The following is a 226,172-nucleotide window of genomic DNA, read 5'->3' on the forward strand; positions in this document are numbered from 1 at the left end:
TGAAGGCGGCGGTCGAGCGGTCCTGCATCGCCTTGACGAAGGTCGACAGGAAGCGTTCGGCGGTCAGATAGACGACCTTGGCGTCGGGGCGCAGGCGCTGCGCCTCCCAGGCGATGGCGTTCAGCAGGTGGGTCTTGCCGTAGCCATAGGGGCCGCAGAAGACGATGGGGTTGAAGTGGCCGTCGGCCCAGCTGGCCGCCTGGCGGGCGATGGCCAGGGCGAAGGCGTTGCCCTGACCCTCGACGAAGCTGTCGAAGGTCAGGCGGTCCTGCAGGCCGGCGGCGCGCACGGCGCGGGCGCCGTCGGCGACCGGGGCCACGGTGGCGGCCGGGACGCGGGCGAAGGCCTGGGCGGACGGCGTGTCGTCGGCGAGGACGCTCAAGCCCGCGCTCTGGGCTCCGCCCTGGGCCGCCAGGGACGCCGAGGTCGGGGTCGACCCCATCTCGGCCCGGCAGCGCACGTCCAGCCGGCGGTTCAGGCCGTCCAGGCCGAGCCACAGCTCATTCATGCGGCGAAGGGCGTTCTTGCGGACCCAGTCGCGGGCATAGGCGGTCGGGGTGACCAGGATCAGCTGGCCGGCGCCGTCGGCGCGCACGGCCGAGGGGGCGATGTAGGAGCTGAAGGGGCCGTCGCCGATCTCGGTCCGCAGGCGGCCCGCCGCCTCGGTCCAGATCCGATCCGGATCCGTCAGTCGCGCCATCGCCGCCCCTCCGTTCATGGTTCCACCCTTGATCCAGCACCAACCCGTTCAACCCCCGCCGCGGCCGGATCGGAGACGACTTCTCCTGTCCCGAAAAGCGGATGCTTTACGGGCGGGGTCGCCTTCGCAATCTGACAACACGCGTCGACCTGGAACCCTGTCCCCGGCCGTCTTCATCCGTGGTGGGATGGAAGAGCGTTGAGGCCCAAACTTACGCCCGGCCAAGGCACCGTCAACGATGATTCGCGAGCCGATTCGTAACTAAATCTGTTGACTCCCGTAAGCGCCCACCCGGCCTCGAAAAATGGCGACTTCGCGTCCCGGGCGAGCGCCGTTTTTCGGTTTTCACTTGTCGGAGGAATGCAAAACGGCGTGGGAGCGGATGCCCCCACGCCGTTGAAATCATTTGCCTATTGGATGACGGAGCGATGACGACCGCTCTGTGTCCGGTAGTTTACGCTGCCGCCAGTTTCTTCAGCTGGGCGGCCAGGCGCGACACCTTGCGCGAGCCCGTGTTCTTGTGAACCACGCCCTTGGATACGGCGCGCATCAGCTCGGATTGCGCGGTCACGAAAGCCGCCTTGGCGGCGTCGGCGTCGCCGCCGGTGACCGCTTCCTGGAACTTGCGCAGATAGGTGCGGACGCGCGTGCGGCGCGCCTTGTTCACTTCCGTACGGGCGGCGATCTTGCGGATCGCCTTCCGGGCGCCGGCGTTGTTGGCCATCAGTCAAACCTTCGGAACGAAAGACGCCGCAGACAGCCCGTCCACGGCGCATAAATCTCAAGAGCGGCGGCGTATAGCGGAAGGCGGCGGGAGAGGCAAGGCGAGAGTCCAGGGGAGTGATGAGTGGCGATCCATGAGGGACTGCCGTCATCCTCGGACTTGATCCGAGGACGACGGATTTTGAAGGTTAGCCTACTTCCCCTTGAAGCTCGGCTTCCGCTTTTCGACGAAGGCGGCCATGCCTTCCTTCTGGTCCTCGAAGGCGAAGAGGCTGTGGAACAGGCGGCGTTCGAACTGGACGCCCTGGGTGAGTGTGGTCTCCAGGGCCGTGTTGACCATCTCCTTGTTGGCCATGACGGCCAGGGGGGACTGGGCGGCGATCCTGGCGGCGATGGCGCGGGCTTCGTCCATCAGGGTCTCGTGGGGGAAGACGCGGGAGGCGAGGCCGGAGCGTTCGGCCTCGGCGGCGTCCATCATGCGGCCGGTCAGGACCATGTCCATCGCCTTGGACTTGCCGACCAGGCGGGTCAGGCGCTGGGACCCGCCGATGCCGGGGGCGACGCCCAGGTTGATCTCGGGCTGGCCGAACTTCGCCTTCTCACTGGCCAGGATGAAGTCGCACAACATGGCCAGCTCGCAGCCGCCGCCCAGCGCGAAGCCGTTGACCGCCGCGATGATCGGCTTGCGGAAGCGGACGATGCGGTCGTGGCCCAGGGCGAAGAAGTTGCCCGTATACATCTGGGCGTAGGTCTGGTCGGCCATCTCCTTGATGTCGGCGCCGGCGGCGAAGGCCTTGTCGCCCGCGCCGGTCAGGATCAGGCAGCGGACCGTGTCGTCATGCTCGACGGCGTCGAGGAAGGCGGCCAGATCGGCGAACAGGGCCGAGTTGAGCGCGTTCAGGGCCTCGGGCCGGTTCAGGGTGACCACCGCGTAGCCGTCGGCGTGCCGCTCGATCGCGAGGGTGGAATAGGCGTCGGTCATGGGGCGCTCCTGAAGCTCGGTTGGGGCTTACCAAGCGGGGGGCGGGGGCGAAAGGCGGGTTCAGCCGCTCAGTCTGCGGCGTCGTCGGCGCTCGGCGCGGTTCAGGCCGGGTTCGTCGGGGTCGAGGGCGTTTTTCGACTCCACTTCGTTCGCCTGGTCGCGGGTCCGCCGGGCGGCAAGTTGGGCGTCGACGATGTCGATCTCGGTCTGGACGCGCTGCATGACGGCGACGGTGGCGGCGCTGCGGCCGCGGGCGGCCTCGGTCGCCTGGCGCAGATCGGCCATGGAGCGGCGGTCGCCCTCGCGCATGTCGGCCCGCTCGCCCGCCAGCAGCATGGCGTGGATCCGCATCCAGCGCAGGGCGTCGGTCGAGCGGCCGGCGTCCAGCGCCGCATCGACCCGGCGCCAGGCCTTGTCGATGGCCTGTTCGCGCGAAGCGACGGGGGCGTCGGGGTCCAGCGCGTCGTCCACCGGATCCGGCGCGGGCTGATCGGCGCGGCGCCAACCCTCGCGCTGGGCGCGGGCCCAGAAGGCGGAGAGGCCCAGGTCGTGGCGGCGACAGACCTCCTGGGCGGTGAAGCCGATCAGATAGTCTTCGCGGGCGTCGTTCCAGACGCTGTCCGGGCGGATGCGGCGGGGCGTGGGGGCCATGTCGGTCATGGCGCCGGTGCTAGCGCGCGGGTGCGTCGGAAACGGACGGGGGGCGAGGGCTTAGGGGCCTTCTCTTTCGTCATCCCCCGACTTGATCGGGGGACAAGGCGGCGCCGCAGCGAAGCGGAGGCGATCTTTCATCAGGCAGCGTGCTTGACAGGTTCGCGCTCTCGCGCGCCGCCCTGTCCCCCGGTCTCCGCTGCGCTGCGCCGGAGGATGACGAAAGAAAGATAGCGGCTCTCCACCCCCTCACCGCCTCGGCAGCAGGGCCAGGGTGAAGGCGGCGCGGGTCAGTTCGGTGGCGACGACCATGAAGAGCAGGATGTTGGCGGCCAGGGCCTGGCCGCGCGCGCCGGCCAGGTCGAGGCTCCAGCCGAACAGGGAAGCCAGCGCGAGGATGGCGGCGGCCGACAGCATCATGAAGACCAGCAGCATCAGGGCGACGTGGCTGGCCTGGAGGGCGGACTGCAGGGTGGGGCCTTCGTCCAGCACGCAGTGGCGGCGGCGGAAGAGCCAGCCGATCAGGCCGGTGACCACGACCTCGGCCAGGACGACGACCACCAGGGCGCCGAGGAACCAGAGGGCCAGGTCGCCTGCCTCGCCCCGCCGCAGGCTGAGCACGACATGGCCGAAATAGGCGCCCCAGACGGCCAGGCCGACGATCAGGCTGATCCAGAGGTGGGTGCGTCTCATGCTTCGATCTCCAGCCCGACCATGGCGGCCAGCTTCAGGACGGTGTTCCAGTTGCGGCCGGTGACCACGCCGGGGCCCACGGGGCGTTCGGCCATCCTGGAGCCGCCCATGCCATTCGAGAACCAGAAGACGACCGCGCCGCCGCCGGCGCTGACCGCCTCGACCCGTTCGCCGTCTACGGCATAGGCGCGGATCGCGTCGATGGCGGCGGGCGGGACGGGATCGCGGGTCAGCAGGAGCAGGACGCGCGACGGGGCGTCCGCGGCCTCGGCCGCGAAGGGGTTGGCCTGGATCAGGGCGCGCCATTGCTCGGGCGTGCGCACGATGGCGGCGATGCGGCGGCCGAAGCGCGCCTCGAACGCATCCTCGACAGCGGACTCCAGATCGGCTGGATCGCGATCGCTTTCGACCACCAGATTGCCGCTGGCCAGAAGGGTGCGCGGGTTCTTCAGGCCCATCGCCTCGGCCATCGCGCGCTGCTCGGTCACCGGCGCGCGGACGCCGCCGGTGTTCATGCCGCGGAACAGGATGATGCGGTGGTCGGTCATCGTCGCTGACAGCTCGGGCAGTAGAAAGTGGAGCGTCCGCCCTGGACGATGCGTCTGACGACGCCGGTGCATCCCTCGCCGCGGCAGGGTTCGCCCTCGCGGCCGTAGACGTCGAAGCGGTGCTGGAAATAGCCCTGGCCGCCCTCGGCGTTGGCGAAGTCGCGCAGGGTGGAGCCGCCGGCCTCGATGGCGTCGTTCAGGACGTCGCGGATGACGCCGGTAAGTCGCTCGAGGCGCGAGCGGGAGACGGCGCCGGCGGCGATCAGGGGTGAGATGCGGGCGCGGTAGAGGGCCTCGCAGACGTAGATGTTGCCCAGGCCGGCGACGATGCGCTGGTCCAGCAGGCTGACCTTCACGTTCTGCTTCCGGCCCGCGAAGCCGTCGATCAGGGTCTGGGCCGAGAAGGCGTTGCCGAGGGGTTCGGGGCCCAGGCCCTTGAACCAGGGGTGGTCGTCGAGGGCGGCGGTGTCGATCAGGCCCATGAAGCCGAAGCGGCGGGCGTCGGCGAAGCCGATGCGGGTGGCGGCGCCGTCGCGCAGGGCGCACAGGCTCACGTGCTCATGCTTTCCGGCGATCGGGGCGGGCTCCTCGAACTCGCCCAGCAGGGTTCCGTCCAGGGTGAAGCGGCCGGTCATGCCCAGGTGCGTCACCCAGGTCTCGCCTGTCGACAGCGGCATCAGGAGGTATTTTGCGCGGCGATCCACGCGCTCGACGACCGCGCCGCTGAGACGGTGGGCGAAGCGATCGGGGAAGAGGAAGCGCAGGTCCGGCCGGTTCTGGCGCACATGGGTCAGGCGGGCGCCGGTCAGGACGGGCTGGAGGCCACGCCGGACGGTCTCGACCTCGGGAAGTTCGGGCATGGGGACGGTTTAAAGCGCCCGAGGCGATGGCACTAGCGCCGCCTCCCGTTTCGGGATTAGGTCCGCGTCTTAACCAGGACGCCCGTGCCATGACCGACGCCGTTTCGCCGCCGCCCGCCAGGAAGCGGGTGGAGCTGACCCTTCGGGCGCTGGTGCTGGGGTGCATTCTGGCGGTCGTGTTCACGGCGGCGAACACCTATCTGGGCCTGCTGGTCGGCCTGACCTTCGCCTCGGCCATTCCGGCGGCGGTCATCTCCATGGCGCTGCTGCGGGCGTTCAAGGATTCGACCATCTGGGAGAATATGACCGTCCAGACCGTGGCCTCGGTGGGCGGCGGCATCTCGTCGATCATCTTCGTCCTGCCGGGTCTGGTGATGATCGGCTGGTGGATGGAGTTCCCGTTCTGGCAGTCGGTGGCGATCTGCATCTTCGGCGGCATCCTGGGCGTGACCTTCTCGATCCCGCTGCGCCGGGCGCTGGTGGTCAACTCGGACCTGCCCTACCCCGAAGGCGTGGCGGCGGCCGAGGTGCTGCGCGTCGGATCGCGCGGGGCCGAACAGACCGAAAGCGCGGTGCGCGAGAACAAGTCCGGCCTGTGGGTCGTGGTCTGGGGCTCGGTGATCTCGGCGGCCTATGCGCTGTTCGTGTCGGGCCGGGCGTTCGCCGGCGAGGCGGCGCGGTTCGTCAAGCTGCCGGCCGCGCTGGGCGGCGGGGCGACGGGCCTGGGCTTCGGCATGCAGTTCGCCCTGCTGGGCGCCGGGCATCTGATCGGGCTGACCGTGGGTCTGGCCCAGCTGTTCGGCCTGTTGCTGGCGTGGCTGATCGCCGTGCCGATCCTGACCAGCCCCGACACGGTCGCCTGGCTGACCAGCCACGGCATTCCCTCCATCGCCGCAGGCCTGCCGGCCGGGACCGGCGCGGAAGAGCTGGCCACGACCGTGTGGCGCAACGAGGTGCGGTTCATGGGCGCCGGCGTCATCGGCGTGGCGGCGATCTGGACCCTGATCAAGCTGGCCGGGCCGCTGGTTGGCGGCCTGACCTCGGCCCTGGCGGCCCAGGCCAAGCGCAACTCGGGCGAGGTTCTGGACCGGACCGAACAGGACATCCCGATCTCGATCGTCGGCGGCATCTCGGTCGTCTGTCTGGTCGGTATCGCGGGGCTGCTGGTGTGGTTCGCCCAGTCGGCGCCGGCCCTGGCCGCCTCGACGCCCGTCCTGCTGATCGGGGGGCTCGTCTATGTGGTGGTGATCGGTTTCGCGGTCTCGGCCATCTGCGGCTACATGGCCGGGCTGATCGGATCGTCCAACAGTCCCGTGTCGGGCGTCGGCATCCTGGCCATCGTCATCGCCTCGCTGCTGATGCTGGGGGTCATGGCCGTGGCGGGCGTGCCGGCCGATCCGTCGGTGATCGCCTTCGCCCTGATCGTCACGGCGGTGGTCTTCGCCATCGCCATCGCCGCCAACGACAACCTGCAGGACCTGAAGACCGGCCAGTTGGTCGGTGCGACGCCGTGGCGTCAGCAGGCGGCCCTGATCGTCGGCTGCGTGGCCGGGGCGCTGGTCATTCCGCTGGTGCTGAACCTGCTGAACAAGGCGTTCGGCTTCGAGGGCGGCCCGCCGGCCATCGTCGAGGGCGCCCAGACGCTGGCGGCGCCCCAAGCGACCCTGATCTCCGCCCTGGCCAAGGGCGTCATCGGCGGCGACCTGCGCTGGGACCTGATCGGCGTCGGCGCCGTGATCGGCGTGGCTATCATCATCCTTGACGCGGTGCTGTCCACGGTGACCAAGGGCAAGGTGAAGTGCCCGCCCCTGGCCGTCGGCATCGGCTTCTATCTGCCGGCCGCCGTGACCGCGACCCTGGTGATCGGCGCCGTCGCTGGCTGGCTGTACGAGCGGTCGGTGCGCTCGACCCGCTATGCCGAGGTCGCCAAGCGGATGGGCGTCCTGCTGGCCTCGGGCTTGATCGTGGGCGAGAGCCTGTTCGGCGTCATCACCGCCGGGGTGATCGTGGCGACGCGCAACGACAATCCGTTCGGCATGATTCCCGAGGGCATGGCGTGGCCGGCGATGCTGGTCGGGCTGGTGGCGTTTGTGGTGTTGAGCGTCGGGCTGTACGCCTGGGTGCGGGGACGGGCGGCGAATGTGTAGGGGCGGGGCTTCCCTCTCCCGACGGGAGAGGGCTTGAGGCTCCAAGAGCCGAAGGCGATTGGGTAAGCCGAAAGGGTGAGGGGTTATGCCCTCACCTGTCGGCCCCAGACCCCTCACCCTTTCGCGCAAGACTGATCGCTGCGCTCTCAGGCGCTCAAGCCCTCTCCCTCTGGGAGAGGGAAGAAGTTGGGCGCGGACGCCTGCTCTGGCCTTTTCGCGCGTGTCCCTGTATGAGGCGCGCGCTCCCCGAACCACGCCCTTTTCAGCGGCCGCCTTTTCCGGCCGCCTTTCTGCATTGAACGACCATGAACCTTCGCAACGTCGCCATCATCGCCCACGTCGACCACGGCAAGACCACGCTGGTGGACCAGCTGCTGGCCCAGTCCGGCGTCTTCCGAGCCAATGAGGCGACGACCGAGCGCGCCATGGACTCCAACGACCAAGAGAAGGAACGGGGCATCACCATCCTGGCCAAGTGCACGTCGGTGCTGTGGAACGGCGAGGCGGGCGAGACCCGGATCAACATCATCGACACGCCCGGACACGCCGACTTCGGCGGCGAGGTCGAGCGCATCCTGGGCATGGTGGACGGCTGCGTCATCCTGGTGGACGCCGAAGAGGGCGTCATGCCCCAGACCAAGTTCGTGCTGACCAAGGCGCTGAAGATGGGCCTGCGTCCCATCCTCTGCATCAACAAGGTCGACCGCGCCCACGCCGATCCCGACCGCGTCCACAACGAGACCTTCGACCTGTTCGCCGCCATCGGCGCGACGGACGAGCAGCTGGACTTCCCCCACATCTACGCCTCGGGCCGCAACGGCTGGGCGACGCTGGATCTGAACCAGCCGAACGACAACCTGGCCCCCCTGTTCGACCTGATCGTGCGCCACGTGCCGCCGCCCAAGGTGCAGGAGAACAAGGACAAGCCGTTCCAGATGCTGAACGTGCTGATCGAGAGCGATCCGTTCCTGGGCCGCATCCTGACCGGCCGCATCGAGAGCGGCAAGGCGATCCCGGGCATGGCGATCCACGCCCTGGACCGCGACGGCAAGGAAATCGAGCGCGGCCGCATCACCAAGGTGCTGGCCTTCCGCGGTCTGAAGCGTCAGGCGCTGGACGAGGGTTCGGAAGCGGGCGACATCGTCGCCATCGCCGGCATGTCCAAGGCGACCGTGGCCGACACCCTGTGCGCCATGGAAGTGACCGACGCCCTGCCCGCGCAACCCATCGATCCGCCGACCATCAGCATGACCGTCTCGGTCAACGACAGCCCGCTGGCCGGCCGCGAAGGCGACAAGGTCCAGTCGCGCGTCATCCGCGACCGCCTGCTGAAGGAGGCCGAGGCCAACGTCGCCATCCGCGTCGCGACCACCGAAGGCGGCGACGCCTATGAGGTCGCGGGCCGGGGTGAACTGCAGCTGGGCGTGCTGATCGAGAACATGCGCCGCGAAGGCTTCGAGGTGTCGATCTCGCGTCCGCGCGTGGTCTTCCAGGAAGGCGAGAACGGCGAGCGGCTGGAGCCCATCGAGGACGTCATGATCGACGTCGACGACGAGTTCTCGGGCATCGTCATCGAGAAGCTGTCGGCGCGTAAGGCCGAGATGACCGATATGGGCCCGTCGGGCGCCGGCAAGACCCGCATCAGCCTGAAGGCGCCGTCGCGCAGCCTGATCGGCTATCAGGGCGAGTTCCTGACCGACACGCGCGGCTCGGGCGTGCTGAACCGCGTGTTCAGCCACTATGAAGCCTACAAGGGCGCGATCGCCGGCCGTCTGAAGGGCGTGCTGATCTCCAACTCGGACGGCGACACGGCGGCCTTCGCCCTTTGGAACCTGGAAGACCGGGGCGTGATGTTCGTCGGCGCCGGCGAGAAGACCTATCAGGGCATGATCATCGGCGAGAACGCGCGCTGGGACGACCTGGACGTCAACCCGATCAAGGGCAAGCAGCTGACCAACGTCCGCGCCTCGGGCAAGGACGAGGCCGTGCGCCTGACGCCGCCGCGCGTCATGAGCCTGGAACAGGCCATCGCCTACATCGACGACGATGAGCTGGTGGAGGTGACGCCCAAGTCGATCCGCCTGCGCAAGCAGACGCTGAACCCCAGCTTCCGCAAGAAGCGCGTCCGTCCGGAGTAGAAGGGCGCTTCTCCCTCTCCTTTATGGGGAGGGACGGCGAACGAAGTGAGCCCGGGTGGGGTCCGAAAGGACATCCACCCGGGCTTTTCTTTTGGGCGTGCAGGGCGGTGGATGCCCTTTCGGGCCCCACCCTGCGGCTTCGCCGCTGTCCCTCCCCATGAAGGGGAGGGAGATTACTTCCTCAGCCCCAGCATCCTCAGCCAGCCGCCGCTGGTCAGCAGGGCCACGTCCAGCAGGGCCAGCGCCAGGGGCGTAGAGGCGGGGGCGGCGATGAAGCGGGGGCGCCAGTCGGGGCTGAACTTGGCCTTGTAGGCGCGCAGGCCCGTAAAGCCGTAGAGGGCGCCGCCCTCATCGAACACCAGGGCGCCGACGCGGGCGAACACCGGCGCCAGACGGCGGTCGTCCAGGCCCGCCAGCGGCGCCATGCCCAGGTCGAGGCTGCGACAGCCCTCTGCGGCGGCCCACTGGACCGTGCGGATGAACAGATAGTCCATCGTGCCGGGCGGGGCCGAGGCGTCGTGGCGCATCAGGTCGACGGCCAGATCGCGGTCCGAGCCGGTCAGCAGATTGGCGAAGGCGACGACGCGGCCGCCCTGGCGGACCACGGCCAGGGGCGTGCGGTCCAGATAGGCGATGTCGAACCGGCCGAGGGAGAAGCCCTTTTCGCCGCCGCCTTGCGCCGCCAGCCACGCGTCGGAGACGGCGCGCAGCTCGCCCTCCAGCGGACCGGCCGAACCGGGGGGCAAGAGGTCGAACGAGGCGCCCTCGCGCTCGGCGCGGTTGACGGCGGTGCGCAGGTTCTGGCGGGCCTTGCCCTCCAGGCTGAAGGTCGCGGCGTCGACGACGGCGGTCTCGCCGGTCTTGCGGATGGCCAGGCCCATGGTGGCCAGATCGGCCAGCAGCCCCTCGCCCACGCCGTAGAAGACGGCCGCGCCGCCGTGGCTGTCGGCCATTTCGGCGAAGGCCCAGAGCAGGGCGCGGCGTTCGCTGAGCTTGCCGGCCGGCTCGCCCATGGCCAGCCAGCGGCGGCCCCGGACGCGGTAGGCGATGAAGCTGTCGCCCGACGGGCTGAACAGGAGGGCCTTGTCGGCCAGAAGCGCCAGCCAGGCGTCGGTCCCGGCGCCGTCGGCGGCGGCCAGCACACGGGCGGCCTGCTCGACCTGATCGGGCGATGCGGGGCCGTGCGTGCCGGCGCCGGGCGAGGCGAACAGCGACTTTCCGGCGATGAACAGGGTCAGCAGGGCCAGCACGGCCTGGGCGCGGATGAAGCCGGAGACCTCCTGGTCGCGGATCAGGGTCCACCACAGCTCGTCCGAATAACCGACGTTGCGCCAGGTGAACTCGCCCAGCCAGAACAGGGCGCCCACCGCCGCGACCAGGGCGATCAGCCAGGCGGGGCGCAGCGGCTCAACCAGCCGCGAACGCCGGGTGAAGGCGGCGCGGCAGGGCGCCAGCAGAAGGGCGACGATCGCCAGATCCGCCGCCTCTTCCCAGTCCAGGCCCTTCAGCATCGAGAAGACCGCGCCGGCTAGCAGCAGGCCCAGGGCCGACCAGTAGGCGCCCCGCCGCCGTCGCCACAGCCCGGCCGACAGCAGCAGCAACAGGAAGCCGACGACGCTGGCGGCGAAATGGGACAGGTCGATCAGAAGCGGCGGCGCGACGTGCGACAGCGCCTCGACCCGTCCGGCGAAGGCGGGGGTCAGGACCGAGGCCAGCATCAGGGCGCCGGCCGCGAAGCTGAGCAGGGCGAAGACGTTGGGCGTCAGCTCGAAGGCCAGGGCGGCCAGGCGGCGGATAAGGCCGCGCTTTCGCCCGGGGGCGGCGCCGTCAGACATGGGTCGCACCCCTTTCTCGCCCCATCAGCGCCCCGGTCTGCCTGGAATGCGGCAGGGGCGGGGTCATTTAGGGACGGCCGAAACATAGCGGAGCCCGGCGGGTTTCCTATCCCGACGAGCCTTGGTTCGCATCACAGGAGAAAACCCATGATTCGCAAGACCGCTCTGCTGGCCACTGTCGCCACGCTGTTCATCGCCGCTCCGGCCCTGGCTCAGGAAGAGCCCGCCGAAGCCATGACGACCCCGGCCGAAGCCACCGCACCCGCCATGCCCGAGACCGCCGCCCCGGCCGCTACGCCTGCCCCGCAAGCGGCCCTCAGCCTGACCGCCGGCTCCAACGTCACCTCGTCGGACGGCATCGTCCTCGGCCAGCTGCAAGGCGCCCAGACCAATGCGTCGGGCGATCAGGAGCTGACCGTAAAGGGGACCGACGGCCAGATCCGCGCCGTGCCGCTGAACGGCCTGCGCCAGGAAGGCGAGGGCGTCGTGGTCGGCTGGAGCCAGGCCGAGTTCAAAGCCGCCACGCCGATGACGCCGGACGCGTCGGACAACGCCTCGAACGTCGCCGGTGAAGCCGACGAACCGACCGCGGCGCCGACCACCCCCAGCGACCCGGCCGCCGAGCCGAGCACCCCGGACATGTCGACCTCGACCACGCCGGAAACCTCGGATGAGCCGATGACCGAGGAACCCCAGTCGTAAGACGGGCGTCCTGAAATAGCGAAGAGGCCGCCGGAGCGATCCGGCGGCCTTTTTGATTCCGGCTTGCACCTGCCGCTTGGGGTCTCGGCGCTCGGGGTATCGCGGCTGCGCCGTCACCCTCGGACTTGATCCGAGGATCATGCGTTGGTCGTGCTGACCACCGGATGGGTCCCGACGCGGCGCTGGGTCTTTCTCAGATGGCCCACCGGCGGGCCTTATCCTCGAGTCGTGTCCAAGGATGACGGGCCGGAGGCGATCCGCGCATAGAAAAAGGGCGGCCCTTGCGGACCGCCCCTCTTCATTCACCCGATGGCGTCGCTTAGGCGCGGCGCTTGACCAGGCCCAGCAGGAACAGCAGCAGGCAGGCGCCGAGGAAGGCGACCAGCAGCGTGATCAGGTTGAAGCCGCCGACCGGGATACCCAGCAGGTTGCCGGCGATGAAGCCGCCCAGCAGAGCGCCGACGACGCCGACGATCAGGTTGGTCAGCAGGCCGTGGCTACGACCCATGACTTTTTCAGCCAGCCAGCCGGCGACGACGCCGATAACGATCCAGCCAATGATTCCGAGGCCCATGGTGATGCTCCTTCCAAGGTTAAGCTCGGCGGCATAATGCGGCCACGGCCAATCGGTTGCGTCGTGTCGAAATAGCGGTGTTCATCGGTATTCCCCCCAAGGGCGAGACTGGCGCCGCCCTTGCCGCATGCCAGGCGAGCCGTCCCGCTTCGGGACAGCCCGCCAACAAGGGATTTGGGGCATGGCCACCGACATCGATCTTCACCTGGGCCGCCGGCTGCGCCGTCGGCGCCGCCTTCTGGGCCTGACGCAACAGCAGCTGGCCATGCAGGTCGGCATCCGCTTCCAGCAGATCCAGAAATACGAGTGCGGCGCCAACCGCATCTCGGCCGCGCGCCTGTGGCAGCTGGCCGAGGCGCTGGAGACGCCGGTGAACTATTTCTACGACGGTCTGGCCGAGGCCATCGAGCGGGCAGAGACGGGCAGCGGCGGCGGCGAGGTGTTCTCGCGCAAGGAAACGCTGGATCTGATCCAGGCTTATTACCAGCTGGGCGAGCGTCCGCGCCGTCGCCTGCTGGATCTGGCCAAGTCGCTGCACGCGGAAGGCGACGCCGCCTGAATGGGTGGCGAGTGGCGAGAGAGTGAAGAGTGCGAGTGAGCAAGGCGTGAGCACGCCTGCTCCAGGCTCGACCCGCTCACCTCTCGCTCACTCGCACTTTTCACCAAGGCGACGGCGGCGGCGGATTGACTCGCCACCCGCCACTCGCCACTCGCCACTGCTGATGACCGAACTTGAAGCCTTCTGCGTCGAACTGGCCGCCGCGGCCGCGGCCGTGACCGTACCCCTGTTCCGCACCGACTGCGGCGAGGAGAACAAGGCCGAGCGTGGCTTCGATCCCGTGACGGAGGCCGACAAGGGCGCCGAGGCGGCGATCCGCAAGCTGATCGGCGCGCGCTATCCCGACCACGGTGTGATCGGCGAGGAGTATGGCGAAGACCGGCCCGACGCGGAGCACGTCTGGGTTCTGGACCCCGTGGACGGGACGCGCGCCTTCATCTCCGGCCTGCCGCTGTGGACGACGCTGATCGGCCTGAAGGTCGCCGGCAAGCCGACGATCGGCGCGATCGCCCAGCCCTACATCGGCGAACTGTTCCTGGGCGGGCCGTCGGGCGCCGTGCTGATGGCGCGGGGCGAGACGACGCCGATCCGCACGCGGTCGTGCCCCCGGCTGACCGACGCGGTGATCTCCACCACCGATCCTGAGATCTTCAACGGCGCCGAACTGGGCGCCTGGACCCAGGTGCGGGCGACGGCGCGCCTGGCCCGTCTGGGCTGCGACGCCTACGCCTACGCCATGGTGGCCCAGGGCACGATGGACCTGGTGGCGGAGACCAGCCTGAAGGAATGGGACTGGACCGCCCTGATCCCGGTGATCGAGGCGGCGGGCGGCAAGGTCACCGACTGGAGCGGCGGCGCGCCCTCGGGCGACGGGCGCATCCTGGCGGTCGGGGATGCGGCCCTGACGGAGCAGGCGCTGGTGACGCTGAAGCGGGCGGCGATCTAGCATACTTTCGTCATCCCCCGACTTGATCGGGGGACAGGGCGGCGCCGAAGCGAAGCGCAGGCGATATGTCAGCAGGCTCTGCGTGTGACAGGTTCGCGCTCTCGCGCGCCGCCTTGTCCCCCGGTCCGCTGCGCGGCCGGAGGATGACGAAAGAAAGTCAGGCGCTGACGGCTTCGGGCTGCAAAGGCGCGACCGGAACCGCATCCTGCGGGATGACGTATTCGGCCATGGCGTCGAACTCGTGCAGAAACTGGGCGCGCAGGTCGTCGGTCTCCATGATGACCTCGTGGCGCGCATTGGCGACCTCGACATAGCGGCCGCGGCCCAGGCGTTTGGCGGCCCAGCGGTTGGTCTGTTTCCAGACGCGGTCGTCCTCGCCCGACTGGACGATGGAGACGGGGATGCGCACGACCTTCAACGCCTTGGGTTTCAGCGCCCGCTCGCCGATGTCCAGCCCCACGGCCAGCCAGCCCCAGGTCGGGCCGCCGACGGCCAGGTGCGGGCAGGCGTAGAGCTGCTGGCGCCACAGCTCGTAGCGGCTCTCGTCCGAGGTCAGGGCGTCCTTCTCGAACGTGTGGTCGAAGGGATCGTCCGCATCGTCCAGCACATAGTCGCCCGCCTTGCCGTGGCGCAGGTTCCAGCGGACGGCGAACTTGACCGACCACATGGAGCGCTTGCCGGTCTTGATGCGCAGCATGGGGCTGGTGAGGATGGCGCCGGCGAAGCGTTCCTCGCCAGCCTCGAGCGTCAGCAGGTTCAGGGCGCCGCCCATGGAGTGGCCGACCATGACCCACGGCTTGGGCATCCGGGCCTCATAGACGTCCAGCAGGCGGTGGTAGTCGTCCAGAAACTCTTCCACCGCGCGGGCATGGCCCCGCAGACGGTCGGGCAGCAGGCGGGCCGACAGGCCCTGGCCGCGCCAGTCGTGGGCCAGCACGCACCAGCCGCGCGCCAGGAAGTTGCCGATGACCTCGAAATACTTCTCGATCGGCTCAGTGCGGCCGGGGCTGAGCACGACCGTGCCGCGCGGCGTGGCGGCCACCAGGGCCGAGGGCGTCCAGAAGGCGGCGCGCAGGCGCAGGCCTCCAGCGCCCCGGAACCAGTCGCCCTGGCCGCCGGGCGGCGAGGCGGCCCCGGGCACCCCCATCAGGGGGGCGTGGGCGGCGAGGGCGGCGGCGCGGTTCACTCGGGCTTCCTGAACTTCAAGGTCATGCGATCGCTTTCGCCGATCGCGTCATAGGGACCGCGGTCGAACGCGGGATTGGCCGGCTGGCCCTGCGGCGCCGTCAGGCGTTGGGGCGCCAGGGTCTCGACGCCAAAGGGATGATCCTTGGTATCGGCTTCGTTCGCGTTAACTTCCGATGACTCGACGAAGACAAATCCGGCCTCGGCGGCCAGTTGGCGCACGAAGGCCTCCTGGACATAACCGTTGGCGGCGGCGGGGTCCTGGTCCTCGTCGGCCTCCAGCCGATGCTGTTCGATGCCAAGAACGCCGCCGGGACGCAGGGCCGAGAAGGCGTCGGCGAAGGCCTTTTCCACGATCCCGGCCGCCATCCAGGCGTGGAGGGTGCGCATGAACAGCGCCAGATCGGCGGTGCCGGCGGGCGCGGCCGGGCCGCTGGTCGCCCCGAAGGCGGTGATCTCGATATTGCCGTAGAGGCGCCGGTCGCCGGTGAAGCGCTGTTCGAAGGCGGTGTTCAGGGCGCCCTGGGCCGGGTCGGAGCCGGGGCCGACGGCGAAGAGGGCGGCGTAGTAGGTGCCCTTGCCCGCCTTCAGATAGGGGGCGACGATTTCAGTGTACCAGCCGCTGCCGGGCCAGAAGTCGACTACGGTCATCGACGGCTGCAGGCCGAAGAAGCGCAGGGTCTCCATCGGATGGCGGAACTCGTCGCGCGGCCGGTCGCCCGCGCGCCAGGGGCCGACGACGGCCCATTCCAGCGACCCTTCGGGCGGACCCTCGACCTCGGGGGCCGCATCGGCCGCGGCGGCGTCGCTGTCGCCCTGTTTGGGCTTGCAGCCCGCCGCCAGGGCGACCGCCGCCATCGCCCCGCCCGCCAGCAGGCTTCGGCGCGTGGCCGAAGACGAGCGGGGGGTGGCGGATGACGTCATGCGATGGTCCTGTCGAACGTCCACCCAGCGGCGCCAGGCGGGTTCGAGGGGTCTGGATTACCGGGGTTCCCGGATCGGGTCAAAGGCCCCAGGAGCTCACGGTTTGCGGAAGCGCAGCGTCATCCGGTCGCTCTCGCCGATGGCGTCGTACTCGGCGCGTTCGGCGGCCGTGAGGGTACGGCCGTCGCCCTCCGAGTTGCGGGTCGGCTTCAGGGTCCAGACGCCGAACGGATGGTCGTGGTCGTCGGCCGGATTGGCGTTCAGCTCGCTACGGGCGTCCAGCACCAGGCCGGCGCGCTGGGCCGCCTGGATGACGTAGCTTTCGGGGACGTAGCCGGTGGAGGCGGTCTGGGCGGCGTTCAGACCCTCGGCGCTGCGGTGCTGTTCGACGGCCAGGACGCCGCCGGGCTTCAGGGCCTTGGCGAACAGGGCGAAGTTGCTGTCGACCACGCCGCCGCGCGCCCAGTTGTGGATCATGCGGGCGGCCAGGATGAAATCGGCCGTGCCGTCCTCGACGCCCATGCCCTCGGCCGGGTTGTTGACGGCGACGTAGCGGCCGCCGGTCGCCGCCGCATAGGGCTCCAGGATGTGGCGCCACCAGCCGGCCTGGCCAGGCGCGATCTCGACGATGGCGGCGCCCGGCGTCAGGCCCCAGAAGGTCAGGCTCTCGTACGGATGGCGGAAGACGTCGCGGGCGCGGTCGCCCTCGGGCCGGGTGGCGGAGGCGATGGCGGACTGCAGCGCCGCGTCCTCCTGTAGCTCAGGAATGGTGGTGGACAGGGCCGAGCGCGGCGCGTGCGCCGTTTGCTCGGTCTGGGCCGAGGCCGGGGCGGCGATCAGCGCGGCGAGGGCGGCGGCGGCGAAAACAACGGGGCGCATGAAGGCCCTCCTGAAACGGTGAAGGCGCGGACCCTAGTAGAGCTTGCGCGGCGCGACCAGCGCGACCCCTTGACGCCGGTCGCGGGCTTCCCAAATCAAGCCTCGAGAGCGCCGATCCCGGGCTCTCCAGACCCGGCGGGGCCTCTTGCAGGACCGAAGGGACTGACACCCGCCGTCCGGGGAAACCGCCGGGCGGTCCAACCTTGCTGATCCTCAGGAGGACACGATGCGTACCTATGATTTCTCGCCGCTGTACCGTTCGGCCGTCGGTTTCGACCGTCTGGCCGGTCTGCTGGAAAGCGCCGCGCGCACCAGCCAGGACGCCGGCTGGCCGCCCTACAACATCGAGACGACGGGCGAGAACGCCTACCGGATCGAGATCGCCGTCGCCGGCTTCAAGGCCGATGAGCTCTCGATCGAGGTCAAGGAGAACCTCCTGACCGTCTCTGGCAAGAAGGCGGCCAACGACGACACGACCCAGCGCACCTATCTGCACCGCGGCCTGGCCGAGCGCGACTTCGAGCGCCGCTTCCAGCTGGCCGACTATGTGGTGGTGACCGAGGCGGACCTGTCGAACGGCCTGCTGACCATCGCCCTGAAGCGCGAACTGCCCGAGGCCCTGAAGCCCCGGCGGATCGAGATCGGCGTGGGCCAGCCCGCGCTGATCGAGGGCCAGGCCGCGTAAGCGATCCAGCTCTGTCGATTATGGGAAAGGCCGGCGTTCGCGCCGGCCTTTTTTCTTTGCTCTCGATCCGCTCATCCCGACGGAAGTCGGGATCCAGTTCTTTGGCTCCTGGACGCAGTCGTTGAGAGCGGCTGCAGTTGGTCGGGCGCGGTTGTGTGAGGTTCTCACTGGATCCCGGCTTCCGCCGGGATGAGCGGAGGTCTGGGAGCGGATGGTCTGACCGAGACCGTGTCACTAAGCTGCGTGCAGCACGGGGGGATCTATGCGTCTGGCGAACATCCTGGCTTTGGTATCAGCCACGATATGGTTCGGGCTGTTCCTGGTCGGCCATAACCTGATCGGGAGCCTGGCGGATCAGCATATCACCGGGTTCCCGAACTCCGGGCAGGTCCAGATGTACGTGTGGTGGCCCGCCGCCGTGGGCCTCGTGGTTTTCGCCACGGTCTGTCTCTGCAACGGCCTGAAACGCTGGCGGTGGCTGCTCAAGAGCGTCGCGGCGTTGTCGCTGCTGATGCTGGGGCCGTTCCTGCTGGCCTATTCCGGCGGCATCTAGCGCCCTACGCGGCCTTAGGGGCCGGGCGGATGGTCTTGATGAGGCTGGCGCCGGAGAGGTCGGCGTCGTCGAGGACGGCGTCGGTGAGGTCGGCGTTGTCCAGTCGGGCGTAGCGCAGGCGGGCGCCGGCCAGGATGCAGGGCGCGGTGCGCCCGCCGCCCAGCGGCAGGCTGGCCAGGCTGGCGCCGCGCAGGTCGGCCTTGGACAGCAGGGCCCCCGACAGACGGGCGCCGCGCAGATCGGTGTTGCGCAGGTCCGCGCCGCGCAGGTCGGCGCCCTCCAGCATGGCGCCCTGAAGCGCCACGTCGCGCAGGTCCAGCCCTTGCAGGCAGGCGCCGCGCGCACTGAGCGCCGGCAGTTTCAAGCCCCGCAGGCGGGCGCCGATCGGACGCAGGTCCTCGCCGTCGAACACGGCCGGTTCGCCCAGCACGCCACCGCTTTCGGCCCAGGCGTTGGCGTCCAGCGCCATCTGGTACAGGCTTTCCGCCCGCATCTTGGCGGTGGCCGAAGGGGCGCGCAGGCTGCCGGTCATGTCGGTGCGGTCCAGCTTGGCCGTCTCCATCGACACATTGGTCAGCACCGCGCCGATCAGGCGGGCGCCGGCCAGGTTGGCCCCGCCCACCTCGGCGTCCTCCAGCATGGCGCCGGACAGGTCGGCCTCCTTCAGATTGGCTCCGGTCAGGCGGGCGCCCCGCATCGAGCAGTCGCTGAAGTCGGCCTTGGCGGCGGTGACGCCGTCGAAGTTTGAGCCGTCCAGGGTGGCGCCCGAGAAGCGCGCGCCCTCGGCGTCGCCCTTGCGGGCTTCGCGCTTCATGGCCGAAAGGCCCTTGGTCGGGTGCGGGATGGCGATGACGCCCTCGCGGAAATCGGCCTGGGTCAGGTCGGCGTCCGACAGATTGGCGCCGCGCAGGCAGCAGCCGCGCAGGTCGGCCCGCTTCAGCCGGGCGCCGGTCATGTTGGCCCCGCGCAGGTCGCAGCCGAACAGCAGCGCGCGCTCCAGGCTGGCGCCCTGCATGCGGGTGTTGATCAGGGCCGAGCCGGACAGGTCGGCGTCGTCCAGCATCCGCCCCGACAGGTCCAGGCCGCTGAGGTCCATGAACTTGATCGACATCCGGCGTCCGCCCGCACGGCCTTCCACATAGCGCTGATGGCCGGCGGCCAGCAGGTCGAAGTCGTTCTGTGAAAGCTGCCGGCGGTCGAAGCTCATGCGGCGATGTTCCCGTTGGTCAGACCCTGCGCCCCCGCGCGATCCGCGTCGGTGAAATCGCAGTCACGCGTCAACGCTCCGTGAAGACGCGCCCGCCTGAGGTCGGTTTGTCGCAGATTGGCGTGACGCAGGTCGGCGCCGGACAGGTCCGCGCCCCGCAGCGAGGCGCCGCTGAGATCAGCGGGCAGCATGCGGTCGGCCGCGATCAGCAGCGGGCCCAGCTGGGCCTCCCGCAGGTCGGCGCCGGCCAGGCGGGCCCCGGAGAGGCGGGCGCCGCGCAGGTCGGCCCCGCGCAGGCGGCAGGCGCGCAGGTCGGCGTTCTCCAGGCGTGCGCCCTGAAGCTGCACGCCCTCCATGTCCAGGCCGTAGAAGACGGCGCCGCGCGCCGACAGGGCCGTCAGGTTCAGGCCGGTGATGCTGCGCAGGGCGCGCAGGTCGACCTTGTCGAAGACCGAAGGCTGGCCGACCGCGCCGCCGCTTTCGCACCAGGCGGCGTGGTCGCGCAGCATCTCGGCGGCGGGCAGGGCGGCGACGGGGGCGGCGCCGGAACGGGCGTCGGTCAGGGCGCCCTCCAGATTGGCCCCGTCGGTGCGCCACATGGCCGAGCGGACGCCGACCAGGACGGCGTCGCGTAGGTCGGCGCCCGACAGGTCGGCCCCGGACAGGTCCGCCCCGGCCAGGTCGGCGCCGCGGAAGCTGGCCTGTTTCAGATTGGCGCGGACCAGCTTGCAGTCCTTCATCACCGCGTCGGTGAAGTCTGCCTTGATGGCGACGACGCCGGAGAGGCGCGAGCGCTGCAGGTTGGCGCCGGCCAGGCAGGCGCCCGTGGCCTCCGTGTCCTTGCGGTTGGAGGCGTCGATGATGCGGAAGCCCAGGCGCGGATCGGCGGCGGCGACCGCCCCCTCGCGCAGGTCGGCCTCGAACAGGTCGGCGCCCGACAGGTCGCAGCCGCGCAGGCAGGCGCCGCGCAGGTCGGTGCGGCGCAGCGACGCCTCGCACAGGATCGCGTCCTGCATGTCGGCCCCAAAGAAGTTGGCGTTGTCGAGCTTGGCGCCCGTCAGGTCGCAACCGACCAGGCAGGCGGCGCTGAAATCGGCGTCGGCCAGATTGCGGCCTTTCAGGTTCAGCCCCGACAGGTCCAGCCAGGCGAAGACGGCGCGCGCCCCGCCGGGCTTGGCGTTCCACAGCCGGTCGTGCCGGACGCAGATGGCGTCCAGCTCCTCCTGGGAGAGGCGACGACGGATGATCTCCTCGGCAGGCTCCGACATCCCGATAGACTGCGCCGGGGCGGGTTAAGGGGGCGTTCCCCTTGATGCTCCACCATGAAGCGCAGCGAAGCGGGGAGAGGGGCCGCGCGACGCGGGGTGGAGCGGGCGGAAGCCGGATGCTGCGTTGGCGGCCGGCGACGGTGGATGCCCTCGCCCCTCCACCGCAAGCGGTCCCCCTCCCCCGCTACGCGGTGGAGGATCTATAGTGGTGTGATGCGCGGCTCGACTTTGACACATAAGCGCGCCCGGGCGCCGCGGCGGAAGATGACGCTGCCGGAGGTGTTGCTGTGGCAGAGGCTGAAGGGACGGGGTTTCGGAAACAGCACGCGCTGGAGCCGTACATACTCGACTTCCTCCATGAGGCGACGCGCCAGTGCTTCGAGGTCGATGGTCAGGATCACGACGAAGATCACGATGCGCGGCGAGACGCCTTCGCCGCGAGCAAGGGCATCCGGACGGCGCGGATTCCGGCAAGGGACATCCTGAAGGACCCGAACGCGGTGGCGGAATACGTTCTGACGCTGACCAGATCCTCCACCGTGTAGCGAAGCGAAACGGGGGAGGGGGACCATGCGCAGCATGGTGGAGGGGGCGAGGGCAGCCGCCGCAGTCAGATAAGAAGCCGCTCACGCAAGCTTTCGCCCCCTCCACCCCTTCGGGGTCCCCCTTCCCCGCTAAAGCGGTGGAGGATCTTTAGAGGGTCAGCAGGCCCTGCGACGCCAGGGTGTCGGCCAGTTCGCCGGGGGCGACCCAGAGACGGGTGTAGCCGGCTTCGCCCAGGCGCTTCAGCTCGGTGACCAGGTCGGCCTTGGGCGAGACGGCGAGGCGGGCGTCGAAGCCCTGGCCGTCGGGGCTGATGCGGACCATCGGGCGGCCGGTCTCTAGCCGGTGCAGATAGCCCTCGTAGAGGACGGCGGCGTCGTCGGCCAGAAGGCCGGTCTCGACCGTCAGCCCGGCCTGACGCAGGCGTTCGACGCCCCGGCCCGAGGCGAAGGGCGACGGATCGACGGCGGCGACCACGACCCGCGACACCCCGGCGTGCGCCAGGAAGTGCGAGCAGGAGGTGCGGCCCGACGAGCGGGCGCCGCACGGCTCCATCGTCACATAGGCGGTGGCGCCCTTGGCGGCGTCGCCCGCGGCGGGGACGGCCTGCTCCTCGGCGTGCGGACGGCCGCCTGGCGCGGTGGCGGCCTCGGAAATCACTTCACCGTCCTGGACGATGACGCAGCCGACCGCCGGGTTGGGCCAGGTCTCGCCCATGCGCGCGAGGGCCAGGTCGATGGCCCGGCGCATCATGGCGCTGTCCTGCGCGGTCGTGCTCACGAAACGGGCGGCAGGTCTTCGGCGCGGTCGGCGTCGAGATAGCGGGCGGCCGTGGGATGCAGGTCCGCGTCAAGGTCGATCTCCAGCGGATTGCCGGTGGGGATCTCGACGCCGACGATCTTGTCGTCCGGCACGTTGAACAGGTGCTTCACGATCGCCCGCAGCGAATTGCCGTGGGCGGCGATCAACACGTCCTCGCCGGCCTTCAGGCGCGGAGCGATGGCCTCGTTCCAGTAGGGCAGGACGCGGTCCAGGGTGGTTTTCAGGCTCTCGGTCGAGGGGATGTCCTGACCGGCGTAGCGGGGATCGGCGGTGAAGTCCCACTCGCTGCCCGCTTCCAGCGGTGGCGGGGGCACGTCATAGCTGCGGCGCCAGACCTTGACCTGATCCTCGCCGTGCTTGCGGGCGGTCTCGGCCTTGTCCAGGCCGGTCAGGCCGCCGTAGTGCCGCTCGTTCAGGCGCCAGTCCTCGATGACCGGGACGTCCTTCAAACCGGCCGACTGCAGGGCCAGGGCGCCGGTGCGCTTGGCGCGGTTCAGGACCGAGGTGAACATGACGGCGGGCTTGAAGCCGGCCTTCGCGATCAGCTCGCCACCCTTCCTCGCCTGGGCCTCGCCCTCGTCGGTCAGGTCGACGTCGACCCAGCCGGTGAAGCGGTTTTCGAGGTTCCACTGGCTCTGGCCGTGGCGAAGCAGGATCAGGCGCGGCATCAGGGTCTCCGAACGATGCTCCGCCGTAGGACCGCGCCGGGGGGCGGGTCAACCCACGCTGGATAAGCGCGCGACGGACCCGCGAGGATTCCACCCCGTGTTGTCCCCTTGGCGGGGGCTCTTTATAGCGGCCTGCCAACCTTCGGTCCCAAGGGCTTTTTCCCGATGCAGACGCCCCGCGCCGACATCAAGCCCAACACGCTTGAGTACGAGACCATCCCGTTGGTCAAACCCACGGGCTTTCGCGAGTACGACGCGCGCTGGGTGCTGGAGACCGAGATCAACCTTCTGGGCATCCAGGCCCTGGGGCTGGGGCTGGCGACCTATGTCCACGAGATCGGCACGGCGCCGAGGATCGTGGTGGGTCACGATTTCCGGTCCTATTCGATCGCCGTGAAGCAGGCGCTGATCCTTGGCCTGCTGCAGGGCGGGATGGAGGTTCTGGACATCGGCCTGGCCCTGTCGCCGATGGCCTATTTCGCCCAGTTCGCGCTGGAGGCGCCGTGCGTGGCGATGGTCACGGCCAGCCACAACGAGAACGGCTGGACCGGGGTGAAGATGGGCGCCAGGCCACCGGTCACCTTCGGTCCCGAGGAGATCGGGCGTCTGAAAGAGATCGTGTTGGGCAATCTCGGCGTCGAGCGGTCGGGCGGCAAGCTGACCGTGATCGACGGCTTCCGGCAGACGTATCTGGCAGAGGTGTCGTCCAAGCTGACGCTGAGCCGACCGCTGAAAGTGGTCTGCGCCTGCGGCAACGGCACGGCCGGCGCCTTCGCCCCCGAGGCTCTGCGCATGATGGGCGCCGAGGTCATCGAGATGGACTGCGACCTGGACTGGACCTTCCCGAAATACAATCCAAACCCGGAAGACCACGCGATGCTGATGCAGATGGCGGCCAAGGTGCGCGAGACCGGCGCCGACCTGGCCCTGGGCTTCGACGGCGACGGCGACCGCTGCGGCGTGGTGGACGACACGGGCGAGGAGATCTTCGCCGACAAGATCGGCCTGCTGCTGGCCCGCGACCTGTCGGCGATCTATCCGGGCGCGACCTTCGTGGTCGATGTGAAGTCGACCGGCCTCTACAAGACCGACGAGGTGCTGAAGGCCAACGGCGCCGAGACCGTCTACTGGAAGACGGGCCATAGCTATATCAAGCGCAAGACCGCCGAGCTGGGCGCCCTGGCCGGGTTCGAGAAGTCGGGCCACTTCTTCATGGCCGGCGATATCGGCCGTGGCTACGACGACGGTTTGGTGGCGGCCGGGGCCGTTCTGGCCATGCTGGACCGCAATCCGGGCAAGCGATTGAGCGAACTGAAGGCGGCCCTGCCGGACGCCTGGACCAGCCTGACCATGAGCCCGCACTGCGACGATGCGCTGAAGTACGAGGTTCTGGAGCGAGTCGTGAAGGAATACGCCGACCTGGCCGACGCCGGCGGGTCGATCCTGGACCGCAGGATCGTCGAGGTCATCACCGTCAACGGCGCGCGGGTGCATCTGGAGGACGGGTCGTGGGTGCTGGTGCGTGCGTCGTCCAACAAGCCGGAGCTGGTGGTGGTGGTCGAAAGCATGCGATCGGATCAGGACATGCGCGACCTGTTCCGCCAGGAGGTGAAGCCGCGCCTGGCGAGATACGCCGAGGTCGGCGCCTACAACCAGGAAATCTGATGACCGAGACCGAGTCCTGCGACGTCGTGATCGTGGGCGCCGGGCCCGCCGGGCTGATGGCGGCCGAGACGCTGGCGAACGGCGGGCGGCGCGTGGTCGTGCTGGACCGCATGCCTTCGGTGGGGCGTAAATTCCTGATGGCGGGGCGCGGCGGGCTGAACCTGACGCATTCGGAGCCGGTGGAGCGGTTCGTGGGCCGCTACGGCGCCGGGTCGGTCGCGGCCGGCTGGCTGGATGCGTTTGGGCCGGCGCAGACGACGGCCTGGGCCGAGGGGCTGGGGCAGGAGACCTTCATGGGGTCGAGCGGGCGGGTCTTCCCCAAGGCGATGAAGGCCTCGCCGCTGCTGCGCGCGTGGCTGGGCCGGCTGGGCGAGTTGGGCGTCGAGGTGCGAACGCGGTGGACGTGGACCGGCTTCGACGGGGATGCGCTGGCGTTCGAGACGCCGGAGGGTGCGCGGATGGTCGCCGCCAAGGCGGTGGTGCTGGCGCTGGGCGGGGCCAGCTGGCCGCGGCTGGGATCCGACGGGGCCTGGGTTCCGGTGCTGGAGGGCGCGGGGGTCGAGGTGGCGCCGCTGATGCCGTCGAACGTCGGCGTGGACGTGGCGTGGTCCGATATCGTGCGCGAGCGGTTCGCCGGGTCGCCGCTGAAAGGGATCGGCCTGACGCTGGGCGAGCGGACGGTGCGGGGCGAGGCGATGGTGACGCGGTACGGGCTGGAGGGCGGGGCGGTCTATGCGCTGTCGCCCGACATCCGCGCGGCGATCGAGACGGATGGCGCGGCCGATCTGGTGCTCGATCTGCGGGCGGATATGAGCGTCGAACAGCTGGCCGAACGGCTGAGCCGGCCGCGCGGCAAGGACAGCGTTTCGAACTGGCTGCGGAAGGCGGCGGGCCTGTCGCCGGCGGCGGCGGCGATCCTGCGCGACATCGGGCCGGTGCCGCCGGGGGCGCAGAAGCTGGCGCTGCGGATCAAGGGCGTACGGTTGAAGGCGACTGGGGTGCAGGGGCTGGAGCGGGCGATATCGACGGCGGGCGGCGTGACGGCGGGGTCGGTGGATGACCGGCTGATGCTGGCGGCGCGGCCGGGCGTGTTTACAGCCGGCGAGATGCTGGACTGGGACGCGCCGACGGGCGGCTATCTGCTGCAGGCGTCGTTCGCCTCGGGCGTCGTGGCCGCGAAGGGCGCGCTGGCGTGGCTTGAGGCCTCGACTTCGGACTGATCCGGCGGCAGGACTGAGGGATGACCTTCAAGCCCGTCCTCCTGTCGCTCGCCGCCCTGCTGGCGGCCGCGCCCGTTAACGCCCAGACCATCGATGCGAACCGCCTGAACGAGAGCGTGCGCATCCTGGCCTCCGACGAATTCGAGGGACGTGGTCCCGCGACGCCTGGCGAGGAGAAGACGGTCCAGTGGCTGTCAGAACAGTTCGCGGCCATGGGGCTGGAGCCCGGCGGGGATGATAGAAGCTGGATCCAGACGGTGCGGCTGTCGCGGACGCGGCAGGACGGGCCGGCCGTGATCACCGCGCGAGCCGGCGACTGGACGCGGACGTTGGAGCGGGGCCCGGAGGTGCTGGTCTCCAGCGACCGGCCGGTCAGCCATGTGACGGTGGCCGACGCGCCGATCGTCTTCGTCGGCTATGGCGCCGATGCGGGCGAGCAGGGCTGGGACGACTTCAAGGACGTCGATCTGACCGGCAAGATAATGATGGTGCTGGTCAACGACCCGGACTTCGAGGCGGCTGAGGGCGACGACGCCTTCGGCCGTTTCGGCGGGCGGGCCATGACCTTCTACGGCCGCTGGACCTACAAGTTCGCCGAGGCCGCGCGTCAGGGGGCGGCGGGCGTTCTGGTGGTGCACGAGACGGCGGGGGCGGGCTATCCGTGGTCGACGCTGGAGAACTCGGCCCTTGCGCCCAAGCTGGACATCGTGCGGGCCGACCCGAACGCCGAGCGCGCGCCCTTCCAGGGCTGGATCCAGCGGGACCGGGCGGCCGAACTGCTGAGCCGGGCGGGGCTGGACTACGACACGCTGAAGCAGGCGGCCAAGCAGGCGAACTTCCGCCCGGTCGAGCTGACGGGCGTGACCCTGTCGGTCGATTTCGGCCAGACGGCGGATCAGGTCGTCAGCCGCAATGTGCTGGCGCGCATCACGGGGACAGAGCGTCCGGACGAGACGGTGATCTATTCCGCCCACTGGGACGCCTACGGGATCGGCAAGCCAGCGCCGGACGGGGACGCCATCTATAACGGCGCGGTGGACAATGCGACGGGCGTGGCGGCGGTGGTCGAACTGGCCCACGCCTTCGCCGAGGGTCCGAAGCCCAAGCGGTCGGTGGTGTTCGCCGCGTGGACGGCCGAGGAGGCGGGCCTGCTGGGCGCGACCTGGTATGCGGCGCATCCGATCTATCCGCTGGAGACGACCGTCGCGAACATCAACGTCGACAGCTTCCTGCCCGGCCCGACCGAGCCCGAGATCGTCGTCATCGGCTATGGCCGCAACGATCTGGACGCCCTGCTGGCCGCGCGGGCCGAACCGCTGGGCCGGCGCTTGATCGCCGATCCCAAGCCGGAGGCGGGCGGCTTCTATCGTTCGGACCACTTCCCGCTGGCGCTGCGGGGCGTGCCGACCCTCTTCCCGGCGGCGGGCTTCACCGGGGCAAGCGCGGCCAGCCGGGACTATGTGGCGACGCGCTATCACCAGCCGTCGGACGAATGGACCCCCGACTGGACCATGGAGGGCGCGGCCCAGGACATCGGGTTGATCTATGAGGTCGGGCGTGAGCTGGCCGACGGGACGGCCTGGCCGAACTGGAAGGCCGGCGACGAGTTCCGCGCCGCGCGGGACGCCTCGGCGGAGGCGCGCCAATGAGCGTCGAGATTCAGGGCGTCTGCCCGCCGGAACATCAGGCCGTCCGCGACGCCTTCGCCCGCAACTTCACCGAGGCGCCCGAGGGGCTGAACGAGGTGGGCGCGCGCTTCTCGGCGACGCAGGACGGCGAGGTGATCATCGACCTGTGGGCCGGCTCGGCCGATGCGGCGGGGACGGTTCCGTTCACGCCGAAGACGCTGGTTCCCGTTTTCTCGACCGGCAAGGCGGTGATGGCGCTGCTGATGGCCACGGCGGTGGAGCGGGGGCTGCTGTCCTTTGAGGACACGGTGGCCCGGCACTGGCCGGACTTCGGCCAGGCGGGCAAGGACCGGATCACGGTCGGCCAGTTGATGAGCCACCAGTCGGGCCTGCCGGGCTTCTCGGAGGCTGTGGACCCGGCCATCTGGTTCGACCCGCCGGCGGTGCTGGGGCGGCTGTGCGCGCAAGAACCCATGTGGGAGCCGGGGACGGCGTCCGGCTATCACCCGGTGACCATCGGCTATCTGGCCAACGAGCTGTTCCGCCGGGTGGACGGGCGGACCATGGGGCAGGCGCTGAGGCAGGACTTCCCGGGGCTGGACCTTTGGATTGGCTTGCCGGAGAGCGAACACGGGCGCGTGGCGCAGATGAAGAAGCCCGCGCGGGCGCCGGACCTGGGGACCATCGACGCCATCAAGACCGCCGCCTTCCTGGACCGGGGCTCGGCGCCGGGCGGGCGGGGCTCGGCCGAGTGGCGGATGATGGAGATCCCGTCGGCCAATCTGCATGGCACGGCGCGCGATCTGGCGCGGATCATGACCGTGGTCGTGGACGGCCGGTTCGAGGGGCGGTCGGTGCTGTCGCCGGAAACCCTGACGGCGCTGACGCGCGAGCGGGTGCGGGGGCAGGACAGGGTGCTGCCCTTCGTCATGAGCTGGGCGGCCGGCTATACGAGGAACGTCGGGCTGGACGTGTTCGGACCCGGCCAGCAGACGGTCGGCCACTATGGCTGGGGCGGGTCGTGCGCCTTCGCTGACCCGGAGCGCCGGCTGTCGGGCAGCTATGTCATGACGCGCCAGTCGCCCTACTTGATCGGCGATCCGCGCGCGACGGCCCTGATAGAGGCGCTCTACGCCGGCGTGTAGAAGCGCTCGCTTGATCGTATAAGCATATCTTTATATGTCTGCCGACATCACCTGATGCAGGCGGCCCGCGCGGCCGCGCCGGAGATCGCCCTTGGCCCGTTCGTCGTTCCACTTCACCTCGGAAAGCGTCTCCGAGGGCCACCCCGACAAGGTCGCGGACCGCATCTCGGACACCGTGGTCGACCTGTTCCTGGCCAAGGACCCCGAGGCGCGTGTGGCGTGCGAGACCCTGACGACGACGAACCTGGTGGTCATCGCCGGCGAGATCCGCGGCAAGGGCATCATGGACACCGACGGCGAATGGGCGCCGGGCGTGAAGGACGAGATCGAGGCCGCCGTGCGCGCCGCGGTCAAGGACATCGGCTATGAACAGGACGGTTTCCACTGGGAGACCTTCGAGTTCCAGAACCACCTGCACCCCCAGTCGGCCGACATCGCCGTGGGCGTGGACGCCGCCGGCAACAAGGACGAGGGCGCGGGCGATCAGGGCATCATGTTCGGCTACGCCTCGAACGAGACGCCGGAGCTGATGCCGGCCACCCTGGCCTACAGCCACCGCATTCTGAAACGCCTGGCTGAACTGCGCCACGGCGGCGAAAAGCGGCTGGAGCCGGACGCCAAGAGCCAGGTCACCCTGTTCTACCAGGACGGCAAACCGGTGCGCGCGTCGTCGATCGTGGTCTCGACCCAGCACGGCAAGGGCTTGAACCAGGCCGACGTGCGCGCCGTGGTCGAGCCGGTGGTGCGCGAGGTCCTGCCCGAAGGCTTCATCACCGACGAGACCGTCTGGCACATCAACCCGACCGGCGTGTTCGAGATCGGCGGCCCGGACGGCGACGCCGGCCTGACCGGCCGCAAGATCATCGTCGACACCTACGGCGGCGCCGCTCCGCACGGCGGCGGGGCGTTCTCGGGCAAGGACCCGACCAAGGTGGACCGCTCGGCCGCCTACGCCTGCCGCTACTTGGCCAAGAACGTGGTGGCGGCGGGTCTGGCCGACCGCTGCACCATCCAGATTTCGTACGCCATTGGTGTGGCCGAACCCCAGTCGATCCACGTGGACCTGCACGGCACCGGCAAGATCGACGCGGCGGTGCTGGAGTCGAAGATCCTGGGCCTGATCGGCGGCGCCACCCCGCGCGCGATCCGCGAGCACCTGGGCCTGAACAAGCCGATCTACGCCCGCACGGCGGCCTACGGCCACTTTGGCCGCGAAGCCGACGCCGAGGGCGGCTTCAGCTGGGAGAAGACCGATCTGGTCGATCAGCTGAAGGCGTTGGCGTAGGGCCTGCTCCCTCCCTTTCATGGGGAGGGCAGACCGCGCAGCGGTCGCGGGTGGGGTTCGAACGGGCATCCAGTCGATTCTCTGAACCTCCCCACCCGTCTGGCGCTTCGCGCCAGCCACCCTCCCCATGAAGGGGAGGGAGAGGTATGGAGCCGCCATGTCATCCTTCACCCCCTCCGTCGCCCACGGTCCGCTCCGGTCGTTCGGCCGCATCAAATCGCGTGCGCTGAAGCCCCGGCAGGCGGCGCTGTTCGATACGCTGTTGCCGCAGGTCGCCCTGCCGGACCCGGTAAAGGGGCCGCTGGACCCGCAAGGCTTGATGCCGGGGGCCGAGGCGGTGTGGCTGGAGATCGGCTTCGGCGGCGGCGAGCATCTGGCCGAGCAGGCGCGGCGTCATCCGACCGCCCTGATGATCGGGTGCGAGCCTTTCGTGAACGGCGTGGGCTCGGCGCTCAGGCACATCGAGGAGATGGCGCTGACCAATGTGCGGGTCCACGCCGGCGATGCGCGCGATGTGCTGAACGCCCTGCCGGACGGGTCGCTGGACCGGGTCATGGTGCTGTTCCCCGACCCCTGGCCCAAGGCGCGGCACAACAAGCGGCGGCTGGTGCAGGAGGATAGCGCGGCGGCGATGGCGCGGGTGCTGAAGCCGGGCGGGCGGCTGCGCTTCGTGACCGACTGGAAGGACTACGCCGACTGGGCGCTGGAGCGGTTCCTGAAGACGCCCGGGCTGGAGTGGCAGGCGCAGAGCCAGGCCGACTGGAGCACGGCGCCGCAGGACCATGTCACGACGCGCTACGAGGAAAAGAAGCTGGGCGACACCGCGCCCATCTTCCTGGAGTTCATCCGCGTCTGAGCGGCCAATATCGCCAGGCCAGCCAGACGAGGGCCGACTTGATGGCGGCGCCGAGCAGGAAGGGCCAGAAGCCGTAGCGGAGCACGTCGGCCGCGCCGAGGCCGGCGGCCAGCCATGCGGTTCCGAGGCAGAGGATGAGCAGGTGCAATCCGAACAGCAGGGCCAGGCCGCGGATGACGGGCCGCAGGCCGCCCGCGCGCGACGCCCAGCCGGCGATGGCGGCGGCGATGGGGAAGGCGACCAGATAGCCAGCGGTGGCGCCGAGGAAGGGCCCGGTCCCGCCCGAGCCGTCGGACAGGATAGGCAGGCCCAGCGCCGCCAGAACAAGATAGGCCACGACCGCGCCCGTCCCCCACAGCGGGCCCAGCACGGCGCCGGCCATCAGCACGGCGAAGGTCTGCATCGTCATCGACACCGGCGTCATCGGCACGGTGATCTGGGCGCAGGCGGCCATCAGGGCGACGAAGGCGAGGGCCAGCAGAGGGCGGAGCAGGGCGGGGCGCATGGCCGCGTCAGACCATTGTCCGCGAGGGCGAGCAAGCGCAGGCTGGACGGCGCCTGCGAACCGCGCCATTAGTGCGTTGCTAAAAAGGATGGACCCATGACTTTGTCGCTGCATGATATCGCCGCCCCCGCTTTTCTGCGCGGGCTCGACGCCTTGGACGGATTGCTGGACAAGGCCGTCGCGGCGGGGCTGGACGAGGCGGCGCTGTTCGAGGCGCGGCTGGCGCCGGATATGCGGCCCTTCCCGGATCAGGTTCGCATGGCGGCCTTCTCGGCGCGCGGCTGCGTGGCGCGGCTGACCCGGCAGGACTGGCCCAAGACGGGCGACGACGAGGCGACCCTCGCCGAGCTGAAGGCGACCATCGCCCTGTCGCGCGCCTTCGTCGCGGACACGCCGGCCTCAGCCTATGACGGCGCCGAGACGCGGCCGATCGAGCTGAAGACGCCGCTGGCGACGATGACGTTCGTCGGCGCGGGATATCTGACCAGCTTCGCCCTGCCGAACTTCTACTTCCACATCTCGATGGCCTACGCCCTGTTGCGCCAGGCGGGTGTGACCATCGGCAAGCGTGACTTCCTGGGGCAGGTCGATCTGACCGCGCCGCCGGTTTTCCACCGCTGAGACTCTGGGGGGCTGACAAGGCCCCCCGGCTGGCCTATATGGCCTCCCACATCGTTAGACCGGCGTCCGACGGCGCCGTTTGAAGCGGCGGCCCCGGAGGCCAGCCGCTTTTTTTTTGGGCCAAACCGCTTGCGCGCCAAGACCGCCGAAGACCGCGCCATTCTCGAGATGATCGACCCCGTGGCCGAGAGCCTGGGGCTGGCGGTCGTGCGTGTGCGGCTGATGGGCGGGACGCTGCGTCGCCGGCTGCAGATCATGGCCGAGCGGGTGACCGACCACGACATCTCGGTCGAGGAATGCGCCCGCCTGAGCCGCGCGGTGTCGGAGGTGATGGACGCCGCCGATCCGATCGCCGGCGAATATCTGCTGGAAGTCTCGTCGCCCGGCATCGACCGGCCGCTGACCCGCAAGCTGGACTTCGACCTGTTCGAGGGCTTCGAGGCGCGGCTGGAGACCGACCGGATGGTCGAGGGCCGCAAGCGCTTCAAGGGCATGGTCGCCGGGGTCGAGGGCGACAGCATCGCCATCGATCTGGACGGCGAGGACGACACCGCCCTGATCCCCTTCGACTGGCTGGTGGACGCCAAGCTGGTCATGAACGACGCCCTGCTGAAACGCGGCGCCCTGCTGCGCGCTCAGAGAGGCGAACCCGAAGACGACGGCCTGCCGGCCGGCGACCCCAACCTGACTGCGACCAAGGATATCGACTGATGGCTGTCACCGGCGTTTCCGCCAACCGTCTCGAACTGCTCCAGATCGCCGACGCCGTCGCGCGCGAGAAGAACATCGACAAGGAGATCGTCGTCGAGGCGATCGAGGAGGCGATCCAGAAGGGCGCCAAGTCGCGCTATGGCGCCCACCACGACATCCGCGCCAAGATCGACGTCAAGACCGGCGAGATGGCCCTGACCCGTCACGTCACCATCGTCGAGGACGACTGGCAGCCGGAAGACGAGCTGGAAGAGTTCAACGACAGCGCCATGGTGCGCCTGAAGGATGCGCTGAAGCGCGATCCGGAGGCCGTCGTCGGCAAAGAATACATCGAGGTCCTGCCGCCGTTCGAGTTCGGCCGCGTGCAGACCCAGATGGCCCGCCAGGTCGTGACCGGCAAGGTCCGCGACGCCGAGCGCGCCAATCAGTACGAAGAGTTCAAGGACCGCGTGGGCGAGATCGTCAACGGCACGGTCAAGCGCGTCGAATACGGCAACACCATCGTCGACCTGGGCCGGGGCGAGGGCGTCATGCGCCGCGACCAGTCCATCCCGCGCGAGCTGTTCAACATCGGCGACCGCATCCGCACCTACATCTATGACGTCCGCGCCGAGGCGAAGGGCCCGCAGGTCATGCTGAGCCGCGCCCACCCGGGCTTCATGGCCAAGCTGTTCGCGCAGGAAGTGCCCGAGGTTTACGACGGCGTGATCGAGATCCGCGCCGCCGCCCGCGACTCGGGCTCGCGCGCCAAGATGGCCGTGCTGTCGAACGACAACTCGATCGATCCCGTCGGCGCCTGCGTCGGCATGCGCGGCTCGCGCGTGCAGGCGGTCGTCGCCGAGCTGCAGGGCGAGAAGATCGACATCATCCAGTGGAATCCGGACGAGCCGACCTTCATCGTCAACGCCCTGGCCCCGGCCGAGGTGTCGAAGGTGGTGCTGGACGAAGAAGCGGGCCGCGTCGAAGTGGTCGTGCCGGACGAACAGCTGTCGCTGGCCATCGGCCGCCGCGGCCAGAACGTCCGCCTGGCCTCGCAGCTGACCGGCTGGCAGATCGACATCATCACCGAGGCGCAGGACAGCGAGCGTCGCCAGAAGGAATTCACCGAGCGCACCGTGCTGTTCCAGGAAGCCCTGGACGTCGATGAGGTGATCGCCCAGCTGCTGGTCACCGAAGGCTTCGCCACGGTGGAAGACCTGGCCTACGTCGAGCCGTACGAAATCTCGGACATCGAGGGCTTCGACGAGGAGACCGCCGAGGAACTGCAGGCCCGCGCCCGCGACTATCTGGACAAGCTGGCGGCCGCCCTGGACGCCAAGCGCGTCGAGCTGGGCGTCGAGGACGGCGTGATGGCGGTTCCGGGCGTGACCGGCGCTATCGCCGTGGCGCTGGGCGAAGGCGGCGTGAAGACGGTCGAGGACCTGGCCGACCTGGCCACCGACGAGATCCGCGGCGGCTATGAAGTCAAGAACGGCGAACGCGTGAAGGTCCCTGGCGTGCTGGAGAGCTTCAACCTGGCGCAGGAAGACGCCGAGCTGCTGATCCTGCAGGCCCGCGTGGCCGCCGGCTGGATCGACGCTTCGGAACTGCCGCAGCCCGAGCCGGAGTACGAGGAAGAGGGCGAATACGCCGAGGGCGAGTACGACCCCGAGGCCGTCTTCGCCCAGAACCCGGACGCGAACGAGGGCCACGAGGGCCGCGAGCACGCGGACCTGCCGGCAGACAGCGATGCGGAGGTCTTCGGCGAAGACCTCGAAAAATCGCGCGACGCGTGATGGGAGCCCGGACCGTTCATGGGGTTGGCCGAGGCGACGCAGGATAGAGAACGCCGGGATTTGGTCACGCGCCAGGTCATGGATGAATCTCGCCTGATCCGCTTCGTCGCCGCCCCGGACGGTTCGGTCGCGCCCGACCTGGGCCGGCGTCTGCCGGGCCGGGGGATGTGGGTCGCCGCTGATCGCGCCTCGATCGCGACGGCGGCCGCCAAGAACCTGTTCTCGCGGGCCGCCAAGGCGCCGCTGAAGCCGGCGGCCGACCTGTCGGACATCGTCGAGCAGCTGCTGTTCCGGCGCTGTCTGGACCAGCTGGGTCTTGCCCGGCGCGAAGGCGTGCTTATCTCTGGGTTCGAGAAGGTCGCCGCGTCGCTGAGGAGCGGACGCACGGCCTGGCTGATCGAGGCGGCGGACGGGTCCGCCGACGGTCGCGGCAAACTTATGGCCCTTGCGAAACACCAGTCGCCGCCCCCGAAGGTGTGCGGTCTGTTCTCGGCGGACGATTTGAGTTTGGCCCTTGGGCTGGAAAATGCGATACACGCCGTCCTGCCCGTGGGCGGGCGAGCCGATCGGTGGACCGTGGAGGTCGAGCGACTGGCGGGATTTCGACCGCTCCGTCCCCCCGAATGGGGCCAGGATACGCCCAGGGGCGGTTCGGGCGCCGACGCCGGGAGCGGGTCAGACGAGACCCCTGAGGCAGGATCCGGCGACGGGTCCGAACGAGTTTACGACGGGCGCGACCCCGCTTCCTGAGCGAAGCGGAGCCGCGCGCCGGCTTTTTGTGTTTGAGGCGGGTGTGGTTTCGGCCACGCCGTAATGAAGCGACCGGATGAGCGACGAAAACGACAAGACCCACGATGAAGCCAAGACCGGCCCTGCCGGTGGAGCCTCCGCGACCGGCCCCCGCGCCCCGCTGAGCCTTCGCCCGCGCGTCGCCGGCTCGGTGTCCAGCGGCACGGTGAAGCAGAGCTTCAGCCACGGCCGCTCCAAGACCGTCGTGGTGGAGACCAAGCGGCGCGTCGGCGCCCCTGTCGGCGTGAATCGCCCGCAGGGCTTCGACGTGGCGCGTCCGCGCTCCGACGCGCCGGCGGCTCCGGCCCCCGCGCCGCGTCCGGCCACGCCCAGCGCCGACGGCCGCCTGTCCAACGAGGAACAGGAAGCCCGCCGCCGCGCTATCGAGCTGGCGACCCGCCAGCAGGCCGAGCGCGAACGCGCCGCCATCGAGGAACGCGCCCGCCGCGACGAGGCCGCGCGCCAGCAGGCCGCCGCCGCCGAACAGGCCGCCAGCGCCGCCCGCGCCGAGGCCGCCTCGGCCAAGGCCGCGGCCGAAGCCGCGCGCGCCGAAGCCGCCAAGCTGAGCGCCGCCGCGCCGCAGCCGGCCCCGCCGGCCCGCGCCCCGCGCATCGTTCCCGAAGCCGCCGCGCCGACCCGCGCCGCCGCTCCGGCTCCGGCTCCGACCCCGGCCCCGGCCGCTCCGACTCCCCAGGCGGCGGCTCCAACGCCGGCTCCGGCTGCGCCCGCGCGTCCGGCCGCTCCGGCCCGCCCGCAGGTCAACTTCGGCCAGCGCGTGCCGCGTGCGCCCCAGCCCGGCCAGGCGCCGCGCGCCCCGGCCGGCCCCGCCTTCGGCGGCCGTTCGGCCCGCGAGACCGCCATGGGCGGCGGCGAGCGCAACTATTCGGACCGTCCGCAGGCGCCCGCCCGTCCGGCCGCCACGCAGACCGTGCGCTATTCGGCGCTGAACCCGCGTCCGGCCCCCGGCGCCGCCCGTCCGGGCGCGGCGCGCACCGGCCCGGGCGGTCGCCCGACGCCCAACGCCCCGCCCGCCACGCCGGACGTCGCGCGCCCCGTACGCGCCGGCTTCGGCCGTCCCGCAGGCTCCAAGGCCGAGGAGGATCGCGACAAGCGTTTCTCGGACGCCGGTCCGGGCAAGGCCGTCAGCCGCACGCGCGGCGAACCCAAGCGCCGTGAAGGCCGCCTGACCATCCAGGCCGTGGCCGGTGGCGACGAGGACGCCGCCGAGCGGATGCGCTCGCTGGCCTCGGTCCGCCGGGCCCGTGAACGCGAGAAGGAAAAGCGCCGCGGCGGCTCGACCGACGCGCCGAACCGTCCGCGCGAAGTGGTCATCCCCGACGTCATCACCGTGCAGGAGCTGTCCAACCGGATGGCCGTGCGCGGCGTCGACATCATCAAGTTCCTGATGAAGCAGGGCATGATGATGAAGATCAACGACGTCATCGACAGCGACACCGCCGAGCTGGTGGCCGAAGAGTTCGGCATGGCCGTTCGCCGGGTCTCGGAATCCGACGTCGAGACCGGCTTCATCGCCGAGGCCGACGATGTCGATGACGCGGACGTCCGCGCCCCCGTCGTGGCCATCATGGGCCACGTCGACCACGGCAAGACCAGCCTGCTGGACGCGCTGCGCACCACGGACGTGGCGGGCGGCGAGGCTGGCGGCATCACCCAGCACATCGGCGCCTATCAGGTGCGGCTGGAGGACGGCCAGAAGGTCACCTTCCTGGACACCCCGGGCCACGCGGCGTTCAGCGCCATGCGGGCGCGCGGCGCCAATGTGACGGACATCGTGGTTCTGGTGGTCGCCGCCGACGACGGCGTCATGCCGCAGACGATCGAGGCCATCCAGCACGCCAAGGCGGCCAATGCGCCCCTGATCGTGGCGGTGAACAAGATCGACAAGCCGGGCGCCACCTCGCAGAAGGTCGTCAACGAACTGCTGCAGTACGAAGTCATCGCCGAGAGCCTGGGCGGCGACGCCCAGATCATCGAGGTGTCGGCCAAGGAGCGCATCAACCTCGACGGTCTGCTGGAAGCCATCCTGATCCAGGCCGAGCTGATGGACCTGCGCGCCAACGCCGATCGTTCGGCCGAGGGCGTGGTCATCGAGGCCAAGCTGGACAAGGGCCGCGGCCCGGTCGCGACCGTACTGGTCAAGCGCGGCACGCTGAAGCGCGGCGACATCGTCGTGGCCGGCGGGTCGTGGGGCAAGGCGCGCGCCCTGCTGAACGAACGCAACGAGCAGCTGGCCGACGCCGGTCCCTCGGTGCCGGTCGAGATCCTGGGCCTGGACGAGACGCCGTCGCCCGGCGACGTCTTCGCCGTGGTCGAGAGCGAGGCCCGCGCCCGCGAGCTGACGGAATACCGTCAGCGGGTGAAGCGCGAGAAGAGCCAGGTCTCCGGCGGCTCCGTGTCGCTGGCCGACATGATGGCCCGCCTGGGCACCAAGAAGATCAGCGAACTGCCGGTCCTCATCAAGGCCGACGTTCAGGGTTCCGCCGAAGCCATCGTCGGGTCGCTGGACAAGATGGGCAACGACGAGGTCCGCGCCCGCACCGTCTATCAGGGCGCCGGAGGCATCACCGAGAGCGACGTCAACCTGGCCAAGTCGGCCGGGGCGCCGATCCTGGGCTTCAACGTCCGGGCCTCGAAGCAGGCGCGCGATCTGGCCGAGCGTGAAGGGGTCGAGATCCGCTACTACTCGATCATCTACGACCTGCTGGATGACATTAAGGGCGTGCTGTCGGGCATGCTGGCGCCGCTGCAACGGGAAACCTTCCTGGGCAACGCCGCCGTGCTGCAGGTCTTCGACATCACCAAGGTCGGCAAGATCGCCGGCTGCCGGGTGTCCGAAGGCGTGGTCCGCAAGGGCGCCCGCGTCCGCATCATTCGCGACGACGTGGTGGTGCTGGAACTGGGCACGCTCAACACGCTCAAGCGCTTCAAGGACGAGGTCAACGAGGTGCCGTCGGGCCAGGAATGCGGCATGCAGTTCCAGGGCTTCCAGGACATCAAGGAAGGCGACTACATCGAGTGCTTCACCGTCGAAGAGGTCAAGCGCACGCTGGAGTAGTCCGCGGGCGCCGGGCTCTTGCCTGAAAGAAGCCACGAAAGCTGAGCAAGGGCCGGGCATGCATCGCATCCCGGCCCTTTTTCTTGTCCTGATCGGTCTGATGGCCGCCGCCCCGCACGCACGGGCGGAGACACGGTTCCTGGCCTTCGACGCCAGCGACCGCGTCACGCGCGCCCTGACCAACGGCGTCACGCTGGAGGTCGAGCAGAGCCTGCTGGGCGGCATGAGGGTGCAGGGGCTGGCCTCTACGACCCAGCGCGGCTCGGCGCGGTTCCGCTCAGGCGGGCCACAGGGCGCGCGGTCGCTGCTGCCGGAGGGCGCACGGGGCGACGCCCTCTACCAGGTCTCGAGCGAAGGCGACGGCCGGGGGCTGGCCCGCGCGCTGTGTCCCGGCGCCGACGACGCCTGGCTGGCCATCAGCCGCATCCGGCTGGGCCGGCCCATGACGATGCAGGCGGTGGGCCGCTGGGCCGACGGCCAGTACCGTCACTGCGTGGCCCTGAGCTACGACTGGCGCGGCGAGTGGGCCGTCCCGCCCCGACGCGACCCCGGCGCCACGCCGGACACGCCTTCCACCCCCCTGACGCGATAGCGGTCGACTCTCCTCCGGCGGCGCCGGTATCGTGGGTTCGTGACCGTCACGACCCTCGCCGATGGAAGACCCAGCCGCCGCCCCCGCCGCTCGAACGGGCTGTGGGCGATGCTGGTCGTCATGATCCTGGTGGTGGGGGGCGGCGTCGGCTTCGCCGTCTGGCAGCCGGTCGCCGCCCACCGGGCGTGGACAGCCACGGTGGCGGGCGCAGCCCAGGCCTGGAGCGTCGGGCGCGCCTGGTCCGGCGTCGCCGTCCGCTGGGGCGGGCGCCAGGTCGACCACGTCCAAGCCCGTTTCGCCCCGCCGCCGATGGGGCCGGACGTCATGCTGGACGGCGCCTATGACCCGGCGGACGACGCCGCGCGCGACATAGGCGCGATCGGCTTCGAAGGCGCGAGCCTGACGATCGGTGAGACCGCCGTGATCCGGACCCGGCCCGGCGCGATCGTCACCGGCGCTGACCGGATGTCATTGCGCCAGACGTGGTCCGAGGCGCTGAAAGGCGGCTCGGCCGAACAGATCGAGGTGCGGCAGGTCGCGTCGGACAAGGCGGAGGCGCCCGCGCCGACCGCGCTGTGCGACGGCCAGCCGGTGGGCTGGATCGCCCTGCAGCCGCGCGGCCGGGCCCTGACGGTGGCGGCGTTCGGCGTCGGCGAACGGCCGGGCCCCGACATGACCGGCGCCGACCTGTGCGGCGTCTGGCGTTACGCCAAGCGGTGACCCGCGCCCTGATGATCGTCGCCGCCGTGGCCGCGGGCGCCGGCTGTTGGACGTGGACGAAGCCGGGCGCGCCGGATCGGGGGACCGAACCGCCCGTCGCCACCCTGCTGGTGCTGGACAACGGCTTCCATACCGACATCGCCCTGCCGCGCGCGGCCCTGATCGAGGGGACCGGGCCGCTGGCCGAGGCGGCGCGCGCTTTGCCGCCCGGCGACTGGGTCCGCATCGGCTGGGGCGACGCCGTCTTCTACGTCGACCAGACCCCGATCGCCGACCGCATCCCGGACGGTGCGCGGGCCTTCTTCATGCCGGGCAACCGGTCGGTGGTGATGCTGGACCCGGTGCAATCCGATCCGGCGACCTCCACCGGCGAGGAGGCGCACGTCGCCGTGCCCCTGTCGGCTTCGGCGCTGGCGTCGCTGAGGGCGCGGGTCGAGGGGGCCATGTTCCTGAAGGACGGGCGCGCCGTCATCGCCGCCCAGCGTCCCGGCGACGATGCGCGGTTTTACGCCAGCACCGAGACCTTCTGGGTCGGCCATCTGTGCAATCACTGGACGGCGGGCCTGTTGAACGCCGCCGGAATACCGATCCAGCCGGTGCGGGCGATCACCTCCGGCGGGGTGATGAAGGCCGCCGAACTGGACTTTTCAGCCCCTCACGCCTAGACCGCGCGGCCTCATGGCTCGCAAACAGCACACCCGTAACGCCTCCGGTCCCGCCGGCCCCTCGCAGCGCCAGTTGCGCGCCGGCGAACTGGTGCGGCACGCCCTGGTGGACATCCTGCGCGAGGAGGAGATCCACGACGAGGCCCTGCTGGGCGTGTCGGTGACCGTGACCGAGGTGCGGATGAGCCCGGACCTGAAGCACGCCACCTGTTTCGTCGAACCGCTGGGGGCCGGGGTCGATACGGCGGACACGGCCGGTCACGAGAGCGAAATCATCAAGGCGTTGAACAACCACGCCAAGTTCCTGCGCGGCCAGCTGGGCCGGCGCATGGACATGAAGTTCACCCCGGACCTGCGCTTCCGCCACGACGAGAGCTTTGACGCCGCCAGCCATATCGACCGGCTGCTGGACGACCCGCGCGTGCGGGCGGACCTGGGGCGGGATGATGACTGAGGCCCTTCTCCCCTGGGGGGAGAAGGTGGGCGCCGGAGGCGCTCGGATGAGGGGATGGCTTGCCTCATTCGCGACGTTGGCGACGAGGCTGGCGGCCCCCTCATCCGTCATGCTTCGCATGCCACCTTCTCCCCCGAGGGGAGAAGGTCGGTAATGGGCCGTCGCAAGAGCGGCCAGGCGATCAGCGGCTGGGTCTGTCTGGACAAGCCGCTGGGCATGGGGTCGACCCAGGCGGTGTCGGCCGTCCGCCGGCTGTTCGACGCTAACAAGGCCGGGCATGCGGGGACGCTGGACCCGCTGGCGTCGGGCATCCTGCCCATCGCCCTGGGCGAGGCCACCAAGACCGTCGCCTTCATGATGGAGGCGAGGAAGGCCTATCGCTTCACCATTGAGTGGGGCGTCTCGACCGACAGCGTCGACAAGGAAGGCGCCGAGATCGGCCGCTCGGACGTGCGGCCGTCGGTGGAACAGGTGCGCGCCGCCCTGCCGGCCTTCGTGGGGGAGATCCAGCAGACCCCGCCCCGGTTCAGCGCCATCAAGGTGGACGGCCAGCGCGCCTATGACCTGGCGCGCGACGGGGTCGAGTTCGAGCTGGCGAGCCGACCGGTGACCATCCACTCGGCCGAGGTGACGGACGCGCCGGATGTGGACCACGTCGAGATCACGATCCACACCGGCAAGGGCGTCTATGTCCGCTCGCTGGCGCGCGACCTGGCGCTGACCCTGGGCGCGGAGGGGCATGTCTCGGCCCTGCGACGGCTGCGGGTCGGGCCGTTTTCGACCGAGAACAGCGTGACGCTGGATTTCCTGACCGATCTGGTGCATAGGAGCGCCGCCTCGGAAGGCTTGCTTCCCGTCGCGATCGCCCTGGACGACATCCCGGAGCTGGCCGTGACGACCGAAGACGCCTTCTCGCTTCGGCAGGGACGACCGATCGTTCTGATCCCCCGTCAGGTCGAGACGCTGATGAGCCGCCTTCGGGAGGGCTCGACAACCGTTTCGGCCTTCCAGGGCCAGACCCTCGTCGCTCTCGGTCAGGTGCGGGCCGGTCGGTATGAACCCGATCGCATCTTCAACCTCCCATAATGGAGCACACCGATGTCGATTACGCCTGAGCGTAAGTCTGAGGTCATCAACGACAACGCCCGCACCGCGGGCGACACCGGCTCGGCCGAGGTCCAGGTCGCGATCCTGTCGGAACGCATCGCCAACCTGACCGAGCACTTCAAGACCCACAAGAAGGACAACCACTCGCGCCGCGGCCTGCTCAAGATGGTCTCGCAGCGTCGTCGCCTTCTTGACCACCTGGTGAAGGTCGATCGCGAGCGTTACACCGCTCTGATCACCAAGCTGAACCTGCGCCGCTAGGCGTCGGATCGACGGAAGATTTCGAGGCGCGGGCCATGTCCGCGCCTCTTTCCGTACCTAAGCGACCGGCGCGCCGCCGTTGTATCTCGGCGCAGACGCGAGGGCTGGATACCGGTCCTCTTTGAACTCCCGGATCGATCGCGATGGCGCGGCGATCCATGGACCGAAGGACTGAACGCCCGACGCTCCGCCCCACTGATGGGACCCCGGCTGGAATACGCCCGCCGGGATACGAAAGACGAAATATGTTCGATATCAAACGCAAGACGATCGACTGGGCCGGCCGCCCGCTGACGCTGGAAACGGGCCGCATCGCCCGTCAGGCCGACGGCGCCGTCCTGGCCACCTATGGCGAGACCGTCGTCCTGGCCACCGTCGTCTATGGTCGCGCGCCCAAGCCGGGCCTGGATTTCTTCCCGCTGACCGTCAACTACCAGGAAAAGACCTTCGCGGCCGGCAAGATCCCGGGCGGCTACTTCAAGCGTGAAGGCCGTCCGACCGAGAAGGAGACCCTGGTCTCCCGCCTGATCGACCGCCCGATCCGCCCGCTGTTCGTCAAGGGCTTCAAGAACGAGACCCAGGTCGTCATCACCGTGCTGCAGCACGACATGGAGAACGACCCCGACATCGTCGGCATGGTCGCCACCTCCGCCGCCCTGACGATCTCGGGCGTGCCCTTCATGGGCCCGATCGGCGCCGCGCGCGTCGGCTACATCGACGGCGAATACGTGCTGAACCCGACGCTGGACCAACTGCCCGAGTCGCAGCTGGACCTGGTCGTCGCCGGCACCCAGGACGCCCTGATGATGGTCGAATCCGAAGCCAAGGAGCTGTCGGAAGAGATCATGCTGAACGCCCTGATGTTCGCGCATCGCGGCATGCAGCCGGTGATCGACGCCATCATCGAACTGGCCGAACACGCCGCCAAGGAGCCGTTCGACTTCCAGGCCGAGGATCACTCGGACGTCGTCACGCAGATCCAGTCGCTGGTCGGCGAGGACATCAAGGCCGCCTACACCCACGTCGCCAAGCACGCGCGTCATGAAGCCGTCGGCGCCGCCAAGAAGAAGGCCTCGGCCGCGCTGGTGAAGACCGACGAGAACCCGGATGGCGTGGACAGCGCCAAGTTCGGCACGGCCTTCAAGGAATGCGAAGCCCACGTCCTGCGTCGCGACATCATCGACAACGGTCACCGCGTCGACGGCCGCGCCCTGGACAAGGTCCGCTCGATCGTCTCGGAAGTCGGCGTCTTCCCGCGCACCCACGGTTCGGCCCTGTTCACCCGCGGTGAAACCCAGGCCATCGTCGTCGCCACCCTGGGCACCGGCGAGGACGAACAGTACGTCGACGCGCTGTCGGGGACGTACAAGGAGAAGTTCCTCCTGCACTACAACTTCCCTCCCTATTCGGTCGGTGAGACCGGCCGTATGGGCGGCGCGGGCCGTCGGGAAATCGGTCACGGCAAGCTGGCGTGGCGGGCGATCCGTCCGATGCTGCCGTCGTCGGAAGACTTCCCCTACACGATCCGTCTGGTGTCGGAGATCACCGAGTCCAACGGTTCGTCCTCGATGGCCACGGTCTGTGGTTCGTCGCTGGCGCTGATGGATGCGGGCGTGCCGCTGGTTCGTCCGGTCTCGGGCATCGCCATGGGCCTGATCCTGGAGCCGTCGGGCGAGTTCGCCATCCTGTCCGACATCCTGGGTGACGAAGATCACCTGGGCGACATGGACTTTAAGGTGGCCGGCACGCGCGAAGGCATCACCTCGCTGCAGATGGACATCAAGGTCGCGGGCATCACCGAAGAGATCATGCGCAAGGCGATCGCCCAGGCTTCGGCCGGCCGCCTGCACATCCTCGACGAGATGGACAAGGCCATCGACGGCGCCCGCACCGAGCTGGGCGAGTTCGCGCCCAAGATCGAGTCGATCAAGGTTCCGACCGACAAGATCCGCGACATCATCGGCACCGGCGGCAAGATCATCCGCGAGATCGTCGAAAAGACCGGCGCCAAGATCAACATCGAGGACGACGGCACGGTGAAGATCGCCGCCAGCGACCAGGAGAAGATCGACGCCGCCAAGAACTGGATCTCGTCGATCGTGTCCGAGCCCGAGCAAGGCACGATCTACTCGGGCAAGGTCGTGAAGGTCGTCGATTTCGGCGCCTTCGTGAACTTCTTCGGCGCCAAGGACGGCCTGGTCCACGTGTCGCAGATCGCCCTGGAACGCGTCGCCAACCCGGCCGACGTCCTGACCGAAGGCCAAGAGGTCAAGGTCAAGTTCCTGGGCATGGACGATCGCGGCAAGACCAAACTGTCGATGAAGGTCGTCGATCAGGCCACGGGTGAAGACCTGACGGACAAGATCAACGCCGAGCGCGCCGAACGCGGCGAAGCCCCGATGTCGGAAGACACCGGTGGCCGTCCGAAGCGTGAAGGCGGTGGCGGTGATCGCGGCGGCGACCGCGGCCGTCGTCGTCGCGACTAAGCGCTGACGGTTTGAGTTGAAGGAGGCCCCGCCGGAAACGGCGGGGCCTTTTTCGTTTTGGCATTGTGTCCCTCTCCCAGAGGGAGAGGGCTTGAGCGCCTGAGCGCGCAGCGATCAGTCTTGCGCGAAAGGGTGAGGGGAGCGCCACATCCTGTTGGCCGTCCATCCCTCACCCTTTCGGCTTGGCCAATCGCCTTCGGCTCTTGGAGCCTCAAGCCCTCTCCCTCTGGGAGAGGGATCAAATGAGCTGTTTCAGCGCGCGCAGACCCGGACGCGGGCGTTGGTCCAGCAGCCGTCCTGCAGCGTGACTTCGCCCAGTGCATCCCAGGCGTGGGTGTCGTCCGGATCCTGGTTCCAGCTGGCGTCCGCGACGCCCGGTCGGGTGACGGAGACGACGGCGAAGTGGGACCGGGCGGGCTTGCCGTGGGTCCAGGTGTTCAGCGTCAGGCCGCCGTCGCCCATGGGATAGACCCAGCAGCGTCCCTCCACCTGTGCGACCTCGTCCACGACCAGCAGGCAGTCGCGCTGGACCTCGGCGAGTGAGGCCGACGCGGGCGCGGGGGCTGGCACGGGAACTGGGGCAGGGGCGGGTACGGGAAGGGGCGTCGGCGCCTCGGCGGGCGGCGGGGGATCGCCGGGCTGTGGCGCTGCCGGCGGCGATCCGCAGGCGGCGAGGCTCAGCGACAGGACCGCAAGGGCGGACCAGGCGGCCGGGGGCGAGGGGCGAAGGCGGGTCATGGGCGCTCCTTTCGATGAAAGGAAAACGCCCGGCCGTTCGGTCGGGTCCGCTAGGCCTTGCACTCCGCCGGCGGGTCGTCGGCGAACAGGGCGCAGGCGCGGTCGATTTCGTCCTGGATGAGGGCGCAGGCGTTGTCGGCGTTGCACGGCGGGTGGGTCGCGGGGCTGACGGCGATGCAGCGCTCGACCAGCTTGGCCGAGGCGGCCTCGCCGATGCTGTCGCGGCAGGTGCGGTCAGCTGGGCCCAGGACATCACTGCCGGCGGGCGTGACCTCGGGCGGCGCCTCTTCCTGGGGCGGGGCGTCCGTGGGCATGACCGGGGCGGCGGCGTCATCGGCGGCCGTCTCGGTCTCGGCCGGGTCGGACGAGGGGCCGCAGGCGGTCAGGGCCAGAACGGCGCAGGCGGCGAGCAACAGGCGCATCAGCGTGTCTCCGATCGCGAAGCGGGGACGATGCGCCGGAACGCGGCGCGCCGCCAGCCCTAGCCCGCGATGGCGTGGCGCTGCAGGGTGAACAGCTCGTTGCAGCCCAGCTCGGCCAAGGCGAACAGCTGGTTGAACTCCTCCCGCGAGAATCCGCGCTTCTCGCCCGTGGCCTGGATCTCGACGATCTGGCCCGAGCCGGTCAGGACGAAGTTGCTGTCGGTCTCGGCGGTGGAATCCTCGTCGTAGTCGAGGTCCAGCACGGGCAGGTCCTTGTAGAGCCCGCACGAAACGGCGGCGACCTGGTCCAGGATGGGGTCGCCCGCCAGCAGGCCTTTTTCGCGATGCCGCTTGAGCGCCAGGGCCATGGCGACCCACGCGCCGGTGATGGAGGCTGTGCGCGTGCCGCCGTCCGCCTGGATGACGTCGCAGTCGATCAGCACCTGACGCTCGCCCAGCGCCTTCAGATCGACGACGGCGCGCAAGGACCGGCCGATCAGGCGCTGGATCTCCTGGGTGCGGCCCGACTGCTTGCCGGCGGCGGCTTCGCGACGGCCGCGCGTATGGGTGGCGCGGGGCAGCATGCCGTACTCTGCGGTAACCCAGCCCTGACCGCTGTTGCGCATCCAGCCCGGCACCTTGTCCTCGACCGAGGCGGTGACCAGCACCTTGGTATGGCCGAACGACACCAGGCACGAGCCCTCGGCGTATCGGTTGACGTCGGTTTCCAGCGTGACGGGGCGGAGCTGATCGGGCAGGCGTTCGGACGGGCGCATCGTCTTTCCTTGGAAGCGGGTGCGCGGGTGCTTATCCTGAAAGCGTGAGCCTGTATGCCCCCCATCCCCCGCCGTTCGGCGACCAGCCCGCCGGCCTGACCGTGCTGGACGAGCGCGCGCGCGACATCTTCCGCCGCATCGTCGAAAGCTATCTGCAGTCGGGCGAGCCGGTGGGGTCGCGGACGCTGTCGCGGGCGGGGATCGCCCTGTCGCCGGCGTCGATCCGAAACACCATGCAGGACCTGACGATGGCGGGGCTGCTGGCGTCGCCGCACACCTCGGCCGGGCGGGTGCCGACCCATGCGGGTCTGCGCCTGTTCGTCGACGGCCTGCTGGAGGTCGGAGACATCGGCGCGGACGAGCGGCGCGAGATCGACGGCCGTCTGGCGGGTCGGGGACGCAGTTTCGAGGACGCGCTGGACGAGGCGACCAATCTGCTGAGCGGGCTGGCGGGCGGGGCGGGCATCGTCGCCTCGCCGGTGCGCGAGGCGGGGGTCAAGCACGTGGAGTTCGTGGCCCTGGGTCACGATCAGGCGCTGGCGGTGCTGGTGGGCGACGACGGGACGGTCGAGAACCGGCTGATGCCGCTGGCCGCCGGGGTCACGCCCTCGACGCTGCAGGAGGCGTCCAACTTCCTGAACGCGCGGCTGAAGGGGCGGCCGCTGGTCGAAGCGCGCCAGGAAATGGGGCAGGAGCTGGAGGCCGCCCGGCGCGAGCTGGACACCGCCGCCGCGCGCCTGGTCGAGGACGGGGTGGCCGCCTGGTCGGGCGGCGCCGAGCGCGAACGCAGCCTGATCGTGCGCGGCCGGGCCAATCTGCTGCAGGACGCCGGGGCGCTGGAGGACCTGGAGCGCGTGCGCACCCTGTTCGACGATCTGGAGCAGAAGCAGCAGCTGATCGGCCTGCTGGACGGGGTGTCGGCGGCGCAGGGCGTGCGCATCTTCATCGGGGCGGAAACGCGCCTGTTTTCGCTTTCGGGTTCCGCCGTGATCGCGGCGCCCTATATGAGCGGCCGACAACGGGTTCTGGGCGCCATCGGCGTCATCGGACCTGCGAGACTGAACTACGCCCGCGTCATCCCGTTGGTGGACTATACCGCCCGGGTGCTGGGCCGAATGCTGGACGGAAGAGACACGTGACCCATCAAGATCAGACCGACGCCGAGCTGGAGCTGGACGGCGAGCCCGATTTCAACGCCGAGCCCGAGAACGACCTGGCCCCGCTGGACGCCGTCATCGCCGAGCGGGACGAGTGGAAGGACCGCGCGCTGCGCGCCGTGGCCGAGACCGAGAACGTCAAGCGTCGCTCGGAAACCCAGCAGAACGACGCCCGCGCCTACGCCATCCAGCGCTTCGCCCGGGACCTGCTGGGCGTGGCCGACAGCCTGGAGCGGGCGTTGCAGGCCGCGCCCAAGGAGGCCGAGGGGCCGTCCGCCAGCCTGGTGTCGGGTCTGGAGCTGATCCAGAAGAGCTTCACCCAGGCGCTGGAGAGCAACAACGTCAAACGCGTCGACCCGCAGGCGGGCGAGGCCTTCGACCCGAACCTGCATCAGGCGATGATGGAGCAACCCTCCGACACCGTTCAGGGCGGGCAGGTGATCCAGACGCTGCAGGCGGGCTATGCGCTGTTCGGCCGGGTGCTGCGCCCGGCGATGGTGGTGGTGGCGGCCAAGGGCTCCGGCGCGGCGGCGGGGACCGCCGCCTATGCGGCTCAACCGGCCGGCGACGGCGGGAATTTCGACGGGCAGGCGTAGGGTCTAAAGCTCTCCGCCCGCTGGGCGGAGACAGGCCGCGTCAGCGGCCAGAGGCGGGCCCGAAAGGTCGAGTCCGCCACTTGCCCGCCTCTGCTCGCTTCGCTCGCTGTCTCCGCCCATGAGGCGGAGAGCGAAGGCGCGCTACTTCAGCTTCCCGTCGAAGAACGCCACGGCCTTGCCCCAGGCGTCCGTGGCCGCCGCCGGGGTGTAGCTGTCGCGGTAATCCGCGTGGAAGCCGTGAGGCGCGCCATCGTAGACCTGAATCCGGCTTTCGGTCTGGCCGGCGCGCTGGAGGGCCTGGCGCATGGTTTCGACGCTGGTCAGCGGAATGCCGGTGTCCGCCCCGCCGTAGAGGCCCAGCACGGGCGCCTTCAGGTCTTCGGCCAGGTTGACGGGCCAGGGCTGGCCCGCTGCGATCTGGGCTTCGCTGGCGTCGGCCGCCGGGGCCAGGCGGCCGTACCAGGCGACGCCGGCCTTGAGCGCGGCGAAACGGGCGCAGGCCTGCCAGACCACCTTGCCGCCCCAGCACCAGCCGGTGATCCCCATGCGGTCGTCGCGCGCCCACAGCTGCTGGCTGGACCAGTCGAGCGCGGCGGACACGTCGCCCATGACCTGTTCATAGCCGGCGGCGCCGACGATCTGCATGATGCGCGACATGTCCTGGACCCGGGCGGGATCCTCGACCCGGTTGAAGAAGGCGGGCGCGACGGCGGCGTAGCCCTGCTTCGCCAGGCGGCGGCAGACGTCCATGATGTAGGCGTGGACCCCGAAGATCTCGGACGCGACGATCACGACCGGGAAGGGGCCGTCGCCGGCGGGCCGCGCCACATAGGCCGGCAGGTCGAAGCCGTCGGCGGGGCTGAGCATCACCGTTTCGGTGACCAGGCCGTCGCCGGGCGTGACGATGGGATGCGCCTCCCGGGCCAGCGCCGCCCCCGCATAGCCGGTGAACAGAAGCCCGGCCGTGGCGGCTCTGCGGGTCATGTCGGGGGTCAGGCTCATGGGGCGCTCCTGCAAGAGAGGCCGCACCATGAGCCGGGCGCGCGTCGGAAACAAGAAAGGCCCCCGGCGGGCGCCAGGGGCCTTTCGTCGCTGGGCTCGAGCGGCCCTTAGCGGGTGTAGTAGTAGTCGGCGATCTGGCACACGTTGATGCGCATGCGGGTCAGCTCCTGGCCGTTGGTGAACTCGGCCTTGAAGTCGTAGACGCAGGCGCCCGAGCCGTCGTCGATGTTGATGTTCACGCTCTGGCCCGACGCCAGGGTGCTGCGGCCTAGGATGTCCTCTTCCCAGTCGGAGGCGCGCGAGTCCGAGGCGTAGAAGCGCAGCATGGTCCAGCCGGTGTCGTTATGGATGCGGACCTGACGGTTATAGCCGTCGCGCGACTGGACGGCGGCCGGTTCGGCGGCCGAAGCGATGCCGGTCAGGCCGGCGGACAGGGCGCAGCCGAGCACGGCCGCGCGAACAAGCGTCTTGATGGTCATGGGTTTTCCCTCTCTTGGCCCCCGGTCCCCGAAGCCCCCAACGGCCGGATTACGACGTTATGGCTCAGATCGCGGACGTTCGCATCTGAAATATGCCTTTCCGAACAGGGGTCGGAGACGGCGTTTCGCAAGCCCTTGCGGCCCGGCGCCGCCTCCCCATATCCGTCGCCACGCGGAGAAACCCTGCATTCGGCAGGGCCAATCCGATCGTTTGACCAACCCGGGGGCGGTCAGGCGCGGCGCTTCGACGAAGGCCGCCGCACCGCCCGCCAAAAAGGAGCGTAGACAGGCTTATGGCCAAGATCATCGGCATCGACCTCGGCACGACCAACTCGTGCGTCGCCGTCATGGACGGCAAGAACCCCAAGGTCATCGAGAACGCGGAAGGCAACCGCACGACGCCGTCGGTCGTCGCCATCCAGGATTCCGGCGAAGTGCTGGTCGGCCAGCCGGCCAAGCGCCAGGCGGTCACCAACCCGTCGAACACCTTCTTCGCCATCAAGCGCCTGATCGGCCGCAACTTCTCCGACCCCGTCGTGGCGAAGGACAAGGGCATGGTGCCCTACGAGATCGTCAAGGGCCCCACCGGCGACGCCTGGGTGAAGGCCCACGGCAAGGACTATTCGCCCCAGCAGATCAGCGCCTTCACTCTGACCAAGATGAAGGAAGCCGCCGAGGCCTATCTGGGCGAGACGGTGACCCAGGCGGTCATCACGGTTCCCGCCTACTTCAACGACAGCCAGCGTCAGGCGACCAAGGACGCCGGCAAGATCGCCGGCCTGGAAGTGCTGCGCATCATCAACGAGCCGACGGCCGCCGCGCTGGCGTACGGGCTTGAAAAGAACGAAGGCCAGAAGATCGCGGTCTACGATCTGGGCGGCGGCACCTTCGACGTCTCGATCCTGGAGATCGGCGACGGCGTGTTCGAGGTGAAGTCGACCAACGGCGACACCTTCCTGGGCGGCGAGGACTTCGACGTGCGCCTGGCCGACTATCTGGCCGACGAGTTCAAGAAGGAGCAGGGCGTCGACCTGCGCCAGGACAAGCTGGCCCTGCAGCGCCTGCGCGAAGAGGCCGAAAAGGCCAAGAAGGAGCTCAGCTCCACCACCCAGTACGAGGTCAATCTGCCGTTCATCACCATGAACGCGACCGGCCCGCTGCACCTGAACATCAAGCTGACGCGCGCCAAGCTGGAATCGCTGGTCGAGGATCTGGTCCAGCGCACCATCGAGCCGTGCGCCAAGGCGCTGAAGGACGCGGGCCTGAAGGCCTCGGACATCGACGAAGTGGTGCTGGTCGGCGGCATGACCCGCATGCCCAAGGTCGTAGAGGCCGTGAAGGCCTTCTTCGGCAAGGAGCCGCACAAGGGCGTGAACCCTGACGAGGTCGTGGCCCTGGGCGCCGCCGTTCAGGCCGGCGTGCTGCAAGGCGACGTCAAGGACGTGCTGCTGCTGGACGTGACCCCGCTGACGCTGGGCATCGAGACCCTGGGCGGCGTGTTCACCCCGCTGATCGAACGCAACACCACCATCCCGACCAAGAAGAGCCAGGTGTTCTCCACCGCCGACGACAACCAGTCGGCCGTGACCATCCGGGTCTTCCAGGGCGAGCGCCCGATGGCCGCCGACAACAAGGTGCTGGGTCAGTTCGACCTGATGGGCATTCCGCCGGCCCCGCGCGGCATGCCGCAGATCGAGGTCGCCTTCGACATCGACGCCAACGGCATCGTCAACGTCTCGGCCAAGGACAAGGCGACCAACAAGGAACAGTCGATCCGCATCCAGGCCAACGGCGGCCTGTCGGACGCCGATATCGACAAGATGGTCAAGGAAGCCGAAGCCAACGCCTCGGCCGACAAGGCCCGCAAGGATATGGTCGAGGCCCAGAACGCGGCCGACAGCCTGATCCACTCGACCGAAAAGGCCCTGGCCGAGCATGGCGACAAGGTCGGCGAGCCCGAGAAGGCCGCCATCCAGACCGCCCTGGACGACCTGAAGTCGGCCAAGGACGGCACGGATCCGGAAGCCATCCGTGAGAAGACCAACACCCTGGTGCAGGCCTCGATGAAGCTGGGCGAGGCCATGTACGCCTCGCAGCAAGGTTCGGACGGCGCGGCTGAACAGCCGGCCGACGACGGCGTCGTGGATGCCGAGTTCGAAGACGTCACCGACCAGGACGAGAAGAAGAGCGCCTAAGTCGGTTTTTCCTCCCCACAAAGTGGGGAGGGGGACCCCGAAGGGGTGGAGGGGCGCCTCAAGCGCCGCGCGTGGGTTAGCCCCTCCACCGCAAGCGGTCCCCCTCCCGATCGACGATGGGAAGGAAAAAAGATCAAAGCCCCGCTTGTCTGCCGACGGGCGGGGCTTTTTCATGAAACTTGCATCATCGGATCGGGCGCCCATGTCAGCCCGGTCGGCCGTGAACCCAGACGCCGCTAAGGCGCGGGCGAGCGGCAGGGGTTAAGAGGACGAACGCCGCATGGCGCGTGATTATTACGAAATCCTGGAGGTCGAGCGCACCATCGACGCGCCGGGCCTGAAGGCGGCCTATCGCAAGCTGGCGATGGTGCATCACCCCGACCGCAACGGCGGCTCGGAGGAATCGGTCGCCAAGTTCAAGGAAATCTCAGAGGCCTATTCCGTCCTCTCCGACGACCAGAAGCGGGCGGCCTATGACCGGTTCGGCCATGCGGGCGTGAACGGCGGCGGGGGCGGCAATCCCTTCGGCCAGGGCGGCCAGGGCTTCGCGGACGTCAACGACATCTTCTCCCAGGTCTTCGGCGACGCCTTCGGGGACGTCTTCGGCGGTCGCCAGGGCGGACGCGGCCAGGGCGGCGCGCGACGCGGGTCGGACCTGCGATACGACCTCGAGATCAGTCTGGAGCAGGCCTATAAGGGCGCGGAGGTCGAGATCGGCGTGCCGTCGACCGCGACGTGCGACACCTGCGAAGGCTCGGGCGCCAAGCCGGGCACCAAGCCGACCACCTGCAGCACCTGCCAGGGCGCCGGGCGCATCCGCCAGGCCAACGGCTTCTTCCAGGTCGAGCGGACCTGCCCCCGCTGCGGCGGCAATGGCCAGATGATCGCCGAGCCCTGCGCCACCTGCCACGGCCACGGCCAGGTCCGTAAGACCCGCACGCTGAGCCTGAAGGTGCCGGCCGGCGTGGACGACGGATCGCGCATCCGCCTGTCGGGCGAGGGCGACGCCGGGACGCGCGGCGGCCCGCGCGGGGACCTGTACGTCTTCATCTCGGTGACGCCGCACGAGCTGTTCGAGCGGGACAATCTGGACCTGCTGGTCACCGTGCCGGTGTCGATGCCGACGGCGGCCCTGGGCGGCGAGATCGACGCGCCCTGCCTGACGTCAGAGGCCTGCGACGGACGCTGCAAGGCGGCGGTGACCGTGCCGGCGGGGTCGCAGACGGGCAAGACCGTCCGCATCCGGGGCAAGGGCATGCCGCACCTGAACGGCCGCCAGCGCGGCGATCTGGTGGTCGAACTGTTCGTCGAGACGCCGACCGACCTGACGGCGCGCCAGCGTGAGTTGCTGGAGGAACTGGCCGCCTCGCTGGGCGACACCCAAACGCCCAAGAACGCCTCGTTCGCCGGCAAGGCCAAACGCTTCTGGGCCGATATCCTGGGCCAGGACGACGCGAAAGAAACCGCGGCTTGAGCGCCCTGTTTCACGTCGGCATCTCCGGCGCGCGGGGCCGGATGGGCCGGGCCGTGTCCCAGGTGCTGGACGCGCGAGAGGACGTGGTGGTCGCGGCCCGCTTCGACTGGGGCGATCAGCCGAACCTGAGCATGTGCGACGTGGTGATCGACTTCACCACGGCCGAGGCTTCGCTGGCCCTGGCCCAGGCCTGCGCGGAGACGGGCGGACCGGCCCTGGTCATCGGCTCCACCGGCTTCACCCCCGAGCAGGAGGCGGCGCTGGCCGTCGCCGCGGAGCGGGTGGCCGTGGTCCGAAGCGGCAACTTCTCACTGGGCGTCAACATCCTGATCGGCCTGGTCGAGCACGCGGCGCTGCGGCTGGACGCGCGCGACTGGGACATCGAGGTGCTGGAGACCCATCACCGCCGCAAGATCGACGCCCCGTCGGGCACCGCCCTGATGCTGGGCGAGGCCGCCGCCAACGGACGCGGCGCCGATCTGGCGGACCTGCAGTCGCCGCCCTACGACGGGATCACCGGCGAGCGGGAACCCGGCAAGATCGGCTTCGCCGTGTCGCGGGCGGGCGGGGTGATTGGCGAGCACACGGTCACCTTCGCCGCCGAGGACGAGATCCTGCGCCTCAGCCACACCGCGCTGGACCGCAGCCTGTTCGCCAAGGGCGCGGTCGCCGCCGCCGCCTGGGTCCGCCAACGCCGCCCCGGCCTCTACGACATGCAGGATGTTCTAGGGTTCCGTCAGGCGTAGCCTGCCGGAACAGCGGCCTGACGGCCGCCGCGCTACGCTCGCGACGCGGTCGGTCGCTGCTTGAGCGCGAAGATCAGAGAAGCAGAAGCCCCGCTGCGACTGGCAACGGGGCTCCGCTTACGCTCCAGGCCGCGTCGGGTCGAGAAGGCGGAGCCTTCTGACCGCGGCCAATCATCAGTGCGCGTGGCTGTGGCCGTGGCGGCGGAACAGCGAGCCGGTCAGCAGCGACTTGATGAAGAAGAATATGGCGATGACGATGGCGTAGCCCAGGAACAGGGCGAAGCCCGCGATCCAGAAGCCGGCGGTCAGGATGTCCGGCAGCAGCAGCGCACCGCCGTCCAGCATCGGCTTCACCATGCCAATCAGGATGTGCACCACGACCGCGCCCAGAGCCGTCGCCCACAGGCCGCGCCAGGACGTCATCATCAGCGCCGCGAGCGCCGCGATGACCAGGCCGACGACCTGGTTGACGCCGTCGAAGCCCGTGTCGGCCAGCCCGACGATGCTTTGGAACAGGCCGTAGATTTGTTGCAGCAGATCGTTCACGCGACGCCTCCTTCGATCAAGAAAAGGCGGGCGCCCGGCCCGCGACAGCACGGTTAACGCCGGTATTCGACAATTGGTTCGGTCCGAAAGCCCTAGCGGCCGGTCGATCCGAAACCGCCGGCGCCGCGCGCGGTGTCGCCCAGGGTCTCGACCTCGACCCACTGGGCGCGCTCGTGGCGGGCGATGACCATCTGGGCGATGCGCTCGCCGCGCTGGATCACGAAGGGCTCGGCGCCGTGGTTGATCAGGATGACGCCGACTTCGCCGCGATAGTCGCTGTCGACCGTGCCGGGGCTGTTCAGGCAGGTGACGCCATGCTTGAGCGCCAGGCCCGATCGGGGGCGCACCTGCGCCTCATAGCCGGGCTGCAGAGCGATCTTGAGGCCCGTGGGCACCAGCGCGCGCTGGCCCGGCGCCAGGGTCAGCGGCTGGTCCTGCGGCACGGCGGCGCGCAGGTCCATGCCGGCCGCGCCCTCGGTCTCATAAGCCGGCGTGGGAAGGCCCTCGGCGTGAGGCAGGCGGGTCAGGTGCACTTGGGTCATTGCGGCTCGCTGAAATGGGCGGCGATGCGGTCGGCCAGGGCGCGGGCGACGGCGGTCTTGGACTGGCGCGGCCAGGTCTCTTCGGCGCCGTTCTTCAGGAACAGGGTGACGGCGTTGGCGTCGTTGCCGAAGACGTCGTCCGAGACATCGTTGCCGACGATCCAGTCGCAGCCCTTTCTCGACAGCTTGGCGCGGGCGTTGGCCGCCAGGTCGGCGGTCTCGGCCGCGAAGCCGACCACCAGCGCGGGGCGTTGCGGCCCGGCGCGGGCGACGCCGGCCAGGATGTCGGGGTTCTCGATCAGCGACAGGGTCGGCGGCCCGCCCGGCGCCTTCTTGATCTTGCCTGATGCGACGCCGTCGACCCGCCAGTCGGCCACGGCAGCGCTCATCACCGCGATATCGGCGGGCAGGGCGGCGTGGACGGCCGCCTGCATCTCGGTCGCCGTCTCGACCCAGACGCGGGCGACGCCAGTCGGCGCCCCCAGCGCCACGGGGCCGGACACCAGCGTCACCTCGGCGCCCAGCCGGGCCAGGGCGGCGGCGATGGCGTAGCCCTGCTTGCCGCTGGACCGGTTGGTCAGGCCGCGCACGGGGTCGATGGGTTCGAAGGTGGGGCCGGCTGTGACCACGGCCTTGCGGCCCGCCAGGGACCGGCCGCCCGCGCCGGCCAGAAGGCCGTCGATGGCCGCCAGGATCGCGGCCGGCTCGGCCATGCGGCCGGGGCCGAACTCGCCGCAGGCCATCTCGCCGTCGTCAGGGCCGATCAGGGCCGCCTGATGGAAGCCCTCGAAGCGCTTCAGCCTGTCCACATTGGCCTGGACCGCCGGGTGCAGCCACATCCGCACGTTCATCGCCGGCGCCCACAGGGCCTGCTTGTCGGTGGCGATCAGAAGGGTGGAGGCCAGGTCGTCGGCCAAGCCGTTGGCCGCCTTGCCGATCAGGCCCGCGGTCGCCGGCGCCACGACGATCAGGTCGGCCCAGCGCGACAGTTCGATATGGCCCATGGCGGTCTCGTCGTCGGGCAGGAACAGGTCCTGGCGAACCGGATGGCCGGTCAGCGCGGCCAGAGACATCGGCGTCACGAACTGGGCGCCCGAGGCGGTCAGGACGGCCTGGACCTGGGCCCCCGCCTTGCGGATCAGGCGGACCAGCTCCAGCGACTTATAGGCGGCGATGCCCCCGCCCACGATCAGCAGGATCTTTCGTCCGGACAGGCGCGTCGCTTCCATGCCTCCGCTCTAGCCGCCCCGTGCGACGGCGTCGAGGCGGGCAACAGAACATTGCAAGAACACAGGTCTCATGCTTAAGCTGGGCTCGCGGGTATTCTCAGGGAGGTTCAACCCATGCGGTATTTTGTGGTGGCGGGCGTGGCGGCGGTGCTGATGCTGGCCGGGTGCGACAACGGGCCGTCGGCGGTCGAGACGCGGGATCGGGCAGGCGAAACGGCGCCGGATGCGCAGGGGGACGCGGCGCCGAGCCTGGCCCCCACGTCGGCCGAAGGCGCGGAGAAGCCGCCGGTCACCGCCAACCGGCGCGAGACCGCCAACGCCAAGATCGAACGGCTCTATGCGCGCAACGGCACGGCGTTCGGCGCGCGCGACGCCGACGACTATCTGGCCAAGATCGAAGCCTTTATCCGCAATCCGCCGGCGGGGACCGAACGGGTCGAGCGGGCGAACGGCGACGTGCTGCTGTACCAGGCGTCGACCAATACCTTTGCGGTGGTCGCGAGCGACGGCACGCCGCGCACCATGTTCAAGCCGGACGACGCGGCCGCCTATTGGGCCGAACAGAAGGCGGCGGCGCCGACCTTCGGTCAGCGGCGGCGCTCGTCGGAGGGGTAGCGATCGAACGTCAGGCCGGCGCGGCGATCAGGCTGCGTCGGCTTCTTCGGCGGGTTCGCCGCCGCCCATCTCGCGGGCCATCTCAAGCAGGAGCTTCTGCTTGCGGGCCGGCAGGGCGGGGGCCAGGCGCGACAGTTCGATGGTGTAGCGCGTGGCCGGGAAGTCGTGCGTGAAGACCGGAGCGTCGTTCTCGGCCATGCCGGGCTGACTGACCGGGGCCAGGCCCTCGAAGAAGTAGCTGACGTCCACCTTGAAGAAGCGGGCCATCTGCCAGAGCTTGGAGGCGGAGACGCGGTTGGTCCCCTTCTCGTACTTCTGGATCTGCTGGAAGGTCAGGCCGAGGGCGCGACCCAGGTCGCTCTGGTTGAAGCCCATGGCGATGCGCTTCTCGCAGACCCTGCGCCCCACGTGCCGGTCAACCGGGTGGGGTCCATCCTCAACACTGCCTCTCGCCATTCGCGTAACCCACTTCGAAACAGTGTTAACAGCCAAGCCGGGAAATGCGCCGTTTTCCGACACACGTCGACTGATTTCTTCTTATTCTTCCGTAACTGGGGCCGCACGATTGCGCCGCAGCAACATTCCCACAGGTAATCCAAGCCCTAGCATTACAACGAGACCGAGCCAGAAGATGAGGTCGCCGATGCGGCCATAGACGGTTTCCCCTGTGGGTTGAGGAAGCCATCCGCCGATGACGCCGCTCTCGCCCGGATCGAGCCGGTGATCGGCGATGACACGCCCCCACGGATCGATGAAGGCAGATACGCCCGTCGGCGTCGACCGGATGATGGGCAACCCCGTTTCGATCGCGCGATAGCTGGCCAGGTTCAGATGCTGAAGCGGTCCGGAACCGCCGCCGAACCAGGCGTCGTTGGAAATGTTGACGATCCAGCGCGGCCGGGCCGCTCCGCCGGGCGTGAAGCCCGGAAACAGGCTCTCGTAGCAGATCAGCGGCTGAACCGGCGGGGCGTTGGGCAGGGCGATCGGGGCGGGGCGGGGACCGGGCGAGAAGTCGCCTTCCATGTGCACCAGACTGCGAATGCCCAGAGCGGTCATCATCCCGCCCAGCGGCAGGTACTCGCCGAACGGCACCAGCCGGTACTTGTCATAGACGGCCGCGACGCGAAGGCCGGCGTCGCCCTGGTCATGCAGGGCGAACAGGCTGTTGAAATACCGGGCGCCGTCGGTCGCCTTCGGGTCGGCCTGAGCGCGGCCGAGGCCGAGGATGAGGGTCTGGCCGGGCTTCAGCGCGCGGGCGATGGCCTGGCCCTCCCATGCGCCGTCCGCGAAGGCGGCGTTGGCGGTGGTGGGCAGGGCGCCTTCGGGCCAGATGATGACATCCGGCTCACGCCCGCCCGGCCGCCCGGTCAGGTTCACATAGCGCTCGACGATGGACCGATAGGCCTCGGGCGACCATTTGCTGGCCTGTTCGACGTCGGGCTGGACGACGCGGACCCAGGTGTCGGTGTCACGAACCTGGGCGTTCGATAGCCGTCCCCAGCCGTAGATCGGCAGGCAGACGAGGACGGCCAGTCCGGTCAAGGCGACGCCGACCCGCGTCTTGCGCCGGCCGTCCAGCAGGGGCGCGGCCAGCGCCGCGGCGCCGGCGACGGTGATTAGCCCCAGTCCGTAGACGCCGACCACCGACGCGAACTGCGACGCCGCCCCGCCCGCGCGCCAGCCGGCGCCGGCGGGGTTCCAGGGGAAGCCGGTCAGGACGTGGCCGCGCAGCCATTCGAACAGGGCGAACAGGCCGGCGAACAGCAGCACGCGGCTGAGAGTATCGGACTTGAACCGACGATAGAGGGCGCAGGCGCCGGCCCAGAACAGGCCCAAACCCATCGGCAGCAGGCTGGCCGCGAAGGGCGCCATCCATGCCTGGTCGGGATCGACCATGAACGCCTCGGCCACCCACCAGCAGCTGACGAAGAAATAGGCGAAGCCGGCCAGCCAGCCCATCCACGCGGCGCCTCGCACACGGCTGGAGCGGTCGCTGAGGATCAGCAGCAGCGGATAGCCCAGAAGGCCCGGCAGGAAGCCGAACGGGGGATGCACCAGGGCGGCGGCCGCGCCGGCGATGAGGGCCAGTACGGCGCGCACCAGCCGCAGGGCCAGGGCGCACCGGCGTTCAGGCAGGCGCCCGATCAGGCCGTAGGAGAGGCGCTCAATCGACATGGCGGTCCGCATAGGGATCGGCGACGTCCAGGGCGGACAGGATGGCGCGCTCCTCGGCCTCCATCTCTTCGGCCTCGGCGTCGTCCGCGTGATCGCGGCCCAGCAGGTGCAGGACGCCGTGGACGGTCAGGTGTGTCAGATGGGCGGCCAGCGACTTTCCCTGCGCCTGCGCCTCCGCCGCGCACACGCCGTAGGCCAGGGCGATGTCGCCCAGGTGCGGTTGGGCGCTCTCGGACGCCGGGAAGGACAGGACGTTGGTGGCGCTGTCCTTGTCGCGGAATCGGGCGTTCAGGTCGCGGACGGTTGCGTCGTCGGCCAACATGATGACGACATCGCCCTGGACGCCTTCCAGTGCGGCTTCGGCGGCGCGGCGGGCGACAGCCTCGGCGTCCGGCAGGGCGGTGGTCCAGGCGGCGTCCTCGACCTCGATCTCGATGGTCACGACGGGTCTTCCAGATCTGCCTTGGGCCTGCCGCGCTCGGCGTCGGCGTCGTAGGCTCGGACGATGCGTTCGACCATGGCGTGGCGGACCACGTCGGCGGCCTCGAAGCGTTGCACGGCGACGCCCTTGACGCCTTCCAGGATCCTGACCGCATGGGCCAGGCCGCTGTCGCGGGGGTTCAGCAGATCGACCTGGCTGGGGTCGCCGGTGACGACCATGCGCGCGCCTTCGCCCAGGCGCGTCAGGACCATCTTCATCTGCAGGCGGCTGGTGTTCTGGGCCTCGTCGACGATGACGAAGGCGTGGTTCAGGGTGCGGCCCCGCATGAAGGCGATGGGGGCGGCCTCGATCTCGCCGCGCTCGCGCCGCCGGCGCACGTCGTCGGCGCCCAGGATGTCGTTCAGCGCCTCCCAGATTGGCGCCAGATACGGATCGACCTTCTCGTTCATGTCGCCGGGCAGGAAGCCCAGCTTCTCGCCCGCCTCGACGGCCGGGCGGGTGATAACCAGCCGCCCGACCTCGCCCCGCCGCAACAGCGAGGCGCCGTAGGCCGTGGCCAAAAAGGTCTTGCCGGTCCCGGCCGGACCGACGCCGAAGGTCAGCTCGCAACGGCCGAGGGCGTCCAGATACTGGGCCTGGGCCGCCGTCTTGGGCGCGATGGCGCCGCGACGACCGACCGGCAGGGCGACGCCGTCGGGCACCGTGCGGCCTTCGGACGACGGCTTGGGGCTGGAGCGCGGGGCGGCGACGACGGCGCCCATGACGGCGCGCACGTCGGCCTCGTTCAGCTCGCGTTCGCCCTCGGCGCGATCGGCCAGGGCCTCGATGACGCGCCGCGCCTGGGCCCGGTCGGGCTGGGCGCCGTCCAGCAGCACGCCGCCGCCGGGCGTCTCGATCAAGACCTTGAAGGCGTCTTCGATCAGGGCCTGGTGGCGACTGCGCGGACCCGTCACGGCGCGCAGGGCGGCGTCCGACAGGGCGATGAATTCCTGGCCTCGTGCCATCAGGCGGCGACCCTTTCCGACAGCAGGCGCCCGGTCAGGCTCTTCTGCTGACCGCTGACGATATGAACCGGCACGATCTGACCGATCAGGTGGGCGGCGCCCTCGACGTGCACCGACTGCAGATAGGGCGAGCGGCCGACGGCCTGGCCCGCGAACCGGCCGGGCTTCTCGAACAGCACGGGCAGGACGCGCCCAGCCTGAGTTTCATTGAAGGCGATGTGCTGTTCGGTCAGCAGGGCCTGCAGCGTCTGGATGCGCGCCTTCATGACCTCGGACGGGACCTGGCCAGCCATGGTCGCGGCCGGGGTGCCGGGGCGGGGCGAGTACATGAAGGAGAAGCAGGCGGCGTAATTCACGCGCCGCACCAGATCCATCGTGTCCTCGAAATCCTTGTCCGTCTCGCCGGGGAAGCCGACGATCAGGTCGCCGGCCAGGGCCAGGTCGGGCCGGGCGGCGCGCAGGCGGTCGATGACCTCGAAGTATTTCGCGCGGCCGTGCTTGCGGTTCATCAGCCGCAGGATGCGGTCGGAACCCGCCTGAACCGGCAGGTGCAGATAGGGCATCAGGGCGTCCAGATCGCCGTGCGCCGCGATCAGGTCGTCGCCCATGTCGTTGGGGTGGCTGGTCGTGTAGCGGATGCGGTCGATGCCGGGGATCTCGCCCAGGGCGTAGGCCAGCCGGGCCAGGGTGGACCGCTTTCCGTCCGCGCCCTCGCCGTCATAGGCGTTGACGTTCTGACCCAGCAGGGTGATCTCGCGCACCCCGCGATCCGCCAGCGACCGCGCCTCCTCCAGCACGGCCGCGACCGGCCGCGACCATTCGGCGCCGCGCGTATAGGGCACCACGCAGAAGGTGCAGAACTTGTCGCAACCCTCCTGCACGGTCAGGAAGGCGGTGACGCCGGAGCCGCCGCGCCCAGTCGGCATGGCGTCGAACTTGGCGTTGGGCGCGAAGTCGGCGCCGATCCGCTCGCCGCGCGCACGGGCGGTGCGGGCCAGAAGCTCGGGCAGCTGGTGATAGGCTTGCGGTCCCACGACCAGGTCGACCGCCGGCTGGCGCAGCATGATCTCCTCGCCCTCCGCCTGGGCGACGCAGCCGGCGACGGCGATGGTCATTCGGTCGCCGCCGCGCGCGATCCTCAGCTCTCGCAGCTCGCGTATCTTGCCGAGCTCCGAATAGACCTTCTCGGCCGCCTTCTCGCGGATGTGGCAGGTGTTCAGGATGACGAAGTCGGCGTCGTCCGCCGTGTCGGTCGGCGCATAGCCCAGCGGGCGCAGCACGTCGGCCATGCGCTCCGAGTCATAGACGTTCATCTGGCAGCCGTAGGTCTTGATGAACAGGCGCTTGGGGCCCGCGACCTCGGCGGGGGTCGGGTGGTCGGTCATGGGAGCTTTTAGCGCGGCCGGGACCGTGTCGCCAGAAGACGTCAGGACGCGGGATCCACGCTGGCGGGATCGACGCGGGCGGCGTGGCGCTTGAACTCCAGCCCCTCGCGGGCGCTGGGTTCGGCGCCGTCGATCGGCGTGCCGTACAGTTCCAGCTTGTGACCGACCAGGTCGAAGCCCAGGCGCTTGGCGATCTCGGACTTCAGCTTCTCGATCTCTGCGTCGAAGAACTCGATCACTTCGCCGGTACGGGTGTCGATCAGGTGGTCGTGGTGGTCGTCGCCGGCCTCTTCATAGCGGCTGCGGCCATCGCCGAAGTCGTGCTTCTCGACCACGCCGGCTTCCTCGAACAGGCGCACGGTGCGGTAGACGGTGGCGATCGAGATGTGGGGATCGATGGCCGAGGCGCGGCGATACAGCTCCTCGACATCCGGGTGGTCGGCGGCGTTCGACAGGACGCGCGCGATGACACGGCGCTGCTCGGTCATCCGCATGCCGCGGTCGGCGCAAAGCTTCTCGATCCGGTCCATGGCTTAAGGATAAGCGCGACCGGCCCCGCTGGGAAGCGGGCGCGACAAGTTGAGACTGAGAAGCAGGGCGTCCACGGCCGGACCGTTTGCCCGGGCGTAGTAGCGGGGGCGTCGGCCGGCGGTTTCGAAGCCGGCGCGGGCGTACAGGGATCGCGCGGCGGCGTTGTCCTCGGCTACCTCCAGGAACAGCCTGGCCGCCCCGTGTTCGGCCGCCGTCTGCGCCGCCTGCTCCACCAGGGACAGGCCGAGGCCGTGGCGGCGCGCCTGCGGCCGGACGGCCAGGGTCAGGATCTCGGCCTCGTCGGCGACCACGCGGATCAGGATGAAGCCGTCGTCGCGCACCAGAGCCTGAACGCCCGGCTGATCCAGCAGGGCGGCGAAGGCGGCTGCGTCCCACGGCGCGTCGAAGGCCGTGGCGTGCAGGGCGGCCAGCGCCTCCGGCGATCCGCTCACGAGGCGACAAGGCGCGGCGCGCCGGGCTTGCGGCTGGGCGGGGTGGCGTCGGCCTCGCGCAGATACTGAGGCCGGGGCGGCGCTGCGGCGGGATCGGCGGCCTGGGCCAGGCGGGCGACGGCGCCCGGCGCCGGCGCGCTGCGGGCGTCGATCGAGTCGAAGGCCTCGGCGAACAGGCGTGCGCCGGAGCCGACCAGCAGGACGCCGGTGCCCAGGGCCTCGATCCGCGCCAGCGCCTCCTCGCGCGTCAGGGCGGCCTCGGGACCGAGCGCCAGGCCGTCGCGGTAGAGGCGGCCATACACCCGGTCCCGCCGCGCATCGATCAGGGCGGCGATGGCGGAGCCTTCCACCGAGGCGGCCAGGGCGTCCAGGGTCGAGACGCCGACGACCGGCCTGTCCAGCGCCCGGCCCAGCCCTTGGGCGAAGGCGAGGCCGACGCGCAGGCCGGTGAAGGATCCAGGGCCGACGGTGACGCCGATGCGGTCCAGCTGGTCGAAGGTCAGGCCCGCCTCGGCCATCGCCTCGGCGACCAGCGGGGCGAGCGCCTCCTGATGGCCCTTGTCCATGGACGGCGACCGGACGGCCAGGGCGCGGTCGCTCTCGAACACCCCGGCGGTGCAGGCGCCCAGCGCCGTGTCGATGACCAGGATTTTCATCGAGCCTCCGGTCTCGCGCTCAAGCCGCGAGCGACCGAGTCGCGAGCATAGCGCGCCAAATCAGGCCGCCTGTTCGACCCGCGTCACTTCGGGGACGTAATGTTTCATCATCTGCTCGACGCCGGCCTTCAGCGTCGCGGACGACGACGGGCATCCGGCGCAGGCGCCGCGCATCTTCAGCGACAGGACGCCGGTCTCGCGGTCGAAGGCGTCGAACAGGATGTCGCCGCCGTCCTGGGCGACCGCCGGGCGGATGCGGCTGTCGAGCAGCGCCTTGATCTCGGCCACCACTTCGTCGTCCTCGACCTGGGGCCCCGCGTCGCCGCTGGCGGCCAGCAGGACCGGGGCGCCGCTGATGAAGTGATCCATCATTGTGGTCAGGACGGCGGGCTTCATCTCGCTCCAGTCGCCGTGATCGCCGCGCGTGACCGCCACATAGTCCTCGCCGAAGAAGACGCCCTCGACGTCTTCCAGGCTGAACAGGGCTTCGGCCAGGGGCGAGGCGGCGGCGGCCTCGTCGATGGTGCGGAAATCCCGCGCGCCCAGCGGCGCGACCTCTCGGCCCGGCAGGAACTTCAGCACGCGCGGATTGGGCGTGGGTTCGGTCTGGATGAACATGGCCCGCAGATGCGCCCGCGCAGGCGCGCAATCAAGGGCGGCGCCGGAAACGAAAAAGCCCCCCGGCTTGCGCCGAGGGGCCTGTTTTCTTGGGTGCGGGAGTAGGATTTGAACCTACGACCTTCAGGTTATGAGCCTGACGAGCTACCGGGCTGCTCCATCCCGCGTCATGCCCCGGCGGACCGGGAAGGGGCGGTGACTAATGGCGCGAGGCCGCCGTGTCAAACGCTGATGTCGGGCGGGACGCGGTCTAGATCACATTCAGCGGCGTCTTGAGGAAGCGTCGGCCGTCCGGCTCGGGCGGCGGCATCGCCCCGGCGCGTATGTTGATCTGCAGCGACGGCAGGATCAGCTGCGGGGCCTTCAGGGTCGCATCGCGCGCCTGGCGCATCGCGACGAAGGCGTCCTCGGTCACCCCGCCGCCGATGTGGATGTTATGCGCGCGCTGATCGCCCACCGTGGTCTGGAACCGGACGTCGGTGCGGCCGGCGGGCAGATAGTCGTGGCCCACGAACATGCGGGTCTCGTCCGGCAGGGCCAGCAGCCGCTGGATCGACTGATAGAGGGTGCGCGCGTCGCCGCCCGGGAAATCGGCGCGCGCCGTGCCGTAGTCCGGCATGAACAGGGTGTCGCCGGTGAACAGGGCGTCGCCGATGCGGTAGCTGACGCAGGCCGGCGTGTGGCCCGGCGTGTGGATGACCTGAACCTCCAGCCCACCCAGCGGGAAGGTGTCGCCGTCGGCGTGCAGCCGGTCGAACACGGCGCCGTCGTGGGTCACGTCGCGGGCGTCGAACAGCGGGCCGAAGGCCGACTGCACTGCAGTGATGCGCTCGCCGATGCCGATGGGCACGCCCTCGCTGCGCCGCAGATGGTCGGCGGCGGTCAGGTGATCGGCGTGGGCGTGGGTCTCCAGCACCATCGCCAGGGTCAGCCCGGCCTCGCGCAGCGCGGCCATGACGGCGTCGATCGAGCCGGTCGAGGTCCGGGCCGAGGCGGCGTCGTAGTCCAGCACGGGGTCGATGATCGCCGCCTGGCCGGTCTGCGGGTCGCTGACCAGATAGGTGATGGTGTGGGTGGCCGGGTCGAAGAACCCTCGGACGTCAGGGTGTGCAGCCATGGGAAGGGCTCCTTTCGATGCCCAATATATTAGGTATTGCTTATTTAGCAACCACGCATATATTGGCGTCCATGACCGCACCCCACGACCTGCCCCTCGAACTGTTTCAGGCCAGCGCCGGCCAGGCGGCGGGACTCTTGCGCGCGCTGTCGAATGAGAAGCGCCTGATGGTGCTGTGCCAGTTGGGCGACCGCGAGCTGTCGGTGGGCCAGCTGTTGCCAGCGGTCGGCCTGTCGCAGTCGGCGCTGTCGCAGCATCTGGCGCGGCTGCGCGAGGAGGGGCTGGTCGACACGCGCCGCGACGGCACGACCATCTTCTACCGCATCGCCGACCCCTCGGTGCTCAAGGTCATCGCCGTGCTGGCCGAGATTTTCTGCCCCCCGCTTTCTCCCCGGAAGGACTGATTCCATGACAAGCCTCACCCCCCTGAAGCCCGCCGACGTCGCCGAGCGCCTGAAGGCACGGCGCGCCGTCCTGGTGGATATCCGCGAACCGGACGAGTTCGCCCGCGAGTACGTCTCGGGCGCCGTGCACGCGCCCCTGTCGCGGATCGACGCCCCCAGCCTGGAACGTCACGCCGGGCGCGACATCATCTACACCTGCCGGACCGGCAATCGGACCGCGACCAATGGCGTCAAGCTGGCGAGCTGCGTGCCCGGTCAGGCCTTCGTGCTGGAGGGCGGACTGGACGCCTGGAAGGCGCACGGCCTGCCGGTTCAGGCGGACCGGTCCCAGCCGATCGAGCTGATGCGCCAGGTCCAGATGACGGCGGGCGGCCTGATCCTGATCGGCGCGGCGCTGGGGCTGCTGGTGCATCCGGCGTTCTGGGGGCTGTCGGCCTTCGTCGGGGCCGGGCTGTTCGTGGCTGGGGCGACGGGCTTTTGCGGCATGGCGCGCGTGCTGGCCGTCATGCCCTGGAACCGCAAGGCGTACGGGGCCGCGTGACGCCATGACGACCGAGGCGATCCCCCTGCTGCTGGCCGCGCTGAGCGGCGGTGTCGTGGCCCTGCTGCTGACCCTGTTCGGCGGCGGAGGGTCGGTGCTGGCGGTTCCGTTGCTGATGTACGTCGTCGGGGTCGCCGATCCCCATGTCGCCATCGGCGTGGCGGCGGCGGGCGTGGCGCTGAACGCCCTGACGGCCCTGGCCGGTCATGCCCGCGCCGGGCGCGTCCGCTGGCCGTGCGCGACCCTGTTCGCCTTGACCGGGGCCGCCGGCGCCTGGGCCGGATCGTCCCTGGCCAAGACCATCGACGGCCATCAGCTGTTGCTGATCTTCGCGGTGGCGATGGGCGCCGTCGGGGTATCGATGCTGCGGCCCAAGGCGACGGTCGCCCGGTCGGAGCCCCGACTGAACTGGGCGATGTCGCCGCGGGTCGGCCTGGCCGGAGTGGGCGTCGGATCGGCCGCCGGCTTCTTCGGCATCGGCGGCGGCTTCCTGATCGTGCCGGGGCTGATGGCGTCCACGGGCATGAGCCTGGCGACCGCCCAGGCCACGTCGCTGCTCAGCGTGGCCGCGTTCGGGGCGACGACGGCGGGGAACTATGCGCTGGCCGGGTGGGTCGACCCCGCTCTGGTCTGCGCCATGACGATCGGCGGCGTCATCGGCACGCTGGCCGGCCTGCCGCTGGCGCGCCGCCTGGGCTCTCACGCCGCGCTCGGCCGGACGCTGTTCGGTGGCCTGATCCTGATCGTCGCCGCCTATGTGGCCCTTCGCGCCGGCACAGGCGCATAGCCGCCCCCGCACCGCGCCCACATGGCTGTGAACACCAAGCAGCGCGTCGGCGAGGCGGATAAGTTCATCTCAGAGGAGAAGTGGCGCGCCCGGAACGATTCGAACGTCCGACCCTCAGATTCGTAGTCTGATGCTCTATCCAGCTGAGCTACGGGCGCGCTGTGCCTTGACGGCAGGGGCGCGTATCTAGCGAGCGGGGGCGGCGGACGCAAGCGGGATTTCGCGCTGTGGGCCGGCGGGGCGATCCGGGCTTGGCGACGGCGGGCGAGGCGGGTACCGCAGGGGCCATGATCCTTGCGCCTGTTCTTCGTCGCGCGAGCGCGCTTGTCGCCGCTCTGGCCCTGGTCGGTTGCGCCGCGCCGGGGGCCTTGGCTCGATCCCAGACGGCTGCGGCAGCGCCTGAGGCGGCGCACGGCCCGCTGGTGTCCGCGGCCAACCCCCTCGCGGCCGAGGCGGGTCTGAGGGTGCTGGAGCGGGGCGGTTCGGCCGTCGATGCGGCGGTGGCGATCCAGGCTGTGCTGGGGCTGGTGGAGCCGCAATCGTCGGGCCTGGGCGGCGGCGCCTTCATGATGGTCTATGACGCGAGAACCGGGCGGGTCAGCAGCTACGACGGGCGCGAGACGGCGCCGTCGTCGGCGACGCCGGAGCTGTTCTACGAAGACGGACGGCCGCTGAGCTTCTCGGATGCGGTGCTGTCGGGCCGGTCGACCGGGGCGCCGGGGGCGGTGGCCATGCTGGCCATGGCGCAGAAGGATCATGGGCGGCTGGCGTGGTCGGCGCTGTTCGACGACGGCGTCCGCCTGGCCGAGGACGGCTTCGTCGTCTCGCCGCGGCTGGCCGGGATGATCAACGATCCGCGCACGCTGCAGGGCCGCACGCGCTGGGCGAACGCCTATTTCACCAAACCGGACGGCACGCGGCTTCAGGCCGGCGACCGGCTGGTCAACGCCGCCTATGGCCGGACGCTGCGATCGTTGGCTCAGAAGGGGCCGGACGCCTTCTATCGCGGCGCGATCGCGCAGGAGATCGCCCAGGCGGTGGCGGCGGGCCCACGACCGGGCGGGCTGACGGCGGCGGACATCGCGGGCTACCGGCCCATTCGCCGCGATCCGCTGTGCCGGCCGTACCGGGTCCACATCATCTGCGTGCCGCCGCCGCCGTCCAGCGGAGTGGGTCTGCTGCAGCTGCTGGCCATGGCCGAGCATACGCCGGACATCACCCTGGGCGCCCAGAGCCCCGCCGCCTGGGTGGCCTTCGGGCGGTTGCAGCGGCTGATGTACGCCGATCGCGACCGCTATGTCGGGGACGCGGACTTCGTGGGCGTGCCGGTCGACGGCCTGCTGGACGCGGACTACGTCGCCCAGCGCGCGGCGATGGCGCCCCAGGTGAACGGACCGGTCGAGGCGGGCTCTCCGCCCGGCGCCCGGCCCGCCGGTCCCGACGCGACGCCCGAGCCGGGCGGCACCTCGCACTTCGTGGTGGTGGATCGCTGGGGGACCGCCGTCAGCATGACGACGACGGTGGAGAGCGCCTTCGGATCGGGCCGGATGGCGGCGGGCTTCTTCTTGAACAATCAGCTGACCGACTTCTCGTTCACGCCGCGCGACGGGGCCGGACTGCCGGCGGCCAATGCGGTGGCGGCGGGCAAACGGCCGCGCTCGACCATGAGCCCCGTGATCATCCTGGACCAGCAGGGGCGGCTGGAGGGCGTGCTGGGCTCGCCCGGCGGCTCTTCGATCCTGGCCTACAATCTGAAGGGGCTGATCGCCGTGCTGGACTGGGGCCTGCCGATGCAGGCGGCGTTCGACCTGCCCAATCTGGTGGTGCGGGGCGACAATATCGGATCCGAGACGGCGGCGTTCAGTCCGGCGATCCAGGCGGCGCTGGCGGCGGCGGGGATGCCGCTGCGGCCCGGCGCGACCGAGGGGTCCGGCCTGCACGGCGCGATCTGGCGGGACGGTCGGTGGGACGCCGGGGCGGACGGGCGTCGTGAAGGCATCGTCGAGGCGGCGCCGTAGCGGCGGTCAGCTCTCGGGCTTGATCGACAGTTGGAAGGCGACCAGGCCCTCATCGACGTCGCGGTCGAAGTTGCGGCCGCGGCGCAGGCCCTCGGGCTCGATCTCCCGGTAGACCAGGCCGAACGAGCTCTGGACGTCGCCGCGCCGCCAGGCCACGCCGATGGAGGCGTCGCCCAGGAAGGAGCCGCTGTCGTGGCTGTATCCCGATCCGGCGTAGGCGCCGTCGCGGTTGCGGGCGAAGTTGTAGCCGACGGCCCGGCCGGATCCGGCGGCGTAGAGGTACCAGCGCGGGCGGTCGCCGAACGCCTGACGGCCGTCGGGGGCGATCCGCTCGACGCCGGACCCGATGCGGAGGGTGGCGCCCGCCTCGGCCGAGGGGCCGCGCGTGCCGTAGCCGACGCCGGCATGCGGCGTCAGGCTGACTTCCAGGCCTGAGGCGGTATAGCCCCGCGCACCCTGCCAGCCGCGAACATAGGAGACGTCGTAGTTGTCGGGCCGGTAGTCGCCCGCCTGCAGCGGCGTCAACGGCAGGGGGGCGCCGTCCGCGCGGCGCAGCTCGCCGGTGGTGCGCAGGCGCCAGCGCTCCGCATAGCCCTCGCTGGAGACCCAGACGTCCTGTCGGGTGTTGGCGGCGAAAGCCGGATCGGCGTCCGCATCCGCGTCGATGAAGGCGTCTTCGTATTCGACGGCGGGGCCGAAGTCGCGACCGGCCTCGGCGTTGAAGGCGCTCTGGCGGTTCAGATGGACGGTGGCGGCGTCATCTTCGGAAGGCGCGTCCCACGTGCCGGCAAGCCATGTCTGGGCGGAGGCGGCGGACGCGATCGTCGCAGCTCCCAGGCCAGCAAGACATGTCTTCCAAAGCATCAACGGGCCTCCCCAGTCCGTTAACAATCGCAGACTGCACCAACAGCCGCTCGTCGCCAAATGACATTTTCAGTCAGATTTCGGACACCGGGCGAACGCAAGCGGGGCGGGGGAGGTTCCGCTGTTAACTGATCTGCGTTCAGGAGCCGGAGCGCGGAGACGAAAAAAGGGGCGCCCGAAGGCGCCCCCTGGCCGCGGCGCCTATTGGCAGGCGAGGCATTCCTCGTAGTCGGTCTTGGCGATGGCGAAGAGGTCCGGCTGGTTCGGATCCAGTTCTTCCGCCTTGTCCTCGGCGCCGGCGAAGGCGGCGCGCTGAACCGATTTGGAGCGCAGGTAGTAGAGCGACTTCACGCCGCGCTCCCACGCCTGCCAGTGCAGCATGTGCAGGTCCCACTTGTCGACATCGCCCGGGATGAACAGGTTGATCGACTGCGCCTGACAGATGTCGGCCGAGCGGTCGGCGGCCAGTTCGACGACCCAGCGCTGGTCCAGTTCAAAGGCGGTCTTGAAGACACCCTTCTCGTCCTCGTCCAGCTGGTCCAGATGCTGGACCGAGCCTTCGTGCTCCAGGATCGAGTTCCACACCGCCTCGGTGTCGATGCCCTTGGCGGCCAGCAGGCGCGCCAGATAGGGGTTCTTGACCGCGAAGGAGCCCGACAGGGTCTTGTGGGTGTAGATGTTGGCCGGGATCGGCTCGATGCCGGCGCTCGTGCCGCCGCAGATGATCGAGATCGAGGCGGTCGGGGCGATGGCCAGCTTGTGGCTGAACCGCTCCATGACGCCGCGCTCGCGGGCGTCCTCGCAGGGACCCTTCTCCTCGGCCAGCACGCGGCTGGCCTTGTCGGCCTCGCGGCGCAGGTGCTTGAACAGGCGCATGTTCCACGACTTGGCCATGGCGCTTTCGAAGGCCACGCCCTGCGCCTGCAGGAAGGAGTGGAAGCCCATCAGGCCCAGGCCGACCGAGCGTTCGCGGATGGCCGAATAGACGGCGGCCGCCATGTCCTTGGGCGCGCGGCGGATGAAGTCCTCCAGCACATTGTCCAGGAAGCGCATCACGTCCTCGATGAAGCGCGGCTCCTCGCGCCATTCCAGGAAGGTCTCGGCGTTGACGGACGACAGGCAGCAGACGGCGGTGCGGTCGACGCCGCGGTGGTCGACGCCCGTGTGCAGCATGATTTCCGAGCACAGGTTGGACTGCTTGACCTTGAGGCCCAGGTCCTTCTGGTGCTGCGGCATCTGCCGGTTCACCGTGTCGGAGAAGATCAGATAGGGCTCGCCGGTCTGCAGGCGGATCTCGAGAATCTTCTGCCACAGGGCGCGCGCGTCCACCGTCTTGCGGACTTCCTGGGTCTTGGGCGAGACCAGATCGAAGGTCTTGCCGTCGCGCACCGCCTCCATGAAGGCGTCGGTGATGTTGATGCCGTGGTGCAGGTTCAGGGACTTGCGGTTGAAGTCGCCCGACGGCTTGCGGATCTCCAGGAACTCTTCGATCTCGGGGTGGTGGACGTCCAGGTAGACGGCGGCCGAACCGCGACGCAGCGAGCCCTGGCTGATCGCCAGGGTCAGGCTGTCCATCACGCGGATGAAGGGGATGATGCCCGAGGTCTGGCCCGCGCCCTTCACCTTCTCGCCGATGGAGCGGACGCCGCCCCAGTAGGTGCCGATGCCGCCGCCGTTCGAGGCCAGGGAGACGTTCTCGTTCCAGGTGTTCTGGATGCCGTCCAGGCTGTCGCCGACCGCGTTCAGGAAGCAGGAGATCGGCAGGCCGCGATCCGCGCCGCCGTTCGACAGCACCGGGGTCGCCGGCATGAACCACAGCTGGCTCATGTAGTCATAGATGCGCTGGGCGTGGCCGGGGTTCACCACCTCGTCGTCGGCGAAGGCCGTGGCGACGCGGGCGAACATGTCCTGATAGCTCTCGCCCTTCAGCAGATAGCGGTCTTCCAGCGTCTTTTTGCCGAAGTCGGTCAGCAGGTCGTCGCGCGACCGGTCCAGCGTCAGGCCGCGGACCACGGTCAGATGGGGGCGTTCAGCAGCCGTCGACGTATCCGCCGCCAGAGTTTCGACCGTCTTCAGTGCCTCGCCGCCAGCCATGCTCGTCCCTGTCCCTGTACAAACGTCCACACCGGAAAGGGCCGCTGCAACCACATCATCTAGTGGCCGTCTCCCCCGGTAGACCAACATATGGGGCGCAGATGCCTAACGACCCGTCAACGGGGTTGACGATCACATTGTCCGCGAATCGCAGGGATAAGCGGGTGCGGACTGGGGAAAAGGCGGCGGAACGGGCGCGACCGAGCCGCTTCCCCATCGATCACGAACGCGTGAACGGAACGCCCCCGGGAGCTTGGCCGTTGGCGTCCGATGCAAGACCGAATGACGACCCGGCGCGACCATGCGCTGCGCTTCGCCCGCGCCGAGGCCCCTGCCCTGATCGCCCTGGGCATCGCCCTGTCGGCGGTGACGCTTTTCCTCAATGTGGCGGACGAGTCCGGCGAGGCGGGCGGCCAGAGCCTGGACCGCGCGGTCCTGATGGCCATGCGGCCCAATCCGGCGGCGCCCGACCAGCCCTGGGGCCCGTGGTGGCTGCACGAGGCGGCGGCGGACCTGACGTCGCTGGGCGGCATCTCGGTGCTGACCCTGTTCGCCCTGGCGGCGGTGGGCTTCCTGCTGATTTCGCGCAAGTGGCTGTCGGCGTCGCTGCTGGTCGTCGGACTGGCGGGCGGCGTGATGCTGAGCGAGGGACTGAAGGCCGTGTTCGAGCGCGCCCGGCCGCCGGCGCAGTACCAGATCGTGGAGACGCTGAACGCCAGCTTCCCGTCCGGTCACGCCCTGCTGTCCACCGTCTTCTACCTGACCCTGGGCGTCATGTTGACCAGCGCCTTTCCGCAGCGCCGGCTGAAGGCCTATGCGCTGGTCGTCGCCGTGACGGTCGCGGCGGTCATCGGGCTGACCCGGATCTATCTGGGCGCCCACTGGGCGTCCGACGTGATCGGCGGATGGTGCGTGGGCGTGGCCTGGGCCATGACCCTGTGGCTGATCGCTCACGCCCTGCAGCGGTTTCAGCGCAGCCGGGCCATGCCCCTGCGCGACGAGGGGACCACTTCCGCGTGACATCGATTGGAATGTCTCGAAATTAGATTAGATTAACCCTTCAAGACCCGATGGAACCGGCCGCCTGGCCGCCGTCGCAACGGGCGCCGAGGAGGACTGATATGCTGTCCATGATCCTGGCCCTGCTCATCCAGGTCCAGAGCGGCGAGACCGGCGCCCAGAGGGCCGCCCAGACCCAGGCCCAAACCCAGGCGCAGACGCCCGCCTATACGGCGCAGCCCGCCAATGGCGAGACGCGGGCGGCGCTCGAGGGCTGCGTGATGGAAGGCGGCCGCTGGGTGTGTCGCTACACCATGCCGGCGCTGGAGATCGTGCCGACGCCCGGCAGCGGCGCGGCCCAGGTCTATACGAACGCCACGGTGACACCCGCCGGCCCGCCCGCGGCGGTGGCCGCGCCCCCGGCGATCGTGATGCCCGCCCCGACGCTTCCCGCGCCGGCCGTCACCAATGCGCCGGTCGTGGCGGCCGCCGAGGCGGTCTTGGATCCGGGGGTTCTGAACGAGCGGGAGCAGAAGCTGGTCTCGCGCTGCGCGGACGCCGGCTGGGCGTCGCTGTGTCTGCCGGCCGAACGGCGCGAGGCGCGGGCTCTGCGCGACCGTCAGACGGCCTATCAGGCCGTGCGGCTGCAGGTCACCAGCCTGATGGGCCAGAACCAGTGCGATGCGGCCGTTCGCACGGCTTTGCAGACCGGAAACTTGGCCCTGGCCCGAGAGGCGCGGGACTTCTGCGCCGGACAGACCAACGCCGATACGGCCGGCGCCGCGCGCTCGACGCCGCCCGCCTGATGCGTCCAGCGTCCTGAAACGAAAAACGCCGGCCGCTTCGAGGAGCGACCGGCGTGATCTCGTTTGCAGCCTTTGGCTTAGTGCGCCGGCGGAGCCGAGACGCAGGTCGAGCCGTCCGGGCAGTCCGCGAAGTGGACTTGCGGCGGGGCGATGGTGATTTCCGACGGGCGGACGCGGACGTCCGGGCGCTGGACATAGATCTGGGCCGGAGCCACGCGGATCGGCGGGGCGTCGACCCACACCGGCGGGCTCTGGATATAGACGGCGGGCCCTTCGATGTTGATCGGGCGGCTGTAGACGTGAACGCCGGGGGCGTTGACGTAGATGGGCGGCGGCGGTGTCCAGGGACCGTAGAAGGTCACCTCGCGCTCGCAGGCGCAGGCCCCGCCATCGTGCGGCGCCTCGGGGCAACCGTGGTCGTGGTAACCGTCGCCGGCGGCGGCGCTCGAGGCGAGCAGCGCGGCGAGCAGGGTAGCTGTTGCACTCATGAGTAGTCCCCTAACCCTCTGACAAGGCTCATTTTCCCCTGACAGGAGAAATGTCCTGACAGTCCCGGAGCCGCAAAAGCAGCGGTATATTAACCATTGCAGACTGACAAGCCTGCGGCCACGCTTAGGTTCCGCAAGCTGAGCCGGAAAAGACGTTCAGGGCGTCTTTTCAGTGGTATTTCCGGAGACGTGACGCTGATCGAACACAGTTCGAAGTCGGCCGGCGCCCGCAATGGTCTTATTTGAAGGATCGCGTCTCGCGGCGGGCATGCAACCACCAGGCCGGGGGGGTGTCGCGATCGCGGCGTCGCTGACGGCGGACCACATCCATCGCATCGGCGTCCAGCGCGGCCGGGCCATAGGCGACCCGTCCCTCGGACGCCGCCTCGCCGATCGTCTCAATACTTTCCGACACGTAGGAGCCCTCCAAGGCACTGAGAACGAGGACGGAGCGGTCCGAGTTCCGGCACGCCGAGGTCGCAGCGTCCGTCGCACGTAACCGCTGGTTAATCCCACCACCCTAGATTGCAAACGTCAGGGAGCAGCGTCGTGCGCGCATCGAGGTGGAAGGACGAGAGGGGATCGGCGGCGGTGGAGTTCGCGCTGGTCGGACCCCTGCTGATCCTGCTGTTGATCGGCATGGTCGTCTATGGCGGCTGGTTTTGGCTGGCCCAATCGGTCCAGAGCTTGGCCAGCGAGGCGGCGCGGGCCTCCATCGCCGGCCTGGATGTGGCCGAGCGCGACCGCCTGGCGAAGGCCTACGTCCAGGGACATGCCGACGAGCTGGCCGGGCTGAACCCCGCGCGGGCCAGGCTGACGGTGGTCAGCGACGCCGATTCCATCCAGGTCCGCATCGACTACGACGCCCATGACCACCCCGTGATGTCGCTGGCGGGGCTGATCCCTTCGCCGCCCGGCACCATCGCCCGCACCGCCGTCGTGCGGATCGGCGGCTATTGAGGCGGGGGCGATGCGCGGCCTGCTCACGGACCGCCGCGGCGGCATCGCCACCATCGGCGCGGCGGTGGGCGGTGTGCTGTGCGTCATCGCGGCGGTGACCATCGATCTGGCCTCGGTGTCGCTGGAGGCGCGGCGACTGCAAGGCGCGGCGGATCTGGCGGCCCTGGCGGCGGCCCGGGACATGAACCGCGCCGAGCGCGCGGCCCTGGCCACGGCCCGGGCCAATGTCGACAGCGCGGTCGCCGGGGTTGTCAGCCCCGGCCGCTATGTCGCCGATCCTGTCGTGGCGCCGGGCCTGCGATTCACCGCCGGCGGCGCGGGGCCCAACGCCGTGCGGGTGACCCTGACGCGTCAGGCGCCGCTGTATTTCGGTCGCTGGGTGCTGGGGCGGGACACGACGCCGATCTCGCGCTCGGCCACCGCGGCGCTGACGACCGATGAGCCGCGGGCCATGTTCAGCATCGGCTCGCGCCTGATGGCGCTGGACGGCGGGATCGCCAATCAGCTGCTGAGCGGCCTGACCGGCAGCTCGGTCTCGCTGAGCGTCATGGACTACCGGTCGCTGGCCGACGCGAAGGTCAATCTGCTGACGTTCACCGACGCCCTGGCGGTCAAGGCGGGGGTGAAGGCCGGCGATTACGACAGCCTGGCGGACGCGCGGATCGACGTGGGCGAGGCGCTGGCGCTGTTGCGGCCCATCACGGACAGTTCGGCGTCGGGCGCGCTGGGGAAGCTGTCGTCGGCGGCGAGCGGGATGAAGTTGAGGATCAGCGACCTGATCGGCGCCGAGGCGGGCGCGCGGGACGGATTGCGCGGTGCGATGAACGCGCAGGTGTCGGCGCTGGACCTGGTGATGGCGGCGCTGGAGACGGGGGCGGGAGGGCGACAGGTGTCGCTGGCGACCGGGGCGCAGGCGGGACTGGCCGGCCTGGACGTGAAGCTGGCCATCGGCGAGCGGCCGAACAAATCGCCCTGGCTGGCGGTGACCAAGGACGGCGCGCCGGTCGTACGCACGGCGCAGGCGCGGCTCTATCTGCGGGCCAGGACGGCCGCGTCGGTTTCCGGCCTGGCGCAGGCGGACCTGCCCGTGCTGATCGAGCTGGCGGCGGCCGAGGCGCGCCTGGAGGCGATCGACTGCGACGGCGCCGATCGCGTGACGCTGGGCGTGCGGCCGGGGCTGGCGCGGGCGCGGGTGGCCCAGATCGATACGGCCGGCCTGAACGACTTCACCCGCGCGCCGACGGCGACCCCCGCAACGATCCTGAACGTCGCGGGCATCGTGAAGGTGACGGGGGCGGCGGACATCGAGATCGCCTCGCCGGATTTTCGGGCCGAACGCTTCACGCGAGGCCAGATCGACGCCGGCCATGTGCGGACGACGACGGCGACCGGGCCTGTGACCAGCCTGGTGGCCAGCCTGATCGGCCGGCTTCAGCTGACGGTGCATGTGTTGGGGCTAGGTCTGGGCCTGGGCGGCCTGACCCAGGCGCTGGGCGCCGTGCTGACCCCGCTGGGGCCGGTGCTGGACGGCGTGGTCGAGCCGATCCTGGACCTTCTGGGCCTCAAGCTGGGCCAGGCGGACACCCAGGTGCTGGGCGTCAGTTGTCCGGATGGGACGCCGGGCACGCCGTCGCTGGTCGGCTGACGGCGTTCGGGCTCTTAGGCCTGGGCCGGGCGCAGGCCTTCGGAGGCCGGAGCCGCGACGGTGCGGCGCTGGCCGCCCGAGGCGATGATACGGTCGATCCGGGCCTTTTCGGCGCGGAAGGCGGCCAGGTCGGCGCCCGCCAGTTCGGTGCCCTGCTGGGTCTGCACGCCCGCCGGATTGATCCGCTGACCCCGGCGCCAGATTTCGTAATGCAGGTGCGGGCCGGTCGAGGCGCCGGTCGATCCGACGTAGGCGACGATCTGGCCCTGCGTGACGCGCTGGCCGGCGCGCATGCCCGAGGCGTAGCGCGACAGGTGGCCGTAACCGGTCTCAAGGCCGTTGGCGTGGCGGATGCGCAGCCAGTTGCCGTAGCCGCCCCAGCGGCGGGCCTCGACCACCACGCCGTCGGCGGGGGCCACGACCGGCGTGCCGGTGCCGGCTGCGAAGTCGATGCCCTGGTGCACCTTGCGGAAGCCCGAGATCGGGTGGGTCCGCACGCCGAAGCCCGACGACACCCGGCGGAAGCTTTGCAGCGGGGTGCGCATCATGGCCGAGCGCAGGTTCTTGCCCGAGGCGTCGAAATACTGGGCCTCGCGGGCGCCGGCCGGCTGGAAGCGATAGAAGGTGACGCCCTTCAGTTCGGCGTACAGCAGGTCGCCGGTCGAGACCGTGCGGCCCGATTCCGTCGAGGTGCGGTCGAACACCAGGGTGAACTGGTCCGACGAACGCACGTCGCGCTGCATGTCGAACTTGTGGCCGAACAGCTGGCTGGCGCGGCGCACGATGGCGGCCGTCGCGCCCATGCCGCGGGCCGTGGCCGACAGCGAACGCTCGACATCGCCCTGCAGGACGGTGGTTTCCTCGGTGACCTTCTCGTCCAGCGACCGCAGGCGCAGGGCGCCGTCGAAGCTGCGCGACACGGTCAGCTGGCTGGCCGGGCCGGTCCGCATGGTCAGGCCGATCAAGCGGGCGTCGCCGCGGCCGCCGCGCGGACGGGCGATGGCGGTCTCGAACTTCAGACCGGCGCGCATGGCCGAGACGTCGAAGGCGTTGGAAATGGTGGCGGCGACGGCCGAGGCTTCTTCCGGCGCGACGCCGGTGCGGCGCACGGCCTGCTCGAAGGTCTCGCCCTTGCGGATCTGGACGGGGATGGCTTCCGGCGTCTCGAGCCCGGCAGGGGCGCCGGCGGAGGCGAAGGCGCGCGCTTCGAGCGCGGCGATCTGGGCGTCGGAGAGGCTGGGCGCGCTCTCGCTGGCGTGGGCGGGTTGATAGACGCGGCCGGCCAGAAGGGCGACCGACACTGCTGCAACCGCCGTGAAGACGTGCGGCGCGAGGCGCATCGGCTGGCGGCGCGGATCGAACTGAGCCATCGGTCCCCGGTATTCGACGACGCCATTCGGCGCCAAGCCACTGAGAAGCAAAGATCGCGCCCCAGAGCCCCGGGGATGCGAAGGCGGTCCTATACCTCGACCGGCCCATTGTTGGAAGGCGGCCGTTACAAACGGTTAACACGCGTGAAGCTTGATAAGGCGCTAGAATGCTTGAGCTTGGCGAGGGCGCGTGAACCCTCGGCCGATCGGAATGTTTCCTAAGCCGCCGTGTCGGACGCGCATCCGGTCGACGGCGGAATCTCGGCCCTGTAAGGATCGACGCTTGAGAGCCTGTCTTCAGAGGCCGTCGCCTGTCCCGTTTCGACACGAGCCCGTTTCGTGACCGCTAACAGCCCGTCGCCCAGGCCACGCAATGGCTACGTTGCGACGATGCGACGCACATTGCAGGTCGGAACAATTGTGTTGCTGGCCCTTGTGGTTGTCGCGGCCGCGCTGTGGCTCAACCGCCGGTATGTGGCGCGCGAGGTCCTGGTCGGATGGCTGGACCGCAAGGGCGTGCCGTCGCAAGTCGACATCGAGCGGCTGGAGCTGAACGGCTTCACGGCCAGGGTGCGCATCGGTGATCCGAACCGACCGGATGTCACCGTCGAGCGGGTCGAGGTCGATTACGCCATCGCCGCGCCCTGGAGCCGGACGGGCCTGGGCCTGGCCCCCAGCCGGGTGCGTCTGGTGCGGCCGGTGCTGCGCGCGCGATGGGTGAACGGCAAGCTGTCGCTGGGTTCTCTGGATCCGCTGGTGGACAGCTTCACCAGCAAGCCGCCCCGCCCGGACAGCACGTCTCCGGTCGTCATCGTCGAACAGGGCCGCGTGGACGTGACCACGGAATACGGGCCGGTCGCCGTGCTGGGCGACGCACGGATGGTGGACGGCAAGCTGATGCGGCTGGTCGCCCGCGTGCCGGCGGCGTCGTTGAAGAGCGGCGAGACCGAGGCGCGGGGTCTGGCCGGGTCGATCGACCTGACCACCACCGGCGACCGCGTGGCGGTTCGGCTGGATCTGGCGGCGCAGGCCGCGCGGATGGGGCAGGCGAGGGGCGAGACGCTGGCTCTCTCGCTGAACGGCGACCTGCCATACCCGGACCTGAAGCGGCGGCGCGGCGACGGACGGGCGGTGTTGAACGGCCATCTGACGGCAGGGCGACTGGGGGGCGGCGGGACGGACCTGCACGGCGCCGATCTGCGGCTGGCCTTCGACGGTCAGACGACGGGGTGGCTGGAGGCCTTCCGCGTCGAGGGCCGCAGCGACGCAGCCCTGACCGCCGAGCGGATCAGCGGCGCCGCGACCGGGCGACGACTGTCGCTGGCGACCCGCCAGGCCGAACTGCGCATTGAACGCGGCGACCAAGGCGTCGGCTGGCGGCTGGACGGGCCGGCGACGGTGCAGACCGCGTCGATCGCAGGCATGGGGGTGTCGAGCGAAGGGCTGACCCTGAGCTCGCAAGCCCTGACGCTGGGCGGCGGATCGGACGGGTTCGAGGCGACGGGGCCGGTCGACGTGGCGGCGGGACGATTGGCCTACGACGCACTGTCGCTGCGCCAGGTCAGCGGGCGGCTGAACGCCGACGTCACCCTTCAGGGCGCGACCAATGTGCGGGTGAACGGCGGGCTTCAGGCGGCGGGCGGCGCCTGGCCGCTGTTCGGGCCGGCGACCAAGGACGATCTGCCCGAACTGGCCGCGCTGAAGCGGGCGCTGGGCGACTTTTCGCTGGCCGCGCCCGACCTGCGGCTGGTCAGCGGCGGATCGGGCACGACGGTGTTTCTGGGCGCGCCGGTGCGGGTCGCGCCGCGCAACGGCGGCGTTCTGACCGTGACGTCCGCAGGCGAGCCGGTCTTCTCGGCCCGCAACGGCGAACGGGGCGGCGGGGCGCTGAACCTGACGGCGACGCGCGGTCGCGGGCTGCCGCTGCTGCGCGCCTCGGTCCCGCGCTGGAGCCTGACCTCCGGCGGCTTCTCGGCGAACCTGAGCGCCCATGCAGAATGGGACTTCGGTCCGGCGCGCGGGCTGACGCTGGATACGCGCGGCGTGTTGGCGACCGACGACGGGCGGCTGACCTATCGTCTGGTGGGCTGCACGCCGGTCAGCATCGCCACCCTGGACTTCGACGAGAACGACGCCGAGGCGGTGTCCGCTCGCGTCTGCGCCGAGGGTGGCCAGCCGCTGGTCAGCGTGGTGGACGGGCGGTGGACGGCGCGGGGCCGGTTCGAGGACCTGGACGCCGATGCGCCCTTCCTGGAGACCCGCGCCCGCGATGCATCCGGCCGCTTCACCGCCACCGGCGGTCCGCAAGGTCTGGGGCTGGATGCGACCGTCGCGGCCGCGCGCGTCGAGGACATGACCACGCCGCGCCGGTTCAATGCGCTGAGCGGGACGGGCCGGGCGACCTTGGCCGGCGAGCGGTGGTCCGGCGACTTCGCCCTGGCGCACGGCCAGACCCCCCTGGCGCACCTGACGCTGAGCCACGACGGGCTGAGCAGCGTCGGTGGCGTGGTCATCGACGCGCCGAACGTGACCTTCGTCGAGGGCGGACTGCAGCCCTCGGACCTCAGCCCTCTGGCCGGTCAGTACGCCAAGTCACCGGCCACGGGCCGCGCCGCCTTCGAGGGCCGCATCGGCTGGACGGCCGACGCCGGGGCGGGGACCAGCAGCGGGCGCCTGGTGCTGGATGACCTGGATTTCACCAGCCCGGCGGGACCGGTGAAGGGACTGAACGGCGAGATCGTCTTCACCAGCCTGACGCCCCTGATCACCGCACCGGACCAGCATCTGCGGGTGGACCGGATCGAAACCCCGGCGCTGCTGACCGACGTCGATGTCGGCCTGTCGCTGGACGCCGACGCCATCACCCTGACCTCAGGGCGTCTCAGCGCGGCGCAGGGAACGGTCAGCATCGAACCGCTACGCCTGCCGCTGACGCCGGGCGGATCGTATCAGGGGGCGATCGTTCTCGACCGGGTGCAGTTCGGCGACCTGATCGCCGGCGCCGGTTTCGGCGATACGGTCGAGATGGACGCAGTGGTCTCGGGCCGCCTGCCGTTCGCGGTCGACAACGGCGCCTTCAAGATCCTGGGCGGCACGCTGAACGCGGTTCAGCCGGGGCGGCTGTCGATCAAGCGCCAGGCGCTGGACGGGCTGGAGGCCGGAGGCGGGGGCGAGGAACTGCCGCCGTCCACCGTCGAGGACCTGGCCTATCAGGCGATGGAGAATCTGGCCTTCGACACCCTGACCGCCAATGTGAACAGCGAAGGCTCGGACCGGCTGGGCGTCAACTTCCACATCGTCGGGCGCCACGATCCGCCGCAGCGGCAGGAGCTGCGCCTGACCTTGGCCGAGCTGATCAGCCGGGAGTTCCTGAAGCGCGAGCTGCCGCTGCCGTCCAACACCGGCATCGACCTGACGCTGGATACGACGTTCAACATCAACCAGATCATCTCCGATCTGCTGGCCATCGACCGCGCGCGCCGCGGCGAACCAGACACGCCCGCGGCCGTACCGGCTCCATCGCCTTGATAAGCTCAGCCCGGCCGTTCAGAACCCGTTCAGCCTCGAGCGCGTTATTAGGACGCGACGACAACGCCTTTCGGAGCCGCGACATGATCAACAAGCGCCGTTTCGCGGCCCTGATGGGCTTCACGGTCCTGGGCTTGAGCGCCGCCTGCGCGCCGACCATCCGCCTGGAGGTCGCGCCGATCCAGATCTACGCCAAGCTGGACGCCGACGTCCGCGTCCGCCTCGACCAGGAGCTGCAAACGCTCCTGCAAGAAAACCCCAACCTGTTCTGATCGGGATGACCGCCATGACCTTCCGCAAGCTCTTCGTGATCGGCGCCGCCGTCGCGGCGCTCGGTGTGGCCGCCACTTCGGCCTTCGCCCAGACCAACGCCCAGAAGTCCCTGATCGACGCCGCCAAGGCGGCCGGGACCGTCGGCGAACAGTCCGACGGCTTCATCGGCTTCCGCGTCGGCCCGGGCAGCCCCGATCTGCGCGCCGCCGTTCAGGCGACCAACTCGGGTCGGTCGGCGCTCTACGCCCGCTCAGCCGCCGAAGCCGGCACCTCGGCCGACGTCGCCGGCGCGCGGATGTTCCAGAGCCAGCTGTTGCCGCGCATCTCCTCGGGCCAGTGGTATCGCAACGACCAGGGCCAGTGGGTCCAGCGCTAGGCTGAGTTCGCCATGCCCCGCCTGATGCGTTTTCTCGGGCGGCTGGCCATCGCGCTCGCCGTCGCGGGCGTGTTCACCGTATTCGTGGCCTGGGTCTGGGGCCTGATCGGCGGGGGCGATCTGAGCCTGCACGGCTGGATCGCCATGAGCATCGGCATCGCCGGAACCGTCTGGCTGGCCTGGCTGCTGATGGACCTGGCGTTCCGGTCTGACCGTGAAGGCTGGGACGACCGGGTCGACAACTCGCTGGATCCGGGACGGGACCAGGACGACTGATCGTTCTCCGCCCTCTGGGCGGAGACAGGTGCCGTAAGGCGCCAGAGGCGGGCTCGAAATGGCCAGTCCTGACGTTGCCCGCCTCTGCTCGCTTCGCTCGCTGTCTCCGCCCAGGAGGCGGAGAGCGTCCCGCGCCTTGAGGACTAGCGCCGCCGCATCCCGCCCAGGATGCCGCGCAGGATTTCGCGGGTGATGGTCGAGCCTGCCGTACGCAGCACCGATTTGGTGAGGGCTTCCATCGGCGTCTGACGTGTCGAGGCGCGTGGCTTGGGCGCGGCGCGTTCTCGCGGGGCGGGAGCGGGGGCCGGTGCGCGGGTGCGAGACGGGGCAGGGGCGGGCTCGGGCGCAGCCTGCTGTTCGATCCGTTCGGCCTGGGCGCGGCGGGCGGCCAACACCTCTTCAGCCGACTCGCGATCCACCACTTGATCGTAGAGACCCTTCACGGAACTGGTCGCCATGACCTGTGCGCGCTCGGCGTCGGTGGCCGGGCCCAGGCGCGAATCCGGCGGGCGGATCGAGGTGCGGGCGACCACGCTGGGCGCGCCCTTTTCGTCCAGCACCGAGACCAGCGCCTCGCCGACGCCCAGACCTTGGATGGCCTCGGCGGTGTCGAAGGCGGGGTTGGGGCGGAAGCTTTCGGAGGCGGCGCGCAGACCGCGCTGTTCGGCCGGGGTGTAGGCGCGCAGGGCGTGCTGGATGCGGTTGCCCAGCTGCGCCAGGACGCTGTCGGGGATGTCAGCCGGGTTCTGGGTGACGAAATAGACGCCCACGCCCTTGGAGCGGATCAGGCGCACCACCTGCTCGACCTTCTCGCGCAGGGCGTCCGGCGTGTCGTTGAACAGCAGGTGGGCCTCGTCGAAGAAGAAGACCAGGCGCGGCTTCTCCGGGTCGCCGATCTCGGGCAGCTGTTCGAACAGCTCCGACAGCAGCCACAGCAGGAAGGCGGCGTACAGGCGCGGGCTGTTCATCAGACGGGTGGCGTCCAGCACATTGACCTGGCCCCGTCCGTCCAGGCCAGTGCGCATCATGTCCTCCAGCCGCAGGGCTGGCTCGCCGAAGAACGCTTTGCCGCCCTGCTGCTCCAGCTGGAGCAGCGAGCGCTGGATGGCGGCGATGGAGGCGGGGGCGACGTTGCCGACCTCGCGCCCGATCCGCTCGGCGTTCTCGCCCACGTAAGTCAGCAGGCTGCGCAGGTCATCGAGGTCGAGCAGCAGCAGTTTTTCGGTGTCGGCGACGTGGAAGACGACCGACAGCACGCCCTCCTGCACGTCGTTCAGGTTCAGCATCCGCGCCAGCAGCACCGGGCCGATCTCGCTGACCGTCGTGCGGATGGGGTGGCCCTTCTGGCCGTACAGGTCCCAGAAGACGGTGGGCGCGGCCTTGGGATTGAGCGTCAGTCCCATGCCGGCGGCGCGGGCCAGCAGCTTCTCGCTCGGCGTGCCGATCTGGCTGATGCCCGACAGGTCGCCCTTCACGTCGGCGCAGAAGACCGGCACGCCCGCGTCCGAGAAGCCCTGGGCCATGATCTGCAGGGTCACCGTCTTGCCGGTGCCGGTCGCCCCCGCCACCACGCCGTGCCGGTTGGCGCGGTCGAAGCGCAGGATCTGGGGCGCATCGGCCTGGCCCAGGAAGACGCCGGTGTCGGACATGGAAAGCTCCTTGCAGTCCTGCCTCTCTAGGACGGCGCGCCGGTCCCGCAAAGTAGCGGTTGACGCCCCCCGCGGCCGCCCCGACAACCGCGGTATGAAATCCCCTATTTCGGTCCCGTCCGCGACGGCCTCGCGCAACGCCCTGGTCCTGATCGCGACGGTGGCGGGTGGTTATGCGCTGTACTGGCTGCGTGACATCCTGACGCCGCTGGCCATGGCGATCTTCCTGCTGATCATGATCGACGGCATCAAGCGGTGGGTGGCCGAGCGGACCCCGCTGTCGGAGCGATGGGCCGGGATCGCCGCCCTGACCCTTGTGGTCGTGGGCTTCTTCGCCTCGATCTACATCATCGTGAACGGGGCGGCCGGCTTCTTCGGCGAGGCGTCGGGCGTCAGCAGCAACATCGGGCCCCGGATCGACAAGATCATCACCGACGGCGCCGCGCTGCTGCGGATCGAACAGCCGCCGACGGCGGGCGAGCTGATCGCCAGCATCGACATCCGCAGTTACCTCGGTCAGCTGGCCTTCCAGATGCAGGGCATCGCCTCGGGCGCCTTCTTCGTGCTGGTCTACCTGGGCTTTCTGCTGGCTTCGCAGATCGGCTTCCGGCGCAAGATCATCGGCATGTTCCCCAGCCGCGACAGCCGCAACGAGGCCATGGAGGTGTTCCAGCGCGTTCGCGGCGGGGTCGAGGGCTATCTATGGGTCCAGACCGTGACGGGCGCCATGATCTGTCTGGCGGCGTGGATCCTGATGCGGGCCGTCGGTCTTCAGAACGCCGAGTTCTGGACCTTCGTCATCTTCGTCGTCGGCTTCATCCCGGTGCTGGGCGGCGCCGTGGCGGGGTTGGCCCCGCCGCTGTTCGCCCTGGTGCAATTCCCGACCTACTGGCCCGCACTGATCCTGCTGGTGGGGCTGCAGATCATTCTGTTCGTGTCCGGCAACGTCATCCAGCCGCGCATGCAAAGCGACAACCAGAACATCGACCCGGTCGTGGTGCTGCTGAGCCTGGCGCTGTGGGGCAAGATGTGGGGCGTGGTCGGGATGTTCCTGTCAACGCCGCTGGCGGTCATGGCCATGGCCATCCTGGCCGAATTCAAAGGGTCGGCCTGGATGGCGGTGCTGCTCAGCGGTGACGGCAAGCCCTACGCCGATGATCCCAAAGACGAAAAGGACGAGAAGCCGTCGCCGGTGAAGAAGATTGTGGCGAAGGCCCGCCGTGCTGTCGCCAAGACAAAGGCCTCCTAAGGCCCTTGAACGGCCCAGATTGGCTTCCACATACGCTTCTGACGCCGCGACCCCCTCCCCCCTCCCGTCGCGGCATCGAATGGGGCCGACATCCTCCCCTCCCCCCTCCCGGGTGTCGGTTTCCGAAAACAGGCCGTCGGACGCGAAAGCGCCCGGCGGCCTTGTCTTTTGCGGCTCCAGCCCGTGCGCCGCCCGTCCGTCCGGCCGTCCGTGGGCCGGGCGAGCAGAGTGCGACGTTCTGCCCTCGGAACGGCCGAGGTGACGCCCCCGTTGAGCGTTCGGAAGGGCGAGGCCAGGTGGCCGAGCTTTAAGGAAACCTCATGAAAATCCACGCACTCGGTGCGGCGGCCGCGCTCGCGCTGGCCGGCGCGGCTCCGGCCTACGCCCAATCCGCTGCGGACTGGACCGGTCCCTACGTCGGCGGCTTCGTCGGCTATTCGACCGGATCGGACGACGGCGACGAGACGCTGCTGTTCGACAAGGACCTGGACGGCGCCTACGACGACCAGATCCTGACCCCGGCCGGGACAAACGCCTTCAGCCCCGGCTTCTGCGGCGGCAAGGCCAACACCGCCCTGGCGGCGGACGGCTGCGAGGACGATGACGACGGCTTCTCGGGCGGCGTGCGCGCCGGCTACGACTGGGCGGTAAGCGACAGCTTCGTGCTGGGCGTCGTCGGCGAGGTCGACTTCACCAATGTGACCGACAGCGTCACGGGCTTCAGCACCACCCCGGCCAACTATGTCTTCAACCGCGATCTGGAGCACGTCGCGGCCATCCGCGCCCGCGCGGGTTACGCCACCGGGCCGATGCTGATCTACGCCACCGGCGGCTACGCCATGGGCAAGGTGGAGAACAGCTTCACCACCACCAACGGCGCCAACAGCTTCACCGCCACGTCCGACGACGACAAGGCCGACGGCTACCAGCTGGGCGGCGGCGTCGAGTATAACTGGGGCGGCGGCTGGAGCCTGGTCGGGGAGTATCTCTACACCTCGCTGGACGTGGACGATCACAACATCCGCGTCGGACCGGGCACGGCCCCCGCCACCAACCCCTTCATCCTGGCGCCGAACACGACCGGGACGGACATGATCCGCTCGAACGACAGCTTCGACGTCCACTCGGTTCGCGTCGGCCTGAACTATCGCTTCTAGGGCGACGGACGGTTTGAACTGACCGGGACGGCCGGCCCCCTTGCTCGGGGGCCGGCCGTTTTGGTTTGATCGCGCACGTTTCGTGCACGCCGCCCGGGGTGATCGGCGTTCAGAGGGCACGTCCGTACCTGCCTTATTTTTGGGGGTTCTCGGAGGCATGTAACGGGCCTAGTCACCCCATGCGGCCCCCTCCGCGCCGCGAGCTCGAGGCGCCTGCATGCCCGCCGATTCCCGTCCCGCCGCCGCCAAGCGCGATCGCCTGACCCTCAAGGCGCTGGAGGCGGCCTTCGTCGCCCACACCGGCGAGGCGGTGGACGCCGAGCGCGCCGCCTATCTGGCGCACGCCTTCGAGGACTATGCGGCGGACGAGACGCCGGAACTGGGCGGGCCGGACCTGGCCGTCGTGCTGGCGACGATGTGGGCCGAAGCCAAGGGCCTGCCGCCCGGCGCCCCGCCCCAGATTTCGGTCGGCCCGCTGCTGTGCGCCAACGGCAAGCCCAGCGGCTATGACCAGGTTCGCCTGATCCAGCCGGACAGTCCCTTCCTGGTCGACAGCGTGATGGGCGAACTGGCCGAGGCGGGCGTGTCGGTGCGTGGCCTCTATCACCCCATCGCACCGGGGTCGTCGGGCCGCGTCTCGACCATCCTGGTGGTCATCGAGCCTCTGCCGCAGGAAAGGCGCGACGTGCTGGGCGAAGGTCTGGCCGGGGCCATGACCGACGTGCATTTCGCCGTCGCCGACCACGGCGCCATGTCGGCGCTGATGGCCCGGTCCATCGCCCACCTGCGCGCCTGCCCGCCCGGGTTGGACCGCGCCGTGATCGACGAGACCATCGCCTTCCTGCGCTGGATGGAGGACGACCACTTCGTCTTCCTGGGCGCGCGCGATTACGACTATCCGCGCGGCAACGACGGCGACTATGCCGCCGAGGCGCCGCTGGGTCAGTCCAGCGACGGCCTGGGTGTCCTCCGCGACCCGGAACGCCGCATCCTGCGCCGCGCGTCGGAGCCCGCGGTCCTGACCAGCCAGATCAAGCGCCAGCTGGACCTCAGCGAGCCGGTGACGGTGGCCAAGGCGAACGTCCGCTCGCGCGTCCACCGCCGCGCCTACATGGATTACGTCGGGGTCAAGCGGTACGGCGCGGACGGCAAGCCGTCGGGCGAGACCCGCTTCGTCGGCCTGTTCACCGCCGAGGCCTATGACCGCGCCGCGTCCGAGGTGCCGCTGCTGCGCCGCAAGGTCGCCAATGCGCTGGACCGCGCCGGCAAGACGCCGGGCAGCCACAACGCCAAGCGGCTGCGCAACATCCTGGAGAACTATCCGCGGGACGAGCTCTTCCAGATCACGGAAGACGAGCTGCTGAACACCTCGTTGGGCATCCTGCACCTGAACGACCGGCCGCGCATCCGGCTGTTCACGCGCCAGGACCCGTTCGACCGCTTCGTCTCGATCCTGTGCTTCATCCCGCGCGAGCGGTTCGATGCAGCCCTGCGCGAACGCATCGGCCGCATCCTGGCCGAGGCCTGGGGCGGGCGGATGTCGGCCTGGTATCCGCAGCTGACCGACCAGCCGCTGGTGCGGGTCCACTACATCATCGGCGTTGAGCCCGGCGCGCACCCGACGCCGGACGACGCCGCCCTGCAGGCCAAGGTGGCCGAGGCGGGTCGCAGCTGGATCGACCGCTTCGAGACCGCTCTGCGCGACGCCGACGTGCAGGACGTCGCCGTCGGCCCGACCAGCGCCAAATGGGCCGAGGCCTTCGGGGCCGGCTACCGCGACCGCTACGACGCCGCCGAGGCGGTGCGCGACCTGCAGGCGTTCGATGTCCTGAACGACGGTGAGCACGATCGAGACGGCGACCCGGTGGCGGTGCGCGCCTTCCGCGATGCGAGCGACAGTCCGCTCCAGTTGCGCTTCAAGCTGTACCGTCGGGGTTCGGCGGTGCCGCTGTCGGACGTGCTGCCGATCCTGGCGGACATGGGTCTGAAGACGCTGGAGGAATGGGGCCACGCCGTGCGGCCGGTCGGCGGGCCCGAGATCCACATCCACGAGTTTCTCCTGGAAGACCCCCGCGGCGAGGCGCTCAGCTTCGAGCTGGTCAAGGCGCCGTTCGAGGACGCCTTCTCGGCGGTCTGGGCCGGTCGCACCGAGAGCGACGGCTTCAACCGGCTGGTGCTGGAGCTGGGCGTCGACTGGCGCGAGGCGGCCCTGATCCGCACCCTGGCCCGCTATCGCCAGCAGACCGGCATGGACCCGTCGCAGGCCGTGCAGGAAGAGGCGCTGCGCGACTATCCGAACGTGGCGCGGGGCCTCCTGGCCCTGTTCAAGCGGAAGTTCGATCCGGCCATGTCGGCTTCGGGGGGCGCGACGACCGAGGCCCGTCAGGCCGACGTCGACGCCAAGGTCGCCGAGATCACCGAGGCGCTGCAGGCCGTGAAGAGCCTGGACCACGACAAGGTCCTGCGCCGGCTGATGCTGCTGATCCAGGCGATCAAGCGGACCAACTATTTCCAGCTGGCCGCCGACGGCCAGCCCAAGCCCTACATCTCGATCAAGATCGCCTCGCGCGAGCTGGACGACCTGCCGCTGCCCAAGCCGTTCCGCGAGATCTTCGTCTGGGCGCCGCACGTCGAGGGCGTGCACCTGCGCTTCGGCCCCGTTGCGCGCGGCGGCCTGCGCTGGTCGGACCGGCGCGACGACTTCCGCACGGAGGTTCTGGGTCTGGTGAAGGCCCAGCAGGTCAAGAACGCCGTCATCGTTCCGGTCGGCTCCAAGGGCGGCTTCTATCCCAAATGCCTGCCGCGCACGGCCGACCGCGACGCGATCCAGGCCGAGGCGATCCGCGCCTACAAGACCTTCCTGTCCGGCCTGCTGGACATCACCGACAACATCGCGGCCGACGGCGCGGTGACGCACCCGGCCAACGTCGTCGCCTATGAGGGGGATGATCCCTATCTGGTCGTCGCGGCGGACAAGGGCACGGCGACCTTCTCCGACATCGCCAACTCGGTCTCGGCCGATTACGGCTTCTGGCTGGGCGACGCCTTCGCGTCCGGTGGGTCCATCGGCTACGACCACAAGGCCATGGGCATCACCGCGCGCGGCGCGTGGGAAGCGGTCAAACGGCACTTCCGCGAGATCGGCAAGGACATCCAGACCGAGCCCTTCACCGTCGTGGGCGTGGGCGACATGTCCGGCGATGTGTTCGGCAACGGCATGCTGCTGTCCAAGGCGACAAAGCTGGTCGCCGCCTTCGACCACCGCGACATCTTCATCGATCCGAACCCGGATCCGGCCGTGTCGTGGGACGAGCGCAACCGCCTGTTCCAGCTGCCGCGCTCGTCCTGGCAGGATTATGACAAGAGCCTGATTTCCCAGGGGGGCGGCGTCTTCTCGCGCGGTGAGAAGTCCATCGCCCTGACGCCCGAGATGAAGGCCGTGCTGGACGTTTCCGACGACAGCCTGGACCCCGTCGGCCTGATGCGCGCCATCCTGAAGGCGCCGGCGGAACTGCTCTACCTCGGCGGCATCGGCACCTATGTGAAGGCGGCCGCCGAGACGGACGCGCAGGTCGGCGACAAGGGCACGGACGCCTTGCGGATCGACGCGGGCGATCTGCGCGTGTCGGTGGTGGGCGAAGGCGCCAACCTGGGCTTCACCCAGGCGGGCCGCATCGAGTTCGCCAGATCTGGCTGGAATGGGGGTGGCGGGCGGATCAACACCGACGCCATCGACAACTCCGCCGGGGTCGACACATCAGACCACGAGGTCAACATCAAGATCCTGGTCGGTTCGGTGGTGACCAACGGCCTGCTGCCGCCGGAGGAGCGCCCGGCGCTGCTGGCCTCGATGACCGAAGAGGTCGGCCAGAAGGTGCTGGCGCACAACTACGACCAGACCCTGGCCCTGACCCTGATCCAGGCGACCGGCGCTGGTGCGCTGGAAGCCCAGCAGCAGTTCATGCAGTGGCTGACGGCCAAGGGTAAGCTGGATCGTAAGGTCGAGGGCCTGCCGAACGACGCCCGGATCGCCGAGATGATGGCCGCCGGTCAGGGCCTGACGCGGCCCGAACTGGCCGTGCTGCTGGCCTATGCCAAGCTGGAGCTGTCGGACGACATCGTCGCCTCGGCCGCGCCGGAGGATCCGTTCTTCGAGGAGACGCTGGTCCGCTACTTCCCGGCCGAGCTGGCGAAGTACGAGGACGCCATGAAGGGCCACCGGCTGCGGCGCGAGATCGTCGCCACCGTCCTGGCCAACGAGATCGTCAACATGGCCGGCCCGACCTTTCCCGAGCGCCTGCGCGCCGCGGCGGAGTGCGACACCACCGCCCTGGCCGTGGCGTTCGAGGCCGCGCGGCGAGTGTTCCGGCTGGACGAGGCCTGGGACGCGGTGTCCGCACTGGACCTGAAGATCCCGGCCGAGGCGCAGACCGCGCTGTATGAAGAGATCGCCGTGGTCCTGCGTCGCCAGACATTCTGGCTGGCGCGCCGTGCGGCCCGGTCGGGCGCCTCCGTCGGTCAGCTGATCGCCGATTACCGCCCCGTCGCCGACGCCCTCAAGGCCGAGGGCGCCGCCGTCCTGTCGCGCTTTGAACAGGGCCGGTTCGAGGATCGCAGCAAGCGCTTCGCCGAGATGGGCGTGGACGGCGATCTGGCCACCCGCGTCGCCCTGATGCGGCCGATGACCGCCGCCGCCGATATCGGCGATCTGGCCCGTGAGGCCGGATGGGCCGCGCCGGCCATGGCGCGCCTGTATCACCAGGTCGGCGCCGCGTTCGACTTCGACCGGCTGCGCGCCGCGGCCGGGTCGATCCCCTCGGCGGATCACTTCGACCGGCTGGCCGTGCGCCGCCTGATCGAGGACCTGATGAACGAGCAGAGGGTGCTGACACGCGCCGTCGCCGCCTCGGCCAAGGAAAGCGTCGGGGCCAGCGAGGACGCCGCCGAAGCCGCCGTCGACGCGTGGGTCGGCGAGCGCGCCAAGGTGGTCGAGGGCGTCCGCGCCTCGGTCGACGAGATCGAGGCTTCCGGCGCCGGCTGGACCTTCGCCAAACTGACCATCGCCAACAGCGCGATCCGCGACGTGGCCCAAGGCGCGGGGTGATCCCTTTCCCTCCCCCGGTGGGGAGGGCAGGCGCGACGCGCCGGCCGTTCGGCGTTATAGTGCTGCAACCGAGGGAGGGCGCGTGCCGAGAAAGTTCCTGGTCGTCGTGGACGACACGCCCGAGTTCGAATCGGCCCTGCGCTATGCGGCGCGGAGGGCCCGCTCGACCGGGGGGCGGGTGGCGTTGCTCCGCGTCCTGCCGACCAGCACGGACGAACACTGGACCGGCGTGCGCGAGGAAATCGAACGCGAGCAACGCGCCGAGGCCGAGGCCTTGCTGTCCCGCCTGGCCGACGACACGGCCGAGCGCTCGGGCGCGGCGCCCCTGTTCCTGATCGAGCAGGGCGAGGCGCAGGACGCCATCCGGCGCGTGGTCAACGACGATCCGGAGATCAAGATCCTGGTGCTGGCCGCCGGCGCCAGCGCGCGCGGACCGGGCCCGTTGGTCTCCGCCATCCTGAAGCAGGGCGTCGGCGCCGGTCGGAAGCTGCCCGTCACCATCGTGCCGGGCGAACTGACCGAGAGCGAGATCGCCGACCTCGCATGACCCGCGCGGGCCAGGTCTTTCGCGCGGACGAAACCAATGTCGGCGACTGGTGGTGCCCGCCGTCGCGGTATTTCGATCTGCCTGATCCGGCCGTGGCCGACATCAAGGATCTGGACCTGGACACCCTGGCTGACCACATCGTGGTGGGCGGAGGAGGCCTGATCTCGGCCAACTTCGACGCGCGGATGGCGCGGCTGGCTGCGGCGCGGCCCCGGATGACGTCCTTGGTCGCCTGGGGGATCGGCGAGTCGCTCGTGAACGACAAGTCGGGCGGTCGGGTCGAGCGATATGATGGGCCGTTGCCGGACTGGCTGCAGGCGTTCGACCTGATCGGCCTGCGCGACGTCGGCCACGGCCATCGCTGGGTTCCCTGCGCCAGCTGCATGCTGCCAGGCTTCGACCGGCCGGCCGAGATCCGCCATCCGGTCGTGGTCTATGAGCACAAGCGCATCCCCATCCCGGCCGAGGGCGCGCCGCATCGCAGTAATGACGGCGCCGACATCGCCGCGGTGCTGGATTTCCTGGCGTCCGGCGAGGTCGTGGTGACGAACTCGTACCACGGCGCCTATTGGGCGACCCTGCTGGGGCGGCGGGTCGTGGCTCTGCCCAGCCTGTCCAAGCTGCACCGGATGAAGCACCCGCCGCTGCTCGCCTGGCATGACGATTGGCGGGATCGGCTGGGCGAGACGTTCGTCTATCCCGAGGCGCTGGAGGAGTGCCGCGCGGCCAATCGCGCCTTTTACACGGACGTCCGGCGGCTTCAGTCGGCCTGAGCGGAGGCCTTTTCGGCCTGCGCCCGGCGACGGGTGCGCAGACGGCGGTTCAGGGCCTCGTAGTTCTGGACCATGACCTCGGCGCTGGGCTGGTCGCCCTCGACGCGCATGGCCTCGGTGATGACCGCACGGGCGGCCAGCTGGTCTTCCTTGTCGATCACGCGCTGGGCCAGGTCCATCGAGGTCATGACCAGCCGATAGGGCGGGATCAGCTCCTGCCACAGCTTGCGGCGCTTCTTAAGCCGGGTCAGGCAGCCGAGGTAGAAGTCGGCGTTCCAGAAGCCCAGCTCCGACGCCTCTTCCGCGCGGCCCTCGGCCAGCATCAGGTGCGCGCGCACCAGGATGGCGGGGCAGCCGTTGATCGAGATGTAGGGCAGGGGCTCGACCGCCGTCTTCAGGAAGTCGACCAGCCGGTCCAGCTCGGCCATCACGGCGTCGTTCTCGCCGCGGAACAGGTGCAACTGCCACAGCACGCTGCGTAGCGACGCCTGCAGGTGCACCCCATCCAGCCTCGCCCGCCAGGATTCCGGCAGTGCGCCCGCCGTCGCCAGCTCCTGTTGCAGCACCGCGACGGCCGCGTCGGTCATCTCCGGCTTGGCCAGGTCGATGGCGCGGTAGGCCTGGACCACGGCTGCGACGGCGCGGTGGCTGGCGTTCAGCTGGTAGTGGTCGGTGATCTGGCGGGTGGCGAAATGCTGGGTCTCCTTGTCCTGCGGCCGGTCTCTGGCGCGGAAGAAGATGCCTTCGAAGTCGTCGTCCGACAGGGCGTAGAGCTTGCCGAGGCCCCAGCCCGATCCCGGCTTCAGGTCCTTGCCGTCCACCTGGACGCGGACCTCGGTATAGGGTTCGAAGGCGGGGGCGTCCTTCAGGGTGGCGCGGCCCATCGGGCCGTCGTCCTTGAAGCGGAAATCGTCGGGCCAGGTGCGCTCGATGACGCCGGCCTCGTCCTTCCCGCGCAGGAATCGGAAACGGACGGTGGTCTTTGCGCCCCGATCGCCGCTGAGGGCCACGGACGGAAGGCCGTCGCGGATCGCCGCCTTGGCCGCGCTCAGTGTCGTATCGCTCATCGTGCCGCTCCCTGGCCGTTCACTGGCACAGCAGGGCGGGTCTCGCCAGCCTGGGCCGGTTCAGGCCGGGTCCATCGAGTGGGTGTAGGCCTTCAGGAACGGCGAGTTGGCGCGCATCAGCGCCTCGGCCATCTCGGCGTCTTCGGAGGTGTCGATGTCGATGCTGCAGATCTTGTGGATCTTGTGGCCCACCGACCGTTCGCCGAGGAAGCGCTTGCCCAGGGCGATGTTGCGATACCAGAAGATGTCGGTGTGGAAGACCCGGTAGACCGGCTCGAACTCCTGGCGCCGGATCATCGAACGACCGCCATCGTCGAACTGGGGGGTCAGCAGCCCGTCCGGCATGGCGTAGAGCCGCGGCTCGCCCTCCGTGACCAGACGCACCGAATCCACCTCGGGCGTCAGTCGGTTCAGCGCAGCCGACAGATCCTCGATGCTGCGGAAGGGAAAGGTGGGCCGCAGCCAGACCAGGGCGTCGGGCGGGGTCAGGCCGGAGGCTTCGACCTTGGCCGCGAAGTCGGCCAGGATGTCCTCCTCCATGCTGTGGTCCTGGGCCGCGGCCGGATCGCGCAGGAAGGGCACCTCGGCGCCGAAACCGCGCGCCGTGTCGGCATAGCTGTCGGAATCGGTCGAGACGATCACGCGCTCGAACGCGCCCGAGGCCTGGGCGAAACGGATGGCGTGGCCGATCAGCGGCATGCCGCAAATCTCGATCACATTCTTGCCCGGCAGTCCCTTGGAGCCCGATCGGGCCGGAACCACGGCCCAAAAGACGGGGCGCTTGTCAGTCATCGTTTGCATGGCCGGCGATTGGACGGCCGTTCCCCGTTGCTCAGTCCCGGACCTTGATAGCGACCCGACCGCCTGTTGGAAACGTGCCGCGTTGCGGGACGTGCGTCGGACGGCTAGGCGTCAGGATCGGAGGCTTGGAATGGTCAAGAGCGTGGCGTCGCTGACAGCGCCCTATGACGACCGCGTGCGGGAATTCCTCGTGGCCAACCGCATCTTCCTGCGGTGGCCGCGCGAGATCGACGGCGTCTATCGTCAGGGGAGCAAGATCTTCATCCACCACGACGTGGTGGTGGAGCGCGATGCGACCATGCCCCCCGGCCTGTTCCGGTCGGTCAGCGCCCATTCCGCCTGTCTGACCGATCACATCCCGCCGTCCACCGTCATCGGCCGCCACAGCTATGTCGCGCCCGAGGTGCGGATCATGGGCATCAACCATCCGACCGACTGGGTCACCACCCATCCGCTGGCGTTCCGCGACTACGGCCCAGAACTGGCCGCGCGCGACTTCGGCAAGACGTTCCGCAAGGCGCGCTTCAGCGAGGTCACCGCCAAGGTGGTGATCGGCCACGGCGCAACGGTCGGCTACGGCGCCCTGCTGCGGCAGGGGGTGAAGATCGGACACGGGGCCATCGTGCGGCCAGGCGCGATTGTGACCCGGGAAGTCGCGCCCTATGAGATCGTCAGCGGCGTTCCCGGTCGGTCCGAAGGCCTGCGCTTCGCACCCCGGACGGTGGAGCGGCTGCTGAAGTCGGCGTGGTGGGAGTTCTCGCCCACGGACCTGGCCCACCTGCCGCCGGACGAACCCGACCTGTTCGTGGACGGCATCAAGCGCCGGGAGCGAAGCGGCGTCATCACGCGCGATCCCATCAGCCGTTTCCGTTTGGCCCCGGCCCTCGAAGCTCATCTGGCGAAGGCCTGAGACCATGACCACGACCGCGCCCTTTGTCGGTCCGTTCAACGAGCGGATGGCGGCCTTCTTCGAGACCAACCGCATCTTCCTGCGGCACCCGTTCAAGGTGGACGGCATCTACGGCCCCGGCGACACCGTCACGGTCGATCCCGTCGTGCGGGTCGAGCGATACGCCACCATGCCGGCACGCCGGTTCGTCAGCGCCGGAGCCTATTCCTACTGCATCTCGCGCGAAATGCCGCCGGGGGTGCGAATGGGGCGATACTGCAGCGTCGCCAAGAATGTGCAGGTGCTGGAGCCCGACACGCCCGACAACTGGGTGACGACCCGCGCCTATCCGTTCGGCGCGGGTCCTGAGGTCGAGGACGGCCCGGATGCGGCGCGCCCGTCGCGCGGCGGCTGGCCGGTGCTGGGCGACGACGTCTGGATCGGCCAGGACGTGATGATCCGGCGCGGCGTCACGATCGGCACGGGCGCCATCGTCGCGGCGGGCGCGGTGGTGACCGAGGACGTCGCGCCCTACACGATCGTGGGCGGCGTCAACGCCAGGCCCATCCGCCTGCGTTTCCCCGAACCGCTGGTCGAGCGGATGCTGAAGATCCAGTGGTGGCGCTACAACTACGCCGACTTCGGCGACCTGCCGATGGAGCAGCCGGAGGCCTTTCTGGACGGTCTGGAGGCGATGATCGCCGCCGGCGAGATCGCGCCGTTCGAGCCTGGCGTCCTGGTGTTGGCCGACGCCCTGCGAGACTGGATGGCGGCCGAGGTCGAGGCCTAGGCGCTGGTCCGATAGTAGCCGCCGTCGGCGGACGAGGCGACGATGTCGAAGCGGGCGTTCTCACGCGCCCATGCGTCGATGCGGTCGATGATGGCGTCGTTGCCGCCGCCCTTGTTGAACATGTGGAACAGCGAGACCGGCCGCTCGTCCGTGCTGTCGAACGTGTCTTTCCTGAAGTCGGTGCTGACCGCATAGACGGGGATATTCGACATGGCGACATGCCAGCGGAACCAGATGTCGTCCGCCGTCGGCGCCACCTGCCGCGCCGCCTGATAGTCCAGGGCGCTGGAAGGGAAGTAGGCGGAATCGTAAAGGATGCCGTCCTTGCCGGTGGGCAGCAGCAGCAGGTCCGGGTTGCGGCTGATGGTGGAGTTCATCCACTGCGCATAGGGCGCCAGCTTGCCTTTGGTCGCCAGCATCCGGTGGGCCCGATAGGCGATGACGCAGCGATAGCGTTCGTGCAGCCGCACCAGCTCTTCCAGCCAGGTGTCGGGGTACAGGGTGTCGTCATCGACCGTGGCCACCAGGGCGCTGCGCGATCCCAGCCAGGCCAGCAGGGGCAGCAGCTTGCGGTACGGCCCCATGTTCGGGACCCAGCGGATCGAGAAGCGCGGGTCGCGCCGCATCAGGGCCTTCAGCGCCTCGGGCGCCTCGGCGATGCCCTGGTCCAGCAGATAGGGCTCGTGCGACAGGTGCAGGATGACCGACAGGTTCCTGTGGCTCTGGGCCAGCAGGGACTCGATCGTGCGGTCGATCGCGTGGATGCGACTGTCGATCGTCGTCAGGCTGATGAAGACGTGCGGCTCGGTGGTCGTCTCGGTCATGTCGCTCACGGCTTCAGCATCACGGGCACCGCGGCGTCGGGCGGCGCGATCCGCTCTCCCACGGCCACGGCCTGGCGCAGGTGGCGATGCTGCTTGGCGAAGTTGTTGCGGAACAGATTCAGGTATTGCGGCGTGTTGCGCGCCGTGCGGTTGGACAGGGTGTCCGGCGCGGCGTTGCAGTAGACCAGCGGATAATCGACGTGGATCACCGCCCCGGCGCCCAGGGCGGCGCGGATGCGCTCGCGCATCTCCACGTCGCCGCGCGAGCGGACGCTGGCGAACGGGCCGACCGCCTTGAACACCTCGCGCCGGAACATGGAGGTCATGGTGCCGTCGCCGACCAGGCTGAAGTCGTGCTCGAACTGGGGCCGGCCGCCGCCGTCGATGCGCAGGTGGCCGGCGGTGGTCAGCATGGCCTGGTCGCCCGCCGTCTTCAGCGCCTCGATTTGGGTGCGGAAGCGCGCGGGGTGGGAGACGTCGTCTCCATCCTGAATGGCGACATACTTGCCCTTCGACAGCTGCAGCGCGCGGTTGCGGCCGACATAGGGGCCGGTGTTGACGGCGCTGCGTTCGAAGATGACGCCGGGCCGCGCGGCCAGCAGGGCCTCGATGGCGTCGGCGATCTCGGGCTCGGAGCCGTCGTCGATGACCACCAGCTCGGTCTCGACCCCTTCCTGGGTCAGCGCCGAATCGATGGCGAAGGGCAGCAGGTCCATGTCCGGGTTGAACAGGGTCATGATCGCCGTGACCTTCGGCGCCCGGGCGGCCTTGCGAACCTTCGGATCGCGTGCGGCCAGGACCGAACCGAAGACGTCCTGCACCGTGTCCGGGTTGAAGGACGGCGTCTTCACGCCCAGCGGCGCGCCCAGTTCGTCCAGCCGCGCCTCCAGCCAGTCGAACTGGCCCATGCGGGCGCGGGCGATGATGGAGGCGTCGCCTTCGCGCAGCTCCACCGCCTGGTTAAGATAGGCCTGGTCGCCGATGACGGCGGCGAACATCAACCGCGCGTCCGGCGTGTCGTAGACGCGGTAATAGCCCGCCATCTCGGCCAGATCGCTGTGGCTCAGCTCGTGCGAATAGGTGCGGATCTCCTTGATGAGGTCCGAAAGGGGCAGGTTGCGACCGATCCAGGCGTTGACCGCGTCCGCCAGCTCGGACCAGTCGCGCGCGGCGACCGAACGGCGGACCTGGTCGACCAGAGGCACCTCGGTGAGAACCTTGGTCAGGCTAGCCGAGAGGCCCAGGGCCTCCAGCTGCTCCGGCGTGAAGGCGGCGCGCCAGGCCATGCCGCGCAGCATCTCCTGTACCGGCGGCCGGTTCAGCGCCTCGCGCGGAATGCGCGTCAGCAGCTCGAACAGGATCCAGTTCACGGCGGCGGACGAGGCGTATTTGTTGATGGCGTCCAGGATGCGCATCAGGCCGCGATCGCTCTTGCCCTCCTTGGCCCCCGAGATGGCGACCAGCAGGGCGCGGTCCAGTTCATCGGGCGACAGGACGGTGCCGATCACCTCGAAGAAGGGGCCGATCTCGGTGGGGCGGCTGCGGATCAGGTCGCCGACCATGAAGCGGTGCCGCTCGGCCAGCTGACGCTGCAGCCCCAGTTCGCTGGCCAGGTTCAACATCGGCCGCAGGGCCCCCGAGCGGGCCAGTTCGCGCGGCGTCACGGCCACGGTGCGCTCGAACACCCGCTTGGCGACGGTCAGATAGCCCAGATCCAGCAGCTCGCGCGCCAGCTGGGCCCGGCCCTCCAGATCGCGATCCTCCAGCTCCGAGAAATCGTCCTCGGCCAGATTGTCGGCCATGGCGCGATAATAGGCGCGGTTGCGGATGATGGGGGCCAGCAGCCGGCGCGCCGGCTCGGTCATGGCCGCCAGCGCTTCTTCGGTCAGCGGCGGACCGCCGGCGATCGAGCGAACACCACGCAGGCTCTCGCCGGCCAGATAGCGCTTCACCTGATCCTCAACCCGGCCCAGGAACGGCGTGTCGAACAGGGGGGTCAGCAGGAAGCCGGGCTCCTCCATGTCGACCACGGTCGACAGGCGGGCGGGCAGGGAGGCCGCGACGCGGCGCAGCGAGCCCAGGCTGAAGCAGGCGGTGGCCACGCAGGCCAGGCGCGAGATGCCCGCAGTGCTGGCCGCGACGGGCTGGCAGCCTTCCAGATGCGTCGTGCGGCGGATGGCCAGAAGGCTGAGATCCAGCCCGCCGATATCCTGGAATTGCCGCACGACGTTGCGGCCGTAGTTCGGCGGGTAGGGCAGGTCCTGGCAGATGAAGAGAACCGGCGTATCGGCCGGCGCATCGGCCATCTGGGGCAGCAGGCCGGCCAGGGTCGGCGGGGTCAGGGAAGGCGGGGCCTCGGCCGGCTGGCCGTCCGTCGGCAAGAGGTCGCCCAGCCAGACGAAGCGGACCGCGCCCACGAAGTCGAGGTCGGGCGGCGTCGGCGCGTCGTGCACGACAATCAGCGTCAGGGCCTCATCGGCGACCTGCGACGGCGTCTCGGGCCGGACGGTGGCGATCCGGCGGTCCGGCGCGGTGGTGAACCGGCGCGCCAGATAGGCGTCGGGGGCGGCGATCAGCGCCGCGGCGTCCAGGTCCGTCCCGGCGCCGACCAGCCCGGCCTCGGGCACGGCCGACTGATAGGCGAACTCGAAGCCTAGCGGCGTGGCGACGTGCTCGGCGACATGGTCGGTCCAGCTCTGGATCGCGGCGCGCGGCGGGGCGATCGCGGCCCAGGCCCACAGGTGCTCGGCGCTGACGAACTGCGGTCCGCGCGTGACCAGGGTCGGTCCGGTCTCGCCGAGGATGGCGGCGAGCGCATCGGCGTCGGCGGCGATCTGCACCGGCGCATCAGCAAAGGCGCCGTCGTCGGCGCCGACCACCACGATCTTCACGCCGGCGGAGGACAGGCGGCGGGCGTGGGCCAGCCAGGCGTCCGTGGGCGCGGCGCCGTCCGCCAGTACGACCACGGCCGGGTTTTGCGGAGCCTCCTGCGGCGTCAGGGCGACGGCCGCCAGGGCGGCTCCGGCGCGCCAGGCGGCGAGGGCGGCGTGCGGCGCGGCGTCGGCGGCCTTCCAGCCGGCCTCCAGCGCGCGGTCGTAGGCGTTGGGAAGACCCAGGGCCAGAATCTGATCGCGCACGCCGTCCAGCCGCTGGCGACCGACGCCGCGTCCGGCCATCTGGGCCGAGCGGCGCAACATCCGCACCAGCGGCTCAAGCGACAGGTCGGCGACGGAATCCAGCAGCGCGCCGTAATCGCTCCAGGTCAGGCGCAGGGCGTGGTCGAGGATCAGCCGGCGCGCCAGACCTTCCTTGTCGCGGCGTCGGCCCAGCAGGGCGTGGGCCTCGGCCGGTCGTCCGGCGCGGACCAGCAGATCGGCGAAGCGCACGTCCTGGGCCGGATCGGCGCCGGCGGTGAAGACGGTCTCGGCCTCGACCAGCACCGGCGGGGCGTCGGTCAGCAGGGCGACGCGGCGACGCGACTCGCTCGGGTCCATCGTCCCGTCGGCCTCGTCCAGGGCGCCGAGGTAGAGGTCCAGCTCGGCGCGATCCACATCGGCCCGGGCCAGAAGCGGGATGTCTTCGGCGGTGCGGCCGTCGCGCAGGGCCTTGAGCGCGCCGCGCGCCTCGGCCCGCATCTTCTTGGCCTGCTGCCACAGGTCGCTCGGGGCCAGGTCGCGGCTGCCGGGATCGGCCAGGGCGATGCGCAGGGCCAGGCAGTCGCCTGTCAGCTCCAGCGCCACGGCGGCGGGATCCGCGGTCTCGGAGGCTTCGGTGACGGCCGAACGGGCCAGATCGCGCACGGCCGACCAGGTGAACTGCACCTGACGCAGGCCTTCGGCGCCCAAGGCGGCCTCCAGGCTCGGGCTGGGTTCGTAGACCCAGCCGCCCAGCCAGAAGCGCTTGAACAGGGCGCGTTCGCGCGCACCGATCCGCTCCAGCACCGGTTCGGCGCTGGACAGGCGGTCCATCAGGAAAATCTGCTCGCGCAGCGCCGTACGGCGCGCGAAGACGGCGGTGACGCAAAGCTTCATTGCACGCCCCCTTCGCAGGTCCGCAGACCTGTCTCTGACCTCAGCCTCACGACGCTCTCAATCCCATACGGAACACGCCCGAATCCCGCCGTGAGCCCCCACGCAGCGTCCAGGTTGTCGAAGGTCGCCCAGCGCTCGTGACGCTGTGGAGAACCCCGTCCCATCGCGGCCATGTAGGTAAGCGGGCGGTCAGGCGTCAACACAACAATTCCCGACACGCGAAAGGCCGCCCGTCCACAGGGCGGTCCCAGATGTCCACATCAACATCTGGTCGCCGTTAACTGAGCCATACACAAGATATGGACGAAGCCACGGTTTTGAACGAATGTGCCTCATCCACCCAAGAGGCGCCGCCGTGTCCGCATCGTTGATCCTGCCCACCGACCGTCCTGGCCTGCTGACCGCGTCGGCCGCTTACAAGCCGTTCCGGTACCCGTGGGCGTTCGACATGTGGAAGAAGCAGCAGCAGGTCCACTGGATGCCCGAAGAGGTGCCGCTGGGCGAGGACATGAAGGACTGGGCGGTCAATCTGACCGACAGCGAGCGCAACCTGCTGACCCAGATCTTCCGCTTCTTCACCCAGGCCGACATCGAGGTGCAGGACAACTACATGGAGAAATACGGTCGGGTGTTCAAACCGACCGAGGTCAAGATGATGCTGGCGTCGTTCGGCAACATGGAGACCATCCACATCGCCGCCTACGCCCTGCTGCTCGAGACCATCGGCATGCCCGAAAGCGAGTTCGGCGCCTTCATGGAATACGAGGCCATGCGGGACAAGCACGACTACATGGGCAAGTTCGGCGTCGAGAGCGATGCCGACATCGCCCGCACCCTGGCCATGTTCGGCGGCTTCGCCGAGGGGCTTCAGCTGTTCGCGTCGTTCGCGATGCTGATGAACTTCCCGCGCCAGAACAAGATGAAGGGCATGGGCCAGATCGTGTCCTGGTCGGTGCGCGACGAGAGCCTGCACTGCGAGGGCATCATCAAGCTGTACCACGCCTTCAACAAAGAGACCGGCGCGGTCACCAAGTCGGTGGCGGACGACATCGTCGAGTGCTGCCGCACCGTGGTCGAGATGGAGGACAAGTTCATCGACCTGGCCTTCGAAATGGGTCCGGTGAACGGCATGACGCCCGGCGACATCAAGGCCTACATCCGCTTCATCGCCGACTGGCGCCTGCGCCAGTTGAAGCTGCCTGAATTGTACGGCGTGACCGAAAATCCGCTGCCGTGGCTGCAGTCGCTGCTCAGCGGCGTCGAGCACGCCAACTTCTTCGAGGCGCGCGCGACCGAATACTCCAAGGGCGCCACCAAGGGCGCCTGGCACGGGGCCGACGGGGTGTGGTCGTCGTTCGACGCCATGCTCGAAAAACGCCGCGAGACGGCCTCGCATTAAGTCCGCGCCATGCCGCGCGTCCTTTCCGACCGTCTGTTGATGACGGCGGCGGCCGTGCCGTCGCCGTGGCGCCGCGCGATCGCCCGCCTGTCGGCCAAGCGCGGCATGGGCGTCCCGGCCCTCAGGGCGGCGCGCGACGACTGGCAGGTGCTGGTCGACCTTGGCCTCTATGACAGCGCGGCAGCTCATGACGACCCGGTCGGTCGGATGATCGGGCTGGCGGGACTGGGCCGCATCGGCGAGGCGCGCGAGCGGATGGCGCAGATCGCCGACCTGCCCGCCGCCGACCGCTTCCGTTTGGCGCGCGCGGCGGCGCCCACCGCGCCGGAGTGGTCGCTGGAGCTGCTGCCTCCCGATGCCGCGGAGGCGCGCGCCGCCTGCCTGCTGGCGCTGGACCGCCCCGCCGAGGCCGAGGCGTTGCTGGACGAGGGCGGCGGGCGCGAGCGGCGCCTGCTGCGCGCCGCGTCCCACTCGGCGCAGGGCCGCCACCGCCTGGCCCGCCGCGCCATCAACGGCCTGTTCGAAAGCGATGGGCTGGAGGCGCCGCTGGCGGTCGACGACGCGCCGCTGACCCTGGACGCCTTCCATGTGAAATCCGCGCGTTCGGTGGCGGGGCCCCGCATCAGCGTCATCGTCGCCGCCAAGGACGCCCAGGCGACGATCGGCATGGCGCTGGGATCGCTGCAGGCCCAGAGCCTGTCGCCGATCGAGATCCTGGTCGTCGACGACGCTTCGTCGGACGAGACGGTGGCCATCGTCTCGGACCTGGCCGCCGCCGATCCACGCATCCGCCTGGTCCGCAACGATCGTGCGGCGGGGGCTTACGGCGCGCGCAACGCCGGCATGCGCGCCGCGTCCGGCGACGTCATGACCTTCCACGACGCGGACGACTGGGCCCACCCGCGCCGGCTGGAGGTCCAGGCCGATGCGCTGAAGACGGCCGCCGCCTCGGTCGGAAGCTATTTCCGCTTGACGCCGCAGGGCCGCATCATGAACCCGCGCATCTTCCCCCTGCTGCGGCCCAACCCGATCCTGATCATGATCCGGCGCGAGGCGATGGCGAAGGTGGGCCTGTTCGAGGAAGTGCGGCTGGGCGGCGATTCCGAATATCTGGCGCGGCTGGACGCCCGGCTGGGGCGATGGAACGCGCCGCGGCTCAAGCCCTGCCTGGTCGTGGCCCAATGGAGCCACCGTTCGTTGATGAGCGCCCCCGGCACCGGCCTCAGCCGCACCGGCGCGGCGCTGCGCGTCGCCTATGCCGAGGCGTGGCGTCGGCGCCACGCCTTTGGCGGCGGTTAAACTTGCGTTTGCAGGGAAATGAGCCTCTTTAGCCGCGAGAAACGGCGCTTGCGCGCCGGGTAGATGCGTACGTCCGGGGCCTTCGTTGACGATCGACAGTGACGTAGGGGCGGTGCGACCGCCGGTGGTCGTTGAACGGCACGCTGCGGAAATCGAACTGACCAAGATGCGGCTCAAGGTCTTCGCCCTCGCGGCGGAGAACGAGCGGCTTCGCAACACCATCTCCTATCAACTGGGCTCGGCTCTCCTGCGCGCCAAGCACTGGCGCGGGCTGATCGGCTTTCCCGGCGAGATCGCCCACCTGATCCTGGAATCGCGTCGCCGCCGCGGCCGTGGCGGCAAGGACCACGTCGCCTTCGACCTGGAAGTCCGCAAGGCGCTGATGCATCCCGAGACCGCGGATGTGGAGGCGCTGGTCGCGGCCCTCTCGGCCCAGCAGAAGATCACGCCGCGCCGCCGCGCCGCCGTCCTGTCGGAGCTGGCCGCCCTGGTGCGCGACGCCGACCATGATCGCTGGCTGAAGCTGCTGCGCGCCGCCATTCAGGCCGATCCGACCCATTCGCGCGGCATCGCGGCGGCCGTCGATCTGATGAACGCCGGCGCCATCGAAGAGCCGCGCGCCATCCTGGCGCAGATCGCCAAGCATCGTCCGCTGACCCAAAGCGGGCAGATCCGATCGCAGCTGCTGGACGGCTGGGTGCGGGTGCGCGACCGGGGCCTGGCCGTGCCGCCCCGCAAGACCCAGCCGGTCCAGAAGCCGACCAGGGCCAGGTCGCTGATGTATGTCGCGGCCAGCTCGGTGCCCTATCACACCAGCGGCTACACCTCCCGGACCCAGGCGCTGATTAAGGCCATCCAGGGCCAGGGCTGGGCGGTCAACGCCGTCACCCGCCCCGGCTATCCGGACGATCGCAACGACATCCACCACATGCCCGACGGCCCGGTCGCCGACATCGACGGGGTGACCTATTCGCGCCTGTCGGGGCCCCGCTCGAACACCACGCCGTTCGACCGCTACTGCGCCGACGCCTCGCAGGCGCTCTACAGCCACATCATCAAGACTCGCCCGGCCCTGGTGCATGCGGCGTCCAACTATCTGAACGCGGCGCCGGCGCTGATCGCCGCGCGGCGGGCGGGCCTGCCCTTCGTCTATGAGGTCCGGGGGCTGTGGGAGCTGACCCACGCCGCCAAGGATCCGCGCTTCGAGCACAGCGAGCGCTTCGAATGGCAGCGCCAGCAGGAGAGCCGCGTGGCGTCCGAGGCCGATCTGGTGGTCGCCATCTCGAACGGCCTGAAGAACGAACTGATCGAGCGTGGTGTGGATGAGCGCCGCATCATGATCGCCCCCAACTGCGTCGATCCGGACGTCTTCACCCCGCGCAAGAAGGACCGCGCCCTGGCCAAGGAGCTGTTCCTGGGCGACAGCAAGGTGCTGGGCTTCCTGGGGTCGATGACGACCTACGAGGGGCTGATCGACCTGGTCACCGCCCTGTCCAGCCTGCGCCGCAACGGTCATGACGTCTGCGCCCTGCTGGTCGGCGACGGCCCGGCCCTGACGGAGGTGCGCGAGGCCGCGCGCAGCCTGGGCGTGCTGGACCGGCTGATCATGCCCGGCCGCGTGCCGCATACGGACGTGATGCGCTGGTACTCGCTGATGGACATCGCCGTCTATCCGCGCCGCCCGTCCAAGGTCACCGAACTGGTGCCGCCGCTGAAGCCGCTGGAGGCCATGGCGATGGGCCTGACGGTGGTGGCGTCCGACGTGGCGGCCATCGCGGAATCGGTCATCGACCAGGAAAGCGGCTTCCTGTTCGAGCGCGGCAACCCCGACGCCCTGTTCCGGACGCTGGAAGGCGTTATGAACCAGCCCAAGCACGCGCGTGCGGTCGCGCGTCGCGGTCGCGCCCACGTCAAGAAGCTGTATACATGGGACGCCGCCGCGAAGCGTTTGGATGACGCCTATTCGGCCCTGAACGCCTGAGCCGAATGCCGCTTCCCTACGCGCCTCTCATTCCGTCGCCGCCGTACGAGTCCACGATGAAGCTGGGCTGGCGCGTGGGCGCCAATCCGGCGATCCCGCTGGCGACGCCGGTCGACTGGTCCCTGGCCGCGACCGGTGAGCGGTCGTGGAGCTTCCACCTGCTGTCGCTGGATCTGATCGATCCGCTGCTGGTCCAGTATTCCCAGACCGGCGACGTCGCGGCGCTGGAACTGGCGATCCAGATCGGCCTGGATTTCTGGCGGACACGGGACACGCGAGACGAAGAGGCCGACTGGTACGACATGGCCACCGGCCTGCGCGCCTGGCGTCTGACCTATGCGCTGGAGGCGGCGCGCGAGGAGAAGATGCCGATCGGCCGGCGCCGGCTGCTGCACCAGTGCGTCACCGAACACGAGAAGCGGCTGCGTCCGGACGAGACCTTCACCGCCGGATCGAACCACGGCTTCTTCCAGGCCGCCGGCCAGATGGCGATCGGCGACAGCATCTTCCGCACCGACCCCGAGACGCGCTCGGTCGCCCTCAGCCGCCTGCAGATGATCCTGGAGACCCACTTCTCCAGCGAGGGCGTGCACAAGGAACACTCGCCCGACTACCATTATTTCCTGCACCGCGGCTTCGAAGCCCTGCGCGTGCGCGGCCTGATGCCTGGGCGCGCCGCCGCCCGCCGGCTGGACCAGATCGCCAGGACCCTGACGTGGTTCCTGACGCCCGAGGGCCGCGTGGCCAACTTCGGCGACAGCGACAACCGCAAGCTCAAGGTGGAGGAGGCGCGCATCCTGCCGACCCCGACGGCGGGCGCGAAGGTCTTCCCGGAGGCCGGCTACGCCATCCTGCGCGCCGGGCGCGGGCCGCGTGCGGGCTATCTGGCCCAGACGCTGGGCTATCACTCCAGGGTGCACAAACAGGCTGACGACCTGTCGGTGATCTGGAGCGCGCGCGGCAAGAAGGTGCTGATCGACGCCGGACGTCTGCGCTACGGCAAGCGACCGGACAAGGGCAGCGCGCTGGAGAAGCGCGGCTATCGCTACGCCGATCCGCGCCGCGTCTTCTGCGAGGGCGCCTCGGCCCATAACATCCCCGAGATCGAAGGCTCGCGAGACGCCCGTCAGAGCGCGCCCTACGGATCGGCCTTGCTCGCGTCGGCCGAACACGACGGCCTGCTGGCCACCCTGGGCCGCGTGTCGCGCAAGCCGCACCAGCATACCCGCCTGATGATCGGCGACGGCCTGAACTGGCTGGTCCTGATCGACGGCTTCTTCGGCGCGGTCCTGCCGCCCAAGACGCGCCAATGGCTGCACCTGGGGCCGGAATGGACGCTGTCGGCCGACGGCGCCGGGTTCCGGGCCGTGTCGGACCAGGATGTGGTGCGGATCGATCCGCTCAACGCCGGCGAGGCGGTCGGTCCCCATCTGGCGGTCCAGCCCGACTACCAGGGCTGGTGGTCGCCGCGCGCCAATGTCTTCGAGCCCGCGCCCGCCGTCGCCTTCGCGCGTCGCGGTCGTCTGGCGGCCGTGAGCTTGGCGTTCGCCGATTTCGGTCCGACAATGGCGTCGATGGATCTGGACGGACGGCTGGAAGGTTCGGTGACCCTGACCCTCGGCGACGGCCGCCGGGTCGCGGTCCGGCTCGAAGGCGGCCGGCTGGAGCTGGACGTGAAGGGAACGCAAGCGTGAAGACGATCCGCCGCCGTGCGGCCAGCCCGCTGCTGCAGTGGCGCTCGGCCGGCGCCAACCGCCAGTATCGCGTCGGCGTCCGCAACGAGGACACCGGCGACAAGCAGACGATCTACGAAGGCTTCCGCCAGGAATGCCGCCTGCCGCCCGAACTGCGGCTGACGCCCAACCAGTTGAGCTTCCGCGTCGAGAGTCGTGACGCCGAGACCCCTGACGCGCCCTACGTCAACGTCCAGCCCTTCACCCGCATCCCGCGCTTCGGCGACGACCTGGCGCCCCATGCGCCGGACGTCGTGCGCTCGCCCGAGGTGGCCGGGGCCACGGCCTACCGCCTGATGGTCCGCGAATCGCTGAGCGAGGACGTTCTGGTCGACATGGTGGTCGATGAGCCTTGGGCTCTGGTTCCGCCCGGTCTGATCAAGTCGCGCGAGGTCGAGTGGACGCTGCGGCCGCGGGTCGCCGGAACATGGCGCAAGGCGGCTTGGTCGCCCCTGTCGGCCGAAGCGATCGAGGCGGCGCGCGAGCGGGCGCTGAGGATGATCGCGATCGAGGACGAGGTTCGCGTCCGGCCCGAGGCCGAGGGCGTCACATGGCCCACGCCCAAGGAGATCGCATTGCCGGCGGCCCCGGCGCGGACGGCGCACCTGGCCGTCGCCGTCGCCGTCTCGGCCCAGCCGGACCTGGCACCGGACCCCACGGTCCAGTCGGTGGTCGACACCCAGTGGTCCGACGGCCATGGCGGCGGGGCGGTCGATCGCATCGCCCGAACGCTGGAACTGAGCAATCTTCGCGGCTGGTTCTTCCTCGACGTCGAGCTGGGCGACGCCATGTCGCCGGACATCATCGCCGATCTGGCCGAACGGCTGGTCGGGCGCGGCCATGAGGTCGGCCTCTACATCGGGCTGGGCCTTCTGGCGCCGAAGGGGTCGATCGACGAGCGGCTGCAGGCGATGCTGGCGCGCATGCCGACGCGGGCCCACGTCGGCGTGATGCTGGGCGCCGGGCCCGATCGCGAGAGCTGGCTGAAGGCCTGCGTCGACGCGAGGCTGCCGGCGGTGGTCGTGTCGCGCGAGGCCCAGCTGGCGCTGCCGGGCTGGATGCGCTGGCGCTCGAGCGCGTTTGCGGCGTCGCCCACGACCATCGTCCTGCCGACGGCCCTGTTCCTGTCGACGCCCGCCCACGCACGCGACCGGGTCACCCGGCACACCTTCGACAACCGCGACTCCATGGCGGCGGCCAACATCGCGGCCGTGGTGGACAACATGAGCCGTCTGGAGGCGACCCGGCTGATCATCGCCGAGATTGATCCGCTGCTGATGCTGGACCGCCGGATCGCCGTCGACGCCGACGCGGCCCATGCGTGGAACAGCACGCTGAAGCAACTGCTGCCGGCCTGGTTCGCCGCCGGCTGGAAGCGGTCCACCAAGGCCTATGCGATGGCCCGGGGCCTCAGCGAAATCCGGCTCGATCTGCTCTCCGGCATGATGCAGAACCTCTCGCAGGTGACGCTGCCCTGGGCGCGCTGGTCGGACGTGTTCGATCCGACCCAGGCGACGGGCTGGGCGCCGGGCGCGGTGGCCTACGAGCCGATGATCGAGAAGCGCCGTGGGCCGCGGCGGATGCGCCGATCGGCCGTCCGGCGCTATGACGACGCCTATCGCCTGTCGTTGAGGGCCGACGCATGACCCGCCAACCCGTCGCCGCCAAGCCGCAGACCGGCCCCGCCGTCGCCAAGGGCCTGGCCGCCCTCGGCGTTGCGCCGGGCGCCGCGAGCGCGGTCGCCTTCGGGGTATCGGCCGCGGTGGCCAAGGCCCTGCCCGCCGCCCTTGGCGTCCAATCCATTCCCGCCATCGACAGCCTGTCAGACCTCGAAGGCGACTTCGACCTCATCGTCGTGGGCGAAGGGGTGGCCACGCTCGGTCTGGCCGAGACGCGCAACCGGGTGGCGGAGCTGGCCCTGCGGCTTCGGCCGGGCGGCGAGCTGGCGGCCTGGCTGTCGACCCTGGCCGCCCCGCTGGACGGCGTGACGCCGGCCGCCGCCTATGACGCCTTGCTGTTCCCCGAACCGGCCTCGGCGGGCGATCTGGGTGAAGCGGCCCGGGCCACGACCCTGTCGGCTTCGGGCTGGATGATGCTGTTTCATGCCTGCGGACTGGAGTGCGTGGCTCAGGCCGGTCTGGGCGAGAGCCCGCTGCCTGACAGCGTGGCCGTGACCCATGCGCCGCGTCTGGCCGCGTTCGATCCGGTCGAGCTGACCACCGGCCGGTTTCTGGCCCGCTTCCGCCGCCGGGGAGACGCCTGATGCCGACCTTTCAGGAAAAGGCGCTGAAGCTTCTGCACGGCGCCAAGGAGCTGGTCTTCCCGACCTTCGAGCCCAAGGATCCGGACGCCGCCGAGGGCGACCGTCAGGCCCAGCGGCTGTGGCACGAGCGGTTCGCGCCTCTGGACGTGATGGTCGAGGACGCCGACATCCTCGAGCTGGGCGCCCACGACGGGCGGGTGCTGGCGCATCTCTTGTCCACCCACCCCGAGCGCGCTCGCTCGGGCGTCGGGGTCGATCCGCGCGCGGTGTGGTTCACCGCCGACGGCGAGGTCCGCTGGCCGGAAGAGGAAAAGACCAACCGGCTCGAGCTGCACACCGACATGGCCTATCTGCAGGCCTTCGATCTGGCGTCGTTCGACCTCGTGCTAGCCCGCGATCTGGAGAGCCTGTTCGCGCTGAACGACCTGGAAGAGGGGCTGAAGCGCATCTATGACCTGCTGCGACCGGGCGGCGAGGCCTTGCTGCACGTCGGCTGCGCATCGCCGCATGGCGGACCGGCCGGATACGGCTTCCTGACCCCGACCAGCTGGATCATCCTGGCCATGCGGCTGGGCTTCGAGATCGGGGCCGTGCGCAGGGTCTGGCGCGACAATGACGCCATCGACGCCGTCACCGCCGTGCTGCCGCACGCGTCGGACGAGGAGCGGATGACGGCCGAGATCACCCTGCGTCTGATCCGGCCCTGGGAATCGTGGGAGCTGGACAAGGTCTGGCACGCCAAGCCCGAATAAGGGTTGCCGGTTTCACCGTTTCGAAAAAGCGGCTATCGACCGGGTTCACGGGGCGGCGGGGGCTGTGTCCGTCTGGGAGCTTTCGCCTTTGCGTGTCGCCGTCATCTTCGGGACCCGTCCCGAAGCCATCAAGATGGCGCCGGTGGTCAAGGCGCTGCGAGCCGCCGAGGGCGTCGACTGCCGCGTCTGGTCGACCGGCCAGCATCGCGAGATGCTGGATCAGGTGCTGACCTTCTTCGATCTGCAGACCGACCTCGACCTCAAGGTCATGACGCCCGGCCAGACGCTGAACGGGATCTTCTCGGCCGTGGTCGCGGGCGTCGATCGCGCTATCGAGGCTGAGCGCCCCGACCTGATTCTGGTGCATGGCGACACCTCCAGCGCCGCCGCGGCCGCCACCGCCGCCTTTCATCGCAAGGTGCCGGTCGGACATGTCGAGGCGGGCCTGCGCAGCGGCCGCATGGACCAGCCCTGGCCCGAAGAGTTCAATCGCCGCCTGGTCGATCTGGTCGCCGAGCACCTCTATGCGCCGACCGCCCGCTCGCGCGACAATCTGCTGGCCGAGGGCGTGCCGGCCGAGCGGATCATCGTCACCGGCAACACCGTGGTCGACGCCCTGCTGGACGCGGTCGAGCGGGTCGGCCCGGGCACGGCGGCGCGGGCCGAGCTGGACGCGCGCTTCGACTTTCTGGACGACCGGCCGATCATCCTGGTCACCGGCCACCGGCGCGAGAGTTTCGGCGACGGCTTCCGCGAGATCTGCGTGGCCCTGCGCCAGCTGAGCGAGCGCGGCGACGTCCAGATCGTTTATCCGGTCCACCTGAACCCCAACGTCCAGGGGCCGGTGCGTGAACTGGTGGCGGACGCGCCTGGCGTGTATCTCATTGACCCGGTGGACTATCCGACGTTCGTCTATCTGATGTCGCGTTCGCGCGTGATCCTGACGGATTCGGGCGGCGTACAGGAAGAGGCCCCGTCGCTGGGCAAGCCCCTGCTGGTGATGCGCGACGTGACGGAGCGTCCCGAGGCGATCGAGGCCGGCGTGGCCGAGCTGGTGGGCGCCAGGGCCGATCGCATCGTGGCGGGCGTCGCCGCCGCCCTGGCCCGGCCGGAACCGACCGACCGGACCAACCCGTACGGAGACGGCCGCGCCGCCCAGCGCATCGTCGAGGAGTTGAGACATGTCGCTGACCGTCTACGCTGAGTTCAACCAGCCGGCCTTCACGCCGCAGAAGATCGTCGTCGTCGGCCTGGGCTACATCGGCCTGCCCACCGCCGCCGCCCTGGCCCAGGCGGGCCACAGCGTCATCGGCGTGGACGTCAACCCGCGCGTGGTCGAGGCGGTCAACAAGGCGCAGAGCCATATCGTCGAACCGGGCCTGGACGAGTTGCTGGAGGCCGCCGTCGGTGGCGGACGGCTCAGCGCCTCGACCGAGATGCCGACGGCCGACGCCTATCTGATCGCCGTGCCGACCCCGGTGGGCCACGACGACGCCCGCACGCCGGACCTCAGCTACGTCTTCGCCGCGACCCAGGCCATCGCCCCGGTGCTGGAGCGGGGCGCCCTGGTGGTGCTGGAATCGACCTCGCCGGTCGGGGCGACCGGTCAGGTGATCGAACGCCTGGCCGCCGCCCGTCCGGACCTGAAGTTCCCGGCGCCGGGCCGTCCCGAGAGCGAGATCGACATCGACGTCGTCTATTCGCCGGAGCGGGTCATCCCCGGCAAGACGATCCAGGAGCTATCGACCAACGCCCGCGCCCTGGGCGGCGCGACGCCGCGCGCCGCGCTGCGGGCCGCGCGCCTGTACCGCAGCCTGACGTCGGGCGAGCTGCTGCTGACGGACGACCGATCGGCCGAGATGGTCAAGCTGGTCGAGAACGCGTTCCGGGACGTGAATATCGCCTTCGCCAACGAACTGTCGGTGGTCTGCGACAAGATCGGCCTGAACGTGTGGGAGGTCATCGCCCTGGCCAACCACCACCCGCGCGTGAAGATCCTGCAGCCGGGCCCCGGCGTCGGCGGCCACTGCATCGCCATCGACCCCTGGTTCATCGTCGCCCAGGCCCCTGAAGAGGCCCGCCTGATCCGCACCGCGCGCGAGGTCAACGACGCCAAGCCGCACTTCGTCATCGACAAGGTGCGCCAGGCCCTTGAGACGATGGCGCGGGAAGGCAAGCCGGACGCCCGGGTCGGCTGCCTGGGCCTGACCTTCAAGCCCGACGTGGACGACTATCGCGAGAGCCCCTCGCTGGAGATCGGCCGCGAACTGAGCCGGCTGTTCCCGGGCCGGGTCGTCTGCGCCGACCCCTTCGAGGCCATGCTGACGGAGCGCGACGGCCTGACGATGGTGGCGACCCATGCGGCCCTGGCCTGCGACGTCGTCGTCGGTCTGGTCGGCCACCGCGAGTTCCGCACCCAGCCGAGGCCGGCGGGCGTCGTCGTCGACGCCTGCGGCATCTGGGCCTAGTCGCCGCGCCGCGGCGTCATCGCCGCGTGCCGCTCCAGATAGGCCCGGCGATAGGCGTTGCGCTCCGGTGAGAACACGCCTGTCGCTTCGTCGATGGCGAACCGGCCCCGGCGCGACAAGGAGCCGGCGCGGGCGGCGATGATCGACAGCGGATCCGACAGGACGGCGATGGCGTCCAGACCGAACGTCCTCTCCATCCGCCGCTGCAGTTCCCCGTCCGCCCCCGCGCGCACGGGATCGTAGCCGCCCAGCGCGTCCAGCACTCGCGCGCGCTCGAACAGGATGCTGGTGTCCGGCGCCAGGAAGCCGCGCCGCGCGGTCAGCCTGCCGTCCGGCGACAGCCGCAAGCCCTGTCCATAGGCTGCGACCCGGCCCGGCGCCGTGGCGGCGGCCAGCAGCCGCTCGATTTTGCGCGGATGGGCCCAGTCGTCGGAATCCTGATTGAAGACATAGGCGCCGCGCGCCTGTTCGAGGGCGCGGTTGCGCGCGACATAGGTGCCGGCGTTCGTCGTCTGACGCAGCAGGGTCAGCGCAATGTCGGGACGGGCGGCGGCGAAGGCCTCGACGCGCTGGGCGGTGTCGTCCGTGCTGGCGTCGTCCACGACGATGATCTCCAGCGCGCCGTGGGTCTGCGCGGCCAGTGACGCCAGCGAATGCGCGACGGTCGCGGCGCTGTTGAACGTGGTCATGACGGCCGTGACCAGAGGCCCTTGGGAGGACGACGCGAGGGCGGCGCAGTTCAATAACCCTACGGCCATGGGCGTAAGCGGTGCGGGTGGAACCAGGGGCTCCAGAGCATGCAGCGCCAGGGCCCGGTTCACGGCCGCCCAGTGCGTCGCCAGGTCGCCGCCCGCCAGGTCGCCACCCGCCAGGGCGATCTGGCTGGTCAGCAGGTAGCGCTGGACAGCGGGCAGGGCGTCATCGACGGCGACGCTTTCTACGAACCGCGCGGCCCCCGGCGCGCCCGGCTCGAACGCCATCGCCGCGGCGACGTCCAGGGACGCGCGGTCGCCGGGAGGCACGGCCTCGGGCGCCTCGGCCAGGCGCGCCAGCACGCGGCGTCGCAGGTCGGGATCGGCGGCGGTGAAGGCGAAGCTGCGCAGCAGCAGGGGCGACCGCACCTGCGCCGGTTCGCGCGTCAGCGTTCGGCGGATGCGACGCCGCACCTCGCCCCAGCGGCCCAGATTGCCGAGGGCCTCCAGCACCCGCTGCTCGGCGCCCGCGTCGTCGCCGAGGTCGAAGTCGGACTGGAAGCGCAGCGCCTCCTCGAACCGGCGCAGCTCGACCAGGGCGGTCAGTCCGGCGCGAACGGCGGCGCCGGTCTGGAAGACGGGTGCGCCGGTCAGGGCGACGACCCCGGCGTAGTCGCGGCGCGCCAGACGGTCTCGCAGATGGTCGGCCAGGTCGCCCGTCCGGTCGGCCCAGCCCCCTGCCGGCGGCAGATCGCCTTCGGCGCCCGACACCAGCACGACGCGCACCCCGCCCATCTGCGCCTCACCGGCGAACCGCAACGCCAGGACGACACGGTTCACGCCCTCCGGCGCCTCCAGCAGCCAGTCGCGCCGGTCTGTCGACAGGGGCATGGGCGCGCGGCCGATGACCTTGCCCGCCGCGTCCAGCGCCGTGGCGATCAGCGACACGTCCCCGGCCAGCGGCGCCTCGCTCCAGGCCGTGACGCGCAGCCACCCCGGCTGCAGGCGCGAGGTTAGGCGGCGCACGGCGCCGTCCGCGTCGGTCAGCACCATCTCGGCGGTGATCGGCGGCCCTTCCAGGGTGATGGCGAGGCCACGCCCCATGGGCACCGCGACCGCATCGTGCGGCCGCGCGGAGGGCCAGCGCAGGCCGGGCGTCTCGGTCCGGTCGCCGATGCGGACGACGATGGGCGCTGCCGGACACCGCTCGGCCCCGGCGCCTCGGCCGAGGATCAGACGGAGGCGCTCCAGCAGCCCGCCCGTCATGCCTTGATGTAGAGGTGGACGGTCTTGCCGGTCAGGGCGCTGAGCGCGCGCCGCGCCGAAATGCCCGCAGGCTCCAGCTCCTCGACCTTGATGAAGCGTTTCAACTCGACCTTGGTCCAGCCTTCGAAGTGTCGGCCGACGACGTCGTCCCAGTCCTCGCCGCCGAACAGCCGCATGTGCTCCGGGTGGCCGTACTGGCTCATCCGTTCTTCGGGACCGAAGGCGGGGTCGAAGTTCTCCTCGTACTTCGGCGGGAAGGGCCCGGGCACGATGAAGGCGTGGAAGCCGCGCGGGGCGACCAGGGCGTTCATCTGAGGCAGGAACTGGTCCAGCGGAACCGGAATGTGCTCCAGCACGTGCGAATGGACAAAGCCGCGAAGGCTTTCCGGCGCGTAGAAGTCCAGCGGCCGCGTCAGGTCGATGAACTTCACCTCCCGGTCCATGTGCGCCTGCTGATAGCGCGCCGGCTCGAAGTCCACGGGCGCCCAGGTCAGGCCGTAGCGGGCGCGCATGAAGTTGGTCAGGCTGCGTTCCGGCGCCACGTGCACCACCGGCTTGCTGCCGGTCGGGCCGGGAGCGCAGCGCATCAGCACCATGCCGAGCATGCGCGTCCGGTCCCGCGCGCCGCAGCTGGGGCAGGCGTCGTCGTCCCGAACGGGCGCCAGTTCGGTTCCGCAAAGGATGCAGCGGATCATGGGCGCTCGTCCGTCTCTGTCCGGGAGGTCAGCAGCTTGCCCAGATCATGGAAGTTGCGGGCCAGCTTGGCGACCTCGGCCGGGTCCTTGACCGCGTGGCGCTGAACATAGCGGACCTTGCGATCGATCATGCCGCGGTAGTTCCGGTTGTTCTCGCCGTGGTTCACCAGATAGGCGCCGACGTGCTGGGAGAAGGCCGTCAGGGTCTTGCCCTGCGCCTGTGCGGTCTCGACGTATTTGTTGTGATTGCGGAACTTCGAGAAGTTCGACCGGAAGTGGGTCGGGCTGCGCGGCAGTTCGTCGGGCGTGAAATGGATCAGCGCACAGCTGCCGCAGTGGGCGTAGAAGGGGGCCGTCCGCTCGTCCATGCCCGCCACCTGGCGGTTGGCGACATCGACCATCCAGCCGCGCTGGATCAGATAGCCCTGCCTGTTGTCGCCCTGGGCGATGTAGCGCGCCAGCCGCCGGTGCAGCAGGTCGTCGGCGTCCATGTGCATGTAATAGAGCGGCTCCGGCTCCATCTCGCGCACGGCGTAGCCTAGCCAGTTCTTCTTGACGGCCTTGTCGGCGTTGAAGCCCTCGACGCTGTCGGGGACCGGCGTCTCCTTGGACACATCGATGAAGTGGACGCGGCCGTCCTCCAGATAGGTCTTCAGCTTGCCGGGCCGATCGTGGCCGGCGATCAGGATGCGGACATCCTCGCTCTCCTGCGACAGCAGCGAACGGACCGTGCGCAGCAGGTTCTCCTGCACCATCGTCCAGTTGCTGGAAGCGCCCCGGGCCCGCAGCGGAATGCCGAAATAGATGCGCGCCATCGTCGACCTCAGGCCGCCGCGCGCGGGGTCAGCGCGGGCAGCAGGTCACGCCCCATCGCCGCACCCAGGCGGATGGCGTGCTGGGCGTAGCCGAAGTGGGCCTCGACATAGGCCCACGCGCGCTCCACCTGCGCCTGATAGGCGGCGTCGTCGGCCATCAGGGCCTCGATCCGGGCGCGGACCTCGTGCGGCTCGGCATAGAGGGCGGCGTCCTTGAAAAGGGGTTCGTAGATTGGCGGCAGAAAGACCGGCAGACCCACGGCCATGGCCTCGAAGATGACCCGGCCGAACGATTCCACCCACGCCGGGTGGGTATAGTAGACGAAGACGTCGTGGTCGGCGAGGAAGTCGCGCGGCTCGGCCTCGCCGAACTCAGTCACGAACCAGTTGACCGGCAACGCCCCGCCCATCACCTCGCGCGCCGCCTCGGCGCCGCCCAGGACGTGGATCTCGAAGTTCGCGTGGGCCGGATAGACCTGCAGCATTGTGTCGGGCGTATCGGGCCACTTCACATACTGGTCGCGCGAGTGGCGGGCGATGCGGATGGCCTTGTGCGGACGCGGCCGGGCGGGCCGGCGCCATTCATCGACGTTGATGATGTTGGGCCAGATGTCGCCCAGCTCGATGGTCGCCATCTCCGCGGCGTGATGCGTCGTCAGGGCGTCGCGGACCAGGGGGCCGATCGGGTGCCAGCTGCCGGACTGGCCGAAATAGCCGACCAGATTGTCGGCGCAGCGGCCGATGTCGCACAGCACCTCGGCGCCGGGAGAATAGTCGCGCTGGGGCGGCTGGTTGACGATGACCCGCACCGCCTTGGCCTCGATGTCCGGCACATATTCCTGCCAGTGCTCCAGAACCCACGGCAGGCGCACGATCAGCAGGTCGCAGGTGATCTTCTCCCCGAAGACCAGCATCTCGACGCTGTCGCCGTCGATCTGTTCCAGGATGCGGGGGTTCAGCGAGCGGTCGGGGTTCAGGTGATAGACCGACAGCTCGACCAGGCCGGTCTTCAGCCCCATCCGCTTTTGGGCCTTGATCTCCTCGGCGTTGGACATGTTGGTCCCGCCCGGCAGGCGGAAGTCCGAGACCATGACCACATCGAAATTCCGCCGCGCCTCGCGATCCCGACTGCGCTCCGGCAGCATGGGCTCGGGCGCCAGGAAGGGCCGCTTCGTCAGCGGGAAGTCGATGTAGAGGCTGTCGGACGCGCGGTGGAAACGCTTGGCGTTCTCCTCGTACTGGCGCCGCGCCCCCATCTTGAAGCCGTGGTAGCCGAAGGCCGATCCGCCGGTCAGGGAGGTCTCGGTCTGGCGCTGGAACGACAGCGGCCCGCACTCCAGATCGACGATGGCGTCCGGCCCGAACACGGCCTTCAGGCGGCGCAGGAACTCGGAATCGGCGCCGAAGCGGATCGAGTCCCAATAGCCCAGCTGCTTCATCGCCGGGACGCGCCGGAACATCAGCGACGACATGTTGGGCTGCAGATAGAAGCCGGGATTGCCACGCCGGTGGAAGACCAGGTCCTCGCTGGTCCGCGCCTGGGGCGAGGTATTGGCCACCACGCCCGGATTGGCCAGCAGGTGCCGGGCCTGCAGCTCGATCTTGCGCGGATGCGACCAGTCGTCGGAATCGTTGCAGGTGACGAAGTCGCCGGTCGCGACCTTCAGCGCGTGGTTTCGCGCCACATAGGGACCGGAGTTGGAGACGCCGTGGATCAGCTTCACGCGCGGATCGCGGGCGGCGTAGGCCTCGACCACGGCGGCGGTGCCGTCGGTCGAACAGTCGTCCGAGACCAGGATCTCGACGTCCTGCCAGCTCTGCTCCAGCAGCGAGCGGATGGCCGTGCCGATGGTGGTCTCGGCGTTGTAGGCCGGGATGATGATGGTGACCCTGGCCCCGGTCGCGACCGGCGCGGCCTCGGCGTGCAGTCGGTCGTACAGCACCTCGCCCTCGACCAGCTCGGCGGTCTCCAGCCCATGCAGCGCCAGGGCCTGGTTGACCGAATTCAGGCGCGCCTCGGGCTCGGCCTCCAGCCGCGTCAGGGCCAGGTGCAGATCGGCGTGCGGCCGGGCCGCCATGGCGTCTTGCAGCGTGGTCCAGGCGGCTTTCACGTCGCCGAGCAGGGCCTGAGATTCGGCGCGCAGGATGGCGATGCGTCGGCGCCAGTCGTCATCCATTTCCAGCGATGTTTCGACGATGCCCAGCAGGCGCAGACAATCGCGCGCGTCATCGGCCGTGTAGCGATTGGCCCGCCAGGTCGCCAGTTCGAAGGCCACCAGGCCGCGCATCTCGTCATTCTGGGTCTCGGCGATGACCTGTTCGAAGTCCTGCACGGCGCGGTCGCCGAAGCCGAGCGACAGCAGGCGGCGCTTCAGGTGGTGCACCTGCCGGCGGATCTGGGCCTGCGCCTTGGCCTGCTTCTCCAGCCGCGGCCGGTCGCGGATAGCGCGCAGGCGGTCGATCAGGGAGGGGCGGTCCAGCGCCGCCTGCGCCTGCGCCTGCCAGCTTTCGACGGTCTCGGCGTCGGCCTGTTCGACCTGGGTCAGGGTGACGTGAACGGCGTCGCCGCGTTCGGCCGCCAGGGCGATCTCCAGCCTCGTCGCGGCGGTGGGCGGCGTCAGGGCGATCCGGAAGCCGCGCAGGGCGTCGATCTCCAGCGGCTGCTCGGCGAAGCCCTTGGCCGGACCGGCGGCCGCCTCCGCGCCGGTCACGACCGGGCGCCCGCCGGCGTCCAGCCATCGCAGGCGGGCGGTGACCGCCGCGACGCGCGACCAGGCCGGACCGATGGCGCGGCCGGCGAGATACAGAACCTTGCCGGCGTCGAGATCCAGGGTGTGTAGGTCCGGCGACGGGCTGGCGATGCGCGGGCCGACATCCAGCGGCGTAGGCGCGGCGGGCGGGGCCGCCTTGGCGATCTTCACCGCCGCCTTGCGCGCCTCTGCGACCTTTCCGGGCAGGGCCAGCCAGTCGCGCGGCGTCCTGGCCTTCAGCACCAGCCGCCCGACCGCCCAGGCGGGATCCGCCGTCAGAGCCGCCTTCTGGTCCGCCAGGGCGCGCGCGGTGTCGTGCCGCGACCGACGCACGGCCCCGACCAGATGCACCGAGGCCTTTTCGTAGGCCAGGGCCAGCTCGCGGGCCTCGACGGCCAGGGCCAGGCTCTCGCCGACCTCTTCGCGCAGGCGGACGATCTGGGTCAGCTTGTCCTGCCGCCGCACGGCCGCATCAACCGGGGCGTCGTCGTCGAACAGGGACCGGCCGATGCCGACGGCGTCCGCGCCCTCTTCCGGCGCATGGAAGGCCATCCAGCCGTCTGGCGCATCGGCCTTGATGTATCGGTGCGGGGCCAGGGCCGACGCGACCGCTGCAACGGCGTCGCCCTCGGCGCGGATCAGCAGGGTCTGCGCGCCCGGATCGCCCAGCCAGGCGTCCAGCGTCTCCAGCACCTCCAGCACGGCGCCCGGCGCGTCGATGCGGACCAGGCCGGCGCGGGCCATGCCGCCCACGATCCCGGCGTCTTCGGGCTGCAGGCGCAGCACGGCCCCCACGGCCGCGCCGCCTTCGCGCAGGGCCGCCTCCAGCTCGGGCGCAGCGGCGCCGATCTCGACATAGGGCGCCTTGGCGGGCCAGCCGGAGCCCAGCTCGCGGATGAAGGCGTCAGGCGTGGCCATGAAATCTTACGTGCGTCGCTCTCATTCGGCCCCACAGGCCGCGCCCCGGCGACTTGGTGAAGCCTCTTGGGCGCGAGGTCAACGGCCGACACCACCCTGGGCGCGGCGCGATCCCGCTTGGAATCAGGCGCATAACCGGCTTGAAGCACCGGGAACAGGAAACCCGCCGGTTTGTCCAACCCCTCCGCCCCGCCCCAGGCCCATGGCCACACCTTCCGGACGGCCTTCTGCGGACCTCTGACCGACCCGCTGGAGACGGTGGCGACGCTGGAGACGGTGGGCTGGACGGCGCGGGCCGACTCGCCGCCCGCCCCGCTGCCGTTGAGCGTCGAGGCATGGGACGCCGATCCTTTCCACGACCGCAACTGGCGGTTCCAGCTGCACAGCTGGCGGCCCATCGATCCCTATGTGGTCGCCCACGACCTTCTGGGCGACGCCGCGCATCTGGATCGCGCCATCGCGGTCATGAAGACGTGGGCGGCGGCCGAGGCGGCGCCCGGCGACGACGCCCTGTACTGGAACGACATGGGCTCGGGCCTGCGCGCGGCCAAGCTGGCCTATGTCGTCAATCGGCTGGCGCCCGATCATCCCGACCGGGCCTGGGTCGAGGCGCTGGCCCGTCGCCATCTGGCCCGCCTGCGGGACGAGGGCTTCTTCAGCACCTCCAACCACGGCCTGTTCCAGGTGCACGGCCTGGTCGCCCTGTTGAACGCCCTGCCGGCCGCGCCCGAGGCCGAGGGCGGGCAGGCCTTCGCCGAACGGATGCTCGACCGCATCCTGGACGCCCAGTTCGGTCAGGAGGGCGTGCATCTGGAGCACTCGCCCGGCTACCACCTGTTCGTCATCCAGACCCTGCGCCGCATGATCGCCACCGGCTGGTACGGCGCCATGCCCCACCTGCACGACATCGTGGCGCGGGCGCGCGAGGCCCTGCCGTGGTTGGTCTTTCCCCATGGCGTCCTGTCCGGCGCCGGCGACACCGACAGGGTCTCGCCGTCGGTTCGCAAGCCCAAGGGCGCTGACGACGGGATGCAGGGCCGGCTGTTCCGCGAGGCGGGCTACGCCGTGGTGCGCAGCGGCTTCCGCACGCGCAAGGCGGCGGCGTCCATGCTGTTCGTCACCGGCGGCCACCACAGCCATGTGCACAAGCACACCGACGACCTGTCGTTCGAATGGTTCGAGCGCGGCCGGATGTGGATCGTCGACACCGGCAAATACACCTATTCCAAGGCGGATTGGCGCGCCTTCACCAACAGCGCGCGGGCCCACAACAGCGTCGAACTGACCCGCGACCGGCCCAACAACGCCCTGTCGGTCACGCAGCCGGCCGGAGGCTTGCTGACCGACCTGCGGCAGGTCGGGCGGCATTGGGAGATCGAGGGCGAAATATCGCGCCCGGCCATCGGCGCGCGGCACCACCGACTGTTCCGCTATTTGCCCGGAAAGCGGCTGAAGCTGGTGGACACCATCGTGCTGGACGAGCCCGGCGAGGTCACGGCGTGGCTGCATCTGGCGCCCCACAGGATCGCCGAACCGCGCGAGAGCGGCTGGCGTTTCCGGGGCGGCCGGATCGCCTATGCGGTCGAGGGCGCGCAGATGAGCCTGATCCGGGTGCGGGGGCAGACCGAGCCCGAACTGCAGGGCTGGTACGCGCCGGCGTATCACCAGATCACCGAGAACGACGCCCTGGGCGCCCGCCTGACTGGTCAGACGATGCGTCTGACCACCGTCATCAGCCTGGCGCCCAGGAAGGACGCGGCGAAACCTTAGCTCGCCGCCGAGCGTATCTGGCGACATCGTTCGCCGACGGAGCCGTCATGACCAAGCCGATCTGGATACTTGCCGCCGTTCTGGCCTTCGCCACCCCCGCCGCCGCGTCCGCCCAATCCACCGACGTCGATCTGGATCGCTTCGACGGCCGCTGGTTCGAGATCGAGCGCAGCCACAACGACGTCCAGAAGGACTGCAGCCGGGCCCAGATCGACTTCACCCGCCGCGACGCCGCCGACCGCTACGCCTTGCTGGTGACCTGCACGCGCCGCGCCGACGGTCAGGTCGAGACACTGCGCGCCAACGCCCGGATCACCGACACCACCACCAACGCCAAGTTCCGCTTCACCCTGCCGGGCCTTCTGGGCGTGGGCGGTCTGGCGGGTCAGAACTACTGGGTCTGGGACCATGACCCCAACTACAACTGGGCCATCCTGGCGCTGCCGAACAAGTCCGACTGGTGGGTCTGGCACCGCAGCCAGAACGTCAGCCAGGCCGAGCGCACCCGGCTGCTGGCCCGCGCCCGCGCCATGGGCATGGACATGAACCGCATCGTCCACACCGGCGGCTGACGCCCCCGCTTGAATGCGGAACGCAACCGGAACATAACGGCGGATGGCTCTCGCCGCCGTCCATCTCGAACTCGTCTTCAGCCGCCCGGAGACCACGCTGTCGGTCACGCGCGGCGCGGCGCGGCTGCTGGCCGACATGGGCTATGCGCCGCTGCTGGAGGTGTGTCTGCCGAACGGGCGGCGCGCCGACGTGATGGCGCTGGGCCGCAAGGGGGACATCGTCATCTGCGAGGTGAAGTCGGGGGTGGACGACTTCCGGGTCGATCAGAAATGGCCTGAGTATGCGCCGTTCTGCGACGCCTTCTTCTTCGCCGTATCGCCGGAGTTTCCGCAGGACGTGCTGCCGCAGGAGCCGGGGCTGATCTGCGCCGATGCGTTTGGAGGGGCGGTGATCCGCGAAGCGCCGGTGCTGCCGCTGGCCCCGGCGCGGCGCAAGGCGCTGACGCTGGCGTTCGCCCGGCTGGGCGCGATGCGAACGCTGCGGGATCCGCTGATCTAAGGCCATCCCTCTCCCAGAGGGAGAGGGCTTGAGCGCCTGAGAGCGTCAGCGATCAGTCTTGCGCGAAAGGGTGAGGGGCGGGGGCTAAAAGGAAAGGGCCCACCCCTCACCCTTTCGGCTTAGCCAATCGCTTCGCTCCTGGAGCCTCAAGCCCTCTCCCTCTGGGAGAGGGACAAGGGGTCAGCGCGGCGCCCTCTTCGCCAAGATCCGTTGCAGCGTCCGGCGGTGCATGCCCAGGCGCCGCGCGGTCTCGGAGACGTTGTTCTCGCACAGCTCGTAGACGCGCTGGATATGCTCCCAGCGCACGCGGTCCGCGCTCATGGGGTTGTCCGGCGGCTCGGGGGCCACGTCGCCCGAGGACAGCAGCGCCTTGACCACGTCGTCGGCGTCGGCGGGCTTGGACAGATAGTCGACCGCGCCGGCCTTTACGGCCGCCACGGCGGTGGCGATAGCGCCGTAGCCGGTCAGCATGACGATGCGGGCGTCCTCGCGGCGCTCGCGCACCATCTCCACGACCTTCAGGCCGTTGCCGTCCTCCAGCCGCATGTCGAGCACGGCAAAGGCGGGGGCGGGATTCTTCAGGGCCTCGGTGGCCTCGGCGACGGAGCCGACGGTGGTCACGTCGAACCCGCGCGCGGCCAGGGCGCGGCCCATGCGGGTGCGCAGCGCCTGGTCGTCATCCAGCAGCAGCAGGGTCTTGTCGGGCAGGGCTTCGATGCGGGCGTCGAGATCGGACATTGTTCTTTGTGTCTCCTTGGCCCTCAGGTCTGTCTTGCACGCGCCGCAGTCAAGGCGTCAGACCTGCGACACTTCGAGCGCGGGTCGCGCCCAGCGCGCCGCGACGCGGGCGCCGCGGGGCTGGGTCTTGCCGTCGCCGCCGCCCGATCCGACCGTCACCAGGGCGCCGGTACGCTCCAGAAGCGTGCGGGCGATGAAGAAGCCCAGGCCCATGCCGCCCTGGCTGGGCTGCGCCATCACGGGCGGGACGGGGGGAACGGCGGCCGCGCTGGCCTTCTTGCGGCCCAGCAGTTGCGGCGGCCGCGCGGCGGCGGCGATCTGGGCGGCCAGGGCGCGGCGCTGCTTGCCGTGCGGGCGGCTGGTCACATAGGGCTCGCCCAGGCGCGGCAGGATCTCGCTCGAGAAACCGGGGCCGTCGTCGACGATGGCGATGGTGATCCAGCCGGCGTCCACGGACGCCTCGATGCTGACCTTGGACGTGGCGAAATCGGCGGCGTTCTCGACGAAGGCCGACAGGCCGTGGATCACTTCGGGCAGGCGTTTGACGCGCGGCGGGGGCTGGCCGCCGGCGCTGTACAGCTTGACCTCGAACTCCAGGTCGAAGCCCCGGTGGGGGTCGATGACCTCTTCCATCAGAGCCTTCAGCCCGACATCGGCATAGAGGATGTCGCCGTCCTCGGGCCGCTGGGAGAGGCGTTTCAGGATCTCGCGGCAGCGGTCGGCCTGGACCAGCAGCAGGGCGGCGTCCTCGGCGGCCGGGCTGTCGGGGGGCGAGGCGCGCAGCAGTTCCTTGGCCACGACCTGGATTGTCGCCAGCGGCGTGCCCAGCTCATGCGCCGCCGCCGCCGCCAGCCCGCCCAGGGCCGCCAGCCGCTGCTCGCGCTGCAGCACGTCGGACGTGGTCGCCAGCGCCAGCTCCAGCTTCTGGGCGTCGGCGGCCACGCGCCAGGCGTATCCGGCGGTGAAGACCACCCCCGTGATCAGGGCCAGGCCCATGCCGAAGCGATAGAGGGGCGGCAGGGTCAGGTGCTCGCCCGGCCGCCAGGGCAACGGCAGGGACCAGTAGAACAGCACCGCCGTGGCGATCAGCACCAGCAGACCCAGGACCAGCGCCTGGCGCGCCGGCAGGGCCGCCGCAGCGATGGTCACCGGCGCGACCAGCAGCAGGCAGAACGGATTCTCCAGCCCGCCGGTCAGGGCCAGCAGGCTGGCCAGCTGCAGGATGTCGAACCCCAGCTGGGTCGCCGTGCGACGCGAATCCGGCAGGCGGCCGTCGACGCGGCGGATGCTGGACATGGCGCCCACGTTCATCGCGGCGCCCAGGCCGATGACGATCAGGCAGGGCCAGATCGGCAGGGGAAAGTGCAGGCCGACATAGGCGGTCAGAACCGCCGTCGCCTGTCCGAACACGCCCAGCCAGCGCAGCACGATCAGGGTGCGCAGGGACAGGCCGCGCCCGCGCTGGGGCAGATCGCGCCAGCTCGCGAAGGCGGCGCTGACGTCGGTTTCGGCGGCGGGCGACATTGAGCGCACTTGGGATGAGGTCACGGCGCCTCTATAGACCCGTCGCCCCTCAGACGCGAAAGCCCCTCGAACATGCCTCGCCGTTCCATCCTGCTGTTCGCCGGCGCCTGCATCGCCATCGCCGCCGCCCTGGCCATCGTCGCCGTGATCGTGACGACGGGCCGCGACGCCTCTGGCGCGCCCGGCGCCGTGATCTCGACGGGCCAGCCGTCGGTCGGCGGCCCGTTCCAGCTGACGGACCAGAACGGCCGGGCTGTCGATCAGACGCTGCTGAACGGCAAGTGGAGCCTGGTCTTCTTCGGCTTCACCTACTGCCCCGACTTCTGCCCGACGACGCTGGCGACGCTGAAGGCGGTTCAGGACCGGCTGGGCGCCCAGGCCGACGACATCCAGATCGTCTTCATCTCGGTGGACCCGGAGCGGGACACGCCCCAGGCGCTGAAGGACTATCTGTCGTCCGAAGGTTTCCCGCGCGGCGTCATTGGCCTGACCGGCACGCCGGCGCAGGTGAAACAGGCGGCCGACGCCTACCGCGCCTACTACCAGAAGGTCGGCGAGGGCGAGGCCTACACCATGAACCACTCGCTGACCGTCTATCTGATGGGCCCGGACGGCCAGTTCCGCACCGCCATCGCCCACGACCTGGACCCCGACCGTTCGGCCGACGTGCTGCGCAAGGCGATGGCGCGGGGGTAGGGGCACCGCCGGGCCGCATCACGGGATTATCAACGATAATCCTTTTGCAGTGCGGCGCGTTCTATGATGCCCTGCCCAACTTCGGCGGGGGCCGTTCACAGGTATCCATGCTCTACGCATTCCACGAGCTCGCCTATCATTCGGCGACGCCATTCCGGATCGGCGCCCGACTGGCGCGCGATTTCTGGACCTCGCCCTTCAACCCGGCCGCCGATACGGCCATCGCGCGCACGGCCTACGCCTCGGCCGAGGTGTTCGAGAGCATGACGCGCCGCTACGGCAAGCCGGCGTGGGGCCTGGACGTGCTGACGATCAACGGCCAGCCGGTCCGCACGGTCGAACAGGTGGTGTGGTCCAGCCCGTGGGTGCGCCTGGTTCGCTTCGCCCGCAACCTCCCGGACCTGAAGCGCGCCGGCAAGCCGACGGCTGCGCCCGCCGTCCTGGTGGTCGCCCCCCTCTCGGGCCACTACGCCACCCTGCTGCGCGGTACGGTCGAGACCTTCCTGCAGGACCACGACGTCTACGTCGCCGACTGGATCAACGCCCGGCAGGTGCCGATGCTGGAGGGGCGCTTCGACTTCTACGACTACATCGACCACGTCCGCTCCATGCTGGCCAAGGTCGGACCGGGCGCGCACGTCGTCGGCGTCTGCCAGCCGGGTCCGCCGGTGCTGGCCGCCTGCGCCGTGATGGCCGAGGAGAACGACCCCAACCGCCCGGCCTCCATGACCTTCATGGGCTCGCCCATCGATGCGCGCCTGTCGCCGACGGTGACCAACCAGCTGGCGGAGGAAAAGCCCTTCACCTGGTTCAAGTCGAACATGATCCACACCGTGCCGCTGCCCTATCCGGGCTTTGGGCGGCGGGTCTATCCGGGCTTCGTGCAGCTCTACAGCTTCATGTCGATGAACGAGGCGCGGCATACGGATGCGCACTGGGAGTATTTCCGCGACCTGGTCGCCGGGGACGGCGACGGCACGCACAAGCACGAGGAATTCTACGACGAATACCTGTCGGTGCTGGACCTGACGGAAGAGTTCTATCTGCAGACCATCGACATCGTCTTCCAGCAGCATCTGCTGGCGCGCGGCCTGCTGGAGCACCGCGGCCGCAAGGTGGACCTCAGCAAGATCACCGACATCGGCCTGATGACCGTCGAGGGCGAGAAGGACGACATCTCGGGCGTCGGCCAGACCCAGGCGGCGCACGGCCTGACGCCCAACATCCCGGACGAGCGCCGGGTGCTGTACGTCCAGCCCCAGGTCGGCCACTACGGCGTCTTCAACGGCCGCCGGTTCCGCGACGACATCTACCCGCGCGTCCGCGATTTTATCGCCCTGAACGAGGGGATCAGCGAGGCGGCGCGTGGCGTACCGGAACGGCCAGCGGCTGCGGCTTGACGGGCTAGCCGGCGACCTGCCGGTACGCCTGTCGGTCAACCCGCGCTCGCGCCGGGTCTCCATCCGTATCGACGGCCGGGCCGGCGAGGCCGTGGTGGTGGCCCCGTCCGAGCGGCGGCTGGCCGACGGCGTCGCCTTCGCGCGCCAGAAGGCCGCCTGGATCGCCAGCCGGCTGGCCGCCCGCCCCCAGGCGGAGGGGCTGGAGCCGGGGGGCTCGGTCAATCTGAAAGGTCGGCCGGTGCGGCTAGAGGGCATGGGCGGCGCCGGTGCGGCGAGGCTGGTCCAGACGCCGGACGGCCCCGTCATCCGCTCCGGCGGCGAGGGCGAGGCGTTCGAACGCCGCGTCGAGAACCTGCTGAAACGCGAGGCGCGGGCGGCGCTGACCGAACGAACCGAGGTTCACCTGACCGCTTTGGCGCAAAAGCCCGTGCGCGTCTCCATCGTCGACACCCGCTCGCGCTGGGGGTCGTGCAGTCCGCACAATCGCTCGATCCGCTACTCGTGGCGGGTGGTGATGGCGCCGGAGCCCGTCATCGACTACCTGGCCGCCCACGAGGTGGCGCACCTGGTCCACGCCGACCACAGCCCGGCCTACTGGTCGGTGGTGGAGCGGCTGGTGGGAGACCATCGCCCGTTCAGGAAGTGGCTGCGCGACCATGGGGCCGCGCTGCAGGCGGTGGGACGTTAGGCGTCAGTCGCCGCGCGTGAAGGCGGCTTCGTACTTGCCGCCCACCTTGACCCCGATGGCCCAGTTCATCTCCTGACCGCCGGCGAAGCGGACGCGGTAGGTTTCGATCCTGCCCTGCGTCGCATCCTGCGACTGAAGGAGGCTTGCGCTCTCGACGGCGCCCAGCGACGACAGGCCGGCCTGCATCCCGGCCAGCTGGGTCTGGCAGGCGGTCAGGAGCTGGCCGCCCATGATGTCGTCCGGGCAGGCGCCGCCCGCCACCGACGTGATCATCCGCGTCAGGTCGGCGCCGTATTCGCCGCCCCCCGGCGCCGAGGATTGGGCCTGGGCGCCGGTCGCGACCAGGGCGGCGAGGCCGGCGAGGGCGAAGGTCAGGCGCATGGGACGGCTTCCTTAGAAGAACAGCGGGTCGCGGCGGCGTTCGGCGGGCTGATCCGCTTCGGGCTTCTGCTCCGGCTGGGGCGTGTTGGGCCGGACCACGGGTTCGGACGGCGTCGGCTCGGGCTTGGCGGGCAGGGTGTTGTAGGCGGTGCCCTGCTCGGGATCGACCGGCTCGGACGGGCTGCCGCCGAACGGATCCTCGACCTGGCCCAGCATGTCGCCGACCGGGTCGGGGGGCGACCATCCCTCCGGCATCGGCGGGCCGTCGGGAATGCGCTCGACCGCCAGGCGCGGCAGGGCCGCCTCCATGAAGCCGCGCCAGATGGCCACGGGGCTGGAGCTGCCGGTCACGCCGCGCATGGCGGTGTTGTCGTCCTTGCCGACCCAGACTGCGGCCACGAAGCCGCCGGTGTAGCCCACGAACCAGGCGTCCTTGTAGTCCGAGGTGGTGCCGGTCTTGCCCGCCAGATCGCGTCCGGCGATGGCCGCGCCGCGACCAGAGCCCGAGGTGATCACGCCGCGCAGCATCTGGTTCATGTAGATCAGCGGCGGATTGTTGATGACCTGCTGGGCCTGACCCTCGCGCGGGCCGCGCTGGTAGATGACCCGGCCCTGCGGCGTGCGGATGCGGCTGATGCCGTAGGCTTCGGCGCGGCGGCCGCCGTTGGCGAAGGCGGCGTAGGCCTGGGCCATCTCGACCGGGGCCACCTCGACGGCGCCCAGCGCCATGGCGGGCTCGAGCCCCACGCGGCTGGTGATGCCCAGGCGGCGGGCGGTGCGCGCCACGCTGTCGCGCCCGACCTGGTCGGCGACGCCGGCGGCGATCGTGTTGGTCGACTGGGCCACGGCCTGGGCCAGCGTCATCGGCCCAGAGAAGGTCCCTGAGTAGTTGCGCGGCGACCAGTTGCCGATGCGGATGGGCTCGTCGACCACCGGGGTATTGGGCGTATAGCCGGCCTCCACCGCCGTCAGATAGACAAAGGGCTTCCACGACGATCCGGCTTGGCGGCGGGCGTCCACGGCGCGGTTGAACTGGCTGTCGGCGTATGAGGCGCCGCCGATCATGGCGCGCACCCGGCCGTCGCCGTCCATGGCGACCAGGGCGGCCTGCTCCACGCCCTTGGACTCGTCGCGGTCCAGGATGCGTCGCACCGACCGCTCGGCGGCGGTCTGCAGCGTCAGGTCCAGGGTGGTCTCGACGACCAGATCTTCGGTCGGTTCGCCGACCAGCCCGCGGATCGACTTGTCCAGCCAGTCGATGAAGTATTGCGCATGCTGCGTCGCCAGGGTGCGCGACACGCGCACGGGCTCCAGGACGGCGGCGGCGCGCTGGGCCGGCGTGATGACCCCGGCGTCCTCCATCTCGTTCAGCACCACGGTGGCGCGCGTGGCCGCCCGCTCGCTCTCGGACACGGGCGAATAGCGCGAGGGGGCCTTCAGAAGGCCGGCCAGCAGGGCCGCCTCGCCGACCGACAGGTTCTTGGCCGGCTTGTCGAAATAGCGCTGCGACGCCGCCTCGATCCCGTACGCCCCGGCGCCGAAGTAGACGCGGTTCAGATAGAGGGCGAGGATCTCCTTCTTGGTGAACTTCAGCTCCAGCCAGACGGCGAGCATAAGCTCCTGCACCTTGCGGCGCATGTTCTGGTCGGGCGTCAGGAACAGGTTCTTGGCCAGCTGCTGCGTCAGGGTCGAGCCGCCCTGGACCACGCGTCCGGCGCGCATGTTGGCCGCCATGGCGCGCGCCATGCCGACGGGGTCGAAGCCGGGGTGGTGGTAGAAGCGGCGGTCCTCGATGGCGATGAAGGCGGCCGGGACATAGTCGGGCAGGCTGTCCAGATCGGCCGGCGGCGCCTGCTGCGTGCCGCGGGTTGCGATCAGGGCGCCGTTGCGATCCAGGTAGGTGATCGAGGGCTGGCGATCGACCTCGTACAGGCTGGAGGTGTCAGGCAGGCCGCGCGCGAACACGGCGAAGAATACGACCAGGAAGATCAGACCCCAGACGCCCAGCACGGCGGCCCAGTAGAACAGTTGCTGCAGACGGGTCCGCGCCGGCTTGGGGCCGCCGCCACCACCGCCCGCGCCATTGCGCCCGAACCCTGCAACCGCCATCGAAACCCCTTGCGCCTCTAGAAGGCCGTCTTAGCCGTAACGGATGAAGGCTGAAACGTCGCCATTCACTTCACGCGAACGTGAGGGCGCATTTCGCCGAAACCAAGGCGGGCGTCACCGGGCCAGAAAGGCGTCGACTTCGGCGAAGAAGGGCGTGGGTTGGTCCAGCATGATGAAGTGGGCGCTGTCGTCGATCCGCTTCAGCTCGACGTTCGGCAGGCTGGCGTAGCTCATGGCGTAGATCTGGTCGGTAATCTCGGGCGTCATGCGGGCGTCGTTGAACTTCACATAGACCACCTCGGTCGGGGCGGAGATGCGGGCCAGTTCGGGGCGCAGGTCGGTGGTGATCAGCTCGCGGAAGCTGGCGGCCGAGACCTTCTGGTCGCTGCCCCGCATGTCTTCCAGCGGACCAGCGCGAAGGGCTTCGGTATTGATCATGCCGTTGATGGCGGTGGTCGCCTGGGCGACGTAGGCGTCGTGCGGGCTGTTGGCCTGGGCCGCGTAGATCTGGTCCGCCACTGGGGCGACGCTCTCGGCGGTCGCGCCCGGCGCGCCGAACATGGCGCCCATGAAGGGGACCATGTCCACGACCATCAGCTTGCCGACCAGGTCCGGGTGACGCGCCGCCAGCATCAGGCCGATGGTCCCGCCCATGGAGTGCCCGATGACGGCGGGCTTCTGCAGGCCCTTTTCCTGGATGTAGCGGGCGATCTCCTCGGCCACGGGCGCGGCGACCGGGCCCTGGGCGTTCGCCTCGGCCGGCGCGCCGGCGAAGCCCTGGATGTGGATGCGGTGGACGCGGTAGCCGGCGCCCAGGTGATCCACCGTCGACTGCCAGATTTCGGGCGAAGAGCTGAGCCCCGGGATCAGGATGACGTCGCGCGGGCCGTCGCCGTCCACCCGCACGTGCAGGCGATTCGAAGCGAAGTCGGCGTGCGCGTGACCGGTCGCGCCCATGTGGTGCGCATGCTCCTCCTGGCCTTCGGAGCTTTCGGCGCTGACTTCGCCCACGCCCGCCAGATTGGCGAACAGGCCGAGCGCGGCGATCAGGCCGGTCAGGATCTGGATGTTCATGCGTCGTCCTCCGCCGGCCGCACGCGGCCATGCCCCTATGTCGTCGCCGGTAGCCCGAACGGATGCGCGGGCCAAGTCCCGGCGCTGACTTCACGCGATGTCTTGGGCTAGACTGAGGCCATGAGCCCCGCCGACAGCGCCCCCGCGACCGCCAAGACGCCCAGCCCGACCACGCCCTTCGGCAAGGGCTTCATGCGCGACGCCTGGTATTTCGTCGCCCTGGCCGGCGACGCCGCGCCTGGTTCGCTGAAGCGATACGAAATCATGGGCGAGCCGGTGCTGATCGGCCGGACCCGCGCCGGCGATGTCTACGGCCTGCGCGACATCTGCCCCCACCGCGCCGCGCCTCTGTCGGCCGGCCGCATGGTGCACAAGCCGGGCGAGGCCGAGACGATCGAGTGCCCCTATCACGGCTGGCGCTTCCGCACCGACGGCGCCTGTGCGGCTATTCCGTCGCTGGTCGAGGATCAGGCGATGGAGGTCGATCGCATCCGGGTGCGGTCGTATCCGGTGCGCGAGAGCCAGGGCGTCATCTTCGTCTGGATGGGCGCGACCCCGGCGTCGGAACCCGATCACGAGCCGCCACTGTTCCCTGGCGCGGTCGGGAAGCCGCGGCTGGTGGAGAGCATGATCTTCGACAGCCATATCGATCACGCCGTCATCGGCCTGATGGACCCGGCGCACGGGCCCTATGTGCATCAGCAGTGGTGGTGGCGCTCCGAGCATTCGATGCACGAGAAGGCCAAGCTGTTCGAACCGCGCGAGCACGGCTTCGCCATGGTCCGCCACGCGCCCTCGTCGAACAGCCGCGCCTACAAGATCCTGGGCGGCGCCCCGGCGACCGAGATCACCTTCCGCCTGCCCGGCTATCGCTGGGAGCATATCCAGGTGGGCGAGAAGCAGGTGCTGGCCCTGACCTGCCTGACGCCGGTCACGGACACCAAGACCGAGATCACCCAGATCTTCTGGTCCGACCACTGGGTGTTCGGCCTGGCCAAGCCCTTCCTGCGCATGGGGGTCGTCGCCTTCCTGAAGCAGGACGGCGGCATGGTGAACCTGCAGAACGAGGGCCTGCGCTACGACCCGGCGCTGATCTGGATCGACGACGCCGACGTTCAGGCCAAATGGTATCAACAGCTGAAGCGCGAATGGCAAAAGAGCCGCGCCGAGGCGCGGCCCTTTGAGAATCCGGTCAAGGCCCGGACCCTGCGCTGGAAGTCGTAGGCCGGCTTAGCGCGCCAGCGAACCGGCCAGCAGGACGTCGATCTGCTTGCCCGCGTGCTCGGTCAGCGCCTTGACGTCCCAGCCGTCGTAGGCGGCGTAGCGGACGTTCGACAGATACAGCTCCCACACCAGGCGGCTGATCAGCGGCACGTCGGTGTCCTGGCCCAGTTCACCCGAGCCGACGCCGTCGCGCAGCACATTGGCCAGCACATCGATCTGGGCGCCCACGGCGCCGCGCGTGCGCTGGTCCGCCTCGGTCGGCTGGAACCACGAGCGGGCGATGACCGCCTGGATCAGCGGCAGCTGGTCGATCATGGCATGATAGCCGCCCGACAGCGACGCAACGAGGCGATCGCGCACCGAACCCTTGGACGCCGCGCCGGCCTGGAACTGTTCCAGCGAGCGGGACAGACGGTCGGTGAAGACGGCTTCGAACAGCTCGGCCTTGTCCTGGAAGTTGGCGAAGACGGCGCCCGTCGACATGCCGGCGGCCTTGGCGATGTCACGGATGGTGGCGGCGTCGTAGCCGCGCTCGGCGAACAGCTGGCTGGCGGCTTCCAGGACCTTTTCGCGCGTCCGGACCTTGGCGGCCTGGCGGCGGTTCATGCGGACGGGCTCGGCGGCGAGCGTGTGGGACTCAGACATGCGACTGACGGCACTCTACTACTGCGGCGGTGTTCAGGCCCGCCTTGAAAGATGTTGAAAGGGCTGAGAAACGTCAGGGCCGCCCCGCAAAGCAAAGGCGGTCGGTCGCTTTCGGCGGCCCCCGGAACGGCGGTTTCTGCTACCGCAAGATGACCAAAATGGGTCGCGGAGATTAACGCGCCGACGCGTTCGATCCGTCCGCCGTCGGACCGTCGTGCGGCCCTTTGAAGTTCAAGCGGTTTCTTCGGCGGGCCTGTGGCGAGCGGTCGCAGCTCGCAGGGCGCGGGTCGGGCTGGAGCGCCGTTCGAGCGGCGTCGCGGCCTGGAAGATCTGCCGGAACTGGTCGCGCCGCTCGTGGATCGAGGCCAGCACCAGGCCCATCGGCACGCCCAGGTCGACCAGGGTGTTCTCGGCCAGCTGCAGGGTCGCCTCCGTCGTCTCGGGAACCGCGTCGGTGACGCCCAGGGCGTAAAGGCGCGCGGCGTGACGGTCGTCGCGGGCGCGGGCGATCAGGATCATGTCCTGGCGGATGGCGCGGGCGGCGACGACCACCTCGTCGACCTTGGTGGGGGCGTCCATGGTGACGATCAGGGCGCGGGTGGACTGCACCCCGCAGGCCTTCAGCATCTCGCTGCGGCCCGCATCGCCGTAGTAGCAGTCGAAGCCCGCCTTGCGCGCCGCCTGCACGACCTGCGGATCGGAATCGATGGCGATGAAGGTCTGTTCATGCTCGGCCAGCAGCTCGCCGATCAGCCGACCGACGCGCCCGAAACCGACGATCATGACGGCCCCGTCGGCGGGCGGCGGCAACATGGGCGCGACCTCGGCCGCGGTCGCCGGCTTCTTGCCCGACAGCCGCTGACCCAGCATGGCCAGCAGCGGCACGGTGAACATGCTCAGCGTCGCGGCCAGGATGACGGTCTGGGTGAAGCCGGGCGAGGCGACGCCCTCGACCATTCCGGTGGCCAGGATGACGAAGGCGAACTCGCCCGCCGGGGCCAGCACCAGCGCCGTCTCAAGTCCCGCGCGGGCGCTGAGGCCGAACAGGCGGGCCAGGCCGAAGATGACCGCGGCCTTCAGCGCCGTCAGCCCGGCCAACAGACCCAGGACGATCCACGGATTGCGCGCCACCGCGTCCAGATCCAGCCCCAGGCCGACGTTGATGAAGAACACGCCCAGCAGCAGGCCCTTGAACGGCTCGATGGAGACCTCGACCTCGCGCCGGTACTCCGTTTCGGCCAGCAGGACGCCGGCGATCAGGGCGCCGATGCTCATGGACAGGCCGGCCGCCTGGGTCGCCATGCCCGAACCGACGACCACCAGCAGGCAGGCGGCCAGGAACAGCTCTGAGCCGCCGCCCTTGCTCTGGACCCGGGCGACCGAGCGGAACATGGGCCGCAGCACCACCCGGCCCAGCACGACCAGCAGCCCCAGGCCGATGGCGGCGGGCACCAGCGTCAGCAGCGTCGGCCCCATGGTGGCGAAGTCCAGCGCCTTGCCGGGCAGGGCCAGGGCCGCCAGGAAGCCGACGGTGATCAGGATGGGCGCCACGGCCAAATCCTGGGCCAGCAACACCGCGAAGGTGGCGCGTCCGACCGAGCCCTTCAGTCGTCCGCGCTCGGCCAGCACCGGCATGACCACGGCGGTCGACGACAAGGCCAGCCCCATCCCCAGAACCGCCGACGAGACGAAGGTCTGGCCCATCACCCGGAAGGCGACGCCCAGCACCAGCGTACAGGCCAGCATCTGCAGCATGCCCAGGCCGAAGACGAGCCGCCGCATGGCCTTCAGCCGCTCCCACGACAACTCCAGCCCGATCATGAACAGCAGGAAGGCGACGCCCAGTTCGGACAGGCTGTGCAGCTCGGCCTGGTCGCTGATGGTCAGCCAGAACAGCCAGGGATGCTCGCCGACGAAACGGCCGATGCCGTCGGGCCCCAACAGGATGCCGGCGCCGAGGAAGCCGAGTACGGGGCTGATCTTCAGGCGGCTGAAAAGCGGAACCACCACGCCGGCGGCGGCCAGAAAGACCAGTAGGTCGCTGTAGGCCCTGGCGCCGCTCTCGTGCATTCGCATCCCCGTGTGCCGGTCACATAAGCACGGCCAAGCTGACTTGCACGAGGGCGAAGCCATTCGACATGAACAATATTTAACAGACCTCGACGCCCGACGGGCCTAAACCGTCGACCATCCGCCCGTGGTGTTTCGCGGGCCAGTGGATTGTATTTCATGAAGTCGCTTCTGATTGGGGGCGCGCTCGCGGCCCTGCTCCTGCCCGCCGCCGCGTCTGCCCAGACCCAGGCCATTGCGGACAACCACGATCACGCCTGCCTCAACGCGGCCTGCACCCAGGTCAGCATCATGGACGCCTTCCTCGAGCAGGACGCCGGCGGCCACTACACGGGGACAGAGTCGCCCCGCTACGGGACCTGGGGTTTCGACCTCGCCGGTCGCGACACCTCGGTGAAGCCGGGCGACGACTTCTTCCGCTACGCCAACGGCTCGGCCTTCGACACCCTGGTCATCCCCTCGGACCGGACCAGCTATGGTTCGTTCAACCTGCTGCGCGAGCTGTCCGACAACCGGCTGAAGGTGATGGTCGATGAACTGACCGCCCGCAGCGATCTTCGGGCCGGCACCGATGAACAGCGTATCGCCGACCTGTACCGCAGCTATGCCGACCAGGCCCGCGTCGATCAGCTGGACGCCCAGCCGATCCAGCCCCTGCTGGCCCAGATCCGCCAGATCCAGACGCGTGAGCAGATGGCGGCGTGGATGGGCGGTTCGCAGGCCCGTTTCGGCGCCAGCATCTTCGGCGCCTTCATCAGCGACGACGCCAAGAACCCCTCGCGCTACGTCACCTATCTGAACCAGAGCGGCATCGGCCTGCCCACGCGCGACTATTATCTGGACGCGCGCTACGCGGACAAGAAGGCCGCCTATCAGGCCTACGCCGCCCAGATGCTGGAGATGATCGGTTGGGACAACCCGGCCGCGGCGGCCGAACAGATCGTCGCCATGGAAACCCAGATCGCCCAAGTCCAGTGGACCCCGGCCGAGAACCGCGACGACGACAAGACCTACCACGCCTTCACCCCGGCCGAGCTGACCGCCGCGGCGCCGGGCTTTGACTGGGCGGGCTATCTGAACGCCGCCGGCCTGGGCGCCGTGGACACGGTGATCGTTCGCCAGGACACCGCCTTCCCCAAGATCGCGGCCGTCTTCGCCGAAACGCCGATCGAGACCCTGCGCGCCTGGCAGGCCTTCCGCACCGCGTCAGAGGCGGCGCCCTATCTGTCGCAACGCTTCTCGGACGCCCAATGGGCCTTCTATTCGCATGAGCTGAGCGGCGCGCCGGAACAGCGCGTGCGTGACAAGCGCGCCGTGTCCTTCGCCGAAGGCGCGGTGGGCGAGGCGTTCGGCCGGCTGTATGTCGCCGACTATTTCCCGGCCTCGTCCAAGGCCCAGATGGAGCAGCTGGTCGCCAACCTGCGCACCGCCCTGGCCAACCGCATCCAGCACTTGGACTGGATGAGCGAAGAGACCAAGGCCCAGGCCCAGTACAAGCTGGACCACTTCAACGTGAAGATCGGCTATCCGACCAAGTGGCGCGACTACTCCGACCTGTCGGTGAGCGGCGACGATCTGGTCGGCAATGTCGAGGCGGTCGCCAAGTTCGACTGGGCCTTCGAGCTGGGTCGCCTGAACCGTCCGGTCGACAAGGACGAGTGGGGCATGACGCCCCAGACGGTGAACGCCTACTACGACCAGACCAAGAACGAGATCGTCTTCCCGGCCGCCATCCTGCAGCCGCCCTTCTTCGATCCGAACGCGGACCCGGCCGTGAACTACGGCGGCATCGGCGGGGTCATCGGTCACGAAATCGGCCACGGCTTCGACGACCAGGGGCGCAAGTCGGACGGCGACGGCGTGCTGCGCGACTGGTGGACCGCCGGGGACGCCACGCGCTTCCAGGCCAAGACCGAGCAACTGGGCGCGCAATACGCCACCTATGAGCCGATCGCGGGCTTCCACATCGATCCGGCCCTGACCATGGGCGAGAACATCGGCGACATGGCCGGTGTGACGGTGGGTTTGGACGCCTACCACCTGTCGCTGAACGGTCAGCCCGCGCCGGTGCTGGACGGCCTGACGGGCGACCAGCGCTTCTTCCTGGGCTGGGCGCAGGTGTGGCGTTCCAAGTACCGCGACACGGCCCTGCAGCAGCAGGTCGCCACCGACCCGCACTCGGCCGCGCAGTTCCGCGTTATCGGCCCGGTGCGCAACGCGGACGCCTGGTACGAAGCCTTCAACGTCCAGCCGGGCGAGAAATACTACGTCGCCCCGGAGGACCGCGTCCGCCTCTGGTAGGACTGCGTTCGACGGTTGATCGAGTTCAGGGCCGGGGCTTCACGCTCCGGCCCTTTTCTTTGCTCAGTCGGGGCTGGGTAGCGCGCACGAAAAAGCCCGCTGCGGGGGATACATCGCAGCGGGCTTTCTTTCGCTCTCTGACGGAGCGGACGTTTCCTCCCCGAAACGCCTTCGAGAGGGGATGCTTTCGCGTCACCGCCTCGAGTTACGCCAGATGCCGCCAACGACTGGTCCAAGTCAATCAACGCATGGGGGAAAACCCGAAATTCTTTGACTAAACCTCGATAACTCACAGCGTCGTGAGCTATTTTATCGAAGAACCTTCGATAATCCCGCGAACGACCGCGACCAGGTCGCCGCGCGGAGCCGTCACCTGGCCCGGCCGATCGGTCTTCCACGCTGCGTTATCAGAGACTTGCGCCGCCATCGCGCGGCCGGCGTCCAGGTCCTTGATCGTGACGATCCCGGCCGCCAGCTCGTCCCCGCCCAGTATGACGACCGCCGGCGCACGGCGTCGGTCGGCGTACTTCATCTGCGCCTTCATGCCGGCGCGGCCCAGATAGACCTCTGCCGCGACGCCTGCCGCCCGCAGCTCGGTCGCGGCGGCCAGGTAGTGGGCCATGTCGTCCTGCGAGAAGGCGATCACAACCACGGGGCCGCGCACATCGGCGCCCGGCGCGCGACCGGCCGCCGCCAGCGCCGAGGCCAACCGCGAGACGCCGAACGAAAAGCCGGTCGCCGGCGTCCGCTCGCCCGTGAAGCGCGCCACCAGATCGTCGTAGCGACCACCGCCGCCGATCGAGCCGAAGCGCACGGGCCGACCCTTGTCGTCCACCGTCTTCAGCAGCAGCTCGGCCTCGAACACCGCGCCCGTATAATATTCCAGCCCGCGCACGATGGTCGGGTCGAACCGCGCCTCGTCCTCCGACAGACCCAGGGCGCCCAGCGCCGCGTCGATCGCCGCCAGCTCCTCCAGCGCCCGCGCGCCCGGTGCGCCCAGATCGACGGCGTCGGATACCGCATCCAGGATGGCCCCGCGCGACGCGGCCGGATCCGACGCCGAGGTCAAAAAGGCCTGGATGGCGTCGACGGCCTTCGGCGCCAGCTGCGCGCCCTTGGTGTAGTCGCCCGACTCGTCCAGCCGACCTTCGCCCAGCAGCAGGGCCGTCCCGTCCCAGCCCAGCCGGTCGTGCTTGTCCACGGCGCGCAGGGCGGTCAGCCGCTGGCCGGCGTCGGTGACGCCCGCAGCTTCGAAGAGGCCGTCGAACAGCTTGCGGCTGGAAATGCGGACCACCGCCTGGCCATCGTCCAGACCCGCCGCCTTCAGTCCCTCGCAGGCCATGGCCACGATCTCGGCGTCCGATTCCGGGCGATCCGAGCCGACGGTGTCGGCGTCGCACTGGACAAACTCGCGGAAGCGGCCGGGGCCGGGCTTCTCGTTGCGCCAGACCGGACCGAAGGCGTACCGGCGATAGGGCTTGGGCAGGGTCTCCCAGGTCTGGGCCGCGAACCGGGCCAGCGGCGCCGTGTGGTCGTAGCGCAGGGCCATCCACTGGTCGTCGTCGTCCTGCAACGCCAGCACGCCCTCGTTCGGGCGGTCGGTGTCGGGCAGGAACTTGCCCAGGGCGTCGACGTATTCGAAGGCCGGCGTCTCCAGCGGCTCGAAGCCCCAGCGCTCGTACACCTCGGACACCGCCCGCACGATGCGGCGCTCGGCCACCAGGGCGGCGCCGCGCTTGTCGGAGAAGCCGCGCGGATTGCGGGCTTCGGGGCGTTGAGCAGCGTCTTCGGTCGTCATGGCGCGCGCTTACGCGATCGCCGGAGCCCCCGCAACGTCGCGCCGGATCGGCAGCAGGCGGCCATAGCTCAGGCAGCGCCAGACCCACTCCAGCGGCCCCATCGAGAAGCGCGACAACCACCAGCTGGACCAGATCAGCTGCAGCACCCAGATCGCGATGACGATGCCCCACAGCGCGGGGCGGTCCACCTGGCCCAGCAAGGCGCCGCGCCCGCCATAGAAGATCGACGTCATGATGATCGACTGGGTCAGGTAGTTGGTGAACGCCATCTGTCCCGCGCGCGCCAGCGGGGTCAGCCACGTCGCCCCGCCGCGCCACAGCAGGATGAGGATCGAGGCGTAGGCCAGCGAGATCAGCGGCGTGAGCAGGGCGACGACCCCGTCGGCCCCCAGAATAAGCCTTTCATCGACAGACGCCTGCCACTCCAGCCAGCCCACGACCGCCAGGCTCGCGGCCCCGACGGCGATCATCACGCCATAGCGCCAGGCGCTCGAGCGCCCGGCCAGGAAGCCGGACTTGAAGAGGCTGAGGCCGATCAGCATCAGCCCCAGGGTCGGGATCACCGCGATCGTCTCGAACATCATCAGATTGACGTACTGGCGCGCGTTCAGCGCCTGCGCGCCCTGGAAGGAGCCGCGACCTTCCGCGATGTCCGCCGCCACCTTGGCCTTCATCTCGGCTTGGCGCTCGGGTCCCGGAACGAACTGCTCGATCGCCTTCGCCTTCTGCTCGGGCGGGGCCAGATTGATCGCGGCCGGCGCCATCTGCAGCGCGGCGAACAGCAGGAACAGCGGCAGACCGACGCGCATCAGCGTCCTGGCCTTCAGGCCCCGCAACCACAGGGCCGCGACCATGGCGGTCACGGCGTAAAGGCTGAGCACATCGCCCCACCAGATCAGGAAGCCGTGGATCATGGCGATGACGAACAGCCAGCCGACGCGCCGCCACACCAGGCGACCGCGCGCCTTGTCCGTCCGGTCGCCGCCCACCAGGAACAGCGAGACCCCGAACAGCATCGAGAACAGGGTGATGCACTTCTCGTGGAAGAAGGCGTCGACCACCCATTTCGCGATGGCCGCGCCGCCCTCGTTCGAGAAGGGCCACAGCGCGATCGATCCATAGGCCGACATCGGGCCGGCGAACCCGTCCGCGTTCACGGCCAGGATGCCCAGGATGGCCAGGCCCCGGATCAGGTCCAGCACGGCGATGCGCGCCTTGGGCGCCACCGGCCGCAGCGGCGTCGCGGATCCGGCCTCGGCCGGTACGGTCTGTGTCATGGAAGCCCCCCGGCGAACCCGCGCTCACCGTGGCCTATCGGACGATGGGCCACAAGGTCAGGAGGCGTCGCCCGACCGCATCAGGCCCAGGCGGTCCCGCACCACCGGCGCCTCCCGGAAGGCGATGAAGGCCAGGCACAGGCCCGCCCACAGGGCGTAGCTGACGCCCACCAGGATGGCGACGGGCAGGGCGCCGACGCCGAAGATCAGGACGGTGGTCTCGGATGCGCCGAAGGCCTGGGCCACGTCGCCCGCCTCGAAGGCGCCGGCGGCCACCATCAGCACCGCCATGATGGTCTGCAGCACCGCCGCCAGGATGCCGCCGTACAGCATCACCCGCCAGACGACGCCCAGCCGTGTGCCGGGACGCCCGGTCCGCGCCCGCTCGACCTTCAGCCGCCAGATGCCGAAGGGCAGGGCGATCAGGCCGACGATCATCACCATGATGCGCCAGTCCAGCTCGATCCCCGGCGTCCAGTTCTGCGGCGGCCAGATCAGCAGGGTGATCAGCAGCGGCGGCCACAGGGCGCCGGCGACACAGGCGGCGGCCAGCGTCCAGCTCTCCTTGCGCCACGCCACGACCGTCTGGCCGGGCAGGTCATCGGGCTTCAGGTCGCGGATCATCGGGTCGGCACCGGTTCAGGGCCGGAATAGTCGTAGAAGCCGCGCCCCGACTTGCGACCCAGCCAGCCGGCCTCGACGTACTTCACCAGCAGCGGGCAGGGCCGATATTTCGAGTCCGCCAGCCCCTCGTACAGCACGTTCATGATGGCCAGGGCGACGTCCAGGCCCATGAAGTCGGCCAGCTCCAGCGGGCCCATCGGGTGGTTGGCGCCCAGGCGCAGCGCCTTGTCGATCGAGGCCACGTCGCCCACGCCCTCGTACAGGACGTAGATCGCCTCGTTCATCATCGGCACCAGGATGCGGTTGACGATGAAGGCCGGGAAATCCTCGGCGTTGGTGGTGGTCTTGCCCAGGCTCTCGGCGAAGGCGACGGCCGTGTCATAGGTGGCGGCCGACGTGGCGATGCCGCGCACGATCTCGACCAGCTTCATCACCGGCGCCGGCTTCATGAAGTGCAGGCCGATGAACCGCTCCGGCCGGTCCGTGACCGACGCCAAGCGGGTGATCGAGATGGAGGAGGTGTTGGATGCCAGAAGCGTGTCGGGGCCCAGCAGCGGCGTCAGCGACTGGAACAGGGCCTTCTTGACCGCCTCTTCCTCGACCGCCGCCTCGATCACCAGATCGGCGCGGGCCGCCTCGGCCAGGCTGTCCGTGACCTTGATGCGGCCCAGCGCCGCCTGACCGGCGCCGGCGTCGACCACCCCGCGTTCGCCCTGACGGGCCAGGCTGGCGGCGATGGCGGCCTGCGCATGCGGCAGCCGCTCGGCCGCCACGTCGTAGATCAGCACGTCATAGCCGCCCAGCGCCGCCACCTGGGCGATGCCTGCCCCCATCTGTCCGGCGCCGAGCACGGCGACTGTCCTGATCGTGGTCATGGGCGAAGGTTGTACGCTGGAAGGCTCAAAGGTCGGCCGGGCACCTTATGGCGAAGCAGCCGCCGCGCAAGGCCCCAAACGCGACAGGGTCAATACAAACGGATCAGTAGAAGGCGCTGAGCGCCGCCGCGTGGGCCGCCGGCAGCAGATAGGCCTTGATCCCCTGGATCAGGATGATGGCGACCACCGGACTGACGTCGATGCCGCCCAGCGGCGGAATGACCCGGCGGAACGGGGCCAGCAGCGGATAACAGATCCGGTCCAGCATGTCGGCGATCTGGGCGATGCCGCGATTGCGCCGGTTCAGCACGTCGAAGGCGAACAGCCAGCTCAGGATCGCCGTCACGATGATCACGAACAGCATCAGCGACAGGATCGAGTCGGCGATGAAGAAGATAAAGTTGATCAGGGCGGGCATGGGCGGCGGCGTCTCCGGGGATTTCACCGCTTCTAGCCCGGCGAAAGCGCCGCCGCCACTGCGACGCGCGCGCGCCGCGAACCCGTTGACACCGACGCCCCCGCCCGCCTATGTCGCGCCCTCGCCTGACCGGGCCATACCGGACGGGGGGCCGTAGCTCAGTTGGTAGAGCGCGTCGTTCGCAATGACGAGGTCAGGGGTTCGACTCCCCTCGGCTCCACCATCCTGCCTCGCAGGATCTGGCGGACATCACAGGGTTGCGGTCAGGGGCGGGTGTAGATCACCTGGCCGTCGCGAATGACCGTTCGGACGATGGCCAGAGCCTGAATCGCGTCGCGCGGGTCGCCATCCACGATGACGAGGTCGGCGATGTAGCCCTCGGCGACTTGGCCGCGCGTTTCGCTTTCGCCGAATCGCGCCGCAGGGGCTGTGGTCAGAGCGGCGAGGACGCCGCGCCAGCCCACGGCCTGCTCCAGCAGCCGGAGTTCCGCCGAAGTATCGAAAGCGTCGGTGAAGCCGGCGTCGGTGCCGAACAGCACCGCGCCGCCCGCGCCTGCGAAGGCGCGGGTCTGCTGGATGGCGGTCGCCGCCGGCGTGCGGGGGTTGGCTGCCTCCTCGTAGAGCGCCAGCGTCGGGATCAGGGCCGCACCGGTCGACGCCACCCAACGCGCGTAGTCAGGGCTCCACTCGCCCATCAGAGGCGCGGCATGCGCCAGCACATCGACGCCGTTGCGAACCGCCACCTCAAGGCCTGCCTGGTCGGTCGGATGGGCGAACGCGAGGCGGTGATGCCGGTGGGCGACGTCGGTCAACGCCCTCACAGCTTCCGCTTCCATATAGGCGACCTCGCGCGGGCCGCCGACGATCGAGCCGGTGAACAGTTTGAGGCCGTCGCCGCCGGCCGCCAGCTGTCGATCCGCGCGGGCCGCCGCCTCGGTCACGGTCGTGATCTCTGCCGAGGGCAGGCCAAAGGCCTCGTAGAACTCTCTGGCGTAGATCGGCGTGGCGTTCGGCGGATAGAAGGGATCGCCCACGCTCAGCAGGCGAGGACCGTGGACGCGGCCGGAAGCGATGCGGTTTCGCACCTCTGCGGCGATGTCGCTGGTCGAGGCCAGGTCGAACACCGTCGTGAAGCCCCATCGGGTGAAGTCGGCCTGCAGTTCATTCTGCAGGGCCGCGTCGGTCTGTTGAGCCGCCGTCAGCAGGACCGGCCGGGTCAGGTGGATGTGGCTGTTCCAGAAACCGGCCACCACGCTTGCGCCTGCGGCGTCTATCGCCCGGGCGTTCGCCGGCACGGAGATCGAGGCCCTGGGCCCGACCGCCACGATGCGATCGCCTTCCACGACGACGACGCCGTCCTCGATCACGGGCGCACCGGGCGTCGTGAAGATACGAGCGGCGGTGATCGCCAGGGTCTCCCGCGCCTCGGCGCGCAGCGGCAGGGTGGCGGCCAGGCAGGCCAGGGCGACCAGAAGGGCGGGCAGGCTTCGCATCATGTGTCCTCGCACGGTGACGATCAGAGACGACGCGTCGGCTTACTGATCCTCGTCGAACCGGCGGTCGACCAGCTCCTTCAGCGCCGTCACCGCGTCTTCGGCGTCCGGCCCTTCGGCTTCGATCCCGATGTCGCAGCCGTTGCCGGCGCCCAGCATGAGCAGGCCCATGATGGAGCGGGCGTCGACGGTGACGCCGTCGCGGGTGACCTTGATCTCGCTGTCGAAGGACGAGGCCAGCTTGACGAATTTGGCGCTGGCGCGGGCGTGCAGGCCGCGCTGGTTGCAGATGCCGGCGGTGGCGGTCACGACGTCGCTCATTTCTCGCCCGCCAGAACCCACGACGCGACGGAGATGTATTTGCGGCCCGCGTCCTGGGCATGGGCGACGCAGCTTTCCAGCGTCTCGCGCCCGCGCACGCTGGCCAGCTTGATCAGCATGGGCAGATTCAGTCCGGCGATCACCTCGGCGCGGGTCTGCTCCATCACCGAGATCGCCAGGTTGGAGGGGGTGCCGCCGAACATGTCGGTCAGCAGGATGACGCCCTCGCCGTCGTCGACGGCCGCGGCGGCGTCGACGATGTCGCGCCGGCGGCGCTCCATGTCGTCGTCCGGCCCAATGCAGATTGCGGCGACGCCGCGCTGCGGGCCGACCACATGCTCCATCGCCGACAGAAACTCGGCCGCCAGTCCCCCGTGGGTGACGATCACCAAGCCGATCATAAAGCCATCACCAAAACCGCTCGCCCCGTGAATCCCCGGTCCGGCCGGCGCAAGACGCGCCCCCGGCCCCACCTGGCCCGCAAGCCGGCCTTCATAGACCCCCCACGGTGCGGGTCAAATCGTGGCGAGGGCGGCGGCGATCTTGTCCACCGCCGAGGCGTGCGTCGGGTCCAGCCGGATCAACGGCAGTTTCAGGCCCAGATGCGTCCAGCCTTCAGGCTCGGGCAGGCGTTCCGGCGGCGCCGACTGAAGCTGGACGGCCAGGCTCAGCGGGGAGGGCGTCAGGGCGGGCGCGGCGATCAGTCCCACGCCTCGCGCCTCGATCAGGCCCCTGAGCGACGCCGGCGCCGCGCCGAACAGTCGCCCGCCGGACGACCAGACCAGGGTCTGGTCGTCCGCGACCAGCCGCCACCCGGCGCCCGTCAGCCGCAGGGCCAGGTCGCTCTTGCCCGCGCCGGACGGGCCCAGGATCAGGACGCCGCGCCACCCGCCCTGGCGATACCGCGCGACGGTGGTGGCGTGGACCGTCTGCTTCAGCGGCCCGCCGCCGTCGCCGGTCCCGATCTGGCTCACGGCCGCCGCCCGACCGAGGGCAGGGCGATCTCGAACCGGGCGCCCTGGATCTGATCGTCGGCGCTGGTCCGGTTTATCGCCCAGACGCGGCCGCCATGCGCCTCGACGATCTGGCGCACGATCGACAGGCCCAGGCCAGAGTTGGTCCCGAACGCCGCGCCCTTGGGCCGCGAGGTGTAGAAGCGCTCGAACACGGTCTCGAGGTTGTCGGGCGGGATGCCGGGCCCGTCGTCCTCGATGCGAATGCGGATCGGCAGGGGATCGGCGTCCTCGCGGAACAGGGCGACGCGGACCTTGCCCTTGGGCGGGCTGAAGCTGCGGGCGTTGTCGATCAGGTTGCGGACCACCTGGCCCAGCGGCCCGTCGCGGCCCATGACCGGGGCGGCGTCGCCCTGGGGCAGGGACAGCTGCACCTCGGCCTCGCCCGGCTTGGCCCCGGCCCGGTAGACGCCCACGATCTCGGTCAGCAGGGTGGCCAGGTTCACCGCACGGGGCCGGTCGCGCGACAGTTCGGCGTCGAGGCGCGAGGCGTTGGAGATGTCGGTGATCAGCCGGTCCAGACGCCGCACGTCCTGCTGCAACAGGGCGGTCAGACGGTCGCGCTGCGCGTCGGTCTTGACCAGCGACAGGGTCTCCAGCGCCGATCGGATCGACGTCAGGGGGTTCTTGATCTCGTGGCTGACGTCGGCGGCGAAGGCCTCGATGGCGTCCATCCGGTCCGACAGGGTCTCGGTCATGGTCTCCAGCGAGCGGGCCAGATCGCCGATCTCGTCCTTGCGGCCCTCCAGCTCGGGCAGGGAGATGGCGCGCGCCTGCTGCAGGCGCACGGCGTCGGCGGCGGCCGACAGGCGCTTGACCGGGCGGGCGATGAACAGGTGCAGCAGCAGCGACGACAGCAGCGACACCGCCAGCGCCACGAAGGCAAAAGGCAGCAGCGCCCGGCGCTGGGCGCCCAGGATGGCGTCGACGTCGCCGGTCTCCAGCGTCAGCACGCCCAGCACCTGCTGCACATGGCGCACGGGGATGGAGACGGAGACGACGCGGTCGCCGTTCTCGTTGCGGCGGACCGAGGACTGGGGCTGGCCGTCCAGGGCGCGCTCGATCTCGCCGGCCAGCTCGACATGGGCCCGGTCGATCCGGCGCTGGGTCTCGGGCGTGCTTTGTGGGGCGACCGGCGTGCCGGCGGGATGGGCGGCGGGCAGGCCGCGGCCGGGAATCTCGTCAGTCACGGCATAGCTGTCGGTCAGCATGTGGCCGTCGATGTCGAACAGGCGCGCGCGCTGGTCGCTGGGGATGAAGTTGTCCCGCAGCAGGATGGATGCGTTCTCGGGGTTCAGCGCCGGATAGGGATCGCCCGAGGTGGCCCCGAACTCGCCCAGCAGATTGGCCAGCAGCGCCGCCTGCACGGCCAGCGACTGCTGCCGCGCCTGGATCAGCCCCCGGCTCCATTCGTTCAGCGCCAAGGCGCCGCCGAACAGGATCAGCAGGCTGACGAGGTTCAGCGCCAGGATCAGGCCGCCGAGGCGCGATCCTCCGAACCGGAACCGTTCGAACCGGCGCGGCGCCGTCTCGTCAGCCGGTCGATCAGCTCTCGCGGTAGCGGTATCCGACGCCATACAGGGTCTCGATCGCGTCGAACTCGGGGTCAACCATGCGGAACTTCTTGCGCATGCGCTTCACGTGGCTGTCGATGGTGCGGTCGTCGACGTAGACCTGATCGTCGTAGGCGGCGTCCATCAGGTTGTCGCGGCTCTTCACGAAGCCGGGGCGCTGGGCCAGGGCCTGCAGCAGCAGGAACTCGGTGACCGTCAGCTTGACCGCCCGGCCGTCCCAGGTGCTCTCGTGGCGGGCCGGATCCATGGTCAGCTTGCCGCGACGGATGGCCTTGCCGGCGCCCTCGGCGGCGGCGGCCTCGGGCTCGATCCCGTCCGCGCCGGTGCGGCGCAGCAGCGCCTTCACCCGCTCGATCAGCAGGCGCTGGCTGAATGGCTTGTGGATGTAGTCGTCGGCGCCGAGGTTGAAGCCGAGGATCTCGTCGATCTCCTCGTCCTTGCTGGTCAGCATGATGATCGGGATCTGGCTGGTCTGACGCAGGCGACGCAGCACTTCCATGCCGTCCATGCGCGGCATCTTCACGTCCAGGATCGCCAGGTCGGGCGGCGTCGCTTCCAGCGCGGCCAGTCCGGTGGCGCCGTCGTGGTAGGCCGTGATCTTGTGGCCGTGACTTTCGAGGGCCAGCGACACGGAGGCCACGATGTTCTCGTCGTCGTCGACAAGGGTGATGTTCGCCAAGTCTGTCTCCTGCGGCCGTCGTGGCCCGCCCTTAACGCACGGCAAGCGTAACCGTTCTTGGGCTGGATGCCGTCCAGATTAGGGCGCGTCGGCCTGCTTCGCCAGCGTTCCGGGTGAAACGCGACCTTAAACCCTCGTCATCATGCTGGCCGATCAGTATTTTGAGTCGAGGCGTCATGGCCGGTCCCGTCCACTACGAGGTCTTCATCCGAAAGACCGCGCCGGCCCCCTGGTCGCTGCTCATGGCGACCGAAGACCGCAAGATCGCGATCGAGACGGCCGAGGACCTGCTGCGCGACGACCGCGCCGCCGCCGTCCGCGTCACCAAGGAGACGCTGGATCCCGACAGCATGGAGTTCAACAGCGTCACCCTCCTGACCAAGGGGGCGCCGGAGGTGAAACGCAGGCGGGTCGTGGACGACGCCCACGCCGGTCCCGCCTGCAACGGACCGCAAGACCTCTATGCGCCGCACGCCCGTGACCTGATCGGCCGGGTGCTGGAGGACTGGCTGGCGCGTCAGGGGGCCACGGCCTTCGAACTGCTGCACCGCCCCGACCTGGCCGAACGGCTGGAGGCGTCAGGGGTGGAGCTGCAGCATGCCATCCAGAAGGTCGCCGTGCCCGAAAGCTCGGCCGTCGGCCAGCCGGTCCACGAGCTGATCCGCCATTATCAGAAGCTGGCCGACGCGGCCGTGGCGCGCGTCATCGCCGCCGGGGCGGGCGACACCTTCCCGGACCTGTCGCACAAGCCGCTGGCCCAGGTGGCCGAAAAGCTGGCGGGCGCGTCCGACCGCGCCTTCCGCATGGGCGGCTCGGTGTGCGGGGCGGTGAAGGGTCTGCGCGGCGCGCGGGCGCGGCTGGACCGCTTGATGGACCTGGCCGACCAGTCGCCGCCGTCCGGCCCGGGCCACGCCCTGGTCATGGTGCCGATCGAACAGCTGGCCATCGAAATCCTGGCGGCCCGGACCAGTCTGGCCGAGGTGCTGGGCCCATCGCTGGACCAGGGCGGCAGCCTGGCCGCCGTGGTGCGGATGGTGGCGCCGCGCGAGATCGAACTGCTGGTCGCCGCCGACGCGCGCCTGGCCCTGATGGTGCCGGCCGTGGACGGGCCCGCGGCGCGGGTAGCCAGGCGGATGGCCCAGGGCGAACTGCCGCTGCTCAGCGGCTTTCTGGCCCGGATGGTGCTGCGCGAACTGATGAGCCCGCGCCGCCTGCGGCCTTCGGACGCGGCGGGCGAAATCGACATCCTGCGCACCCTGGCCACGGCCCTGACGGCCGCCGCCGGGCGCTTGCTGAGCCTGGAGGAGGTCCAGAACGCCTTCGTCGAACGCTCCAAAAGTCTGGTCACCGCCGATTTCGTCGACGCCTATGTGCGCGGCTGCGAGACGGTGCTGGAGGAGGCCGAGCATCTGGCGCGGCTGTGCGAGAACGTCATGGGCGTGGCCAACAAGCGCTCGGCGGCGCGCTGGCTGGCGGCCTGCGTCGGCTCCTTGCGGTTCGAGAGCGAGATGCGCCAGGGCGCCGGCACGCCGGCGCAGAAGCTGGCGATCCTGGCCGGCCTGCAACGCTCGGCCCGCGCGGCGGCCCTCAGCGACCACGACACCGAGCAGGTTCTGAACGCCATCGGCCAGGTCGGCGGCTCGGTGGAAGCCGAGGGCAAGCTGGTCGCCCAGCTCGTCCGCGCCGCCATTCCGCCCGCCCAGAAGCTGTCTGCCCTGCTGCGCATGGCGGCCGGCGTCGCCGCGCCGATCGGTCCAGCGGCGGACCGCGCCAAGGTCGAGGCTGTCAAACTGTTCCGTACGCCGGAAACGCGCGCCGTCCTGGCCAGCCAGCCGGAGACCCTGGCGCCCATGCGCGATCTGCTGCGAGCGGCGGGACTGGCGGCTTAACTCATCCCGCACCGTCATCCTCGGACTTGATCCGAGGATCAGGCGCTGGTCGTGCGAAAGGTCGATGGCTCGAAACGCTGCGTCTCAGCCTTTGCCGATTGCCCACCGGACAAGCCGATCCTCGGATCAAGTCCAAGGATGACGAAGGCAAGAGGAGAGAGCGCCTGCCTCAGTCGAAGATGTCGAAGATCGAGTCGCGCTTCTTCTTCTTGCGATAGTAGTCGTCGTTCTCGTAGCGGCGTCGGTCGTCGTAGCGTGGCTGCTGCGGCTGGCCCTGCCAGGGCGAGGGCTGCTGGGGCGGCGGCGCATAAGTCGGCTGAGGCGCGGCGACCGGGGCCGAGGCGCGGCCTTCGTGGGTGGCGGCCTCCATCAGCTTTTCCAGCTCGCCGCGATCCAGCCAAACGCCCCGGCATTTGGGGCACATGTCGAACTGCACGCCCGACCGCTCCATGGTCTGCATGGGCTGGTCGTCGTTGGGGCACATCAGAAGGGGCATCGGCCGTCCTCGATCCTTGAACGTCAGGGATGACAGGCGCCGCCGACCCGGGGGAGAGCCGGCGGACGCCCATCGCGATCCGACATCGCGCGCGCAGGGGCCCGGCAGGGGAAGGGGGAAGCCGGACGCCGCGCAGCGCCAGAGGGGCCCGCATCGCTGAGAGGAAGCTAAGCCCTGGTCGGCGCCGTTCAAGCGGGCCGAGCCGCGACATAACGCACCAGGCGGCGGCTGACGCCGGGCGGCGCTTGCCCTATCTAGGCGTCATGACCGACGCCGCCGACCTGCCGCCCGCGCTTGAGCCCGAGATCCAGCCGGAGCCCCAGAGCGAAACTTCAGACCACGCCCTGACCCAGGACGGTCCGGCGCTGCGGCTGTGGATGATCGACGCCTCGGCCTACATCTTCCGGGCCTATCACGCCCTGCCGCCGCTGACGCGCAAGTCCGACGGCCTGCCGGTGGGCGCCGTCCAGGGCTACTGCAACATGCTGTGGAAGCTGCTGCAGGACATGAAGGGCCCGGACGGCCCGACCCATCTGGTGGCCATCTTCGACCACTCGGAGAAGACCTTCCGCAACGAGATGTACGACCAGTACAAGGCTAACCGTTCGGCCCCGCCCGAGGATCTGGTGCCGCAGTTCCCCCTGGTGCGCCAGGCGACGGCGGCGTTCGGCGTCCACTGCGTCGAGCTGCCGGGCTACGAGGCCGACGACCTGATCGCGACCTATGCCTGCAAGGCAAGGGACGCGGGCGGCGAGGCGGTCATCGTGTCGTCCGACAAGGATCTGATGCAGCTGATCGGGCGCGGCGTGGTCATGTGGGACCCGATGAAGGACAAGCGGCTGGCCGAGCCGGAGGTGTTCGAGAAGTTCGGCGTCGGCCCCGAGAAGATGATCGACCTGCAGGCCCTGATCGGCGACAGCGTCGACAACGTTCCCGGCGCGCCGGGCATCGGACCCAAGACGGCGGCTCAGCTGCTGGACGAATACGGCGACCTCGACACCCTGCTGGCCCGCGCCGAGGAGATCAAACAGCCCAAGCGCCGCGAGACGCTGATCAACTTCAAGGACCAGATTCTGCTCAGCCGCGAGCTGGTGAAGCTGACCTGCGACGCGCCGGCGCCGGAGGCCATCGACGACTTCGCCGTGCGCGATCCAGACCCGGAGGTGCTGGGCGCCTTCCTGAACGAGATGGAGTTCCGCAGCCTGGGGCGGCGCGTCGGCGACGGCAAGGCGCCGGAGAAGGAGGGCTCGGCCTTCACGCCCGCCCGCCCGCGCGTCCTGCCCACCGCCCCGGTGATGACGCCGCGCTACGGCGCCGAGATCACCGCGCCCGCCGAGGCGCACGTGATCGACCGCGAGGCCTATGAGTGCGTGCAGACGCTGGAGGCGCTGGACGGCTGGATCGAACGGGCGCGGGCGGCGGGTGTGGTCGGCTTCGACACCGAGACGGACAAGCTGTCGGCCACCCACGCGGGCCTGTGCGGCGTGTCGCTGGCCATCGGTCCGAACGTGGCCTGCTATATCCCCCTGACGCACGAACATGCGCCCAGCAGCGGTGGCGGGGGCCTGGATTTCGGGGATGCGCCCGAGGCCCGGCCGGCGCTGGAGCAGATCGACAAGAAGACGGCGCTGGGCCGACTGAAGACGCTGCTGGAAGACCCGGGCGTGCTGAAGGTCGGCCAGAACATCAAGTACGACCTGGCGGTCATGGCCCGGCGCGGCATCCGCGTGGCGCCGATCGAAGACACCATGCTGATCTCCTATGTGCTGGACGGCGGTCTGCACGGGCACGGCATGGACGAACTGGCCAAGCGCCACCTTGGGCACGAGCCGATCGCCTTCAAGACGGTGGCCGGGACAGGCAAGAGCCAGAAGAGTTTCAAGCACGTCGAGCTGAAGCCGGCGACGCACTACGCCGCCGAGGACGCGGACGTGACCCTGCGCCTGTGGAAGGTGCTGCGCCCCCGACTGTCGGCCGACCGGCTGACCACCGTCTATGAGACGCTGGAGCGCGGCATGCCCGCGGTGCTGGCGGACATGGAGCTGGAGGGCATCCGCGTCGATCCGGCGCGGCTGCGGCGGCTGTCCAGCGAGTTCGGCTTCCGCATGGCCGAACTGGAGGAGCAGGCGCACGCACTGGCGGGCCGGCCCTTCAACGTCGGCTCCCCCCGCCAGATCGGCGAGATCCTGTTCGGCGAGCTGAACATGCCGGGCGGCAAGAAGACCGCCTCGGGCCAATGGGGCACCGAGGCCAGCGTGCTGGAAGAGCTGGCGCTGACCCACGACCTGCCGCGCGTGTTGCTGGAATGGCGGCAGCTCAGCAAGCTGAAGGGCACCTATACTGACGCCCTGATCGCGGCGATGGATGAGGCGACCGACCGGGTGCACACCAGCTATCAGCTGGCGGCGGCGACCACGGGGCGACTGGCCTCGTCCGATCCGAACCTGCAGAACATCCCCATCCGCACCGAGACCGGCCGCCAGATCCGCCAGGCCTTCATCGCCCGCGACGGCCATGTGCTGATCAGCGCCGACTACTCCCAGATCGAGCTGCGGTTGCTTGCCCATATCGGCGACATCCCGGAGCTGAAGCGCGCCTTCAAGGCCGGCATCGACATCCACACGGCCACGGCGTCCGAGATGTTCGGCGTGCCGGTCGACCAGATGGACCCCGAGACGCGCCGCCGGGCCAAGGCCATCAACTTCGGCATCGTCTACGGCATCTCTGCTTTCGGCCTGTCGAACCAGCTGGGCATCGACCAGTCGGAGGCCGGGGCCTACATCAAGACCTACTTCGAACGCTTCCCCGGCATTCGCGCCTATATGGACGCGACCCGCGCCGAGGTGCGCCAGAGCGGCTTCGTCTCCACCGTCTTCGGACGCAAGATCCATATCCCCGCCATCCTGTCCAAGTCCAACGCCGAGCGTCAGTTCGGCGAGCGCGCCGCCATCAACGCCCCGATCCAGGGCGCGGCCGCCGACATCATCCGGCGCGCCATGATCCGCATGCCGGGCGCGCTGGCCGACGCCGGGCTGACGGACGTGAAGATGCTGCTGCAGGTGCACGACGAACTGGTGTTCGAGGCGCCCGAGGGTCTGGTCGAGACCGCCATTCCGCTGATCCGCCGTGTCATGGAGACGGCGGCCGAACCGGCGGTGGCGCTGAGCGTGCCGCTGGTGGTCGAGGCCAGGGCCGCGGCCAACTGGGACGCGGCGCACTAAAAAGGCCGGGCGTCGCCGCCCGGCCCTTTTGTCGTTTCAGTCTGGCGAACCCTATTGCAGGTTCACGTCCGCCACGCCGCCGGCGTCGGGGATGGTCTTGGTCAGGTTGGCCTTGAGGATCTCGTAGCCGAAGCCCAGGGCGCCCTTGTCGGACACCCACACCCGACCCTCGTCGGCGACGAACTTCAGCAGGGTCAGATGCGCGTCCTCCTTGCCGTCCGGATACCAGGCGGCGAGAACCGGGTTCCAGTGACGGTCGATGACGGCGCGGTCGTACTGGACCGACAGGTTGCCGTGGATGCAGGCCCACACCGACTGGTCCTTCGAGCCGTAATGGAACATGGCCGACTGACCCGAGCCGACGGCGGCGTCCTTGGCAAGGTCGGTGTCGTCGCGGGTGAAGAACCAGATCGTGCCGGTCTCCTCCTCGCGGTAAGCCGTCATAGGCTGGGCGTGATAGCCCGGCTGGTCCAGGCCCAGCATGCCGGTGTTGGACTTCTTCAGGTGATCCCAGAATTCCTTTTCCGCCTCGGCGGGGGTCAGGGTCTTGTCGGACATGGCGTCGTGCTCCCAGGCAATCGCATCATCAGCGTTCCGTTGGGAAATGTCGGGCGCGCAGGGCGGTTCCTTTCGCCCCGCCTTCAGATCTGGACCCAGGCCGGTCGCTCGGCGCCCAGCAGCGTCGCCAGGTGGATCAGCAGCAGCATCAGGATCGCTGCCCCCATCAGCATCATGAAGCGCCACGGCGCCATGCGCGGGCCCTTCAGTACGTTCAGCGGCCGCGCGCCGCGCCAGGCGGCGAACAGAGTGAAGGCCAGGACGCCGGCGATCAGACTAAGGGTGACGGAGAGAGACATGCCGGCCCACTTGACCTCGACATGCCCGGATCGCAAGCGCGCAGCCCGCTGATCCTTGCTTGGCGGTTAACCTTTACCCGCTGTTAACCATGATCGCCCGAGATGAGGCGGTGTGAGCGAATGATTTCCACAGGATCGTTGGTCCAGCCCAACATCTAGCGGTTAACCACGCGTTTACACCCTGCATGTGGGCGTTTAGCGTGCGAACCACGGTTCAGCCGTGGGTCGGGAGGCGAATCAGTGAGCGCAGCCGCGCCTTGGAGCGTGAAGGGCATTGACCCGAAAGCGCGCGAGATCGCCAAGGACCTGGCTCGTCGCTCCGGCATGACGCTGGGCGAGTGGCTGAACTCCATGATCATGGAGGACGGCGACGAAGAGGAGCTGTTCACGCCGCTCTCGCGCCGCACCCACGCCGCCGACGCCTTTGACCGCCGCGGCCGCACCCGCCGGCTGGACGACGCTTATGCAGGCGGCGGCGACGACACCCTTCAACGCGTTGCCGCCTCGGTCGAGGCGATCGCGGCGCGGCTCGAGGCGGCCGAGCGTCGATCGACCGTCGCCATCACCGGCGTCGACCAGGCCGTTTCGGGTCTGGTGCGCCAGCTGGAAGCGCGCGACACGGCGGCCGCCAAATCCGACAAGCGCATCAGCGACATCGCCGACGAGCTGCGCGAGGGGCACCGCCGCCTGCGCAAGCTGGAACAGGAAACCGGCCCCGAGACCGCCGAGGCCTTCGGCAAGGTCGAGACCGCCGTCGGAACCCTGGCCAGCCGCCTCTACGACATCGAAGAGCGCCAGCGGACCAACATCAACGAGCTGCGCCTGCGCCTCGACGCCGCCGAAAAGGGCGCCGGGACGACCAATGCGGGCGAGGTCCTCAGCCAGGTCGGCGCGCGACTGGACGCCGCCCAGGGCCGCACCACCGACGCCCTGCGCCGGCTGGAGCAATCCTTCGCCGGCCTGGACCAGCGCCTGCGCACCGCCGAGGGCCGGATCGAGCCGGAGGGCGCCCGCGAGGCCGCCCGCTTCGAAAAGCTGGCCGAGGTGCTGTCCCGTCAGGTCGAGGCCAGCCGCACCGAAATGCTGCACCGGCTGGAGACGGCCGAGGCGGAAGGCCGGCTGGAGCGCGTCGAGCGCGCGCTGGTCAGCGTAGGCGACCAGGTCAAGGCGGCCGAGGAGCGGTCGGCGCGCGGCATCGACGCCATGGGCCGCGAGGTCCTGCGGATCGCCCAGAACCTGAACGGCCGGATGGAGCAGGTCGAGGCGAACGGCGCAGAGCGCATCGAACGTCTCGGGCAGACCCTGTCGCAGACCTTGGGCCAGACCCTGTCGCAGCAGGTCGAACGCGACATGACCCGCTACGCCCAGGTGGTGGAGCAGCGGCTGATCACGGCCGACGACCGTCACGCTCTGGCGCTGGAAAAACTGGGCGGCGAGATCACCCGCATCTCGGACCGGCTGTCGGACCGCATCTCCCAGTCGGAACGCAAGTCGGCCCAGGCTCTGGAAGACATCGGCCGCCGCCTGGCTGAAAGCGCGGACCGCACCGAGCAACGCTACGACCGCGCCTCGGGCGAACTGGCCGAGCGCATGCGGCTGTCCGAAGAACGCACCGCCCGCCTGCTGGCCGAGGCGCGCGAAAGCATCGAGCAGCGTCCGGCCCGGCCCGAGCCGGCCCCCGCGCCCGTCGAGGCGCCGATCGAGGCGCCGGCGGCTCACGTCGCCTCCGAGCCAGCGCAGGCCGAAATCATCCCGGACTTCGCCCAGCCCGACTGGCGCGCCGCCGCCTTCGCGGGCGCAGCCGAACCGGCCGCAGAGCCCGCCGACGATCTCTGGGTCGCCGATCCCGCGCCCTTCCCGAGCAGCGTGTTCGCCGCCGCCGCCGCGCCTGAGCCGGTGATCTACGCGCCCGAGCCGGCGCCTGAGCCTGAACCCGCTACGGTAGAGTCGTGGTCCGAGCCGGTTCACGCCTTCGGCGCCTTCGGCGGCGCCCGGGTGGACGACGCGCTGGAGGCGACCGCCCCAGAGGCCGCGCCCTTCGGCGCCCCCAACCTTTCGGCCCAGGCCTTCGGGTCGTCCGCCCCTACGGCCCCGACCTTCAGCGATTTCGACGCCGGCGACAGCGGCTATGCGGCCGAGACCGAGTTCGTCGATCAGAACGCCCTGCGCGCCGCCGCCGCAGCCGGCCGCGCGGCCTCGACGCGGTCGGCCATCGACGCGGCCCGCGCCGCCATGGCCGAACCGGCCGACGCTCCCGCCCCCCAGGCTGCCTTCGGCCGTTCCAAAAAGGGCGGCAAGTCCCGCCTGCAGGAACGCCTGGACCAGCAGGCCAATCGCGACGGCTCGACCATCCGCAAGGCGCTGGTGGCCTCGGCCGTCTCGGCCGCCATCATCGGCGGCGGCTATGGCTATGTGCGGCTCAGCGACGGCGCGGGCATCCCGCTGCCGGGCGCGGACCAGCCGACCGACGCCGCGCCCATCGCGGCTCTGGCCCTGACGGCGACCGACGCCACCCCTTCGTCGTCCGAGGACGCCGCCGCCCTGTTCGCCGAGGCGGGCGAGAAGATCTCGGCCGACAAGCCGGGCGGCGTCGAGACCCTGCGCCGCGCCGCCGACATGGGCTATGCGCCGGCCCAGCTGCAACTGGCCGGCCTGTACCAGACCGGCGAGCATGGCGTCGCGACCGACACGGGCGAGAGCCGCCTGTGGGTGCGCCGCGCGGCCGAGGGCGGCGACGCCCAGGGCATGCACGCCTACGGCATGTATCTGTTCGACGGCGTGGGCGGCGGTCGCAACCGCGCCGAGGCGCTGGACTGGCTGAAACGCGCCGCCGAGAAAGGCCTGGTCGACAGCCAGTACAACGTCGCCCGCCTGTACGAGAACGGCGACGAGGGCATCGCCAAGAACCCTTCGGAAGCCTTGAAGTGGTACACCGTCGCCGCCCGCGCCGGCGACCAGCAGGCCCAGGCGGCCGTCAATCGCCTGACCCCCGCCGCCACCGCCGAAGCCCGCCGCGCCGCCCGCAAGGCGGCCGACGCCTTCCAGGCCCAGGCGGCGGGGTGAGTCTTTTGTTCCCCCTCTCCCAGAGGGAGAGGGCTTGAGCGCCTGAGAGCGTAGCGATCAGTCTTGCGCGAAAGGGTGAGGGGTTCGCCCTGTCCTGTTGGCCGCCCACCCCTCACCCTTTCGGCTTGGCCAATCGCCTCCGGCTCTTGGAGCCTCAAGCCCTCTCCCTCTGGGAGAGGGAAAGCGGGTGGCGACTCCCGGCGCATCAGTCTAACTGAAGCTTCCGCTCCCGAACGCCCGAGGCCCGCGCTCCTTGGAGATTTATCTGCCGATCGCCGAGGTTTCGGTGAACTGGCCGCTCCTGGTTCTGCTAGGCGGGCTGGTCGGCTTCGTCTCGGGTCTGTTCGGCATCGGCGGGGGCTTCCTGATGGCGCCCGTGCTGGTCTTCATGGGCATCCCTCCGACCGTCGCCGTGGCCAGCCAGGCCAGCCACGTCGTCGCCTCCTCGACCTCGGGCGTGATCCGCTACGGCGGGCTGAAGCAGGTCGACTACCGGATGGGCGGCCTGATGGCCGTGGGCGGGGCCCTCGGCGCCCTGCTCGGAGTGGAGCTGTTCCGCTATCTGCGCCTGCTGGGCCAGGCCGACCTGTCGGTGGCGGTCAGCTACCTGATCTTCCTGGGCGCCATCGGATCCCTGATGCTGAACGAGAGCCTGAGGGAAATCCTGCGGCGCCGGCGCGGCCTGCCCGTTGTGCGCAAGGAGCGGCGACGGCCCCTGTGGCTTTACGGCCTGCCGTTCCGATACCGCTTCCCCCGCTCGGGCCTCTACATATCGGCCATTCCGCCGTTCGGCCTGGGCGTCTTCGCCGGCGTGCTGTCGGCCATTATGGGGGTGGGCGGCGGCTTCGTCCTGGTGCCCGCCATGCTCTATGTGCTGCGGATGAAGGCCAATGTCGTGGTCGGCACCAGCCTGTTCCAGATCATCATCACCACCGCCATCACCACCATCCTGCAGGCCGGGCGCAACCAGACGGTCGATATCGTGCTGGCGACCCTGCTGCTGGTCGGCGGGGTCGTCGGGGCGCAGCTGGGCGCGCGATTCTCCGGCCGGTTCCGCGCCGAGGAACTGCGCGCCGCGCTCGGCCTCATCGTGCTGCTGGTCGGGGTGCAGATGGGGCTGGGGCTGTTCGTGCGACCCAGCGACCTGTTCCTGCTGGCGCCCGGAGGCGGCGGATGATCCCCGTCCCCGCCCTGGAGACCCCGCCCGCCATCGCGGCGCCGGCGCCCGAGCGTTCGGTCGCGACAGACGCCGAGCTGCGCGTCGCCGCCGCCCTGACCGAGGCGCGCGTGCACGTCGATTCCAGCTTCCGGGGCGCCGACATCGTCCTGTACGGCGCCGTCTTCAATCCGACCGACCGGCCGGTCGACGTCGTGGTGGTGGTGCGCGGGCCCGAGGCGCCGGTGCGTCTGGTCCAGAAGGTCCAGCGCGCGGGCGTCTGGATCAACAGCCGTCCCGTCCTGTTCGAGGGCGCCCCCGGCTTCTACATGACCGCCTCGACCCGGCCGCTCAGCGACATCGCCAACTTCGGCCAGTTGCGGCGCCTGGGCGTCGGGGTCGATCACCTGCGCATCAACGCCCCGGACGAGCGGCGCACGGTCACCCGCTACGGCGTGCGCGACGTGGTGGTGAGCCGGCTGGGCGATGACTATCTGGACTGGCGCCGCGCCGTCATCCGGCTGAAGGAGGCGGCGGCGCTCTACGACACCGACCCGGACGGGGTGACCTTCGTGGACCGTGGCCTGTTCCGCGCCGAGGTTAAGCTGCCCGCCGTCGCGCCGACAGGGCAGTATTACGCCGAGGTCTGGCTATTCCAGGACGGGGCGCCGGCGGCGGTGTCCAACCTGACCCTGACAGTCGAGAAGATCGGCTTCGAACGCGACATCTATGAGTTCGCCCATCGGCGGCCGTGGAGTTACGGCGTCCTGTGCGTCCTGCTGGCGGCCGCGATCGGCTACGGGGCCAGCCGCGTGTTCCGGAGAAGCTGATGCCCACCGCTCGCACCGTCGCCTGGGGCCTGGCCCTGGCCGGACTGATCCCCTTCTTCGGCTGCGCCGGTCTGGCGCTGTTCGCGCCGGATGGGGGCGACGTCTGGCTGACGCCGCTGGGCGCCTACGGTGCGATCATCCTGTCCTTCCTGGGCGGCGCGCGATGGGGGCGGGAACTGGCCGAGCCGCAGCCCAGGGCGCTGCCGCTGGTGCTCAGCAACCTGCCCGCCGTCGCCGCCTGGCTGACCTTTTTGCCGAGCGTGCCGCACGCGTTCCAGTTTCTGGTGCTGATCTTCGGCTTCATCGCCATGCTGTACTGGGACTTCCGCGACCAGCCGACCTGGTACCGGCCGCTGCGCCTGGTCGCGACCGTCGGCGCGGCGCTCAGCCTCGGCGTCGTCATGCAGTCGCTCTAGAGCAACCGCCCCCACGCGATGGCATGCACCCTGTCCCGGCCCAGGGCCGCCGCCATGGGCCGCTCGGCGAACAGGTCGGCGATGGCCGGATCGCGGACGTTCAGCCCGCCGGTGAAGGCCCCGAACGCCGGCAGGATCAGCCGCCGCCCGTCCGTCACGAAGCAGGACGCCCGCACGCCGCGGCCATAGGCGGCGACCTTGGCGCAGGGGTGCAGGTGGCCCGCGACCTCGCCCGCCTGCGGCCCCGACTGCGGTTCGTGGATCAGGTGCAGGCGGCCCAGCGACATCGTTTCGACCACCCGACCCGGCAGGCGCTCCAGCGCGCCGCCCAGCGCGACGCGGTCGTGATTGCCCTCCAGCCAGACCCAGTCGCGCCCCGCCGCCAGCGCCTCGATCGCCGCGATGTCGCCGGGCGCCAGCCGGGCCAGCGCTTTCGAGTCATGGAAGCTGTCGCCCAGCAGCACCACCGTCTGCGGCTGCAGCTCGGCCACCTCTGCGGCCAGCTTGGCCAGGGTCGCGGCGCTGTCATAGGGCGGCAGCATCTGGCCGCGCGCGGCGAAGGCCGAACCCTTCTCCAGGTGCAGGTCCCCAGCCACCAAGGCCGAGAAGGCCGGCAGCCACAGCGCGCCGGAGCAGCGCAGCACGCAGGTCTCCCCCTCAACCCGCACGGTCAGGCCGCCGCACGGGCGACGGGCGGGGGAGAGGAGGGATTTCAGGGCAGGGCTCATCCTTCTCCCCTCGGGGAAGAAGGTGGGCGCCGAAGGCGCTCGGATGAGGGGTTGGCGCCAGCGCGCGTAGACGCCGGCGATGAGCCTGCGGCCAACCGCCCCCTCATCCGTCTCGCTCCGCGAGCCACCTTCTCCCCCGAGGGGAGAAGGACATGCGCGACCGCCCTCACTGCATCAGCTCCGGCGGCGCGTCGTTCATCACCTCGGCGATCAGGTCCTCGGCGCTTTCGTCCAGGATCATGTCGGCCGCCGATCCGCCGACGCGCTCGCGCCCGATCTGGACCAGCACGGGCACGCTGAAGGGCGACGCGCGCTCCAGCCGCTCATGCCGGATATGGCCCTGGATCCGCCCCAGCATCTGGCCCAGGCGCGCGACGTCCAGCAGGCCCGACGCGGCGTCGGACCGCGCGGTGCGCAGCAGCAGGTGGTCGGGCTGGTGGCGGCGGAGCACGTCGTAGATCAGGTCGGTCGAAAAGGTCACCTGCCGGCCCGTCTTCTCGGCGCCCGGCTGCTTGCGCTCGATCAAGCCGGAGATGAGGGCGCAATTGCGGAAGGTGCGCTTCATCATGAAGCTTTCCTCCAGCCAGCTCTCCAGATCGTCGCCCAGCATATCGGGCTCGAACAGGCGGTCCAGGTCCAGCCCGTCCATCGGCCGGATCGACCAGATGGCGAAGGAATAGTCTGTGACCACGAACCCCAGCGGCCCGATGTCCAGCCGGTCCAGCCGCCGCGTCAGCAGCATGCACAGGGTGGTGTGCGCCAGCCGCCCCTCGAACGGATAGGCCAACAGGAAATGCCGGCTGCCGCGCGGGAAGGTCTCGACCAGCAGCTGCTCCGCCTGCGGGATCGCCGAGCGCGTCTCCTGAAGCTCCAGCCACTCCTGCACGTCACCGGGCAGCACGCGCCAGTGGTCGCGGTCCTGCACCATCGCCCGCACCCGCGCCGCCAGCGACGTCCCCAGCGGGAACTGCGATCCGCCGTAGGACGGGATCTTCGGGTCCTTGTGCACGGCCGGCAGCACCAGGGCGTCCATTCCGGCCACCGCCTGGAAGGCCCAGACCTGGCCGGCGAAGACGAAGGTGTCGCCCGGCGTCATCTGCTCGAAATACCACTCCTCGACCTCGCCGATCTTACGGCCGCCCGTCAGCTGTTTGCCCCGGCGCGAGGCGATGCGGACGTTCAGGTTCGAGGCGGCGACGATGGCGCCGACGTTCATGCGGTGACGCTGGGCCACCATCTGGTTGCGCACCTTCCAGCGACCGTCCTGCGTCTTCACGATGCGCGCGAACCGCTCATAGGTGCGCAGGGCGTATCCGCCGGTGGCGACCAGATCGACCACCTCCTCGAACCGTTCCCACGGCAGGTCCTTGTAGGGGGCGCTGGACCGGACCTCGTCATAGAGATTTTGCAGGTCGAACGGCTCGGAGCAGGCGCAGCCCATGACGTGCTGGGCCAGGGTATCCAGGGTGCCGGTATGCTTGGGCTCCCAGTCGAAGGCGTTTTCGGCCACCGCCTCGCGCGCCGCCTGGCACTCCAGCATCTCGAAGCGGCTGGCGGGGACCATCAGGGCGCGGCTGGGCTCGTCCAGACGGTGGTTCGCCCGGCCGATGCGCTGGACCAGCCGGCTGGCCCCCTTGGGCGCCGCCAGCTGGATGACCAGATCGACGTCGCCCCAGTCGATGCCAAGGTCCAGCGTCGAGGTGCAGACGACCGCGCGCAGATCGCCCCGCGCCATCGCCGCCTCGACCTTGCGCCGCTGCTCCGCCGCCAGCGAGCCGTGGTGCAGTCCGATCGGCAGATCGTCGTCGTTCATCGCCCACAGCGACTGGAACACGAACTCGGCCTGCCAGCGCGTATTGACGAAGATCAGCGCCATACCCGCCTGTTTGATGGCGGCGTAGACCTCCGGAATGGCGTGGGCGCCGGTATGCCCGGCCCAGGGCACATGCCCCTCGCTGACCAGCACATCCACCACAGGCGGCGCGCCGGGATCGCCCAGGACGATGGTGACCTTGCCTTCTCCCCTCGGGGGAGAAGGTGGGCCGCGAAGCGGCTCGGATGAGGGGATGGTCTGCTCCAGGCTGGACGCCCGCAGGGTGTCCGAACCGTCCCCCTCAACCGTCATGCTGCGCACGCCACCTTCTCCCCCGAGGGGAGAAGGGTGAGGTTTCAGCCAGTCCGCGATCATCGCCGGATCGTCGACTGTCGCGCTCAAGGCCACCCGCCGCATCGCCGGCGCGTATTGCTGCAACCGCGCCAGTCCCAGGCTCAGCAGGTCCCCCCGCTTGCCGCTCCAAATCGCGTGCACCTCGTCCAGCACCACGCACTTCAGATCGGCGAAATAGGCCCGCGACCCCTCCCACGCGCAGAACAGCGCCAGCTGCTCGGGCGTGGTCAGCAGGATGTCCGGCGGAAACTCGCGCTGGCGTTGGCGCTTCGAGGCCTTGGTGTCGCCCGTCCGGCTCTCGACATGGATGTTCAGCCCGATCTCGCGGATCGGTGTCATCAAGTTGCGTTCCACGTCGGTGGTCAGCGCCTTCAGCGGCGACAGATAGAGCGTATGCACGCCGGACCCCGGCCCGAACGCCGGCCGAGGCCCCCGCTCCGCCAGCTCCACCAGCGTCGGCAAAAACCCCGCCAGCGTCTTGCCCCCGCCGGTCGGCGCGACCAGCAGCGCATGCTCCCCCCGCCCGGCCGCCGCCACCATCTCCATCTGATGCCGCCGAGCGCTCCAGCCGCGCGACGCGAACCAGGAGGCGAAGAGGGGGGGAAGGGTCGAGGTCACGCGCTCCATGGCGACAAAACGCGGCAACCGGTGTGTTCGAAGTGCCGGGTGTTGCGGGTGACGATGGTCAGGCCATGCACATGCGCCGTCGCGGCGATCATTTCGTCCGCCATCTCGGATGCCTGACCTGCCGCGCGCTGGGCTTCGGCCAGGGACGCCCACCGCTCGGTGACGCCCAGGTCGATAGGCAGAATACGCTCGTCGAAGCGCAGGATGAGCTCGGCGAGCCAGTAGTCCAGATCGTCCCGCCGTCGACTGGGTTCGAGCCGGACGATCCCGCGTCGCAACTCCCCCACCGTAATCACGCTCAGATACAGGTCGGAGAGCAGCTGGTCGTTCAGCCAGCGGACGACGACGGGATCGGGACGCGCGCGTTTCGGCTCGCTGATCGCATTGGTGTCCAGCAAGAACATCAGAATGGATCGATGTCTCGCGACGGCCGACGATCCCGTTCCAAGTCAATGTCTTCAAGGGACGGCCCGTTCAGCAACCAATCCTTGAAATCACGCGAGGCGCGCGGATCCTTCAGGCGCTTGAAGTCCTCCGCCGAGACCAGCACCGCCGCTGCCTCGCCATGTAGGGAAATCTCCTGCGGGCCCTCGCTGCGCGACCGACGGATGACCTCCGAGAGGTTGTCCTTCGCCTTGGCGACACTCCAGTTCACGACCGGTCTCCACATATAGCCAGAACGTATGGCCATATACGCCTTTAGCGCCCGCGTCAAAGAAATGTTCTCGTTCCGTTTCGCGCGCATCGTCGCTATCTTCCAATCGTGACCCTGGATTCCCTCCAACCCGCGACCGTGACCGGCGCCGAGCCGTGGCTCGCCTTGCCGCCCGCGCTCGCCACACCGCCAGGCGCGGGGGCGATCTGTGACGCCGAGGGGGCGCGCAAGATCGGGCGGGGGGCGGCCGAGGGGGCGTTTACGACGGCGCCGGTGATGGTGGCGCACGCCAGCCTGACGGCGCGGCGGCTGGGGCTGGCGGCGCCGGGGCGGTCGCAGGATCTGCTGGACGTGCTGGAGCTGTTCGCCTTCGCAAGGCCCGCGCGGTTCTGCGCGCCCTCGGCGGCGGGGCTGGCCCTGTCGCTGGGGCTGAGCGAGCCGAAGGGGGCGGAGGCGCAGGCGGCGGCGCTGCGCGAGGCGGCGCGGCTGCTGCTGCTGGAGCTGGCCTCGCCCGCCTATCCGGGACGGGAGGAGGCGTTCGGCCTGAACGAGACGCTGGGCCGGGCGGGCTGGGCCTGGTCGCCCTTTGTGGCGGGGGCGTTGCAGCATCAGCCGCTGCGGCCGCGCCAGCATCGCAGCGCCGGTATCGACGCCTGGGCCCGGCTGCCGGAATGGGAGGACGAGGCGCCGCGAGGAGAGGCGGGGTCCGCGCCGGTCGACAGCGAGAGCGCGCGCATCCGCCTGGAGAAGCTGTTGCAGGCGTCCGGTCTGGATGAGAGCCGGCCGACCCAATCCGATTACGCCGCCGAGGCTGCCTTCGCCTTTTCGCCGCGCAACGAGGAAGGGCGTCCGCGCGTGCTGCTGGCCGAGGCGGGCACCGGCACGGGCAAGACCCTGGGCTATCTGGCCCCCGCCAGCCTGTGGGCCGAGCGCAATCAGGGGGCCGCCTGGGTCTCGACCTACACCCGCGCCCTGCAACGCCAGATCGACCGCGAGAGCGCCGCCCTGTGGCCCGATCCGGCCGAGCGCAAGAAGAAGGCCGTGGTCCGCAAGGGGCGCGAAAACTACCTCTGCCTGCTGAACCTGCAGGAGATGGTGCATGCGGCCCAGCTGGGGAACGGCGACCTGATCGGCATGGCCCTGGCCAGCCGCTGGGCGATGCACAGTCGCGACGGCGACATGACCGGCGGCGACTACCCCGGATGGCTGCCCGGCCTGTTCGCCACCACCGCCGGCCATCAGGCCAGCCCGGCAAACCTCGTCGACCGGCGCGGCGAATGCGTCCACGCCGCCTGTCCGCACTACCGCGTCTGCTTCGTCGAGAAGACGATCCGCGCCAGTCGCCGGGCCGATCTGGTCGTCGCCAACCACGCGCTTGTGCTGACCCAGGCCGCCTTCGACGGCGCCCGCTCGGCGCGGGGGCTGAAGTCGGACGGCGAGACGGCGGCGCTGAAGCGCATCGTCTTCGACGAGGGCCACCATCTGTTCGACGCGGCCGACAGCGCCTTCTCCGCCTGCCTGTCCGGCCAGGAGGCGGCTGAGCTGCGCCGCTGGATCCGGGGGCCGGAGGGGCGCGGACGGCGGGGCCGGGGGCTGGAGCAGCGCCTTGGCGACCTGTGCGCCGACACGCCCGACGCCCTGACGGCCCTGAACGACGCCATCCGCGCGGCGGCCCAGCTGCCGGGCGAGGGCGTGTCCGGCCGCATCGCGCCGCCGTCGGGGGAGATGAACCCGGTCGGGCCGATCGAGCGGTTCCTGGCCGCGTCGCTGGAGCAACTGCGCGCGCGGACGTCCGAGGGATCGCAACCGGGCGGCGCGGACTTCGGCATGGAATGCGCGCTGCGCCCGGTCACGGAGCCGGTGCTGGAGACGGCGCGCGAGGCGGCCCGGGCGATCCAGGCGGTCGAGGCGCCGCTGCTGGCCTTGGCCCGGCATCTGGAGGACATCCTGGACGACGAGGCGGCCGAGCTGGACGGCGGCGCCCGCGCGCGGATCGAGGGGGCGCTGCGGGGTCTGGACCGGCGCGCGCGGATGACGCTTCCGGCCTGGCGGTCGATGCTGGCGGCGCTGGACAACGACACGGGCGAGGCGGACCCGGACTTCGTCGATTGGCTGTCGGCCGAGGCCGCCTTCGGCCGCATCCACGACGTGGCCCTGCGCCGCCACTGGATCGACCCGACCGTGCCGCTGGAGGCCGCGGTCGTCGTGCCGTCCCACGGCGTGCTGATCACCTCGGCCACCCTGTCGGACCCGATGGCCGACGATCCGTTCGATATGGCCCGCCTGCGCACCGGCTCGGCCCGTCTGATCGAGCCGGCGCGCACGCTGAAGGTCGACAGCCCCTTCGACTACGCCGCAAACAGCCGGGTCATCGTCGTCACCGACGTGGCCAAGGACGACCCGCGCCAGACGGCGGCGGCGATGCGCGAGCTGTTCCTCGCGGCCGGCGGCGGTGGGCTGGGCCTGTTCACGGCCATCCGCCGGCTGAAGGCGGTGTACGAGCGGCTGGGCCCAGACCTGGCCAAGGCCGGCGTGCCCCTCTACGCCCAGCACGTCGATCCGCTGGAGGTCGGCGCCCTGGTGGACGTGTTCCGGGCCGAGCAGGACAGCTGCCTGCTCGGGACCGACGCCGTGCGCGACGGGGTCGATGTGCCGGGGCGGTCGTTGCGCATCCTCGCCTTCGACCGTGTGCCCTGGCCCCGCCCGGACCTGCTGCACAGGGCGCGCCGTCTGAAGTTCGGCGGCGAAAGCGCCGCCGGCCGCGCCTATGACGACGCCCTGGCGCGCGCGAAGGTGGCCCAGGCGTTCGGCCGCCTGATCCGCCGGGCGGACGACAAGGGCGTCTTCGTCATGCTCGACGCCGCCTGCCCCACGCGCCTCTTCGCCGGCCTGCCGCCCGGCGCGGAGGTGCAGCGCATGACCCTGGTCGAGGCGATCGAACTGACGGGCGGGTTTCTCCAAACCTGACCCTCTCCCTCTGGAAAAGGGTCGCCAGACGGCCCTTATCGTCGCGCCCTGATCTGCTAAGGGAGCCGCATGACCGACGTCGTCCGCCATAGCCGCAAGGGCCTCTTCGCCCCCTTCATCATCGTGGGCCTGCTGCTCGCCGCCTGGACCGGCTGGTGGTTCTATTTGGCCAGTCAGGTCGAACAGCGGCTGGACGCCCAGATGACGGTGCTGCGCGGGCAGGGCTGGACCATCAAGGACGGCGGCCGTTCGCTCAGCGGCTGGCCCTTCCGCGTCAGCCTGACCTACGCCCATCCGTCGATCCTGGCGCCGTCCGGCCACGGCCTGGCCGGTCCCGCCCTGAAGGCCGAGGCCAACGCGTGGGATCCGGTGAAGTGGGTCGTCGTGGCCCCCGACGGCCTGACCCTGACGCGGCCGGGCAAGGGCAAGGTCGGCGTCCGCGGCGATGCGGTGCGGATGAGCGTCCACGGCCTGACCCAGCGCTGGCCCAATGTGGCGCTGGAACTGGTCAATCCGGTGTTCCAGCCCCTGCCGGGCGCCGAGCCCTTCCCCATCGCGCGGGCGGCGCGGCTTGAGTTCTACATGCGCCCGCACAAGGCTGCGACGACGGCGGCGGCCGACGACGTGGACGTCCTGTTCCGCCTGATCGAGGCCGAGGGTCGGACGCGCGGACCGGTCGAGGGCCTGGCCCAGGACGGCAAGCTGACCATCCAGGCCGAGGCGGTGATCGAACGCGCCAGCACGCTGACCGGCATGGATGCGGCGGGGGTGTTCTCGCACTGGACGGCCGCCGGCGGCCGTTTCACCCGCGTGCGCGGCGAGGCCCAGGCGGGCGAGGGCCGCGCCACCCTGTCCAGCGACCTGCTGGTCGCCGGCCCCGACGGCCGCCTGACCGGCGATGTGTCGCTGAAGGCCGTGAAGCCGCTGCCCGCCATTTCCGGCCTCGCGCGGTCGGGCTCGGGCGCCGTCAACCGCGTCGGCGCGGCCGGCGCCGCGGCCGCCACCGCCGTGACGGGCGGGCAGGGCGATGTCGATCTGGTGCTGCAGTTCCGAAATGGCCGCACCTATCTGGGGCCCTTCGCCTTGGCCCCGGCGCCCAAGCTGTTCTGATGCTGACCGAGCCGACGCTCGATCCGGCTCGGCTGGAGGCCGAGCGTGCGCTGGCGGCCGCGGCGGCGCGGGTGGCGACCCTGCCAGGGGGGGAGCCGGACGCCGAGGTCATCGCCCTGCGCGAGGCGCTGTCCGGCCTGACGTCCGGGCAGAGGCGGGTGCTGATGGCGGCGCGAGGTCGGCTGGGCCGGGCGCCGACCGTTTTCGGGAACGCCGCCGCCCTGCTGTCGGCCGATCGTCACGGGCTGGGGTCAGCCGCTGTCGCGACCGTCGAAGAGGCCTTCAAGGCGGCGCGCAGGGGCGCGGCCGTGCTGGCGGATGTCGCCGGATCGGGGTGGTGGGCGCGCCTGCTGGCCGAGCCGGCTCTGCGCGTCGTCGCCGCCCTGCCGGACGACGGGTCGCCGCCGCGCGCCCTGCGGATCGAAATGCGCCAGCCCGGTCCGACCGGCGGCGACCGCACCTTCTGGGTCACCGATGCGCGCGAGCCCACGGCCCGCATCGTCGCCGCCCTGTCGGACGCCGGCCTGGTCGCCGAGCCGTTGGCCGAGGCGCGCGGCTTGAAGCTGTTCGCGCTGGCGGGCTATGTGCAGGCCGACGATCCGCGCCTGGCCGATGCGCCCGGCGCCCTCAGCGGCGTCATCGGCGCCGCGCCTGTGTTCTAGGACTCACTCATGACAGACACGACGGCTCCGGCCCCGCGGCCCGGCATCCTCGACATCGCCCCCTATGTCGGCGGCAAGTCCGCCATCGCCGGCGTGGCCGAGCCGATGAAGCTGTCGTCCAACGAGAACGCCCTGGGCGCCGGCGATAAGGCGCGCGCGGCCTATGAAGCCGCGATCAGGAACCTGGCCATCTATCCCGACGGCCGCGCGACCAAGCTGCGCACCGCCGTCGCCGAGCACCACGGGCTGGAGCCCGAGCGGCTGATCTTCGGCAACGGCTCGGACGAGGTTTTCGCGCTTCTGAACCAGACCTACCTCAGCCCAGGCGACAACATCGTCACCGGCGAATACGGCTTCCTGGCCTACCGCATCAGCGCCATGGCCAACGAGGCCGAGGTGAAGTCGGCGCCCGAGCCCAACTACAAGGCCGAGGTCGACGCCCTCTTGGCCCAGGTCGATGAGCGGACCAAGATTGTCTACGTCTCCAACCCCTCCAACCCGACCGGCAGCTACAACTCCGGCGACGAGATCCGCCGCCTGCACGCGGCCCTGCCGCCGTCGATTCTGCTGGTCGTGGACGAGGCCTATGCCGAGTTCGTCACCGAGCCGGACTGGGAGACCAGCTTCCCCCTGGCGCGCGACGCCCAGAACGTCGTGGTCACCCGCACCTTCTCCAAGATCCACGGGCTGGCCGGCCTGCGCATCGGCTTCGGCTATGCGCCCGTGGCCGTGGCCGAGGCGGTCGACCGCATCCGCCTGCCGTTCAACGTCTCGGTGCCGGGCATCGAGGCGGCGGTCGCCGCGCTGGGCGACGAGGCCCACGTCGTCGCCTCGCGCGAGCTGGTCCAGCAATGGCGCCCGCGCCTGACCCAGGCCATCAAGGGTTTCGGCTTCGACGTCCTGCCCAGCGCGGGCAACTTCGTGCTGGTGAAGTTCGCAGACACCGCGCACGCCACGGCCGCCAGCGACTTCCTGAACTCAAAGGGCATCATCGTGCGGCCGGTCGGCGGCTACGGCCTGCCTGATTGCCTGCGCATCACCGTGGGCACGGACGACCAGAACCGCGCGGTCCTGGACGCGCTGAGCGAGTTCGCGGGGCGCTGAGCCCCACACGAAAACGCGACGGCCGGTCGATCCAGCCGTCGCGCCTCATGGTCTTATCGAATGACCGTCCCCATCGAGGGGACCGCCGGCCTTATCGCGCGTCGGCTTCGACCGAGGGCTGACCGCCGTCCAGCGGCGCGTCGGCGAGGGCGCTTTCGACGTCGTCGCCCTGGAAGGTGCGGGTCTCGGCGGGGATTTCCGGGTGGCCTTGCAGTTCGGCCATGGCGCTTTCCTTGCGCGCCCGCATGCGGGCGGCCAAGTCGTCCATGTCCAGGCCGGCTTCGCGCGCCTGGGCGAACATGCCCTCGACGTACTGTTCCTCTTCCTCGACGTGGTGCTCGATCATCTCGGACAGCACCTTGACCTTGGCGTCGTAGAAGGCCTCGTCCGGACCGCCGGCCTCGATCTCGTTGATCAGGGTCTTGGCGGCGTCGTGCTCGACGTAGGATTCGTTCAGCAGGTCATCCTCGATCAGGCCGCGGCAGGCCGGATAGAAGATTTCTTCCTCGATGATGGTGTGGACCTTCAGCTCCAGGCACGCCTGCTCGGCCAGCGCCTGCTTCTTGTCCGCGCTGGTCGCCTTCTCGAACTGCTCGAAGATGTCCTCCACCTTGCGGTGATCGGCCTTCAGCATCGCGATCGCGTCCATCTCTTCGTAGGTCTTGGCCATGGGGTCTCTCCAGATAAAGCGGGGGGCTTCGGCGGTGGTAAGCCCCTGCTGACACGCGTGTTCCGTGCGCCCCCCAAGCTGAGAGTCGTTCGCGCGAATAACCGCCTGGGGTGTCGTGCAGCCGACTCTCCACGGGCGTTTTGAGCCCTCGTGCGTTCATCAGCCGACATTTCGGAGCATGCGATGATCGACCACATCGGCCTGGCCGTCAGCGACCTGGAACGGTCGCGAACCTTCTATGCGGCGGCGCTGAAGCCGCTCGGATACGCCCTAATCGGCGAGCCCTTCGAGAACGAGACCGGCGGCCGTGTCGTCATGTTCGGCGTCGGCGGCCAGCCGGACTTCGTCATCGCCGACGGCGAGCGGCCCGGCGAAGGCAACCACGTCGCCTTCGGCGTGGCCACGCGGCCGGAGGTGGACGCCTTCCACGCAGCCGCCCTTCAGGCCGGTGGGCGGGACAATGGCGGGCCGGGTCTGCGGCCCCGATATGGGGCGAACTACTACGCCGCCTTCGTGCTCGATCCGGACGGGTTCAACATCGAGGCGGTCTGCCACGCGGCGGAGTGACCGCCGCCGAACTGTTACTTGACGTTGACGTAAACGTAGGCTTTGTGGCGACCAGCCTCGATTCCGTCCTTTTAGGAGACGCTCACCATGGCCGACGCCTACATCTACGACGCCGTGCGCACGCCGCGCGGCAAGGGCAAGAAGGACGGGTCCCTGCACGAGATCACCGGCCTGAGCCTGGCGACCCAGGTGCTGGAGGCGCTGCGCGACCGCAACGGCCTGGACACCTCCAAGGTGGACGACGTCATCCTGGGCTGCGTCACTCCGGTAGGCGAACAGGGCGCCGACATCGCCCGCACCGCCGTGCTGAACGCCGGCTGGTCGCAATATACGGCGGGCGTCCAGATCAACCGCTTCTGCGCCTCGGGCCTGGAAGCGGTGAACATGGCGGCGGCCAAGGTGAAATCCGGCGAGGCCGACTTCGCCGTCGGCGGCGGCGTCGAGGCCATGAGCCGCGTGCCGATGGGCAGCGACGGCGGCGCCTGGCCGGTCGATCCGTCCAGCGCCTTCTCGACCTATTTCGTGCCGCAGGGCGTCTCGGCCGACATGATCGCATCCAAGTACGGCTTCACCCGCGATGACGTCGACGCCTATTCGGTCGAGAGCCACAAACGCGCGGCCCGGTCTTGGGCCGAGGGCCGGTTCAAGCGCTCGGTCGTGCCGGTGAAGGACCAGCTGGGCCTCAACATTCTGGACCATGACGAGACGATTCGTCCGAACACGGACATGCAGACCCTGGGCGCGCTGAACCCGTCCTTCGCCATGATGGGCGAGATGGCCTTCGACAGCGTCATCAACCAGCGCTACCCCGAGGTCGAGCGCGTCAATCACGTCCACACCCCGGGCAACAGCTCCGGCATCGTCGACGGCTCGGCCGGCGTGCTGATCGGCTCGCTGGAAGCCGGTCAGGCCCTGGGCCTGAAGCCGCGCGCCAAGATCCGCGGCGGGGCCTCGATCGGCTCGGAGCCGTCGATCATGCTGACGGGGCCGGAGTATGTGACCCGCAAGCTGCTGGGCAAGCTGGGCATGACAACGGCCGACATCGACCTGTGGGAGCTGAACGAGGCCTTCGCCGCCGTCGTGCTGCGCTACATGCAGGCGCTGGATATCCCGCACGACAAGATGAACGTGAACGGCGGCGCCATCGCCATGGGCCACCCGCTCGGCGCAACCGGCGCCATCATCACCGGCATCGTGCTGGACGAACTGGAGCGGTCCGACAAGGAAACCGCCCTGATCACCCTGTGCATCGGCGGCGGCATGGGCACCGCCACCGTCATCGAACGCGTCTGACGTCTTAGCCGGGCGCGTCAGCGCCTAGAAAAGGGTTCATCACAACGACCACAACGAATTCACGACGATCACAACGAGCGCCGAGCCCGTAGTGTCCGCTGTGCCCCCGTTGTGTCCGTTGTGACGAACTGAAATCGGTCAGCCCAGGCTGACGTTTCAGAATGAAGGGCCTTGGGCCAATGGAAAACTTCAAGATCGACGTCGACGCCGACGGCATCGCCCTCGTCACCTTCGACGTGCCGAACCGGTCGATGAACACCCTGACCTCGGGCGTGATGGCCGAGATCCCGCAGGTGGTCGAGCGCATCAGGACCGACGACGCCATCAAGGGTGCGGTGCTGACCTCGGGCAAGGCGAGCGGCTTCTGCGCCGGCGCCGATCTGGGCGATATGGCCGGCGGGATGCTGGCGGGCGGGTCGCTGCAGGAGGCGTTCGACGCCGGCTGGAAGCTGAACGGCGCCCTGCGCGCGCTGGAGACCTGCGGCAAGCCGGTGGCGGCGGCGATCAACGGTCTGGCCCTGGGCGGCGGGCTGGAGCTGACGCTGGCCTGTCACTATCGCGTGGTTGGCGACAGCCCCAAGATCCAGCTGGGCCTGCCCGAGATCAAGGTCGGCCTGTTCCCCGGCGGCGGCGGCACCCAGCGGCTGACGCGACTGATCGGCGTCATGGCGGCCATGACAGCCATGAGCGAGGGCAAGTCCTTCCGCCCGGCCGAAGCCAAGGGCGCCGGCATCGTGCACGAGGTCGTGCCGGTCGGAACCGAGGTCGAGGCCGCCAAGGCCTGGATCAAGGGCGGCGGAAAAGCCCAGCAGCCCTGGGACAGCAAGGATTTCAAACTGCCCGGCGGCGGCCCCTATCACCCGGCCGGCATTCAGAACTTCCTGGTCGGCAACGCCATGCTGCGCAAGCAGTCCTACGGCAACTATCCGGCTGTCGTGAACCTGATGAAGGCCGTCTATGAGGGCGTGCAGGTGCCGATGGACGCCGCCCTGCGCATCGAGACCCGCTACTTCATCAAGACCCTGATGACGCCGCAGGCCCAGGCGATGATCCGCTCCCTGTTCCTGTCCAAGCAGGAGCTGGACAAGGGCGCCGTGCGCCCGGCCGGCGTGCCCAAGTCGGATCCGAAGAAGGTCACCGTCATCGGCGCCGGCATGATGGGCGCCGGCATCGCCTATGTGCAGGCCCTGGCCGGCATCGAGACCGTCCTGATCGACCAGACCCAGGAAGCCGCCGACAAGGGCAAGGCCCACGTCGAGGAGCTGCTGAAGAAGCGTCTCTCGCGCGGCCAGATCGATCAGGCCAGGTATGACGCCCTGCTGGCCTCCGTCACCGCCACCACCGACTACGACCTGATCAAGGGCTCGGACCTGGTGATCGAGGCGGTGTTCGAAAACCGCGAGATCAAGGCCGATGTCACCAAGCGCGCGGAGGCCCAGCTGGCCGAGGGCGCCGTGTTCGGATCGAACACCTCGACCCTGCCGATCACCGGCCTGGCCGAGGCCTCGGTGCGCCCGGAGGACTTCATCGGCATCCACTTCTTCTCGCCCGTCGACAAGATGATGCTGGTCGAGATCATCCTGGGCGAAAAGACCGGCGAGGCGGCGATCGCCAAGGCGCTGGACTACGTCCTGAAGATCAAGAAGACGCCGATCGTCGTCAACGACTCCAGAGGCTTCTACACCTCCCGCTGCTTCTCCACCTTCCTGATGGAAGGCATGGCGATGCTGGAGGAGGGCTATGCTCCGGCCCTGATCGACAATGTCGGCCGCATGACCGGCATGCCGCGCGGCCCCCTGGAGATGCACGACGACGTCGCGCTGGACCTCTCCTACAAGATCGCCAAACAGACCCGCGAGGATCTGGGCGACAAATATGTGCCCAACGAGGGCGAAGGAATCGTCAAGGCGATGGTCGAAGGCGGCCGCTTCGGGCGCAAGAACGGTCTGGGCTTCTACGACTACGCGTCCAAGCCCAAGACCCTATGGCCGGGCCTGGCCGAACTGGCGCCCGTCACCAAGGCCATCGACGGCCCCGAAGAGCCGGGCGCCCTGTCGCAGATCGAAGAGTTGAAGACCCGCCTGCTGTATCGTCAGGCGGTCGAGGTGGCGCGCTGCTGGGAAGAGGGCGTCATCGACGACCCGCGCGAGGCGGACCTGGGCGCCATCCTGGGCTGGGGCTTCGCGCCCTGGACCGGCGGCCCCATCAGCATGATCGATCAGATCGGCCTGAGCGCCTTCGTCGAGACCGCCGACCGTCTGGCGGCGACTTATGGCGACCGTTTCAAGGTGCCCGGCTTGCTTCGCGACATGGCGGCCAAGGGCGAGACCTTCTACGGCCGCTTCGCCCCGGAAAAGGCGGCGGCCTGACACGAAAACGGCGGCGCTGGATCCAGCGCCGCCGTCCATCATCCGGGTGCGGACGGATCAGTTTGTGAACTGATGCACCGTGCCGTCGATCTCGCACATGTTGACGTGGTACTCCGTGTATTCCTGACCGTCGTCGAACGTGTAGCTGAAGTCGTAGTCGCAGTCCGGCAGGTTGTCCGTGACGGTGATGTTGACCGTCTCGCCCGGCGCGATCACGCCCGAGAGGATGTCATCGCTCCAGTTTTGGCTGCTGGACGGGCCATAGTAGATGTTGGTGATGGTCTGGTCCGAGTTGTTCTCGATCGAGAAGCCCAGAGTGACCATTTCGGCATGGGCCGCGCCGGCGAAGGCGAGCAGGCCAGCCGTCGCCATGGCGGCGATCGCTTTACGCATGAACATGGAATATTCCCCCGCGGCTCTTGATGGCCGCGCGTGAAATCTAGCACTTCCACGCCGTTCCACCAGTGCCGCCCAAAGGTTAGCCCATGATCGCTCGCACGATCCGCACCGACGGTCTGACCCAGCGGGTGCTGGAGGCCGGACCGCAGGACGGGCCGCTGGTGCTGCTGCTGCACGGCTTTCCCGAACTGGCGGTCAGCTGGCGGGCGCAGATCGAGGCGCTGGGCGCGGAGGGTTACCGGGCCGTGGCGCCCGACATGCGCGGCTATGGCGGTACGGAAAAACCGGAGGACGTGGCGGACTATTCGATCCTGCAGCTGGTCGGCGATGCGGTCGATCTGGTGCGGGCGCTGGGGCGGGACAGCGCCGTGGTCTTGGGCCACGACTGGGGCGGACCGGTCGCCTGGCACTGCGCCCTGATGCGGCCCGACATCTTCCGAGCGGTGGCCAGCCTGTCGACGCCGTTCCAGCCACGCCGCGCGGGTGGGCTGCCGCTGGCCAGCATGGCCGCCATCGCCAAGCGCTCGGGCATGGGCGACCTCTACATCAACCGCTTCCAGGCGGCGGACGCGCACCTGCCGATGGACGCCGATCCGGCCAAGGCGCTGCGCAAGATGTTCTGGAGCTATGATGGCGCGACGCCGGCGGACAAGCGCTCGACCGGCTTTCTGACGCCGGGCGTCAGTCTGCTGGACAGCATCGATGACGCCGCGATCCTGCCGCCGTGGATGACGCCCGAGCATTTCGCCGAGTACGTCGAGGCCTTCACGGCGGGCGGGTTCGACGGGCCGCTGAACTGGTACCGGGCGCTGGACTTGAACTGGTCGCTGACGGCGTGGCTGCAGGACAAGCGGATCGAGGTCCCGGCGCTGTTCATCGTTGGGGAGGACGATCCCGTGCGCTTCTACGCCGGCCGGCACGAAGCGACGCTAAAGGACTGGGCGCCGGGCCTGCGCGCCTCGCACGTCCTGCCGGGCGCGGGGCACTGGCTGCAGCAGGAGCGGCCGGAGGAGGTGAACCGGTTGCTGCTGGGCTTTCTGGCGGGGCTTTAGACCCAAGCTCTCCGCTCATCCCGGCGGAAGCCGGGAACCAGTTCTTTAGCCAAGGTCGCTACGGCTGAAGTGGTGCGCGGAGTTCTCACTGGATCCCGGCTTCCGCCGGGATGAGCGGGGTAAACGGATCAGGCCGCCATCGCCCGCCCCAAATCCGCCCGCACCTCGGCCGTGATTTCCAGGCTCCGCACCCGGTCCTTCAGGTCGAACATCATCCCCGTGACCATCAGCTCATCCACGCCGGTCTGTGCGATGAACTGCGCGATCCGTTCACGGACGGTCTCCTTGGCGCCGATCGCGGAATACTTCAGGCGCGAAGCCACCGCCGCCTGTTCCGAGGGCGTCAGCACGGCGTTGACGTCGTCCACCGGCGGCGGGACCAGGCCCGGCCGGCCGCGCACGACGGCGGCGAACGACTGCATCATCGTGGTGGCGACGCGGTTGGCTTCGGCGTCCGTATCGGCCGCGAACACATTGATCGCCGCCATCGCGTAGGGCTTGGCCAATCGCGCCGAGGGCCGGAAGCGGTGGCGATAGATCTCCAGCGCCTCCATCAGCATCTCGGGCGCGAAGTGGGAGGCGAAGGCGTAGGGCAGGCCCAGATGGCCGGCCAGCTCCGCGCTGAACAGGCTGGAGCCCAGCAGCCAGACCGGCACCCGGCTGCCGTGACCCGGGACGGCGCGCACGCGCTGGTGCTCGGTAGCCGGCTCCAGGAAGGCGATCAGCTCCTGCACGTCGCGCGGGAACTGGTCGGCCGCTTCGAAATAGCGCCGCAGCGCCCGCGCCGTCTCGCCGTCCGTGCCGGGCGCGCGGCCCAGGCCGATGTCGATGCGGCCGGGGTGCAGGGCGTCCAGCGTGCCGAACTGTTCGGCCACCACCAGCGGCGCGTGGTTGGGCAGCATGACGCCGCCGGACCCGACACGAATAGTCTTCGTCCCGGCCGCGACGTGGGCCAGCACGACGGCGGTCGCAGCCGAGGCGATGCCCGGCATGTTGTGATGCTCGGCCAGCCAGAACCGCTGGTAGCCCAGCCGCTCGGCCGCCTGGGCCAGCGACAGGCTGTCGCGCAGCGCCTGGCCGGCGTCAGAGCCTTGGACGATGGGGGACAGGTCGAGAACGGAGAACGGGATCATGGGCGAGAGATCGTATCGATCGCCGCCCGTTCAAGAACCCTGACTGTTGCTTTTGCCGCCCCCACCCCCAAACCGTCATTCCGGGGCGAGCGCAGTGAAGAACCCGGAACCCAGGAGATCATGCCCGGCGGTCGATGCATCATCTGGCAAAGCTCGTCGCCCTGGGTTCCGGGTTCCACTGCGCGGCCCCGGAATGACGACAAGGGTTTACGGATAGCTGACCACCGGCGGCGTGGGCGGTTCGTCGGGCAGGGGGATGAACTCCAGATCGTCCTCGGCCGGCAGGGACATCCGCCCGGCCTTCCAGTCCGCCTTGGCCTGGTCCATCCGCGCCTGCGACGACGAGACGAAGTTCCACCAGATCAGCCGCTCGCCTACCGGTTCGCCGCCCAGCACCATGACCGAGGAGGGGCGCAGCGCCTTCACCGTCGGCTCGCCGGTCGCGGCCAGCACGGCCATCTGGCCCTCGCGGATCACCTGGTCGCCGACCTCGATCTCGCCCTTGGCGACATAGATGGCGCGCTCGCTCATGCCGCCCGCGCCCTTACCTGGCGGCGGCGCGGTGCGCACGCCCTCCTGCAGCTCCCAGTGCACATAGAACAACGGTGACGACACCGGCGCGGCGGCCCTGGCGCCGTAGGCCTCGCCCGCCACCAGACGCGCGAACAGGCCCTGGTTCTCATAGGCCGGCTGGGCGTCCTCGCCGAAGTGGTGGAAACTGGGGTCGATCTCCTCGGCCTCGGTCGGCAGGGCGATCCACGCCTGCATGCCGTGCATGGGGCCCCCTTGCGCCTTCTTCAGCGGATCGGTGCGCTCGGAGTGGACGATGCCGCTGCCGGCCGTCATCCAGTTGACCTCGCCCGGCCGGATGGCCTGGGTCGCACCGGTGTTGTCCCGGTGCATGATCTCGCCCTCGAACAGATAGGTCAGGGTCGACAGCCCGATGTGCGGGTGCGGCCGCACATTGATGGCGTCGGCGCCCGGCGCGAACTCCGCCGGCCCCATCTGGTCCAGGAAGATGAACGGCCCGACCATCCGCCGGCTATGAAACGGCAGGACGCGGCCGACCTCGAACCCGCCCAGATCCTTGCGCCGCGCGTCGATGATGAGTTCGATCATGGTCCTGTCCCTCCGCGGCCCGGGGAGCGGCCGGCGCGAACGGGATTATCCGACGTGCGGCGTCACGATGCCAAGAGGCAGGGCGGTCACATTCTTCACGCCGCGCGTGACGATGTGGCTTTCGCAGTCCGAGACGATGGCCAGGCTCAGCAGCTTGTCGCGCAGGAACTGGTCGAAGGCGTGCATGTCGGAGGTGATGATCCGCAGCACATAGTCCTCGCGCCCGGTGATGGTGGCGCACTGGACCACCTCGGGCCAGTTGGCGACGGCGGTTTCGAACAGGTCCAGGTTCTCGCGCGACGGCAGGCTCAGCTTGACGATGGCGTAGACCTCGAAGTCCAGGCCCAGCAGCGAGGCGTTGAGAAGCGTGACCCGCTTGCGGATCAGGCCCGAGTCCTCCAGTCGCTTGATCCGGCGCCAGCAGGGCGAGGCCGACAGGCCGACACGGTCGGCAACCTCCGCCACCGACAGACCGGCGTCCTGTTGCAGAATATCCAGGATGCGGGCGTCGATGGGATCCAGCTGTTCGGCCAAGGCGTTCCTCCGTTTATTATTATGGCGAAATAAAATACCCTCGAACGCCTAAACGCAAGGTCGGAATGAGCGAGCACGACCCGAACGGCCATGCTATGCCGGTGGCTGAGGAAACGCGTACGGATCAACCGCACGAAGGCTGAAATGACGAAAAATGCTCGTCCGCTGTCCCTGAGAGTCCCCGAGCCTAAGGGCCGGCCCGGCGATGCGCCGGACTTCTCGGGTCTGATCCTGGATGCGGCCGGCGCCGTGGACCGGCCCGACACGGCGGTCGAGCCCGCCGCCATACGCGACCTGGCCTTCCGGCTTGTCCGGGTGCTGGACGAGGACGGCAAGGCCGTGGGGCCGTGGAATCCGCGTCTGGACGCCGAGACCTTGCGCCGGGGGCTGGTGGCGATGATCCTGACCCGCGCCTTCGACGACCGGATGCACCGGGCGCACCGTCAGGGCAAAACCAGCTTCTACATGAAGTGCACCGGCGAAGAGGCCATCGCGGTGGCGCAGGGCATGGTCTTGCCGCGCGAGGACATGGGCTTTCCCACCTATCGCCAGCAGGGGCTTCTGATCGCGCGCGGCTATCCGCTCGTCGACATGATGAACCAGATCTATTCGAACGCCGCCGACCCCATCAAAGGGCGGCAGCTGCCGATCATGTATTCATCGAAGGAATTCGGCTTCTTCACCATCTCGGGCAATCTGGGCACCCAGGTGCCCCAGGCGGTCGGCTGGGCCATGGCCAGCGCCTACAAGGGCGACGACAAGCTGGCGGTCGCCTGGACCGGCGACGGCGCCACGGCGGAAGGCGACTTCCACAGCGCGCTGACCTTCGCGGCGGTCTATCGGGCGCCCGTGATCCTGAACATCGTCAACAACCAGTGGGCAATCTCGTCCTTCCAGGGCATCGCCGGCGGTGACGAGACCACCTTCGCCTCCAAGGCCATCGGCTATGGCCTGCCGGCGCTGCGGGTCGACGGCAACGACTTCCTGGCCGTCTGGGCGGCGACCCAGTGGGCCGAGGAGCGTGCGCGCGCCAACCTGGGCGCCACCGTGATCGAGCTGTTCAGCTATCGCGGCGCCCCGCATTCCACCTCCGACGATCCGACCCGCTATCGCCCCGCGGACGAGGCCGACCTTTGGCCGCTGGGCGATCCGATCCAGCGCCTGCGCCAGCACCTGACCGTCATCGGCGAGTGGGATGACGCCCGGCACGAGGCCGCCCTGCGCCACGCCGTCGAACAGGTCCGCGACGCGGGCAAGGCGTCCGAGGCCGTCGGCACCCTGGGCCAGTCGCGCCCGTCGGTGAAGACGATGTTCGAGGACGTCTATGCGACCGAGGACTGGCGCCTGGTCGAACAACGCCGCGAAGTGGGGGTCTGATCATGAGCGACGCGACCTTCACCGAAGCGGACCGCACCGACGGCATCGAGCCGGACATGGCTGACGCCAACCACGCTCCGGTCTCCGTCGCCCCGCAAGGCGCCGGAACCGCCACCATGAACATGATCCAGGCGCTGAACTCGGCGCTGGACATCAAGATGGCCGAGGACCCGAACGTGCTCTCGTTCGGCGAGGACACCGGCTATTTCGGCGGCGTATTCCGCGTCACCGACAAGCTGCAGGCCAAGCACGGCATGACCCGCAGCTTCGACGCCCCGATCAGCGAATGCGGCATCGTCGCCGCCGCCATCGGCATGGCCAGCTATGGCCTGCGTCCGGTCGTCGAGATCCAGTTCGCCGACTACATCTATCCGGCCTACGACCAGATCGTGTCCGAGGCGGCCAAGCTGCGCTATCGCTCGGCGGGCCAGTTCACCGCCCCGATGGTGGTGCGCACCCCCTACGGCGGCGGCATCTATGGCGGCCAGACGCACAGCCAGTCGCCGGAAAGCCTGTTCACCCATATCGCCGGCCTGAAGGTGGTGATCCCGTCCAATCCCCTGGACGCCAAGGGCCTGCTGACCGCCGCCATCGAGGACGATGATCCGGTCATCTTCTTCGAGCCCAAGCGCCTCTACAACGGCCCCTTCGACGGCTGGCACCAGAACCCCGTCAGCCCTTGGAAGACGCAGGAACTGGCCCAGGTGCCGACCGGTCGCCACGTCACGCCGCTGGGCAAGGCGCGGATCATGCGCGAGGGCAGTGACGTCACCGTCCTGGCCTACGGCTCCATGGTCTGGGTGTCGTTGGCCGGCGCCGAACACGCCGGGGTCGACGCCGAGGTGATCGACCTGCGCAGCCTGGTGCCGCTGGATATCGAGACCATCGAGGCCAGCGTGAAGAAGACCGGCCGCTGCGTCGTCGTGCACGAGGCGCCCAAGACGTCCGGGTACGGAGCGGAGCTGTCCGCCTTGGTTCAGGAACGCTGCTTCTACCACCTGGAGGCGCCCGTCGTGCGCGTCGCCGGCTGGGACACCCCCTATCCGCACGCGTTCGAGTGGGAATATTTCGTCGGCCCGGAACGGGTCTCCGACGCCCTGAAGGCCGTCATGGCGGGAGGTCGCTGAGATGGGACGTTTCGTCTTCAAACTGCCCGACGTGGGCGAAGGCACCGCTGAGGCCGAACTGGTGGCCTGGAAGGTCGCCGTGGGCGACCGCGTCGCCGAGGACCAGATCGTCGCCGAGGTCATGACCGACAAGGCCACGGTGGAGATCACCGCCCCCGTCGACGGCGTGGTCGTCGCCCTGCACGGCGAGGCCGGCGCCATGGTCCCCGTGCGCGGCCCGCTGGTCGAGTTCGAGGTCGAGGGCGCCGGTAATGCGGAGGCCGAGACGGCCGCGCCCAAGCCCGCACCGGCCCCTGCCACCAAAGCTGAACCGGCCAAGCCCGTCCCGGCGCACGCTAAGGTCGCCGCGCCCGTGGCGGCCGGCGGCAACTACGTCTTCAAGCTCCCCGACGTCGGCGAAGGCACCGCCGAGGCCGAGCTGGTCGGCTGGCATGTCAAGGTCGGCGACCGCGTCGAGGAGGACCAGATCCTTGCCGACGTCATGACCGACAAGGCCACCGTCGAGATCACCAGCCCCGTCGCCGGCGTCGTCGTGGCCCTGCACGGCGAAGCGGGTCAGCAGTCGCCGGTCGGCGGCCCGCTGGTGACGTTCGCGGTCGAGGGTGCGGGAAATGCTCCGGCGGCTGCGTCCGTGGAAGCCCCCTCCACCGCTTCGCGGTCCCCCTCCCCCAATGGGGGAGGATCTGATGAGGCCGCAGTCGCGCCTACCAAATCTCCCCCCCTTGGGGGGAGTACCCGCGCAGCGGGGGAGGGGGGCAAGTCCACGCTCGCCCGCCCCAGCAAACCCGGCCAGCGCCCCCTCGCATCCCCCGCCGTGCGCAACCGCGCCCGCGACCTGGGCGTGGACCTGTCCGAAGTCACCGGATCCGGCCCCGCCGGCCGCATCGAACACGCCGACCTCGACGCCCATCTGGCGCGCGGCCAGGGCCAGTCCTCCGTCCACGGAACACCCTTCTCCAAGGCCGAGGGCGCGACCGAGGTCCGCATCATCGGCCTGCGCCGCAAGATCGCGGAGAAGATGGCCGAGAGCGTGCGGCGCATCCCGCACATCACCTATGTCGAGGAGATCGACGTCACGGCGCTGGAGGAGCTGCGGGCCCACCTCAACGCCACGCGCACCAAGGATCAGCCCAAGCTGAACCTGCTGCCCTTCATCGCTCGCGCCATCGTCGTGGCCCTGCGCGACCAGCCCCAGATCAATGCGACCTATGACGACGAGGCCGGCACCCTGACCCAGCACGCCGCCGTCCACCTGGGCATCGCCGCCCAGACGCCGAACGGCCTGATGGTGCCGGTGGTCCGCCACGCCGAGGCGCTGGACGCCTGGGCCACATCCAACGAGATCGCCCGCGTCTCCGGCGCCGCCAAGGCGGGCACGGCCAAGCGTGAGGAACTCTCGGGATCGACCATCACCATCACCTCGCTGGGCACGCTGGGCGGAGTGGTCCACACCCCCATCATCAACCACCCCGAAGTCGCCATCGTCGGCCCCAACAAGATCGCCGAACGGGTCGTGGTGCGCGACGGCCAGATGGTCATCCGCAAGATGATGAACCTGTCCTCCAGCTTCGATCACCGCATCGTCGACGGTCACGACGCGGCCGTCTTCGTCCAGCGGATCAAGGGCCTGCTGGAACAGCCGGCGACGTTGTGGATGGCGGGGTGAGCACTCTCTTCTCCGTTCATCCCCGCGGAGGCGGGGACCCAGGTTTTAGCCGCTGAGCCGCCGATGGCCTTCTACACCTACATCGTCGCGAGCCAGCGCAACGGAACGCTGTATGTGGGTTCAACCGACGACTTGCTGCGCCGGATGCTGGAGCACCAGACCAAGGCGCGCGGCGGCTTCACGGCGAAGCACGACGTGCACAAGCTGGTATGGTTCGAGGCGCATGACACGCGGGAGGGCGCGTTCACCCGCGAGCGGCGGATTAAGAAGTGGAACAGGCCTTGGAAACTGCGCCTGATCGAAGAAATGAACCCCGGCTGGCGCGATCTCGTCGAGACACTGAGCGCGTAGCCTAAACCTGGGTCCCCGCCTCCGCGGGGATGAGCGGAGAGTTTGAGTGCAAGTCCTCAAGACCAAAGTCCTGATCATCGGCGCCGGCACCGGCGGCTATGTCGCGGGGATCCGCTGTGGGCAGCTGGGGCTGGACACGGTGCTGGTGGACGGCGGCGATGGGCTGGGCGGCACCTGCCTGAACGTCGGCTGCATTCCGTCCAAGGCCATCATCCATGCGGCGAGCAAGTTCGAGACGGTGGCCAAGGCAGCTGGCGGCGGCACGCTGGGCATCACGGCGGCCGCGCCGGCGATCGATCTGAGCCAGACCGTGGCCTGGAAGGATGGCATCGTCCGTAAGCTGAACAACGGCGTCGCGGCCCTGCTGAACAAATCCAAGGTCAAAGTCATCCGCGGCTGGGCGACCTTCTCGGACGCCAAGACCTGTACGGTCGGCACGGACGACGGCGACATCCGCATCACCGCCGAGCACGTCATCCTAGCGACGGGGTCCGAGCCGGTCGAACTGCCCTTCCTGCCGTTCGGCGGCGACGTCATCTCCTCGACCGAGGCCCTGTCGCTGGATGCGGTGCCGGAGCGGCTGGTGGTCGTCGGCGGCGGCTATATCGGGCTGGAGCTGGGCATCGCCTTCCGCAAGCTGGGCGCACGGGTGGCCATCGTCGAAATGGCCGACCGCATCTTGCCGCTCTACGATAAGGCCCTGACAGACCCCGTCGCCAAATGGCTGGAGCGGCACGGGGTCGAGCTGCACCTCGGCGCCCGCGCAGGCGGCTTCGGGGACGGGAAGCTGTCGATCACGACGAGGGACGGCGAGCCGATGCAGCTGGAGGCCGACAAGGTGCTGGTCACCGTCGGGCGCCGGCCGCGCACCAGGGGCTGGGGCCTGGAAAACATGGGCCTGGCCATGGACGGCCCCTTCGTGAAGGTCGACGCCCGCTGCGCCACCGCCATGAAGAACGTCTGGGCCGTCGGCGACCTGACCGGCGAACCCATGCTGGCCCACAAGGGCTCGGCTCAGGGCGAGATCGTCGCCGAGATCATTGCGGGCCGCGACCGCGTCTTCGATCCCGTCACCATCGCCGCCGTCTGCTTCACCGAGCCGGAGATCGTCTCGGCGGGCCTAGGCCCCCAGGACATCGAGGGACGCGACGACGTGATCCAGGCGGTCTTCCCCCTGGCCGCCATCGGTCGCGCCCTGGCCATCGAGGCCGGCGACGACGGCGGCTTCGTCCGCGTCATCGCCAACAAGGACGATCACCGCCTGCTGGGCGTCCAGGCCGTGGGCCAGCACGTCGCCGAGATGTCGAACAGCTTCGCCCAGATGCTGGAGATGGGTGCGGTGCTGGAAGACGTCGCCGGCGTCATCCACGTCCACCCGACGCTGGGCGAGGCCTTCCACGAAGCCAGCCTGCGCGCGCTCGGGCACGCGATACACATCTAGCGCCCTTCTCCCCTTGCGGGAGAAGGTGGCATGCGAAGCATGACGGATGAGGGGTCTCGCGACGTCTGATGGTCGAGGCCTTGTTAGACGCGACGGTGGCCGACGGCGGCGCGGCCCCTCATCCGCCTGCCGGCGCCTTCTCCCGCAGGGGGAGAAGGATCAGGTCTCCGCCGCCACCATCTCGTCGAAGGTCGGCCGCTTGCGCACCACGCGCCAGGCGTCTCCGTCCACCAGCACCTCGGGGACCAGCGGCCGGCTGTTGTACTGGTTCGACATCGCCGCGCCGTAGGCGCCGGCCGTGCGGAACACGACCCGGTCTCCCGCCTGGATCGGCGGCAGGTCGCGCCCCTTGGCGAAGGTGTCGCCGCTCTCGCAGACGGGGCCGACGACGTCGTAAAGGCGCGCCGAGCCATCGCGCCACCGCACCGGTTCGATGGCGTGGAAGGCGTCATAGAGGGCCGGGCGCATTAGGTCGTTCATGGCCGCGTCCAGCACCAGGAAGCGTCGCCCGTCCGGTCGCTCGGTCACCTGGATGGCGGAGGCCAGCAGCACGCCCGCCTCGGCGGAGATCATCCGGCCCGGCTCGAACGCCGCCTCGACGTTCAGCCCCTCCACCGCCTCGGCCGCCAGGGCCGCATAGTCGGCCAGCGACGGCGGCGTCTCGCCCGGCCGGTAAGGCACGCCCAGCCCGCCGCCGAGGTCCAGCCGCTCGACCGATAGCCCCTGCGCGCGCAGCTCCATCGTCATGGCCCGCAGCACCGCCCAGGCGGCCTTCAGCGGGGTCAGGTCGGTGATCTGGCTGCCGATGTGGCAGGCCAGGCCGACAGGGGTCACGTGCGGCGAGGCGGCCGCGCGTGCGTAGAGCGCCATCACCTCGGCGACCGGCGCGCCGAACTTGTCGCCCTCGCCGCCGGTGGTGATCTTCTCATGGCCCCCGGCGCCGACCGCCGGATTGACGCGGAAGACGATGGCCGGCGACGCGCCTTCAGTCGCCGCCACGGCGATCAGCCGCTCCAGCTCGGGCGCCGATTCCACATTGATCTGGCGCACGCCTGACCGGATCGCAAAGGCCAGTTCGGCGTCCGTCTTGCCGACACCGGAGAAGACGATGCGGTCCGCAGGAATGCCCGCCGTCATCGCCCGCCGGATCTCGCCCTCCGACACCGTGTCGGCGCCGCAGCCCTGCTGGCCCAGCACGCCCAGCACCGACAGGTTCGGGTTCGACTTCACCGCGAAGGCGACCAGCGCGCCGGCCAGCGCCGGCTGGCCCGCCAGGGAGTCCGCCAGCGCCCGATACCGCTCGCGCAGCTTGCCCGCCGAATAGACATAGACCGGCGTCCCGACCGCATCGGCCAGGGTTTCCAGGCTCACGCCCTCGGCGAACAGGGCGCCGTCATCCTTCGCCGAGAACGCGTCCAAGACCTATTGCGGGTCGCGCCCGGCGGCGGTGCCGCCGATGGGGTTGGACGGGCCGCCGTCGATCGGCGTCTGGCTGGACGGGCGGTTCATGGTGGCGGGCTCGGGCAGGGACGGGGCCTGGGCCGAGCGCGGGGCGCGTTGGGTCTCGCGCGCGCTGGGCGCCTCCAGGTCGGCCATCCGCCCGCAACCGGCCAGTAACAGGGCGGCGCCCGACAGGATCAAGATCGTTCTCACAGGCGCAGTCTCCACTCGGCGACGCGCGCGCGGACCTGCTCCGGCGCGGTTCCCCCAAAACTCTGGCGGCTGGCGCACGAAGCCTCGGGCGACAGCACCTTGTAAACACCGTCCGTGACGCCGGGCTCCAGCGCCTGAAGATCGGCCAGCGGCAGTTGCGCCAATCCCACGCCCAGCGTCTCGGCGCGCTTCACCGCCGCGCCCGTCACATGGTGCGCCCGGCGGAACGGCAGACCCAGTTCGCGCACCAGCCAGTCGGCCAGATCGGTGGCGGTGGAAAAGCCCGCGCCGGCCGCCTCGGCCATGCGCCCCGTGTTCGGCTGGATCGCGCGGACCATCGCCGTCATGGCCCCGACCGCCAGATCAAGCGCGTCGAACGCCTCGAACACCGGCGGCTTGTCCTCCTGCATGTCCTTGGAATAGGCCAGCGGCAGGCCCTTCATCACCGTCGACAGGGCGACGAAGGCCCCGATGATCCGCCCCGTCTTGGCCCGCACCAGCTCTGCGGCGTCGGGATTGCGCTTCTGCGGCATGATGGAGCTGCCGGTCGTCAGGTCGTCCGGCAGGCTGGCGAAGCCGAACATCGGCGTCATCCAGACCACGATCTCCTCGGCCAGCCGCGACAGGTGCCCCGCCGTGATCGAGGCGGCGGCCAGGCTCTCCAGCGCGAAGTCGCGGTCCGAAACGGCGTCCAGGCTGTTGCCCATCGGCCGGTCGAAGCCCAGGTCCCGCGCCGTCGCATGGCGGTCGATGGGGAAGGGCGATCCGGCCAGGGCGGCGGCGCCCAGCGGGTTCTCGTTCATCCGCTTGCGGGCGTCGGCGAACCGCCCGGCGTCGCGCCCGAACATCTCGACATAGGCCATGAAGTGGTGGCCCAAAGTCACCGGCTGGGCGGTCTGCAGATGGGTGAAGCCGGGCATCAGGTCGCCCGCGTGCTGCTCGGCCCGGTCCAGCAGGGCCACTTGCAGCGCCTTCAGCCGCTCGCCCGTCTGGTCACAGGCGCCCCGCACCCACAGGCGGAAGTCGGTCGCCACCTGGTCGTTGCGGCTGCGGGCGGTGTGCAGACGCCCGGACGGCTCGCCGATCAGCTCGGACAGGCGCGCCTCCACGTTCATGTGGATGTCTTCGTATTGGTCGCGGAACGGGAAACTGCCGTCCGTGATCTCACCCTCGATCGTGTCGAGGCCCTTCAGGATGGCGTCGGCGTCGGCCTGGCCGATGATCCCTTGCGCCGCCAGCATCCGGCAATGCGCCCGCGACCCGGCCAGATCCTGGGCCCACAGACGCCTGTCCACGCCGATGGAGACGTTGATCGCCTGCATGATCTCGGCCGGCTGGGTCGAAAAGCGTCCGCCCCACATGGCTTGACCTTGGCCGTCCCCCGAAGGCTTAGTCACATCATCAGGGGCGGGACGTTCGGACATGAGCGGCTCAAGGACAGCAGTATTGGTGATCGCGGCGGCCTTGGCCGTGGGCGCGATCGGGGGCGGGGCTTGGCTATACGCTAACCGCGACGCTGTATTCAAAGGCCCAGAAGCGGCCGCGCCCGCCAAAAGCGAGTTGGCGCGGTTCGCGCAGGGCTCCCTGACCCGTCTGGAGACCCCGGCCGAGACGCCGCTGGCGCCCGACTACGGCTTCAAGGATCGCGACGACCGGCCGACCAGCTTCGCCGCCTTCCGCGGCAAGCTGGTGGTGGTCAATCTGTGGGCCATGTGGTGCGCGCCGTGCCGCACCGAGATGCCGACGCTGGCGCGCCTGGCCACCGCCTATGCGGATCGGCCCGACTTCGTGGTGCTGCCGATCAACGTCGACGCCACACCGGACGGCCTGGCCGACGCCAAGAGCTTCATCGACGTGCACGAACCCCTGCCGCTCTACAGCGACATGACGTTCAAGCTGCCGTTCCTGTTTCCGGGTTCGGCCGGGGCCATGCCGAAGACGGTGATCCTGGACAAACAGGGCCGCATCCGCGCCAGTTTCACCGGCGAGGCGGACTGGTCCAGCCCCGAGGCGCGCGCCCTGATGGACGCGCTGCTGGCGGAAGCGGCTTAAACCACACCATCTTTCGTCATCCCCCGACTTGATCGGGGGACCAAGCGGCGCCGAAGGCGATCGTTGCGAGGGTCGCACCCTCTACAGGTTCGCGCTCGCGCGCGCCGCCTTGTCCCCCGGTCCGCTGCGCGGCCGGAGGATGACGAAAGCAAGAAAGGCTAGTTCGCCGGCGCCGGCACGCGCTGGTCGGTCGATGGATCGATCGCGCCCGGGCGGCCTTCGGCGGCGGCTTCGGCCTGATTGGCTTCCAGCTTGTCGGCAACGGCGCCGGCGCCGCTCTCGACGGCCTGGGCGGCCTTCATCGCGCCGCTCTCGAGGACTTCACCCGCCTGTTGCGCGGCGTTTTCGGCGTGTTCGCCGGCCTCGGCGGTTTCGGACTTGGCGTCCTGCTGCTCGGCGGCCGTGCAGGCGCCCAGCGCCAGCAGGAGGGTGGCGCCAACGGCGACGGCGGCGGTGCGGATTCTCATGGCGCTTCTCCAGGCTGAATGAACCGTCGCCGTAACGCAGAGGCGACGGCGACGGTTCACAGCCTGCGACGAACCGTTCAGCCCGCTTTCTGGATCAGTCCCGCCAGCTTCTTCAGCTTGGGCGTGACCATCGGGATCGACAGCATGGTCGATCCGACCGCCATCAGCAGCAGGGCGGTGAAGGTCTCGTTGGTGATGATCTCCTTGTCCAACAGGATATTGGCGAAGATGATCATGATCAGGGCCTTGGTCTGCAGCAGCCAGCCGATGATCGAGGCCTCGCCCTTGTCCCACTTCAGGATACGGCCGGCGATGCGCACGCCGACCAGCTTGCCGACGACCGACACCACCAGCAGCACCGCCGCCGCCGCGAACACCGCCATGCCGCCGACGTCCCACTGGGTCCGCAAGCCCGTGGACAGGAAGAAGACCGGCATGACGGCCAGCAGGATGTGGTTTCGGAACAGGTCCATCCGCTCTTCATTGAACCACTCCTTGTCGATGACCGCGCCGGCCAGGAAGGCGCCGACCATGAAGTGCATGCCGGACCAGTCGCCGGCGAACCCGCACAGCGCCAGCCAGATCAGGGCGACGTACCAGCGGTCCTTTTCCTCGATCCGCTTCATGATCGCCCGCACCACGACGGCGGCGACGGCGAAACCGATCAGGAAGGCGGCCTGACGGCCGACCCGTTCCCAGTCCATGATGATCAGGGCCAGCACGCCCCAGATGGCGATATCGTCCAGGCTGGCGTAGCGCAGGATGCGTTGGCCCAGCGGCTGGCGCAGGATCTCCAGCTTCTCCAGGAACAGCACCAGGATCGGCAAGGCGGTGACCGCGCAGGCCATGCCTATGCCCAGCACCACCTGCCAGTCCTGACCCTTGGCCCCCACCCAGCCGGGGAACTGCAGCATTCCGATGGCGGCGACAGCCCCGAACACCAGCGGCGTCGCCAGGGCGAACCCGGCCGTCACGCTCGTTTCGGTTTTCTTGGCCCAGGCCTGCTTCAGGTCCAATTCGATGCCGGCGATGAAGACGAAGATCATCACCGCCCACCAAGCGATGCCGTTCAGCGCCGTGATCACCTGAGGATTGAAGACGAAGTCGTAATAGGCCGGGAAGGCCGCCCCCAGCACGCCGGGCCCCAGCAGGATCCCGCCGATGATCTGCACCACCACCAGCGGCGCGTAATAGTCGGTCTTGAAGCCGCGCCAGACCAGATACGGCACGGTGAAGATGATCAGCATCGCGATCAGAAAGATCTCGGTCGTGTTCATCGCATGATGCATGGATAGCCCCCGAATGCGTTCCCCGGCCGGTGCCCCCCAGCCTCGTTCGCCGTGCAGGAGGGCGGGGCGCGGCCCTCGGCGCAAGCGGCTTCGCGGCGTTTTCCAGGGGTCGACACGCCTTTCGGCCCAGATGGCCGTCCGGCTGTTGCGGAGGCGTCACAAGGTAGAAACGTACCTACGATTCCGGCCGCAGAATCTAGCGACGTGCCTACGGCGTTCGGCCGTCGTTCGGCCGTCAGTCGCCGTGGCCGACCGCGTCGCCGGGGCGCGTCCTGTGCTGCAAATCGAGGGGCGAAGGGCGCCGCGACCTGGCGGTCCGGCGCGAATCGCAATGCGGCGTCTGGTGGCTGGAGGCGGGATCGAACCGCCGACCTGTGGGTTATGAATCCACCGCTCTAACCATCTGAGCTACCCAGCCCAGACGCTCGCATCGACGCCTCCGGCCAAGGCCGGAACGCGGAAGGAGCGTGCCTATATCGCTGTCGCCCCCGGGGTTCAAGTCGCGCCTTGAACAGCATGCCCTTCGCGCGAGGGTGCGGCCGATCAGCGCCTTGCGGAACGCGGCTCGACCGGGTCCATTCCACACTGCATCGCTGCGGAGAGTTTCATGCGCCCCACCCGTCCTCTTGTCGCCGTGGCCTCGGCCGCCCTCTTCGCCCTGACCGCGTCCTGCGCCAACGGCGAGCCGCAGGCCGAGGCGATGCCGACCGGCGCCCCGCTGGAGACCCGCCCGCCGGAAGATCCGGCCCAGCAACCCGCCTTCGCCGGCCAGACCCGCGCGCCGTCGGTGACGACCAGCGTGGCGCTGCAGCACCGCGTGGTCACCGCTGCGCTGGACAACCCGTGGGGACTGGAGCCGCTGCCGGACGGCCGCTGGCTGGTCACGGAAAAGGGCGGCGCGCTGCGCATCGTCACCGCCGCCGGCGAGATCGGCGAACCCATCACCGGCCTGCCGCCCGTGGACGCGAAGGGGCAGGGCGGCCTGCTGGACGTGGCGATCAGCCCCGCCTTCGCCCAGGACCGCCTGGTCTACTGGAGCTATTCGGAGCCGCGTCAGGGCGGCAACGCCACCTCGGTCGCGCGCGGCCGGCTGTCGTCGGACGGTCGCGCCATCGGCGACGTTCAGGTGATATTCCGCGCCTTGCCGACCTATGACGGCGACAAGCATTTCGGCTCGCGCCTGGCCTTCGACCCGGCCGGCCACTTGTTCATCACTCTGGGCGAGCGCTCGGATGCGCCGATGCGTCCGCAGGCGCAGGACTTGGGCTCGCACATGGGCAAGACCATCCGCATCAACGCGGACGGGTCGGTCCCCGCCGACAACCCCTTCGTCGGCCGCGCCGGCGCCCTGCCGGAGATCTGGAGCCTGGGCCACCGCAACGTCCAGGGCGTCGCCATCGACGATCGGGGCCGCACCTGGACGGTCGAGCACGGCACGCGCGGCGGCGACGAACTGAACCTGGACCGCGCGGGCCTGAACTACGGCTGGCCCAACGTGGCCTACGGCATCGAATACAGCGGCCAGCCCGGCGCCTGGGTGCGCCAGCGCGAGGGCACGGAACAGCCGGTCTATTACTGGGACCCGGTGATCGCGACGGGCGGTCTGGCGTATTACGGCGCCGATCTGGTGCCCGAGTGGAAGGGCGACCTGTTCGTCGCCGGCCTGCGCGGCGAACACATCGCCCGTCTTGTGCTCAAGGACGACAAGGTGGTGGGCGAAGAGCGCCTGCTCACCGACCTGGGCTCGCGCGTGCGCCAGGTGTCGGTCGGCAATGACGGCGCCCTGTGGGCCGTCACCGACAGCGGCGAACTGGTCCGGTTGGCGCCGACCGGGCGGTAGGCCGCGACCGGATCGGGCGCAGCGAGGCGCTAGAACGGATCGTCGGCAGGAGACGTGGACGAAGTGGACGAAGTGGACGAAGTGGACTCGAATTCTCGCAGTCCACGCATCCTCCGTCATCCTCGGACTTGATCCGAGGATCAGGTTGTCCGGTGCGCCATGGAGGCAGGCTGAAGCGCCGCGCCGTCAGCCATCCGACGGTCAGCACGACCCACGCCGGATCCTCGGATCACGTCCAAGGATGGCGGGGCATATAAGGGAAGCGGCCCGGCCGAAGGGCACGAAGTGCACTCAAAAAACTCAATCCAGCGCGCAGATGTCCGGCAGGCCGCGCCAGGCCCCCGCGTGGTCCAGGCCATAGCCCACCAGGAACCGGTTCGGGGCCTCCCAGCCGACGAAGTCCGGCTCGGGTGCGCGGGGATGGGGCCAGGGCTTGCGGGCGAAGACGGCGGTCAGCACCTCGGCCGCGCCGGCCTCCCGCGCGATCCGCACCGATTCGGCCAGCGACAGGCCGGTGTCGAACACGTCGTCCAGGATCAGCACCCGCCGCCCCGTCAGGTCGCGCTGCAACGGCGCGCGGACGTCGACCTTGCCCCGGCTCTCGGTCTCGTCGCCGTAGGACGCCAGCCACAGGGCGTCGAAGCGGACGTGGCGGCCCTCCATCGCCAGGGCCCGCGTCATGTCGGCGGCGAACCACAGCCCGCCGGTCAGCAGAACGACGGCCACCGTCTCGTCGTCGATGACGGGCGCGATCCGGCGCGCCATGTCGCGCACGGCGGCGTGGATGTCGGCCTGGGGCAGAAGGATGGTCGGCTTGGGGAGGTCAGCCATGATGCGAGGCCGATACAGCCTCGCCGTGATGATTGTCGAGCGGCCGGGCGTCGACGGGCGCCGGATCGGCCCCGTGCGGCCCGCCGACGTCCAGCGCGGGCCTAAGGCCGCCTTCCTCGGCGCCGGGCGGCACGCGCATCGGGGCGGGGGCTTGGTCCGCCGCCGCATGATCCTGGGTGGGCGCCGCTGCGTCCTGGCCGTGCGCCGGCGCGGCGTGGTCAGCGGGGGCGTCGTGGGCGGCCGCCTTGCCGGCGAGGACCGGCGCGCTGACGAAGGCCACGCCCACGTCCACGCCGTGACCGCCCGGGTCGGGAATGACGGCGGCGAAGCCCTGGACCTTGCCCGGCAGCACCGGTGCGGCGTCGATCCGCACGATCTTGAAGCCGATCTCGGCCCCATGGGCGTCCAGCAGGGCGACGCGCACCGCCGGGGCCACGATCTCGTTGTCGCGTACGTTGCGAAGGGCGCCGGAGACCAGAACCTTGCCCGGGTCGTTCGGCGCCACCTTGGCGCCCACGGCCTCGAACTCCAACCCGACCGGGTTCACCGGCGCGCCGATCATGGCGTAGGCCGCCGCCGCGCGGGGATACAGCTCCACCACATCGACGCGCATCAGCCACGCGGCCCCCAGCAGGGCGACGAAGGCGCTGGCCATGCCGGCCCAGACGGCGCCGTGGGTGGCGGCGCGGCGCACCCGCCGCTGCTGCTCGGCGCGCGCGCGGAAGGCGCGGGGCAGGACGGGCGCCGGGGTGTCCGGGGCGATCCCGGGCGCCGGTTCGGGCGTCGCCGCGACCGGCGCCGTCGTCAGCTCCAGCGGCGTGTCGTCGGCCGAGGCCTGCCAGGTCTCGCCGCACGACTGGCAGCGCACCTTTCGGCCCATCGGACCGACGGAGCCGTCCGGCAGGGAATATTGAGTGGCGCAGGCGGGGCAGGTCAGTATCATGCTGTCTGACTGCGCGGCTTCCTTTCGGAAGCCTCTCCCCGCCGCGGCGTCTCCGCCGCCCGATTACACTGATGGTCGAACCCGCCCGCCGCGCCGCCGAATCCGCTCCCGTGTCCGAAGTCGCCCGCCTCTCTGGCGTGTCGTTCGGGTATGGGGGCGCGCCCGGCGTGCTTCGGGACGTTAACCTCAGTGTGCCCGCCGGCTCTTTCCACTTCCTTACCGGACCGTCGGGTGCGGGAAAGACCAGCCTGCTGCGTCTTTTGACCCTCACCGCCCGCCCGACCCAGGGCCGCATCCGCCTGTTCGGCCAGGATGTGACCGAGGCGCCCCGGCGCGACCTGCCGGCCCTGCGCCGCCGGATGGGGGTGGTGTTCCAGGACTTTCGCCTGCTGGATCACCTGACCGCCTTCGACAACGTCGCCCTGCCGCTGCGTCTGGCGGGGCGCCAGGACTACGCCGCCGACGTGCGAGAGATGCTGGCCTGGGTCGGCCTGACGAAGCGGATGGAGGCCTATCCGCCCCAGCTGTCGGGCGGCGAACAACAGCGGCTGGCGATCGCGCGCGCCGTGGTGGTCAAGCCCGAGCTGGTGCTGGCCGACGAACCGACCGCCAGCGTCGACGCCGCCATGGCCGAGCGGCTGCTGGGCCTGTTCCAGGCGCTGAACCGGCTGGGCGTCGCCGTCGTCGTCGCCACCCACGACCGGGCCCTGGCCGATCGGTCGGGCGCGGCGGTGCTGCGGATCGAGGGAGGGCGGCTGTCGTGATTCTGCTGCGTCCCGATCCGACCGGCCAGCGCTGGCTGGGCGCCGTCATCGCCGGCCTGTGCTTCATCGCCTGCCTGGCCGCCGTGGGCGCCGGCGCCGCGACGCGCGCCGCCCATGGCTGGGCCGGGCGGCTGTCGGCCGAGGCGACGGTGCAGGTTCGCCCGCGTGTCGGCGAGACCGGTCCCACCGCCGCCGCCCGCGCCGCGGAGACCCTGGCCGGGGTCGACGGCGTGGCCGAGGCGGAGGCCATGAGCCGCGCACAGGCGGAGGACCTGCTGCGCCCCTGGGTCGGCCAGGCCGCGCTGGCCGATCTGTCGATCCCCATGCTGGTCACGGTGCGCTTGGACCGCGACGCGCCCGCCAGCGCCGTGACCCTGAGCCGCGCCCTGGCCGAGGCCGGTCTGGACGCCACGGTCGACGACCACAGCCTGTGGCGCGGCGAGGTCTCGGCCGCCGCCGGCCGTCTGACCGCGCTGGCCCTGCTGATCTGCCTGATCACGGCCGGGGCGGCCGGCGCCGTCATCGTCTATGCGGTCGGCGCCGACCTGAAGGCCCAGCGCGACGTCGTCGTGGCCCTGTCGCTGAACGGCGCGGCGGACGGCCAGATCGCTGGCCTGTTCCAGGCGCGGGCCGCCCGTCTGGCCGCCGTCGCCTCGGCGGCCGGAACGGTTCTGGCGGCCCTGGCCGTCGCCCTGACCCGGCTGGCGGGCGGATCCGAGGGGATCAGTCCGGCCGTGCCCGTCGACTGGGCCGACCTTCTGCTGCTCTCGCCATGTCCGCTCGTCGCGGTTACCTTGGCCTTCGCGGCCGCCAGATTCGCCACCCTGCGCGGGTTGGCCTCCGGCTTGGCGGACGCCCAAGGGGCCGATAGGAGGGGGGGATGAAGCTACTGGCCGCCATAGCCATCGTCGCCCTGATGTGGCTGGTCGGGCTGTTCGCCTTCGCCCAGCGCGTCCGGGACCTGACGCCGGCCGTCGAGCCCGAACGCGCCCAGGGCATCGTCGCCTTGACCGGTCCCTCGGCCGAACGGGTCAACGCCGCCGTCCGCCTGCTGGAGAACGGCAAGGGCCAGCGGCTGCTGATCTCGGGCGTCAACCGCGAGGTTCGCCGGCAGGAGCTGCGCGAGCTGACCCCCGGTTCGAACCGCCTGTTCAACTGCTGCGTCGATCTGGGTTTCGAAGCCGAGGACACCTCGGGCAACGCCGCCGAAATCGCGGCCTGGGCCCAGGCCAAGGGCTATCGCCGCCTGATCGTCGTGACTTCGGACTATCATATGCCTCGCTCCCTGCTGGAAATCCGCAGCGCCGCGCCGGGGCTGGAGCTGACGCCCTACGCGGTCTCGACCCCGTCGCTGGACAACTCGCGCTGGTGGCGGGCCGCCGTCACCGCCCGGCGCATGACGCTCGAATATGTGAAGTACCTCGCGGTGCTGGGCCGCGAGGGCGTGCGGCGCCTGACCCACAGCGAGCCTGCGCTGGAGCCTGAAGAGGCGGCGCCGGCCCAATGACCACCGTGCGTTCGCTGGCCTTCGTCGTCTGGCTCTATCTGTCGATTTTCGTGTTCGCGGTCGGCATGTCGCCCGCCCTGTTGCTGTCGCGGGGCGCGGCCATGGTCGTGGTGCGCATGTGGGCGCGCAGCGTCCTGTTCGGCCTGCGCTGGATCGCCGGGGTCAGGGTCGAGGTGCGCGGGCTTCAGCACCGTCCGACCGGCGCCGCCCTGGTGGCGTCCAAGCACCAGGGCATGCTGGACGTCATCGCGCCCTTCACCTTCCTGGACGATCCCTGTTTCGTGATGAAGAAGGAGCTGCTGCCGCTGCCCTTCTTCGGCTGGTTTGCCTGGAAGAGCGCGATGATCCCGGTCGACCGCGCCGCCCACGCCAAGGCCCTGAAGGACATGGTCCGCAACGCCCGCGACCGGCTGGCCAACGACCGCCAGATCCTGATCTTCCCCGAAGGCACCCGCGCCGCCCTCGGCGCCGAGCCCGACTACAAGCCGGGCGTCGCCGCCCTGTATCGCGACCTCGCCGGCCCCTGCTGGCCCATGGCCACCAACTCCGGCGTCCACTGGCCCGCCCACGGCTTCAAACGCCTGCCCGGCACCGTGGTGTTCGAGTTCCTGGAACCCATCCCCGCCGGTCTGAAACGCGCCGAGTTCATGAAGACGCTGGAAGAGCGGATCGAGACGGCGTCGAAGGCGCTGCTCTAGCACCTCATCACCCATGGCCCCTCTCCCAAAGGGAGAGAGCTTGAGGCTCCAAGAGCGCAGCGATTGGTCAGGCCGAAAGGGTGAGGGGTTACGCCTCTTCCTGTTGGCCCTGGACCCCCCATCCTCTGATGCTTCGCCCCGCTCTTCGGGCCGCTCAAGTCCGATCGCCCGACGGCTTTCGAGCGCCCAAGCCTCTCCCTGCGGAAAGGATGGCGCCCAGGCCTTCGCGCTCAAGCAGCGAGCGGCCGCGTCGCTCGCGATAGCGCAGCGCGCAGCGCCCCCTTCCAAAAAAGAGGCGCTATAATACTTCGCGTACCCACTCGTCCGAGTGATCCATGATATCTCTGCATGAGTCGCGGAGAATGAAATGGCTTGGGCCACCCCTCAGTATACACCGCAAGAGGTCAACGCGGCGGGCAAGGCGCTCGCGCGAACCGCGTTCCCTGTGACAACCGACGAAGGGCAGGATGCCCTCACGGTCATCAATAACTGGCGCTCGTCGCACGCATATCCTCTCAACACTTTTCAAATCACGCTGCGCAACCGCTCCCGCCGGATCGAGCGGAAGGTGATCATCGCTCAACGCGAAAAGCGGTTGGACTCGATCCATCGCAAGCTAGTGGCGAAGGCCACCATGCGCATGACGCAAATGCAGGACATCGCCGGCTGCCGTGCCGTCTTCACCAAGCTCGCCGATGTCTACCGGCTTGTGGCCCTCTACAAGAACCGTGAGTTCGGCCACACCTTTAGGAACGAGAAGGATTACATCGCCGATCCCAAGCCTGACGGCTATCGGTCTTATCACCTCGTCTACGAATACGTCGGCACCGGTCCCGGCGTTCCGTACTCGGGACTCCGAGTTGAGATACAGGTCCGCACCCAGATCCAGCATGCTTGGGCAACGGCAGTCGAAGCGGTTGGCATCTTCACCAAACAAGCCCTGAAGTCGAACCAGGGGGATGCGGACTGGCTCCGGTTCTTCTCTCTGATGGGCACGGCGATATCGGCCATCGAAGGCACCCCCTGCGTGCCGGGCACGCCGTCAACGAAGGCCCAACTTCTAGCGGAACTGCAAACCCTGACAGCCTCGCTTAGGGCGAGGGATATGCTGCGGGCCTACAACACGACAATCGACACGCTGGGTTCGGCGAAGGACGCCAAATACTTCATCGTTGAACTCGACCCGGACCGAGGGAACGTCACGGTCTGGCGCTTCAAGGCCAAGGAGTCGGAACAAGCCAACCGCCAGTATACGACCCTCGAAAGCCTGATACCGGACGATTCCCGTCGACAAGTCGTGCTGGTGTCAGTCGCGGATATCAACGCCCTTAAGCGAGCCTACCCGAACTACTTCCTAGATACGGCGCTGTTTGCGCGCTTGGTGGACAAGGTTCTCAAGGGAGATTTTCCTGATCCTCGTCCCCCTCAAGCCACCGCTGCCGTAGCGTAGCGACGCCGTCCATTACACGACCTAGGGCGGTCTCAGCCTCGGTGGGGTTTAGTCCGCCATCGGCTTCGATTTCGCGCGCCGCTTCCTCGAAGCGTTTTGATTGCTCCGGGTCGTCTCGCGGGATTGGTTTCTTGGTCATGCGAGGCCGTGAGCTGGTCGATATGTGAGACGCTTGCCAACGACGCCGGACAGCAGTTTGTCGGCGCGCAGAGCATCGTTGACGCCATTGGCTGCGCGCTCGGTGTAGCGGAAATCGAACTCTGACAAATAGCGGTGCAGGTTCTTCTTCGCGCAGTGCTGATAGACGCCCTTCATCCCGCGCTTGAAGATGCTGAAATAGCCCTCGATGGTGTTGGTGTGGACGCCGCCCGACAGGACGTATTCGCCCTTGCCGTGACGGACGACTCCATGCTCGGAGAACTCGCGGCCGACCGCCAAATAGTGACCGGCCTCGTCGGTCATAAGGCGCGCCTCGCGGTGAAGGTTCGCAAGTACGATAGGCGCAATCGTCGCGGGGCGAATGTTGTCCACGACCATCGAACGAACGCGGCCAGTCGATCGGTCAACCAGCGAGAGCACCTTCATCTTGTGATGGAAGGCGCGCTTAATGGGCTTGCCGGGCTCCCGGCCGATGTAGGTCTCATCAACTTCGACAACGCCCCCATCCGCACCGAACGCAGACAGGTCGCCAGACCGCATAGCCTCGCGGATGCGATGCGACATGAACCACGCCGTCTTGAGGGTGACGCCAAGAGTCCGGTGGAGTTGGTTCGATGAGAAACCCTTCTTGCTGGACGCTATCAGATAGATCGCTTGCAGCCAGAGACGCATCGAGACGTGCGACGCCTCGAAGATGGTTCCTATCTTCACGGTGAAGGGCTTGCGGCACTGGTAGCACTTGTAGGTGCCGATCCGGGTCGACGCACCGCCCATCTTGCCGATGCGCTCAACCCCGCCACAGTGAGGGCAAACAGCGCCGTTGGGCCAGATGCGGGCCTCAACGTAGGCGTAGGCTGCCTCTTCGTTGTGAAAGTGGGGCGCTGACAGGGCGGACACGGCTCATCTCCTTGATGAACCTACATTAGCCGGAAAAGTGGGTACGTCAAGTATAATGACGCCAAAAAAGAAAGCCGCCCGATCCGTGAGGACCGGGCGGCTGCCCTGGCGCCGATCCCCGCGGGGTCGGTGGGCGGGTCGCGGGGACCTTCGCCAGGGTGTCCGGTGACGAGACGAGGGGGCCTTAGCCCTCCAGGTCCTGGCCTTCGTCCGGCTCGGGCGTGCCCAGCATCTCGTCGGCGATCTTGCCGGTGGAGGCGCGGACAGCCTTCTCGATGGCGTCCGCCACGTCCGGGTTGGCCTTCAGGAAGTTGCGCACGTTCTCGCGGCCTTGCCCGATGCGGGTCGAGTCGTAGCTGAACCAGCTGCCCGACTTCTCGATGATCCCCGCCTTGACGCCCAGGTCGATGATCTCCCCCAGCTTGGAAATGCCCTCGCCGTACATGATGTCGAAGATGACCTCGCGGAACGGCGGGGCGACCTTGTTCTTGACCACCTTCACGCGGGTCGTGTTGCCGGTGACCTCGTCGCGGTCCTTGATCGCGCCGGTGCGGCGGATGTCCAGGCGGACCGAGGCGTAGAACTTCAGCGCATTGCCGCCCGTGGTCGTCTCGGGCGAACCGTACATCACGCCGATCTTGTGACGGATCTGGTTGATGAACAGCACGATGCACTTGGACTTGGAGATGGAGGCGGTCAGCTTGCGCAGCGCCTGGCTCATCAGGCGTGCCTGCAGGCCCGGAAGGCTGTCGCCCATCTCGCCCTCGATCTCGGCGCGCGGCGTCAGGGCGGCGACCGAGTCGATCACCACGATATCCACGGCGCCCGAGCGCACCAGGGTGTCGACGATCTCCAGCGCCTGTTCGCCGTGGTCCGGCTGGGAGACCAGCAAGTCGTCCAGATTGACGCCCAGCTTGCCGGCGTAGATCGGGTCCAGCGCGTGTTCGGCGTCGACGAAGGCGGCCACGCCGCCCCGCTTCTGGACCTCGGCCACGGTGTGCAGGGCCAGGGTCGTCTTGCCCGACGATTCGGGGCCGAACACCTCGATCACCCGCCCGACCGGCAGGCCGCCGATGCCCAGCGCCAGGTCCAGACCCAGCGAGCCGGTCGAGACGCTCTCGATCTCGGCCACCACGCCCGCCTTGCCCAGCTTCATGACCGAGCCCTTGCCGAAGGCGCGATCGATCTGGGCGATCGCCGCCTCCAGGGCGCGCTGCTTGTCGCCGTCTTCCTTGCCCACCAACTTCAATGCCGCCTGCGAAGCCATCTTACTGCTCTCCCTTGCCATGATTCCCATCTGGTTACGGGAGAGACCCGCCTTGGCCCGCTCCCTGTGAGACGGACTATGTGCACGGTTTGTTCCGGTTGCCAAGATGTTCTCATTGGGCCGGTTCGCCAGACGTCCGAATTTGTCGCACGGCCTCCGGTTGAAGCGAGACCAGCGTTACGATACCAATGGTCGCCAAGAGGCAGAAAGTTCAATGAAAACAGCAATCCTGTCGGCCACGCTCGGCGTCGCCATGGCCATGGCTTGCGGGACGGCGGCGCTGGCGGAATCGTTCAACATCCAGATGGCGGGCCAGCATCGCGGCGTCGTGCGGGGCCAGCGCTTCGCCATTCCGACCTATCATGTGAACTTCGTGACCTCGCAGCAGGCCACCTCGGTCATGTCGATCGGGTCGCGCGCGCGTCTCGCGATGGTGCTGCAGGGCGTCGATCAGGCGACCATGCGCCGGCTGACCAACGAAGCCTATGCCGACCTGCGGACCCAGATGGAGGGCGCCGGCCTGAGCCTGGTCTCGGCCGAGGAGACGCGCGCCATGACCCAGGCGGCGGGCATTCGCGAACTGCCGGACAATCTGGAGGTCGCCGGCATCGGGCCGGGCGTCACCATCGGCTCCAGCATCCGGCGCGGCTGGGTGACCATGGGGCCGGACGCGGCGCCGGCGCTTCAACCGCTCGCCACCATGCGCGGCGCCGCCAACTCGCTGGCCCAGATCAGCGCCATCAGCGCCCTGAACGGGCTGAACCGCACGCCGGATTCGGCCGATCTGGTCTTCATCGCCCCGTCGCTCCAGCTGGACTTCGTGCGCATGGAGGCCGCGCGCGGCGGCATGTTCGGGGGCGCGGCCTCGACCAGCGGCCAGGTCGGCTTCGGCGTGCTGGCGTCATCCCGCGTGGCGGCCCAGAAGCCCGCGGGTCGCATGAACGTCGGCACCCCCGGTGGCTTCGCCCCGCGCGCGGATGCGTTCACCAGCACCCCGTTTGCGGAGATCGTCACGGGCGCCGCAGCGGTACGGGCCGGCGCCGGGCTGTCCGACACGGTGGACGAGAACTATCAGGCGGTGGCCCGGGCTCGGGGCGACGCTGTGGTGGTCAACCTGCCGGTCTGGGAAGGCCTCGTGCGCGACGCCTACCGAAGCTACAACGCCGCCATCGTCCAGGCCCTCGTCAGCCAGCAATAGGCCTTCAGGCCGGCTGGAACGTCAGGGGGGCGCCCCAGAACTGGGCGACCAGGTCCGACTGCGGGCCGGGCGTCCCCGTGGTCAGGAAGTCGCGCCGGGCGGTCGAGCCCAGGTCGTATTCCGGGTGATGCTGGAAATAGCGTTCCAGGGCGTCCGCGACGGCGCTGGGCTGGTGGATCAGCTCGACGCCGGCGGGCAGGGCGGCGGCGAACAGGGGCGCGACGATCTGATAGTGGGTGCATCCCAGGATCGCCTTGTCCGGGTGGCGGCCGATGCGGCGGCGCAGGGCGTCGACGTGCTCGTCGACCACGACCTTCAGTTCCTCGGCCGTGGCGCCCAGCTCGATCAGGCCGGCCAGGCCGGGGCAGGGTTCGGAGAAGACGGCGATGTCCTCGCGCCGCTTGTCGATCTCGATCTCGTAGACGCGGCTGATGGCGGTGGCGGCGGTGCAGAAGACGCCGGTTATGTCGATGGCCTCGACCTTGTCGCCGCGCCGCTCGGCCTCATAGCTCCAGGGCAGGCCGGTCGCCGCCTCGATGGTCGGCACGATGATGCCCAGCACGTTGAAGGGCCGGCCCAGCGTCTTGCGCATCTCGGGCGCCCAGGTCTGCTGCAGGCGGCGCAGGGCGATGGCAGAGGCGGTGTTGCAGGCCAGAACGATGACCGACGCGCCGGCCTCGGCCAGTCGCTGGCAACCGGCGCGGGTCAGCTCGACGATGTCCTCGCCGCCGCGACCGCCGTAGGGGGCGTTGGCCTGGTCGGCCAGATAGATGAAGTCGCGCTCGGGGAACCGCTGCGTCAGTTCGCGATGGACGGTCAGGCCGCCCACGCCGCTATCGAAAACACCTATGGCCATGGCCCGGGGCTTTAGACGCCCTACATGAAGGGTCAACGGCTAATCGGCCGCGCCGGACTCGACCTTGGGGCGTTACAAGATTACGCCCGTGTCAAGTGACGCAGCCTGGCGATAGGACTAGGGTCGTCGATCAGTGATGAACAAGGATATTCCTCCATGCAAAGACGCCAGCTTCTTCTCGGCGGCGCGGGCCTGTTCGTGCTCGCCGGCTGTGCCAGTGCGGGTGCGATGAGCGGCGGCGCCATGAGCGGCGACCTGTCGCCCGAAGCCCTGGCGGCCGAGGCGGCCGAGGCCCGCGCCGTCCTGCCGATGCAGACCCCGCGCGCCGAACTGCTGCAGCCCTGGACCGGGCCGTACGACGGCACGCCGCCGTGGGACAAGGTGACGCCGGCCAAGCTGCGCGAAGCCATGATGGAGGCCATCGAGCTGGCCCGTCAGGACGTCGCCGCCGTGGCCAATAACCCCGCGCCGCCGACCTTCGCCAACACCATGGCGGCGCAGGAGCTGTGGGGCCAGCCGCTGGACCGCATCGTCAACATCTACAGCGTGATGACCGGCAACATCGGCGGCGATGAATACGACGCCGTCGACACGGAGCTGTCGCCCATCCTGTCGGGCTTCTTCGACGAAATCAGCTTCAACGACGCCCTGTTCCAGCGCGTGAAGACGGTGGCCGACAACGCCGACGCCATGGGCCTGAACGCCCAGCAGAAGCGTCTGGCCGAGCGCGCCCGCGACAGCTTCGTGCGCTCGGGCGCCAATCTGGACGCGGCCGGCAAGGCCGAGCTGGGCCGGATCAACACCGCCCTGTCGAACGCCTTCACCCGCTTCGGCCAGAAGGTGGTCGCGGACGAAAACGCCTGGACGGTGATCCCGAACGAAGCCGGCCTGGCCGGTCTGCCGGACTCGAACAAGGCCGCCGCCGCCGCAGCCGCGCGGACCCGCAACGTCCAGGGCTGGGCGATCCTGAACACCCGTTCGGCGGTCGATCCGTTCCTGACCTTCGCCGACGATCGCGCCCTGCGTCAGCAGGTCTGGACCAAGTTCGTGAACCGTGGCGACAACGGCGACGCCAACGACACCAACGCCACCATCGCCGAGATCGTGAAGCTGCGGGACCAGCGCGCCAAGCTGCTGGGCTACGCCAACCATGCCGAACTGCGCATGCAGGACACCATGGCCAAGACGCCGGCCAATGCGAAGTCGCTGATGGATCGCGTCTGGGCCCCGGCCAAGGCGCGGGTGGCCGAAGAGGTCGCCGACATGAAGGCGATCGCCGGCTACGACATCGAGCCGTGGGACTACCTCTACTTCGCCGAGAAGGTCCGCAAGGCCAAGTACGACCTGGATCAGAACCAGCTGAAGCCGTACTTCGAGCTGAACGCCGTGCGCGCCGGCTCCTTCGCCATGGCCGAGCGCCTCTACGGCTTCACCTTCAAGAAGCTGCCGAAGGGGACGGTTCCGGTCTTCGAACCGGACGTCGAGGTCTACGAGGTCTACGACAAGACCAAGGGCAACCGTCAGGTCGGCCTGTACTACACCGACGATTACGCCCGTCCGGGCAAGCGCTCGGGCGCCTGGATGACCACCTACCGGTCGTTCTCCAAGCTGGACGGCTCCAAGATCATCCTGGGGTCGAACAACAACAACTTCACCAAGCCGGAGCCGGGCGAGCCCGTGCTGATCTCGCTGGACGACGCCGAAACGCTGTTCCACGAGTTCGGCCACGCCCTGCACTACTTCTCGGCCGACGTGACCTATCCGTCGTTCGGCAACACGCCGCGCGACTTCGTGGAATATCCCTCGCAGGTGCATGAGCACTGGGTGCTGAGCCGGCCGATCCTGGACGGCTATCTGAAGCACTATCAGACCGGCGAGCCGATGCCGCAGGCGCTGGTCGACAAGATCCAGGCCTCGTCCACTTTCAACCAGGGCTATGCGACGGTCAGCTATTTGTCGTCGGCCATCGTCGACATGGACCTGCATACGCAGGCTGTGCCGCCGACCGACATCGACGCCTTCGAGAAGGCGTCGCTGGCGCGCATCGGCATGCCCAGGGAGATCGTGATGCGGCACCGCCTGCCGCAGTTCAATCACCTGTTCACCTCGGACGCCTATTCGGCCGGCTACTACAGCTACCTGTGGTCGGAAACGATGGACGCCGACACCTGGGCCTACTTCGAGGAGTCGGGCGACGTGTTCAATCCGGACATCGCCAACCGCTTCAAGACCATCATGCTGGCCCCCGGCAACACGACCGACCGGGCCGAGGCGTACCGCGCCTTCCGCGGTCGCGACCCGGACGTGGCGGCCCTGCTGCGGGTCCGGGGCTTCCCGGTCTCGTAAGGCGAGCCACGGTTTGAAACGACAGAAGCCCCGGCGGAGCGATCCGCCGGGGCTTCCTTTTTGCCGCGGGAGAGCGGGTCTTCTTACAGCGCGGCGGTGCGGACCTGGGCGCTGAGGGCGGCGCGGGCTTCGCGGGGCAGCTGGCTGCGGATCTGGGCGCGCGTGTCGGCCTGGCAGCGGTTGGCGCGGCGGTTCAGGCGGGTGTCGGACGCGCGGCTGTTGCGGCACAGGTCGGCCGCGACGGTGTTGATGCGCTGGTCCAGCGTCTGGGCGCCGGCGGCGGTGGAAAGGTCGAGATCGCCATAGGCGACACGGGCGTCCTGCGCCGAGGCGGCGGAGGCGACGGCCAGCATGGCGGTGGCGGCGAGAGCGGCGGTGATCCTGAACATTGGCTTCGTCCCTTGGGGCAGCCGCTCTGATCGGCGGCGAGGGAACGATGGCCGTCGCATGGCGCCGCAAGATGCGCTTTCGCCGGCTAAAGTTAGGCCAAAGTATAAATCGAAGTCATGACTTTCGCGTCATGAAATGAAAGTCATGATCTAAAGTTCATGATGACGGATTTATTGCGGGTTGTCACCCGCTGTTGCGCAATCCCGCCGCGATGCCGTTGACGGCCAGCAGGATGCCCTCGCGGACCAGCGGGTCGTCGTCTCCGGCGCGGCGGCGGCGGATCAGCTCGACCTGGACGTGGTTCAGCGGCTCGACATAGGGCATGCGCAAGCGGATCAGCCGGTCCAGCTCGGGCTGGCCGTCCAGCAGCGCCGTCTGGCCCGTGATGGTCAGGACGGCGTCGCGCGTGCGCTCCCACTCCGCCTTGATCGCCCCATAGATGCGCTCGGCCAGACCGGCGTCGGGCACCAGCGAGGCGTAGCGGCGGGCGATGGTCATGTCCGACTTGGACATGATCATCTCCAGGTTCTGGATGGCGGTGCGGAAGAAGGGCCAGGACTTGGCCATCTCGGCCAGTTCGCCGGCGTCCGCGCCCTGAACGGCCGAGCCGAAGCCGAACCAGCCCGGCAGCATCACCCGGCTCTGCGACCAGCTGAATACCCAGGGAATGGCGCGCAGGTCCTCGATGGCGGTGGAGGTGGTGCGCGAGGCCGGGCGCGAGCCGATCTTCAGCTCCGACAGTTCGGCGATCGGTGTGGCGGCGCGGAAATAGTCGACGAAGCCGGGCGTCTCATAGACCAGCGCCCGGTAGGCGTTCATCGAGGCCTGCGACAGGGTGGAGGCCGTCTGGCCGTGCAGACGGGTCAGCTCGTCGTCCGGCGGCGGGGCCAGCGAGGCGATCAGGGTCCCGGCGGTCAGGGCGTCGAGGTTGCGCCGCGCGACGTCTGGCTCGCCGTACTTGTTGGCGATGACCTCGCCCTGTTCGGTGATGCGGATGCGGCCGGCCACCGTGCCCTTCGGCTGCGAGAGCACGCCCGCGAAGGACGAACCGCCCCCGCGCCCGACGGCGCCGCCCCGGCCGTGGAACAGTTGCAGTCGCACGCCGGCCGCCTCGGTCACTGACAGGATGGCGCGCGACGCCTGATGCAGCTCCCAGCTGGAGGTGAAGTAGGAGCCGTCCTTGTTCGAGTCCGAATAGCCGATCATCACTTCCTGGACGCCACGCGCACGGGCCACGGCCAGGGCGGCGGGTTCGCGGAACAGGCGTTCCAGGGTCGGCTTGGCGGCGCGCAGGTCGTCGATGGTCTCGAACAGGGGCGCCGCCTGGATCGGGCATTCGCCGGGCGCCTCGGGGCGGTAGAGACCCGCCTCCTTCAGCAGCAGATAGACCTCCAGCATGTCCGAGGCGGCGTCGGTCTTGGACACGATGTGGGTGCGGATGGCCTGTGGGCCGAAGGTCTTCAGGGCGCGGGCGGCGGCCTCCAGGATCGACCGCTCCTTCAACGTCTCCTCGGTGTAGGTCCCGTACGGATTGAACAGCGGGCGGCCCGAGGTCAGTTCGGCCGACAGGCGGGCGATGCGCGCCTCCTCGTCCAGCGACGCATAGTCGGCCTCGACCCCGGCGACCTTGAACAGGTCGGCCACGACGCGTTCGTGCACGTCCGAGTTCTGGCGCAGGTCCAGCGTCGCCATGTGGAAGCCGAAGATGTCCAGCGCCGTGATCAGGCCCGACAGGCTGTCGTCGGCGAAGGCCTGACCGTGGTTGGCCACCAGGCTGTCGCGCAGCACCGCCAGCTCGCCCCGGAATTCTTCGGGGCCGTCATAGGCGGGCGCCGCGAAGCGGGCCGGGCGGGGCGCCGTCATGCCGGTCAGGGCCTGATGGGTGGCGGACAGGCGGGCGTAGATCTCGGTCAGGGCGCGGCGATAGGGCTCGTCGGTGCGGTGCGGGCTTTCGTCGTCCGACGCCTTGGACAGGGCCGCCAGCTCCGGCGACACATGGGCCAGCGAGCCGGACAGGCTGAGCTCGGCGCCCAGGGCGTGCACCTCGTCCAGATAGAAGCGCAGCACCGCCCGCGCCGCCGTCGCCATGGCCGAGGTCAGGGTCTCTCCGTTGACGTTGGGATTGCCGTCGCGGTCGCCGCCGACCCAGGCGCCGATGCGGATGAAGGGCTTCAGGTCCGGCGCCTCCAGCCGACGACGCCAGGCGTCCAGCTGCTGCGGTGCGACGCGAAGGAAGATGCGGTCCAGGAAGGAGACGACCGTCTCGATCTCGTCCTGCACCACCAGGCCGGTGGTCCGCACCAGGCGCGTGGCCCACAGGATGATGATCTGGCGGCGCAGGCCCTTGGTCAGGATGTCGGGCGTGCACGACAGGTCGTCGCGGTCGCAGGCGTCCAGCAGGGCCGACACCGAGGCGATGCGGTCGATCACGCTCTTGCGCCGCACCTCGGACGGGTGGGCGGTCAGGACCGGCGAGATCAGCGCGTCGTTCAGCAGGTCTCGCGCGTCGGCTTCGGTCTTGCCGGCGTCGGCCAGCCGGGCCAGGGCGCCTTCCAGCGTATCGGGCCGGGCCCCCTCGGCGGTCTGGATCTGGGCCCGGCGCTTGCCGGCGCGGTCCTCGGCGACATTGGCCAGCAGCGAGAAGCAGGCGAAACCGTGCGCCAGCCCGACCGCCTGATCCAGCGGCAGATCGGCCAGCAGGGCCTCTAGCCGCGAGGCGTCCCGCGACGCCGGATCGCGGTGATAGGCCACCGACGCCTGCCGCACCGCCTCGATCCGGTCGTAGAGCTCCTGGCCCCCCTCGTCGCGGATCACCTCGCCCAGAAGGGCGCCCAGTTGGCGCACTTCGTCGCGCAGGCGGTCGTCGGCGGCAGGGCTCATGGGCGTCATCTCTCAGCGGGGAGGCTGGGAATGTTACCGTAACAGGCGCGCGGCGGATGGCTACGCTGGAGTGAACGCCGAAACGCGATGTGTGCGGCGCATCGTTTTCCGGCGCGCGGCGCTTGCCTTGACCGCCAGGGCCGGGCAGGGACGGCCGACCAGGATCCGGGCCATCGCCGCCCGGTGGCTATCCCGTCCGCCCATCCGTCGGGAAATCGCCGCGACCGGACCCCCAGGCGGGGTCGGCGGCAGACGACAAGACGATCCCATGTCCCTCTATCCTTCCGAACGCCAGCAGTGGCTGGCCAATCCGCGTCGCGACCTGCTGGCCGGCACGGTTGTGGCCCTGGCCCTGATCCCCGAGGCCATCGCCTTCTCCCTGATCGCCGGCGTCGATCCCGCGGTGGGCCTCTACGCCTCCTTCGTCATCGCCGTGACGATCGCCATCGTCGGCGGCCGCCCGGCCATGATCTCGGCCGCGACCGGGGCCATGGCGCTGCTGATGGTCACCCTGGTCCGCGACCACGGCCTGGAATATCTGTTCGCCGCTTCGATCCTGTGCGGCGTGTTCCAGATCGGCATCGGGCTGCTGAAGTTGGGGCGCTACATCCGCTTCGTGTCACGCAGCGTCATGACCGGCTTCGTCAACGCCCTGGCCATCCTGATCTTCCTGGCCCAGATGCCCGAGCTGATCGGCGCCAACTGGCAGACCTACGCCCTTGTCGCGGCGTCGCTGGTCATCATCTACGGCCTGCCCCGCATCACCAAGGTCGTGCCCTCGGCCCTGGTCGCCATCGTGGTCGTCAGCGCCTTCGTCATGATCACCGGGACGCCGGTCCGCACCGTCGGCGACATGGGCCAGATGCCGACCAGTCTGCCGCTGTTCCACCTGCCGGCCGTGCCGCTGACGTGGGAGACGCTGATCATCATCGCACCGATCTCGGCCACCCTGGCCTTCGTCGGCCTGCTGGAAAGCCTGCTGACCGCCAATCTGATCGACGACATTACCGACACGCCCTCGGACAAGGACCGCGAAACCCGCGGCCAGGGCGTCGCCAACATCCTGTCGCCCCTGTTCGGCGGCATGGCGGGCTGCGCCATGATCGGCCAGTCGATCATCAACGTGACCTCCGGGGCTCGGGGCCGCTTGTCGACCCTGTGGGCGGGGCTGTTTCTGCTGTTCCTGATCCTGGTGCTTCAGGACTGGGTGGCGCGAATCCCGATGGCGGCGCTGGTGGCGGTCATGATCATGGTTTCGGTCGGCACCTTCGACTGGAGCTCGCTGACCAGGATCCGGTCGATCCCGTTCCAGTCGTCGGTCGTCATGCTGGCCACCACCGGCACGGTGGTCGTGACCCATGACCTGTCGAAAGGGGTGGTGCTGGGCGTGATCCTGTCGGCCATCTTCTTCATGCGGAAAGTCGCCAAGACCATCGTGGTCGAGGCCGACGACGCGACCGCCCCGGACGAGCTGCGCTATCGCGTGACCGGCCAATTGTTCTTCGCCTCGGCCGACGTCTTCGCCGCCAGCTTCGAGCATCATGGTCATCCGCGCCGGGTCCGCATCGACATGACGCAGGCGCATCTGTGGGACCGCACCGGCGTCGCCGCCCTGGACAAGGTCGTCTTCCGCTACCGCCGCCAGGGCGCCGAGGTCGAGGTGATCGGCGTCAACGAAACCGGCCGCGCCCTGGTCGATCGCGTCGGCCGCCACGACAAGCCGGACGCGCCTGCGCCCGCGCACTAGGGCGCCCGCCTTGTCTTCGCCGCGCTTTTCGAGCATAAGCCGCCGCTTCCGGCGCAAGTGAACCTCGCGTCTCCACCATCACGACCCCCAACAGCTTGGGACGAGGATGGCGAGAACCCTCTGCCGACGTGAGCGTCGCCAGAGGCCGCTTTCGTATGGAGATCGAACCGCTCGCCATATGAGGTGTTGATGTTCGAGGCTCTGAACGAGCGGCTGACAGGCGTTTTCGACCGGATCACCGGTCGCGGCGCCCTGTCCGAAAAGGACGTGGCGGAGGCGATGCGCGAAGTGCGCGTGGCCCTGCTGGAGGCCGACGTCGCCCTGCCGGTCGTCAAGGACTTCATCGCCTTCGCCACCGAGCGCGCCACGGGCGAAGAGGTAATCCGCTCGGTCAAGCCGGCCGATCAGGTGGTCAAGATCGTCTATGACGGCCTGATCGAGATGCTGGGCGGCGAGGAGCCGGTCGGCATCAATCTGAACGCCACGCCGCCGGCTGTGATCCTGATGGCCGGCCTGCAGGGCTCGGGCAAGACGACGACGTCCGCCAAGCTGGCGCTGCGCCTGACCAAATTCGATCGCAAGAAGGTCATGATGGCCTCGCTGGACACGCGTCGTCCGGCGGCGATGGAGCAGCTGGAGACCCTGGGTCGCCAGATCGAGGTCGCCACTCTACCGATCGTGGCCGGCGAGAGCGCGGTTCAGATCGCCAGGCGCGCGCTGCAATCCGCAAAACTGCAGGGCTTCGACGTCCTGATCCTCGACACCGCCGGCCGCATCACGCTCGACGAAGGGCTGATGAACGAGGTGGCTGAGGTCGCTCAGGTCGCCAAGCCGGTCGAGACCCTGCTGGTCGCCGACAGCCTGACCGGTCAGGACGCGGTGCGCACCGCCAAGGCCTTCCATGAACGCCTGCCGCTGACCGGTCTGGTTCTGACCCGCGCCGACGGCGACGGGCGCGGCGGGGCCATGCTGTCGATGCGCGCCGTCACCGGCCTGCCGATCAAATATCTGGGCGCCGGCGAGAAGGTCGATGCGCTGGACGTGTTCGACGCCCGCCGCGTCGCCGGCCGCATCCTGGGTCAGGGGGACATCGTCGCCCTGGTCGAGAAGGCCAGCCAGGAACTGGACGCCTCCAAGGCCGAGGCGATGGCGCGCAAGCTGGCCAAGGGCCAGTTCGACCTGAACGACCTGATGGGCCAGCTTCAGCAGATGAAGCGGATGGGCGGCCTGCAGGGGATCATGGGCCTGCTGCCCGGCGTGGCCAAGATGAAGAACCAGATGGCCGAAAGCGGCGTCGACGATCGGATGATCGCCCGCCAGGAAGCCATCATCTCCTCCATGACCAAGCTGGAGCGCAAGAAGCCGGACCTGCTGAACGCCAGCCGCAAGAAGCGCGTGGCCGCCGGCGCCGGCGTCGATGTCCAGGACATCAACCGCCTGCTGAAACAGCACCGTCAGATGGCCGACATGGTCAAGGCGATGTCGCGCGGCGGTCCCAAGAAGATGCAGCAGATGGCCGCCATGCTGGGCGGTCTCGGCGGCGGCGGCGGCGGGCTGCCCGGCATGGGCGGTCCCGACCTGAACCGGTTGAAGGCGATGGGCGGCGGCAAGATGGCCGAGCCCTCGGCCGACGAATTGAAAGCCCTTCAGGACCGCATGGCGGCCCTGGGCGGCGGACAACTTCCGGGGGGCCTTCCGGGCCTGCCCGGTTTCCCTCCCAAGAAATAATACGACCTAACGAAAGAGACTGAAAATGCTGAAGATTCGTCTGGCCCGCGGTGGCTCCAAGAAGCGCCCGTACTACTACATCGTCGTCGCCGACTCGCACGCGCCCCGGGACGGCAAGTTCCTGGAACGCGTCGGCACTTACAACCCGATGCTACCCAAGGACGGCGAAAAGCCCCGCGTGACCCTGAAGGCCGACCGCGTCTCGGAATGGCTGGGCAAGGGCGCCCAACCGACCGACCGCGTCGCGCGCTTCATCAGCCAGAGCACGGACGAAGCCCTGGTCGGCAAGGTCAAGTGGGCCGCCGGTCAGAACCTGAAGAAGGGCGAGCCGGGCAAGAAGGCCCAGGAACGCGCCGCCGAGCGTGCGCAACGCGAAGCCGACCGTCTGGAAGCCGAAGCGGCCGCCAAGGTCGAGGCCGCTGAAGCCGCCGCCCGCGCCAAGGAAGAAGCCGCCGCCGCGGCCGCCGCTCCGGCTCCGGCCGCTGAGGAAGCCCCCGCTGAAGAGGCTCCGGCCGCTGACGCTGACGGCTCGGCCGAAGTGGCCGTCGAAGACGCCCCGGCCGAAGGCGCCGCCGAAGAAAAGACCGAAGCGTAAGCCTGACATCCTTCTCCCCCTGGGGGAAAAGGTGGGCGCCGCAGGCGCTCGGATGAGGGGTTGGTTGGACGCGGAGTGATGCGGGTGACGTCGAGCGGCAGCTGCCGTTCCCCTCATCCGTCTCGCTTCGCGAGCCACCTTCTCCCCCGAGGGGAGAAGGATAGATGACCTCCGACAAACTGATCCTCGTCGCCCAGGTCGCCGGCGGTTTCGGCGTCAAGGGCGAGGTGCGGGTCACCGCCTATACGGCCGACCCGATGGCCCTGATGGGCTACGGCCCCCTGCTGCGTGCGGACGGGTCGGTGGGCCTGACCCTGAACAGCGCGCGACCTGACAAGAACGGCGTCGTCGGCCGGGCGAAGGAGATCGCCACTAAGGAAGAGGCCGACGCCCTGCGCGGGCTGAAGCTGCACATTCCCCGCAGCCGCCTGCCCGAACCGGACGAGGACGAGGTCTATCTGTCCGACCTGATCGGCGTGGAGGCGCGCGATCCATCGGGCGCCGTGATCGGGCGGGTGAAATCGGTCCAGAACTTCGGCGCCGACGACATGCTCGAAATCGCGCCGAGCGAGGGCGGCCCGACCTGGTACCTGCCGTTCACCAAGGACGCCGTGCCGGAACTGCACCTGGCCGACGGCTGGGTGCTGGCCGTGCGTCCCACCGAGATCGGCGAGCGCGAGCCGGAGTAGGGCTCTACGCGTCTTCGACCGGCGCGTCGGGCACGTGCTTCTTGATCGAGTCGATCGCGCGCTTGGCGCCCGACTTGTCGGAATACCCTTCGGTCGAGAAGATGACTTCCGAGTTGAACTTGAAGCGGACGCGGTACTCGCCCGCCTTGTCCTTATAGACTTCGAACTTGTGCGCCATGACCGCGTCCTTCGAGGTTGCGACTCGTCGTCGAGCCGGTTCGAAGGGTTCATCGGGATCACCGCGACCGTCAACCGCAATGTCCGCTGGGTGACACACCGTATCAGCACCCAACCCGGTTGCGAACCTTACCCCTTCTTCCGACATAGAGCGCTCAACCGCCGCTGGAGCGCCGCCGATGACCGACCTGTCCGCCTTCCCGATTGCCCAGCGCTGGCCGGCCCTGCATCCCGAGCGGCTTCAGCTCTATTCGCTGCCGACGCCGAACGGGATGAAGGTCTCCATCATGCTGGAGGAGATCGGCCTGCCCTACGAGCCGCATCTGGTCGACATCACCAAGAACGAAAGCTGGACGCCCGAGTTTCTGTCGCTGAACCCCAACGGCAAAATCCCCGCGATCATCGACCCGAACGGTCCGGGCGGACAGCCGCTGGCCCTGTTCGAATCCGGCGCCATCCTGATCTATCTGGCCGAAAAGACCGGCAAGCTGCTCTCGGCCGATCCGGCCACGCGCTACCAGACCATCCAGTGGCTGATGTTCCAGATGGGCGGCGTGGGCCCGATGTTCGGCCAGCTGGGCTTCTTCCACAAGTTCGCCGGCGCCGCCTTCGAGGACAAGCGACCGCGCGACCGCTATGCGGCGGAGAGCAAGCGGCTGCTGGGCGTACTGGAGACCCGACTGGCGGAACGCACCTGGATCATGGGCGACGACTTCAGCATCGCCGACGTCTCCATGCTGGGCTGGGTGAAGACCTTGCGCGATTTCTACGGCGCCGCTGATCTGGTCGGCTGGGACGACCTGAAGGCCGTGCCCGCCTGGCTGGGGCGCGGCTTCGCGCGCCCGGCGGTGCTGAAGGGTTCGGGCATTCCGGCGCGGCCCGCATGATGCGCTGAACCCGCTCGCGGGGCCGGCGTTACCGATGCTCACTGGAAGGAACCCACCATGAGCATCTTCAGCAAGATCTGGGACAAGATCACCGGCCACAAGCCGAAGCCCGCGCCCCAGCCGTCCCCGACCACCGCCGCACCCGCCCCGGCTCCGGCCCCGCAGGCCACGCCCGCCGCGCCTGTCGATGTCGAGGCCATCCTGAGCAATCTGGCGGACAGCAAGGGCGGCGGCGGCAACTGGCGCACCTCGATCGTCGACCTGCTGAAGCTGCTCGACCTGGATTCCAGCCTCGCGGCCCGCAAGGAGCTGGCCGAGGAGCTGAACGTCCACGCCGGCGAACATGGCTCGGCCGAGCAGAACATCGCCCTGTCGAAGGCCGTCTGGCAGAAACTGGCCCAGAACGGCGGCCAGGTGCCGGCGTCGCTGCGAGACTGATCGCATGGCCGACCTGACCCTGAAGGACATCGCCAAGACGATGGCCGACATCGACTTCACGATGTTGTCCACCCGCGCCGAGGGCGGCCAGATCGCCGCCCGGCCGATGAGCAATAACGGCGATGTCGAATACGACGGAGACAGCTTCTTCTTCTCGTATGAAGACACCAACACGGTGCGCGACATCCAGCGCGATGCGAACGTCGGGCTCAGCCTGCAAGGCAACAAGAGCCTGCTGGGCGCGCCTGGCATTTTCATCTCGATCGAGGCCCGGGCGGAGCTGATCCGCGACAAGGCCGAGTTCGAGAAGCACTGGAACAAGGACCTGGAGATCTGGTTCGAGCAGGGCGTCGATACGCCCGGCATCGTCCTGATCAAATGCCACGCCAGCCGCATCCACTATTGGGATGGCAAGGATGAGGGCGAACTGACGGTCTGATCGAGATCCTCCCCCTTGGGGGAGGGGGACCGCTTGCGGTGGAGGGGGCTAACCGCACGCGCCGCGCTCAATCCAGAATCCGCGAACCCAGCTTCAAGCCCCCTCCACCCCTTCGGGGTCCCCCTCCCCCTATGGGGGAGGATCTCACGAGAACTCGGCTTCCAGGTCCGCCAACCTTGCCGCTTGGTCTTCCGCGATCAGGGCGTCCAGCAGGGGGTCGATGTCGCCCTCGAGGATCTGCGGCAGGCTGTGCAGGGTGAGGTTGATGCGGTGGTCCGACACGCGGCCCTGCGGGAAGTTGTAGGTGCGGATCCGTTCCGACCGATCGCCGGAGCCGACCTGCGACTTGCGCGCGTCGGACCGTGCGTTGTCCTTGGCCTGGCGCTGCATGTCGTAGAGGCGAACACGCAGGTTCTTCATCGCCTTGTCGCGGTTCACGTGCTGCGACTTCTCCGACGACGTCACCACGATGCCGGACGGGAAGTGGGTGATGCGCACGGCCGAGTCGGTCTTGTTGACGTGCTGGCCGCCCGAGCCCGACGCGCGGAAGGTGTCGATGCGGATGTCCTTGTCCTGGATGTCGATCTCGACGTCCTCGACCTCGGGGAGGACCGCGACGGTGGCGGCCGAGGTGTGGATGCGCCCGCCCGCCTCGGTGGTCGGCACGCGCTGGACGCGGTGGACGCCGCTTTCGAACTTCAGCCGGCCGAAGACGCCGTCGCCGGTGACGGTGGCGATGACTTCCTTGTAGCCGCCGGCGTCCCCCTCGGTGGCGCTGTCGACCTCGACCCGCCAGCCGCGCGTGGAGGCGTAGCGCGAATACATGCGGAACAGGTCGCCGGCGAACAGGGCCGCCTCGTCGCCGCCCGTGCCGGCGCGCACTTCCAGCACGGCGCTGGCGTTCTCGTCCGCATCGCGCGGCGCCAGCAGCAGGGCGACATCGCGCTCCATGTCGGGCAGGGCGTCCTTCAGCGACTGCAACTCGTCGGCGGCCATCTCGGCCATCTCGGGATCGGCGGCCATGGCCTCCAGATCGACCATCTCGGCCCGCACCTTCGCCAGACCCAGCACGGCGTCGGCGACCGGCTTCATTTCCGCGTGCTCCTTGGACAGGCGCACGATCTCCTGCCCGTCCGTGGCCGCGCCCATCCGCGCCTCCACCTGGTGGAAGCGGTCGAGCACCTGATCGAGCCGGGCCTGGGGCAGTCGCAACGCAAGGAACCTCTTGTCGGAAGGGGCGGAGGATTAGCGGTGCGCCCGCGGCGTGTCGATGCGGGGCGGCGGATTCGGCGCGACCCGTCGCGGTTGGCAGCGCATCTTATTCGTGCGGCGAGCCATTCTGCGTTGCCAAGGGCGTCGCTTTATTCCTATGGCGACGGTGGGATTTAGCGCAGGACGTTTGCGCGAACGGGGATACGCATGGAAACCTTCTTCCTCTTCCTGCTGGTCGGGTTGCTGGCCCAGGCCGTCGATGGGGCGCTGGGCATGGCCTACGGCGTGATCTCCTCGTCGGTGCTGATGGCCTTCGGCGTGCCGCCGGCCGTCGCCTCGGCCAGCGTGCACGGGGCCGAGGTCTTCACCACGGCGGCCTCGGCCGGCAGCCATGTCTGGCACAAGAACGTCGACTGGCAGCTGTTCGTGCCCCTGGCCATCGCGGGCGTGATCGGGGGCGTCGCGGGCGCCTATCTGCTCAGCGGGATCACCGGCTCGGTCATCAAGCCGTTCGTGGTGGCCTATCTGGCGCTGATGGGGGTCTACATCCTGTTCCGGGCCGTGCGCGGCGTGAAGCCCAAGGCGATCCGACCGGCGTGGATCCTGGCGCCCCTGGGACTGGTCGGCGGCTTCTTCGACGCCATCGGCGGCGGGGGGTGGGGGCCGACGGTCTCCTCCACCATGGTCGGCGCCGGCGAGGAGCCGCGCAAGGTCATCGGCACGGTCAACACGGCCGAGTTCTTCCTGACCGTCGCCATCTCCGCGACCTTCGTCTGGGCGCTTGTGACCGGCCACTGGCGCGAGGCGGAGGGTCTGCAGGACCACCTGACCGCCGTCGCCGGCCTGATCGTCGGCGGCCTGATGGCGGCGCCGTTCGCCGGCCTGATCACCAAGCGCGTGCCGCACCGCGTGCTGACCTACGCCGTCGGCGTCCTGCTGCTGATCCTGGCGCTCTTCCAGGGCCTGCAACTGGCCAAGGTGATCTGACCGAACCCGACCTGGGTACCGACTACTCTGGGCGCCCGTTACGCATAGCCCGCGCGCACGCGCCCCTATCGACTGGCCATTCGTGGCGGTGGTTGGGAGATTGGGCGTGGCGGGATGTGTGCCGGCGTGGGGCGCGGCGTGAGCGCGCCGTGGGACCAGTTCGGCCCGGCCTATGATCTGGCGCCGTTCGACGGGGCGGCGCGAACCTATCTGATCGCGTCCAGCCCGCGCACGGGCAGCCACTGGCTGGGACATCTGTTCCGGGCCTGCGGGGACATGGGCGCGCCCCTGGAATATCTGCATCCGCGGCATCTGGCGGACTGGGGCGAGCGCCTGGGGACGGCGGGCGCGGCCCAGACGGTGCGGGCGATCCAGCGGCGGCGGACGTCGCCCTCCGGCTGGTTCGGCGTCAAGGCGCACTGGGCCCAGTTCGCGGCGGCGCCCGGCGCCGCGGCGGTCGAGCGCTGGGTACGGATCGTCCGCGACGATGCGCTGGATCAGGCCATCTCGCTGGTGGTGGCCAAACAGACCCGCTCGCCCATCAGCTTTCGGCCCTCGAGCGGCGCCCTGATCTATGATCGGGCGGCGATCACCGCGGCGCGGGTGCGGCTGGCGCAGGATGCGGCCGGCTGGGACGATTTCTTCGCGCGCGAGCGGGTCACGCCGCTGAGGATCGCCTATGAAGACCTGGTCGCGCGGCCGTTGGACGCGCTGAACGCGGCGCGGGCGCATCTGGACCTGCCGGCTCTCTCCACCCTGCCGGACGGCGACGGGATGCCCGCGCGGCAGGCGACGGCGACGAACGCCCTGTGGCGCGCGCGGTATCTGGAGGAGACGGCCGGTGACTGATCTGAACGTCGGACTGGTGGGCTACGGCTATGTCGGCAAGACGTTTCACGCGCCGCTGATCTCCGCCACGCCGGGGATGCGGCTGGCGGGCGTCGTCTCGAGCCGACCGGACGATGTGGCGGCGGACTGGCCGGACGCGGCGGTCCACCCGACGCTGGACGCGCTGCTGGCGTCCAGGCCGGACCTGGTGGTCATCGCCACCCCGAATGATCTGCACGAACCCCAGGCGCGCGCCGCGCTGCGGGCCGGCTGCGCCGTCGTGGTCGACAAGCCCTTCACCCTGACGGTGGCCGAGGCCGAGGGGCTGGAGCGGCTGGCCGAAGAGATGGGGCGGCTGCTGTCGGTGTTCCACAACCGGCGCTGGGACGGCGAGTTTCTGACGCTCAAGCGGCTGATCGCGGACGGGTCGCTGGGGACCATCCGCCGGTTCGAAAGCCATATCGACCGCTACAGACCGCAGGTGCGCGACCGCTGGCGCGAGAACGCCGGGCCGGGCGCCGGCCTCTGGTTCGACCTGGGTCCGCACCTTGTGGACCAGGCGCTGCAGCTGTTCGGCTGGCCGGAAGCGATCACCGCCGATCTGGCGACCCTGCGGCCCGGCGGCCAGTCGACCGACTATGTCCACGTGGTGCTGCGCTATCCGGGGGTGCGGGCCATCCTGCACGCCGACGTCACCTCGCCCGCGCCCGACCTGCGGATGGCTGTGCAGGGCGACAAGGGCGGCTGGATCAAGACCGGCATGGACGTGCAGGAAGACCAGCTGAAGGCCGGTATGACGCCGGGCGCGCCGGGGTGGGGCGTCGATCCCCGACCGGGCGTTCTGACCGACGGCGCGACGGGCCGGCGGCGCGAGACGCCGGGGCAGGCGGGCGGGCAACAGGCCTATTATGCGGCCGTGGCGGCGGCGCTGCGGGGCGAGGGGCCCAACCCGGTCACCGCCGCAGAGGCGATCCAGGTCATGCGCGTCATCGAGGCGGGCGAACGCAGCGCCCGCGAGCGCCGCGACGTCGCGCTCTAGTAGGCCTCGCCCGGCTGCAGGCAGGCGGCGCGGACGCCGGCGTTGCAGTCGCGCACGCGCTGCTCCCAGCGCGCCTTGTCGGCCTCGTACTGACGCTGGGCGGCCTCCGAGGCGCGCACGCCCTCTTCGTAGTTCAGGCGCTCGGCGCGGCCGCGCTCGACGCTGGCCTCGTACTCGGCCTGGGCCTGGGCATAGGCGGCCTGATCGGCCGATTCCTGCTTCGCCGCCGCGTCGTTGCGGGCGGTGATCTCGGCGTTCAGCCGCATGGTGGCCTGCAGCTCTTCGGGCGTCTGAGCCGCGTCCGGGGCGCGGTGATAGGTCTCGCCCAGCGCCTGCAGGCGCGCCTGCTCCTCGGGCGACTGCGCCCGGGCGGTCGCCGGCTGGACCGCGTCGGTGGCGGACGGCGCGGTGGTCTGGGCGACAGCCGGAAGGGCCAGCGCGGCGACGGCGGTGAAGGCGAGAAGGGTGCGGGCGATCATGGGTCCAGCGTCTCCGGCGAAGGCGGGCATAAGGCCAAGCTAAATAGGCCGCATCGTGGCGTCACGGCCTAACGTGCAAGACGCGAAACGGCTGCGCCCGACGCGGCCCGAGTCTCAGGCCGGCAGGCGCAACTCGAACGTCGCCCCGTCGCCGCCGGTGTCCACCAGCCGCAGGTCGCCGCCGTGGTTGGCCGCCAGTTCGCGCGAGATGGTCAGGCCCAGGCCGGCCCCGTCGGTCGACTTGCCCGACACGAAGGGCTCGAACAGCCGTTCGGCCAGACGCGCCGGAATGCCCGGCCCGTCGTCGGTCAGGCGCAACACGGCGTAACCGTCCTCAAGCGCCCCCGTCACCCGCACCACGCCCTTGCCGCGCCTCGACGGCGAGCGATAGCCGTCGGTCTCGATCGCCTGGCGTGCGTTGCGCATCAGGTTGACCAGGATGCGGTGCAGCTGGTCCGGGTCGGCCATGACGGCGAAGCGGGCGGGCATCTTGCGCTCCACGCGCACTCCGCCGGGCTCCAGGCCCGCATCCTCGGCGGCGGCGGCGACGGCGCCGGCCAGGCCGATGCGCCGCTTGTCGGGCGCCGGCTCCTCGGACTTGCCGTAGTCCAGCACGTTGCGCGACAGGGCGGCGGCGCGGGTCAGGGCGCGCTCAAGCCGGGGCAGGGCCTTGGCGACCATCGGATCGGCGCTGCCGGACAGCCGCTCGAACGCCATCTCGGCCGAAGTCAGCATGTTGCGCAGGTCGTGATTGATCTTGGCCACCGCCTCGCCCAGCGCCACCAGACGCGCGCGCGAGCGCAGCGACTGGCGCACCTCTTCCTGCATCCGGGCCAGTTCGCGCTCGACCCGGCCGATCTCGTCGTTGCGCTCGCTGGGGGGCTCGCCCTCGACGTCCGGCGCGGCGGCGAACCGTTCGATCGAGCGGGTCACGCGCCGCAGCGGCTGCAGCACCAGCAGCGACAGGCCGGCGTACAGCAGGGCGCCCGCCACCAGCGAGATCACCAGCGACACCAGCAGACTGTTCAGCAAAAACGCCCGCAGCTCCAGCTTCAGCGGCTGCGCGGGGGCCAGCACCTCGATGAAGTCACCCGAGCGATAACGTGGCCGCGCCTGGATGCGGATCGACCGGTCCGGGTGGCCGAACAGGGTCTTCCACGGGTCGATCAGGCGCGCGACGGTGTCGGTGCGGCGCAGGTCGATGACATCGGGCGCGCGGGGCAGGTTGGGCGCCTGGAGCAACAGGCGGCGCACGCCCTGATCGCCCACCACCACCGCCTGAACCCCGCCGATTCGCAGCAGCTCGGCGGCGGTGTCGTCCTCGACGGCGCTATAGGGCAGGGCCTCGACCCCGACGGAGGCCAGTTCCGCCGCCTGCAGCCGGTCCAGCAGCCAGCGCTCGTGGAAGGAGGCGGCGCTGGGCGCAACGATCAGCACCTCGACCGCGATGGTGAAGGCGGCGGTCAGCAGCAGCAGCTGGCGCGACAGGCCGTCCGGCGCGTGCGGCGTCAGGCGTTGCCGCCAACCGGACGGCAGGCGGTCCAGCGCGCTCATGCCGCCGCCTTGCGTCGTTGGGCCAGCCACTGGCCGCCCTTGATCAGGGCCGGCAGCAGCAGGGACAGGAAGGCCACGCCCATCAGCGGCCAGAAGAACTGGCGCACCAGCATGGGCAGGTCCGGCTGCACGCCCGCTTTCAGCAGGTCGCCCAGGCCCGACCCGATCCAGGTGTAGATGAAGGTCGACGGCAGCAGGCCCAGGAAGGTGGCCAGGATGTAGGGCCGCAGGGGAACGGCGACCATGCCGGCCGTGGCGTTGATCAGCACGAACGGCACGCTGGGGATCAGGCGCAGGGTCAGCAGGGTGACGAAGGCGTTCTTGTCCAGACCTTTGGCCAGGCGGTCCATCAGGCCGGCGTCGGCCTCGAACTTCTTGCGCAGCCAGGCGCCGATGGCGGTGCGGTACACGTAATAGATGACGACCGAGCCGATCGTGGCTCCCGTCGATTGCGCCAGGGCGCCGACCCAGGGGCCGAACATCATGCCGCCCAGCAGGGTCAGGAAGACCGGCCCGGGCACCGTCGAGGCCGTGGCCAGGGCGTAGACCAGGATGAAGGCGGCCAGGGCGAGCCAGTAGTGCGCCTGGGCGTAGGCCTGAAGCCGCAGGCCGTGGTCGCGGATCAGGTCCATCGACAGATAGCGATTCCAGCCCATGGCGAAGAACAGCACCACGAAGCCGGCCAGAAGCACGACCGGCAAAAGCCGGACCGCCCATTCCCCCGCCTTGCGCTGGGTTGCTGCCGTACGCGTCGCCATGGACGAATGAGCCTCTCGTTGGTCGGACGGCGTTGACACCCAGGCCGTCCCGCCCTTATAAGCCCGCCCTTCCTGCGACGGACGCCTTCGGCATCCGCTCGCTACGTTTTATTTGAAACTGGAGCCGACCGTGAAGCGGACCTATCAGCCGTCGCGACTCGTGCGCAAGCGCCGTCACGGCTTCCGCTCGCGGATGGCCACCAAGAACGGCGCCAAGATCGTTGCGCGTCGTCGCGCCAAGGGCCGCAAGCGCCTGACGGCCTAAGCGCCTCGCTTCCTCCTCTGAGGAGGAGGATGATGACCGACGTCCTCAAAATCGAGCGACTGACCCGGCGGCCCCAGTTCCTGGCGGCCGCCAAGGGTCGTTCCGAGGCCAGGGGCGGCGTGGTGATCCAGGCGCTGGAACGCGGCGACGACAGCCCGGTCGTCCGGGTCGGCTTCACCGCCACCCGCAAGATCGGCGGCGCCGTCGTCCGAAACCGCGCCAAGCGCCGCCTGCGCCAGGCCGCGCGCGCCATCCTTCCCGACAACGCCAAGCCCGGTTTCGACTATGTGCTGATCGCCCGCATGGGTACGGCCGAGCGCCCGTGGGACCGTTTGCTTGACGATGTGAAATCGGCGCTTACAAGGCTCGCGACCGCGCGGCCGGCCCCCGATCGCCCCGTACCGCCCCGCGACGCCCGCCAGGATTCCCGATGAAGAACGATAGCACCCGCAACACGATCATCTTCATCGCGTGTTCGGCCCTGATCCTGCTGGTCTACTGGGTGGCCGTGCTGCGGCCCCAGGCCGATCAGCGCCGTGCCGCCCAGGTGGCCGAGGCTTCGCAGCAGGCCAGCCCGGCCGCCGCCGACGCCGCCAACACGGCCCTGCGCCCGGACAGCGCCATCTTCGTCTCCGACCGCACCCAGGCGCTGGGGACCGCCGCGCGCGTGCCGATCGAGACCCCGACGCTGAAGGGCTCGCTGTCGCTGCAGGGCGGCCGCATCGACGACCTGTTCCTGATCCGCTACCGCGAAACCATCGACGCCGATTCCGACCCGGTCGAGCTGTTCCGCCCGCAGGGCATGGAGCACGCCTATTTCGCCCAGTTCGGCTGGACCGGACCCAATGTCGCCGGCGGCGTGCCGGGGCCGAACACGGTTTGGAGCCTGACGCAGGGCTCGGTCCTGACGCCCAACAGCCCCGTCACCCTGACGTGGGACAACGGCCAGGGTCTGCGCTTCACGCGCGTCGTGGCCATTGACGCCCAGTATCTGTTCACCGTCACGGACACGGTCGCCAACCTGGGGACCCAGGCCATCACCATCGCCCCCTATGGATCGGTCCAGCGCCAGGGCGTGCCGACCGACCTGGGCAAGCAGATGATCCTGCACGAGGGCGCCATCGGCACCTTCAAGACCGGCAAGGGCGGCTACGTCACCGAGCTGCTGAAGTACAAGGACTGGGCCAAGAAGCCGCGCGAGACGTTCGAATCGACCGGCGGCTGGCTCGGCATCACCGACAAATACTGGCTGGCCGCGATGGTCCCTCCGCAGGGCGAGCGCATCCAGGCCGAGTTCCGTGTCCACGGCGGCGAGGCGCTTAACATCCACGAGGCCAACCTGCTGGGCGCCACGCGCACCATCCAGCCGGGCCAGACCTCGGTCGAGACCCAGCGCCTGTTCGCCGGCGCCAAGCGCAACGAAATCCTCAAGAGCTACGAGGAAAGCCTCAAGCTGCCGCGCTTCATCTACGCGATCGACTGGGGCCACCTGTTCTTCCTGACGCGCCCCATCTTCATGGTGGTGGAGTTCTTCTTCGGCCTGTTCGGCAACTTCGGCCTGGCCATCCTGGCCCTGACCGTCGTGGTCAAGCTGATCATGTTCCCGCTGGCCAACAAGGCTTACGAGAGCCTGTCCAAGATGCGGACCCTCCAGCCCAAGATGGAGGAGATCAAGAAGCGGAACCCCGACGATCCGCAGAAGCAGCAGCAGGAGACGATGGCGCTGTACCAGAAGGAGAAGATCAATCCTCTGGCCGGCTGCATCCCCATCATCATCCAGATCCCGGTCTTCTACGCCCTGTACAAGGTGCTGTTCGTCACCATCGAGATGCGGCACGCGCCCTTCTTCGGCTGGATCCACGACCTCAGCGCGCGTGACCCGTCGTCGATCTGGACCCTGTTCGGCCTGATCCCCTGGGATCCGGCGACCCTGCCGATGCTGGGGGGTCTGCTGGGCGGTCCGCTGCACCTGGGCGTGCTGCCGATCTTCTACGGCCTGACCATGTGGCTGCAGCAGTCGATGAACCCGCCGGCGCCCGATCCGGTGCAGCGCCAGATCTTCGCCTTCATGCCCCTGGTCTTCACCTTCATCATGGCGCCGTTCGCGGCGGGCCTGCTGATCTACTGGGCGTGGAACAACATCCTGTCGGTGCTGCAGCAGTACGTCATCATGCATCGCTTCAAGGCCCCGAACCCGATCGACGGCTTCATCGCCAAGGTGCGGGCGCGGCTGCAGAAGGCGTGACGCCGGAAGAGCTCCAGGCCCACGAGGAAGCGCTGGAGCAGGCCCGCGTCCTGTTCTCGCGCCAGGCGACCTTCGTCATGGGGGCCGCCAAGATCGAGCAGCTGCCCGCGCCGGACCTGCCTGAGGTGGCCTTCGCCGGCCGCTCGAATGTGGGCAAGTCCAGCCTGATCAACGGCCTGGTCGGAATGCACAAGCTGGCCCGCGCCTCGACCGAGCCGGGGCGCACGCGCGAGGTCAACTTCTTTGACCTGGACGGCCAGATGCGTCTGGTCGACCTGCCCGGCTACGGCTGGGCCAAGGCGTCCAAGACGACGGTGAAGAAGTTCCAGGACCTGGGCCGCGACTATCTGCGCGGCCGCGTGACGCTGAAGCGGGTCTACCTGCTGATCGACAGCCGGCACGGGTTGAAGGACGTGGACAAGGAGGCGCTGGACGCGCTGGACCTCGCGGCCGTCAGCTATCAGATCGTCCTGACCAAGGCCGACAAGCTGAAGAAGGGCGAGGCCGAAGTGGTCCAGGCGGCCACGCTGAAGGCGGTCTCCAAACGCCCCGCCGCCTATCCGGCGGTCGCCGTCACCTCGGCGGAAAAGGGTCTGGGCATGCCCGAACTGCGCCTGGCCATCATGCAGGCCACCGGAACCGCGCCTTAATTCTTTTCCCTCAGCTCCCGATCAGTCGGGGCCGCCCGAAGGTCACCCGGCTCCTGGCGAAGTCCACCGTCACCCGGTCCATGCGGCCCAGGGTGTCGGCGCCCAGCAGCAGGGCGGGGGTCTGCCCCAGTCCCAGGTAGTCGAAGATGTGCAGGTCCGAAAAGACCAGCGCCGTGCGCCGCAGGCTGAACCCGCCCAGCTTCAGCGACCGCACCATCGCCACCTCGCCCGTGCGCCTCTGGCCCGTCACCCCGACGATCGGCACGGTGTAGCGGGTCGCCAGGTCCTCGGGCCGCGTGGTCTGGACCGCGCGCATCAGGGCTCGATTGCCGATGGTGTACTGAGAGCCGCTGTCGATGAAGGCCACGACCGGCACGCGGTCGACCTCGACATTGGCGAACAGCAACTGGCCGCCGTGGCGCAGGGCTTCGATCTGGGTGTCGCGCGGCAGGCGCGTCGCCTCCTGACTGCCACGCACCTCGCGCGCCGAGCGGCCCAGCAGCAGCCGCCGATGGATCAGGTCGAACACCAGCCGGAACTGGGTCAGGGCGTCGAGCCCCAGCAAGC

Annotated in this window: 207 protein-coding genes, 4 tRNA genes and 1 other annotated feature (2 of these 212 only partly in view); of the genes, 111 read left to right on the forward strand and 100 right to left on the reverse strand. The window is 69.6% G+C overall.

All coding sequences use genetic code 11. The features are described from left to right. The 7 genes from dnaA to mutM all read right to left on the reverse strand — a co-directional run. Window positions 1-718, reverse strand: the start of a protein-coding gene (dnaA, locus tag ASG17_RS01910; RefSeq protein ID WP_056098424.1) for a chromosomal replication initiator protein DnaA. 758 nt of this gene lie to the left of the window's left edge; 718 of the gene's 1,476 nt are visible here — the first part of the coding sequence; the start codon lies at window positions 716-718; its stop codon lies beyond the left edge, outside the window. Window positions 719-1,154: 436 nt separating this feature from the next. Then, entirely contained in the window at window positions 1,155-1,424 is a 270-nt protein-coding gene (gene rpsT / locus ASG17_RS01915) for a 30S ribosomal protein S20 (RefSeq protein WP_056098425.1), read from the reverse strand. Window positions 1,425-1,616: 192 nt separating this feature from the next. Next, window positions 1,617-2,405: an enoyl-CoA hydratase-related protein gene (locus ASG17_RS01920; RefSeq protein ID WP_056098427.1), complete on the reverse strand. Its 789-nt coding sequence runs from the start codon at window positions 2,403-2,405 to the stop codon at window positions 1,617-1,619. Between the two features lie 60 nt (window positions 2,406-2,465). Then, window positions 2,466-3,065, reverse strand: a complete 600-nt coding sequence (locus ASG17_RS01925) for a hypothetical protein (protein ID WP_056098429.1) — start codon at window positions 3,063-3,065, stop codon at window positions 2,466-2,468. Window positions 3,066-3,305: 240 nt separating this feature from the next. Beyond that, entirely contained in the window at window positions 3,306-3,749 is a 444-nt protein-coding gene (locus ASG17_RS01930; protein ID WP_056098431.1) for a hypothetical protein, read from the reverse strand. Next, a complete protein-coding gene (locus tag ASG17_RS01935) occupies window positions 3,746-4,297 on the reverse strand; it encodes a DUF1697 domain-containing protein (protein WP_056098433.1) in 552 nt (183 codons plus the stop codon). Before ASG17_RS01935 ends, ASG17_RS01930 begins: the two co-directional genes overlap by 4 nt. Beyond that, window positions 4,294-5,157 carry a bifunctional DNA-formamidopyrimidine glycosylase/DNA-(apurinic or apyrimidinic site) lyase gene (gene mutM, locus ASG17_RS01940; protein WP_056098435.1) on the reverse strand — a complete coding sequence of 288 codons (864 nt, stop codon included), beginning with the start codon at window positions 5,155-5,157 and terminating at the stop codon, window positions 4,294-4,296. The genes ASG17_RS01935 and mutM overlap by 4 nt, the downstream gene beginning before the upstream one ends. Window positions 5,158-5,246: 89 nt before the next feature. On the opposite strand from mutM, the gene ASG17_RS01945 reads away from it, so the two are divergent. Continuing rightward, on the forward strand, window positions 5,247-7,304 hold the full coding sequence (locus ASG17_RS01945; protein WP_056098437.1) for an OPT family oligopeptide transporter: 2,058 nt from the start codon (window positions 5,247-5,249) through the stop codon (window positions 7,302-7,304). 305 nt (window positions 7,305-7,609) lie between these two features. After that, on the forward strand, window positions 7,610-9,442 hold the full coding sequence (typA, locus tag ASG17_RS01950) for a translational GTPase TypA (RefSeq protein ID WP_056098439.1): 1,833 nt from the start codon (window positions 7,610-7,612) through the stop codon (window positions 9,440-9,442). Between the two features lie 173 nt (window positions 9,443-9,615). Here typA and ASG17_RS01955 read toward each other — a convergent pair whose 3' ends face one another. Beyond that, entirely contained in the window at window positions 9,616-11,277 is a 1,662-nt protein-coding gene (locus ASG17_RS01955; RefSeq protein ID WP_082496060.1) for a GNAT family N-acetyltransferase, read from the reverse strand. Window positions 11,278-11,424: 147 nt separating this feature from the next. Here ASG17_RS01955 and ASG17_RS01960 point away from each other — a divergent pair, with 147 nt between their 5' ends. Next, complete coding sequence (locus tag ASG17_RS01960) at window positions 11,425-11,979, forward strand: hypothetical protein (RefSeq protein WP_056098441.1); 555 nt, start codon at window positions 11,425-11,427, stop codon at window positions 11,977-11,979. A 319-nt stretch (window positions 11,980-12,298) separates the two neighbouring features. Here the strand turns inward: ASG17_RS01960 and ASG17_RS01965 are convergent, their stop codons facing one another. Next, on the reverse strand, window positions 12,299-12,553 hold the full coding sequence (locus tag ASG17_RS01965) for a GlsB/YeaQ/YmgE family stress response membrane protein (protein WP_056098443.1): 255 nt from the start codon (window positions 12,551-12,553) through the stop codon (window positions 12,299-12,301). Between the two features lie 181 nt (window positions 12,554-12,734). On the opposite strand from ASG17_RS01965, the gene ASG17_RS01970 reads away from it, so the two are divergent. Together ASG17_RS01970 and hisN are read left to right on the forward strand one after the other, a co-directional pair. Then, window positions 12,735-13,112, forward strand: coding sequence for a helix-turn-helix domain-containing protein (locus tag ASG17_RS01970; RefSeq protein WP_056098445.1), 378 nt, complete (start codon window positions 12,735-12,737; stop codon window positions 13,110-13,112). Between the two features lie 163 nt (window positions 13,113-13,275). Further along, window positions 13,276-14,058 carry a histidinol-phosphatase gene (gene hisN, locus ASG17_RS01975; protein ID WP_056098447.1) on the forward strand — a complete coding sequence of 261 codons (783 nt, stop codon included), beginning with the start codon at window positions 13,276-13,278 and terminating at the stop codon, window positions 14,056-14,058. A 157-nt stretch (window positions 14,059-14,215) separates the two neighbouring features. On the opposite strand, the gene ASG17_RS01980 is transcribed toward hisN, so the two are convergent. From ASG17_RS01980 to ASG17_RS01990, 3 genes are all read right to left on the reverse strand, one after another. Continuing rightward, window positions 14,216-15,244: an alpha/beta fold hydrolase gene (locus ASG17_RS01980; protein ID WP_056098449.1), complete on the reverse strand. Its 1,029-nt coding sequence runs from the start codon at window positions 15,242-15,244 to the stop codon at window positions 14,216-14,218. Next, the gene (locus ASG17_RS01985) at window positions 15,241-16,167 is read right to left on the reverse strand and encodes a class I SAM-dependent methyltransferase (RefSeq protein WP_056098451.1); all 927 of its coding nucleotides are present in this window, start codon (window positions 16,165-16,167) and stop codon (window positions 15,241-15,243) included. The genes ASG17_RS01980 and ASG17_RS01985 overlap by 4 nt, the downstream gene beginning before the upstream one ends. A 96-nt stretch (window positions 16,168-16,263) precedes the next feature. Then, window positions 16,264-17,046, reverse strand: a complete 783-nt coding sequence (locus tag ASG17_RS01990) for a class I SAM-dependent methyltransferase (RefSeq protein ID WP_056098452.1) — start codon at window positions 17,044-17,046, stop codon at window positions 16,264-16,266. 226 nt (window positions 17,047-17,272) lie between these two features. On the opposite strand from ASG17_RS01990, the gene ASG17_RS01995 reads away from it, so the two are divergent. Both ASG17_RS01995 and ASG17_RS02000 read left to right on the forward strand, forming a co-directional pair. Further along, complete coding sequence (locus ASG17_RS01995) at window positions 17,273-17,731, forward strand: Hsp20 family protein (RefSeq protein ID WP_056098454.1); 459 nt, start codon at window positions 17,273-17,275, stop codon at window positions 17,729-17,731. Between the two features lie 262 nt (window positions 17,732-17,993). Continuing rightward, on the forward strand, window positions 17,994-18,284 hold the full coding sequence (locus ASG17_RS02000) for a hypothetical protein (RefSeq protein WP_056098457.1): 291 nt from the start codon (window positions 17,994-17,996) through the stop codon (window positions 18,282-18,284). Between the two features lie 4 nt (window positions 18,285-18,288). Here ASG17_RS02000 and ASG17_RS02005 read toward each other — a convergent pair whose 3' ends face one another. Next, window positions 18,289-19,491 (reverse strand): pentapeptide repeat-containing protein, encoded by a 1,203-nt coding sequence (locus ASG17_RS02005; RefSeq protein ID WP_056098458.1) that lies wholly within the window; start codon window positions 19,489-19,491, stop codon window positions 18,289-18,291. Further along, window positions 19,488-20,759 carry a pentapeptide repeat-containing protein gene (locus ASG17_RS02010; protein WP_056098460.1) on the reverse strand — a complete coding sequence of 424 codons (1,272 nt, stop codon included), beginning with the start codon at window positions 20,757-20,759 and terminating at the stop codon, window positions 19,488-19,490. The genes ASG17_RS02005 and ASG17_RS02010 overlap by 4 nt, the downstream gene beginning before the upstream one ends. 287 nt (window positions 20,760-21,046) lie before the next feature. Between ASG17_RS02010 and ASG17_RS02015 the strand changes: the two genes are divergently transcribed. Beyond that, window positions 21,047-21,304 carry an endonuclease domain-containing protein gene (locus tag ASG17_RS02015; protein WP_056098462.1) on the forward strand — a complete coding sequence of 86 codons (258 nt, stop codon included), beginning with the start codon at window positions 21,047-21,049 and terminating at the stop codon, window positions 21,302-21,304. Between the two features lie 148 nt (window positions 21,305-21,452). On the opposite strand, the gene ASG17_RS02020 is transcribed toward ASG17_RS02015, so the two are convergent. Together ASG17_RS02020 and gpmA are read right to left on the reverse strand one after the other, a co-directional pair. Further along, a complete protein-coding gene (locus tag ASG17_RS02020; protein WP_056098464.1) occupies window positions 21,453-22,082 on the reverse strand; it encodes a bifunctional diaminohydroxyphosphoribosylaminopyrimidine deaminase/5-amino-6-(5-phosphoribosylamino)uracil reductase RibD in 630 nt (209 codons plus the stop codon). Next, window positions 22,079-22,792 carry a 2,3-diphosphoglycerate-dependent phosphoglycerate mutase gene (gene gpmA / locus ASG17_RS02025; RefSeq protein ID WP_056098465.1) on the reverse strand — a complete coding sequence of 238 codons (714 nt, stop codon included), beginning with the start codon at window positions 22,790-22,792 and terminating at the stop codon, window positions 22,079-22,081. The genes ASG17_RS02020 and gpmA overlap by 4 nt, the downstream gene beginning before the upstream one ends. A gap of 165 nt (window positions 22,793-22,957) precedes the next feature. Here gpmA and ASG17_RS02030 point away from each other — a divergent pair, with 165 nt between their 5' ends. The 6 genes from ASG17_RS02030 to trmB all read left to right on the forward strand — a co-directional run bounded on the left by ASG17_RS02030 (window position 22,958) and on the right by trmB (window position 30,591). Further along, window positions 22,958-24,457 (forward strand): phosphomannomutase/phosphoglucomutase, encoded by a 1,500-nt coding sequence (locus ASG17_RS02030; RefSeq protein WP_056098467.1) that lies wholly within the window; start codon window positions 22,958-22,960, stop codon window positions 24,455-24,457. After that, window positions 24,457-25,677 carry a TIGR03862 family flavoprotein gene (locus ASG17_RS02035; RefSeq protein WP_056098469.1) on the forward strand — a complete coding sequence of 407 codons (1,221 nt, stop codon included), beginning with the start codon at window positions 24,457-24,459 and terminating at the stop codon, window positions 25,675-25,677. Before ASG17_RS02030 ends, ASG17_RS02035 begins: the two co-directional genes overlap by 1 nt. A 20-nt stretch (window positions 25,678-25,697) precedes the next feature. After that, entirely contained in the window at window positions 25,698-27,326 is a 1,629-nt protein-coding gene (locus ASG17_RS02040) for a M20/M25/M40 family metallo-hydrolase (RefSeq protein WP_056098470.1), read from the forward strand. Next, window positions 27,323-28,450: a serine hydrolase domain-containing protein gene (locus tag ASG17_RS02045; protein ID WP_056098472.1), complete on the forward strand. Its 1,128-nt coding sequence runs from the start codon at window positions 27,323-27,325 to the stop codon at window positions 28,448-28,450. Before ASG17_RS02040 ends, ASG17_RS02045 begins: the two co-directional genes overlap by 4 nt. A gap of 91 nt (window positions 28,451-28,541) precedes the next feature. Further along, entirely contained in the window at window positions 28,542-29,735 is a 1,194-nt protein-coding gene (metK, locus tag ASG17_RS02050; protein ID WP_056098474.1) for a methionine adenosyltransferase, read from the forward strand. Window positions 29,736-29,892: 157 nt separating this feature from the next. Continuing rightward, window positions 29,893-30,591: a tRNA (guanosine(46)-N7)-methyltransferase TrmB gene (trmB, locus tag ASG17_RS02055; RefSeq protein WP_056098475.1), complete on the forward strand. Its 699-nt coding sequence runs from the start codon at window positions 29,893-29,895 to the stop codon at window positions 30,589-30,591. Here trmB and ASG17_RS02060 read toward each other — a convergent pair. Beyond that, window positions 30,578-31,096, reverse strand: a complete 519-nt coding sequence (locus tag ASG17_RS02060) for a biotin transporter BioY (protein ID WP_056098477.1) — start codon at window positions 31,094-31,096, stop codon at window positions 30,578-30,580. The two genes, trmB and ASG17_RS02060, sit on opposite strands and share 14 nt — an antisense overlap. A 96-nt stretch (window positions 31,097-31,192) precedes the next feature. Here ASG17_RS02060 and ASG17_RS02065 point away from each other — a divergent pair, with 96 nt between their 5' ends. From ASG17_RS02065 to pnp, 12 genes are all read left to right on the forward strand, one after another. Next, the gene (locus ASG17_RS02065; protein WP_056098478.1) at window positions 31,193-31,717 is read left to right on the forward strand and encodes a DUF1993 family protein; all 525 of its coding nucleotides are present in this window, start codon (window positions 31,193-31,195) and stop codon (window positions 31,715-31,717) included. 129 nt (window positions 31,718-31,846) lie between these two features. Then, window positions 31,847-32,428, forward strand: a complete 582-nt coding sequence (gene rimP / locus ASG17_RS02070) for a ribosome maturation factor RimP (RefSeq protein ID WP_056098480.1) — start codon at window positions 31,847-31,849, stop codon at window positions 32,426-32,428. Further along, a complete protein-coding gene (nusA, locus tag ASG17_RS02075; protein WP_056098482.1) occupies window positions 32,428-34,203 on the forward strand; it encodes a transcription termination factor NusA in 1,776 nt (591 codons plus the stop codon). The genes rimP and nusA overlap by 1 nt, the downstream gene beginning before the upstream one ends. 18 nt (window positions 34,204-34,221) lie before the next feature. Continuing rightward, a complete protein-coding gene (locus tag ASG17_RS02080) occupies window positions 34,222-34,953 on the forward strand; it encodes an RNA-binding protein (protein WP_056098483.1) in 732 nt (243 codons plus the stop codon). A 76-nt stretch (window positions 34,954-35,029) separates the two neighbouring features. After that, on the forward strand, window positions 35,030-38,068 hold the full coding sequence (gene infB, locus ASG17_RS02085; RefSeq protein ID WP_056098485.1) for a translation initiation factor IF-2: 3,039 nt from the start codon (window positions 35,030-35,032) through the stop codon (window positions 38,066-38,068). Window positions 38,069-38,126: 58 nt separating this feature from the next. After that, the gene (locus tag ASG17_RS02090) at window positions 38,127-38,660 is read left to right on the forward strand and encodes a hypothetical protein (protein WP_056098487.1); all 534 of its coding nucleotides are present in this window, start codon (window positions 38,127-38,129) and stop codon (window positions 38,658-38,660) included. Between the two features lie 39 nt (window positions 38,661-38,699). Next, a complete protein-coding gene (locus ASG17_RS02095) occupies window positions 38,700-39,380 on the forward strand; it encodes a hypothetical protein (RefSeq protein WP_156367701.1) in 681 nt (226 codons plus the stop codon). Beyond that, window positions 39,377-40,045: a DUF2459 domain-containing protein gene (locus tag ASG17_RS02100; RefSeq protein WP_082496062.1), complete on the forward strand. Its 669-nt coding sequence runs from the start codon at window positions 39,377-39,379 to the stop codon at window positions 40,043-40,045. The genes ASG17_RS02095 and ASG17_RS02100 overlap by 4 nt, the downstream gene beginning before the upstream one ends. A gap of 13 nt (window positions 40,046-40,058) precedes the next feature. Beyond that, on the forward strand, window positions 40,059-40,499 hold the full coding sequence (gene rbfA / locus ASG17_RS02105) for a 30S ribosome-binding factor RbfA (RefSeq protein WP_056098491.1): 441 nt from the start codon (window positions 40,059-40,061) through the stop codon (window positions 40,497-40,499). 153 nt (window positions 40,500-40,652) lie between these two features. Then, on the forward strand, window positions 40,653-41,585 hold the full coding sequence (gene truB, locus ASG17_RS02110; protein ID WP_056098493.1) for a tRNA pseudouridine(55) synthase TruB: 933 nt from the start codon (window positions 40,653-40,655) through the stop codon (window positions 41,583-41,585). 12 nt (window positions 41,586-41,597) lie between these two features. After that, entirely contained in the window at window positions 41,598-41,867 is a 270-nt protein-coding gene (rpsO, locus tag ASG17_RS02115) for a 30S ribosomal protein S15 (protein WP_056098495.1), read from the forward strand. 245 nt (window positions 41,868-42,112) lie between these two features. Next, on the forward strand, window positions 42,113-44,353 hold the full coding sequence (pnp, locus tag ASG17_RS02120) for a polyribonucleotide nucleotidyltransferase (RefSeq protein WP_056098496.1): 2,241 nt from the start codon (window positions 42,113-42,115) through the stop codon (window positions 44,351-44,353). Between the two features lie 252 nt (window positions 44,354-44,605). On the opposite strand, the gene ASG17_RS15620 is transcribed toward pnp, so the two are convergent. The 3 genes from ASG17_RS15620 to rph are packed head-to-tail and all read right to left on the reverse strand — an operon-like array spanning window position 44,606 to window position 46,289. Continuing rightward, window positions 44,606-45,091 carry a hypothetical protein gene (locus ASG17_RS15620; protein ID WP_200935011.1) on the reverse strand — a complete coding sequence of 162 codons (486 nt, stop codon included), beginning with the start codon at window positions 45,089-45,091 and terminating at the stop codon, window positions 44,606-44,608. 50 nt (window positions 45,092-45,141) lie between these two features. Further along, window positions 45,142-45,513: a hypothetical protein gene (locus tag ASG17_RS02130; protein ID WP_056098499.1), complete on the reverse strand. Its 372-nt coding sequence runs from the start codon at window positions 45,511-45,513 to the stop codon at window positions 45,142-45,144. Window positions 45,514-45,572: 59 nt separating this feature from the next. Continuing rightward, on the reverse strand, window positions 45,573-46,289 hold the full coding sequence (rph, locus tag ASG17_RS02135; RefSeq protein WP_056098501.1) for a ribonuclease PH: 717 nt from the start codon (window positions 46,287-46,289) through the stop codon (window positions 45,573-45,575). A gap of 50 nt (window positions 46,290-46,339) precedes the next feature. On the opposite strand from rph, the gene hrcA reads away from it, so the two are divergent. Both hrcA and grpE read left to right on the forward strand, forming a co-directional pair. After that, window positions 46,340-47,428, forward strand: a complete 1,089-nt coding sequence (gene hrcA / locus ASG17_RS02140) for a heat-inducible transcriptional repressor HrcA (protein WP_056098994.1) — start codon at window positions 46,340-46,342, stop codon at window positions 47,426-47,428. Further along, window positions 47,425-48,042, forward strand: a complete 618-nt coding sequence (gene grpE, locus ASG17_RS02145; RefSeq protein WP_056098502.1) for a nucleotide exchange factor GrpE — start codon at window positions 47,425-47,427, stop codon at window positions 48,040-48,042. Before hrcA ends, grpE begins: the two co-directional genes overlap by 4 nt. Window positions 48,043-48,183: 141 nt before the next feature. Here the strand turns inward: grpE and ASG17_RS02150 are convergent, their stop codons facing one another. Both ASG17_RS02150 and ASG17_RS02155 read right to left on the reverse strand, forming a co-directional pair. Beyond that, on the reverse strand, window positions 48,184-49,044 hold the full coding sequence (locus ASG17_RS02150; protein ID WP_235560336.1) for a dienelactone hydrolase family protein: 861 nt from the start codon (window positions 49,042-49,044) through the stop codon (window positions 48,184-48,186). 107 nt (window positions 49,045-49,151) lie between these two features. Next, on the reverse strand, window positions 49,152-49,523 hold the full coding sequence (locus tag ASG17_RS02155) for a hypothetical protein (protein ID WP_056098504.1): 372 nt from the start codon (window positions 49,521-49,523) through the stop codon (window positions 49,152-49,154). 293 nt (window positions 49,524-49,816) lie between these two features. Between ASG17_RS02155 and dnaK the strand changes: the two genes are divergently transcribed. The 3 genes from dnaK (at window position 49,817) to dapB (ending at window position 53,938) form a co-directional block, all read left to right on the forward strand. After that, entirely contained in the window at window positions 49,817-51,718 is a 1,902-nt protein-coding gene (gene dnaK, locus ASG17_RS02160) for a molecular chaperone DnaK (RefSeq protein ID WP_056098506.1), read from the forward strand. A gap of 280 nt (window positions 51,719-51,998) precedes the next feature. Further along, window positions 51,999-53,192 (forward strand): molecular chaperone DnaJ, encoded by a 1,194-nt coding sequence (gene dnaJ / locus ASG17_RS02165; RefSeq protein ID WP_056098508.1) that lies wholly within the window; start codon window positions 51,999-52,001, stop codon window positions 53,190-53,192. Next, the gene (gene dapB, locus ASG17_RS02170; protein WP_056098510.1) at window positions 53,189-53,938 is read left to right on the forward strand and encodes a 4-hydroxy-tetrahydrodipicolinate reductase; all 750 of its coding nucleotides are present in this window, start codon (window positions 53,189-53,191) and stop codon (window positions 53,936-53,938) included. Before dnaJ ends, dapB begins: the two co-directional genes overlap by 4 nt. 174 nt (window positions 53,939-54,112) lie before the next feature. Here the strand turns inward: dapB and ASG17_RS02175 are convergent, their stop codons facing one another. The 3 genes from ASG17_RS02175 to coaBC all read right to left on the reverse strand — a co-directional run bounded on the left by ASG17_RS02175 (window position 54,113) and on the right by coaBC (window position 56,255). Then, window positions 54,113-54,484, reverse strand: coding sequence for a hypothetical protein (locus ASG17_RS02175; protein ID WP_056098511.1), 372 nt, complete (start codon window positions 54,482-54,484; stop codon window positions 54,113-54,115). A gap of 92 nt (window positions 54,485-54,576) precedes the next feature. Continuing rightward, window positions 54,577-55,026 carry a dUTP diphosphatase gene (dut, locus tag ASG17_RS02180; protein WP_056098513.1) on the reverse strand — a complete coding sequence of 150 codons (450 nt, stop codon included), beginning with the start codon at window positions 55,024-55,026 and terminating at the stop codon, window positions 54,577-54,579. Further along, entirely contained in the window at window positions 55,023-56,255 is a 1,233-nt protein-coding gene (gene coaBC, locus ASG17_RS02185) for a bifunctional phosphopantothenoylcysteine decarboxylase/phosphopantothenate--cysteine ligase CoaBC (RefSeq protein WP_056098515.1), read from the reverse strand. The genes dut and coaBC overlap by 4 nt, the downstream gene beginning before the upstream one ends. Window positions 56,256-56,369: 114 nt before the next feature. On the opposite strand from coaBC, the gene ASG17_RS02190 reads away from it, so the two are divergent. Beyond that, the gene (locus ASG17_RS02190) at window positions 56,370-56,870 is read left to right on the forward strand and encodes a hypothetical protein (RefSeq protein ID WP_056098518.1); all 501 of its coding nucleotides are present in this window, start codon (window positions 56,370-56,372) and stop codon (window positions 56,868-56,870) included. A 27-nt stretch (window positions 56,871-56,897) separates the two neighbouring features. On the opposite strand, the gene ASG17_RS02195 is transcribed toward ASG17_RS02190, so the two are convergent. From ASG17_RS02195 to ASG17_RS02245, 11 genes are all read right to left on the reverse strand, one after another. Further along, entirely contained in the window at window positions 56,898-57,278 is a 381-nt protein-coding gene (locus ASG17_RS02195; protein WP_369796634.1) for a helix-turn-helix domain-containing protein, read from the reverse strand. Window positions 57,279-57,407: 129 nt separating this feature from the next. Then, window positions 57,408-59,045, reverse strand: coding sequence for an apolipoprotein N-acyltransferase (gene lnt, locus ASG17_RS02200; protein ID WP_156367702.1), 1,638 nt, complete (start codon window positions 59,043-59,045; stop codon window positions 57,408-57,410). Next, window positions 59,035-59,487 carry an rRNA maturation RNase YbeY gene (gene ybeY, locus ASG17_RS02205; protein WP_056098521.1) on the reverse strand — a complete coding sequence of 151 codons (453 nt, stop codon included), beginning with the start codon at window positions 59,485-59,487 and terminating at the stop codon, window positions 59,035-59,037. Before ybeY ends, lnt begins: the two co-directional genes overlap by 11 nt. Beyond that, window positions 59,484-60,491, reverse strand: a complete 1,008-nt coding sequence (locus ASG17_RS02210) for a PhoH family protein (RefSeq protein WP_056098523.1) — start codon at window positions 60,489-60,491, stop codon at window positions 59,484-59,486. The genes ybeY and ASG17_RS02210 overlap by 4 nt, the downstream gene beginning before the upstream one ends. Further along, window positions 60,491-61,876 carry a tRNA (N6-isopentenyl adenosine(37)-C2)-methylthiotransferase MiaB gene (miaB, locus tag ASG17_RS02215; RefSeq protein ID WP_056098525.1) on the reverse strand — a complete coding sequence of 462 codons (1,386 nt, stop codon included), beginning with the start codon at window positions 61,874-61,876 and terminating at the stop codon, window positions 60,491-60,493. Before miaB ends, ASG17_RS02210 begins: the two co-directional genes overlap by 1 nt. Before the next feature lie 41 nt (window positions 61,877-61,917). Further along, entirely contained in the window at window positions 61,918-62,406 is a 489-nt protein-coding gene (locus ASG17_RS02220; protein WP_056098527.1) for a Fur family transcriptional regulator, read from the reverse strand. 3 nt (window positions 62,407-62,409) lie between these two features. After that, window positions 62,410-62,859, reverse strand: a complete 450-nt coding sequence (gene rimI / locus ASG17_RS02225) for a ribosomal protein S18-alanine N-acetyltransferase (RefSeq protein ID WP_056098529.1) — start codon at window positions 62,857-62,859, stop codon at window positions 62,410-62,412. Next, complete coding sequence (gene tsaB, locus ASG17_RS02230; RefSeq protein WP_056098532.1) at window positions 62,856-63,515, reverse strand: tRNA (adenosine(37)-N6)-threonylcarbamoyltransferase complex dimerization subunit type 1 TsaB; 660 nt, start codon at window positions 63,513-63,515, stop codon at window positions 62,856-62,858. Before tsaB ends, rimI begins: the two co-directional genes overlap by 4 nt. A 60-nt stretch (window positions 63,516-63,575) precedes the next feature. Then, window positions 63,576-64,133, reverse strand: a complete 558-nt coding sequence (locus ASG17_RS02235; RefSeq protein ID WP_056098535.1) for a NifU family protein — start codon at window positions 64,131-64,133, stop codon at window positions 63,576-63,578. A 90-nt stretch (window positions 64,134-64,223) separates the two neighbouring features. Then, window positions 64,224-64,300: transfer RNA gene (locus tag ASG17_RS02240), tRNA-Met, on the reverse strand. A gap of 83 nt (window positions 64,301-64,383) precedes the next feature. After that, entirely contained in the window at window positions 64,384-65,250 is an 867-nt protein-coding gene (locus ASG17_RS02245) for an MBL fold metallo-hydrolase (protein WP_056098537.1), read from the reverse strand. Between the two features lie 71 nt (window positions 65,251-65,321). On the opposite strand from ASG17_RS02245, the gene ASG17_RS02250 reads away from it, so the two are divergent. Genes ASG17_RS02250 through ASG17_RS02260 form a run of 3 tightly spaced genes read left to right on the forward strand, consistent with a single transcriptional unit; the run spans window position 65,322 to window position 66,982 of the window. Beyond that, a complete protein-coding gene (locus ASG17_RS02250; protein WP_056098538.1) occupies window positions 65,322-65,654 on the forward strand; it encodes a helix-turn-helix transcriptional regulator in 333 nt (110 codons plus the stop codon). A gap of 4 nt (window positions 65,655-65,658) precedes the next feature. Further along, window positions 65,659-66,195 carry a rhodanese family protein gene (locus ASG17_RS02255; RefSeq protein ID WP_056098540.1) on the forward strand — a complete coding sequence of 179 codons (537 nt, stop codon included), beginning with the start codon at window positions 65,659-65,661 and terminating at the stop codon, window positions 66,193-66,195. A 4-nt stretch (window positions 66,196-66,199) separates the two neighbouring features. Then, a complete protein-coding gene (locus ASG17_RS02260) occupies window positions 66,200-66,982 on the forward strand; it encodes a sulfite exporter TauE/SafE family protein (protein ID WP_056098541.1) in 783 nt (260 codons plus the stop codon). 81 nt (window positions 66,983-67,063) lie between these two features. On the opposite strand, the gene ASG17_RS02265 is transcribed toward ASG17_RS02260, so the two are convergent. Continuing rightward, window positions 67,064-67,140: transfer RNA gene (locus tag ASG17_RS02265), tRNA-Arg, on the reverse strand. 129 nt (window positions 67,141-67,269) lie between these two features. Here ASG17_RS02265 and ASG17_RS02270 point away from each other — a divergent pair. Continuing rightward, window positions 67,270-69,000 carry a gamma-glutamyltransferase family protein gene (locus tag ASG17_RS02270; RefSeq protein ID WP_056098543.1) on the forward strand — a complete coding sequence of 577 codons (1,731 nt, stop codon included), beginning with the start codon at window positions 67,270-67,272 and terminating at the stop codon, window positions 68,998-69,000. Window positions 69,001-69,006: 6 nt separating this feature from the next. Here ASG17_RS02270 and ASG17_RS02275 read toward each other — a convergent pair whose 3' ends face one another. Further along, on the reverse strand, window positions 69,007-69,864 hold the full coding sequence (locus tag ASG17_RS02275; protein WP_056098545.1) for a lipid A-modifier LpxR family protein: 858 nt from the start codon (window positions 69,862-69,864) through the stop codon (window positions 69,007-69,009). A gap of 201 nt (window positions 69,865-70,065) precedes the next feature. Then, on the reverse strand, window positions 70,066-71,958 hold the full coding sequence (locus tag ASG17_RS02280) for a ribonucleoside-diphosphate reductase subunit alpha (protein WP_056098547.1): 1,893 nt from the start codon (window positions 71,956-71,958) through the stop codon (window positions 70,066-70,068). A gap of 282 nt (window positions 71,959-72,240) precedes the next feature. Here ASG17_RS02280 and ASG17_RS02285 point away from each other — a divergent pair, with 282 nt between their 5' ends. After that, window positions 72,241-72,978, forward strand: coding sequence for a phosphatase PAP2 family protein (locus ASG17_RS02285; RefSeq protein ID WP_235560337.1), 738 nt, complete (start codon window positions 72,241-72,243; stop codon window positions 72,976-72,978). 101 nt (window positions 72,979-73,079) lie between these two features. Then, a complete protein-coding gene (locus ASG17_RS02290) occupies window positions 73,080-73,763 on the forward strand; it encodes a hypothetical protein (RefSeq protein ID WP_056098553.1) in 684 nt (227 codons plus the stop codon). 77 nt (window positions 73,764-73,840) lie between these two features. Here the strand turns inward: ASG17_RS02290 and ASG17_RS02295 are convergent, their stop codons facing one another. Then, on the reverse strand, window positions 73,841-74,251 hold the full coding sequence (locus ASG17_RS02295) for a hypothetical protein (protein ID WP_056098555.1): 411 nt from the start codon (window positions 74,249-74,251) through the stop codon (window positions 73,841-73,843). 238 nt (window positions 74,252-74,489) lie between these two features. After that, window positions 74,490-74,666: a hypothetical protein gene (locus ASG17_RS15375; protein WP_156367703.1), complete on the reverse strand. Its 177-nt coding sequence runs from the start codon at window positions 74,664-74,666 to the stop codon at window positions 74,490-74,492. Between the two features lie 134 nt (window positions 74,667-74,800). Between ASG17_RS15375 and ASG17_RS02300 the strand changes: the two genes are divergently transcribed. Next, window positions 74,801-75,211 carry a TadE/TadG family type IV pilus assembly protein gene (locus ASG17_RS02300; RefSeq protein WP_056098557.1) on the forward strand — a complete coding sequence of 137 codons (411 nt, stop codon included), beginning with the start codon at window positions 74,801-74,803 and terminating at the stop codon, window positions 75,209-75,211. A 10-nt stretch (window positions 75,212-75,221) separates the two neighbouring features. Next, the gene (locus ASG17_RS02305; protein ID WP_056098559.1) at window positions 75,222-76,856 is read left to right on the forward strand and encodes a TadG family pilus assembly protein; all 1,635 of its coding nucleotides are present in this window, start codon (window positions 75,222-75,224) and stop codon (window positions 76,854-76,856) included. A 14-nt stretch (window positions 76,857-76,870) separates the two neighbouring features. Here ASG17_RS02305 and ASG17_RS02310 read toward each other — a convergent pair whose 3' ends face one another. After that, a complete protein-coding gene (locus tag ASG17_RS02310; RefSeq protein ID WP_056098561.1) occupies window positions 76,871-78,226 on the reverse strand; it encodes a M23 family metallopeptidase in 1,356 nt (451 codons plus the stop codon). Window positions 78,227-78,646: 420 nt separating this feature from the next. Between ASG17_RS02310 and ASG17_RS02315 the strand changes: the two genes are divergently transcribed. The 4 genes from ASG17_RS02315 (at window position 78,647) to ASG17_RS02330 (ending at window position 82,679) form a co-directional block, all read left to right on the forward strand. Then, complete coding sequence (locus tag ASG17_RS02315) at window positions 78,647-81,754, forward strand: YdbH domain-containing protein (protein WP_235560338.1); 3,108 nt, start codon at window positions 78,647-78,649, stop codon at window positions 81,752-81,754. Between the two features lie 83 nt (window positions 81,755-81,837). Further along, a complete protein-coding gene (locus ASG17_RS02320) occupies window positions 81,838-82,026 on the forward strand; it encodes a YnbE family lipoprotein (RefSeq protein WP_056098564.1) in 189 nt (62 codons plus the stop codon). Between the two features lie 14 nt (window positions 82,027-82,040). After that, a complete protein-coding gene (locus ASG17_RS02325) occupies window positions 82,041-82,403 on the forward strand; it encodes a YdbL family protein (RefSeq protein ID WP_056099003.1) in 363 nt (120 codons plus the stop codon). A gap of 12 nt (window positions 82,404-82,415) precedes the next feature. After that, window positions 82,416-82,679 (forward strand): hypothetical protein, encoded by a 264-nt coding sequence (locus tag ASG17_RS02330; RefSeq protein ID WP_056098566.1) that lies wholly within the window; start codon window positions 82,416-82,418, stop codon window positions 82,677-82,679. A gap of 143 nt (window positions 82,680-82,822) precedes the next feature. Here the strand turns inward: ASG17_RS02330 and ASG17_RS02335 are convergent, their stop codons facing one another. Further along, the gene (locus ASG17_RS02335) at window positions 82,823-84,328 is read right to left on the reverse strand and encodes a helicase HerA-like domain-containing protein (RefSeq protein ID WP_056098569.1); all 1,506 of its coding nucleotides are present in this window, start codon (window positions 84,326-84,328) and stop codon (window positions 82,823-82,825) included. Between the two features lie 94 nt (window positions 84,329-84,422). On the opposite strand from ASG17_RS02335, the gene ASG17_RS02340 reads away from it, so the two are divergent. The 5 genes from ASG17_RS02340 to ASG17_RS02360 all read left to right on the forward strand — a co-directional run bounded on the left by ASG17_RS02340 (window position 84,423) and on the right by ASG17_RS02360 (window position 93,158). Next, complete coding sequence (locus ASG17_RS02340; protein ID WP_056098571.1) at window positions 84,423-85,577, forward strand: AI-2E family transporter; 1,155 nt, start codon at window positions 84,423-84,425, stop codon at window positions 85,575-85,577. Between the two features lie 320 nt (window positions 85,578-85,897). Then, window positions 85,898-86,734, forward strand: a complete 837-nt coding sequence (locus tag ASG17_RS02345) for an outer membrane protein (RefSeq protein ID WP_056098573.1) — start codon at window positions 85,898-85,900, stop codon at window positions 86,732-86,734. 217 nt (window positions 86,735-86,951) lie between these two features. Further along, entirely contained in the window at window positions 86,952-91,838 is a 4,887-nt protein-coding gene (locus ASG17_RS02350) for an NAD-glutamate dehydrogenase (RefSeq protein ID WP_056098576.1), read from the forward strand. Between the two features lie 82 nt (window positions 91,839-91,920). Beyond that, a complete protein-coding gene (locus tag ASG17_RS02355; RefSeq protein ID WP_056098578.1) occupies window positions 91,921-92,385 on the forward strand; it encodes a universal stress protein in 465 nt (154 codons plus the stop codon). After that, window positions 92,382-93,158, forward strand: a complete 777-nt coding sequence (locus ASG17_RS02360; protein WP_056098581.1) for a polysaccharide pyruvyl transferase family protein — start codon at window positions 92,382-92,384, stop codon at window positions 93,156-93,158. The genes ASG17_RS02355 and ASG17_RS02360 overlap by 4 nt, the downstream gene beginning before the upstream one ends. On the opposite strand, the gene ASG17_RS02365 is transcribed toward ASG17_RS02360, so the two are convergent. Both ASG17_RS02365 and ASG17_RS02370 read right to left on the reverse strand, forming a co-directional pair. Further along, window positions 93,146-94,225, reverse strand: a complete 1,080-nt coding sequence (locus ASG17_RS02365; protein WP_056098583.1) for a hypothetical protein — start codon at window positions 94,223-94,225, stop codon at window positions 93,146-93,148. The genes ASG17_RS02360 and ASG17_RS02365 overlap by 13 nt on opposite strands. A 60-nt stretch (window positions 94,226-94,285) precedes the next feature. After that, window positions 94,286-95,026 (reverse strand): cytidylyltransferase domain-containing protein, encoded by a 741-nt coding sequence (locus ASG17_RS02370; protein WP_056098586.1) that lies wholly within the window; start codon window positions 95,024-95,026, stop codon window positions 94,286-94,288. 130 nt (window positions 95,027-95,156) lie between these two features. On the opposite strand from ASG17_RS02370, the gene ASG17_RS02375 reads away from it, so the two are divergent. Together ASG17_RS02375 and ASG17_RS02380 are read left to right on the forward strand one after the other, a co-directional pair. Then, a complete protein-coding gene (locus tag ASG17_RS02375) occupies window positions 95,157-95,936 on the forward strand; it encodes a CatB-related O-acetyltransferase (protein ID WP_056098588.1) in 780 nt (259 codons plus the stop codon). Between the two features lie 4 nt (window positions 95,937-95,940). Further along, on the forward strand, window positions 95,941-96,705 hold the full coding sequence (locus ASG17_RS02380) for a CatB-related O-acetyltransferase (protein WP_056098590.1): 765 nt from the start codon (window positions 95,941-95,943) through the stop codon (window positions 96,703-96,705). Here ASG17_RS02380 and ASG17_RS02385 read toward each other — a convergent pair. Both ASG17_RS02385 and ASG17_RS02390 read right to left on the reverse strand, forming a co-directional pair. Then, on the reverse strand, window positions 96,702-97,529 hold the full coding sequence (locus ASG17_RS02385; protein ID WP_056098592.1) for a glycosyltransferase: 828 nt from the start codon (window positions 97,527-97,529) through the stop codon (window positions 96,702-96,704). The genes ASG17_RS02380 and ASG17_RS02385 overlap by 4 nt on opposite strands. Window positions 97,530-97,534: 5 nt before the next feature. Beyond that, a complete protein-coding gene (locus ASG17_RS02390) occupies window positions 97,535-101,560 on the reverse strand; it encodes a glycosyltransferase family A protein (protein ID WP_056098594.1) in 4,026 nt (1,341 codons plus the stop codon). Between the two features lie 355 nt (window positions 101,561-101,915). Between ASG17_RS02390 and ASG17_RS02395 the strand changes: the two genes are divergently transcribed. From ASG17_RS02395 to wecC, 9 genes are all read left to right on the forward strand, one after another. Further along, entirely contained in the window at window positions 101,916-102,959 is a 1,044-nt protein-coding gene (locus tag ASG17_RS02395) for a ribonucleotide-diphosphate reductase subunit beta (RefSeq protein WP_235560339.1), read from the forward strand. Window positions 102,960-102,968: 9 nt separating this feature from the next. Next, window positions 102,969-104,258 (forward strand): glycosyltransferase family A protein, encoded by a 1,290-nt coding sequence (locus ASG17_RS02400; RefSeq protein WP_056098597.1) that lies wholly within the window; start codon window positions 102,969-102,971, stop codon window positions 104,256-104,258. An 85-nt stretch (window positions 104,259-104,343) separates the two neighbouring features. Next, window positions 104,344-106,239, forward strand: coding sequence for a glycosyltransferase (locus ASG17_RS02405; RefSeq protein WP_156367705.1), 1,896 nt, complete (start codon window positions 104,344-104,346; stop codon window positions 106,237-106,239). Window positions 106,240-106,295: 56 nt separating this feature from the next. Next, window positions 106,296-107,933: a heparinase II/III family protein gene (locus ASG17_RS02410; protein ID WP_162238761.1), complete on the forward strand. Its 1,638-nt coding sequence runs from the start codon at window positions 106,296-106,298 to the stop codon at window positions 107,931-107,933. Further along, complete coding sequence (locus tag ASG17_RS02415) at window positions 107,930-109,618, forward strand: hypothetical protein (RefSeq protein WP_056098603.1); 1,689 nt, start codon at window positions 107,930-107,932, stop codon at window positions 109,616-109,618. The genes ASG17_RS02410 and ASG17_RS02415 overlap by 4 nt, the downstream gene beginning before the upstream one ends. Further along, a complete protein-coding gene (locus ASG17_RS02420) occupies window positions 109,615-110,235 on the forward strand; it encodes a hypothetical protein (protein ID WP_056098605.1) in 621 nt (206 codons plus the stop codon). Before ASG17_RS02415 ends, ASG17_RS02420 begins: the two co-directional genes overlap by 4 nt. Beyond that, window positions 110,235-110,987, forward strand: a complete 753-nt coding sequence (locus ASG17_RS02425) for a bifunctional 2-polyprenyl-6-hydroxyphenol methylase/3-demethylubiquinol 3-O-methyltransferase UbiG (protein WP_056098607.1) — start codon at window positions 110,235-110,237, stop codon at window positions 110,985-110,987. The genes ASG17_RS02420 and ASG17_RS02425 overlap by 1 nt, the downstream gene beginning before the upstream one ends. An 88-nt stretch (window positions 110,988-111,075) precedes the next feature. Then, window positions 111,076-112,191 carry a non-hydrolyzing UDP-N-acetylglucosamine 2-epimerase gene (wecB, locus tag ASG17_RS02430; RefSeq protein ID WP_082496065.1) on the forward strand — a complete coding sequence of 372 codons (1,116 nt, stop codon included), beginning with the start codon at window positions 111,076-111,078 and terminating at the stop codon, window positions 112,189-112,191. Beyond that, a complete protein-coding gene (gene wecC, locus ASG17_RS02435) occupies window positions 112,169-113,455 on the forward strand; it encodes a UDP-N-acetyl-D-mannosamine dehydrogenase (RefSeq protein ID WP_056098609.1) in 1,287 nt (428 codons plus the stop codon). The genes wecB and wecC overlap by 23 nt, the downstream gene beginning before the upstream one ends. Here wecC and ASG17_RS02440 read toward each other — a convergent pair. Genes ASG17_RS02440 through ASG17_RS15625 form a run of 4 tightly spaced genes read right to left on the reverse strand, consistent with a single transcriptional unit; the run spans window position 113,452 to window position 120,591 of the window. Next, window positions 113,452-115,413, reverse strand: coding sequence for a glycosyltransferase family A protein (locus tag ASG17_RS02440; RefSeq protein WP_056098611.1), 1,962 nt, complete (start codon window positions 115,411-115,413; stop codon window positions 113,452-113,454). The two genes, wecC and ASG17_RS02440, sit on opposite strands and share 4 nt — an antisense overlap. Continuing rightward, a complete protein-coding gene (locus tag ASG17_RS02445; protein WP_056098612.1) occupies window positions 115,410-116,108 on the reverse strand; it encodes a hypothetical protein in 699 nt (232 codons plus the stop codon). Before ASG17_RS02445 ends, ASG17_RS02440 begins: the two co-directional genes overlap by 4 nt. Continuing rightward, a complete protein-coding gene (locus ASG17_RS02450) occupies window positions 116,105-116,923 on the reverse strand; it encodes a hypothetical protein (protein ID WP_056098614.1) in 819 nt (272 codons plus the stop codon). The genes ASG17_RS02445 and ASG17_RS02450 overlap by 4 nt, the downstream gene beginning before the upstream one ends. A gap of 8 nt (window positions 116,924-116,931) precedes the next feature. Further along, entirely contained in the window at window positions 116,932-120,591 is a 3,660-nt protein-coding gene (locus tag ASG17_RS15625; protein WP_200935012.1) for a glycosyltransferase, read from the reverse strand. Between the two features lie 171 nt (window positions 120,592-120,762). On the opposite strand from ASG17_RS15625, the gene ASG17_RS02460 reads away from it, so the two are divergent. Genes ASG17_RS02460 through mmcB form a run of 3 tightly spaced genes read left to right on the forward strand, consistent with a single transcriptional unit; the run spans window position 120,763 to window position 123,432 of the window. Continuing rightward, on the forward strand, window positions 120,763-122,361 hold the full coding sequence (locus ASG17_RS02460; protein ID WP_056098616.1) for a heparinase II/III family protein: 1,599 nt from the start codon (window positions 120,763-120,765) through the stop codon (window positions 122,359-122,361). 47 nt (window positions 122,362-122,408) lie between these two features. Continuing rightward, a complete protein-coding gene (locus ASG17_RS02465; protein ID WP_056098617.1) occupies window positions 122,409-122,933 on the forward strand; it encodes a lipocalin family protein in 525 nt (174 codons plus the stop codon). A 43-nt stretch (window positions 122,934-122,976) separates the two neighbouring features. Next, window positions 122,977-123,432, forward strand: a complete 456-nt coding sequence (mmcB, locus tag ASG17_RS02470) for a DNA repair putative endonuclease MmcB (RefSeq protein WP_056098619.1) — start codon at window positions 122,977-122,979, stop codon at window positions 123,430-123,432. Between the two features lie 180 nt (window positions 123,433-123,612). Here the strand turns inward: mmcB and ASG17_RS02475 are convergent, their stop codons facing one another. Beyond that, window positions 123,613-124,170 carry an ActR/PrrA/RegA family redox response regulator transcription factor gene (locus ASG17_RS02475; RefSeq protein ID WP_056098621.1) on the reverse strand — a complete coding sequence of 186 codons (558 nt, stop codon included), beginning with the start codon at window positions 124,168-124,170 and terminating at the stop codon, window positions 123,613-123,615. 57 nt (window positions 124,171-124,227) lie between these two features. Next, on the reverse strand, window positions 124,228-125,694 hold the full coding sequence (locus ASG17_RS02480) for an ActS/PrrB/RegB family redox-sensitive histidine kinase (protein WP_056098623.1): 1,467 nt from the start codon (window positions 125,692-125,694) through the stop codon (window positions 124,228-124,230). Between the two features lie 72 nt (window positions 125,695-125,766). On the opposite strand from ASG17_RS02480, the gene ASG17_RS02485 reads away from it, so the two are divergent. The 3 genes from ASG17_RS02485 (at window position 125,767) to ASG17_RS02495 (ending at window position 128,478) form a co-directional block, all read left to right on the forward strand. Continuing rightward, window positions 125,767-126,390, forward strand: coding sequence for an SCO family protein (locus ASG17_RS02485; protein WP_056098624.1), 624 nt, complete (start codon window positions 125,767-125,769; stop codon window positions 126,388-126,390). Window positions 126,391-126,497: 107 nt separating this feature from the next. Further along, complete coding sequence (locus tag ASG17_RS02490; protein WP_056099011.1) at window positions 126,498-127,790, forward strand: polyhydroxyalkanoate depolymerase; 1,293 nt, start codon at window positions 126,498-126,500, stop codon at window positions 127,788-127,790. Then, window positions 127,756-128,478 (forward strand): M48 family metallopeptidase, encoded by a 723-nt coding sequence (locus ASG17_RS02495; protein ID WP_056098626.1) that lies wholly within the window; start codon window positions 127,756-127,758, stop codon window positions 128,476-128,478. The genes ASG17_RS02490 and ASG17_RS02495 overlap by 35 nt, the downstream gene beginning before the upstream one ends. Window positions 128,479-128,481: 3 nt before the next feature. Here the strand turns inward: ASG17_RS02495 and ASG17_RS02500 are convergent, their stop codons facing one another. The 3 genes from ASG17_RS02500 to ASG17_RS02510 form a co-directional block, all read right to left on the reverse strand. Next, window positions 128,482-128,859 carry a hypothetical protein gene (locus ASG17_RS02500; protein WP_056098627.1) on the reverse strand — a complete coding sequence of 126 codons (378 nt, stop codon included), beginning with the start codon at window positions 128,857-128,859 and terminating at the stop codon, window positions 128,482-128,484. Between the two features lie 12 nt (window positions 128,860-128,871). Beyond that, window positions 128,872-130,968, reverse strand: a complete 2,097-nt coding sequence (locus ASG17_RS02505) for a transglycosylase domain-containing protein (RefSeq protein WP_056098629.1) — start codon at window positions 130,966-130,968, stop codon at window positions 128,872-128,874. A gap of 114 nt (window positions 130,969-131,082) precedes the next feature. Continuing rightward, window positions 131,083-132,042: an alpha/beta fold hydrolase gene (locus tag ASG17_RS02510; protein WP_082496066.1), complete on the reverse strand. Its 960-nt coding sequence runs from the start codon at window positions 132,040-132,042 to the stop codon at window positions 131,083-131,085. Window positions 132,043-132,162: 120 nt separating this feature from the next. Between ASG17_RS02510 and ASG17_RS02515 the strand changes: the two genes are divergently transcribed. Beyond that, complete coding sequence (locus ASG17_RS02515) at window positions 132,163-133,266, forward strand: aromatic ring-hydroxylating dioxygenase subunit alpha (protein ID WP_056098632.1); 1,104 nt, start codon at window positions 132,163-132,165, stop codon at window positions 133,264-133,266. 6 nt (window positions 133,267-133,272) lie between these two features. Here the strand turns inward: ASG17_RS02515 and ASG17_RS02520 are convergent, their stop codons facing one another. Together ASG17_RS02520 and ASG17_RS02525 are read right to left on the reverse strand one after the other, a co-directional pair. Then, window positions 133,273-133,911, reverse strand: coding sequence for a TetR/AcrR family transcriptional regulator (locus tag ASG17_RS02520; RefSeq protein WP_056098634.1), 639 nt, complete (start codon window positions 133,909-133,911; stop codon window positions 133,273-133,275). 231 nt (window positions 133,912-134,142) lie between these two features. Further along, window positions 134,143-135,981 carry a cation:proton antiporter gene (locus ASG17_RS02525; protein ID WP_056098636.1) on the reverse strand — a complete coding sequence of 613 codons (1,839 nt, stop codon included), beginning with the start codon at window positions 135,979-135,981 and terminating at the stop codon, window positions 134,143-134,145. A 159-nt stretch (window positions 135,982-136,140) separates the two neighbouring features. On the opposite strand from ASG17_RS02525, the gene ASG17_RS02530 reads away from it, so the two are divergent. Next, window positions 136,141-138,282 carry a M13 family metallopeptidase gene (locus tag ASG17_RS02530; protein WP_056099016.1) on the forward strand — a complete coding sequence of 714 codons (2,142 nt, stop codon included), beginning with the start codon at window positions 136,141-136,143 and terminating at the stop codon, window positions 138,280-138,282. A gap of 304 nt (window positions 138,283-138,586) precedes the next feature. Here the strand turns inward: ASG17_RS02530 and hisS are convergent, their stop codons facing one another. From hisS to ASG17_RS02555, 5 genes are all read right to left on the reverse strand, one after another. Next, window positions 138,587-140,080, reverse strand: coding sequence for a histidine--tRNA ligase (gene hisS, locus ASG17_RS02535; protein ID WP_056098638.1), 1,494 nt, complete (start codon window positions 140,078-140,080; stop codon window positions 138,587-138,589). 9 nt (window positions 140,081-140,089) lie between these two features. Continuing rightward, a complete protein-coding gene (locus ASG17_RS02540; RefSeq protein WP_056098639.1) occupies window positions 140,090-141,358 on the reverse strand; it encodes a DUF418 domain-containing protein in 1,269 nt (422 codons plus the stop codon). 57 nt (window positions 141,359-141,415) lie between these two features. Next, window positions 141,416-141,982 (reverse strand): hypothetical protein, encoded by a 567-nt coding sequence (locus tag ASG17_RS02545; RefSeq protein WP_056098642.1) that lies wholly within the window; start codon window positions 141,980-141,982, stop codon window positions 141,416-141,418. Further along, window positions 141,979-142,857 carry a 3-hydroxybutyryl-CoA dehydrogenase gene (locus tag ASG17_RS02550; protein WP_056098644.1) on the reverse strand — a complete coding sequence of 293 codons (879 nt, stop codon included), beginning with the start codon at window positions 142,855-142,857 and terminating at the stop codon, window positions 141,979-141,981. Before ASG17_RS02550 ends, ASG17_RS02545 begins: the two co-directional genes overlap by 4 nt. Before the next feature lie 103 nt (window positions 142,858-142,960). Further along, a complete protein-coding gene (locus tag ASG17_RS02555) occupies window positions 142,961-143,275 on the reverse strand; it encodes a YggT family protein (protein WP_056098645.1) in 315 nt (104 codons plus the stop codon). A gap of 147 nt (window positions 143,276-143,422) precedes the next feature. On the opposite strand from ASG17_RS02555, the gene ASG17_RS02560 reads away from it, so the two are divergent. Then, window positions 143,423-143,498 (forward strand) — tRNA-Ala (locus ASG17_RS02560). A gap of 40 nt (window positions 143,499-143,538) precedes the next feature. Here ASG17_RS02560 and ASG17_RS02565 read toward each other — a convergent pair. From ASG17_RS02565 to ASG17_RS02590, 6 genes are all read right to left on the reverse strand, one after another. After that, on the reverse strand, window positions 143,539-144,768 hold the full coding sequence (locus tag ASG17_RS02565; protein ID WP_162238762.1) for an amidohydrolase family protein: 1,230 nt from the start codon (window positions 144,766-144,768) through the stop codon (window positions 143,539-143,541). 42 nt (window positions 144,769-144,810) lie between these two features. Then, window positions 144,811-145,089: an HPr family phosphocarrier protein gene (locus ASG17_RS02570; protein ID WP_056098648.1), complete on the reverse strand. Its 279-nt coding sequence runs from the start codon at window positions 145,087-145,089 to the stop codon at window positions 144,811-144,813. Continuing rightward, window positions 145,086-145,490 carry a PTS sugar transporter subunit IIA gene (locus tag ASG17_RS02575; protein WP_056098650.1) on the reverse strand — a complete coding sequence of 135 codons (405 nt, stop codon included), beginning with the start codon at window positions 145,488-145,490 and terminating at the stop codon, window positions 145,086-145,088. Before ASG17_RS02575 ends, ASG17_RS02570 begins: the two co-directional genes overlap by 4 nt. Before the next feature lie 114 nt (window positions 145,491-145,604). Further along, window positions 145,605-146,063, reverse strand: coding sequence for an HPr kinase/phosphorylase (locus ASG17_RS02580; RefSeq protein ID WP_235560340.1), 459 nt, complete (start codon window positions 146,061-146,063; stop codon window positions 145,605-145,607). Continuing rightward, a complete protein-coding gene (locus ASG17_RS02585; RefSeq protein ID WP_056098652.1) occupies window positions 146,060-147,679 on the reverse strand; it encodes a stimulus-sensing domain-containing protein in 1,620 nt (539 codons plus the stop codon). The genes ASG17_RS02580 and ASG17_RS02585 overlap by 4 nt, the downstream gene beginning before the upstream one ends. Beyond that, entirely contained in the window at window positions 147,648-148,355 is a 708-nt protein-coding gene (locus tag ASG17_RS02590) for a response regulator transcription factor (RefSeq protein WP_056098654.1), read from the reverse strand. The genes ASG17_RS02585 and ASG17_RS02590 overlap by 32 nt, the downstream gene beginning before the upstream one ends. A gap of 176 nt (window positions 148,356-148,531) precedes the next feature. Here ASG17_RS02590 and ASG17_RS02595 point away from each other — a divergent pair, with 176 nt between their 5' ends. Then, window positions 148,532-150,244 carry a hypothetical protein gene (locus tag ASG17_RS02595; protein WP_056098657.1) on the forward strand — a complete coding sequence of 571 codons (1,713 nt, stop codon included), beginning with the start codon at window positions 148,532-148,534 and terminating at the stop codon, window positions 150,242-150,244. Between the two features lie 169 nt (window positions 150,245-150,413). Here ASG17_RS02595 and ASG17_RS02600 read toward each other — a convergent pair whose 3' ends face one another. Further along, the gene (locus ASG17_RS02600; protein WP_056098659.1) at window positions 150,414-150,740 is read right to left on the reverse strand and encodes a zf-TFIIB domain-containing protein; all 327 of its coding nucleotides are present in this window, start codon (window positions 150,738-150,740) and stop codon (window positions 150,414-150,416) included. 263 nt (window positions 150,741-151,003) lie between these two features. Between ASG17_RS02600 and polA the strand changes: the two genes are divergently transcribed. After that, complete coding sequence (polA, locus tag ASG17_RS02605) at window positions 151,004-153,961, forward strand: DNA polymerase I (RefSeq protein ID WP_082496067.1); 2,958 nt, start codon at window positions 151,004-151,006, stop codon at window positions 153,959-153,961. Between the two features lie 51 nt (window positions 153,962-154,012). Here the strand turns inward: polA and ASG17_RS02610 are convergent, their stop codons facing one another. Together ASG17_RS02610 and ASG17_RS02615 are read right to left on the reverse strand one after the other, a co-directional pair. Beyond that, complete coding sequence (locus tag ASG17_RS02610; protein ID WP_056098661.1) at window positions 154,013-154,519, reverse strand: pyridoxamine 5'-phosphate oxidase family protein; 507 nt, start codon at window positions 154,517-154,519, stop codon at window positions 154,013-154,015. 83 nt (window positions 154,520-154,602) lie between these two features. After that, window positions 154,603-154,818, reverse strand: a complete 216-nt coding sequence (locus ASG17_RS02615) for a hypothetical protein (protein WP_056099027.1) — start codon at window positions 154,816-154,818, stop codon at window positions 154,603-154,605. Between the two features lie 240 nt (window positions 154,819-155,058). Between ASG17_RS02615 and ASG17_RS02620 the strand changes: the two genes are divergently transcribed. From ASG17_RS02620 to ASG17_RS02635, 4 genes are all read left to right on the forward strand, one after another. Next, window positions 155,059-157,881 carry a hypothetical protein gene (locus tag ASG17_RS02620; protein ID WP_235560341.1) on the forward strand — a complete coding sequence of 941 codons (2,823 nt, stop codon included), beginning with the start codon at window positions 155,059-155,061 and terminating at the stop codon, window positions 157,879-157,881. Window positions 157,882-158,134: 253 nt separating this feature from the next. After that, on the forward strand, window positions 158,135-159,058 hold the full coding sequence (locus ASG17_RS02625) for a sulfite exporter TauE/SafE family protein (protein WP_056098665.1): 924 nt from the start codon (window positions 158,135-158,137) through the stop codon (window positions 159,056-159,058). After that, window positions 159,055-159,867: a TIGR02186 family protein gene (locus ASG17_RS02630; RefSeq protein WP_056098666.1), complete on the forward strand. Its 813-nt coding sequence runs from the start codon at window positions 159,055-159,057 to the stop codon at window positions 159,865-159,867. Before ASG17_RS02625 ends, ASG17_RS02630 begins: the two co-directional genes overlap by 4 nt. Then, window positions 159,867-160,283, forward strand: a complete 417-nt coding sequence (locus tag ASG17_RS02635) for a DUF3429 domain-containing protein (RefSeq protein ID WP_082496068.1) — start codon at window positions 159,867-159,869, stop codon at window positions 160,281-160,283. Before ASG17_RS02630 ends, ASG17_RS02635 begins: the two co-directional genes overlap by 1 nt. On the opposite strand, the gene pdeM is transcribed toward ASG17_RS02635, so the two are convergent. The 4 genes from pdeM to ASG17_RS02655 form a co-directional block, all read right to left on the reverse strand. After that, a complete protein-coding gene (gene pdeM, locus ASG17_RS02640; protein ID WP_056098668.1) occupies window positions 160,280-161,011 on the reverse strand; it encodes a ligase-associated DNA damage response endonuclease PdeM in 732 nt (243 codons plus the stop codon). The two genes, ASG17_RS02635 and pdeM, sit on opposite strands and share 4 nt — an antisense overlap. 166 nt (window positions 161,012-161,177) lie before the next feature. Next, window positions 161,178-163,796, reverse strand: a complete 2,619-nt coding sequence (locus tag ASG17_RS02645; RefSeq protein WP_255353991.1) for a ligase-associated DNA damage response DEXH box helicase — start codon at window positions 163,794-163,796, stop codon at window positions 161,178-161,180. Continuing rightward, window positions 163,793-164,209, reverse strand: a complete 417-nt coding sequence (locus ASG17_RS02650; protein WP_056098673.1) for a type II toxin-antitoxin system VapC family toxin — start codon at window positions 164,207-164,209, stop codon at window positions 163,793-163,795. Before ASG17_RS02650 ends, ASG17_RS02645 begins: the two co-directional genes overlap by 4 nt. Further along, entirely contained in the window at window positions 164,209-164,460 is a 252-nt protein-coding gene (locus tag ASG17_RS02655) for a type II toxin-antitoxin system Phd/YefM family antitoxin (RefSeq protein WP_056098676.1), read from the reverse strand. The genes ASG17_RS02650 and ASG17_RS02655 overlap by 1 nt, the downstream gene beginning before the upstream one ends. A gap of 138 nt (window positions 164,461-164,598) precedes the next feature. Between ASG17_RS02655 and ASG17_RS02660 the strand changes: the two genes are divergently transcribed. The 4 genes from ASG17_RS02660 to hisC all read left to right on the forward strand — a co-directional run bounded on the left by ASG17_RS02660 (window position 164,599) and on the right by hisC (window position 170,303). Then, on the forward strand, window positions 164,599-167,427 hold the full coding sequence (locus ASG17_RS02660; protein ID WP_056099032.1) for an ATP-dependent DNA helicase: 2,829 nt from the start codon (window positions 164,599-164,601) through the stop codon (window positions 167,425-167,427). Between the two features lie 69 nt (window positions 167,428-167,496). Beyond that, window positions 167,497-168,537 carry a DUF2125 domain-containing protein gene (locus ASG17_RS02665; protein WP_056098678.1) on the forward strand — a complete coding sequence of 347 codons (1,041 nt, stop codon included), beginning with the start codon at window positions 167,497-167,499 and terminating at the stop codon, window positions 168,535-168,537. Further along, window positions 168,537-169,199 carry a hypothetical protein gene (locus ASG17_RS02670; RefSeq protein WP_056098680.1) on the forward strand — a complete coding sequence of 221 codons (663 nt, stop codon included), beginning with the start codon at window positions 168,537-168,539 and terminating at the stop codon, window positions 169,197-169,199. The genes ASG17_RS02665 and ASG17_RS02670 overlap by 1 nt, the downstream gene beginning before the upstream one ends. 9 nt (window positions 169,200-169,208) lie before the next feature. Next, window positions 169,209-170,303, forward strand: a complete 1,095-nt coding sequence (hisC, locus tag ASG17_RS02675; protein ID WP_056098682.1) for a histidinol-phosphate transaminase — start codon at window positions 169,209-169,211, stop codon at window positions 170,301-170,303. 91 nt (window positions 170,304-170,394) lie between these two features. On the opposite strand, the gene ASG17_RS02680 is transcribed toward hisC, so the two are convergent. Next, on the reverse strand, window positions 170,395-170,973 hold the full coding sequence (locus ASG17_RS02680; protein WP_082496070.1) for a hemerythrin domain-containing protein: 579 nt from the start codon (window positions 170,971-170,973) through the stop codon (window positions 170,395-170,397). 183 nt (window positions 170,974-171,156) lie between these two features. On the opposite strand from ASG17_RS02680, the gene ASG17_RS02685 reads away from it, so the two are divergent. From ASG17_RS02685 to ASG17_RS02695, 3 genes are all read left to right on the forward strand, one after another. After that, window positions 171,157-171,540 carry a VOC family protein gene (locus tag ASG17_RS02685; protein WP_056098684.1) on the forward strand — a complete coding sequence of 128 codons (384 nt, stop codon included), beginning with the start codon at window positions 171,157-171,159 and terminating at the stop codon, window positions 171,538-171,540. Between the two features lie 87 nt (window positions 171,541-171,627). Beyond that, entirely contained in the window at window positions 171,628-172,833 is a 1,206-nt protein-coding gene (locus ASG17_RS02690) for an acetyl-CoA C-acetyltransferase (RefSeq protein WP_056098686.1), read from the forward strand. A gap of 179 nt (window positions 172,834-173,012) precedes the next feature. Next, on the forward strand, window positions 173,013-175,202 hold the full coding sequence (locus tag ASG17_RS02695; protein ID WP_056098688.1) for a 3-hydroxyacyl-CoA dehydrogenase NAD-binding domain-containing protein: 2,190 nt from the start codon (window positions 173,013-173,015) through the stop codon (window positions 175,200-175,202). 57 nt (window positions 175,203-175,259) lie between these two features. Here the strand turns inward: ASG17_RS02695 and ASG17_RS02700 are convergent, their stop codons facing one another. Further along, window positions 175,260-175,601 (reverse strand): hypothetical protein, encoded by a 342-nt coding sequence (locus ASG17_RS02700; RefSeq protein WP_056098690.1) that lies wholly within the window; start codon window positions 175,599-175,601, stop codon window positions 175,260-175,262. An 86-nt stretch (window positions 175,602-175,687) separates the two neighbouring features. On the opposite strand from ASG17_RS02700, the gene ASG17_RS02705 reads away from it, so the two are divergent. Then, window positions 175,688-176,653, forward strand: coding sequence for an alpha/beta fold hydrolase (locus ASG17_RS02705; protein ID WP_056098692.1), 966 nt, complete (start codon window positions 175,688-175,690; stop codon window positions 176,651-176,653). A 128-nt stretch (window positions 176,654-176,781) separates the two neighbouring features. Here ASG17_RS02705 and ASG17_RS02710 read toward each other — a convergent pair whose 3' ends face one another. The 3 genes from ASG17_RS02710 to ASG17_RS02720 form a co-directional block, all read right to left on the reverse strand. Next, complete coding sequence (locus ASG17_RS02710; protein ID WP_056098695.1) at window positions 176,782-177,786, reverse strand: LLM class flavin-dependent oxidoreductase; 1,005 nt, start codon at window positions 177,784-177,786, stop codon at window positions 176,782-176,784. 207 nt (window positions 177,787-177,993) lie between these two features. Further along, complete coding sequence (locus tag ASG17_RS02715) at window positions 177,994-178,905, reverse strand: pirin family protein (protein ID WP_056098697.1); 912 nt, start codon at window positions 178,903-178,905, stop codon at window positions 177,994-177,996. Window positions 178,906-178,950: 45 nt separating this feature from the next. Next, window positions 178,951-179,439 (reverse strand): Lrp/AsnC family transcriptional regulator, encoded by a 489-nt coding sequence (locus ASG17_RS02720; RefSeq protein ID WP_056098698.1) that lies wholly within the window; start codon window positions 179,437-179,439, stop codon window positions 178,951-178,953. Window positions 179,440-179,583: 144 nt separating this feature from the next. On the opposite strand from ASG17_RS02720, the gene ASG17_RS02725 reads away from it, so the two are divergent. The 5 genes from ASG17_RS02725 (at window position 179,584) to lpdA (ending at window position 185,401) form a co-directional block, all read left to right on the forward strand. Then, window positions 179,584-180,816: a thiamine pyrophosphate-dependent enzyme gene (locus ASG17_RS02725; RefSeq protein WP_056098700.1), complete on the forward strand. Its 1,233-nt coding sequence runs from the start codon at window positions 179,584-179,586 to the stop codon at window positions 180,814-180,816. Between the two features lie 56 nt (window positions 180,817-180,872). Continuing rightward, complete coding sequence (locus tag ASG17_RS02730; RefSeq protein WP_056099035.1) at window positions 180,873-181,943, forward strand: alpha-ketoacid dehydrogenase subunit beta; 1,071 nt, start codon at window positions 180,873-180,875, stop codon at window positions 181,941-181,943. Window position 181,944: 1 nt separating this feature from the next. Further along, window positions 181,945-183,609 carry a DUF2118 domain-containing protein gene (locus tag ASG17_RS02735; RefSeq protein ID WP_082496072.1) on the forward strand — a complete coding sequence of 555 codons (1,665 nt, stop codon included), beginning with the start codon at window positions 181,945-181,947 and terminating at the stop codon, window positions 183,607-183,609. 63 nt (window positions 183,610-183,672) lie between these two features. Continuing rightward, window positions 183,673-183,960, forward strand: coding sequence for a GIY-YIG nuclease family protein (locus tag ASG17_RS02740; RefSeq protein WP_056098702.1), 288 nt, complete (start codon window positions 183,673-183,675; stop codon window positions 183,958-183,960). A gap of 46 nt (window positions 183,961-184,006) precedes the next feature. Continuing rightward, window positions 184,007-185,401, forward strand: a complete 1,395-nt coding sequence (gene lpdA / locus ASG17_RS02745; RefSeq protein WP_056098704.1) for a dihydrolipoyl dehydrogenase — start codon at window positions 184,007-184,009, stop codon at window positions 185,399-185,401. A 159-nt stretch (window positions 185,402-185,560) separates the two neighbouring features. Here lpdA and lysA read toward each other — a convergent pair whose 3' ends face one another. Genes lysA through argH form a run of 3 tightly spaced genes read right to left on the reverse strand, consistent with a single transcriptional unit; the run spans window position 185,561 to window position 188,415 of the window. Then, window positions 185,561-186,820: a diaminopimelate decarboxylase gene (gene lysA / locus ASG17_RS02750; RefSeq protein WP_056098706.1), complete on the reverse strand. Its 1,260-nt coding sequence runs from the start codon at window positions 186,818-186,820 to the stop codon at window positions 185,561-185,563. Window positions 186,821-186,823: 3 nt separating this feature from the next. Then, window positions 186,824-187,054, reverse strand: a complete 231-nt coding sequence (locus ASG17_RS02755) for a hypothetical protein (RefSeq protein ID WP_056098708.1) — start codon at window positions 187,052-187,054, stop codon at window positions 186,824-186,826. Next, window positions 187,051-188,415, reverse strand: coding sequence for an argininosuccinate lyase (gene argH / locus ASG17_RS02760; protein ID WP_056098709.1), 1,365 nt, complete (start codon window positions 188,413-188,415; stop codon window positions 187,051-187,053). Before argH ends, ASG17_RS02755 begins: the two co-directional genes overlap by 4 nt. A gap of 199 nt (window positions 188,416-188,614) precedes the next feature. Between argH and ASG17_RS02765 the strand changes: the two genes are divergently transcribed. Next, entirely contained in the window at window positions 188,615-189,106 is a 492-nt protein-coding gene (locus ASG17_RS02765; RefSeq protein WP_235560342.1) for a TlpA disulfide reductase family protein, read from the forward strand. Between the two features lie 158 nt (window positions 189,107-189,264). On the opposite strand, the gene ASG17_RS02770 is transcribed toward ASG17_RS02765, so the two are convergent. The 3 genes from ASG17_RS02770 to ASG17_RS02780 form a co-directional block, all read right to left on the reverse strand. Beyond that, complete coding sequence (locus tag ASG17_RS02770) at window positions 189,265-189,573, reverse strand: hypothetical protein (RefSeq protein WP_056098713.1); 309 nt, start codon at window positions 189,571-189,573, stop codon at window positions 189,265-189,267. A gap of 77 nt (window positions 189,574-189,650) precedes the next feature. Continuing rightward, entirely contained in the window at window positions 189,651-190,850 is a 1,200-nt protein-coding gene (locus ASG17_RS02775; RefSeq protein ID WP_235560343.1) for a cation:proton antiporter, read from the reverse strand. A gap of 353 nt (window positions 190,851-191,203) precedes the next feature. Continuing rightward, window positions 191,204-191,280 (reverse strand) — tRNA-Met (locus ASG17_RS02780). Window positions 191,281-191,469: 189 nt separating this feature from the next. Here ASG17_RS02780 and ASG17_RS02785 point away from each other — a divergent pair. Further along, on the forward strand, window positions 191,470-192,702 hold the full coding sequence (locus ASG17_RS02785; protein ID WP_056098718.1) for a PQQ-dependent sugar dehydrogenase: 1,233 nt from the start codon (window positions 191,470-191,472) through the stop codon (window positions 192,700-192,702). Between the two features lie 300 nt (window positions 192,703-193,002). On the opposite strand, the gene ASG17_RS02790 is transcribed toward ASG17_RS02785, so the two are convergent. Together ASG17_RS02790 and ASG17_RS02795 are read right to left on the reverse strand one after the other, a co-directional pair. Next, window positions 193,003-193,533: a phosphoribosyltransferase gene (locus tag ASG17_RS02790; protein ID WP_056098720.1), complete on the reverse strand. Its 531-nt coding sequence runs from the start codon at window positions 193,531-193,533 to the stop codon at window positions 193,003-193,005. Further along, the gene (locus tag ASG17_RS02795) at window positions 193,526-194,476 is read right to left on the reverse strand and encodes a zinc-ribbon domain-containing protein (protein WP_056098722.1); all 951 of its coding nucleotides are present in this window, start codon (window positions 194,474-194,476) and stop codon (window positions 193,526-193,528) included. The genes ASG17_RS02790 and ASG17_RS02795 overlap by 8 nt, the downstream gene beginning before the upstream one ends. A gap of 71 nt (window positions 194,477-194,547) precedes the next feature. On the opposite strand from ASG17_RS02795, the gene ASG17_RS02800 reads away from it, so the two are divergent. The 5 genes from ASG17_RS02800 to ASG17_RS15905 all read left to right on the forward strand — a co-directional run bounded on the left by ASG17_RS02800 (window position 194,548) and on the right by ASG17_RS15905 (window position 198,895). After that, complete coding sequence (locus ASG17_RS02800; protein WP_056098725.1) at window positions 194,548-195,240, forward strand: cell division ATP-binding protein FtsE; 693 nt, start codon at window positions 194,548-194,550, stop codon at window positions 195,238-195,240. Continuing rightward, entirely contained in the window at window positions 195,237-196,124 is an 888-nt protein-coding gene (locus ASG17_RS02805; protein ID WP_056098728.1) for an ABC transporter permease, read from the forward strand. The genes ASG17_RS02800 and ASG17_RS02805 overlap by 4 nt, the downstream gene beginning before the upstream one ends. Continuing rightward, a complete protein-coding gene (locus ASG17_RS02810) occupies window positions 196,121-196,747 on the forward strand; it encodes a YdcF family protein (protein WP_056098730.1) in 627 nt (208 codons plus the stop codon). Before ASG17_RS02805 ends, ASG17_RS02810 begins: the two co-directional genes overlap by 4 nt. Continuing rightward, window positions 196,744-197,445, forward strand: coding sequence for a 1-acyl-sn-glycerol-3-phosphate acyltransferase (locus ASG17_RS02815; protein ID WP_056098732.1), 702 nt, complete (start codon window positions 196,744-196,746; stop codon window positions 197,443-197,445). The genes ASG17_RS02810 and ASG17_RS02815 overlap by 4 nt, the downstream gene beginning before the upstream one ends. 367 nt (window positions 197,446-197,812) lie before the next feature. Then, on the forward strand, window positions 197,813-198,895 hold the full coding sequence (locus ASG17_RS15905) for a RelA/SpoT domain-containing protein (protein WP_056098734.1): 1,083 nt from the start codon (window positions 197,813-197,815) through the stop codon (window positions 198,893-198,895). Between the two features lie 135 nt (window positions 198,896-199,030). Here the strand turns inward: ASG17_RS15905 and ASG17_RS02825 are convergent, their stop codons facing one another. Together ASG17_RS02825 and recA are read right to left on the reverse strand one after the other, a co-directional pair. Next, the gene (locus ASG17_RS02825; RefSeq protein WP_056098736.1) at window positions 199,031-199,951 is read right to left on the reverse strand and encodes an IS1595 family transposase; all 921 of its coding nucleotides are present in this window, start codon (window positions 199,949-199,951) and stop codon (window positions 199,031-199,033) included. Between the two features lie 184 nt (window positions 199,952-200,135). Next, window positions 200,136-201,218 (reverse strand): recombinase RecA, encoded by a 1,083-nt coding sequence (gene recA, locus ASG17_RS02830; protein ID WP_056098738.1) that lies wholly within the window; start codon window positions 201,216-201,218, stop codon window positions 200,136-200,138. Window positions 201,219-201,432: 214 nt separating this feature from the next. On the opposite strand from recA, the gene ASG17_RS02835 reads away from it, so the two are divergent. Continuing rightward, entirely contained in the window at window positions 201,433-202,416 is a 984-nt protein-coding gene (locus tag ASG17_RS02835) for a hypothetical protein (protein WP_056098740.1), read from the forward strand. Between the two features lie 4 nt (window positions 202,417-202,420). Here the strand turns inward: ASG17_RS02835 and ASG17_RS02840 are convergent, their stop codons facing one another. Beyond that, a complete protein-coding gene (locus ASG17_RS02840) occupies window positions 202,421-203,272 on the reverse strand; it encodes a glutamate racemase (protein WP_056098742.1) in 852 nt (283 codons plus the stop codon). 156 nt (window positions 203,273-203,428) lie between these two features. Here ASG17_RS02840 and ASG17_RS02845 point away from each other — a divergent pair, with 156 nt between their 5' ends. Further along, the gene (locus ASG17_RS02845) at window positions 203,429-205,618 is read left to right on the forward strand and encodes a M3 family metallopeptidase (RefSeq protein ID WP_056098744.1); all 2,190 of its coding nucleotides are present in this window, start codon (window positions 203,429-203,431) and stop codon (window positions 205,616-205,618) included. 83 nt (window positions 205,619-205,701) lie between these two features. Here the strand turns inward: ASG17_RS02845 and ASG17_RS02850 are convergent, their stop codons facing one another. Together ASG17_RS02850 and ppc are read right to left on the reverse strand one after the other, a co-directional pair. Then, window positions 205,702-206,007: a UrcA family protein gene (locus ASG17_RS02850; protein ID WP_056098745.1), complete on the reverse strand. Its 306-nt coding sequence runs from the start codon at window positions 206,005-206,007 to the stop codon at window positions 205,702-205,704. Between the two features lie 184 nt (window positions 206,008-206,191). After that, a complete protein-coding gene (gene ppc / locus ASG17_RS02855) occupies window positions 206,192-208,888 on the reverse strand; it encodes a phosphoenolpyruvate carboxylase (RefSeq protein ID WP_235560344.1) in 2,697 nt (898 codons plus the stop codon). Window positions 208,889-209,046: 158 nt separating this feature from the next. After that, window positions 209,047-209,105 (forward strand) — a sequence feature (sul1 is cis-regulatory element that is thought to sense ions involved in sulfur or methionine metabolism; They are found in Alphaproteobacteria). Window positions 209,106-209,156: 51 nt separating this feature from the next. Between ppc and ASG17_RS02860 the strand changes: the two genes are divergently transcribed. The 4 genes from ASG17_RS02860 to rimM all read left to right on the forward strand — a co-directional run bounded on the left by ASG17_RS02860 (window position 209,157) and on the right by rimM (window position 213,647). Continuing rightward, a complete protein-coding gene (locus tag ASG17_RS02860) occupies window positions 209,157-210,635 on the forward strand; it encodes a SulP family inorganic anion transporter (protein WP_056098749.1) in 1,479 nt (492 codons plus the stop codon). Between the two features lie 189 nt (window positions 210,636-210,824). Beyond that, window positions 210,825-212,363, forward strand: a complete 1,539-nt coding sequence (gene ffh, locus ASG17_RS02865; RefSeq protein WP_056098751.1) for a signal recognition particle protein — start codon at window positions 210,825-210,827, stop codon at window positions 212,361-212,363. A 25-nt stretch (window positions 212,364-212,388) separates the two neighbouring features. Then, window positions 212,389-212,958, forward strand: coding sequence for a 30S ribosomal protein S16 (gene rpsP, locus ASG17_RS02870; protein ID WP_056098753.1), 570 nt, complete (start codon window positions 212,389-212,391; stop codon window positions 212,956-212,958). A 164-nt stretch (window positions 212,959-213,122) separates the two neighbouring features. Then, the gene (gene rimM / locus ASG17_RS02875) at window positions 213,123-213,647 is read left to right on the forward strand and encodes a ribosome maturation factor RimM (RefSeq protein ID WP_056098755.1); all 525 of its coding nucleotides are present in this window, start codon (window positions 213,123-213,125) and stop codon (window positions 213,645-213,647) included. A gap of 4 nt (window positions 213,648-213,651) precedes the next feature. On the opposite strand, the gene ASG17_RS15105 is transcribed toward rimM, so the two are convergent. Further along, window positions 213,652-213,825, reverse strand: coding sequence for a DUF1508 domain-containing protein (locus ASG17_RS15105; RefSeq protein ID WP_082496074.1), 174 nt, complete (start codon window positions 213,823-213,825; stop codon window positions 213,652-213,654). 178 nt (window positions 213,826-214,003) lie between these two features. On the opposite strand from ASG17_RS15105, the gene ASG17_RS02880 reads away from it, so the two are divergent. The 3 genes from ASG17_RS02880 to ASG17_RS02890 are packed head-to-tail and all read left to right on the forward strand — an operon-like array spanning window position 214,004 to window position 215,588. Then, window positions 214,004-214,711 carry a glutathione S-transferase N-terminal domain-containing protein gene (locus ASG17_RS02880; RefSeq protein WP_056098757.1) on the forward strand — a complete coding sequence of 236 codons (708 nt, stop codon included), beginning with the start codon at window positions 214,004-214,006 and terminating at the stop codon, window positions 214,709-214,711. A 57-nt stretch (window positions 214,712-214,768) separates the two neighbouring features. Further along, a complete protein-coding gene (locus ASG17_RS02885) occupies window positions 214,769-215,149 on the forward strand; it encodes a DUF3597 family protein (protein WP_056098759.1) in 381 nt (126 codons plus the stop codon). Between the two features lie 4 nt (window positions 215,150-215,153). After that, entirely contained in the window at window positions 215,154-215,588 is a 435-nt protein-coding gene (locus tag ASG17_RS02890) for a pyridoxamine 5'-phosphate oxidase family protein (RefSeq protein ID WP_056098760.1), read from the forward strand. Between the two features lie 144 nt (window positions 215,589-215,732). On the opposite strand, the gene prfA is transcribed toward ASG17_RS02890, so the two are convergent. After that, window positions 215,733-216,800, reverse strand: coding sequence for a peptide chain release factor 1 (prfA, locus tag ASG17_RS02895; RefSeq protein ID WP_056098762.1), 1,068 nt, complete (start codon window positions 216,798-216,800; stop codon window positions 215,733-215,735). Between the two features lie 207 nt (window positions 216,801-217,007). Here prfA and ASG17_RS02900 point away from each other — a divergent pair, with 207 nt between their 5' ends. From ASG17_RS02900 to ASG17_RS02910, 3 genes are all read left to right on the forward strand, one after another. Further along, entirely contained in the window at window positions 217,008-217,787 is a 780-nt protein-coding gene (locus ASG17_RS02900; protein ID WP_056098765.1) for a sulfite exporter TauE/SafE family protein, read from the forward strand. 138 nt (window positions 217,788-217,925) lie between these two features. Then, complete coding sequence (locus ASG17_RS02905) at window positions 217,926-218,636, forward strand: Stf0 family sulfotransferase (RefSeq protein ID WP_162238763.1); 711 nt, start codon at window positions 217,926-217,928, stop codon at window positions 218,634-218,636. Next, window positions 218,629-219,654, forward strand: coding sequence for an oxidoreductase (locus ASG17_RS02910; protein ID WP_056098768.1), 1,026 nt, complete (start codon window positions 218,629-218,631; stop codon window positions 219,652-219,654). Before ASG17_RS02905 ends, ASG17_RS02910 begins: the two co-directional genes overlap by 8 nt. On the opposite strand, the gene ASG17_RS02915 is transcribed toward ASG17_RS02910, so the two are convergent. From ASG17_RS02915 to ASG17_RS02925, 3 genes are all read right to left on the reverse strand, one after another. Beyond that, the gene (locus tag ASG17_RS02915; protein ID WP_056098770.1) at window positions 219,651-220,133 is read right to left on the reverse strand and encodes a hypothetical protein; all 483 of its coding nucleotides are present in this window, start codon (window positions 220,131-220,133) and stop codon (window positions 219,651-219,653) included. The two genes, ASG17_RS02910 and ASG17_RS02915, sit on opposite strands and share 4 nt — an antisense overlap. A 114-nt stretch (window positions 220,134-220,247) precedes the next feature. Then, complete coding sequence (locus tag ASG17_RS02920) at window positions 220,248-221,687, reverse strand: sensor histidine kinase (RefSeq protein WP_056098771.1); 1,440 nt, start codon at window positions 221,685-221,687, stop codon at window positions 220,248-220,250. Continuing rightward, complete coding sequence (locus ASG17_RS02925; RefSeq protein ID WP_056098774.1) at window positions 221,684-222,445, reverse strand: TVP38/TMEM64 family protein; 762 nt, start codon at window positions 222,443-222,445, stop codon at window positions 221,684-221,686. Before ASG17_RS02925 ends, ASG17_RS02920 begins: the two co-directional genes overlap by 4 nt. Before the next feature lie 130 nt (window positions 222,446-222,575). On the opposite strand from ASG17_RS02925, the gene rpmH reads away from it, so the two are divergent. Genes rpmH through yihA form a run of 4 tightly spaced genes read left to right on the forward strand, consistent with a single transcriptional unit; the run spans window position 222,576 to window position 225,605 of the window. Then, entirely contained in the window at window positions 222,576-222,710 is a 135-nt protein-coding gene (gene rpmH, locus ASG17_RS02930) for a 50S ribosomal protein L34 (RefSeq protein ID WP_029414875.1), read from the forward strand. 32 nt (window positions 222,711-222,742) lie between these two features. Further along, window positions 222,743-223,144 (forward strand): ribonuclease P protein component, encoded by a 402-nt coding sequence (gene rnpA / locus ASG17_RS02935; protein ID WP_056099043.1) that lies wholly within the window; start codon window positions 222,743-222,745, stop codon window positions 223,142-223,144. Continuing rightward, the gene (gene yidC, locus ASG17_RS02940; protein WP_056098776.1) at window positions 223,141-224,955 is read left to right on the forward strand and encodes a membrane protein insertase YidC; all 1,815 of its coding nucleotides are present in this window, start codon (window positions 223,141-223,143) and stop codon (window positions 224,953-224,955) included. The genes rnpA and yidC overlap by 4 nt, the downstream gene beginning before the upstream one ends. After that, window positions 224,952-225,605, forward strand: coding sequence for a ribosome biogenesis GTP-binding protein YihA/YsxC (gene yihA / locus ASG17_RS02945; RefSeq protein WP_056098778.1), 654 nt, complete (start codon window positions 224,952-224,954; stop codon window positions 225,603-225,605). The genes yidC and yihA overlap by 4 nt, the downstream gene beginning before the upstream one ends. 10 nt (window positions 225,606-225,615) lie before the next feature. On the opposite strand, the gene ASG17_RS02950 is transcribed toward yihA, so the two are convergent. Beyond that, on the reverse strand, window positions 225,616-226,172 hold the 3' portion of the coding sequence (locus tag ASG17_RS02950; protein WP_056098780.1) for a retroviral-like aspartic protease family protein. It continues 394 nt past the right edge of the window; the window shows 557 of its 951 coding nt (coding positions 395-951); its start codon lies off the right edge, out of view — the gene reads right to left on this strand; its stop codon occupies window positions 225,616-225,618.

Source organism: Brevundimonas sp. Leaf363 (assembly GCF_001424025.1).
Taxonomy (GTDB): Bacteria; Pseudomonadota; Alphaproteobacteria; order Caulobacterales; family Caulobacteraceae; genus Brevundimonas.

Bases quoted from the DNA above. Each gene is read 5' to 3' on its own strand.
- rpsT (WP_056098425.1), bottom strand. From the start codon at position 1,424: ATGGCCAACAACGCCGGCGCCCGGAAGGCGATCCGCAAGATCGCCGCC.
- ASG17_RS01920 (WP_056098427.1), bottom strand. From the start codon at position 2,405: ATGACCGACGCCTATTCCACCCTCGCGATCGAGCGGCACGCCGACGGC.
- ASG17_RS01925 (WP_056098429.1), bottom strand. From the start codon at position 3,065: ATGACCGACATGGCCCCCACGCCCCGCCGCATCCGCCCGGACAGCGTC.
- ASG17_RS01930 (WP_056098431.1), bottom strand. From the start codon at position 3,749: ATGAGACGCACCCACCTCTGGATCAGCCTGATCGTCGGCCTGGCCGTC.
- ASG17_RS01935 (WP_056098433.1), bottom strand. From the start codon at position 4,297: ATGACCGACCACCGCATCATCCTGTTCCGCGGCATGAACACCGGCGGC.
- mutM (WP_056098435.1), bottom strand. From the start codon at position 5,157: ATGCCCGAACTTCCCGAGGTCGAGACCGTCCGGCGTGGCCTCCAGCCC.
- ASG17_RS01945 (WP_056098437.1), top strand. From the start codon at position 5,247: ATGACCGACGCCGTTTCGCCGCCGCCCGCCAGGAAGCGGGTGGAGCTG.
- typA (WP_056098439.1), top strand. From the start codon at position 7,610: ATGAACCTTCGCAACGTCGCCATCATCGCCCACGTCGACCACGGCAAG.
- ASG17_RS01955 (WP_082496060.1), bottom strand. From the start codon at position 11,277: ATGTCTGACGGCGCCGCCCCCGGGCGAAAGCGCGGCCTTATCCGCCGC.
- ASG17_RS01960 (WP_056098441.1), top strand. From the start codon at position 11,425: ATGATTCGCAAGACCGCTCTGCTGGCCACTGTCGCCACGCTGTTCATC.
- ASG17_RS01965 (WP_056098443.1), bottom strand. From the start codon at position 12,553: ATGGGCCTCGGAATCATTGGCTGGATCGTTATCGGCGTCGTCGCCGGC.
- ASG17_RS01970 (WP_056098445.1), top strand. From the start codon at position 12,735: ATGGCCACCGACATCGATCTTCACCTGGGCCGCCGGCTGCGCCGTCGG.
- hisN (WP_056098447.1), top strand. From the start codon at position 13,276: ATGACCGAACTTGAAGCCTTCTGCGTCGAACTGGCCGCCGCGGCCGCG.
- ASG17_RS01985 (WP_056098451.1), bottom strand. From the start codon at position 16,167: ATGACGTCATCCGCCACCCCCCGCTCGTCTTCGGCCACGCGCCGAAGC.
- ASG17_RS01990 (WP_056098452.1), bottom strand. From the start codon at position 17,046: ATGCGCCCCGTTGTTTTCGCCGCCGCCGCCCTCGCCGCGCTGATCGCC.
- ASG17_RS01995 (WP_056098454.1), top strand. From the start codon at position 17,273: ATGCGTACCTATGATTTCTCGCCGCTGTACCGTTCGGCCGTCGGTTTC.
- ASG17_RS02000 (WP_056098457.1), top strand. From the start codon at position 17,994: ATGCGTCTGGCGAACATCCTGGCTTTGGTATCAGCCACGATATGGTTC.
- ASG17_RS02005 (WP_056098458.1), bottom strand. From the start codon at position 19,491: ATGAGCTTCGACCGCCGGCAGCTTTCACAGAACGACTTCGACCTGCTG.
- ASG17_RS02010 (WP_056098460.1), bottom strand. From the start codon at position 20,759: ATGTCGGAGCCTGCCGAGGAGATCATCCGTCGTCGCCTCTCCCAGGAG.
- gpmA (WP_056098465.1), bottom strand. From the start codon at position 22,792: ATGCCGCGCCTGATCCTGCTTCGCCACGGCCAGAGCCAGTGGAACCTC.
- ASG17_RS02030 (WP_056098467.1), top strand. From the start codon at position 22,958: ATGCAGACGCCCCGCGCCGACATCAAGCCCAACACGCTTGAGTACGAG.
- ASG17_RS02035 (WP_056098469.1), top strand. From the start codon at position 24,457: ATGACCGAGACCGAGTCCTGCGACGTCGTGATCGTGGGCGCCGGGCCC.
- ASG17_RS02040 (WP_056098470.1), top strand. From the start codon at position 25,698: ATGACCTTCAAGCCCGTCCTCCTGTCGCTCGCCGCCCTGCTGGCGGCC.
- ASG17_RS02045 (WP_056098472.1), top strand. From the start codon at position 27,323: ATGAGCGTCGAGATTCAGGGCGTCTGCCCGCCGGAACATCAGGCCGTC.
- trmB (WP_056098475.1), top strand. From the start codon at position 29,893: ATGTCATCCTTCACCCCCTCCGTCGCCCACGGTCCGCTCCGGTCGTTC.
- ASG17_RS02060 (WP_056098477.1), bottom strand. From the start codon at position 31,096: ATGCGCCCCGCCCTGCTCCGCCCTCTGCTGGCCCTCGCCTTCGTCGCC.
- ASG17_RS02065 (WP_056098478.1), top strand. From the start codon at position 31,193: ATGACTTTGTCGCTGCATGATATCGCCGCCCCCGCTTTTCTGCGCGGG.
- nusA (WP_056098482.1), top strand. From the start codon at position 32,428: ATGGCTGTCACCGGCGTTTCCGCCAACCGTCTCGAACTGCTCCAGATC.
- ASG17_RS02080 (WP_056098483.1), top strand. From the start codon at position 34,222: ATGGGGTTGGCCGAGGCGACGCAGGATAGAGAACGCCGGGATTTGGTC.
- infB (WP_056098485.1), top strand. From the start codon at position 35,030: ATGAGCGACGAAAACGACAAGACCCACGATGAAGCCAAGACCGGCCCT.
- ASG17_RS02090 (WP_056098487.1), top strand. From the start codon at position 38,127: ATGCATCGCATCCCGGCCCTTTTTCTTGTCCTGATCGGTCTGATGGCC.
- rbfA (WP_056098491.1), top strand. From the start codon at position 40,059: ATGGCTCGCAAACAGCACACCCGTAACGCCTCCGGTCCCGCCGGCCCC.
- truB (WP_056098493.1), top strand. From the start codon at position 40,653: ATGGGCCGTCGCAAGAGCGGCCAGGCGATCAGCGGCTGGGTCTGTCTG.
- rpsO (WP_056098495.1), top strand. From the start codon at position 41,598: ATGTCGATTACGCCTGAGCGTAAGTCTGAGGTCATCAACGACAACGCC.
- pnp (WP_056098496.1), top strand. From the start codon at position 42,113: ATGTTCGATATCAAACGCAAGACGATCGACTGGGCCGGCCGCCCGCTG.
- ASG17_RS15620 (WP_200935011.1), bottom strand. From the start codon at position 45,091: ATGACCCGCCTTCGCCCCTCGCCCCCGGCCGCCTGGTCCGCCCTTGCG.
- ASG17_RS02130 (WP_056098499.1), bottom strand. From the start codon at position 45,513: ATGCGCCTGTTGCTCGCCGCCTGCGCCGTTCTGGCCCTGACCGCCTGC.
- rph (WP_056098501.1), bottom strand. From the start codon at position 46,289: ATGCGCCCGTCCGAACGCCTGCCCGATCAGCTCCGCCCCGTCACGCTG.
- ASG17_RS02150 (WP_235560336.1), bottom strand. From the start codon at position 49,044: ATGAGCCTGACCCCCGACATGACCCGCAGAGCCGCCACGGCCGGGCTT.
- ASG17_RS02155 (WP_056098504.1), bottom strand. From the start codon at position 49,523: ATGACCATCAAGACGCTTGTTCGCGCGGCCGTGCTCGGCTGCGCCCTG.
- dnaK (WP_056098506.1), top strand. From the start codon at position 49,817: ATGGCCAAGATCATCGGCATCGACCTCGGCACGACCAACTCGTGCGTC.
- dnaJ (WP_056098508.1), top strand. From the start codon at position 51,999: ATGGCGCGTGATTATTACGAAATCCTGGAGGTCGAGCGCACCATCGAC.
- dut (WP_056098513.1), bottom strand. From the start codon at position 55,026: ATGACCCAAGTGCACCTGACCCGCCTGCCTCACGCCGAGGGCCTTCCC.
- coaBC (WP_056098515.1), bottom strand. From the start codon at position 56,255: ATGGAAGCGACGCGCCTGTCCGGACGAAAGATCCTGCTGATCGTGGGC.
- ASG17_RS02190 (WP_056098518.1), top strand. From the start codon at position 56,370: ATGCGGTATTTTGTGGTGGCGGGCGTGGCGGCGGTGCTGATGCTGGCC.
- lnt (WP_156367702.1), bottom strand. From the start codon at position 59,045: ATGTCGATTGAGCGCCTCTCCTACGGCCTGATCGGGCGCCTGCCTGAA.
- ASG17_RS02210 (WP_056098523.1), bottom strand. From the start codon at position 60,491: ATGGCACGAGGCCAGGAATTCATCGCCCTGTCGGACGCCGCCCTGCGC.
- miaB (WP_056098525.1), bottom strand. From the start codon at position 61,876: ATGACCGACCACCCGACCCCCGCCGAGGTCGCGGGCCCCAAGCGCCTG.
- ASG17_RS02220 (WP_056098527.1), bottom strand. From the start codon at position 62,406: ATGGACCGGATCGAGAAGCTTTGCGCCGACCGCGGCATGCGGATGACC.
- tsaB (WP_056098532.1), bottom strand. From the start codon at position 63,515: ATGAAAATCCTGGTCATCGACACGGCGCTGGGCGCCTGCACCGCCGGG.
- ASG17_RS02235 (WP_056098535.1), bottom strand. From the start codon at position 64,133: ATGTTCATCCAGACCGAACCCACGCCCAATCCGCGCGTGCTGAAGTTC.
- ASG17_RS02245 (WP_056098537.1), bottom strand. From the start codon at position 65,250: ATGGCTGCACACCCTGACGTCCGAGGGTTCTTCGACCCGGCCACCCAC.
- ASG17_RS02250 (WP_056098538.1), top strand. From the start codon at position 65,322: ATGACCGCACCCCACGACCTGCCCCTCGAACTGTTTCAGGCCAGCGCC.
- ASG17_RS02255 (WP_056098540.1), top strand. From the start codon at position 65,659: ATGACAAGCCTCACCCCCCTGAAGCCCGCCGACGTCGCCGAGCGCCTG.
- ASG17_RS02260 (WP_056098541.1), top strand. From the start codon at position 66,200: ATGACGACCGAGGCGATCCCCCTGCTGCTGGCCGCGCTGAGCGGCGGT.
- ASG17_RS02270 (WP_056098543.1), top strand. From the start codon at position 67,270: ATGATCCTTGCGCCTGTTCTTCGTCGCGCGAGCGCGCTTGTCGCCGCT.
- ASG17_RS02275 (WP_056098545.1), bottom strand. From the start codon at position 69,864: ATGCTTTGGAAGACATGTCTTGCTGGCCTGGGAGCTGCGACGATCGCG.
- ASG17_RS02280 (WP_056098547.1), bottom strand. From the start codon at position 71,958: ATGGCTGGCGGCGAGGCACTGAAGACGGTCGAAACTCTGGCGGCGGAT.
- ASG17_RS02285 (WP_235560337.1), top strand. From the start codon at position 72,241: ATGACGACCCGGCGCGACCATGCGCTGCGCTTCGCCCGCGCCGAGGCC.
- ASG17_RS02290 (WP_056098553.1), top strand. From the start codon at position 73,080: ATGCTGTCCATGATCCTGGCCCTGCTCATCCAGGTCCAGAGCGGCGAG.
- ASG17_RS02295 (WP_056098555.1), bottom strand. From the start codon at position 74,251: ATGAGTGCAACAGCTACCCTGCTCGCCGCGCTGCTCGCCTCGAGCGCC.
- ASG17_RS02305 (WP_056098559.1), top strand. From the start codon at position 75,222: ATGCGCGGCCTGCTCACGGACCGCCGCGGCGGCATCGCCACCATCGGC.
- ASG17_RS02310 (WP_056098561.1), bottom strand. From the start codon at position 78,226: ATGGCTCAGTTCGATCCGCGCCGCCAGCCGATGCGCCTCGCGCCGCAC.
- ASG17_RS02320 (WP_056098564.1), top strand. From the start codon at position 81,838: ATGATCAACAAGCGCCGTTTCGCGGCCCTGATGGGCTTCACGGTCCTG.
- ASG17_RS02325 (WP_056099003.1), top strand. From the start codon at position 82,041: ATGACCTTCCGCAAGCTCTTCGTGATCGGCGCCGCCGTCGCGGCGCTC.
- ASG17_RS02330 (WP_056098566.1), top strand. From the start codon at position 82,416: ATGCCCCGCCTGATGCGTTTTCTCGGGCGGCTGGCCATCGCGCTCGCC.
- ASG17_RS02335 (WP_056098569.1), bottom strand. From the start codon at position 84,328: ATGTCCGACACCGGCGTCTTCCTGGGCCAGGCCGATGCGCCCCAGATC.
- ASG17_RS02340 (WP_056098571.1), top strand. From the start codon at position 84,423: ATGAAATCCCCTATTTCGGTCCCGTCCGCGACGGCCTCGCGCAACGCC.
- ASG17_RS02345 (WP_056098573.1), top strand. From the start codon at position 85,898: ATGAAAATCCACGCACTCGGTGCGGCGGCCGCGCTCGCGCTGGCCGGC.
- ASG17_RS02350 (WP_056098576.1), top strand. From the start codon at position 86,952: ATGCCCGCCGATTCCCGTCCCGCCGCCGCCAAGCGCGATCGCCTGACC.
- ASG17_RS02360 (WP_056098581.1), top strand. From the start codon at position 92,382: ATGACCCGCGCGGGCCAGGTCTTTCGCGCGGACGAAACCAATGTCGGC.
- ASG17_RS02365 (WP_056098583.1), bottom strand. From the start codon at position 94,225: ATGAGCGATACGACACTGAGCGCGGCCAAGGCGGCGATCCGCGACGGC.
- ASG17_RS02370 (WP_056098586.1), bottom strand. From the start codon at position 95,026: ATGCAAACGATGACTGACAAGCGCCCCGTCTTTTGGGCCGTGGTTCCG.
- ASG17_RS02375 (WP_056098588.1), top strand. From the start codon at position 95,157: ATGGTCAAGAGCGTGGCGTCGCTGACAGCGCCCTATGACGACCGCGTG.
- ASG17_RS02380 (WP_056098590.1), top strand. From the start codon at position 95,941: ATGACCACGACCGCGCCCTTTGTCGGTCCGTTCAACGAGCGGATGGCG.
- ASG17_RS02385 (WP_056098592.1), bottom strand. From the start codon at position 97,529: ATGACCGAGACGACCACCGAGCCGCACGTCTTCATCAGCCTGACGACG.
- ASG17_RS02390 (WP_056098594.1), bottom strand. From the start codon at position 101,560: ATGAAGCTTTGCGTCACCGCCGTCTTCGCGCGCCGTACGGCGCTGCGC.
- ASG17_RS02400 (WP_056098597.1), top strand. From the start codon at position 102,969: ATGCCGCGCGTCCTTTCCGACCGTCTGTTGATGACGGCGGCGGCCGTG.
- ASG17_RS02410 (WP_162238761.1), top strand. From the start codon at position 106,296: ATGAAGCTGGGCTGGCGCGTGGGCGCCAATCCGGCGATCCCGCTGGCG.
- ASG17_RS02420 (WP_056098605.1), top strand. From the start codon at position 109,615: ATGACCCGCCAACCCGTCGCCGCCAAGCCGCAGACCGGCCCCGCCGTC.
- ASG17_RS02425 (WP_056098607.1), top strand. From the start codon at position 110,235: ATGCCGACCTTTCAGGAAAAGGCGCTGAAGCTTCTGCACGGCGCCAAG.
- wecC (WP_056098609.1), top strand. From the start codon at position 112,169: ATGTCGCTGACCGTCTACGCTGAGTTCAACCAGCCGGCCTTCACGCCG.
- ASG17_RS02440 (WP_056098611.1), bottom strand. From the start codon at position 115,413: ATGACGGGCGGGCTGCTGGAGCGCCTCCGTCTGATCCTCGGCCGAGGC.
- ASG17_RS02445 (WP_056098612.1), bottom strand. From the start codon at position 116,108: ATGATCCGCTGCATCCTTTGCGGAACCGAACTGGCGCCCGTTCGGGAC.
- ASG17_RS02450 (WP_056098614.1), bottom strand. From the start codon at position 116,923: ATGGCGCGCATCTATTTCGGCATTCCGCTGCGGGCCCGGGGCGCTTCC.
- ASG17_RS15625 (WP_200935012.1), bottom strand. From the start codon at position 120,591: ATGGCCACGCCTGACGCCTTCATCCGCGAGCTGGGCTCCGGCTGGCCC.
- ASG17_RS02465 (WP_056098617.1), top strand. From the start codon at position 122,409: ATGACCAAGCCGATCTGGATACTTGCCGCCGTTCTGGCCTTCGCCACC.
- mmcB (WP_056098619.1), top strand. From the start codon at position 122,977: ATGGCTCTCGCCGCCGTCCATCTCGAACTCGTCTTCAGCCGCCCGGAG.
- ASG17_RS02475 (WP_056098621.1), bottom strand. From the start codon at position 124,170: ATGTCCGATCTCGACGCCCGCATCGAAGCCCTGCCCGACAAGACCCTG.
- ASG17_RS02480 (WP_056098623.1), bottom strand. From the start codon at position 125,694: ATGTCGCCCGCCGCCGAAACCGACGTCAGCGCCGCCTTCGCGAGCTGG.
- ASG17_RS02485 (WP_056098624.1), top strand. From the start codon at position 125,767: ATGCCTCGCCGTTCCATCCTGCTGTTCGCCGGCGCCTGCATCGCCATC.
- ASG17_RS02490 (WP_056099011.1), top strand. From the start codon at position 126,498: ATGCTCTACGCATTCCACGAGCTCGCCTATCATTCGGCGACGCCATTC.
- ASG17_RS02500 (WP_056098627.1), bottom strand. From the start codon at position 128,859: ATGCGCCTGACCTTCGCCCTCGCCGGCCTCGCCGCCCTGGTCGCGACC.
- ASG17_RS02505 (WP_056098629.1), bottom strand. From the start codon at position 130,968: ATGGCGGTTGCAGGGTTCGGGCGCAATGGCGCGGGCGGTGGTGGCGGC.
- ASG17_RS02510 (WP_082496066.1), bottom strand. From the start codon at position 132,042: ATGAACATCCAGATCCTGACCGGCCTGATCGCCGCGCTCGGCCTGTTC.
- ASG17_RS02515 (WP_056098632.1), top strand. From the start codon at position 132,163: ATGAGCCCCGCCGACAGCGCCCCCGCGACCGCCAAGACGCCCAGCCCG.
- ASG17_RS02520 (WP_056098634.1), bottom strand. From the start codon at position 133,911: ATGTCTGAGTCCCACACGCTCGCCGCCGAGCCCGTCCGCATGAACCGC.
- ASG17_RS02525 (WP_056098636.1), bottom strand. From the start codon at position 135,981: ATGCACGAGAGCGGCGCCAGGGCCTACAGCGACCTACTGGTCTTTCTG.
- ASG17_RS02530 (WP_056099016.1), top strand. From the start codon at position 136,141: ATGAAGTCGCTTCTGATTGGGGGCGCGCTCGCGGCCCTGCTCCTGCCC.
- hisS (WP_056098638.1), bottom strand. From the start codon at position 140,080: ATGACGACCGAAGACGCTGCTCAACGCCCCGAAGCCCGCAATCCGCGC.
- ASG17_RS02540 (WP_056098639.1), bottom strand. From the start codon at position 141,358: ATGACACAGACCGTACCGGCCGAGGCCGGATCCGCGACGCCGCTGCGG.
- ASG17_RS02545 (WP_056098642.1), bottom strand. From the start codon at position 141,982: ATGATCCGCGACCTGAAGCCCGATGACCTGCCCGGCCAGACGGTCGTG.
- ASG17_RS02550 (WP_056098644.1), bottom strand. From the start codon at position 142,857: ATGACCACGATCAGGACAGTCGCCGTGCTCGGCGCCGGACAGATGGGG.
- ASG17_RS02555 (WP_056098645.1), bottom strand. From the start codon at position 143,275: ATGCCCGCCCTGATCAACTTTATCTTCTTCATCGCCGACTCGATCCTG.
- ASG17_RS02565 (WP_162238762.1), bottom strand. From the start codon at position 144,768: ATGCGAAGCCTGCCCGCCCTTCTGGTCGCCCTGGCCTGCCTGGCCGCC.
- ASG17_RS02570 (WP_056098648.1), bottom strand. From the start codon at position 145,089: ATGAGCGACGTCGTGACCGCCACCGCCGGCATCTGCAACCAGCGCGGC.
- ASG17_RS02575 (WP_056098650.1), bottom strand. From the start codon at position 145,490: ATGATCGGCTTGGTGATCGTCACCCACGGGGGACTGGCGGCCGAGTTT.
- ASG17_RS02585 (WP_056098652.1), bottom strand. From the start codon at position 147,679: ATGGCGTCGGATACCGCTACCGCGAGAGCTGATCGACCGGCTGACGAG.
- ASG17_RS02595 (WP_056098657.1), top strand. From the start codon at position 148,532: ATGGCCGGTCCCGTCCACTACGAGGTCTTCATCCGAAAGACCGCGCCG.
- ASG17_RS02600 (WP_056098659.1), bottom strand. From the start codon at position 150,740: ATGCCCCTTCTGATGTGCCCCAACGACGACCAGCCCATGCAGACCATG.
- polA (WP_082496067.1), top strand. From the start codon at position 151,004: ATGACCGACGCCGCCGACCTGCCGCCCGCGCTTGAGCCCGAGATCCAG.
- ASG17_RS02610 (WP_056098661.1), bottom strand. From the start codon at position 154,519: ATGTCCGACAAGACCCTGACCCCCGCCGAGGCGGAAAAGGAATTCTGG.
- ASG17_RS02615 (WP_056099027.1), bottom strand. From the start codon at position 154,818: ATGTCTCTCTCCGTCACCCTTAGTCTGATCGCCGGCGTCCTGGCCTTC.
- ASG17_RS02630 (WP_056098666.1), top strand. From the start codon at position 159,055: ATGATCCCCGTCCCCGCCCTGGAGACCCCGCCCGCCATCGCGGCGCCG.
- ASG17_RS02635 (WP_082496068.1), top strand. From the start codon at position 159,867: ATGCCCACCGCTCGCACCGTCGCCTGGGGCCTGGCCCTGGCCGGACTG.
- pdeM (WP_056098668.1), bottom strand. From the start codon at position 161,011: ATGAGCCCTGCCCTGAAATCCCTCCTCTCCCCCGCCCGTCGCCCGTGC.
- ASG17_RS02650 (WP_056098673.1), bottom strand. From the start codon at position 164,209: ATGTTCTTGCTGGACACCAATGCGATCAGCGAGCCGAAACGCGCGCGT.
- ASG17_RS02665 (WP_056098678.1), top strand. From the start codon at position 167,497: ATGACCGACGTCGTCCGCCATAGCCGCAAGGGCCTCTTCGCCCCCTTC.
- ASG17_RS02670 (WP_056098680.1), top strand. From the start codon at position 168,537: ATGCTGACCGAGCCGACGCTCGATCCGGCTCGGCTGGAGGCCGAGCGT.
- hisC (WP_056098682.1), top strand. From the start codon at position 169,209: ATGACAGACACGACGGCTCCGGCCCCGCGGCCCGGCATCCTCGACATC.
- ASG17_RS02680 (WP_082496070.1), bottom strand. From the start codon at position 170,973: ATGGCCAAGACCTACGAAGAGATGGACGCGATCGCGATGCTGAAGGCC.
- ASG17_RS02685 (WP_056098684.1), top strand. From the start codon at position 171,157: ATGATCGACCACATCGGCCTGGCCGTCAGCGACCTGGAACGGTCGCGA.
- ASG17_RS02690 (WP_056098686.1), top strand. From the start codon at position 171,628: ATGGCCGACGCCTACATCTACGACGCCGTGCGCACGCCGCGCGGCAAG.
- ASG17_RS02695 (WP_056098688.1), top strand. From the start codon at position 173,013: ATGGAAAACTTCAAGATCGACGTCGACGCCGACGGCATCGCCCTCGTC.
- ASG17_RS02700 (WP_056098690.1), bottom strand. From the start codon at position 175,601: ATGTTCATGCGTAAAGCGATCGCCGCCATGGCGACGGCTGGCCTGCTC.
- ASG17_RS02705 (WP_056098692.1), top strand. From the start codon at position 175,688: ATGATCGCTCGCACGATCCGCACCGACGGTCTGACCCAGCGGGTGCTG.
- ASG17_RS02710 (WP_056098695.1), bottom strand. From the start codon at position 177,786: ATGATCCCGTTCTCCGTTCTCGACCTGTCCCCCATCGTCCAAGGCTCT.
- ASG17_RS02715 (WP_056098697.1), bottom strand. From the start codon at position 178,905: ATGATCGAACTCATCATCGACGCGCGGCGCAAGGATCTGGGCGGGTTC.
- ASG17_RS02725 (WP_056098700.1), top strand. From the start codon at position 179,584: ATGACGAAAAATGCTCGTCCGCTGTCCCTGAGAGTCCCCGAGCCTAAG.
- ASG17_RS02730 (WP_056099035.1), top strand. From the start codon at position 180,873: ATGGCTGACGCCAACCACGCTCCGGTCTCCGTCGCCCCGCAAGGCGCC.
- ASG17_RS02735 (WP_082496072.1), top strand. From the start codon at position 181,945: ATGGGACGTTTCGTCTTCAAACTGCCCGACGTGGGCGAAGGCACCGCT.
- ASG17_RS02740 (WP_056098702.1), top strand. From the start codon at position 183,673: ATGGCCTTCTACACCTACATCGTCGCGAGCCAGCGCAACGGAACGCTG.
- argH (WP_056098709.1), bottom strand. From the start codon at position 188,415: ATGTGGGGCGGACGCTTTTCGACCCAGCCGGCCGAGATCATGCAGGCG.
- ASG17_RS02770 (WP_056098713.1), bottom strand. From the start codon at position 189,573: ATGAGAATCCGCACCGCCGCCGTCGCCGTTGGCGCCACCCTCCTGCTG.
- ASG17_RS02775 (WP_235560343.1), bottom strand. From the start codon at position 190,850: ATGAACACGACCGAGATCTTTCTGATCGCGATGCTGATCATCTTCACC.
- ASG17_RS02785 (WP_056098718.1), top strand. From the start codon at position 191,470: ATGCGCCCCACCCGTCCTCTTGTCGCCGTGGCCTCGGCCGCCCTCTTC.
- ASG17_RS02790 (WP_056098720.1), bottom strand. From the start codon at position 193,533: ATGGCTGACCTCCCCAAGCCGACCATCCTTCTGCCCCAGGCCGACATC.
- ASG17_RS02795 (WP_056098722.1), bottom strand. From the start codon at position 194,476: ATGATACTGACCTGCCCCGCCTGCGCCACTCAATATTCCCTGCCGGAC.
- ASG17_RS02800 (WP_056098725.1), top strand. From the start codon at position 194,548: ATGGTCGAACCCGCCCGCCGCGCCGCCGAATCCGCTCCCGTGTCCGAA.
- ASG17_RS02810 (WP_056098730.1), top strand. From the start codon at position 196,121: ATGAAGCTACTGGCCGCCATAGCCATCGTCGCCCTGATGTGGCTGGTC.
- ASG17_RS02815 (WP_056098732.1), top strand. From the start codon at position 196,744: ATGACCACCGTGCGTTCGCTGGCCTTCGTCGTCTGGCTCTATCTGTCG.
- ASG17_RS15905 (WP_056098734.1), top strand. From the start codon at position 197,813: ATGGCTTGGGCCACCCCTCAGTATACACCGCAAGAGGTCAACGCGGCG.
- recA (WP_056098738.1), bottom strand. From the start codon at position 201,218: ATGGCTTCGCAGGCGGCATTGAAGTTGGTGGGCAAGGAAGACGGCGAC.
- ASG17_RS02835 (WP_056098740.1), top strand. From the start codon at position 201,433: ATGAAAACAGCAATCCTGTCGGCCACGCTCGGCGTCGCCATGGCCATG.
- ASG17_RS02840 (WP_056098742.1), bottom strand. From the start codon at position 203,272: ATGGCCATAGGTGTTTTCGATAGCGGCGTGGGCGGCCTGACCGTCCAT.
- ASG17_RS02845 (WP_056098744.1), top strand. From the start codon at position 203,429: ATGCAAAGACGCCAGCTTCTTCTCGGCGGCGCGGGCCTGTTCGTGCTC.
- ASG17_RS02850 (WP_056098745.1), bottom strand. From the start codon at position 206,007: ATGTTCAGGATCACCGCCGCTCTCGCCGCCACCGCCATGCTGGCCGTC.
- ppc (WP_235560344.1), bottom strand. From the start codon at position 208,888: ATGAGCCCTGCCGCCGACGACCGCCTGCGCGACGAAGTGCGCCAACTG.
- ASG17_RS02860 (WP_056098749.1), top strand. From the start codon at position 209,157: ATGTCCCTCTATCCTTCCGAACGCCAGCAGTGGCTGGCCAATCCGCGT.
- ffh (WP_056098751.1), top strand. From the start codon at position 210,825: ATGTTCGAGGCTCTGAACGAGCGGCTGACAGGCGTTTTCGACCGGATC.
- rpsP (WP_056098753.1), top strand. From the start codon at position 212,389: ATGCTGAAGATTCGTCTGGCCCGCGGTGGCTCCAAGAAGCGCCCGTAC.
- rimM (WP_056098755.1), top strand. From the start codon at position 213,123: ATGACCTCCGACAAACTGATCCTCGTCGCCCAGGTCGCCGGCGGTTTC.
- ASG17_RS15105 (WP_082496074.1), bottom strand. From the start codon at position 213,825: ATGGCGCACAAGTTCGAAGTCTATAAGGACAAGGCGGGCGAGTACCGC.
- ASG17_RS02880 (WP_056098757.1), top strand. From the start codon at position 214,004: ATGACCGACCTGTCCGCCTTCCCGATTGCCCAGCGCTGGCCGGCCCTG.
- ASG17_RS02885 (WP_056098759.1), top strand. From the start codon at position 214,769: ATGAGCATCTTCAGCAAGATCTGGGACAAGATCACCGGCCACAAGCCG.
- ASG17_RS02890 (WP_056098760.1), top strand. From the start codon at position 215,154: ATGGCCGACCTGACCCTGAAGGACATCGCCAAGACGATGGCCGACATC.
- ASG17_RS02900 (WP_056098765.1), top strand. From the start codon at position 217,008: ATGGAAACCTTCTTCCTCTTCCTGCTGGTCGGGTTGCTGGCCCAGGCC.
- ASG17_RS02915 (WP_056098770.1), bottom strand. From the start codon at position 220,133: ATGATCGCCCGCACCCTTCTCGCCTTCACCGCCGTCGCCGCGCTGGCC.
- ASG17_RS02920 (WP_056098771.1), bottom strand. From the start codon at position 221,687: ATGAGCGCGCTGGACCGCCTGCCGTCCGGTTGGCGGCAACGCCTGACG.
- ASG17_RS02925 (WP_056098774.1), bottom strand. From the start codon at position 222,445: ATGGCGACGCGTACGGCAGCAACCCAGCGCAAGGCGGGGGAATGGGCG.
- rnpA (WP_056099043.1), top strand. From the start codon at position 222,743: ATGACCGACGTCCTCAAAATCGAGCGACTGACCCGGCGGCCCCAGTTC.
- yidC (WP_056098776.1), top strand. From the start codon at position 223,141: ATGAAGAACGATAGCACCCGCAACACGATCATCTTCATCGCGTGTTCG.